Genomic DNA, 199,390 nt, shown 5'->3' with positions numbered 1-199,390 from the left:
GGGCAGCACGCGTACTACCAGCTCATCCACCAGGGCACGAAGCTCATCCCGGCCGACTTCATCGGCTTCGCCCGGCCGGTCGCCGAGCTGAGCGACGGACTGAAGGCCCAGCACGACCTGCTGATGGCCAACCTGTTCGCGCAGGGGCAGGCGCTGGCCTTCGGCAAGACCGCCGAGGAGGTGAGGGCCGAGGGCGTGCCCGAGGAGCAGGTGCCGCACCGCACGTTCCGGGGCAACCACCCGACCACGACCATCCTCGCCACCGAACTGACCCCGTCGGTCCTCGGCCAGCTGGTCGCCCTCTACGAGCACAAGGTGTTCGTGCAGGGCGCGGTGTGGAACATCGACTCCTTCGACCAGTGGGGCGTGGAACTCGGCAAGGTCCTCGCCAAGCGCGTCGAACCCGCCCTGACCGAGGGCGCTGACGTCCCCGGTCTCGACCCGTCCACGGCCGCGCTGGTGGCCGCCTACCGCAATCTTCGGGAAGTGAACTGACATGCAGATCGGTCTTGTGGGTCTCGGCAAGATGGGCGGCAACATGCGCGAGCGCCTGCGCAACGCCGGCCACACCGTCGTCGGCTACGACACCAACCCCGAGAAGTCCGACGTGGCCAGCCTGGCCGACCTCGTCAACCAGCTGGAGGCGCCGCGCACGGTCTGGGTCATGGTCCCGGCCGGCGACCCCACCCAGCACGTCATCGACCGTCTGGCGGACCTCCTCAAGCCCTACGACACGGTGGTCGACGGCGGCAACTCCCGCTGGACGGACGACGAGAAGCACGCCGAGGAGCTGAGCAAGCGCGGCATCGGCTTCGTCGACGCGGGCGTCTCCGGCGGCGTGTGGGGCCTGAAGAACGGCTACGCCCTGATGGTCGGCGGCGAGAAGGAGCACGTCGACCGGCTGCTGCCGATCTTCGAGGCGCTCAAGCCGGAAGGCCCGTACGGCTATGTCCACGCGGGCAAGGTGGGCGCCGGGCACTTCGCGAAGATGGTCCACAACGGCATCGAGTACGCCATGATGCAGGCCTACGCCGAGGGCTGGGAGCTGCTGGAGGCCGTGGACTCGGTGGACAACGTCCGCGAGGTGTTCCGCTCCTGGCAGGACGGCACCGTCATCCGCTCCTGGCTGCTCGACCTCGCGGTCAACGCGCTCGACGAGGACGAACACCTGGAGAACCTCCGGGGATTCGCGCAGGACTCCGGCGAGGGGCGCTGGACCGTGGAGGCGGCGATCGACAACTCCGTGCCGCTGCCCGCGATCACCGCCTCCCTGTTCTCCCGGTTCGCCTCCCGGCAGGACGACTCGCCGCAGATGAAGATGATCGCGGCGTTGCGCAACCAGTTCGGCGGCCACGCCGTCGAGTCCGCGAAGAAGGCGTAGGACGTGGGTGATCTGCTGCTGGTCCGCCACGGCGAGACCGAGTGGAGCCGGAGCGGACAGCACACCAGCTTCACCGACCTGCCCCTCACCGCGCGTGGTGAGGAGCAGGCGGCGTCCCTCGCCCCGCTCCTGGCGGACCGTACCTTCGCGCTGGTCCTCACCAGCCCGCTCGCCCGCGCGGTGCGCACCGCCGAACTCGCGGGCCTGACCGGGCCCGTGCGGGACGCGGACCTGCACGAGTGGTACTACGGCGCCTACGAGGGCGTGACCACCGAGGAGATACACCGCACCCGGCCCGACTGGGACCTGTGGACCGACGGGGGGCCGCCCGGCCCCGCCGGCGAGCCCGGCGAGTCCCCCGAGGAGGTCGGCGAACGCGCCGACCGAGTGCTGGCCCGGGCGGAGAAGTCGCTGCCCGAGGGCGATGTGATGCTGGTGGCGCACGGCCACTTCCTCCGCGTCCTGACGGCCCGTCGGCTGGGTCTGCCTCCGGCTCGGGGGCAGTTGTTCCGGCTGGAGACCGGCACGGTCAGCCGGCTGTCGACCGAGCACGGCCGGCCGGTGATCGCGGAGTGGAACTCCAGGGCGTGAACCTGGCCCGGCCGGAGGTGAGAGCCTGCTTCTGAACCCCCGTCGTCCGCGCGGAGCGCGGGCGCAGCGGCGTTCGGTGCGTGCCCTCGGCGTGCGGCGTCGCGGTCATGTGGCGGAGCCACCTGTCCTGCGACGACGTGCGGCGAGGGTGCGTGCCGGGCGTCGACGGGCAGGCAGGGGTTCATAAGCAGGCTCTGTGTTGACAGCCTCCGGCCGGGCGCGTCAGAGTCCCCGCTGATGGAGATCGACAGCTTGACGCCCGCCGAGGAGCGGGTGTGGCGCGCCTTCGCGCGCGGGCAGGACGTGGACTTCCGCGCGTCCGCGGACGAGGACCCGGCGCGGGGCGCGGACTGGGGCCCCGAACGGACCGTACGGGCAGCCGTGGTGCGGGCCCTGCTGCTGAGCGCTCCGCAGGAGGACGGGGAGACCGCCGCCCTCAGACTGGCGGGGGCGCGGATCACCGGGGAGCTCCTCCTCCAGTACGCCGACATCGACCACGCCGTGCGCCTCAGCGGCTGCTTCTTCGAGGACACACCCGTCTTCTACGCGGCACGGCTGCGGCAGCTGAACCTGCGCGGGTCCGTCCTGCCCGCCCTGAGCGCCGAGACCCTGCGCGTGGACGGCGTGCTGCGCCTGTCGGACTGCCGGTTCGACGGGCCCGTCCGGCTCGGCGGGGCGCAGATCGCCGGGGCGCTGTTCCTGGACGGGGCCGGCATCGGCGAACCGCCCGCCGGGCAGGCCGCGCTCCAGCTCAACCACGTCACCGTCGGCGACGGCCTGTCGGCGCCGGGCCTGCGGGCGCACGGCGAGGTCCGCCTGACGGGCACGTCGACCGCCGGCACCATCGACCTCAGCGCGGCGCGGCTGACCGCCGGAGCCGGTGCGGCCGCCCTCGACGCGGTCACCCTCACGGTGGAGGGCGACTTCCTGCTGCGCGAGGCGGAGGTGCACGGCTGGATCGGCCTGCGCGGCGCCCGTGTCGCGGGCCGTCTGGACTTCTCCCGCGCCCGCCTGGTCAACCCCGGCGACGCGGCGCTGCGGGCGAGCAGCTGCACGATCGGCGAGCTCTGGCTGCGCAGGAGCCCACCCGTGTCGGGCACGCTCAACCTGCGCCGCGCCCAGCTGGACGTCCTCTTCCTGGAACCGGACGTGGTCCCCGGAGAGGTGCTGCTCGACAGCCTCGTCTACACCTCCCTCACCCCGCACGAGCCCGCCGAGCGGCGCCTGGAGATGCTGGAGAGGGACGGCGAGGGTTATGTCCCGCACGCCTACGAGCAGTTGACCGCCTCCTACCGCAGGGTCGGCGACGACCCGGCCGCCCGTCTCGTCCAGCTCGCCAAGCAGCGCCGCCGCCGCGCCACCCTGCCGTGGTACGGACGGCTCTGGGGCTACGTCCAGGACGCGGCCGTCGGCTACGGCTTCCGGCCGCTGCGCGCCGCCGGCTGGCTCGTGTCGCTGCTGCTGCTCGGCTCCCTCGTCTACGCGCTGCACCACCCCGAGCCGCTGAAGCCCGACGAGGCCCCCGAGTTCAACCCGGTCTTCTACACCCTCGACCTGCTCCTGCCCGTGATCTCCTTCGGGCAGGAGGGCGCCTTCGCCCCCACCGGCGGGTACCAGTGGCTCTCCTACGCCCTGGTGCTGACCGGCTGGATCCTCGCCACCACCGTCGTCACCGGCATCACCCGGACCGTCAGCCGCCAGTGAGGGCCCGCACGGCGTGCTGCGCGGCCAGCCGCACCGGGGCGTTGGCGGCGCCGTAGCCCCGGTAGCCGCCCTCGCGCTGGACCAGTTCGAAGAAGACCCGGCCGACGGTGCGGGTGTAGCAGTGGCGGAAGACTCCGTGGGCGTCGCGGTCGTAGAGGATGCCGAGGTCGCGGTAGGTCTCCAGCTCGCCGTCGGCGAACTCGAAGCGGGCGGCGAGGTCGTCGTAGTAGTTCGCCGGGACCGGCAGCGGGCTGCCGCCCGCCTCCCGGAAGCGGCGCGCGGCGGCGACCACGTCGTCGGTGGCCAGGGCGATGTGCTGGGCGTGGACGGTGTCGTCCGAGGGCGCGGCGCCGACGGTGAGGGCGATCCGGACGCTGCCGTCGGCGTTGGTGACGGCGCGGCTGCGCAGCAGGCCGTAGGGGTCGGCGACATCCACGCTCTCCTGGGCGTGCAGGCCGAGCACACCATGGTGGAAGAGGGCCGCCTCGTCGAAGTGGTGCCAGGGCTGGGTGAGGGCGAGGTGGTCGATGCCCCGGATGCCCGCCCGCCCCGGCGGCCGGCCCGTGTCCTCGAAGTCGGCACGCCAGCCGGGCCGTTCCGGGTGGTCGCCGGCGCAGAAGAACAGCTCCGTGCCGTCGGGGGCGGCGACGGCGTCCAGCGGGACGTCCCCGGGGGCCCGTCGGCGCGGCAGGACGGGCGCGAGCAGTGCCTCGGCGCGCCGGGCCGCCGCGGCCGGGTCCGGTGACTCCAGGCCGATCGCGGCGAGCCGGGCGCCGTCCCGGCGGACGGCCGGCCCGGTGTTGACCAGGATCCGGGCGTCGCCCTGCTCCCACAGGCCGACGGGCTTGCCGCGGTGGCGTGCGGTGCGGGTGAAGCCCAGGGCGCCGAGCAGCGCGGCCAGGGGTTCGGCGTCGGGCGTGACCAGTTCGGCGAAGGCGACACCGGTCGGGACGACGGGGCCGGGCAGCGGCGCCTCGCCCACCTCCTCCTGGAGGAGCAGCAGGGAGCGGCGGGCGTCGACGGCGGTCGGACCCGCCTCGGACTGCCGGAACACGTCGTTGAAGACCTCCAGGGACAGCGGGCCGTCGTAGCCGGTGGCCAGCACGTGCCGCACCAGTCCCGCGACGTCGAAGCCGCCCTGGCCGGGGAAGCAGCGGTAGTGGCGGCTCCACTGGAGCACGTCCATGGCGAGCAGCGGGGCGTCGGCGAGCTGGAGGAAGAAGATCTTCTCGCCGGGGATGTCCTCGATGCCTTTCGTGCCGGTGCCGCGGGAGAGGATGTGGAAGCTGTCCAGGCAGGTGCCGAGCGCCGGGTGCCCGGCCGCCTCGACGATGCGCCAGGCGTGGTCGTAGGTGCTGACGTGCCGGCCCCAGGCGAGGGCCTCGTAGGCCACCCGGACACCGGATTCCCGGGCCGCGTCGGCGAGCCGGCTCAGCTGCTCGGCGGCGAGGGCGTCGTCGTCCACCGCCTGCGGGGAGACGCTGGAGCAGACCAGGACCGTGTCGGCACCGAGCCGGCGCATGAGCTCGAACTTGTGCCGGGCCCGCCGCAGGTTCCTGGCGAACTCCGTCTCGGGGACGGCCTCGATGTCCCGCATCGGCTGGTAGAGGTCGATCCGCAGACCGAGGTCGGCACAGCGGGCGCGGACGTCCTCGGGGGTGAGGGGGCTGGCCAGCAGGTCGTTCTCGAAGATCTCCACCCCGTCGAAGCCGGCCCGGGCGGCGGCGTCGAGTTTCTCGGTGAGGGAGCCGCTCAGGGAGACGGTGGCGATGGACGTACGCAACGGCGGTACCTCTCTCTAGTTCGAAGCCCCGACGGCCCCGGCCAGTTCGGTCAGGTCCGCCAGCATCCGCGGGGCGTCGGGTTCCCGGCCGGTGAACAGGCGGAACGCGTCGGCGGCCTGGAAGGCGGCCATGCCCCCGCCGTCGAGGGTGGCGCAGCCCAGGGCCCGGGCGGTGCGCAGCAGCTCGGTCTCCAGCGGCCGGTAGACCACCTCGGCGACCCACAGTCCGGAGTGGAGCAGCTCGGCCGGCAGGGGCAGGCCGGGGTGGGCCGCCATGCCGGTGGGCGTGGCGTGGACGATGCCGTCGGCGTGCGCGAGCAGCTCGGTCCGCCGTTCCGGGGGCGCGGCGGCGGCGCGTCCTGCCCCGAAGGCGCGGTTGAGGGAACCGGCCAGGGCGGCGGCCCGCTCGGGCAGGGCGTCGACGACCGTGACGCGCTCGGCGCCCAGGGTGAGCATGGCGTGGGCGACGGCCGCGCCCGCACCGCCGGCGCCCAGCTGCACGACCCGTTCCAGTGGGACGTCGGGCAGCCCGCGGGCGAAGGAGGCGGCGAATCCGGTGACGTCCGTGTTGTGGCCGACCGCGCGGCCGTCCTCGAAGACCACGGTGTTGACCGCGCCCAGCGCCTCGGCCTGCGGGGCGAGCGCGTCCAGGTGCTCGATGACGAGCTGTTTGCACGGGTGCGTGATGTTGAGCCCGTCGAAGCCCAGGTCGCGGGCGGCGCGCAGCAGGTCGCCCACCGCCTCGGGCGGCACCTCGAGGGTGTCGATGTCGATCAGCCGGTACACCAGGCGCAGGCCCTGCCGGTCGGCCTCCCGCTCGTGCAGGGCCGGACTGAGCGACGGGCCGATGCCGGAACCGATCAGCCCGACGAGATACGACCTGCTGGGCACGCGCGCCTCCTGAGGGGCTCACTAATGTACGAACCAGTACGTTAGCTATATCAGCCGCGGAGGGACTCGGGAAGACCCCCGCGGCCGGGCGGCCCCCTGCTTCTAGAATCACCGGCACCGGCCCCTCCGCCCTAAGGAACCTGATGACCAGCGTCGAAGAACCGGCACGGCCTGGCGAGCGCATCCGTGACGCGGCCCGCACCCGCGCCGAGATCCTCGACGTCGCCACCCAGGAGTTCGCGCGGGCCGGCTACGACGGGGCCCGGGTGGACGAGATCGCCGCCCGCACCCGCACCACCAAGCGGATGATCTACTACTACTTCGGCGGCAAGGAGCAGCTCTTCACGGCCGTGCTGGAGCGCGCGTACGGCGTGATCCGGGAGGCCGAGCAGCAGCTCGACGTCGACCATCTGGACCCGGTGGCGGCCATCCGGCGCCTGGCGGAGCTGACGTTCGACCACCACGAGCAGCACCCCGACTTCATTCGCCTGGTCAGCATCGAGAACATCCACGAGGCGCACCACATCGCGGCCTCGGAGAAGCTCGGGAAGATCGGTTCCCCCGCACTGGACGTGATCCGCCGGATCCTGGCGTCGGGCCAGGAGTCGGGGCTGTTCACGGCGGACGTCGACGCCGTCGACCTGCACGCGATGATCTCCTCGTTCTGCTTCTTCCGGGTCGCCAACCGGCATACCTTCGGCGCACTGTTCGGCCGCGACCTGCTCGACCGGACACAGCGCGCGCACTACCGCACCATGCTGGGCGACATGGTGATCGCGTACCTGACGGCGGAGCGGACGACGGACTGAACACCCGGAGCGCGACCCCTTGACACCGGCGGCACTCGGGCGCAGCATCACTGGCCATCCCCTGTTAACTACCCAGTGGGTTAATTAGCCGCGATCCGGCACGTCCCCCTCTGCTCTCCGTTCCCCTCACTCCGCCCAGGGCGGAGCCCGTCAAGGAGCCGCCGTGTCCGTTCCCGCCATGCCCTCAGGGTCCGTCGCCCCGCCCGGTCAGCCCAGGAAAGCCGCGACCGCAGCCTGGGTCGGCAGTGCTCTGGAGTACTACGACTTCTTCATCTACGGCAGCGCCGCCGCGCTGATCTTCCCGGAGGTGTTCTTCGACGAGTCCGACCCGGCCACGGCGACCCTGCTGTCGCTGGCCACGTTCGGTGTCGCGTACGCCGCCCGCCCGGTCGGCGCGCTGGTGCTCGGGCACTTCGGGGACAAGCTCGGCCGCAAGAAGATCATGGTCTTCACGCTGATGCTGATGGGACTGTCGACGTTCCTCATCGGCTGTCTGCCGACCCGGGAGCAGGTCGGGGGCCTCGCCCCGGTCCTTCTGGTGCTGTGCCGGGTGCTCCAGGGCATCTCGGCGGCGGGCGAACAGGCCAGCGCCAACTCCATGACGCTGGAACACGCGCCGCCGGGCCGGCGCGGTTTCTTCACCAGCTTCACCCTCAGCGGCACCCAGGGCGGCCAGCTGCTGGCCACGCTGGTCTTCATCCCGGTCGCCGCGATGCCCGAGGAGCATTTGCTGGCGTGGGGCTGGCGGCTGCCGTTCTGGCTGAGCGTCGCGGTCGCCGTCGTCGGCTGGGTCATCCGCCGCAAGCTGGACGAGACGCCGGCCTTCGCGCAGCAGGCCGCCGAGGAGGGCGTCGTCAAGCTGCCGCTGGTGGTGCTGCTGCGCGAGCACTGGGCGGATGTACTGAGGGTGATCGCGGGCGCGCTCGTCGCCTCGGTGAGCACGATCTTCACCGTGTGGGCACTGGCGTACGCCACCAGCGACGGGGTCGGCATGTCGCGCACCGCCATGCTGTGGGTGGGCGCCCTGGCCAATGTCGTGGCGCTCGCCGCAATCCCGCTGTGGGCCTCGCTCTCCGACCGGATCGGCCGGCGCCCGGTGTTCCTGATCGGCGCGGCCGGCAGCGCGGTGACGATGTTCCTGTACCTGTGGGCCGTCTCCACGGGCTCCTACCCGCTGACGTTCCTGACGGGCGTCCTCTGCTTCGGCGTGGTGTACAGCGCCGCGAACGGTGTGTGGCCCGCCTTCTACGGCGAGATGTTCACGACCCGGGTCAGGTTGTCCGGGGTGGCGATCGGCACGCAGATCGGTTTCGCCGCGGCCGGTTTCGCGGTGACGTTCGCTGCGCAGATCGCGGGGCCGGGCGGCGACGACTGGTCGGCGGTGGCACTGTTCACGGCGGCGTTGTGCGTGCCACCGGTGATCGCGGCGGTGTCGGCGCGGGAGACGCACCAACTCCCCACGGAAGTGCTCGGTGAGCGTGCGGCCCGGGGAACCGGCCGGCCGGAGAAGGTGACGGTCTGACCACCCTCCGGTGCCGGGTGCCGGGTGCCGGGTGCCGGGTGCCGGATGCCGGATGCCGGGTGCCGGGTGCGGGGCGCGGGGGGCGGGGGGCGGGGCGCGGGGGGGCGCGCAGTTTCCCCGCGCCCCTCGGCGGCCGGTGCCCGGGAAAGCGGCTCCCAGCAGGCCATCGGCCTTGGGTTCCGCGTCCCGGGTCCCACAGCCCCTCGCTCACGTGTTCCCGCGCGATCATGAACCGTTCCTGCACCGCGACGGGGGTCTGAGGCGGCCCGGGCGGGGTATGCCGGATCTCATCTCGACCAGCGCGACGGGAGAAGAGCCATGGCACAGCTGCGACAAGAGGTCGATCCGGGTGAGGCCGGGCTGGATCCGCAGGTGCTGGGCCGCCTGGACCGGCACTTCGCCCGGCTGGTCGACGAGGGGCGTCTGCCGGGCTTCCTCGTCTCCGTCGCCCGGGCCGGGCGCGTCGCCCACCTCACGACACACGGCCTGCGCGACATCGCGGCCGGGCTGCCGGTCGAGCCCGACACGTTGTGGCGGGTGTACTCCATGACGAAGCCGGTCACCGCGGTCGCCGCGCTGCTGCTGGTGGAAGAGGGCCGGCTCTCCCTGGACGACCCGGTCGCCGACCACCTGCCCGCCTTCGCCGAGCCGCGGGTCTACGTCGGCGGCTCCGGGGCGGACGTCGAGACCCGCCCGGCGGAAGGCCCCATACTCGTCCGGCATCTGATGACCCACACCGCGGGTCTGACCTTCGGCTTCTACCACGCCCACCCGGTCGACGCCCTGTACCGCGCGGCCGGCCTGGAGTCGTCGGTGCCACCGGGGGCGGACCTGGCCGAGACCATCGAGGTGTACGCGAGTCTGCCGCTGCAGTTCGAGCCGGGCACCGAGTGGAACTACTCGGTGGCCAGCAACGTCCTGGGCCGGATCATCGAGGTCGTGTCCGGGCAGCCGCTCGACGTGTTCTGCGCGGAGCGGATCTTCGGGCCGCTCGGCATGACGGACGCCGGCTTCCACGTCACGGACGCACAGGCGCCCCGGCTCTCGGAGATGTACGGGGAGAAGGAGGACGGCGGCATCGAGCCGATCGCGGGACTGCCGCTGCGCGGCCGGCCGCGGTTCCTGTCCGGCAGCGGCGGCATGGTGTGCTCGGCCCACGACTACCACCGTTTCATGGAACTGCTGCGCCGCCGGGGCGAACTCGACGGCGTGCGGCTGCTCGGCCCGCGGACCATGGAGCTGATGACCCGCAACCACCTGCCCGGCGGCGCCGACCTGCGGGCCTTCGGCAGCCGCCCCGCCCACGACGAGCCCGGCAACGAGGGGCTCGGCTTCGGCCTCAACTGCTCCGTGGTGATCGACCCGTCCCGCACCCTCGTCCCGTCCGGGCTCGGCGCCTTCGGCTGGAGCGGCGTGGCCACGACGACGTTCTGGGTGGACCCTGGCCGCGACCTCACGGTGCAGTTCATGACACAGGTGCGGCCCAGGACCTCCCACTCGGTCTTCAAGGACCTCAAGCGGCTGGTTCACGAGGCCCTCTCGGGGTGATGCCCGCTACCGGTCGACCCGCAGGGTGAACTCCACTCCGTCCCGGGCGAGTTCCCGCAGCCACGGCCCGGAACGGGCGGACGTCTCCGCAGCGCGGTTCAGGCCCGGCGGCAGTAAGCCGTCCAGGACGTGCCGGACACCCAGCGCCAGGGTCCGCGAGACGCAGCGGGCCATCGCGCTCTCCTCGGCGTCACCCACCAGGTCGAGGAGGTAACCGCCCTGCCACGACCGCCCCGACCCGGCGCGCACGTCCAGCGAGACGGCGAGGACGACCCGGTCGCGGTCGTCGGCCGTGGTGGGGTAGGCGGCGGCCAGTTCCCCCGCGAGGGCGGCGATGCGCCCGTCGTCACCGGCCTTGAGCTCCTCGAAGACGCCGGCCCAGGCACGCAGCCAGCCCTCCAGACGCAGGGTGCCGCGCACGAACGTCCGCGGCGTCCAGGCCTCCGGCAGGCCGTACTGCGCGACGAAAGGGACGCTGTCGCGGTTCGGGTAGACCTCGAAGGTCTCCCCGTCCACGACATGCCGCCGGGTGGCCTCCCAGGGCCGCTCGGCGACCGTCTGCGCACCGCCCTCGATGTAGCGGGCCGGGGAGCGCAGGGCGCCCAGGACACCCGCGGGTGCCCAGCTGAAGCGGTACGTGAAGTCGTTCGGGACGGCGGGGACCCCACCGCAGTACGACGTGAGGGTGTACGAGGCGGGCGTCTCCTCGCCGATCGCCTCCCGGGCCCGGGCGACCAGGTCATGGGCGAACAGGTGGTCGATGCCCGGGTCGAGCCCTGCCTCGGTCAGGACGACGAGCCGCGCCCGCTCAGCGGCCGGCACCTGCTCCAGCACCGCGTCCGACACATAGCTGGAGCACGCGAAGTGCGCCCCCTGCCGTACGCACTCGGCGAGCAGCGGGGCGTGCTCCGGCGCGGGCAGCATCGACACGACGACGTCGCCCGGCGTGAGTTCGGAGGCGAGCGCGGGCAGCGTGTACGCGCGGGGCTCGGCCCGGCCGGTGAGACCCAGCCGGCCGAGGGCGTCCGCGGCGCGGGCCTCGGTGCGGTGCCAGAGCCGGACGCGCCCGGCGGTCTCGCACAGCGCGGCGAGACCGCTGCCCGTGGACAGCCCGGCGCCGATCCAGTGGACGGTGCCGCTCGCCGCCGCCGGTTCAGAGGTCATGGGGCTCCCCCTTGTCGAGGCCGAGTGCACGTGACGCGTCGTGGAACCGGTCCAGGCAGCGTCCCCAGGCTCCTAGGACGCCGAAGTCGAGCAGGTGGGGCAGCAGGGCGGCCGAGAAGTCGGTACTGGATTCCAGCGGCAGCAGGGAGGGCAGGTTGTCGATGGCGATGAGGTCGAGGGGGGGCTCGTCCCGCAGCCGGCGGACCGGCTCGTCCCAGTCGGTGGTCTCGTCGTACACCGGAAGGACGTTGAGCGGGGAACCGACGTCGCAGGTCACGTCGCACAGGGTGCGCAGGCGGCGGTCGGGGGTGTCGAGGTCCTGCTCGCGGAGGAAGGGCGGGACGGGGGTGGTGGCGAGCACCGCGTTCACCATCACGTCGTGCCGCAGCAGGGCGGGGCGGTCCAGGTCGCGGGTCTCGGCGAGGTCCCAGCAGGTGGGATCGACGCCCGCGCTGGCGAAGGCGGCGCGGGCGCCGCGGCCGCTGCGCCCCAGGGCGCCGATGATGAGGCCGGTGAACTCGGCGTCGTGGACGCCGGGTTCCAGCGCCTCGTCCAGGCCCTCCTTGGTGGTCGGCGTCAGGGGTGCCCGCAACCGACCCCGATTCTGGAGCACAGCCAAGGCGGCGCCGAGGTAGCCGGCCCAGAAGCCGAAGGCGGCGAGGCGCCGCCCGGTGTCGTCCACCAGGTACTCCAGGTCGAACAGCGCCCCGCCCCCGGTGGCGAACCGGCCTAGCAGCTCCGCCGCTCCCGGCTGGCCCTTGTAGGCGTGGCCGAAGAAGATGTGCCGGTGCGTCAGCCCTGCGGGTTCATCGGGCAGTTCCTTCAGGCCGAGCACGACGGCGTCCCGGGGCGCCGTCACCCAGGATCCGGCGGGGGCGACACGGCAGCCGGCCGCCTCGTACTCCTCGATCGGGAAGACTCGCTGCGGGGACTCCTCGACGGTCAGTTCCACTCCGTGCCCGACGAGCCGCCGGGCGTCGTCGGGCACGATCGGAGTGCGTCGCTCGGTCGTTCGGGCCTCGTGGCGCAGCCACAGATGGAGCTCGGTCATACCAGGTGGGCCTCCGGCGTGAGGCGCCGGCCGCTGAGGGCCGGCGCTTCTGGGGCGGACGTCCACGAAGCGTACGCGGCCCGCCTGCGGGTCGCGCACGGATTCGCCCAGGTCACGTCGGGGAACCCGGACCGGCCGGGGTGTTCAGGAGGAGCTGACCACCGCGTCCAGGTGCGGCAGGTGGTGGTCGAGGCGCTCCCGCTTGGTGCGCAGATAGGTGATGTTGTTCTCGCACGGCGGGATGAGCAGCGGGACCTGCTCGGCGACCTCGATGCCGTGGTCCACCAGCGCCTCGCGCTTGCGCGGGTTGTTGGACATCAGGCGCACCGACCGCACGCCGAGGTCCTCCAGGATCCGGGCGGCGACACCGTAGTCACGGGCGTCGACCGGCAGGCCCAGGGCGAGATTGGCCTCGACGGTGTCGAGCCCCTCCGCCTGAAGGGCCATCGCGCGCAGCTTGGCGAGCAGGCCGATGCCGCGGCCTTCATGCCCTCTGAGGTAGACCACGACGCCCGCGCCCTCGGTGACGACCGCGCGCAGGGCGGCGTCGAGCTGGTCGCCGCACTCGCAGTGCTGGGAGCCGAAGGCGTCGCCCGTCAGGCACTCCGAGTGCAGTCGGATGAGGACGTCGTCCGTGCCGATCTCGCCATAGACCAGCGCGACCTGTTCGTCGCCGCGGTCGTGGTCCATGTAGCCGATCGCCTGGAATTTCCCGTACACAGTGGGCAAGGGGGCATTCACGACGCGTTCCACGCCGGTCCGCTGCGGTGCCTTCTTGCCGAGTACGCCAATGTTGTCTGTCATGATTCTCGAGTTCCTAAGCAGAGACGAAAGGCCGTGACGTTATGAGTGATCTGGTGCCGGCGGACACCACGGAAGACGTACGGACGCGGGGCGCCGGTGTCTCACGGCAGGTCGCGGTGCTTCCCGTGGGGAGCTTCGAGCAGCACGGTCCGTACCTCCCGCTGGCGACCGACACGCTCGTCGCCTGTGCCGTCGCGCGGGAGATAGCCGGCGCGTACCCGGTGCACCTCCTTCCTCCGGTGACGATCTCGTGCTCGCACGAGCACGCGGCCTGGCCGGGGACCGTCAGCATCTCCTCGGTGACCCTTCATGCGGTGGTACGGGACATTGCGGCTTCGCTGCGCAGGTCCGGGGTCGACACCCTGGTGGTGGTCAACGGCCACGGCGGCAACTACGTACTGGGCAACGTGGTTCAGGAGTCCTCCGCGCGCGGCGAGCGGATGGCGCTCTTCCCGGCCGCGGAGGACTGGGAGGCGGCGCGCGAGCGGGCGGGGGTGATCACCTCGCTGCTCACCGACATGCACGCGGGGGAAATCGAGACCTCCATCCTTCTGCACGCTCATCCCGAAATGCTCCGACCTGGTTATGAGAAAGCTGATTTCGTCGCTGACGACCGGCGTCATCTGCTCACCCTCGGCATGTCCGGCTATACCGATTCCGGTGTCATCGGTCGTCCTTCGCTGGGTTCGGCGGAAAAGGGGAAGGAACTGCTGGCGAGCCTGGCGGATTCCTTCGGGGCGTATTTCTCGATGCTGACCTCCGACGCGTAGTCACCCTGCGGCGCGGGAGCGGGTTCCGGGGCAGGTGCGAGGGCCCGGGGCCCGGTCCGCAGGCCCGCGTACCAGCGCGCGACGAGCACGATCAGGCCGGGCAGGCTCGCCACGAGGCTGAGCACCCCGTAGACGACCGCCACGGCCAGTCCCCGGCCCGCGCCGAGCCCCGCGGCGCCGAACGCCCAGGCGGTGACGCCCTCCCGGGGCCCCCAGCCGCCGATGTTCAGCGGCAGGCCCATCGCCAGCAGGGCGAGGACCGCGAGGGGCAGCAGGACGGCCACGGAGGCGGCGGTCCCGGCGACCCGGGCGGCGAGTACGAACATCGCGACGTAACCTGCCAGCACCACCACGGAGGAGACAACCACCCCGGGCCCGTTGCGGCGTGACAGCAGCCCTTCGCGGGCCTCGGCGAGGACCGCGCGCAGCTTGCGGCCGCGGGGGGAGGGCGCCGGGCGGTTCATGCGCAGGGCGAGGACGACGGCGAGCGCACCCAGGCAGGCCAGGGCCGCGAGCGGGGCGATGTGCCGGGCCTCGTCCAGCACCGGGGACGGCATGACCAGCAGGACGACGGCGCCGACCGCGAACAACGCGATCTGCCCGGCGGTCCGTTCGAGGACGACGGCCTTCACGCCGCGCCGCAGATCCCCCTCGCTCTGCCCGTGCCGCACGGCCCGGTGCACATCGCCGAGGACGCCGCCGGGCAGGGCCGCGTTCAGGAACAGCGCGCGGTAGTAGTCGGCGACGGCCGGCCCGAACGGCAGCCGGATCCTGAGCCCCCGGGCGACGATGGCCCACCGCCACGCGCTGCACACGGTGGTGACGAGCCCGATACCGAGCGCGAGCAGCAGCGACACTCCGTCGATCCGCCGCAGCCCGTCCAGGAAGACGCCGGTGCCGAGCCGCCAGAACAGCACCGCCAGGATGGCGATTCCGGCGATGGTGCCGAGATGCGTACGGACCGCGGGGGTGGCGAGCCGGGCGAGAGCGGTACGGATGGCGCCGCGGCGAGTGGCACCGGTGCCGGCCGGGCCGGTGCCGGCCGGGCCGGTGCCGGCCGGGCCGAGGTCGAGCGGGCCGGTGCCGTCCGCGCCGGGGCCGTCCGTGCCAGTGTCGGCCGGGCCGAGGCCGTGCGGGCCGGTGCCGTCCGCGCCGGCGCCGACCGTGCCAGTGTCGGCCGGGCCGAGGCCGTGCGGGCCGGTGCCGGCCGCGCCGGCGCCGACCGTGCCCGTGTCGGCCGGGCCAAGGTCGAGCGGGCCGAGGCCGTGCGGGCCGGTGCCGGCCGCGCCGGTGCTGTCGATGCCGTCCAGGCCGGTGGCCGGTGGCGGGAGTTCGGCCGGCCGGGCCGGGCCGGCCGGGGTCGAGGCGGCGGGAGCGTTCCTGTCGCCCGCGGCCGGGCGCGGCACGGCCGTGTCCGGCCGGGCCGTGCCCGCCACGCCGGACACCGGCACCACCCGGGTGCCGCCGCCGGTCGCGGGGCGGCTGTCGGTGGGCGTGGTGCGCGGGCGCGTTCCCGTCGCCTGGGGGGTCATGACGCTCCGCCCACCGGGCGGGACAGGGCCAGGAGGTCGACGTGGTGCACGGTGACGCGCAACTCTCCCGCGGCCAGGGACGCCAGCCGCTTGGTCAGGTAGACGTCGGCTTCGGCCCGCAACTCGGGGCGCTCCTCGACGGCGGCGCCGACCCAGCCGCGCAGCCACTGCTCGGTGAGCGCGGCCTGCTCGGGGCCCAGCCGCCAGGGACTCGGGTGCAGCCGTACGGTCGCGCCGTGCTCGGAGAACGCCTCGGCCGCCGCCGTGACCGCGTCGGGGCCGAGCAGGCCGTCGCGGCGCTGGTGGTCGTTGAAGGCCTGGGTGAGTTCCGCGTCCAGCGGGTGCGACGGGGTCAGCTCCACGCGCCCGGCGACGGACAGCGTGAGCAGGGCGGGGCAGCCGGCTCCGGCGCACGCGGCGGCGAAGGTGTCGATCTCCTCGCGGGTGAGCACGTCCAGCAGGGCCGATGCCGTGACCAGGGACGCGCCCTGCAGGGCGTCCGGGGTGAGACGGGCGATGTCACCGCGTCGGGTCTCCACGGAGACCCGGCTGCCGTCGGCGGCCGAGCGCGGGGAGGCGACGGCGGCGAAGTGCAGCAGGTAGGGGTCGCGGTCGTGCAGGATCCAGTGCTGGGCGCCGTCCAGGCGCGGCGCGAGCCAGCGGCCCATGGAACCGGTACCGCAGCCCAGGTCGTGGATGACGATGCCCGACCTGCCCGGCAGGTTGGCGAGCCGGATCCGCAGCGGGTCGAGCAGGTCGTGCGCCCGCGCGGCGGCATCGGCCGGCTCCCGCAGCTCCAGCCACTCGGGCGCGTAGCGGGGCGGATCGTCCGGACCCGCCTCACGCAGCTTCACGGTCGGCCGCGAGCCGGGCCTGCCGCTGGGGCCCGCACCGGGGATGACACCCCCGGGGGCCTGCCCCGGACCGAATCCGACGCTGGATCCCAGGCCCGGAGTCATGCCGTCCGTCACTACCGTGACCTCCCTCGGCCCGGGCTGGGCCGGAATCGCCCCGCTCTGCTGGGTGGTCGTCGCCGGGTTCGTCATGCTGACCTCCGGGGTTCGGTCGGGAGCCGGCGCAGCACCGCCGCCAGGCTCTGTGCGGTCGTCGCCCAGCCGTCGAGGGCGGCGCGGCGGCTGCGGGCGGCGGCCTTCAGGCGGCGCCGCACGTCGGCCTCGCCGAACCAGCCGCGCAGTTCGGCGGCGATGGCGGCGGGGTTCTCCGGCGGGACGAGGATGCCGGGGACACCGCCGTCGGGCGCGCGGCCGACCGCCTCCGGCAGCCCGCCGACGTCCGTGGCCATCACCGGGATGCCGCGTGCCAGGGCCTCGGTCACGGCCATGCCGTACGTCTCGGCGTAGGAGGTGAGGACCATCAGGTCGGCGGTGGCGTAGCTGGCGTCGAGCGCGGGGCCGGACTTGGGCCCGGCCAGCTCCAGCCGGTCCTGGAGGCCGTGCTCGGCGATGAGGGACCGCAGGTGGGCGACGTACTCCGGGTCCTGGGTGAGCGCGCCCACGCACACGCAGCTCCACGGCAGTTCGCGGACCGCGGCCAGCGCCTCCACCAGCCGGTGCTGGCCCTTGCGCGGGGTCACGGCGGCCACGCACAGCAGGCGCGACACACCGTCGGTGCCGGGCGCGAGCGGTGCGATGTCGGCGCCGGGGGCCGCGACGTGGACCCGCTCGGGCGGCAGGCCGTGGTGGGAGACCAGGCGGCGGACCGCCCACTCGCTGGTGCCGATCACCGCCGGCACCGCCCGCAGCACCGTCCGCTCCTTGGCGTCCAGTTCGGCGGCCACCGCCGCGTCCAGCCCCGTCTCGTCGCCGAGCGGGAGGTGGACGAGGACGGCCATGCTCAGCCGTTCCGCCTCCGGCACCACGATCTCGGGCACTCCGCAGGCCACCAGTCCGTCGAGCAGGACGGCGGCCCCGTCGGGCAACGCGCTCAGGGTGCGGGCGAGTTCCGTGCGGGCGTCGGCCCCCGGCCGGGGCCAGTCACCGGCCACGGCGTGCTTGGTCACCTGCCAGCCGAAGCCGGGCAGGTCCAGGCAGACCCGCCGGTCGTAGGCGTTGCCGCCGCTGGGCGCCGCCGGGTCGTCGACGCCGCCCGGCAGCACGAAGTGCACGGTGCGCAGGGACATGGGGATGATCTCGGCGTTCTTCAGGGAAGCGTGCTGCACGGGAACATAATTCAGCCGCGCCGGCGCCGGACCCATGTGCTCGGGCCGCTCGATGGTCGTGTCGGTCACAACGCACGCTCGTAACTCGCCCAGGCGATGTGCGACTCGTGCAGCGTGACGGTGAGGCCCGCGATGCCCTTGGCGCCCTCGCCCAGCGCCCCCTTGTGGATGCGCTCGGCGAGCCGGTCGGCGATGACCTTGGCGAGGAACTCCGTGGAGGTGTTGACGCCGGAGAAGTCGGGCTCGTTGTCGAGGTTGCGGTAGTTCAGCTCGCTGACGACCGCGCCGAGTTCCTGGGTGGCCAGCCCGATGTCGACGACGATGTTGTCGTCGTCCAGCTGCTCGCGCCGGAACGTGGCGTCCACGAGGAACGTGGCCCCGTGCAGGCGCTGGGCCGGTCCGAAGACGTCGCCACGGAAGCTGTGGGCGATCATGATGTGATCGCGGACGGTGATGCTGAACAACGGACGACCCTCCAGGTGCGGCGCGTCTGTTCCCCGCTCTCGGTGCCGGGGATGCCGAGTAGTACGGCCGGTTGCCTTCCCCTGTTCAGCCTTCCGTACGTCTTTTCTCTGGTCAGGCGCTCTTGTCGTGACGAAACTCGTACCGGATGGAACGAATCGTCAGTCGATGCGTCAATCGCTCTCGTCGTAACGGACGCGGTGGCACAGCGCCGGGACCTCGCCGGAGACCAGCTTGGGCAGCACGTCCGGAAGATCCTCGAAGGGGGACTCGCCGGTGACGAGGGCGTCGAGCGCGGGGTCGGCGAGCAGGTCCAGGGCGACCCCGAGCCGGTCGGCGTAGGTGCGGTCGGGGCGGGCCGGGGAGACGGTGCCGACCTGGCTGCTGCGGATGACGAGCCGCCGGGAATGGAAGGCCTCACCGAGGGGGAGGCTGACCTGCCGGTCTCCGTACCAGCTGAGTTCGAGGACGGTCCCCTCGGCCCGGAGGAGTTCCAGGGACCTGGCGAGACCCGCTTCCGTGGCGCTGGCGTGGACGACCAGGTCGCGGTCCCCGTCTGCGTCCTCGGGGGCGGCGAAGCCGACGCCGAGCGCTTCGGCGATCTTCGCGCGGGACGGGTCGGCGTCGACCAGTTGGACGCGGACTCCGGGGAACCGGGCCAGGAGGGCGGCCACCGAGCAGCCGACCATGCCGCCGCCGACCACGGCGATCCGGTCGCCGACCAGGGGCGCGGCGTCCCACAGGGCGTTGACGGCCGTCTCCACGGTCCCGGCGAGCACGGCCCGTTCGGCGGGCACGGTGTCCGGGACGGGGGTGACCGCGGTGGCCGGTACGACGTAGCGGGTCTGGTGCGGGTAGAGGCAGAACACGGTGCGGCCGGTGAGTTCCCGGGGGCCTTCCTCCACCACGCCGACGTTGAGGTAGCCGTACTTCACCGGGCCCGGGAAGTCGCCCTCCTGGAACGGCGCGCGCATGGCGGTGTGCTGGCTGACGGGCACGCCGCCGCGGAAGACGAGTGTCTCGGTGCCGCGGCTCACACCGGAGAAGAGCGTGCGGACCAGCACCTCGCCCTCGCCGGGCGCGGGCAGGGTGACGTCCCGGATGCCGCCTCGCCCAGGCGAGTCGATCCAGAACGCCCGTGCGGTGTGCTTCATCGAAGTCCTCCTGAACGATCGGGAAGCTGCTTGCGTACCGAGGGGTGCACAGGCCGCGCACAAGGTAGCGGCCTTGATCGACTCTGTCACACGGCCGGAGGGTGTTCGGTGGCCCTGAACAACACGTACGACGCGAGGCTCCAGCAGGAGACCGCCCTGGGGGCGGGAGTGCAGGTCCTGCTGCTGGCCCTGATCGGCACCGCGATCGGGATGGGGCCGGCGGGCTGGCTGACCGGCCTCGCGTTCGCGATCGCCACCTGGGCGGTGCTCTCGCGGGCCCTGCACCGCTCCCGGCTGCGCTCGTTCGGCGCGGCCAACCGCGTCACCCTCGGGCGGGCCACCCTCGTCGGCGGGGTCACGGCCCTGGTTGCCGACTCCTTCCAGAGCTCGCCGCCCGTGTCGCTGTTCGTCGGCCTGACGGCGGTGGCGCTGATCCTGGACGGCGTCGACGGCAAGGTCGCCCGCCGCACCGGCACCTCGACCCCGCTGGGCGCGCGTTTCGACATGGAGGTCGACGCCTTCCTGATCCTGGTGCTGAGCGTGTACGTGTCGATGGAACTGGGCCCGTGGGTGCTGCTGATCGGCGGCATGCGGTACGTCTTCGTCGCCGCAGCGCGGGTGTGGCCCTGGCTGACCGCCGCGCTCCCGCCGAGCACCGCCCGCAAGACCGTCGCCGCCCTCCAGGGCGTGCTCCTGCTGGTCGCGGGCGCCGATCTGCTGCCGTACGCGGGCAACTTCGGCGTGGCCGCCCTCGCCCTGGGCCTGCTGGTCTGGTCGTTCGGACGGGACGTGCTGTGGCTGTACCGGACCTCGCGTGTCGAGGAGCCGGTGGCGCCCCGCCAGGTACGGGAACTGGTCGCCGGCTGACGGCACGCACAGCGGGGCGGTCAGTCGTCGAACCGCCCGCGCGCCGCCTCGATGTGACCGAGGTACCGGTGGGTCCAGCCGCAGATCGCGTCGACCGTGGCGCGCAGGGCCCGGCCGGGTTCGGTCAGGGCGTATTCGACCTTGGGCGGCACGGTGGGGTACACCGTCCGGTCGACCAGGCCGTTGCGCTCCAGCATCCGCAGGTTCTGGGTCAGCATCTTGTGGCTGACGCCCTCGACCTCGTCGCGCAACTCGCTGAAGCGCAGGGTGCGTTCGCCGAGGGCCTCGATGATCAGAAGCGCCCATTTGTTGGCCACGTCGGAGAAGATCTCCCGCGCCAGGGAGTCCGCCCGCCGCAGGTCCGCGTTCTCGGGCAGGTCCCTCAACTGCTTGGTCACCATCTGGTTCCCCCGTTACCGAAAAGTGCGTTCTTCCAGGCCGGCGTTCACTCTCCTACGGTTTCCCAGTAACCACAAGAGAGCGCGGGTTCGCGCCCGACGGAAGGACACCGGCTGTGACCACCCACGACGTCTACGACCACGGCATCCCGGCCGAGAGCCACTTCGGCTACGCCCAGGCGATCAGGTCCGGCGATCTGATCCATGTCTCCGGGCAGCTCTCGTTCGACGAGGCGGGCGGCTTCCGCCCCGAGGACGACGTCGTCACCCAGCTGGAGCGGACCTACGTCAACCTCGACAGGGTCCTGGCCCACTACGGCGCGACACGCAACCAGATCGTGTCCCAGACGCTGTACGCGGTGGACCTGGTGCGCAACGCCGAGGTCGTGGGGAAGGCCAACCGGGCGTACTTCGGCACCCACCGCCCGGTCAGCACGGCCCTGGGCGTCACCGAACTGACCTTTCCCGGGCAGCTCGTGGAGATCAGCTGCGTGATCGACACGCGGCTGCCCTCCTGAAGGCCGGTCAGCGACGCGTCCCTGTGCCGACCAGGGTCCGCTCGTACGGGTCGAGCAGCACGCCCCGCACCTTGGTCGAGACGCCGGCGACGATCCGCTGGTGGGCCAGCGGCACGACCGCGTCCGTGCCGAGGATCGCCGCCTCGGCGGCCATGGCGGCGTCCTGCCGCTCTCCGGTGCCGTCGGTCCCGACGGCCTCGGCGACGGCCCGGTCGGTCTTCTTGTCGCACAGCCGGGCCAGGTTGTAGCCGCCGTCGCAGGTGTAGTCGCTGCCGAGGACTCCGACCGGGTCGCCGGTGTCCAGGAGGCTGTTGCGGGCGCCGATGAACGCGTCGAACTTCCCGGCGAGCGCGTCGCTCTCCAGCCGTGAGTACTCGCGCACCTCCAGCTCGACCGTGAATCCCGCCTTTCTGAGCTGCTGTTGCACGACCTGGGCGACCTCGGGGAGCTCGGGCCGGTTGTCGTAGGTGGCCAGGGTGATCGACGTGCCGTCGGGGCGGGTGGGCTCGGCACGGCCGGCCGGCTTCACCCGCTTGCTCTCGGCCCAGGTGACAGCGGGTCCGAAGAGGCCGGCGCCCGGGTCGGCGTATCCCTCGAAGACGCCCTTGACGAGTGCGGAGGAATCGATCGCCGTGCGGGCCGCGGCGCGCAGCTGCGGGTCCTCGAAGGGCCCGGTCTTCGTGTTGAGTTGCAGGCTGGTGGTCCGGGTGGTGCCGGCTTCCTTGAGGGTGGTCTTGTCGAGGGTGGCGGCCTGGGCGACGGGGATCGCCTCGGCGATGTCGACGTCGCCGGTGCGGACGGCGTTGGCGCGGGCGGTGCCGTCCGTGACGAAGCGCACGTCGATGCCGGCGGCGTGGGCGAGGCCGTCCCAGTAGTCGTCGTAGCGGTCGAGGGTGGCTGAGCCGCCGCCGCTGACCTCGGTGATCTCGAAGGGACCGGTGGCGGTGCCGACCGGGGTGGGGTTGCCCTCCTTCCGGTACGCCTTCGGGGAGAGGACCGCCAGGCTCGGCCCGGCCAGGCGCATGGGCAGGACGGGGTCGGGCTCCCGGGTGGTGATGCGGACGCCGCGCTCGCCGTCGGCCTTCGCGCCGAGGGTGACGCCGGCGAGGGCGGCGGGGGCGGGCTCGGCCCGGGTGGCGTGGGTGAGCGCGGCGGCCACGGCGGCCGGCGTGACGTCCGTGCCGTCCTGGAACGTGGCCTCGCGCAGGGTGAACCGCCACGTGCGGTCGTCCTCCCGGTGCCAGGACCGGGCGAGCGCCGGGGCCGCTGCCCCGTTGGCATCCAGAGCGGTGAGCCCTTCGGTGACGCCGAGCCGGCTGAGCAGGGTGGCGTCGGCTCCGTACGGCGAGAGGTTCTCGGCGGGCGGGAAGGCGAGGGCGACGCGCAGCCGCGAGCCCGACGGCCCGCCCTCCGGCGACGACTCCCCGCCGGGGGACACGAAGCAGCCGGCCAGACACGGCGCGAGGGTGAGGGCGGTGAGGAACCGGAGGCGGCTCTTGATGCTCTGATGACGCACTTGCACAGCATAGGCATCAAGCGGAACACGCCGGTCAGCCGGGTGATCCACGCCGGGGGCGCCTCAGATCCCGTACGGAGCAGGGAATTTGACATGGGTACTGACCACTCCTTAAACCTATCCACATGACATCCATTTTCAACAAGGTGGGACGGTCGTGAGGATCGCGTTCGTCGGCAAGGGCGGTAGCGGCAAGACCACGCTGTCCGCGCTCTTCTCCCGCCACCTGGCGCGCTCCGGCGCACCGGTCCTCGCCATCGACGGCGACATCAACCAGCACCTGGCCGAGGCGCTCGGCGGCGCGGAGGTGTCCGCCCCTCCCCTGGGGGCGCACGTGCCCGAGATCAAGACCCTCCTGCGGGGCGACAATCCCCGTATCCCCTCCCCCGAGTCGATGATCAAGACGACCCCGCCGGGTCGCGGTTCCCGTCTCCTCCGCCCGCTCGGCGACGACGAACTGCACACGCGGCACGTCGGCCGGGCGGGCGGCGTCCCCCTCATGGTGACCGGCGAGTTCGACGAGTCCGACCTGGGTGTGGCCTGCTACCACTCCAAGCTGGGTGCGGTGGAGCTGTACCTCGGCCACCTGCTGGACGGCCCCTGCGAGTACGTCGTGGTCGACATGACGGCGGGCGCGGACGCCTTCGCGTCGGGCCTGTTCACCCGCTTCGACATGACGTTCCTGGTGGCGGAACCCACCCGCAAGGGCGTATCGGTGTACCGCCAGTACCGCGACCACGCCGAACAGTTCGGCATCCGTATCGCGGTCGTCGGCAACAAGGTGACCGGCGAGGACGACCTGCTCTTCCTCAAGGAGCAGGTGGGCGACGACCTCCTCACCCACCTGGAGCAGTCCCCCTGGGTGCGCGCGGCCGAGCAGGGCCGCACGGAGCCCGGGCTGGATGCCCTGACGTCGTTGGAGCCGCACAACCGTCACGCCCTCACGGTCCTGCGCGAGGCGGTCGACGCCGAGGTCCGCGACTGGAACCGGCTCCACGGTCACGCGGTCGAGTTCCACCTGCGCAATGTCCACGCCTGGGCAGACGCGCGCACGGGCGGGGACCTGGCGGCTCAGGTGGACCCGGACTATGTGCCGGGCGCCGGAGCGGACGCCTGATCCAGGAAGGCCGCCAGGGCCGTCACGAACGCATCCGCACCGTCCCGCCACGGAAAGTGCCCCGCCCGGCTCTGCACGAAGAGGTCCGCCTGCGGGAACAAGGCTGCGTACTCCTTCATCACGCGCACGGGCGCGGCGACGTCGTACACCCCGGCGACGACGAGCACCGGTGAGGGCAGCTCGGCGAGAGCGGCACGCGTGGCGCCTGGGGCGAAGGCGCCCTCGGAGGCGTACAGGGCCGCCGCCTCGTCGTTGCGCTGCTGCTGCTCCGCAGCGCGGAACCGGCGCGCCTCGTCGTCCCACCGGCCGAACCAGAAGGGGGCGACGGCATCCCAGTCGGCAGGCTTCGCCCGGCCGGACGTGATCGCTTCCAGGGACGCCTGCGCCGACGCGAACCAGGGTTCGTCCCGCCGCTGTCGGGCCGTCTCCAGCCGGTCCTCGGCGGTGATGTCGAGGCCGACGGCGAAGACGCTGGGCGTGACGAGGGCCAGCCGGTTCACGCGGTCCGCATGCCGGGCCGTGTACAGGAGGGCCAGGTTCGCCCCGGCGGAGTGCCCGAGCAGATCGACCCGCTCCAGGCCCAACTCCGCACGCAGCGCCTCGACGTCACTGACCTGCCGGTCACAGCGGTAGGACGCCGGATCCCGCGGCGACGCGGAGTGGCCCGTGCCCCGGAGGTCCAGCCGGATCAGGGTGCGGCGGGCCGTCAGACCGCCGAGGTCCCCCAGGTACACGGAGTCCTGCATGGGGCCACCCGGAAGGCAGACCAGGGGCGGTCCCTCTCCCATCACGTGATAGGCGAGGGTGGTGCCGTCGGCTGTGGTGAAGGTGGGCATGGGCGCGACCTTGTCAGGAGGTGGCGTACTGTACAACGGGGTTTCCGTTTCGGGCGTCAGTCCCCGCCCACGACGGCGTTCCATTACTCGATCCCCGTGGCATCGAGCAGCCGGACCACGTCCTTGCGCCCGTATCCGAGCAGTCGGGCGCGGTCGGCGGCCATCAGCACCAGGTGCGCGACGATGTTCGCCGCGTATCCGTCCTTGGTGTCCGCGTCGAACCATTCCTGGGGCTTCTCGACCCCCAGGCTGTTCATCACCAGGCCGTGCTCGCGGCGGACCTCCGCGACGGCACCGGCGACCGCGTCCAGGAGCGTCTTCCCCGGCCGTTCGTACTCCAGGGCGAAGCAGCCCCAGTCGACCGGCACACACCCCTCGGGCGGATGCGCCCGCAGTCCCGCATACCGCTCGTCCGCGAATCCGGAAGCCCGGAAATCGTCGTGGACCAAGGAGAACCGATGGAACCCGGGCGGCACCGGTGGCGGTGGAGGCGTGTACTCCCACCCGGCGTCCTCGTACAACTGCCGTTTCACCTCTTCTTCGTCGGCATGTGTCACGGTGAAGCCGTTGGCCTCGTTGCGCCCGGTCGTCGTGCCGTCGGGGTTGCGGTGGAAGTGAAGGCCCATGGTGTGCTCCCGTCCTCGTGCTGAGAGGGGACGACAAGTCCCGTCACCAGCTCGAACGGCCCGCAGGCAGGGCAGGTGCCCGCTCCCCGCAGCACCATCCGATCGCGTGAAAAGGGCCGCTGCGGGAACTTCCCCGCCGAGCCGGGCGAGCGGTTGTTACGCTCCCCCGATGAGGATTCCGGGCCCCGCAGAGATCCGGGCGCTGCACGAGAAATACGCGCCCACCACCGAGGCGTTCACCCTCGTCCACACGCACTGCGAGATCGTCTGGGGAGTCGCCGAGCAGCTCCTTGCGGCGCCCCGCCTCGCTCACCTCGACGCCGAACTGGTCCGCGCCGGCTGCCTCCTCCACGACATCGGCGTCTACCGCCTCTACGGGGACGACGGACGGCTGGACCACCGGAGCTACATCCGGCACGGCCTGCTCGGCCACGAGATCCTCGAAGCGGAGGGCTACCCCGAAGCCCTCCGCCGCTTCTGCTCCCACCACACCGGAGTGGGACTCACGCGGCACGACATCGTGAGCCAGGGACTGCCCCTCCCTCCCGCCGACTACGTCGCGGTGACGGAGGAGGAGAGGCTCGTGATGTACGCGGACAAGTTCCACACCAAGTCCCGGCCCGCGGCATACCTCTCCCCCGACGAGTACGCCGCCCACATCCGCCGCTTCGGCGAGGACAAGGTGACGGCTTTCGAGGCCTTGCGGGGCGAGTTCGGCGAACCGGATCTCAGCGGGTCCGTGCCAGGCTTCGGGACGGAGGGAGACGCGACGGCTGCCGCGGTTCGGCGGTAGAGGCCGCGTGGCCCGGCAGGCCATGCGGCCGGTTCCGGTGCTCTCATGGTGGCTCGGTGAAGGCACAGAACACGACGAACGCCCCCTACGCCATCGATAGCTGACCTACTGTGACGGCATGACCACGAAGCCTCTTCCCAACCTCACTGCGACCGGAACCTGTTGGTGCGGCTGCGCCAAGAAGGTCGGAGCCGGATCGTTCTTCGCTCCCGGACACGACAAGGTGGCTGAGGCGGCACTGCTCGCGGTCGAGTACGGTTCCTCCGTCGCCCAGTTGCTGCACGGCCACGGATACGGGCCCGGACACTCGGTGAGCGCGCGTGCCGTGTCCGAGGGGGTGTGGCGGAAGTGTCCGTCGTGCGACTACGTCGGCGCACCGGCGAGCATTGCCAACCACACGAGGAAGACGCACGCCGTCGCCGTCCGCGAGCAGGCACAGGGAACTAAGCGTTGACTGAACCGACCGGCAGCCAGCGCGCCGACCTTGAGAAGGCCGTGCGGAGTTGCGGCGGCCTCTGGGACACCGAACGCGGGCGTCGCGCACTGCGCGACGCGGGTCACGACCCGCAAGACAAGCGCACTCGACAGATCCTCCGGGACCTCGCGAGCGAGGGCCTGCTGGTGAAGGTGGAGAACCGGCCGGTGACATACCGCCTTGCGCAACCCGAGTAGGAGAGGGCGGGTCCCCGTTCATCGGGCCCTAGGGAAAGGCCGCTCCGATTCCGGCGGGGGCGGACGAAGCGGGGCTCGGGGCGGGCTCGTCGACGCGCCGGAGCAACCACGCCGGAGCAACCGCTCCAGTTCTCTGTCGGCCCCTTGTGCGATCGGCGTCCCGTCGGGACCGAGGCAGTAGTCCAGTTCCTCGTCGAGCATGACGGTGCCTGTGTGCCGTGCTCTGGCGCGCACCTTGAGGATGCCGCTGCGGTCATAGTGGTGGTCGACGTCGAAAACGTTGCTCGACGGCTCCGTGTTCGGCTGCGGCACCGGGAGTTTCAGCCGGGCCGGCGGAAGGGGCCGCTCGTCGTCTGCGGCACGCTCTCCGTCGACGACGGCCGGGCCGGCGATGCCGAACCACGTCAACGCGAAGGCGGAGGCCGGCGCAACTCGGCGATCGAGCTCTACAGGCAGGGCTCGATGAAGGGGACGGTCACCGCTCACCGAGCAGGCCGAGGGCGACCACTCCCGTCGCCGCGGCTCCGGGCGGCCTCGGAATCCGTCCGCCCGGGATCCCGGAACGCCGGTGGGCAGGCGACCTCGCGGGGCAGGATGGTCGGCATGACGGTTGAAGGCCCCTCCATCGACTCCACCAGGCCGAGCATCGCCCGCGTCTACGACTACCTGCTCGGCGGCAAGGACAACTACGCGGTGGACCGGGAGGTCGGCGACGTGTTCTTCCGCGACCTCCCGGGCTCGGTGGCCATCGCATTCGCCAACCGCGCGGCCCTGACACGGGCGATCGCACAGATCGTGACGACCACCGGCATACGGCAGTTCATCGACCTCGGCAGTGGCCTGCCGACCGCCGACAACGTCCATCAGGTCGCGCAGCGGCACGCCCCGGAGTCCCGGATCGTGTACGTCGACAACGACCCCCAGGTGCTGGTGCACGGCTGTGCGCTGCTGGAGCAGAACGACCGGACCCGGGTCGTCCGGGCCGACGTACGCGACCCCGATGCCGTCCGCTCCCACCCGGACACCCTGGAACTGATCGACTTCGACCGCCCCGTCGCCGTCGTCCTCAGCGCCGTCCTCCACCACGTCAACGACGAGGAGGACCCGGCCGGGATCGTCCGCCGCTGGCGTGACCACGTGCCGTCCGGGAGCCACTTCTTCATCAGCCACTTCCGTACCGGCGACAACCCGGAGACCGCGGAAGCCGAGCGGGTCCTCCAGCAGACTTTCGGCCGCGGCCGGTGGCGCACCGACCAGGAGATCGCCTCCCTGCTGGACGGCCTGGAGATCCTCGACCCCGGGATCGTGCCCGCGCCCCTGTGGCGTCCCGACACGACCGCCAACCGTTGGAGCACCGACGGCGTTCAGCCGGAACTCAGCGTCTGGCAGCACCTCATCGTCGCCGGGCTGGCCCGCAAGGCGTAGTGGCCCCGGCGGGCGACGATCCATGGGGTGCCGGCCCGGGCGGGGGCCAACAGCGGCGGGGCGAGGGAGTTGGACTCTCGACGGCGCCAAAACGGCTGATATCGCCTGATTCTCGACGGGGGAGCAGACGCAGGTCCAGCCCTGACCGCCATCAACTCGGCCTGCCCCACCGGCTATGGGAAGTCGTACTGGAGCTACCGGTCCGCCACCACCGGCGACACCACGAAGCGCTGCCTCACCCGCGTCCACCACGCCAACCACTGCATTCTCGGCCGGCAGTCCGGCGACTCGATCTCCCTCGCCCGGATGACGGCCGCCTGCCGACGCGAGCCGGGACCCGTCCCGTACAACCAGTTCATGCACATCACAGGGGTCTACCGCGCCCCGGCCGGCGCCGACGCGAACAACTGCCGCCGGGTGGCAGGCGACCAGACGCGCGACTGGGCCGCACTGGTGGACGACGGCGACACGCTGCTGTGCACCACGATCTACCAGGGCAGCCGACCGACAGCTCAATTCCTCCCAGCCGCCCAAGTACGCTCGCGAAAAGGGCCGCTTCAGACTCGTCTCCGTCGTCGTGACGGCTGGCACGCCCGGGTTCACCGAAACGGATGGCGTTGCCACCCGAAAGCCCTCACCCTGTGCGATTTCATCCCCCTTCACCTCTGTGCCGCTTACCGTGAACCCGCCGCGCGAACACCTCTCGGCACAACAGGAAGTGGCGGCGACACGCAGGGCACGGGAGACGGAGGAAGAACGGAATGACACAGGCCGCCGCAGGGAGCGAGCTGGACGAGCGAGTGCCGGGACGCCGGTGGATCGTGCGTCTGGACCCCGTCGGCCGAGGCAGCGCGGAGGTGCGCGTCTCGTGCGGCCGACCCGCCTGTGCCGAGCGGCGTCTGCCCTCCGCGGCGGCGGGCCGTACGGCCGCGGTCGCCCACCTGCAGGCGCACCTGCGCGCCACCGCCGCCCCCAGAGCCGATACCTACTGCGCCTGCCGGGCCGACGGCTGTCGCGCCCACCTCCCCGACACCGGCAGGAATGCGCGTACGGGACAACCCTGGCGGTGCGGCGGACCGGTGGTCCTGGCCGTGATCACCGACCGGGCAGGACGCTGGTGGCAGGCCCTGGAGTGTTGTTCACGGTGTGCCGCCGCCACTCCCGGGGCCCGGGCCGCGGCCACCCCCCGTCCGTCCGCACCCCGGACCGCCGGCCGCCCGGCCCCCGCAGCGGCGGGAACCGGCGCGGGCACGCCGCAGTTCTCCGACCAGCAGGTCACCACCCGGACGGGATGTCCGGCGCCCCTCCCCGTACCCGCACCCCGCCCCGTACCCGCGCGGCGCCGCCGCCCGCCGGAGGCGAGGATCGGCCGGCGTGTCATTCCGCGCGACTTGCGGCCCGTGTCCCTGCGGGACGAACTCACCGAGCTCGGTGACCTCTTCCGCGCCTACCCGAAGCGCCCCGAGCCCGACCTGGCGCTGCTGGCCGATCTCCAGGAACGCAAGGCCCGCGCCTTCCTCACCTGGTCCGACGTCAGTTGTGATGTCACCCTGCGGCTGGAGGCGCAGCGTGCCGAGCAGGCCGCCGCCGTCATCCGACGCCAGCACCAGCACCGCACCGGCTGCGTCCCGGACGGCGACGAACCGGGCGTGGCGCGCCTGCTGACCGTGCCGGCGCAGTGGGAGTACGCGCGCTCCGTCCTGGCGCACGTGGCCGGCCACACGCCGCTGCCCGGAGCGGAAGCACGGCTGCTGGTGCTGATGCTGACCCTGCGCACCGCGCACACCGGCACCGGCAACCTCGTCGGCCAGGACGTCGACGCACTGGGCCTGACCGACCCGGAGGACCTGGTCGAGCAGCTGACCGGCTGCGGCTGGCTGTCCCTCCCCGGCACCGCCGGCGACCTGCTCGCCTCCCGGCCGGAGAACCCCACCCCGGTCACCGTCCCCTCCCTGGTGCCCGACGAGGACGGGACGGGCCCGTTCACGTTCGGCAGGAAGACACGGCCCAAGCTCTCCGGCTGGGCCCAGAGAGTCGTCTCGGACAAGAAGCTCCGCAAGGCCAAGGCACCCGCCCACGCCCGGCTGCTCGCCGTGACGCTGGCCACGTGGACGGACGACGTGGGGCGCCTCGGACCCGGCGGCCGGGGCGTCACCCTGAACGCCCTCACCACCCGGGTCCCGGTCGGCTCCCGCGAACTGCGGGACCTGATCGACCGGCTGACCGCAGCGGACTGGCTCGCCGACACCGCCCTCACCGGCACCCACCTCACCGGCCGGCTGACCGAACGCGTCCTCCCCCTCACCTGCCCCCTGCTGAATTGAGCTCCCGCCCGCCCTCGTCCGCGACCGCACCCGTGGGCGGGGCAACGGCGCCCCGCCCACGAGTCCACCACCACTCCACGTCGGTGGTTCGGGCGCTCTCCCCGTCGGCGAGCTCGGCCGGTCGAGCACCATCGCCCACTCCTGGGGCTCACTCTGCTCGGGCGGCGCGGAGACCGTGAACGGCGACTGGGAGGCGTCGTCCGCCTTGTTGGAGTCGTTCTCCTTGGTGACGCTCGGCCCGACCATGACGTACGCCGGCAGCGCCCCGCCCAGACCTCCCAGCACGGCGCCAACCGCCGCCACCGACAAACGGTGTGGGCGTCCGTGAACGTGACCTGCCCTGCAACGAGATGAAGCCGTCCGCCCCGTCGACGCTCCGGCTCCACCGGCGGGTGTGCTCCCGGTGGCGGACGCCGGTCGACGGGTGTTCCTCGTCGTTCAGGAAGGGCAGGTGCAGATCACCGATGGCCAGGTACGAGGTCCACTTTGAGCGCTTCGGCGCACGGGGCGAGGGTTTCGGGGGCCATCCGCCGGCGGCGGGCCGAGCCCGAACGCGTGCCTGCCCTCGGGCGGACGGCAGTCGCCCTCCAGTTGGACCCGGCCCACGGGCTCCTCTCGGGAGGGCCAGGCGGCCTCGATGGTGAGGCGAGCCCGGGTGCCCTGGGCGAGCCAGCGGTGGATGACCTGTTCGTTGGCGGTCACCACCTGCTGCGTGGCCCAGTGGGCGGTCTCCCGGTCGGGGTAGGAGGCGGAACGGGTCAGCACGGGGGCATCCTCTCAGATGACCTGGTCAGGAGCTGCGCTCGTACGGGATCAGCAGCCGGGTCACAGGTCGTTGAAGTTCCAGAACAGGCCGACCTCGGTGTCCGAGACGACGACGAGGCCGCAGTCCTCTGTGAAGACGGTCATCGGGCTGTACTCCAGGCTCTCCAGCGTGAAGTCGAGTGTGCCGGGCGCGCTGCCGGTCCGGCCGACGTTGGTGTGAAAGGTGGCCGCGTCCCCGTACCGCGCGAGGACCGTGCGTGCCATCGCCCTCAGCTCGTCCGGGGACTCGTCGAAGTAACGGAGGTTGGACAGGGTGCAGCCGCCCTCGGTGAGGGCCAGGAGAAGGTTCTCAGCACTGTCCCGGTCAATCTCCTTGAGGCGCGGCCTGACGTACTCCGGGGGGGTGGCCGACGAAGGGCCACGTGGGGTTCCCGACACGTGCGGGGTCCTCTCCCGCGTCGTCGACGCGGGCCCATCCCCTGGGGTCTGGCACGGCCCGGGCCATCAGCGCGAGGACATCGAGGGTCCAGTCCTCGTGACTGCGCAGGCCGGTGGCGATGTACGCGGTCGCATCCCTGTACAGGTGACGTACCGCGGCGTCCCAGGACGCCTGTTCGGCGGACATGTGGTGCGGACCTTTCTCGGAGGGTTGCTAGGGCTTGTAGGGCATCGACGTCATGACGGTGAACGGCGGGTTGCGGCTGCTGTCGTACCTGAGACGCGTGTCGATGCCGGTGACGTCGTACGCCTTGGCGTTCATGCCGCCCTCCTTGTACCCGGACAGCGGGTCGTTCGGGTCCACCGGCTGCTTGAACACGCTGCGGCCGCTGATCTCGCCGTTGGGCGCCGTCGAGTAGAACTGCTTGGACTTACCCTCCTCCGGCGGCGGCGGGCCCTTGATCCACGCCTCGATGGCGGACTTGTTCTGGTTGAGGTTGTACTCGGTCAGCTCCTCCGCCCGCTGGTGGCTCGGGAAGGACGACGCGGCGCCGGGGTACGGCTTGCCGTGCGGCCAGGCCTGCGTCGGGCCGTTCGTCTGCTGGTCGCGCAGGCGCTGCGCGAGCTGCTCGTCCGTCTTGCCGACGTGCATGTCCAGGGTGTGGCCGTTCTCCATGTACTCGTTGGCGGCGAGGTTGAGGTCGTACTTGCCGGTCGAGTCGACCTTCAGCCAGACCTGCGAGTCCTTGAAGTCCTCCAGGGCCCGCATGCCAAAGCCTTCCGCACGCGCCTCCTGGGCTTCGAACTTCGGTGATCCTCGGCCAGGCCATCACCTCCCGCACGGACTACTTCCGTGCCCGCCGCGCCGGACGCGGACGCACGGTCAGCCGGGCCGAACGCGCCGAGATCTGGCAGCTCACCGAGCGGTTCACCCAGCGCCTGGACCGCCTGGACATCCAGACCTGGGATCAGGTCGCGGAACGGGCGGCCCAACTGGAGGTGGAACGCGCCCGCCGCATCCAGGCCATCGACCGCCGACGGGAGGAAGCGGGCGGTCTCGACAACGTCCACGTGGCCGACGGATCGGGGGCTGGCTGCGCTACCGATACCGATACCGGCACATCGTGGTCGACGAGGCACAGGACCTGAGGCCCGCGCACTGGAAGATGCTGCGTGCGATGACCGCTCCGGAGCGAAACGACCTCTTCCTGGTGGGTGACACTCACCAGCGCATCTACAAGAACCAGGTGACCCTGGGCAGCCTCGGCATCAATATTCGGGGCCGGTCCTCGAAGCTGTCGCTGAGCTACCGCACGACCAGGCAGATCCTGCGCTCGGCGCTGAACGTGCTCGGCGAGGAGACGTACGACGACCTTGACGGCAGCACCGAGACGCTGGCTGGATACCGGTCCGTGCTCAGCGGCGCCGTCCCGGATCTGCACAGGCTGAACGACTGGACGGAGGAACGTGAGGCGATCGTCGCGCTGATCGAGTCCTGGGGGCAGGTTCCGCACGAGCAGATCGCCATCGCGGTGCCGACCAACGCGATGGCCGGCGAAGCCGCGTACACGTTGGCTCAGCAGGGCATCCGAGCGCTGGAGATCGGCCCGGACGGGCCCCGCGGCGACAGCGGCGTTCACATCGGCACGATGTTCCGCTTCAAGGGGCTCGAGTACCAGCGCATGATCATCGCCGGCGTGACCGACGGCCTGGTGCCTCGTGACGGCGTCCGGCAGCGGCGTACCACGGACCAGGCGCGCTACCGGAGGGAGATGCAGCGCGCCCGTTCTCTGCTCTTTGTGGCCGCCACGCGCGCCCGGGACAGTCTGGACGTCTTCTGGCACGGGGAGCCGAGCCCGTTCCTCAAGGAGCTGATCGAGGTAAGGCCGCCGGTCGCGGCTTGAACGTCCCGGGATCGTGCCGCGGTTCGCGTCGGCTATCGTGGCATGACCGGCCCATGGGGCACGAGGAACGGCCGCTGGGGGTCCTCCGGCGGCATCCTGCGGGTCGCGAACGCCGGGGCAGGGGCGGGAAGATACGGGGCGAGGGCCTCGTACACGTCCGCCGCACTGCCGGGACGGTCCTCAGGGCGCTTCGCGAGCAAGGCATGTGCCAGATCCTGAACACCGGCCGGGACATCAACGCCGCAGTCGGTCAATCGGGGTGGGGGTGCCGTGAGGTGCTGGGTCACCAGCTCTGCCGGGCCCTCGCCGTGGAAGGGAGGGCGGCCGGTGAGCATGTGGTGCAACAGGCACCCCACCGCGTACAGGTCGCTGCGGCCGTCCAGTGACTTCTCTCCGCCCAGGAGTGCGGGCGACGCGTAAGCCACGTTGCCGAGCGTTTCGCCCGTGATCGTGAGCTGCGGGTCCGTGTCCGAGAGGACCTTCACAAGACAGAAGTCGAGGATCTTCACCAGCCCGCTGGTGTCGACCATGATGTTCTGAGGCTTCAGGTCGCGGTGCACGAGGCCGGCCGCATGCGCCGCGGAGAGCCCTGATGACAGTTGCGCTGCCACGGAAACCGCGGCGAGGACGGACAGCCGCCCGTCGTCGGCGCAGTCGATCACATTGTCGAGGGTCGTCCCGTCGACAAGCTGCATCACCAGGCAGCACACATCCTCCGTTATGGCGGCGTCGTACACGGCGGTGATGTTGGCGTGGTCCAGACGAGCGGCGGCCTTGGCCTCCCTCTCGAAGCGTGCCAGGGCGGTACGGCGCCAGTCGGGCAGAGCCAGAAGATCCGCCGCAACGGTCTTGACCGCGACGGGACGCTCCAACTACACGTCCGTCCCCTGCCAGACGTGCCCCATCGCCCCTCTGCCCAGGATGCGGTCCAGCCGGTACCTGTTGCGCAACACTTTGCCCGCGGCGAACTGCTCTACGTTCAATTTCCTCGGTGAGCCTGGCGACGAGTGTGCCGCGCATCGCGTGACCAGGGACTCGCGGTCGACAACTCGCAATGGTGAGGGACTGCGACCGCAGCTAGCGAATGCTCTGCAGTTGTTGCCCCGTGGCAGTCACCGTCCAGAACGACCACCCGTTACGGTTCGGATTGATATGCGGGTTGATGGCTTGCACCACTGCGACTGCCGCCGCGCTGGGAGTCTCGTAATCACCGCGGCCGGGACCGGAGGGAATCGTCACGGTGCGGGACGAGGGGTCGTAGTAGGCGTCGGTACGTCGGCCCTCGTAGACCGCGTGGATCTCGACTCCCTGCTCCGTCCGCAGCTTTTGCACTTCCGTCCCGATCAACGTGGGTGCCGTCGGGTCCTCCGCGATCAGTTCCTCGTCGGCAGGCAACTCGTCGGTGTCCAGGTGCGCGGCCTGCGCATCGTAGCGGGGAAGCCCCAGAAGCCCGTTGAGGACATTGGCCAGCGAGCGCCTGCGTGCGGCCAGGAAATCGGGGAAACGGTCGAGGGACCACAGCTCCTGCTCTTCGGGGACCCACTGTTCGGTCAGGCGTTCCGAAGCGATGTCCGGCATGTACTGTGCGGGTAGCCGCGAGGAGATCATCTTGTTGGTCTGGCCAGTGATGAAGGCCAGGTTGGCGAGGCTGTTCCACTCTTCCTTGGCGTACGTCCCCTGAACTCGGGCGCGCGGGAACACATGGTGGAACTCGATGGTGGCACCGGTGTTCATCGGCTGGTCGCTGATGGCGATGTTGGTTGCCCAGTCCCTTGCCGTGCCCCGTAGCGCGGCGATGTAGAGCAGCTTGAAGAAGGGGTGTGTGGAGTATTTCTGCTCCAGATCCCTCGGGTGCAAAGCACTGTCCAGCGACCGCGGGCCGGAGGCCCGGCGGATGAGTTCGGCGAACAAATCGTCACCCTCGCGCGACTTGATCAGCCTGGCCTCCGCGTCGAGCTTGCCCTCTACCTGCAAGGAGTAGTGGCTGAACGCCATGGCCGTGTACACCCAGCGGCGTAGCAGCTGAGCCTCACCCGGACGTAGCTTGCCATCGCCATGGTGCAGCAGCAGAGCGGGCACGATGGTGACGTTCGGCGACGAGAGAACCTCGGAGCGGGGGATCGAGCACTCGCCCTTCAGGAAGTCGATGGCGAAGCGCAGAGCCCTCTCGGTGGCCTGCCAGGCCTCCTTCAGCGCGGCTTCGTCCACTTCCGCCCCGATGAGCTTGATGTGGTGGGCGCCGGTTCCCGCGAGCAGGCTCATGAGGCGCAGGACGGCTTCCCTGTTCAGAGCAAAGTTGCTGTCCTGCAGTTCCTGATGGAAGGAGTCCATGGTGTCCAGTCCTTCGGCCCAGCGAGCCGCAATGGCGCTGTACACGAGGTCACCTTTGGACAGGCGTCGGCCGCCCTTGTTCAGCCGGGCGAAGAGCTCGGCGACCTCCTCGTAGTCGTCGGACTCATAGGTGATGACGGCGATCTGATGATGCCGGATGTTGTTCACCTTCTGCATCCGCTGCGTCCACGCGTCGAAGTTCGGATCGTCGAACGGCACCCCCGCCTTGTGCAGGACTTGATAGAACTGCGCGTTTTCCTGAAGCAGCGTCGAAACCGGAATCAGGAGCGGGTCCTTGCGCTGCACGGCGCTCGGGTTGACGAACTCCTCGGTACGCACGTCGAAACGCAGATCGATGAGCCGGCCGTCAGCCTTGGACTCAGGCCGGTACACCCATGCGAAGGAGGTCAACCGCTGCTGCCCGTCCAGCAGATAGAGAGGCTGGTGCATCGACTTGTCGGTCTGGACGACGGCGACTCGGCGGCCATACTGGCGGCGCGGTGGCGGCAACGACCGGCCCGAGGGCACCGGCCCCTCCCTGCCTCCGAACGAGGCGGGGAGGGGCCGGTCCCGTGCGCTACCGCGCCGGTGTCGGGACCGGTGCCGGCGCGTAACCGGTGGGCCGGGCCGTGAAGGTGCCGCGGCCCTGGGTGCGGCTGCGCAACCGGGTCGCATAGCCGAACAGTTCGGCCAGCGGCACGGTGGCGGTGACGACCGCCGCTCCCGCGCGGGTGGCCGAGCCGGTCACCCGGCCGCGACGGGCGGCGAGGTCGCCGAGCACGCCGCCGACCGCGTTCTCGGGCACGGTGACCGTGACCTCGACGACCGGCTCCAGCAGGACCATCGCGCAGGCGCGCAGGGCCTCCCGGAGGCCGAGCCGGCCGGCCGTGCGGAACGCCGTGTCCGAGGAGTCCTTCACATGGGTCGACCCGTCGGTCAGGGTGACCCGCAGCCCGGTCACCGGGTGCCCGCCGAGCGGGCCCTCGGCGAGGGCGTCCCGGCAGCCGGCCTCGACCGCCCGGACGTACTCCTGCGGCACCCGCCCGCCGATGACCGCCGATCGGAACGCGAAACCTCCCTCCTCGTGCGGCTCCACATCAAGGACGACATGGGCGAACTGCCCCGCCCCGCCGTCCTGTTTGACGTGCCGGAACACCAGCCCGGACACGCCCCGGCCGACGGTCTCGCGGTAACTGACGCGGGGGCGGCCGACATTGACCTCCAGCCCCAGCTCGCGCCGGAGCTTCTCCACCGCAACCTCCAGGTGCAGCTCACCCATGCCGGACAACACCGTCTGCCCGGTCTCCGGGTCGGACCGCACGACCAGCGAGGGATCCTCCTCGGTCAGCCGTGCCAGCCCCGACGCGAGCCGGCCGGTGTCACCGGCCCGGCGGGACTCGACGGCGACGGAGACCACCGGCTCGGGCACTCCGGGCGGTTCCAGGGCGAGCGGCGCGTCCGCCGCGCACAGGGTCGAGCCCGCGCGGGCGTACCTCAGCCCGACCACGGCGACGATGTCCCCGGCGACGGCTCGCTCCAGCGGGGCGTGCCGGTCGGCCTGCACCCGCAGGATCCGCCCGATCCGCTCGCTGCGCCCAGCGCTCGCGTCCCACAGTGTGTCTCCCTTCTCGATCGTGCCGGAATAGATCCGCAGATAGGTCAGCCGTCCCGTCGGGGTGGCATGCACCTTGAACGCGAGGGCTGCGGCGGGTGCCGCGGGGTCGGCGGGCCGCGCCTGCTCCTCGCCGTCGTGCGTGCCGCGGACCGGCGGCACGTCCAGTGGCGACGGCAGGTAGGCCACGACCGCGTCGAGCAGCGGCTCGACACCGCGGTTGCGGTACGCGGAGCCGCACAGCACGACGACGCCGTCACCGTCCCGGGTCACCTCGCGCAGCGCCGAGGAGAGGGTCCCCGCGCAGAGCGTGCCCGTGGCGCAGAACTCCTCCAGCGCGCCCGGGTGCAGTTCCGCCACGGCCTCCTCCAGCGACCGGCGGCGGGCCAGGGCCTCCTCGCGCAGGCCGCCGGGCACCGGCACGTCCTCGGCGGTGCCGTCGTCGGCCCACAGCAGTGCGCGCATGCGCACCAGGTCGACGACGCCGGTGAAGGTGTCCTCCGAGCCGACCGGCAACTGCACGACCAGGGGCGCCGGGTGCAGCCGCTCCCGGATCGACGCCACGGCCGCGTCGAGGTCGGCCCCGGCGCGGTCCATCTTGTTGACGAACGCGATCCTCGGTACGCCGTGCCGGTCGGCCTGCCGCCACACCGACTCGCTCTGCGGCTCCACCCCGGCCACCGCGTCGAACACGGCCACCGCACCGTCGAGCACCCGCAGCGCACGCTCCACCTCGTCGGCGAAGTCGACGTGCCCCGGGGTGTCGATGAGGTTGAGCCGGTGACCGTCCCAGGCGCAGCTCACCGCCGCGGCGAAGATGGTGATGCCCCGGTCGCGCTCCTGCGGGTCGAAGTCGGTGACGGTGGTGCCGTCATGGACCTCGCCGCGCTTGTGCGTGGTGCCGGTGGCGAACAGGATCCGTTCGGTGACGGTGGTCTTGCCGGCGTCGACATGGGCGAGGATGCCGAGGTTGCGGACGACGGCGAGCGGGTTGAGGTGGGTGCGCACGGCCCGGGGCCTTTCGGTGCGATCAGAAATGGGGCAGCGCGATTCCCGGGGGCAGCGAACGGACGGGAAGCACGGTCCTGACGTCGCGTCAGGACCGTTGAGCTGTCAGGCGTTCGTCCCGGTCAGCCGGTGCCGCCGCGCAGCGGGCACCGGGGCGACGAAGACACGAGGATCACCTCGTAGCGAGGCAGGGAGACGACGGCAGCGGTGTGGTCACGCATGGCCGTCTCCCTTCGTTCGTCGCGCCGGTGCCCGGCGCCGGGTAGTGGGCGGCGCCGGGTATGGGCGTGAGTGTAGGGAGGCCGGCGGGAACGGGGCCAGGGGTTTTTGTGTCGGGCGGTGCGGGGCGGTCGGGTTCGCCTGCGTCGTGTCCCGGCCGACGGCGACCTGACGGTAGTCGCCGGTCGCACCTGCCGAGTCCCGCAGCGCCCCTTTGGTCTCTCCGCACCTCGGACCGCTACTCCGGCGGCCGTCAACTGGGCGTGGGGCGCCACCAGGTCACGAGTCGGTGACACGTGCACACATCTCCCCCACATGTGGCCTACGGTGTTCCGACGTTCAACCTTGGGGGGAATGATGCGCGTTCGCGCTACTGCGGCTACGGCTGCCCTGCTTCTGGCCGCTCTGACCGCATGCGGCGGCAACGACACGGGCAGTGCCTCGGCGTCGAAGACGAAGTCTCCGGCCGGCAAGTCGAAGAAGGTCGACTGCACGGGCCAGACCCTCGACCAGGCCGAGTGGATGGAGCACTGCGCCGAGGATGCCGACGGCGACGCCGGCACGGGGGCGAAGTCGACGGGCCTGAAGTTCGGCGAGTCGTACACGTGGCCCGACGGGCTGAAGGTGTCGGTCGTCGAGGCCAGAAGGTTCACCGACTTCAACGAGGATCTGCTGGAGTCGCCCGAGCCGGGCGGCACCGACTTCCGCGTGACGCTGAAGCTGGAGAACGGGAGCAAGGAGCCGGTCGCCCTGGACGACCTGTCGCTCATCGTCGAAGGAGCGACGAACGGTGGAGAGGCGTCCTTCACCATGTTCGAGAACGGTTCGCAGCCGCTGGAGGGCCGGCTCGCTCCCGGGGTGAAGGCGGCGAAGAACGCCGACCACGTACTGGAGACGAAGTACGGCAAGAAGATCGTGGTGACGGTGCAGCGGAACAGCGAGAACTTCGACCTGGACTTCCCCGAGTTCAACGGCGGGATCACCGGCTGACGCCGGGCACGACGAAGCGCCCCGCTCCCCCGGTGACGGTTGGAGCGGGGCACTGGTCACCTCAGGAACGTTCACCCCGGGGTCGGATCACTACTCCGGCGGCGTAGGCGTGTCATGGGTGCGGTACATCGCCTGGACGTCGAGTTCCAGTTGGACGGTCGGGCCGACCACGGCGATGCCCCGGGCCAGCATGGAACGCCAGTTCAGCGTGTAGTCCTCGCGGTGCAGTTCCGCCGTCGCCAGGGCCGCGCAGCGCAACTCCTGGCCGTAACCGCCGTTCACGGTGCCGAGGTACGTCGTGTCCAGGGCCACCGAGCGGCTGACGCCGTGCATCGTGAGGGAGCCCTGGAGCGTCCACTTGCTGCCGCCCCGGTAGGCGAAGCGCGCGCTGGTGAAGTCGATGTGCGGGAAGCGCTCCACGTCGAGGAAGTCCGCGGACCGCAGGTGGTTGTCGCGGGTGCTGTTGCCGGTGGTGATGCTGGAGGCGTCGATGCGGACGTGCACGCGGGAGTCGGTCATGTCCGGGGCTATCCGGATGCCGCCCTCGAAGCGTTCGAAGCGGCCGTGGACATGGGCCATGCCGACGTGTTTGGCGATGAACCGGATCGCCGTGTGCGGCGGGTCGAAGAGCCAGGTTCCGGGCGTCGGCAGCTGGAGCGCCTCGGCGGGTTGCAGCCAGACGCGTTCGGTGGCCGCCGGGGCGCCCGGGCCCGTTTCGATCGTCTCGCGGTGCGGCCGCAGGCCCTCCGCCGAGATGAGCAGGCTGTAGCGGCCGGGCGGCAGTGCCGCGAGGAAGTAGCCGTACGGGTCGGTCGTGCCGCGGACGGCGACGCGGTGGGTGTCCAGGGCGGTGACGGTGACGTCCGCCGCGGCCAGCGGCGAGCCCATCGGGTCGACGACCTCGCGGGCGACGGCGCCCGCGCCGGCGGGAAGGGGGAGGGCGAGGCCCGCCGCTGCGGCGGGGGTGTTCTTGAGCCACCGGCGCCGGAGCAGTGCGAGGGCCATGGTGGTCACCTTTCTACGGGTGTGCGGCCGGCCGGCGGCGATCCAACGCACGCCGACGGCCGCACCTTGCTGCGGTCACACCCCCTTGTCGATCTTGACGGACCGGGCTCCGGCGCGGGTGTCTCAATACGAGACAGTCAGGACTGCCCCCGGAAGGCGTCCGCGTGTTCGGCGGCCCACTGGGCGAAGGTGCGAGCGGGGCGGCCGGTGACCTTCTCGACGGCGCCGGAAACCGTACGGCCCACCTCCGGTGTGTTCCCGTACGCCTCCAGCAGGAAGCCGACGACGTCTTCGGGGAGGCCATCCGCCCGCCACTGCGCGACAGCCTGCTGCTGCGTCAGCTCGACCAGGGCGATCTCCCGGCCGACGGCTGCGGCGATCGTCTTCACCTTGTCGCCGACGGTGAGCACCTCGGGGCCGGTGAGCACGTACTCCTGGCCGGCGTGCCCCTCCTGCGTGAGCGCGACCGCGGCGACGGCACCGATGTCGCCCTCGTGGACCATGGCGCTCAGCCGGTCCACGAACGGCTCCCGCACCTCGCCCGCCGCCACGATCCCCTCCCGCCATTCCAGTGCGTTGGCCATGAACTCGACCGGCACGAGCACGGTCCAGTCCACGCCGTCGTCGGCGCGCACCGCATCCTCCAGCGGGGTATGGCCTCCGCCGTGCAACACGGTGACGCGGCGGACCCGCGCGGAACGGGCGAGTTCCAGGAGCCGGGGGCCGGTCTCCAGCGGGGTGAACGCGGCCCCGGCGAAGGTGATCAGGTGCAGGCCGGTGACTCCCTCCAGGGCCGTGGCCAGGCCCTCCGGCTCGTTGAGGTCGCCCTCGACGACCTCGACACCGGGCGGGAAGGCGGCTCGGGCGGCGTCCCGGGTCAGGGCCCGCACCTCGTGCCCCCGGCCGAGCAGCGCGGCTACGACCTGACGGCCCACGGTTCCGGTGGCGCCGGTGACAAGAATCCTCTGCGTCTGGGTCATGCCAGGACCTTAGGAAGGCTTGCGGTCACCTACTGTCCGCGAGCCGGAGTCCGGCGGGTTTCCCTCGTACGCGGCCAGCAGTACCCCCCGTACCCCTTCCGCCGTCACCTCCCGCGGGTTGGCGTACGGCTCGCCCGCTGCCCGGGCCGCCGCCGGGGTCACGTCGGCCCTCGCGAGGCCCAGTTCGGCCAGGGAGCGCGGGGCGCCGAGGCGGGCGGCCAGGTCCCACAGGGCGCGGGGCACGTCGTCGGTGCCGCCGAGGGCGCGGCTCAGCACGGTCAACGCCTGCGGTGCGGCAGGGGCGTTGTGCGCGAGGGCGTGGGGCAGCACGACGGTTTGGGTCTCGGCGTGCGGCAGGCCGTAGGTGCCGCCGAGGACGTGACACAGCTTGTGGTGCAGGCCCATGGTCGTCGCCCCGAGGCACGCTCCGCACAGCCATGCCGCGTACAGGGCCCGGCTGCGCGCGTCGAGATCCTCCGGGTCGTCGGCCAGCCGCGGCAGCGCCCCGGCCATCGCCCGGACACCCTCCTCGGCCATGACCGTCACCAGCGGTGAGACGTCCGGGGCGTACAGCGCCTCGACGGCGTGCGCGAGTGCGTTGATCCCGCTGGTCACGGTCAGCGCCACCGGCAGGGTGAGGGTGAGCCGGGGGTCGTAGACGACGCTGCGGGGCTGGACGACCGGATCGCGGCCGGTGCGTTTGGTGCCGTGCTCCGTCAGGCCCCACACCGGGGTCATCTCCGAGCCCGAGTAGGTCGACGGCACGGCGATCAGCGGCAGTCCGGTGCGCAGGGCGATCGCCTTGCCGAGCCCGATGGCGGAGCCGCCGCCGACCGCGACGCAGCCGTCCGCACCGGCCGCCCGGACAGCGGCGACGGCCCGGTCGGCGTCCTCGACGGGCACGTGCATCCGCGCCTCGGGGTGCAGCCCGGCGCACCTGTCGCCGAGGGCGTCCGCCACGGTCCGTGCCACGGACTCGCCCCGGCTGCCGCACACCACGAGCAGCCGCCTCAGTCCCAGGCGCGCCACCTCGTCCGGGGTCGCCGTGACGGCCGCGCCGGGCCGGAAGACGACCCGCACGGGCCGTGTCTCGTACGTGAACCGCTCCTGGAACGTCATGCGGTCCGCTCCAGGACGAGGTCGAAGCGGGCGTGCCGGAAGGGGTTCGTCACCCCGAACTCCCGGGCCAGCGACGGGTCGTCCGTCTCCGTGAAGTCCTGGACCAGGCTCGGCTTCACGGCGAACACCGCGTCGGAGTCGAGGTACTCGCCCCCTGCCACGAAGATGTGCGTGGTGACGGGCCGGTGGCCCTCGGCCTCGGCGATCAAGTGGATGTGCGCGGGGCGGTAGGGGTGCCGCCCGGTCGCGCGCAACAGCCCGCCGACAGGTCCGTCGGTCGGGATCGGATACGCCGCCGGGACGCAGGTGCGGAACCAGAAGCGGCCCTCGGCGTCGGCGGTGAACAGCCCGCGTCCGTTGCCCGCGGGCTGGACGCCGGGCTGCTGCACGTCGTAGTAACCCTTGTCGTCGGCCTGCCAGACGTCGACGACGGCGCCGGGCAGCGGCGTGCCGTCGGCGGACCGCACCCGGCCGCTGACCACGCACCTCTCGCCGCCGCCCACCAGGTCGATGTCGTCGCCGAGCGCACGGACCGGCGACTCGGTCAGGTGGAAGGGGCCCAGCACGGTCGACTCGGTCGCCCCCGCCGCGCGGTCGCCGTTCAGAGTCTCCACCAGCATCGACAGGCCCAGGACGTCCGACAGCAGGATGAACTCCTGCCGGGTGTCGGTGCAGGCCCGGCCGGTCGCCGTCAGGAAGGCGATCGCCCGCTCCCACTCCTGTTGGGTGAGACGGGTCTCGCGTGCGAAGTCGTGCAGGTGGCGGACGAGGCCGGTGAGCAGCTCGCCCAGTCTCGGGTCTGCGGTCCCGCGCAGGCCGGCGAGGGCCTGCTCGGTGACGCCGGTCCCGGTCGCGTCGGTGGTCATCCCGGCTCCTCGTCGTCGGCGTCCGCTTCGTCCGGCTCTGCCGTTGCTTGCAGCTCTTCCGCAGTTTCCATGATGGCGCGCTCAGGCATGCCCGAGGATGCGCCGCAGCGCGTCCGCGAGCAGTTTCCCGGCGTCCGGACCGGCGCCGGTGTGACGGAAGGCGACGAATCCGTCCGGGCGTACGAGGAGGGCGCCCGCGTCCGGGACCTCCCGCAGCCGCGCCCAGTCGCCGTACGGGTCCTCGTACGGCTGCCCGGGGCCGATCACCACCGTGGCGATCTCCACCTCCTGCCCCTCGGCCGCCCGCACCCAGGCCTCTCCCCCGATGCCGGTCAGCAGGGTGAAGCGGCCCCGGCCGATCGTGTCGAGGGTGGAGAGCCTGCGGGTGCCGGAGGTGATCCAGGCGTGCGGGAGCCGGGCGCCGGGCCGGGAGGACGCCTGGTGGTACAGCTCGGGGTCGCGGGCGAAACCGGGGTCGGGGGTGCCGTCCGGGACGATCGCGGCACCACCGTCGGCGGGGTAGCGCTGGTTCAGGTCGACGCCGTGCGCGTTGAACTCGTAGACCTTGAAGGCGATCGCCTCGCGCAGCTTCGCCCGCTGCCTCTCGGCGGCCTCGGTGGCGTCCTTGCGGGCGGCGATGTTGGCCCACAGCTGCTCGGGGGTCTGCGGGGAGAGACCGTCGAGGGCCTCGAAGACCGGGGCGGTCTCCCGGATGGACCGGTTGGCGCGGGTGACGATCTGCCGGCCGACCGGGGCGCGCTCGGCGGTGTAGCTGTCGAGCAGCCTCGGGTGGGCGGTGCCGTCGAGGACCAGTTTGAGCTTCCAGGCGAGGTTGTAGGCGTCCTGGATCGAGGTGTTGGAGCCGAGGCCGTTGGACGGCGGATGCCGGTGCACGGCGTCGCCGGCGCAGAAGACACGGCCGTTCGCGTACGACTCCGCGTACATCTCGTTGACGGTCCACGCCGAGGACGACCTGACGGTCACGGGGATGTCGTCGTCGCCGACGAGCTGCCGGACGACCGACTCGGCGTACTCGGTGGTCAGGTCGGGCGCCCCGGCGCTCACGTCATAGCCCCAGACGATGAGCCACTCGTTCCACGGGCGCACGCAGCGCACGAGCCCCGCGCCGATGCCGCCGACCGTCGCGCCCGGGGCGAGGACCCAGTAGAGGGTGGACGGGCGGTGGGCGGTGTACTTGCTCAGGTCCGCCTCGAAGACGATGTTGACGCTGCCGGCCACGCCCATCTGACCGCCCATCGGCAGCCCGGCGTCCGCGGCGACCCTCGACCGTCCGCCGTCGGCGCCGATCAGGTACTTGGCGCGGATCTCGTACGTGTCCCCGCGCAGCCGGTCGCGGACGGTGGCCGTGACACCGTCGGCGTCCTGGGTGTGGGAGAGGTACTCGTTCTGGAAGCGGAGCCGGGTGCCGCGGGCGACGGCGGCGTTGACGAGGACCGGCTCCATGAGGTGCTGCGGCATGTCGCACATGCGGGTGGGGCTGGCGAGTTCGTGCTCGGCCTGCACGAGCGGGTCGTTGCCCCAGGAGCGCACCCGGCCCAGTTCCTCGCCCGCCAGGCTGGTGCAGAACGTCGTGTCGCCCATCAGGTGCTGCGGGGTGGCCTGCGCGACGACGTCCTGCTCCACACCGAGGTCGCGCAGCACCTCCATGGTGCGCTGGTTGGTGATGTGCGCGCGGGGGGTGTCGGCGAGGCTCGCGTAACGGGTCACCACGATGTTGGGGACGCCGTAGGTACTCAGGGCGAGCGCGGCCGAGGCACCGGCCGGGCCGCTGCCCACGATCAGGACGTCGGTCTCGACGACGGTGGACACGGGGGCTCCTGCGGAGGGTTCGGGCGGCGGGAGTCGGACGCCGCGATCATGGCGTGCTCCGGTCGGCCGCGGGTGTCTCAATACGAGACACCCGGTGCGGCGCGCCCCCCGGCGAGACCGCCGGTGCGGCGGGCCACCTCCTACGAGACCACCCGGGGGACCGTCCGATGGAGGGACACCGGTGGGGTGGCCGTCCCATGGGGAGAGACACCGGTGGGGCGGGCCGTCCCATGGGGAGACACCGGTGAGGCAGGCCGAACCGAGCAGTTGTTGCCCGTTCAACCGAACCCGCTACGGTGGTCCGTGCCGTGACCACCACAGACCCCTCCCCCGCAACCACCGCCCGACCCTCGCTGAGCGCCGCCCGCGAACGGTTCCTGTCGGGACGTCCGTTGCCCCCGGACGTGCCGGCGGAGGTCCTCGCGGCGTGGCGGCGGGCGCGCTTCTTCGGTGTGCCGCACGACTTGGAGGAGCCGGTGGCGTGTCCGCCGCTCACCGGGGAGTCGGTGCTGCTCGGTGCCGCCCGGCCGGTGCTCGACCGGATCGCCCCCGCACTGGGCGGGGACGGGTCGCTGCTCGTCCTGACCGACGAACGACTGCGCGTGCTCTGGACGGCGGGGAGCGCGCCCGGGTCGGGCGCGTGCGCCGTGCTGTCGGAGCAGGAGGTCGGCAACAACAGCGCGGCCCTCGCCCTGCGCGCTCGGACCCGGGCCGAGGTGCACGGGCCCGAGCACTTCCTGGACCGGTGGCAGGACGTGTCCGCGGTCAGCGTCCCGGTGCTCGGCCCGGAGGGCGGACAGGTACTGGGCACCCTGACGGTCGCGTCCCCGCTGTCCGCCGCGGGCCGGCCGCATCCGCAGGCGGCGCTCGCCGAGGCGGCCGTCGCCGCGGTCGAGACCGAGCTGCGGGCGCGTGCCGGGCGGGGCGAGCGGGTGCTGCTGGACGCCTACGTGCGGGCGGCACGGGGACAGAACCGGGCCGTGGCGGCCCTCGACGGCCGCAACCGCCTGGTCAGCGACGCGGCGCAGCGGCTGCTGACGCCCGAGGTGCTCGCGGTGCTGGAGCGTACGGCGGCCGGCGCCCGGGACGCGGACGTCACGGGCTTGGCGGAGCTGCCGGAGGGAGCCGGCTGCACCGCACATGTCACTCCGGTCCACCTGGACGGCAGGACCATCGGGATCGTGGCCGCCCTGGACCCCCTCGACGATCCGCCACCCCGGGCCCCTGCCGCGCCCCCGCCGGTCGCACTGACCGGCTCCTCGGTCCCCTGGCGGCACGCCGTCGGCCATGCCGTCGAACTGGCCAGCTCCCGGGAGCCCCTGCTGCTCACCGGTGAACGCGGTACGGGCAAGTCCGCGCTGGCGCGGGAGCTGTTCGGCCCGGACCCCGTCCGGGCCGCCGACGCGGCGCTGGACCCCGGCCTCGGCCAGGCTCTGCCCGGGTGGCAGCCCGGCCGCCCACTCCTGCTCCGTCACGCCGAGCGCCTGGCGCAGCCCGGCGTGGCGGCGCTCAACTCCCTGCTGGACCAGCACCCGGACACCCGGCTGGTCGTCACCTACACACCCGGCGCACCGGTCGGCCCCTGCCTCGAACGCCTGCTGGACAAACTGTCCGCCCGTGCGGTGACCCTGCCGCCGCTTCGCGAACGCACCGAGGACATCCGGGAACTCCTGCCGGCCCTCGCACCCCGCACGGCGCCCGGGCAGCCGCCGCTGACCTGGACCCTGGACGCCCTGCGTGCGCTCCAGCTGTACCCCTGGCCCGGGAACGTCACCGAGCTGGCTCACGTCGTACGGGCCCTGGCGGAGCAGCGGCGGGCGACCGGGCCGGTGCGCCGGGCGGAACTGCCGGACGCCGTCCGCGAAGGGCCGGCCGCGCGCCCGCTCAGCCCGATGGAGCACGCCGAGCGCGCCGCGATCCTGGCGGCGCTGCGCCGCCACGGCGGCAACAAGGCCCGCGCGGCGGTCGCGCTGGGGATCGGCCGGGCGACGCTGTACCGCAAGCTGCGGGAGTACCGCCGCTGAGGCCGGAGGGATGACGTGACGCACAACAGCTCGGGCGGATCGAGAAGATCTCGACCCGCCCGAGCTGGTCTGTGTCCGAGGGGGGACTTGAACCCCCACGCCCGATAAAGGGCACTAGCACCTCAAGCTAGCGCGTCTGCCATTCCGCCACCCGGACCAGGTGTCCGCCGCCTTGCCAGGGGTGTTCCCCGCGGCGACACGGACAACAATACCAAGGTTTCGGAGTGCCTTTCACCTGCGTTTCCGCCCGCCTGGCGGGGGTCCCGGACCTCGCGCTCCGATACCTCTAGGGTCGCACCATGAGTGACTGGATGGTTACGCAGGGCTCCTCGGCGGGTCGTCGCCCACGTGCGCTGTCACCGCTCAGGGAGCATCTGCGGGACACGTTCTGGTTCGCCCCGACCGCGGCGATGGTGGCCGTGTTCGTGGTCTGGGTGGGGGCGGAGGCGCTCGACACGGCGATCGTCGACGCGCTTCAGGAGGACCGGGACTACGAGACGCTCGACGAGCTGCTGCGGTTCGCGGAGGACGCGAAGGCCGTGGTGAGCGCGGTCGGCTCGGCGATGATGACCTTCATCGGTGTGGTCTTCAGCATCTCGCTGGTGGCCGTGCAGATGGCGAGCGGGCAGTTCACCCCGCGCGTGGTGCGGCTCTTCGTCCGGAGCAGGATCACCAAGGCGACCTTCGCGGTGTTCCTGGCGACCTTCGTGCTGACCCTGCTGGTCCTGACGAGCTTCGACAGTGTCGAGGACCCCCGGGCCGTCACGTCGGTGCCCTTGGTGCAGTCGGTGCTCACCCTCTGCATGGTCGCGCTGAGCCTGCTGCTCTTCGTGCTGTACGTGAACTCCACGCTGCGGCTGATGCGGATCAGCCATGTGATCGCGCGGATCGGCTCGGAGTCGTTCCGGGTGGTCGCCTCGATGCCGGTGCCGGTGGGCGGGCAGGAGGATCCCGGCCTGGGCGCCGCGACCGCGTGGGTGCCGCACGAGGGCCGGGCGGGGGTGCTGCGGGACGTGCACGTCGCGCGGCTGGTGCGGGTGGCGCGCAAGCACGGGGTCGTGCTGCGGCTGATCCCGCGGATCGGGGACTTCGTCGTGCCGGGCATGCCCGTGCTGGCGGTCCACGGCGGGCCGGTCCCGCCGCGCCGGGTGCTGCGGTACGCGATCTCGGTGGGGGTGGAGCGGACCTACCACCAGGATCTCGGTTTCGGGCTGCGGCAGTTGTCCGACATCGCGTTGCGCGCCCTGTCGCCCGCCGTCAACGATCCGACGACCGCCGTGCAGGCGCTGGACCGTGTCGTGCAGTTCCTGGCGGCGCTGAGCCGACGGCCGCTGGACGCCGCCCTGCACCGGGACCGGGCCGGTGCGGTGCGGCTGGTGCAGCCGGTTCCGGACTGGACGGAGCTGGTGGATCTCGGGTTCGCCGAGGTACGGGGATGCGCCGTCGGCAGCCCGCAGATCTCCCGGCGCATGCTGGCCGGTCTCGACGACTTGCTCCTGCTCGCGCCGCCGAAACGCCGCGAGCCGCTGCTGCGCCATCGCGAACTGCTCCGGCAGGCCGTCGATCTGGCGGCGCCGACCGCGTCGGACCGGGATTTCGCCCTGCGCCCGGACCGGCAGGGCATCGGCTGAGCGACGTCTCGGAGCACCGTGCCGTGCCACGCGTCCGGCACCGGCATCGTGGGGCCGGTGGGGCCGGTGGGGCCGGTGGGGCCGGTGGGGCCGGGGAGTCCCGGGAGGCCCGGCCCGCCGGGGCAGGCCGCACGGACGACACACCGCGCGGACACGGCGGGCCGCACTCCGTCGGACCGTTACGGCGTCCGACGCCGGCTCCTCATAGCGAACCCCGCGGGGAACCGGCGTCGGACGCGCCCCCCTGCGTCAGGGCAGCAGCTGGTACTCCGGGAAGTTCCCCGGCAGCCGCTCCCCCTCAGGTCCCCGCGTCACGGCACGCACCAGCAGGTCACCGCCGACGAAGGCGCCGCGCCAGGAAGCTCCGAGCCCGCCGAACAGCTCGTCGCGGTCGCCCCGGGAGCGGGGCGTGCCGTGGCCGACCTTGAACGCGCGGATCTGCGGGGCGAGCCGGTCGTACGTCGCCCGGTCGTCCGTGGACAGCGTGGCCACCAGCGCGCCGTTGGAGGCGTTCATCGCGGCCAGCAGCTCCGCCTCCGTGTCGACCAGGACGATCGTGTCGACCGGGCCGAACGGCTCCGCGTGGTGCAGCGGAGAGGACGAGGGCGGATTGAGGAGCGTGACCGGCTGAACATAGGCGGAGGTGTCCTGGCCGGGCAGAAAGCGGCCGTCGTCGGGCACGGCCCGGTGCAGCGGTACGGCGCCCCGCTCGATCGCCTCCGCGACCTGGTCCCGCAGCTCCTTCGCCTTGGCCGCGTTGATCACCGGCCCGAAGTCCAGCTCCGGGTACGGGTCGTCGGGCTGCTCCACGGCGAGCGGATGCCCGACCCTGAGCGTGCGCACCGCCGGGAGGTACGCCGCCAGGAACGCGTCGAACAGGTGCCGCTGGACGACGAAGCGCGGGTACGCCGTGCAGCGCTGCTTGCCGTAGTCGAAGAGCTTGGGGATCACTGCGGTGAGCGTGTCCCAGTCCGAGTGGTTCCAGATGCCCCAGGTGTTGAGTCCTTCCTGTTCGAGGACGTGTCGTTTGCCGAGGTCGGCGACGGCCGTGGCGACGGCGGCTCCGGTGTCGCGGCCGCCGACGAAGGAGACGCAGCCGATCTCGGGCGCCCGCACCAAGGCCTGCGACAGCTCGCCTCCGCTGCCGCTGACGAGCGTCACCGGGATTCCCTCGCGGGCGGCGAGGGCACAGGCCAGCGTCAGACAGGCGACACCGCCGTCGGTCGGGGTCTTGGCGATGACCGCGTTGCCTGCCAGTGCCTGGACCAGCACTGCGTGAACGAGCACGCTCATCGGGTAGTTCCAGCTGGCGATGTTGGACACGGGGCCGTCCAGCGGGGCGCGCCCGGCGAGCATCGGTTCGATGCCGTCGACGTACCAGCGGACGCCGTCGATGGCCCGGTCGACGTCCGCCTGGGCGAGCCGCCAGGGCTTGCCGATCTCCCAGACGAGCAGCAGCGCGAGCAGACCGCGATGTTCGGCCAGGGCGTCCAGGGTGGCCGCGACCCGGGTCCGGCGTTCCTCCAGGGGGAGGTGCCGCCAAGCGTGGTGCTGGTCGAGTGCGGCGCAGACGGCCCGGTGTGCGGTGGTCCCGTCCAGACGGGGCGGGCCGGCGATCGGGCTGCCGTCGACGGGACTGACGGCGGGCAGGACCCGGCCGTCGTCCTGCCATGCGCCGTTCCAGAGGTTGAGGACCCGGTCGTCGCGGAAGGCCTCGGGGGCGACGGCAAGACAGCGCCGCCACGCGTCGGGCCAGGACGTGCCGGTCTTGAGGGTGAGGGTGGGTGCCAAGGGTTGCTCCGCTCTCGGTGCACAGTCGGGGGCGGGGAATTCGGCGGGGGGTGGGTGGGTGGCCCGGCAATCGGCCGGGAAATCGGTGTAGCCGGCCTGGCAGTCGGTCAGGGGGTCGGCGCCGGTGGACCGGGGATCGACCACGGACCCGGCGCGGGTAGGCCGGAGATCGACCACGGACCGGCACGCGTGGACCAGAGATCGACCACGAACCCGGCACGCGTGGACCAGAGATCGACCACGAACCCGGCGCGCGTGGACCGGGGATCGATCGACCCGGGAGCCGCGCGGAGGCCGTTAGCGGTCTTCGAGCCGCGCGAGCACCAGCTTCGCCGTCTCGGTCGGTGTGCTGCCCACGCTCACCCCGACCGCCTCCAGGGCCTCCTTCTTCGCGGCGGCCGTGCCGGAGGAGCCGGACACGATCGCGCCCGCGTGCCCCATGGTCTTGCCCTCGGGTGCGGTGAAACCGGCGATGTAGCCGACGACCGGCTTGGTGACGTGCTCGCGGATGTACGCCGCCGCCCGTTCCTCCGCGTCGCCGCCGATCTCGCCGATGAGGACGATCAGTTCGGTGTCGGGGTCGTCCTGGAAGGCGGCGAGGCAGTCGATGTGCGTGGTGCCGACGACGGGGTCGCCGCCGATGCCGACGCAGGTGGAGAAGCCGATGTCACGCAGCTCGTACATGAGTTGGTACGTCAGCGTGCCCGACTTGGAGACCAGTCCGATCCGGCCCGGCTTGGTGATGTCGGCAGGGATGATGCCCGCGTTGGACTGGCCGGGCGTGATGAGGCCCGGGCAGTTGGGGCCGACGATGCGGGTGCCCTTGTCCTGGGCGTAGGCGGTGAAGGCGACGGAGTCGTGGACGGGGATGCCCTCGGTGATGACGACGGCGAGGGCGATGCCGGCGTCGGCGGCCTCGACGACGGCCGCCTTGGCGAAGGCGGGCGGCACGAAGACCACGGTGACGTCCGCTCCCGTCGCGCGCATGCCGTCGGCGACCGAGCCGAAGACGGGCACGGCCCGGTCGTCGAAGTCGATGGTGCGGCCCGCCTTGCGCGGGTTGACCCCGCCGACGACGTTCGTGCCGGCGGCGAGCATCCGCCGCGTGTGCTTCATGCCCTCGCCGCCGGTCATGCCCTGGACGAGGACCTTGCTCTCCTTGGTGAGGTAGATGGCCATGGCGTTCCCTCTCCTCAGGCCGTGGTGGCGAGTTCGGCGGCACGGGCGGCGGCGCCGTCCATGGTGGTGACCTGCTGGACCAGCGGATGCGCGTGTTCGTCGAGAACGGCCCGGCCCCGGGCCGCGTTGTTGCCGTCCAGGCGGACGACGAGCGGCTTGGTCAGCCGGACGGTCTCCAGGGCCTGCACGATGCCGTCGGCGACCGCGTCGCAGGCGGTGATCCCGCCGAAGACGTTGACGAAGACGGATTTCACGGCCGGGTCGGAGAGGATGACCGACAGCCCGTCCGCCATCACCTGGGCGCTCGCTCCGCCGCCGATGTCGAGGAAATCGGCCGGCCGGGCGCCACATCCGGCGACCACGTCGAGGGTCGACATGACGAGGCCGGCGCCGTTGCCGATGATGCCCACCTCGCCGTCCAGCTTGACGTAGTTGAGACCCTTCGCGGCGGCGGCCGCCTCCAGCGGGTCGTCGTGCCCGGTGTCGTCAGCGCCCCAGCGTGCCTGCCGGAAGCGGGCGTTGTCGTCGAGGGTGACCTTGCCGTCGAGGGCGAGGATCCGGCCCTGCTTCGTGCGGACGAGCGGGTTGACCTCGACGAGGAGGGCGTCCTCGCGGACCAGTACCTGCCACAGGCGTACGAGGACGTCGACGGCCTGGGGTGGCAGCCCGGCAGCATCGGCGATCTCGGTGGCCTTGGCCGAGGTCACGCCCTCGGCCGGGTCGACGGGGATGCGGGCGACCGCCTCCGGCCTCGTGGCGGCGACCTCCTCGATCTCCATGCCGCCCTCGGCCGAGGCGATCGCGAGGAAACGGCCCGCCGCGCGGTCGAGCACGTAGGACACGTAGAACTCGTCCGCGATGTCCACGGGTTGGGCCAGCATGACCTTGCCGACCGTGTGGCCCTTGATGTCCATGCCGAGGATCTGGCGCGCTGTCAGCTCCGCGGCGGCCGGGTCGGCGGCGAGTTTCACACCACCCGCCTTCCCGCGCCCACCTGTCTTGACCTGGGCCTTCACCACGACTCGACCGCCGAGACCGCGTGCGATCTCGCGCGCTCCCTTGGGCGAGTCGGTCACCTCGGCCCGCGGGACCAAGATGCCGTGTTCTTCGAAGAGTTCCCTTGCCTGGTGTTCGTACAGGTCCATTTCCGGCTCCTGACTGAAAGTGCCGCACGCCCCCTGGACACCACCCACCGGATGCGGGATAACAAGTTTCATACAGTATTCGTCGACTGTATGCAATGTACCGCGAGCCGCTCCAACCCCCTACGAAGGGACAGGACTTCGCCATGCCCGACGACACCCAGGACTTGATTTCCGGTGGTCATCTCGTAGCCAAGGCGCTGAAGGCCGAGGGAGTCGACCGCATCTACACGCTGTGCGGCGGCCACATCATCGACATCTACGACGGCTGCGTCGACGAGGGCATCGAGGTCGTCGACGTACGCCACGAGCAGGTCGCCGCCCACGCCGCCGACGGTTACGCGCGCATCACCGGCAAGCCCGGCTGCGCCGTGGTGACCGCGGGCCCCGGGACGACCGACGCCGTCACCGGTGTCGCCAACGCCTTCCGCGCGGAGTCCCCGATGCTGCTGATCGGTGGTCAGGGGGCGCTCACCCAGCACAAGATGGGCTCCCTCCAGGACCTGCCGCACGTCGACATGATGAACCCGATCACCAAGTTCGCGGCGACCGTGCCCGACACGGCCCGTGCCGCGGACATGGTGTCCATGGCGTTCCGCGAGTGCTTCCACGGCGCGCCCGGCCCCTCCTTCCTGGAGATCCCGCGTGACGTGCTGGACGCCAAGGTCCCGGCCGCCAAGGCGCGCGTGCCGCGGGACGGCGCCTACCGCGCCTCGACCCGCTCGGCCGGCGACCCCGAGGCGATCGAGAAGCTCGCCGACCTGTTGGTGCACGCCGAGAAACCGGCCATCCTGCTCGGCAGCCAGGTCTGGACGACCCGGGGTACCGAGTCGGCCATCGAGCTCGTGCGGGCCCTCAACATCCCCGCCTACATGAATGGCGCGGGACGCGGCACCCTCCCGCCCGGCGACCCGCACCACTTCCAGCTCTCCCGTCGGTACGCCTTCTCCAACGCCGACGTCATCGTGATCGTCGGGACGCCCTTCGACTTCCGCATGGGGTACGGCAAGCGGCTGTCGCCGGACGCGACCGTCGTGCAGATCGACCTCGACTACCGCACGGTCGGCAAGAACCGCGACATCGACCTCGGCATCGTGGGAGACGCCGGGCTGGTGCTGAAGTCGGTGACCGAGGCGGCCTCCGGACGGATCAACGGAGGCGCGTCCAAGCGCAAGGAGTGGCTGGACGAGCTGCGGGCGGCCGAGCAGACCGCTCTGGAGAAGCGGCTGCCGAGCCTGAAGTCCGACGCCTCCCCCATCCACCCCTACCGTCTGGTCAGCGAGATCAACGACTTCCTCACCGAGGACTCGATCTACATCGGCGACGGCGGCGACATCGTCACCTTCTCCGGCCAGGTCGTGCAGCCCAAGTCGCCCGGGCACTGGATGGACCCGGGACCGCTGGGCACGCTCGGCGTCGGGGTGCCGTTCGTGCTCGCGGCCAAGCAGGCGCGGCCGGACAAGGAGGTCGTGGCGCTCTTCGGCGACGGCGCGTTCTCCCTGACCGGCTGGGACTTCGAGACGCTCGTCCGCTACGACCTCCCGTTCGTCGGCATCGTCGGCAACAACTCCTCCATGAACCAGATCCGGTACGGCCAGGCCGCCAAGTACGGCAAGGACCGCGACCGGGTCGGCAACACCCTCGGCGACGTCCACTACGACAAGTTCGCCCAGATGCTGGGTGGTTACGGCGAGGAGGTCCGCGACCCCGCCGACATCGGCCCGGCGCTGCGACGCGCCCGCGAGTCCGGCAAGCCGTCGCTGATCAACGTCTGGGTCGACCCCGACGCGTACGCCCCCGGAACCATGAACCAGACTATGTACAAGTGAGGTGCCCCGATGACCACTCCGTCCACCAAGGCCCTCGAAGGCATCCGCGTGCTGGACATGACCCACGTCCAGTCCGGGCCGTCGGCGACCCAGCTGCTCGCCTGGCTCGGCGCGGACGTCGTCAAGCTGGAGGCGCCGACCGGCGACATCACGCGCAAGCAGCTGCGTGACCTGCCGGACGTCGACTCCCTCTACTTCACGATGCTCAACTGCAACAAGCGGAGCATCACCCTCAACACCAAGACCGAGCGCGGCAAGGAGATCCTCACCGAGCTGATCCGGCGGTCCGACGTCATGGTCGAGAACTTCGGCCCGGGCGCGGTGGACCGGATGGGCTTCACCTGGGACCGCATCCAGGAGATCAATCCACGGATCGTCTATGCCTCCATCAAGGGGTTCGGCGAGGGCCCGTACACCAACTTCAAGGCGTACGAGGTCGTCGCGCAGGCCATGGGCGGGTCGATGTCGACCACCGGTTTCGAGGACGGGCCGCCGCTGGCGACGGGGGCCCAGATCGGGGACTCGGGGACGGGTGTGCACGCCGTGGCGGGGATTCTCGCGGCGCTGTACCAGCGGGAGAACACCGGGCGCGGGCAGCGGGTCAACGTGGCCATGCAGCATGCCGTCCTCAACCTCTGCCGGGTGAAGCTGAGGGATCAGCAGCGGCTGGCACATGGCCCGCTCCGTGAATATCCCAACGACGACTTCGGCGACGAGGTTCCCAGGTCCGGGAACGCGTCCGGAGGTGGCCAGCCCGGCTGGGCGGTCAAGTGCGCTCCGGGCGGCCCGAACGACTACGTGTACGTCATCGTGCAGCCCGTCGGCTGGCAGCCGCTCAGCGAGCTGATCGGCCGGCCCGAGCTGGCCGCCGACCCCGAGTGGGCGACGCCCGAGGCGCGGCTGCCCAAGCTCGGCAAGATGTTCCAGCTGATCGAGGAGTGGTCCTCGACGCTGCCCAAGTGGGAGGTGCTGGAGCGGCTCAACGCGCACAACATCCCGTGCGGGCCGATCCTGTCCACCCGGGAGATCATCGAGGACCGGTCGCTGGTCGCCAACGATATGGTCGTCACCGTCCCGCACCCCGAGCGCGGCGACTTCGTGACCGTCGGCAGCCCGCTCAAGCTGTCCGACTCCCCCGTCGAGGTGACCAGTTCACCCCTGCTCGGCGAACACAACGAAGAGGTCTACGTCGGCGAACTCGGCCTCGGTGACGAGGAAGTGCGCCTGCTCAAGTCGAACGGGGTGATCTGACGTGATGGCGGAAGACCGGGTCCTGCGGGTGCGGTCCCTCCTGGAGTCCGTGCGGGCCGAGGGGCGGACCGCGCTGACCGCGCCCGAGGGCAAGGTGATCGCCGACGCGTACGGGATCGCCGTACCGGGCGAGGAACTGGCGACGGACGTCGACGAGGCGGTGGCGTTCGCGGCGCGCTTCGGCGGGCCCGTCGTGATGAAGATCGTCTCGCCGGACATCCTGCACAAGACCGACGCCGGCGGAGTGATCGTCGGGGTCGAGGGCGCGGCCGACGTACGGGCCGCCTTCCACACCATCATCGACAACGCACGCGCCTACGACGCCGATGCCCGCATCTCGGGCGTGCAGGTGCAGGAGCTGCTGCCCAAGGGGCAGGAGGTCATCGTCGGCGCGGTCACGGACCCGACGTTCGGGAAGGTGGTCGCCTTCGGGCTCGGCGGGGTGCTCGTCGAGGTCCTCAAGGACGTCACCTTCCGGCTCGCGCCGGTGGACGCCGACGAGGCGCTGTCGATGCTGGACTCGATCCGGTCGGCAGAGATCCTGCGCGGGGTTCGCGGCCAGGCGGGCGTGGACCGCTGGGCCGTCGCCGAGCAGATCCGCCGGGTCTCGGAACTCGTCGCGGACTTCCCCGAGATCGCCGAGGTGGACCTCAACCCGGTGATCGCGACGGCGGAGGGTGCCGTCGCCGCCGACATCCGGGTGATCCTCGCCGAGTCGCAGCCGGCTCCCCGCCGGAAGTACTCGCGCGACGAGATCCTCACCTCGATGCGCCGGCTGATGCAGCCGGGCTCGGTCGCCGTGATCGGCGCCTCCAACGAGCAGGGGAAGATCGGCAATTCGGTGATGCGCAACCTCATCGACGGAGGGTTCGCCGGGGAGATCCATCCGGTGAACCCCAAGGCCGATGACATTCTGGGCCGCAAGGCGTACAAGAGTGTCACGGACGTTCCCGGCGAGGTGGATGTGGCGGTCTTCGCGATCCCCGCCAAGTTCGTGGCCTCGGCACTGGAGGAGGTGGGACGCAAGAAGATCCCGAACGCCGTGCTGATCCCCTCCGGGTTCGCGGAGACCGGCGAACACGAACTCCAGGCGGAGATCGTGGCGATCGCCGAGCGGCACGGCGTACGGCTGCTGGGGCCGAACATCTACGGCTACTACTCGACCTGGCAGGACCTGTGCGCCACGTTCTGCACGCCCTACGACGTCAAGGGCGGGGTGGCGCTGACCTCGCAGTCGGGCGGCATCGGGATGGCCATCCTGGGCTTCGCGCGGACCACCAAGACGGGCGTGTCTGCCATCGTCGGGCTCGGCAACAAGTCGGACCTGGACGAGGACGACCTGCTGACCTGGTTCGGAGAGGACCCGAACACCCAGTGCATCGCGATGCACCTGGAGGACCTCAAGGACGGGCGCGCTTTCGTGGAGGCGGCGCGGGCGACCGTGCCGAAGAAGCCGGTGGTCGTGCTGAAGGCCGGGAGGACGGCGGCGGGTGCCAAGGCGGCCGGCTCGCACACCGGTGCCCTGGCGGGCGACGACGCCGTGTACGACGACATCCTGCGGCAGGCCGGGGTGATCCGGGCACCGGGGCTGAACGACATGCTGGAGTACGCGCGCGCGTTGCCGGTGCTGCCCGCTCCCCAGGGCGACAACGTCGTGATCATCACGGGCGCCGGCGGCAGTGGTGTGCTGCTCTCCGACGCGGTGACGGACAACGGCCTGTCGCTGATGGAGATCCCGCCGGACCTGGACGAGGCGTTCCGGAGGTTCATCCCGCCCTTCGGGGCCGCGGGCAACCCGGTGGACATCACCGGAGGCGAGCCGCCCTCGACGTACGAGGCGACGATCCGGCTGGGTCTGGAGGACCCGCGCATCCACGCGCTCGTCCTCGGCTACTGGCACACCATCGTCACTCCTCCCATGGTCTTCGCGGAGCTCACCGCGCGCGTGGTGGCCGAGTTCCGGGAGCGCGGGATCGAGAAGCCCGTGGTGGCGTCGCTCGCGGGGGACGTGGAGGTCGAGGAGGCCTGCCAGTACCTCTTCGAGCACGGGGTCGTGGCATACCCGTACACGACCGAGAAGCCGGTGGCCGTGCTCGGCGCGAAGTACCGCTGGGCGCGGGAGGCGGGACTGCTGGGGGGCGGTACATGAGGTGAGTGAGCGGAGGGGCCGGCCGACGGTGCGCGTCGGCCGGCCCGGGAGCCGCACGCGCACGAAAGGCATGGGACAGGGGGCGCTGGCCAGATCTTTCGACGCAAGGGGTGCGACACGACATGACAACGACCGATCTGCCCACAACGGTTCCCTACCGGGAGGTCACCGACGCGAACGGTCGCGTCTACCGCCTCGGTGAGACCGACATCGACATCATGGGGCGCAAACGCAAGTGGATGGTGATCCTGCCCTGGATCGGCATGATGGGCATCTCCTCCGCCGAGTACGCGTTCGCGTCCGCCGAGGACACCCTGCACACGGCGCACAGCTGGAACAGCATGCACATCTTCTGGATGATGACCGTCTGGGTCTTCTTCCAGGCCGCGGTGGCCTTCCCCGCGGGCAAACTGCGGGAGAGCGGAAAACTGCCGGCCCGCTGGGCCATGATGCTCGGCGCGACGGGCACCCTGCTGGGCTACCTGTCCCTCGCCTTCGCGCCGCACGTGGTCTTCGCCTACATCGGCTTCAGCATGTTCAGCGGCATGGGTGCGGGCATGGTGTACGCCACCTGCGTCAACATGGTCGGCAAGTGGTACCCGGAGCGCAAGGGCGGCAAGACCGGCTTCGTCAACGGCGGTTTCGCCTACGGCTCGGTGCCCTTCGTCTTCCTCTTCAACGGCTACATGGACCTGACCAACTTCCGCTGGGTGCTGGTCTCGGTGGGCGTGTTCCTGGCCGGCATGGTGGCGTTCTCCGGCTACTTCTTCAAGGACCCGCCGAAGAACTGGTGGCCCTCCACGATCGACCCGCTGAACCCGCCGGACGACCCGCGCGCGGCCCGCTCGATGCGCATGAACCCGCCGGCGGTGCGCCAGTACTCCCCCAAGGAGGCGTGGAAAACCGGCCGGGTCGCCCTGATGTGGTTCTGTCTGGCCTGCACGTCCGGCGTGAACATCTTCGGCATCGCCTTCCAGGTGGAGATCGGCGAGGAGGCCGGGTTCGCGGGCGGGATCGTGGCCACGGCCATGTCCTTGAAGGCCATCGTCAACGGCACCGGCCGCGGTGTCATCGGCTGGCTCTCCGACCTGTACGGCCGCAAGCGGTGCCTGCTCGTCGTCTGCGTGATCCTGGGCCTGTCCCAGTACGGCATCCTCTGGTCGGCGAACGCCGAGAACCTTCCGCTGTTCCTGGTCTTCTCCTCGATCTCCGGTTTCGGCGGCGGCGCCATCTTCCCGATGTTCGCCGCGCTCACCGCCGACTACTTCGGTGAGAACAACAACGCGTCCAACTACGGCATGGTCTACAGCGCCAAGCTCGTCTCCGGCCTGGGCGCCGGTATGGGTGCCGTGGTGGTCGGTGCGTGGGGGCACTCCGGTGCCTTCGTCCTGGCCGGCTCCATCTCCCTCTTCGCCGGCTGCGTGGCACTGTTCCTGACCCCACCGGGACGCGACAAGGAAACGCGCCGCATCTCCCCCAACCCGCAACCGCTCGGCGAGGACACGACCTGACACGACGTCGGGTCCGACCGCGGCACGCAGACCCCTGGCACCGTCCGCCGCCGTACACCGTCCCCATCGTCGAAGGACCGACTGCCACCCTCGCGTCCACCGTCCCGGCGGGACGGGCGGGGGCGTCCCGGGCCGGGTGCGGCCCAGGGTCTGACCGTCCCCACGTGAGGAGGCCCTTCCCCGGCCGGGGAAGGGCCTCCTCACGTTTGCGAGGTCGTCAGCACTTCTCTCTCAAGGAGTGCAGGTGCGCGCTGGAGCGGCGCGCGAAGGTGAAGGACTCGGCCGGGTTGTCGTGCTCGGCCTGCCAGTGGTGGGCCATGCGGTGGCCGCGCAGCCGGGTCACGGCGGAGATGAACCGCTGGTAGTCGATGTCGCCGTCGCCGACGTCGGTCATGCGGTAGCCGTACGGATTCGACGGATCGCTCTCGCCGTCCTTCACGTGGAAGAGCGGGTAGCGGTCGGGCTGTCGCAGGACGTAGTTCAGCGGTTCGAAGGGCGCGGGCGAGCCGTCGGGCCGCTTGGAGAACCGGAACTGCCCGACGTACGCCCAGTAGATGTCCATCTCCAGGTACACGAGGTCGGGGTCGGTCTCCTTGAGCAGGACGTCGTAGAGGCGGACCTTGGGGTTGTCGGTGGCGAAGGAGAACTCCTCGGAGTGGTTGTGCTGGTAGAACTTCATGCCCCTGGCCTTCGCCGCCGCGCCGTAGGTGTTGAAGTCCTCGGCGGCGCGCTTCCAGGCGTCGACGGTCGAGCCGTAGCGGAACGGGCCGGCGGCCGTGCCGATGTGCTTGAGGCCGAGGGCCTGGGCGTCGTCGAGGACCTTGGTGAGGTTCTGGGCGAAGGTGTAGGCGTTCGGGTCGCTGGAGTGGTAGCCGACGTGGCTGCCGATCGGGTTCAGGCCGTGGTTGCGGGCCAGCCGCTTGAGCTGGGCGAGGGTGATGGGGCCCGCCGAGCCCTGGGTGTAGCCGGCGAACTCGACCTCGTCGTAGCCGTAGCGCTCCAGTTCGGCGAAGACCGGGCCGAAGCCGAGGGTGGAGACCTTGTCGCGCAGGCTGTAGAGCTGGATGCCGAGGCGGCCGGGCGGCAGGACGGGGCGGCCTCGGCCCTTGGCGCCGGGCGCGGTGCCGGTGGATGCCGTGGCGGGGGCGGCGGTCGCCGGGGCCGCGGCGCCGAGCAGGGCGGCGGCGGTGGCACCGGCGGCCACGCCGAGCATGCCTCGTCTGCTGAGACGGTGGCCGAGTTCGGGGTCGGGCTGGGAGAAGCGGCTCATGCGTGGAACTCCTCGTGATCGCGGGGCGTTGTCAGTGGTGAGTGCTTCACTTGTGACCAGTCGGGACTGAGGGCTGTGGCCTCAGGCGAGACCGGCGAGTCGGAGCAGCAGTGACTTCACATCGGTGGCCGCGACGCGGTCGCCGACAGCACGGGGGGTGGAGCAGATGAGGAGCGGACCGTCGTCGTCGCTCGCCGGGAGGCGGCCGTGGCTGCCGCGAATAGGTGAGGGGTCCAGGGGCACGACCGCCATGCGGTAGCGCATGCCGAGCTTCTTGCGCGCCAGTGCGGTGGCCGCCTTGACCTTGACGTACGGGTCGAGGGGATCCATGAAGAGTTCGACCGGGTCGTAGCCGGGTTTGCGGTGGATCTCGACGAGTTGCGCGAAGTCGGGCGCGAGGTCGTCGTCGAGCCAGTAGTAGTACGTGAACCAGGCGTCGGGTTCCGCCACGGCGACGAGTTCGCCCGCGCGCGGATGGTCGAGGTGATGGCTCTTCTTGCCCTCGTCGTCGAGGAGTTCAGCGATGCCGGGCAGGCCGTCGAGTGCGGCCCTGGTGGCGTCGAGGTCCTCGGGGCGGCGCACGTAGACGTGGGCGATCTGGTGGTCGGCGACCGCGAAGGCGCGGGACGCCATCGGGTCGAGGTACTCCATCCCGTCCTGTGTGTGCACCTCCAGCAGGCCGGCGCGGCGCAGGGCGCGATTGATGTCGACGTGCCGGTTCACACGGCTGATTCCGTACTCGGACAGTGCGACGACGGTACGGCCCTCGGCGCGGGCGTCGTCCAGCAGCGGGGCCAGGGCGGCGTCCAGGTCGGCGGCCGCCTTCAGGGAGCGCGGGTCGTCGGGGCCGAAGCGCTGGAGGTCGTAGTCGAGATGAGGGAGGTAGCAGAGCGTCAGGTCGGGGTGCCGGGTGCGGATGATGTGGCGGGTCGCATCGATGATCCAGCGGCTGGAGACGAGATCGGCTCCGGGGCCCCAGAAGTGGAACAGGGGGAACGTGCCGAATCGCCGGGTGAGTTCGTCGTGCAGTGCGGCCGGCCGGGTGTAGCAGTCGGGTTCCTTGCGTCCGTCGGCGTAGTAGACCGGACGGGGGGTGACGGTGATGTCGGTGTCCGCGCCCATGGCGTACCACCAGCAGATGTTCGCGACGGTGTAACCGGGGTGGGCACGGCGGGCGGCGTCCCAGAGCTTGTCACCGGCCACGAGCCCGTTGTGCTGGCGCCACAGCAGGACGTCGCCGAGTTCGCGGAAGTACCAGCCGTTGCCGACGATGCCGTGTTCGGAGGGCATGGTGCCGGTGAGGAATGTGGACTGGGCGGCGCAGGTGACGGCGGGCAGGACGGTGCCGAGCGGGGCGCGGGAGCCGGCCTGGCCGAGCGCTTTGAGGTGGGGCATGTGGTCGAGGAGACGGGGGGTGAGGCCGACGACGTCGAGGACGAGGAGCGGGGTGGGCCGGTCCGTGGCGGCCGGGAGCGCGGCGGCCGGGCGCCGGTGCTCGTGGGGGCCGGTGCTCATGGCAGCTCCTTCAGGCCGAGGTCGGTCAGCAGGTCGCGGGCGAGGGTGAGTTCGGCGGCGATGCCCTCGGCGAGCTGGGTGCGGCTCTTGGGGCGCGACTCGGGCGGGAGGGCCTGCCAGGTGTAGGTCTCGACCTCCAGGTGGCGGGTGAGCGGGGCCGGGCCGCCCACGAGCCGCGTCAGTGCGGATCTCAGGACCGGGAGGGTGGAGGTGAGGGGCGCGGCGGGGGCCGCGTGCAGCGGGACGTGGAAATGGGCGCGCCAGGGTGAGGCGTCCGGCAGGGCGTGTCCGGCGAGGGCCTCGTCGAGGTCGTCCGTGGCGCGCAGGCCGGCCGCCGTGGCGGTGCGGGTCTGGTGCAGGAAGCGGGGTTCGGCGAAGGCGGCGAGGGCTTCGCGGACCTCGGGGAGATGGGGGTGTTCGGCGTGCAGGGCGGCGGAGAGCTGGGATTTGACGACGGGGACGCGCGCCTCGGTGAGGGCGTCGAAGGCGGCGTGCGGATCTTCGAAGGAGGTGGCGAGATGGCAGGTGTCGACGCAGATGCCGATGCGGTCGTGGCCGATCGCGGTCAGGGGGGCGATGGCGTCGCGGGTGGTCTCGACGACGCAGCCGGGTTCCGGTTCCAGGCCGACCCGGATGGAGCGGCCGGTCAGCTCCTCGATGGCGTCGAGGCGTTCGGCGAGGCTGCGCAGCGCGCTGCGGGCGGTGTCCGCGCGCTCGTCGTCGTACGCGGTGCGCCAGGCGAGGGGCAGGGTGGAGATGGTCCCGTCGGTGACGTCGGGGGGAAGCAGCCCGGCGAGGACGCGGGCGAGGGCGGTGGTGTGGTCGAGGCGTTCCGGGTCGGCCCAGTCCGGCTTGTAGACGCGGTACTTGACCTCTTCGGCACCGAATCCCTCATAGGGGAAGCCGTTGAGGGTGACGACCTCCAGGCCGCGCCGGTCCAGCTCGGTGCGCAGCCTGCGCAGTGCGGAGGGGTCGGTGACGAGGGCGTGGGCGGCGTCCTTCGCCAGCCACAGTCCGATGCCGAGCCGGTCGCGGCCCAGGCGGCGGCGGACGGGTTCGCAGTGGTCACGGAGCTGGGCGAGGACGCCGTCGAGGGTTTCGGCGGGATGGACGTTGGTGCAGTAGGCGAGGTGGACGGTGGAGCCGTCGGGGTGGCGGAAGCGCATGGTTCACGCCTCCGCGGGGGTCGCACGGGCCGGCGTGGCGGGGCCTGTGACCGGCTCGTGCGGATCCCGCGGGGTGCCGCGCAGGACGGAGTTGCCCTCGTGGGTGGAGTCCGTGCCGGTGACGTCGAGGTTCAGGCGGCCGCTGAGCCCGTAGAAGGCGACCGGGTTGCGCCACAGCACCTGGTCGACGTCGTCCTCGTCGAAGCCCTCGGCCAGCATCAGGTCGCCGACCTTGCGGGTCTTGAGGGGGTCGCTCTTTCCCCAGTCCGCGGCGGAGTTCACCAGGACCTGTTCGGTCCCGTGGGAGCGCAGGATCGCGACCATGCGTTCCTCGTCCATCTTGGTGTCGGGGTAGACGGAGAAGCCCAGCCAGCAGCCGCTGTCTCTGGCCTCCTTGACGGTGGTCTCGTTGAGGTGGTCGACCAGGACGCGGTCCGCGGGCAGGGCGGACTCCCGGACGACGTCGAGGGTGCGGCGCAGCCCGGCGAGCTTGTCGCGGTGGGGGGTGTGCACGAGGGCGGGCAGTCCGTGGTCGGCCGCGAGCTGAAGTTGTGCGGCGAGGGCGGCGTCCTCAGCGGGGGTCATGGAGTCATAGCCGATCTCCCCGACGGCCACGACGTTGTCCTTGACGAGATAGCGGGGCAGCTCGTCGAGGACGGGCGTGCAGCGCGGGTCGTTCGCCTCCTTGGGATTGAGGGCGATCGTGCAGTGGTGGGCGATGCCGTACTGCGCTGCGCGGAAGGGTTCCCAGCCGAGGAGGGAGTCGAAGTAGTCCCGGAACGAGGCGGGCGAGGTCCGTGGCTGGCCCAGCCAGAAGGACGGCTCGACGACGGCACGCACACCGGCGGCGTACATGGCCTCGTAGTCGTCGGTGGTCCGGGACGTCATGTGGATGTGGGGGTCGAAGATGCGCATCAGGACTCCTTGCCGTGGGGGTGGTCCGTGCCGGGGGCAGCCGGGGTGACGGACTCGGTCAGGTCCAGGACGCGGTACAGGTCCTCGGGGACGGAGCGGCCGGCGGCGGTGCGTTCGGCGGCGTAGTCGGCCAGCATGCGGGCGAGCTCGCCGTCGTCGGCGGCGCGCCGGGGCAGGTCCGCCACGTGGTCGACGGGGACGCCGGTGAACAGGCACTTCAGCACGGCATGACGCCAGGCGTGGGCCGTCAGGTGCCGTGCGGCGTAGGGGCCGACGGCGGCGCTGAGGAGCCGGGTGTCGTTGGTGCGCAGGGCGTCCTCGATGAGCGGGAGGGTGCCCGGGCCGGACACGAGGTGGGGCAGGGCGTGCAGCACGGCTCGGCGTTCGTCGGCGGTGCCCTGGAAGTACACCCGGGTCAGCGCGTCGGTGCCGGCGCGGGCCGCGTCGAGGATCAGGACCCGTGCGGCGTCGGCGTGTGCGGGGCCGCAGCGTCGGCCGGCTTCGGCGAGGCGCAGCTCCCATGCGGAGATGGGCCCGTGGAGGCCGGGGTGGGCGGCCGCCTCGTCGAGTGCGTGGTCGAGCCAGGTGCGGGCTGGTGGGTCCAGCTGTGCGGTGAGGTGGTGGCGGAGGTCTGTGAGGGAGGGGCGGGTGGAGGCGGTGTCAGGGGTGGATTCGCCGGTGTGGGTGCCGGCGCTCGGGGTGTGTTGGGTGCTCTCTGTTCTCGCCGTGCCAGGGGTGCGGGGGTGGCTCATCTGCTGCTCCCTTCAGGGGCGGTGGAGGGAGCGCCGTGGGGTGGCGCGAACTGCTGGAGGGCCTCATCGGTGCGGATGGGCGGCACCCTGGCCGCGATCCGCTCGGCGTGGTGGAGGAACGGCAGGGAGTGCGCGGCGAAGTGAGGACCGGCGTGGGAGTGGCGGGGCAGTTCGACGACGGTCAGGCCCTGGTAACCGGTGGCGGCGAGGGCTGCCAGGACCGGCGGGAAGTCGATCTCCCCCTCACCGAACGGGAGGTGTTCGTGGACACCTCGTCGCATGTCCTCGATCTGGACGTGCCGCAGCCAGGGGGCGGCGGCCTGTACGCAGTCGGCGGGAGAGAGGGGTTCGAGGCACTGGCAGTGGCCGATGTCCAGGGTGAGTCCGAGGGGTTCGGGGTCGCCGAGGGCACGGCGGAGGTGGTGGAAGTCGGCCAGGGTGGCGAGGAGGTGGCCCGGCTCGGGTTCGACGGCGAGCGGGATGCCGGCGGAGGCGGCGGCGTCCAGGAGGGGAGTGAGGGACTCGGCGAGGCGCTTCCACGCGGTGTCGGTGTCGGTTCCCTCCGGCACGATCCCGCTGAAGCAGTGCACCGCGTGCGCGCAGAGGTCGGCGGCGACCCGGATGGCCCGGGCGAGCAGGTCGGTGCGGCGGGCCCGGTCGTCGGGGTCCGGGTCCAGCAGGGACGGGCCGTGCTTGCGGCGGGAGTCGAGCACATACCGGGCACCGGTCTCGACGGTGACGCCCAACCCCAGTGCGTCCAGCCGCTGCGCGACCCGGCGGGTGCGGGCGGCGAGGTCGGGGGCGAGCGGGTCGAGGTGCATGTGGTCGAGGGTCAGTCCGACGCCGTCGTAGCCGAGGTCGGCGAGGAGCGAGAGGGCGTCGTCGAGCCGGAGATCGGCGAGACCGTTGGTGCCGTAGCCGAAGCGGAGGGAAGGAAGGGTGCCCGGCGGGGCGGCAGGAGGGGCGGTGGCGGCGTCCGGCTGCGGGCCGGTGGGGGCTGTTCGCGCAGTTCCCCGCGCCCCTTGGGGCAGGTGGGTCGGGGCCGGTGAGGCAGCGGCCCGAGTTGTGTGTGAGGCCCTGGCCCCCCTGCTCTCCGGGGTCCGGGCTTCGGGACTCATGTGACGCTCACCTTCTTCGCGAACCTCGCTCCGAGTGGGGCCAGGGCGGCGATGAGGAGGGAGGTGGCCGTGCCCCGGGAGCGGGCGGCCAGGGTGGCCTGGAGGGGGATGGTGGCGCGGATGCCGGCGCCGACGGCGCGCTGGGTGAGCGGAGGTGAGGGATTCAGGGCGGCGTGGAAGTAGGGGCGTGCGGTCGTCGCCGCGTAGGCGGCTCCGAGAGCGGTGGTGAGCAGCGCCGCGGAGTCCTGCCCGGGGTGCCGGGCCGGCCAACGCCGGTCCGTCGGCCGATGGGCGGTTCCGGTCTCCGGCCGGCGACCTGTCGTCGGCGGCGTGGAGCGACGCGTCACCTGGCGGGTCAGCAGGGCCGTCGTCGCGAGGGCCGCCAGGGGGGCCAGCGGTGAGCCGCCCCGTGCCTCCTGGCGGGAGACCGTGGTGACGGCCAGGGTGTGGGTGCCGAGGAGGGCCGCCGAGGGCAGGGCGGGGCGGGCCTGGCCCGTCGTGGCCGCGGCTCCGAGGAGCAGGTCGAGGCCGCGGGCCGCGCCCATGGCCACGGGTCCGGCGGGTGTGTGCTTCAGGCCGAGGTCGTACGCCCAGACGGTTGCCGCCAGGGGCGCGGCGACGGCCAGGGCCGGGCGGCCCGCGCGCGCGGCCAGGACCAGTCCGGCGCCGGTGAGGGCGCAGGCCGCCGCGAGTGCCGTGGCGGGCCGGACGCGGCCGGAGGGCAGGGGGCGGTGCGGGCGTTCGACGGCGTCGATGTCGCGGTCCGCCCAGTCGTTGAGAGCCATGCCGGCTTCGTAGAGGCAGAGGGAGGAACCGATGGCGAGCAGGGTGCGGGAGCCGGGCGCCGAACCGGTGGCGGCCACGCCGGCCAGGGCGTCCCCGGGGACGCTGAACAAGGCGGGCAGACGCAGGAGTTCGGCCCAGGCCCGGCTACGCCGCAGGCGGCGGCCTGCGCATGTGCCTGCGTATGCGCAGGGGACCGTGCCATCAGCGACACCGCTGGCAACAACACCACCGTCGGCGCCATGGGCAACACCACCCTCGGCGCCACCGGCAACACCTCCGTGGTTGCCACTGACGATGCCTCCAGCAGCAGCGTCCCCGGACGCCGAGTCGCGGCACCCGCAAGAGCTCCGGCGCAGTGTCACAGCGCTTCCCCCGTCTCCCGCTCCCCCGTCTCCCGCTCCCCGGCTTCCCTCACCGACCGCGCCCCGCGCCCCTCCCCGTCACCCCGCCCGAGCCTCTGCCCCAGCCTCTGCCCGAAGCGGACCAGTTCCTCGTGCTGCTCGGACAACCCCGCGGGCCCGTCCCCCACCGGGTCCTTGAAGTAGAAGCCGAGCGCGCCGAGCGGACCGGACAGCCCTGCCTCGTGGGCACGGGCGGTCAGGCGGGCCAGGTCCAGCACCAGGGGTGCCGCGAGCGCCGAGTCGCAGCCCTGCCAGGTGGTCTGGAGGATCATGCGGGTGCCGAGGAAGCCGTCGAAGGCGATGTGGTCCCAGGCGGTCTTCCAGTCGCCGAGGGCCGGGACGTCGTCGATGTGGACCTCACCCTCGGGGACGGCGCCGAGGGTGTCGGCGAGGACGCGTTCCTTGCCCGCGTTCTTCGCCGCGGCGGCGGCCGGGTCGGCGAGGGCGGCGCCGTCTCCGCCGCCGAGCAGGTTCGTGCCGGACCAGGCCCGGACCCGCAGCGCCCGCTGCGCGAACATCGGGCCCAGCACGGCTCGCAGCAGCGTCTGCCCGGTCTTGCCGTCCCGGCCGGCGTACGGCAGGCCGCTGTGCTCGGCCTCGCGGGCGGCGACGGGGTGGTGCATGCCCTCGGAGGGGGTGAAGTTGACGTAGGGACAGCCGGCGCGCAGGGCCGCCAGGGCGTAGAGGGTGCTGGGCGGGAGTGGGGCGCCGGGCCCCGGGGAGGCGGGTTCGGTGGAGGCGACGTTCACGACCACGGCCCGTTCCAGTGCGTGACGGTGCACGAAGTCGCGTATGTCGTCGGCGAAGGCCGTGATCAGTTCGGCCTCGCTCCTGGTGTCCCCCGGGGTGGGGCCGCCGGATCTGATCTCCCGGTCGGCGATGGCCAGTTCGGCCGAGACGGCGGTGGCGACGCCCGGGGGGAGGACGCCGCCGGCGGTGAGGGTCTCGGCGCGTTTGGGCAGGGGGCAGTCGAGGGTGTCGTGACCGCCGAAGACGAGGTCGGACAGCGCGGGCAGGCCGCTGTCGGTGAACGCGGGTGTCTCGCTGACCATGCCGGTGGGCGGGTGCAGTCCCGCAGTGACGGCGGCGCACCCCGTGACGACGGTGGTGGCGACGGAACCTCTGGCTCCGATCAGCCACACCCCCACACGCGGTCGGGAGAGGGACGCGGACATGGGCAGCCTCCTGATCGTGCGCGAGCCCCGGGGGGAGGGACGGAGACGGCGGGCGGGGGTCCGGCGTCCCCCGCCCGCCGCCGTTCACTGGCCCTGGACGGGCAGTTCCTTGAGCTGGATGTTGCGGAAGGAGACATGGTCGGCGGCGCCGTGGTTCTGAAGGCCGATGTAGCCGTCGGTCAGGCTCCGCTGGGGGTCCTTGTTGGTGAAGTCGTTGATCTTGACTCCGTTGAGGAACACCTGGAGGCGTTCGCCCTGGACCTTGATCTCGTAGGAGTTCCACTGCCCGGGCGGCCGCAGGACCTGGTCACGGGCCTTGATGTTGGCCGACTTGAAGGAGTAGACGGCGCCCGTGGTGCGGTCGGCGGCGTCGGTGGCGTCGATCTGGATCTCGTAGCCCTTGTTCACCGCGGACCAGGGGTCGTCGGAGGCGGGGAAGCCCACGAAGATCCCGGAGTTGTCGTCGCCCCGCATCTTCCAGTCGAGCTTGAGGGAGTACGACTTCAGCTCCTTGGCCTGGTACCACAGCAGACCCATGCCGCCCTCGGACTCCATCACGCCGTCCTTGACGACGAACTTGCCGGGGCCGGCCTGCTTCCAGCCGTCCAGGGTCTGGCCGTTGAAGATCTTCCGGTGGTCCTTGCCCGGCTTGCAGTCCGCCTTCACCTGTCCGGTGGCGTACTGGAGGCCGCCGAGCAGATGGGCACGGAAGGCTTCCTCGGCGTAGGACTCCTTGGTGTGGCCGCCGCCGGTGTAGAAGGAGCGGCCGCCGCCGTAGCTCTGGCACCAGGCGATCGGGTGGTCGCCCTTCATGGTGCCGCCCTGGTAGGTGGTCTCGTCGAGGGTGGCGAGGACCTTGGCCTTCTCCCGGGGATTGGTGCGGTAGTTGTACCACTCGTCGGTGCGCTCCCAGGCGTCGTCGAGGTGCCCGGTGGCGGGGTGGTCGTGGTCCTCGACGCGGACGGTGGCCTTCTGGATGGCCGGGTGCGAGTGGAAGTAGGCGCCGACGAGGCCGCCGTAGAACTCCCAGTCGTACTCGGTGTCGGCGGCGGCGTGGATGCCCATGTAGCCGCCGCCACCCGCGACGTAGTTCTCGAACGCCTTCTGCTGCTCGCCGTTCAGCACGTCGCCGGTCGTGGACAGGAACGCCACCGCGTCGTACTTGGCGAGGTTGGTCGTGGTGAACTGCCTGGCCTCCTCGGTCGCGTCGACCGTGATGCCCGCCGGGCCGCCGAGCTCCTTCAGCGCGGCGATGCCGGCCGGGATGGAGTCGTGGCGGAAGCCCGCGGTCTTGGAGAAGACCAGGACCTTCTTGCCGCCCTTGAACGGCTCCTTGGAGAACTCGAAGTCGTCCACGTCGAACAGCGCGCCCTCGCCGCCCTTGAAGACCAGGTAGATGTCCGTGGTCTTCTTCGGCAGCGACCGCAGGGGCACGTCGACGTTCTGGAACGTCTCCCAGCCGCCGGTCGGCGGGATGTGGGCCGAGCCGTGCAGCGGTCCGTCGGGCGAGCCGGTGCGCAGCTCGACGAAGCCGCCCGTGCCGCCGGAGGAGGCTCGCACGGTCATCTTCTTCTGTCCGTCGAACCGGTAGGGAGTGAAGGAGATCCAGTCGCCGTCGTTGATGTCGCCGACGGTCTTGCCGCCGTTGGCGCCGGTCTTGGTGATGACCGACACGCCCGACTGGGTGGTGAAGTGCTCGCCCTGGCGGTGCAGCGGCTGGAGGACGGTGCGGGCGGTGCCGGTCAGGGCCTCCTGGCCGTTGGCTCCGCCATCGGTGTAGCCGGCGCCGACGACGCCGTAGATGTTGGCGTTGGGGTCGTGGCCGCCGTCACCGGGGGGCGGTGTCAGGGTGCCCTCGCAGCCCATTTCGCTGGTCAGTTCGTGGGCGTGGGAGTCGTGGCCGAGGCTGTAGGTGACCTTGACCTTGGAGCAGTCGACGGTCTCCTCGGGGTCGGTGACGGTCACCTTGAACGGCACGGGCTTGCCGAATTCGGCCAGGGCGCCGTTGCCCGGGATGTCGATCCTCACCTTGGGCTCGGTGTTGCCGACCACGATCCGGATGCTGGCGTTGCCCGTGTTGCCCTCGGGGTCCTTGGCGGTGAAAGTCGCGCTGTAGGTGCCGACCTTCTTGTAGCGGTGGGTGGGGTTGAGACCCTCCCCCTTGGTGCCGTCGCCGAAGTCCCAGCTGTAGGTGAGGTCCGTGGAGTCGGCGTCCTTGGCGGAGGCGGTGAACTTCACCCTCATGCCGGCCGCGCCGGACGTCTTGTCGGCGTTCACCTCGGCGATCGGCGAGAAGCCGTCCTCGGCGTTCTCGATCCGGTACAGGGCGGAGTTCTCGTCGCCCTGGAACCAGGAGACACCGTAGTCGAGGACGTAGAGCGCGCCGTCGGGGCCGAACTCCATGTCCATGATCTGGGTGCCGGTCCACGGGAAGTCGTTGATCTTCGCGACGGAGCCGTCGGCGTTCTGCTCGATGCGCTTGATCCAGCGGCGGCCGAACTCACCTGCGAAGAAGTCACCGTCGTAGGCCTCGGGGAACTTCACGCTGGAGTCGAGCCCGGGGTCGTAGCGGTAGACCGGACCGGCCATCGGGGACTCGGAGCCGCTGCCGAACTCGGGCAGGGATCCGCCGTCGTACGGGATCCAGGCGGCCTGCGCGGGGGGCAGGTCGGTGAGGCCCGTGTTGTACGGCGAGGTGTTCTTCGGGGCGGCGCAGTCGAACGGCTCGCCGGACTCCTTGGTGGCGAAGTCGTAGTCGACGTAGGGGTCGTTGTCGCCGGTGCAGAAGGGCCAGCCGAAGTTGGCGGGCTTGGTCACCTTGGCGAACTCGACCTGCCCTCCGGGGCCGCGCTTGGGGTCGGCGGCGCCGGCGTCCGGGCCGTAGTCGCCCACGTAGACGGTGCCGGTCTTGTCGTCGACGCTCATCCGGAAGGGGTTGCGGAAGCCCATCGCGTAGATCTCCGGGCGGGTCTTCTCGGTGCCCGGGGCGAAGAGGTTGCCCTCGGGGACGGTGTACGAGCCGTCCTCGGCGACCTTGATGCGGAGGATCTTGCCGCGCAGGTCGTTGGTGTTGCCCGAGCTGCGGCGGGCGTCGAAGGCCGGGTTGCGGTTCGGCCGGTCGTCGATCGGCGTGAAGCCGTCGGAGGCGAAGGGGTTGGTGTCGTCGCCGGTCGACAGGTAGAGGTTGCCCTCCGCGTCGAAGTCGATGTCACCGCCGACGTGGCAGCAGATGCCCCGGGAGGCCGCGACGTCCAGGACCTTCTTCTCGCTGGCCGTGTTCAGCGTGCCGTTGGCGTTGAGCACGAAGCGGGAGAGGCGGTTGACGCCGTCGAACTTCTTGAAGTCCTCGGCGGTGCCGGTCTCCGGGGCGTCGCCCGCGGGGGTGTCGAGCGGCGGGGCGTAGTAGAGGTAGATCGCCCGGTTGTTCTTGAAGTCCGGGTCGATGCCGACGCCTTGGAGGCCTTCCTCGTCGTGGCTGTAGACGGGGATCTTGCCGGCGACCTTGGTGACGCCGCCTTGGTCGGTGAGGCGCAGCGTGCCGTCGCGCGAGGTGTGCAGCACGCTGCGGTCCGGGAGCACGGCGAGCGACATCGGCTCGCCCGTCTCGGGCTCGCCCTTGGCGAGCGGCACCTGCTGGAACTGGCCCTCGGCGGCTGCCGGTTCGTCGTGCTCCGGGTGGCCGGGGTGGGCGCCGGCGACGGTGGCCGGGGTGCCCACGGCGAGGAGCAGGCCGGTGAACAGGGCGACAGTGGTGCGAAGTCCGGGCCGCCTGGGGGCGGCGGTGCTTCTGGGTCTGGTTCTGTGCACGAAGTCCCTCCGGGAACGGGGTGGGCCGTACGGGGTGGGTGCGAAGACGTGCGGTGCGGGCGCCGGGGTGCGCCGTCACCCCGGAGGTTCGTGTGTCCTGAACACATCAAGGAACGGTAACCGGGTCCGTCCGGGGCGAACACCCCTTGCGACAGAGTCGGCCGTACTTTCTCCCAGCTCGGGACAAAGCAGGATCCGTGCAGGTCGGAGGGGGGACCGGCGGTGCTGCCGGTCCCCGTCCCCGACCTGCGCCGGGTGCGTGGTTCAGCTGTTGAACGCGGCGTCGAAGGACGCGCTGGGCGGCTCGAAGTCGAACGCCTTGAGCCGGGTCAGAGCCTCGGGCGCCCCTTGGAGGCGGTCCATTCCGGCGTCCTCCCACTCGACGGAGACCGGACCCTGGTAGTCGATGGAGCGCAGCATCCGGAAGACGTCCTCCCACGGCACGTCACCGTGCCCGGCGGAGACGAAGTCCCAGCCACGCCGCGGGTCGCCCCAGGGCAGGTGCGAGCCGAGCCGGCCGTTGCGTCCGTCGAGGCGCTTGCGGGCCTCCTTGCAGTCGACGTGGTAGATCCGGTCGCGGAAGTCCCAGAGGAAGCCGACCGGGTCGAGGTCCTGCCACACGAAGTGCGACGGGTCGAAGTTGAGACCGAAGGCGGGGCGCCGGCCGACGGCGTCGAGAGCGCGCTGCGTGGTCCAGTAGTCGTAGGCGATCTCGCTCGGGTGGACCTCGTGCGCGAACCGCACGCCCTCGGCGTCGAAGACGTCCAGGATCGGGTTCCAGCGGTCGGCGAAGTCCTCGTAGCCCCGCTCGATCATCGCTTCGGGGGCGGGCGGGAACATGGCGACCAGGTGCCAGATGGCGGAACCCGTGAACCCTATGACGGTGTTCACGCCGAAGGCGGCCGCGGCCCGGGCGGTGTCCTTCATGCGTTCGGCGGCCCGCTGCCTGACGCCTTCGGGGTCCCCGTCGCCCCACACCACGTCGGGCACGATGGCCTGGTGGCGTTCGTCGATGATGGCGTCGCAGACGGCCTGGCCGACCAGGTGGTTCGAGATCGCCCAGCACTTCAGGCCGTACTTGTCGAGCAGGGCCCGGCGACCGTCGAGGTACCCCGGGTCGGACAGTGCCTTGTCGACTTCGAAGTGGTCTCCCCAGCAGGCGAGTTCGAGACCGTCGTAGCCGAAGTCGCGGGCCAGGCGGCAGACCTCCTCCAGGGGCAGGTCCGCCCACTGGCCGGTGAAGAGCGTGAAAGTGCGCGGCATCGAAACGTGCCTCCTCAGACCGCGATCGGTGTGTAGACGGAGTTCTTCTCGGCGCTCTCCTCCACCGCCGCGAGCACGCGCTGCACCTGTAGCCCGTCGGCGAAGGAGGGTTCGGGACGGCGGCCCTCGGCGATGGCGTGGACGAGGTCGCGGGCCTGGTGGACGAAGGTGTGCTCGTAGCCGAGGCCGTGGCCCGGCGGCCACCAGGCGTCCAGGTAGGGATGGTCGGGTTCGGTGACGAGGATGCGGCGGAAGCCTGCCTCGGCGCCGGGCTCGGTGCCGTCGTGGAAGGACAGCTCGTTGAGCCGCTCCAGGTCGAAGGCGAGCGAGCCGCGCTCGCCGTTGATTTCGATGCGCAGGGCGTTCTTGCGGCCGGTGGCGTAGCGGGTGGCCTCGAAGGAGGCGAGGGCACCGGAGGGGAAGCGTGCCGTGAACAGGGCGGCGTCGTCGACGGTGACCCGGCCGGTGCCGGCGGACGTGACGGCGGACAGCCCGCTCGTCGCGCCGGTGGGCAGGGGCCGTTCCCGTACGAAGGTCTCCGTGACCGCGGAGACGCCCGCCAGCGGCTCCCCCACCAGGTACTGCGCGAGGTCGACGATGTGCGCCCCCAGATCGCCGAGCGAGCCCGAGCCGGCCTGCTCCCTGCGCAGCCGCCAGGTCAGCGGGAACTGCGGGTCGACCAGCCAGTCCTGGAGGTACGTCACCCGCACGTGCCGCAGCCTGCCCAGACGCCCCTCGGCGACCATGCGGCGGGCCTGGGCGGTGGCGGGAACCCGGCGGTAGTTGAAGCCGACCATCGCCACCTGGCCGCGGGCGTGGGCCTCTTCGGCCGCCAGCGCCATCGAGGTGGCCTCCTCGACGGTGTTGGCGAGGGGCTTCTCGCACAGCACGTGCTTGCCCGCGGCCAGGGCGGCCAGGGCGATCTCGGCGTGGCTGTCGCCGGGGGTGCAGATGTCGACGAGGTCGATGTCGTCACGTTCGACGAGGGCTCGCCAGTCGGTTTCGACGGACGCCCAGCCGTGCCGGTCGGCCGCCCCCTGTACGGCCGTCCGGTCCCGGCCGCAGATCACGGCCTGCACGGGGTTCAGCGGCAGGTCGAAGACGCGGCCCGCGGTGCGCCAGCCCTGGGAGTGGGCGGCGCCCATGAAGGCGTAGCCCACCATCCCCACGCGCAGGGGTGGCTTGCCTGCCTCGGTCCCCTCCGGCTGCTCCTGCGGCTGTCCCATACGGGTGTCCTCCTCGTCCTGGTCGGGGTGGCGCACGTGGGGGGTGCGGGGTGGCTCACTTGAAGCCGGTGGACATGTACTGGTCGACGTTGGTCTTGTCGACGACGGCCGAGTAGAGCGTGAGGGACGACGGGATCTCGAACTCGGCGAGGCCCCCGATGCCCTTGCTCTGGCCGAGGGCGCGGGCGAGGTCGATCGCGGAGGCGGCCATGGTCGGCGGGTACAGCACGGTCGCCTTGAGCACGCCGTCGTCCTGCTTGATGGCCTGCAAGGCGGAGAGCGCGCCGGCGCCGCCGACCATCACGAAGTCGTCGCGCCCGGCCTGCTCGATGGCGCGCAGCGCGCCCACGCCCTGGTCGTCGTCGTGGTTCCACAGCGCGTCGAACTTCGACTGGGCCTGGAGCAGCTGGGCCATCTTGGCCTGGCCGGACTCGACGGTGAACTCGGCGGCCTGGCGGGCGACCTTCTTGATGTTCGGGTAGTTCTTCAGGGCGTCGTCGAAGCCCTGGGTGCGCTGCTTGGTGAGCTCCAGGTTGTCCAGGCCGGCCAGTTCGATGACGCGGGCGCCGGACTTGCCCTTGAGCTTCTCGCCGATGTAGTGCCCGGCGTTGAGGCCCATGCCGTAGTTGTCGCCGCCGATCCAGCAGCGGTAGGCCTGCGGGGTGTTGAAGATCCGGTCGAGGTTGACGACCGGGATGCCGGCGCGCATGGCCTTCAGGCCGACCTGGGTGAGGGCCTTGCCGTCGGCGGGCAGCACGACCAGGACGTCGACCTTCTTGTTGATGAGGGTCTCGATCTGGCCGATCTGCTGGGCGGTGTCGTTGGAGCCCTCGGTGATCTCCAGGGTGACGTCGGAGTACTTCTCGGCGCGGCTCTTGGCGTTGTCGTTGATGGCGTTGAGCCAGCCGTGGTCGGCCTGCGGTCCGGCGAAGCCGATGGTGACCTGCTTGCCGGGCTTGTCGTCGGCGGCCGGCTGGTTGTTGCCCGCCGGCTCGTCCTTGGAGTCGGACGGCTCGTTACTGGTGCACCCCGCGAGGAGGGCACCGGTGGAGACGGCGGCGGCCCCGAAGAGCAGCCCTCTGCGGCTCGTGATCTCTGGCATGGCGGGGAACCCTTTCCTCAGGTCGTGCTCGCGGTACGGCGCTGGACCAGCACGGCGGCGACGATGATCGCGCCCTTGGCGATCTGCTGGACGTCGCTCTGCAGGTTGTTCAGGGCGAAGATGTTGGTGATCGTGGTGAAGATCAGGACGCCGAGGACCGAGCCGACGATGGTGCCCCGGCCGCCGGTGAGCAGGGTGCCGCCGATGATCGCGGCGGCGATGGCGTCGAGTTCGTAGAGGTTGCCGTTGGTGTTCTGGCCGGAGCCGGCCAGGACGATCAGCAGGAAGGCCGCGATGCCGCAGCACAGCCCGGACAGCAGGTAGAGGTAGAGGCGCTGGCGGCGGACGTCGATGCCGGCGAGCCGGGCGGCCTCCGGGTTGCCGCCGACGGCGACGGTACGACGTCCGAAGGTGGTGCGGTTGAGCACGAGCCAGCCGATGACCGTGACGACGGCGAACACCATGACCAGCGGCGGGATGCCGAGGACGTAGGCGTCGCGCTCCCCCAGGTCGAGCACGGACGGCACGGTGACGATCTGCGTCTTGCCGTCGGTGATCTGCAGGGCGAGGCCGCGGGCGGAGGCCAGCATGGCGAGGGTGGCGATGAAGGGCACCATCGCGCCGTAGGCGATGAGCACCCCGTTGACGAGGCCGCAGCCCACTCCGACGATCACCGCCGTGAAGAGGATGCCGGCGAAGCCGTACTCCTGGGTGGCGACGGTGGTGGCCCACACGGAGGCGAGGGCGACGATCGCGCCGACCGACAGGTCGATGCCGCCGGAGACGATGACGAAGGTCATGCCGACGGTGACGACGCCGATGACGGAGGCCTGCGTGAGGACGAGTTGCAGGTTGCGGGTGTCGAGGAACTCGTCGGGCTTGGTGATGCCGCCGATGAGGACCAGCACGGCGAGGACGCCGAGCAGGGACAGCGTGCGGACGTCGGCGCGGAACAGCAGGCCGCGCCAGGCGGGGGGCCGGGCCTGGGGCACCTTGTCGGTGCTGCTGTCCAGCGGCGGGGAGACGGGCTGCGTCATGACGCCGGGCTTCCTTCCATGACCAGGTCGAGTACGCGGTGTTCGTCGAGCTCGCGCGCGGGGGCCGTGTGGACGACCCGGCCCTCGCGCAGCACCAGCACGCGGTCGGCGAGGCCGAGCACCTCGGGCACCTCACTGGAGACCAGCAGCACGGCGAGGCCCTCGTCGGCGAGCCGGCGGATGACCGCGTAGAGCTCGGCGCGGGCGCCGACGTCGACGCCGCGGGTGGGTTCGTCGAGCAGCAGCACCTTGCAGCCGCGCAGCAGCCAGCGGGCGAGGACCGCCTTCTGCTGGTTGCCGCCGGACAGGGTGCGCACGGGCACGGACGGGTTGTCGGGCCGCAGCGACAGCTCGCGGGTCGCGGCCCGGGCGGCGCCGAGCTCGGCGCCCCGGTCGATCCAGCCGGCCCGTGCGAAGCGGGACATGGAGGAGACCGAGACGTTGCGGGTGACCGACTCCAGCATCAGCAGGCCCTGCGCCTTGCGTTCCTCGGGGGCGAGCCCGAGTCCTGCCCGGACGGCGGCCCGTACGCTGCCGGGCTTCAACGCCTTGCCGCCGACCTGCACGTGACCGGTCGTCGGTTTGCGGGCGCCGTAGACGGTCTCCAGGATCTCGGAGCGGCCCGAGCCGACGAGTCCGGCGAGGCCGACGATCTCGCCGGGCCGCACCTCCAGGTCGAAGGGCTCGAACTCTCCTTGCCTGGACAGCCCTTGGATCTTCAGGACGGGTTCGCCGGGCGGTGGGGAGACGGGCCGGTCGGGGAAGACGTACTCGACGTTGCGGCCGGTCATCAGGGCGACGACCTCGCGGGTCGGGGTGGACTTCGCCGGGAGCCCGTTCGCGACGGCCCGGCCGTCCTTGAGCACCGTCACCCGGTCGCCGATGCGGCGGATCTCCTCCAGGCGGTGCGAGATGTAGACGACGGCGACTCCCGCGGCGGTGAGGTCGCCGACGATGCGGAAGAGGTTGTCGACCTCGTCCGGGTCGAGCGCGGCGGACGGCTCGTCCATCACGATGAGCCGTACGTCGTGGGAGAGGGCCCGGGCCATGGACACGATCTGCTGCTGGGCCGCGGACAGCTCCCCGACCAGCCGTGCCGGGTCGATCTCAGGGTGTCCAAGTCGCTTGAGCAGAGCAGATGTTGACGCCCTTGCCGTCTTGCCGCGCACGACGAACCCGGCGGTGGTCGGCTCATGTCCCAGGTGCACGTTCTCGGCGACCGACAGGTGCTCCACCAGGTCGAGTTCCTGGTAGATGGTGGCGATGCCGAGGCGCATGGCGGCGATCGGCGAACGGAGCGTCACCTCCTCGCCGCGCCAGCGGATGTCGCCGGTGTCGGGCTGGTGGGCACCGGCCAGCACTTTGATGAGCGTGGATTTGCCTGCCCCGTTCTGGCCGAGCAGGCAGTGCACCTCACCGGCCTGGACGTCGAGAGCGACGCCGTCGAGGGCCCGGACTCCGGGGAACGACTTGGTGATGCCGGACATGCTGAGCAGCGGTGGTTCTGGTGCCATGAGGTCCCCTTGGCGGGCGTGCGGGCCGGTTTCAGGGCAGGGCGGAGCGAAGCGGAGCAGGACACTGCGCGGGGCGCGGTGCTGGTACGCCGTACTGAACTCGGTGCTTACGCGGGTGAGAAGAGGTGGTCGCTGATGAGCCGGGCGCCGCCGATGACTCCGGCGGTGGGGCCCAGCTCGCCCAGGACGATGGGCAGGTTGCCGGTCGCGAGCGGGAGCGACTGGCGGTAGACCTGGGTGCGGATCGCGGCGAGCAGGGTGTGGCCGAGGCCGGTCACCCCGCCGCCGATCACCACGAGGCCCGGGTTGAAGAAGCTGACCAGGCCGGCGATGACCTGGCCGGTTCGGTTGCCGCCCTCACGGATCAGGTCGAGGGCCGTTGCGTCACCGGCGGAGGCCGCGGCGGCGACGTCGACGGCGGTGAGGCCGCCGTTCGTCTCCAGCCGCGAGGCCAGTTCGGCCGAAAGCCCCTGCTGGGCCGCTTCCACGGCGTCGCGGGCCAGGGCCGCCCCGCTGAAGTGGGCTTCCAGGCAGCCCCGGTTGCCGCAGGCGCAGGGGCGCCCGTCGGGGACGGCCTGGATGTGCCCGATGTCGCCGGCGCTGCCCGTCGTACCGCGGTAGACCTCACCGCCGACGACAATGCCGCAGCCGATGCCGGTGCCGATCTTGACGCAGAGGAAGTCGGCGACGGTGCGGGCGACGCCCGCATGCTGCTCCCCCATCGCCATGAGGTTCACGTCGTTGTCGACCATGACCGGGCAGCCGAGTTCCTGGCTGAGCGCCTCCCGCACGGGGAAGCCGTCCCAGCCGGGCATGATCGGCGGTGCCACCGGGATGCCCTCGGGGAAGCGGACCGGGCCCGGGACGCCGATACCGGCGCCGTCGAACCCTTCCGCGAGCCCGGAGGCCCGCAGTTTCGCGGCCATGGCGAGGACCTGCTCGAAGACCGCGACGGGGCCTTCGCGCACGTCCATGGGCTGGTTGAGGTGCCCGAGGGTCTCCAGTTCGGCATTGGTGACGGCGACGTCGACCGAGGTCGCGCCGATGTCGACGCCGAGGAAGCGCAGCTCGGGGTTGAGCCGGATGTTGTGGGAGCGGCGGCCACCGCGCGAGGCGGCGAGTCCGTCGGCCACGACCAGCCCCGTCTCCAGCAACCGGTCCACCTCGACGGCCAGCTTGGACCGCGAGAGGTCGACCTGGTCGCCCAGCTGGGCACGGGAGTTGGGGCCGCCGTCGCGCAACAGCGTGAGCAGGCGGGCCTGGTGGGCGTTCGCGGGCCGTGCCGTCATGCGTCTCACGAGCCCCTCCCCGCCTCGGTCGGCCTGTGCGCGCCGGTTTTCCGCCACCTCGGTGGCGTGCTTTCGGAGGGAACGTAGCAGCGGCTGCCGGAGGTGGGAAGAAGTCGCGCAGGAATTGCCCTCTACTTTTTCCACTCACAGGACAAAGCTGCGGTGACGGGTGCTCGCGCCACGGGGCGGCTGTGGGGCGCTACGAGCGCGAACGCGCGTGGTACGACCGGCGCGTGTGCTCCGTGTGGTCGCGCATCAGCCGGGTGGCGCGCTGTTCGTCCCGGTCGGCGACCGCGGCGATCAGTTCGCGGTGCTCGATCCAGGACTGGTGGCCGCGCTGCCGGGCCACCGGCGTGTAGTACCAGCGCACCCGCCGGTCGACCTGGGCGGCCAGCTCGGCGAGGACCGCGTTGCCGGCGAGTTCCATGATTTTGGCGTGGAAGCGGGCGTTCATGGCGACGGCCCCGTCCACGTCGTCGGCCTCGACGGCCTTCTCGCCCTCCGCGCACAGCGCTTCCAGGGCGGCGATGCCCGCGCTGTTCGCGCCCGCCGCCGCGAGCCGGGCCGCCTCGGCCTCCAGGAGCGTACGGACCGTGAGGAGCTGGTCGGCCTCCTCCTCCGTCGGCTCGTGCACGAACGCGCCCTGGGCGGGCCGCAGATCGACCCACCCCTCCGTGTTGAGCCGCTGGAGCGCCTCGCGCACCGGCTGCCGGGAGACCCCGAGATGCCCGGCCAGTTCGCTTTCGACGAGATGCTGGCCGGGCTGAAGCGCACGGGTGGTGATGAGTTCGAGCAGTGCCTCGTAGACGCGGTCGCGCAGCGGACCCGGGCGTTCGAGCTTGGGTACCGCCCCCTGGGGCAGGCCTGTCGACAGCATCGCGGTCCCCCTCCTCGGTCACGGCCGTGCACAGCGCGGCGCGAGCCGGTATCGCCGCAGAGTCAGTATCGATTGTCTTTCGTCTACAGTCTACGGCGCACAAGAGCCAGCGTTTCGGGGAGTTGACCGCGTCACACCACCCCGAGGCTCAGGGGCAGCGCACGACCTGCCCCGCGTACGACAGGTTCCCGCCGAAGCCGAACAGCAGCACCGGGTCGCCCGTGGCGACCGCCCACTGCTCGATGAGCTTCGAGAAGGCCAGCGGGATGCTCGCGGCCGAGGTGTTCCCGGACTCGGTGACATCGCGCGCGACGACGGCGTTGACGGCGCCGATCTTCTCCGCGAGGGGTTCGATGATGCGCAGGTTCGCTTGGTGCAGCACGACTCCGGCGAGGTCGGCCGGCTCCAGACCGGCCCGTTCGCAGGCCCGGCGCGCGATGGGCGGCAGCTGCGTGGTGGCCCAGCGGTAGACGCTCTGCCCCTCCTGGGCGAAGCGCGGCGGGGTGCCCTCGATGCGCACCGCGTTGCCCATCTCGGGCACCGAGCCCCACAGCACCGGCCCGATGCCCGGCTCGTCGGCGGCCTCCACCACCGCGGCGCCTGCTCCGTCGCCGACGAGCACGCACGTGGTGCGGTCGCTCCAGTCGGCCACCTCGGACATCTTGTCCGCCCCGACGACCAGCGCCCGGCTCGCGCCCCCCGCGCGGACGGCGTGGTCGGCCGTGGCGAGGGCGTGGGTGAAGCCGGCGCACACGACGTTGAGGTCCATGGTGGCGGCCTGCGGGATGCCGAGACGGGCCGCGACCCGGGCGGCCATGTTGGGCGAGCGGTCGATGGCCGTGGAGGTGGCGACCAGCACGAGGTCGATGTCGGCCGGGCTCAGACCGGCGGCGGCCAGGGCCTTGGCGGCGGCGTGGGCGGCCAGTTCGTCGACCGGCTCGTCGGGGCCCGCGATGTGGCGCGTGCGGATGCCCACCCGGCTCCTGATCCACTCGTCACTGGTGTCCACCAGGCCCGCCAGGTCCTCGTTGGTGAGCACCTTGGCGGGCTGGTAGTGGCCGACGGCGGCGATGCGCGAGCCGTTCATTGGGTGGATCCCCCTCGTTGCCTTGGGTAGCGGATCCACCAGTCTGATCAGTGACTCACGGGTACGGCGGCAGCCAAGGCGACAGGATTCGGGCGCCGGGGTTGTCAGCTTCCGTCAGCACCTCGGACGCCCTGGCACCTGTCGCCCCTGTCGACTCCTACCCGGTGAACAGCTGCGTCGCCTTCCGGACGAGTTCGTACAGCCCGTAGGCGAGCGGCATGCCCACCCACACCCAGGCGAGGGTGATCAGCCACCTCCGGTCCGGGCTAGGCGGACTCTGACTGCTGTCGCTCGGCATGGGCGGCCTCCTTCGGGGCGGGGACGTGGTGGCGGGGGTCGACGGGCCGGACCAGTTCGTTGGCGACGAAGCCGACGACGAGCAGCCCGATCATGATGACGAAGGACAGCCCGTACAGGGCGGCACCGTGCCGGCCCGCCTCCTCCTGCCGGTCGGCGATCCAGTTCACGATCAGCGGGCCCAGCACCCCGGCCGTGGACCAGGCGGTGAGCAGCCGGCCGTGGATGGCGCCGACCTGGTACGTACCGAACAAATCCTTCAAATACGCCGGAACCGTGGCGAAACCACCACCGTAGAAGGAGAGGATGACCAGCGCGCACAGGACGAACAGGGGCTTGGAGGTGTCGCCGAAGAGGGCGATGAGCGCGTACATGAGCGCGCCGACGCCCAGGTAGACGCGGTAGATGTTCTTGCGGCCGATGAGGTCGGACGTCGACGACCAGCCGATGCGGCCCGCCATGTTCGCCGCGGACAGCAGCGCGACGAAGCCGGCGGCGGCCGTCACGGACACCGGGGTGGAGGTGTCCGCGAAGAAGTCCGTGATCATCGGCGCGGCCTTCTCCAGGATGCCGATGCCGGCGGTGACGTTCATGCAGAGCACGATCCACAGCAGCCAGAACTGCGGGGTGCGGAGGGCTTGTTTCGCGGAGACCTGCGGGCCGGTGAGAACACTCGGCCCGCTCCCCACAGGCTTCTCGGTACGAGGCACCCGGACCAGCAGTACACCCAGCAGCATGAACACCGCGTATGACAGCCCGTGCACCAGGAAGGCCAGTGCGATGCCGGAGCTGTCGCCGCCGAACGACTCCAGCATCCGGGCCGACCAGGGCGAGGCGATGAGCGCGCCGCCGCCGAAGCCCATGATGGCGATGCCGGTGGCCATGCCGGGCCGGTCCGGGAACCACTTGATCAGGGTGGAGACGGGCGAGATGTAGCCGATCCCCAGACCGATGCCGCCCACGAAGCCGTAGCCGAACACGATCAGCCAGTACTGCTCCAGGGACGCGCCCAGTGCGGAGAGCAGGAAGCCGGAGGAGAAGCAGACCAGGGCGACGGTCATCGCCCAGCGCGGGCCCTTGCGCTCCACGAGCGTGCCGCCGAACGCGGCGGACAGGCCCAGCATGACGATGCCCAGCTGGAAGGGCAGCGCGCTCTGGGTGCCGCTGAGGCCGAGCGCGGACTCCAGGGGCGGTTTGAACACGCTCCAGGCGTAGGCCTGGCCGATGGAGAGGTGAACGGAGAGAGCGGCGGGCGGAACGAGCCAGCGGCTCCAGCCCGGGGGCGCGACTGGGGGACTCATGAACCCCGGACGGTAGGGATCCGCGAGGGAGTTGAGAAGTCGGCGCGTCGACCGTATGCGGTGAACGGTATCCAGCATGCGCCGAACGGTCGGCGCACGGACCCTTGCCGCCCCAACCTCCATACTGTAGACAATATTTCGTCGACACAAGCCGTCCGCGAGCCATACGCGACCCGTCGGGCGGCCGGACGGCAGCCACCTCCGCGGTATCCCTCAAACCGAACGGAGTGTTCCCGTGAAAGTCGCAGTTCTCGGCGCCGGTGCCATCGGCGCCTACGTCGGCGCCGCGCTCCACCGCGCGGGCGCCGAGGTGCATCTCATCGCCCGTGGACCGCATCTGGCGGCCATGAGGCAGCACGGAGTCCGGGTGCGCAGCCCACGCGGCGACTTCACCGCGCGCCCCCACGCCACCGACGACCCGGCCGAGGTCGGCCCGGTCGACCACGTCTTCCTCGGGCTGAAAGCCAACGCGTACGCGGCGTGCGGGCCGCTGATCGCGCCGCTTCTGCACGAGGCGACGTCGGTCGTCGCGGCCCAGAACGGCATCCCCTGGTGGTACTTCCACCGGCACGGCGGCCCGTACGACGGCCACCGTGTCGAGAGTGTCGACCCGGACGGTGCGGTCAGTGCGGTGCTCGCGCCCGAACGGGCCGTCGGCTGTGTCGTCTACGCGGCGACAGAGCTCGAAGGGCCGGGCGTCGTACGGCACTTGGAGGGCACGCGGTTCTCCATCGGCGAGCCCGACCGCAGCCGCTCCGCCCGCTGTCTCGCCTTCAGCGAGGCCATGCAGGCGGGCGGCCTGAAGTGCCCGGTCGAAACGGACCTGCGCAGCGACATCTGGGTCAAGCTGCTCGGCAACATCTCGTTCAACCCGATCAGCGCGCTGGCCCGCGCGACGATGCGGCAGATGTGCCTGCACGGCGGCACCCGCAAGGTCATCGAGATCATGATGACCGAGACGCTGGCGGTCGCCGAGGCCCTCGGCTGCGAGGTGGGTGTCTCCATCGAGCGCCGGCTCGCCGGTGCCGAGCGGGTCGGCGACCACCGCACCTCCACGCTCCAGGACCTGGAGCGCGGCAAGCCGCTCGAACTCGACGTGCTGCTCGCGGCGGTCGTCGAGCTGGCGGAGATCACCGGCGTGGAGGTGCCCACCCTGCGCACCGTGCACGCCATCTCGGACCTGCTCGCGCTGAGGAGCGCCGCATGAGGAAACGGCAACCGAAGACCTACACCCGTCTGACGCACCCGCTCGTCCGGGACTCCCGCGACGAGCCGTTCCGGCAGGCCACCTGGGAGGAGGCCCTGGACCGGGCCGCCGCGGGCCTCGGACGCAATCGTGACGCCTTCGGCATGTTCAGCTGCGCCCGTGCCACCAACGAGATGAACTACGTGGCGCAGAAGTTCGCCCGGGTCGTCATGGGCACCAACAACGTCGACTCCTGCAACCGCACCTGTCACGCCCCGAGCGTGGCGGGCCTGTCGGCGGCGTTCGGCTCGGGCGGGGGTACGTCGTCGTACGAGGAGATCGAGCACACCGACGTCATCGTGATGTGGGGCTCCAACGCCCGGTTCGCGCACCCGATCTTCTTCCAGCACGTACTGAAGGGGATCAGGAACGGCGCCCGGATGTACGCGGTCGACCCGCGCCGCACCTCGACCGCCGAGTGGGCGGAGAGCTGGATGGGGCTCAACGTCGGCACGGACATCCCGATGGCGCACGCGATCGGCCGCGAGATCATCCACGCGGGGCTCGCCAACGAGGCGTTCATCCAGCGGGCCACCACCGGCTTCGGGGAGTACGAGGCCCTGGTCGAGCCGTGGACGCCGTCGCTCGCCGAGAAGGTGACGGGCGTGCCGGCGGCGGCGATCCGCGAACTGGCGCACGCCTACGCCCGTGCGGAGCGGGCCCAGTTGTGCTGGACCCTCGGCATCACCGAGCACCACAACGGCACCGACAACGTCCGCGCCCTGATCAACCTGTCGCTGCTCACCGGGCACGTCGGCCGCTACGGCTCGGGCCTTCAGCCCCTGCGCGGACAGAACAACGTGCAGGGCGGCGGCGACATGGGCGCGATCCCCAACCGGCTGCCCGGCTTCCAGGACATCCTCGACCCGGACGTGCGGCTCAAGTTCGAGTCGGCCTGGGACACGGTGATCCAGCCGCACTACGGCCTGAACCTCACCGAAATGTTCGAGGCCATGGAGCACGGCAGCCTCAAGGCCGTCTACTGCATCGGCGAGAACCCGGCCCAGTCCGAGGCCGACAGCGAGCAGGCCGTGCGGCGGTTGAAGGCCCTGGACTTCCTGGTCGTGCAGGACATCTTCCTGACGAAGACCGCCGAACTCGCGGACGTCGTCCTGCCGGCCACCGCCGGCTGGGCGGAGACCGACGGAACGACCACCAACAGCGAACGGCGGGTCCAGCGCGTCCGCAAGGCCGTCACCCCGCCCGGCGAGGCCCGCGAGGACATCGACATCATCTGCGACCTCGCCGCCCGCCTCGGCCACGACTGGAAGTACGCCGACGCGGAGACCGTGTGGAACGAGCTGAGGGCCGTCTCGCCCGACCACTACGGTATGACGTACGAACGCCTGGAGGAGCACCAGGGCATCCAGTGGCCCTGCCCGAGCACGGAAGCGATCGAACCGACCTACCTGCACGGCCGGTTGTGGGAGACCGACCCCGCCCGGCGCGGCCCGCTCGCGCCCTTCGGCCTCGTGCAGCACGACCCGCCCGTGGACCTCACCGACGACCGGTACCCGATCCGGCTCACCACCGGGCGACGGCTCGACTCGTACAACACCGGCGTGCAGAGCGGCGGTTACGCCTCGCCGCTCAGGCGCGGCGAGTTCATCGAGCTGAGCCCGGAGGACGCCGAGCGCTACGGGGTCGTGGTCGGCGAGCACGTCCAGGTGACCTCGCGGCGCGGGTCGGTGACCGCCCCCGTGTGGGTGGACACCGCGCTGCGGCCCGGGCTCGCCTTCATGACCATGCACTTCCCCGACGAGGTGGACACCAATGCCCTGACGATCGAGGCGAACTGCCCGATCGCCGGGACGGCGGAGTTCAAGGCGTCGGCGATCCGGATCGAGAAGCTGCCCATCGCGACCATCGTGGGGTGACGCACTGTGGACCTGCACTTCGGCGACAGCAAACCGACGGACGAGGAACGGGCGACGGTCGACGCCCTGCTCGGGCCTCCCGAGTCCTCCTGGGAGGGCGCCGACCGCTCGGATGCCGACCTGCGGTGGGCCCGTGGCGGACGTGAGGCCCGGGACCGGCGCGACCTGCTGTTGCCGGGGCTGCACGCCGTCAACGACCGGATCGGCTGGATCAGCGAGGGCGCCCTCGACTACCTGTGCCGGCGGCTGACCGTGCCGCCGGCGGAGGCCTACGGGGTCGCCACCTTCTACGCCATGTTCTCGGTCAAGCCTCGTCCGGCGACCGTGCTGCACGTGTGCACGGACCTGGCGTGCGCGGCAGCCGGGGCACCGGAGCTGTGTGCCGGGATCGAGGCGCGGCTGGGCCCCGGCAGCGGGGTCGGTGTCGAGCGCAGCCCGTGCCTGGGTCTGTGCGAACGGGCCCCGGCCGCGCTCGCGATCAGGGCCGGGGATCCCGTCCGTACGGCGGTCTCGGCGCCGGCGACCGTCGAGGAGGCCGTGCTCGTCGCGTCCTCGCCCGGTTCCGCGCCCGAGGAGCCGCCGGCCGCACTGGCGGTGCCCCAGGCGGGGCAGGACGGGCTGATGCTGCTGCACCGCGTCGGCGTGGCCGACCCGTCGTCCCTGGACGACTACCGCGCCCACGGCGGCTACACCGCCCTGCGCCGGGCCTTCGAGCTGGGTCCCGCCGGGGTGATCCGCGAGGTCACCGACTCGGGCCTGGTCGGGCGCGGCGGCGCCGCCTTCCCCACCGGCCGCAAGTGGCAGGCCACGGCGTCCCAGCCGGACCGTCCGCACTACCTCGTCTGCAACGCCGACGAATCGGAGCCGGGCACCTTCAAGGACCGGGTGCTCATGGAGGGCGACCCGTACGCGCTCGTCGAGGCGATGACGATCGCGGGGTACGCGACCGGCGCGCACCGGGGCTATCTGTATCTGCGCGGCGAGTACCCGCGCGCCCTGCGCCTGCTGGAGCACGCGATCACGCAGGCCCGTGCGCGCGGACTGCTCGGCGACGACGTGCTCGGGCAGGGCTACGCCTTCGACATCGAGATCCGGCGCGGCGCGGGCGCCTACATCTGCGGTGAGGAGACGGCCCTGTTCAACTCCATCGAGGGCTACCGGGGCGAGCCCCGCTCCAAGCCGCCGTTCCCGGTGGAGAAGGGCCTGTTCGGCAAGCCGACGGTCGAGAACAACGTGGAGACGCTGGTCAACGTCCTGCCGGTGCTGACCATGGGCGCCCCGGCGTACGCGGCGATCGGCACCGGCCGCTCCACCGGGCCGAAGCTGTTCTGCGTGTCCGGGAGCGTGGAGCGGCCCGGTGTCTACGAGGTGCCGTTCGGCGCGACGCTCGGGGACGTGCTCACCCTGGCCGGGGTGCGCGAGGGGCTGCGGGCGGTGCTGCTCGGCGGGGCGGCCGGCGGTTTCGTACGCGCCGACGAGCTGGACGTCCCGCTCACCTTCGAGGGCACGCGCGAAGCCGGCACGACCCTGGGCTCCGGCGTCGTCATGGCCTTCGACGACAGTGTGCCCCTGCCCCGGCTGCTGCTGCGCATCGCGGAGTTCTTCCGGGACGAGTCGTGCGGGCAGTGCGTGCCGTGCCGGGTCGGGACGGTACGGCAGGAGGAGGCGCTGCACCGGATCGTGGAGCGCACGGGCGCCGACGCCGCCGGGGACATCGCACTGCTGCGGGAGGTCGGCCGTGCGATGCGGGACGCCTCGATCTGTGGTCTCGGGCAGACCGCGTGGAACGCCGTGGAATCCGCCATCGACCGTCTGGGGGCGTACGAATGACCGTCACACCGCTGGGGATCCCGCGTCGCATGCTGGAGTTCACCCTCGACGGCGAGGAGGCCCGGGTCCCCGAGGGCTCGACCATCCTGGACGCCTGCCGGGCGGCCGGGAAGGACGTCCCGACCCTGTGCGAGGGCGACACCCTGCGCCCGAAGAACGCCTGCCGGGTCTGCGTCGTCGAGGTCGAGGGGGCCAGGACGCTCGTGCCGGCCTGCTCACGCAAGGCGGAGCCGGGCATGCAGGTGCGCACGGACACCGAGCGCGCCCGGCACAGCCGCAAGGTCGTCCTGGAACTGCTCGCGTCCTCGGTCGACCTGTCCACGACCCCGAAGGTCGCCGGGTGGCTCAAGGATTACGAGGCGAAACCGGACCGCTTCGGCCCGGACGCGGCCCGGCTGAACGAGGAGCCGAAGGTCGACAACGACCTGTACGTGCGCGACTACGACAAGTGCATTCTCTGCTACAAGTGCGTCGACGCCTGCGGCGACCAGTGGCAGAACTCCTTCGCGATCTCGGTCGCGGGGCGCGGCTTCGACGCCCGGATCGCCGTGGAGCACGACGCGCCGCTCACCGACTCGGCGTGCGTGTACTGCGGCAACTGCATCGAGGTGTGCCCGACGGGCGCGCTGTCGTTCAAGTCCGAGTTCGACATGCGGGCGGCGGGTACGTGGGACGAGTCCGCCCAGACGGAGACGACCACGGTGTGCGCGTACTGCGGAGTGGGCTGCAACCTGACGCTGCACGTGCAGGACAATGAGATCGTGAAGGTCACCTCGCCGCACGACAACCCGGTGACCCACGGCAACCTCTGCATCAAGGGCCGCTTCGGCTACCAGCACGTACAGAACCGGGACTGATCAGGACATGGGACGAGTCACGGAACGACGCAAGGTGATCCGCATCCGCGACGGGGCGGTCTCCAGCCGCCCGGACACGCTCGTCGCCGAGGAACCCCTGGAGATCCGGCTCAACGGCAAACCGCTGGCGATCACCATGCGCACCCCGGGCGACGACTTCGCCCTGGCGGCGGGTTTCCTGGTGAGCGAGGGGGTGCTCGGCGGGCAGCAGGATCTCCGGAACATCGTCTACTGCGCCGGAGCCACCGCCGACGGGTCGAACACCTACAACGTGGTCGACGTGCAGACGGCCCCGGACGTGGTGGTCCCGGACATCACCCTGGAGCGCAACGTCTACACGACGTCGTCCTGCGGGCTGTGCGGCAAGGCGTCGCTGGACGCGGTGCGCACCACGGCCCGCTTCCCCATCGCCGACACTCCCCCGGTCCGGGTCTCCCCCGAGCTGCTCGCGAGCCTGCCCGACCGGCTGCGCGCGGCCCAGCGGGTCTTCGACCGGACGGGGGGCCTGCATGCCGCGGCCCTCTTCTCGGAGGAGGGCGAGCTGCTGGACGTCCGGGAGGACGTGGGCCGGCACAACGCGGTCGACAAGCTGGTCGGCCGGGCCCTTCAGAACGGGGAGCTGCCGCTGTCCCGGGCGATTCTGCTCGTCTCGGGCCGGGCCTCCTTCGAGCTGGCGCAGAAGGCCGTGATGGCCGGCATGCCGGTCCTGGCGGCCGTGTCGGCGCCGTCCTCGCTGGCGGTGGACCTGGCGGCCGAGACGGGTCTGACGCTGGTGGGCTTCCTGCGGGGCAGCTCCATGAACGTGTACGCGGGTGAGGACCGGATCGCTCTGCGGGCCGCGGCCGCCCAGGGCTGACCAGGTTCCCCCGCGACACGGCGGCGGGGCCCCGACCGGCGGGGAGCGCCCCCTGCGCCGCAGGGGCCCCGTCTCGGCCTGCCCGTGCGCGGCCCCGGCCGGGTGGTCAGCCGGCCGTGCCGGATATCCGGAGCAGCATCGCCGTGAACTGCTCCCGCTCGGCCGCCGACAGCGGTGCGAGCAGTTCGTCGTTGGCCGCGCGGGCCGCCTTCTCGCAGCGCTTCAGCAGCCGGGCTCCCGGCTCGGTGAGGGACACCGCGTTCTTGCGGCGGTCCCGTGGGTCGGGCTCGCGTAGCACCAGGCCCGCCGCCTGGAGGTCGTTGAGGACGCCGACCAAGTCTTTCGGGTCCAGCCGGACCCCGCGGCCGAGGTCGGCCTGGGCGACGGGCCCGAGGTCGCGGACGGCGGACAGCACCACGTGGTGCCACATCCGCATGTCCTCCCCGGCCAGCGCCTCGGCCACCAGGGCGCGGCCGCGGGCGGCGGCACGGCCGAGCAGCCAGCTCGGCAGGGAGCGGATCGCGGGGAGGGGGGCTTCCGACATGGCCGCAGCCTAACCACATCATCGTTGGTTCTTCCTACGATCCTCCTATACCGTTGGGTCTCCCCATGAATCCGTTGGGGCCACCAATGACCCCGGAGGTGCGATGCGCCGCGTCCGCTACGAATCCCGAGGCGGCCCCCTGTTCATGGAAGAGGCACCGCTCCCCGCGCCGGGCCCGGGGGAGCTGCTCGTGCGCGCGGAGGCGATCGGCGTCACGCTCCCGGTCGTCCGCAAGGTCAGTGAGGCGGACGAGCCCGGCCCCCTGGGAGGCGAGATCGCCGGGGAGGTCACGGCCGTCGGCGAGGGCGTCACCCGCTTCGGCACCGGCGACCGGGTGACGGGCCTGTGCTTCGGCCACGGCTACGCCGACTTCGCGGTGCTGCACGAGGCCATGGCCTCCCCCGTTCCGGCGGACGCGAGCGCCGTCGACGCGGTGGCCCTGGTCCGCAGCGGCCTGGTCGCCCTCGGCGCCCTGGAGGCGGCCCGCCCCCAGCCGGGCGAAGCGGCCCTCGTCACCGCGGCCGCGAGCGGCGTCGGCCACCTGGCCGTACAGCTGGCCAGGACGCGCGGCGCCGGACGGGTCGTGGGAGCCGTCTCCGACCTGGCCAAAGCCGGCTTCGTCCGGGGCCTCGGCGCCGACCACGTCATCACGTACGGCGACACCGGCTGGGGCACACCGGTCGACTACGTCCTGGACGCGGTCGGCGGTGAGCTGCTCACCCCGGCCCTGCACGCGCTCGTCCCCGAGGGGCGGCTGGTGGCGTACAGCTCGGGCGGCGGCGCCATCCAGGCGTACGACCTGCTCGTGGACGCCAAGTCGGTGATCGGGTTCCAGATGGCCCGTATCGCCCGCGGGAAGCCGGAGTTGTACGAGCAGTGGCGCGAGGAACTGTGGCGGTTGTTCGCGGCGGGAGAGCTCAGGCCGGTGGTGCACGGGGAGTTCGCCCTTGAGGACGCGGCGAAGGCGCACGGGGAGATCGAGGGGCGGTCCAACCTGGGCAAGGTCGTCCTGATCCCTTGAAGCACGCTTCTTGTGGGGGGTCTGTGAACCCAAGTACCGTCTCCGGCCTACCCGTTGGACGTGGGATGTCCGAATCACCGGATGAATGACCGGATGTCCGTTCCCCGCCTCGATGGTCCAGCCGACAGACGCATGAAGGGCAGGTCGCACCATGCCGTCAAGTCTTCGCACACGTCTGAGATCCACCCTGACGACCGCTCTCGCCGCCGGTGCCCTGCTCGCACCCACCGCCCCGGCGAACGGCCGGCCCATGGCGGCCGCCCCGGAGTTCGGACAACAGGTGCTCTTCAAGGCGTCCCAGGACCCGGGTTACGCCTGCTTCCGGATCCCGGCGATCGTGCGCACCAGCAGCGGCACGCTGCTCGCCTTCGCCGAGGGCCGCGTCCTCAACTGCGGTGACGCCGCCGACATCGACATCGTCCTCAAGCGCTCCACCGACGGCGGCCGCACCTGGGGCCCGCTCCAGGTCGTCACCGAGGGCGCGGGCGACACCCACGGCAACCCGGCACCGGTCGTGGACCGCACGACCGGCCGGATCCTGCTGGCCGAGACGTTCAACACCGGCCGTACGGACGCCGGCAACTGCTCCGTCCCCTGCGACCGCACCCCGCACCTCCAGTACAGCGACGACGACGGCCGGACCTGGTCGCAGCCGCGCGATCTGAGCGGCGAGATCCTGCCCGAGCACTGGAACTCCTGGTACGCGACCGGGCCCGTGCACGGCATCCAGCTGACCCGCGGCAAGCACGCCGGGCGGCTCGTGTTCGGCGTCAACACCGAGACGTGGAACGGCAGCCGGGTCTCCGCCAACCACGCCGCGCTCGTCGTCAGCGACGACGGCGGCGACTCCTGGCGGGTCGGCGCCACGGACACCTGGCCCATAGGGCAGGACGGCGTGTTCCGGCAGAAGCCGTCCGAGGTGACACTCACCGAGCGCTCCGACGGCGCCCTGCTCGTCAGCGGCCGGGAGCAGGACGGCACCGACCTGGGCCACCGCTCCCAGACCCTCAGCCGGGACGGCGGCGACAGCTTCGCCACCCCCTTCCGCGACCTTCCGGACCTGTACACCCCGCAGGTCCAGGGCGCGACCCTGCGCCTCGGCGACCGGATGCTGCTGTCCGCTCCGGCCGACCCCGACCGCCGCCGGACGATGATGGTCCGCTCCTCCTACGACGGCGGACGGACCTGGGAGAGCGTGGACCGGGGCACGGTCGTCACGACGGACTGGTCGGGCTACTCCGACATGGCGGCCGTGGGCGGTGGGGCGGTGGGCCTGCTGTACGAGGGCGGCACGGTCGACGCCCGCGACGAGATCCGCTTCGCCCGCTTCACCGAGGACTGGCTGGAGGCGCGCCGGGGCGCCGACCCGACCACGCGCGACGCGGCGGCGGGCGCCAGGCCCGCGGCCGTGCTCGGCGGTGCCGCGCGGACCTCCGGGGTCCGCGGCGGGGCGCTGTCCTTCGACGGCACCGACGACGCCGTACGGCTGCCCTACCGCTCCCGGCTCCCGCTCGGGGAAGGGGACTTCACGGCCTCGCTGCACTTCCGCTACACGGCCACGACCGGCGAGCAGCCCTTCCTGTGGATGGGCGGCATCGGCACCACCCAGCCGCAGATCTGGCTGCGCGGCGAACCGGCGAGCGACCGCGTCCGGGGGCTGATCACCACCCGGTCGGGCGCGTCGACCGTCAGATCGGCCTCGGTGTCGGCCGACGGCGCCCACAACGACGGCCGCTGGCACCATCTGGCCCTGCGGCGGGGCGGCGGGCGGCTGACACTGTTCCTCGACGGCACGCCGCTCACCACCGCCGACGTGCCGGGCTCGGTCAGCCGCAACTCCCCGTTCGGCGTGCACATCGGCCAGCGCATGGACAGCCGGGCGTTCCTCACCGGGGCGATCGACGACGTCCGGGTGTGGGACCGGGCGCTGAGCGACGGGGAGCTGGCCTCCGGCGCCTCGGGCGCGGCCTCGCGGGGCACGGTGCTGTGGCTGCCCATGGACCAGGTGAGCGGCAGCAACTAACGTCACACAGCGTGCCCGACGACTCAGGAGCATTACGAGCACGACAGCGCACGGGAACCGGGATCGGCCTGCTGCTGGTGCTGGTTCTCGGTGCCGCGCTGCTGATCGCCCTGCCCGGCGACGACGGTCCGGACGACGACGGCGCCTGCCGGGCGCTGACGGTCGGCTCCTGGAAGGCGGACGACGGCCGCACCGCCGAGTTCGCCCGCTACGGCGACGACCCGGGCCGCACGGACGACTGGACCGGCGGCGACGGCACCCACTCGGTGCGGCTGCCGGACGGCCGGGTGCTGTGGCTGTTCTCGGACACCTATCTGGGCCGGGTGTACGGCCCGCCCAACCCGCACGGCGAGTCCTACGCCTGGCGGGACGCCGGCACGCCGCTGGTGCGCAACTCCGCCGTGCTGATGCGCGACGGCCGCCTCGAATCCACCCTGCCCGCCCCGCTGTTCGCCGACCCGGCACCGAACCAGTGGCGCTGGCCGGTCGCCGCCCGGGTCGAACCCCGCTCCCCCGGCTCCTCGGAGCAGGTGGTCCGGGTGCTGCTGTGGGTGCGCACGGCGGGACAGTCCCCCTGGATCTACGGCGTGCCCACCGCGACCGAGGTCGCCACCCTGTCACTGCCCGGGCTGCGCCTGGAGTCGATCACCGAGGTGCTCGACCAGCGGCCGGTCGCCGACCCGTCCCGGCGGGTGCTGTTCGGCACCACGCTGGTCGAGGAGGACGGCTGGACCTATGTGTTCGGCGGCGACGACGGCCGGCCCGCCGCCCGCCCCGTCTCGCACGCGTACGCGGCCCGGGTCCCGGAGGGCGCGCTCGCCGACCCGGCGGCGTGGCAGTACTGGAGCGGCTCGGCGTGGGTGCCCCGGGCCCGGCCCCGGCCGGTGCTCGGGGACGGGCGGCGCAAGGGCGTGGGCAGCGCCTTCTCGGTCGTCCGGGACGGCGGCACGTACGTGCTGTTCACGATGGCCGCCGGCCCGAAGGGACTGACCACCGTGGCGTCCTACTGGGCCTGCTCCCCCGCCGGGCCGTGGCACGGTCCGGGGAAGGAGTTCAGCCCGCCGCTGCCGCAGGGGCAGGTGGCCGCCTACAACCCGCAGGCGCATCCGGTGCTGAGCGGTGCGGGACGGCTCGTGCTGAGCTACGACGTCAACTGGCTGGAGATGACGGGCGCCGCCGACCGGCTCAGCCGGAACGTGTCCCTGTACCGACCGCGGTTCGTGTCGCTGCGGCTGGCTGCGGCCCGCTGACCTCCGCCGCGGCCTCCCGCGCGCGGCGCTTGGCGATCACCGCGCACACGATGAGCTGCATCTGGTGGAAGAGCATCAGCGGCAGCACGGCGAGCGCCGCCTGCGCGCCGAACAGGACGCTCGCCATGGGCAGTCCGGCGGCCAGGGACTTCTTCGAGCCGGCGAACTGGATCGCGATCCGGTCCGCCCGGCCGAAGCGCAGCGCCTTGCCGCCGTACCAGGTGAGCAGCAGCATCACGGCGAGGACGATCGCCTCGACGACGACCAGGCCGCCCAGCCGCGCGGGGCTGACCTGGTGCCAGATGCCCTGGACGACGCCCACGCTGAACGCGGTGTAGACGACGAGCAGGATCGAACCGCGGTCCACCAGGGCGAGGACCTGCTTGTGGCGGGTGACGAAGCCGCCGATCCAGCGCCGCAGCAGCTGCCCGGCGAGGAAGGGGACCAGCAGTTGCAGCACGATCTTCAGCAGCGAGTCGGCGGAGAATCCGCCCCCGCTGCCGCCCAGCAGCGATGCGGCCAGCAGCGGGGTGGCGACGATGCCGACCAGGGAGGAGAAGGAGCCCGCGCAGATGGCGGCGGGCACGTTGCCGCGGGCCATGGAGGTGAAGGCGATCGACGACTGGACGGTCGACGGGACCAGCGTCAGAAAGAGCAGGCCCTGGTAGAGCGGGTGCGTCAGGATCACCGGCACCAGCCCGCGGGCCGCGAGCCCGAGCAGCGGGAAGACGAGGAAGGTGCAGGCCAGGACGGTGATGTGGAGCCGCCAGTGGCGCAGCCCGTCGAGGGCCTCACGGGTGGACAGCCGGGCGCCGTACAGGAAGAAGAGGAGGGCCACCGCGGCCGTGGAGGCACCGGAGGCGACGTCCGCGGCCGACCCGCGCGCCGGGAACAGTGCGGCGAGGCCCACCGTCCCGAGGAGAAGCAGGATGTAGGGGTCGATCGGCAGCCGGCTCGGCCAGCGCAGGCGTTTCACGGTGCTCCACTTGCTTGGTACTTCGGTCGGTCCGGGGCCGGAGCGGCCCCCTTCCATCGTGCTCCCCGACCCGGCGATCGGGAATCCCGTATACGGCTCTCACTGTCATCATGTTCCGCGATAACCTGGCCTCATGTACGACCCGTCCCAGCTGCGCACGTTCCTGTCGGTGGCGCAGACGCTGAGCTTCACGCAGGCCGCGCGGCGCCTCGGGCTGCGGCAGTCGACGGTCAGCCAGCACGTGCGGCGGCTGGAGGACGCCGCCGGGCGCACGCTGTTCACCCGGGACACGCACTCGGTGGAGCTGACGGAGGACGGCGAGGCCATGCTCGGCTTCGCGCGCCGGATCCTGGAGGTGCACGAACAGGCGGCGGCGTTCTTCGCGGGCACCCGGCTGCGCGGCCGGCTGCGCTTCGGTGCCTCGGAGGACTTCGTGCTGACGCGGCTGCCGGAGATCCTGGAGGGCTTCCGGCACGAGCATCCGGAGGTCGACCTGGAACTGACGGTCGAGCTGTCGGGCACGCTGCACGAGCAGCTGGCCGCAGGGAAGCTGGACCTCGTCCTGGCCAAGCGGCGGCCCGAGGACCCGCGGGGCGAGCTGGTCCGGCACGACCGGCTGGTGTGGATCGGCGCGGAACGCCTCCGGCTCGACCCGGACCGCCCGGTACCGCTCATCGTCTATCCGCCGCCGGGCATCACCCGCGCACTCGCCCTGGAGGCGCTGGAGCGACAGGGCCGGCAGTGGCGGGTGGTGTGCACCAGCGGCAGCCTCAACGGCCTCGTCGCGGCGGCCCGCGCCGGCCTCGGCGTGATGGCGCACTCCCGCGGCCTCATCCCGCCGGGACTGGTCCGGGTCCCGGACCGGGCGGGTCTGCCGGAACTGGGCCAGGTCGACTTCGTGCTCGTCCACGGCCGCCGCCGGCCCTCCGCCCAGGGCGCGGCGGACGCTCTGACGGCGGCGATCCTGGCGGGCGGGGACCGCCTGCACCGCAGCGAGCGCAAGGGGCTGTGACGAACCGGAGTGACACAATCCGCCGCTGTCCCGCTGACGGAGGAGAGCCCGTTCCACGGCCCGTCGCGCCGCGACCGGACTCGTACAGATTCGGTGGAGATTACGGCACCGAAACTTACTCAACCGTCAGGATTGTGTCCGACCCTTCCCCATGTGAGCGCTTTTTCCCTCGCTGACCAGCGCGGACCGGAGCGATGCCCGCCTTCGCACCCCCTCCCGCCCCCTGTCCGGGTGGGGTAGCTTTCACGGCGCTGTGCGGGACGTCACTCGACAGGAGCGCTGAGGAGCGGGGAGCGGGGTTTGCGCGAGTTCACCATCCCTCCGTTGGCGTTGGCACCTCCGGTGGGCGGTCTGGCCGACGTGGTCTTCGAGCATGCCCAGGAGGACCCGCTGCACATCGCGCTGGGCCGCAAGGACGACTCCGGCCAGTGGCGGGACGTCACCAGCGCCGAGTTCCGCGACGAGGTGCTCGCCCTGGCCAAGGGCCTGCTGGCGAGCGGCATCCGGTTCGGCGACCGGGTCGCGATCATGTCCCGCACGCGCTACGAGTGGACCCTGTTCGACTACGCGCTGTGGACGATCGGCGCCCAGGTCGTGCCGGTCTACCCCACGTCGTCGGCCGAGCAGTGCTTCTGGATGCTGTACGACGCCGAGGTGACGGCCGCGGTCGTGGAGCACGAGGACCACGCGATGACGATCGCCACCGTCATCGACCGGCTGCCCCAGCTGCGCCGGCTGTGGCAGCTCGACGCCGGTGCCGTGCACGAGCTGTACGACGCCGGCGCGCACCTCGACGACGAGATGGTGCACCGCCACCGGCAGGCCGTCACACCCGACTCGGTCGCCACGATCATCTACACCTCGGGCACCACCGGCCGCCCCAAGGGCTGTGTCATCACGCACGGCAACTTCATGTACGAGGCGGACACCGTCATCGAGCGCTGGGAGCCGGTGTTCCACTCCCGGCGCGGCGACGAGGCGGCGACCCTGCTGTTCCTGCCGCTCGCGCACGTCTTCGGACGGATGGTCCAGGTCGCGGGGATCCGCGGCAAGGTGAAGTTCGGCCATCAGCCGCAGCTGAACGCGGCGGCCCTGCTGCCCGACCTGGCCGCGTTCAAGCCGACGTTCTTCCTCGCCGTGCCGTACATCTTCGAGAAGGTGTTCAACGCGGCCCGCCGCAAGGCCGAGAAGGAGGGCCGCTCCGGCCCCTTCGAGAAGGCCGTCGACGTCGCCATCAAGTACGCCGACGCGCTGGAGGCCAAGGCCTGGGGCACCGGCCCCGGCCCGTCGGCGGGGCTGCGCATGCAGCACCAGCTGTTCGACAAACTGGTCTACGGCAAGATCCGCGCCGCGATGGGCGGCAGGATCAAGCACGCCATGTCCGGCGGCTCGGCGATGGACCGCCGGCTCGGGCTGTTCTTCGCCGGCGCGGGCGTGCACATCTACGAGGGCTACGGCCTGACGGAGTCCACGGCCGCCGCGACCGCCAATCCGCCCGGGCGCACCCGCTTCGGCACGGTCGGGCAGCCCATCCCCGGCATGACCGTGCACATCGCGGACGACGGCGAGATCTGGCTGCGCGGCGAGAACGTGTTCCAGGGGTACCTCAACAACCAGAAGGCCACCGACGCCACCCTGCACGACGGCTGGCTCGCCACCGGCGACCTCGGCGCGCTGGACGAGGACGGCTTCCTCACCATCACCGGCCGCAAGAAGGAGATCCTGGTCACCTCCGGCGGCAAGAGCGTTTCGCCCGGGGTCCTGGAGGAACGCGTCCGGGACCATCCGCTGGTCAACCAGTGCATCGTCGTGGGCAACGACCGCCCGTACATCGCCGCCCTGGTCACCCTCGACCAGGAGGCCGTGGAGCACTGGCTGGCCATGCGGGCCAAGCCGCAGATGTCCCCGGCGGAGCTGGTGCGCGACGCGGATCTGGAGACGGAGGTGCGCCGCGCGGTGGTCGCCGCCAACACCCTCGTCTCCCAGGCCGAGTCGATCCGCACCTTCCGCATACTGGCCCAGCCGTTCACGGAGGAGCACGGGTTGCTGACCCCGTCCCTGAAGCTGAAGCGGAAGGCGATCGAAAAGGCGTACGAGAACGAGGTCGAGGCGCTCTACCGGGCGTGACATGCGCCTCGCGGGGCAGGTGTGGCTTCGGAATTCTCCCGTCAGGAATGCATCACCGCCCGTGATCGTTGACGATGGGAGTACACCTGACCACTTACCGAAGGATCGAGAGCTCGTGAGCAAGGTCCCCCCGATCATCCTGAACAACGGCGTCGAGATGCCCCAGCTGGGCTTCGGCGTCTGGCAGGTGCCGGACGACGAGGCCGAGACGGCCGTCGCGACGGCGCTGGAGGCCGGGTACCGCAGCATCGACACAGCGGCGATCTACGGCAACGAGAAGGGCACCGGCAAGGCCATCGCCGCCGCCGGTCTCCCCCGCGAGGAGCTCTTCGTCACCACCAAGCTCTGGAACTCCGACCAGGGGTACGACTCCACGCTGCGCGCCTTCGACACGTCGCTGGAGAAGCTCGGCCTGGACTACGTCGACCTGTACCTGATCCACTGGCCGACGCCGGAGCGGGGTCTGTACGTCGACACCTACAAGGCGTTCGAGAAGCTGCACGCCGACGGCCGGATCCGGGCCATCGGCGTCTCCAACTTCCTCCCCGAGCACCTTCAGAAGCTGATCGGTGAGACGTCGGTCGTCCCGGCGGTGAACCAGATCGAGCTGCACCCGCACCTTCAGCAGGGCGCCTCCCGCGAGTACCACGCGGAGCAGGGCATCGCCACGGAGGCCTGGTCGCCCCTCGGCCAGGGCAAGGGGCTGCTGGAGGTCCCGGCGATCGTGGCCATCGCCCGCAAGCACGACCGCACCCCGGCCCAGGTCGTGCTGCGCTGGCACATCCAGCTGGGCAACGTGGTGATCCCGAAGTCCGTGACCCCGTCGCGGATCAAGGAGAACATCGACGTGTTCGACTTCAGCCTGGACGACGAGGACCTCGCGGCGATCAGCGCGCTGAACGAGGACCGCCGCATCGGCCCGGACCCGGCCGAGTTCAACGGCGCCTGAGCCGCACCGGCAGCGCCCCGGTCCCGGAGCCCCTCGCGGGGCCCGGGCCGGGGCACCGTCGTGTGCCCCCCCTTCGCGGTTCTCAGACCGGCTGTCCCACCGGTCGTACGACCACCGTGTTGACGTCGACACCGTCCGGCTGCCGCATCGCCCAGACGATCGAGTCGGCGATCTGGCCGGCGGTGAGGAGGTGGCCGGGCGGGAGACTGCCGTAGGAGTCCCAGAAGGGGGTCTCCGTCCGGCCGGGCGCGACCAGGGTGACGCCCACGCCCCACTCCGTGACCTGCCGCCGGGTGTTCTCGGCGAGCCCGGTCACCGCCCACTTCGTCGCCCCGTAGATGTTGCCCGGTCCGTGCACGAACCCGGCGACGCTCCCGACCAGGACGATCCGGCCGCGCGTCTCCTTCAGCGCGTCGACGGACGCCCTGATCAGCAGGGCGGGGCCGAGGACGTTGGTCAGCACCATGGCGGTCCAGCCGGCCGGGTCGCCCTCCGCGACCGTGTCGTGGGTGGCGAAACCGGCGTTGGCGACGACCGTGTCGAGCCGGCCGAAGTTCTTGACGGTGGTGTCGACCGCCGCCCGGACGTCCTCGTACACGGCGGTGTCACCGACGAGCGTCAGCAGCCCGTCGGGCCGCCCCAGTTCCTCGGCGAACGCCCGCAGCCGCTCCTCCCCCCGCCCGGTGACGGCCACCCGGAACCCGGCGTCCAGCAGCTGCCGGGCGACAGCGGCCCCGATACCGCTGCCCCCTCCGGTGATGAGCGCGACCTGAGAGTCGGACATGGATTCCCCCTGTGGTGTGGACCGGTGTGCGATGCCGGGGAGTCCATCAGCTGGAGCGCTCTCGAAGTCAAGGGCGCTGTCGCCGGTGTTCTGACGGGGAGGCTTCGCGGGGCGGAGGTTGGGGCGGTTGGATGGACGGTGACGTCCCCGCCGGCGGCTGGAGGCGTGTGCGTCGTCTGCACCAGCCCAGCCCAGTTCCACCACGGACCGCGAGGAGTTCTGCATGGACCATACGGACGTCGACGCCGCCGTAGCAGAGTTGCTGCGGGTGCTCGGCCCGCACACCGCCGAGGACTGGACGGTGCCGGCAGGGCCACTCGAATGGACTTGCTGGCAAACAGCAGCCCACATCGGCCACGACCTGCTGGCCTACGCAGGGCAGCTGGCAGCGCAGCCCACGGACGCCTACCTTCCCATCGACCTGGGCGTTCGCCCCACGGCCTCGCCTGCCGAAGTCCTCCAGGCCGTCACCGCCTGCGGCGGACTGCTCAGCAGCGCCCTGGCCACAGCCGATTCGGCCCTGAGGGCCTGGCACTGGGGCCCGTGCGACCCCGAAGGATTCGCCGCGATGGGCGTCGCCGAAACTCTGCTGCACACCTACGACATCACGCAGGGCCTGTCCCTGGACTGGCTTCCACCAGCACCGCTGAGCGCAGCAGTACTCACCCGGCTCTTCCCCGGCGCCCCGCCCGGAGACCCCACTCAGGTACTCCTCTGGTGCACCGGCCGCGGAGAACTCGACGGCCTCCCTCGCCAGACCTCGTGGAGGTGGGAAGCCGCACGACCGGACTGACCGAGCTGACCTCGGCGAAGGTTCCCGGTCACAGCACTAGGCGGGCCGGACCGCCGTGTGGACCGTGTGGGCCTCCAGGACGAACATGTCGGGACGGTGGTGCAGGCTCGCCTCGTCGTCCGGGTCGAGCAGGCGGTCGACGGTCGCCAGGTCCTCGGCGTCGAGCCCCTCGGCGAGCTTGTCGCGCATGTGCGACAGGGACGCCACGACATAGGCACGGGCCCGGTCCGAGGCGGGCGCCGGGAGGTCGAGCAGGAAGCTGTGCGTCCTCGTGTGCTTCAGGCCCGCGGCGGCGAGCAGGGCCGGCCAGTTCTCGGTCTCGGCCACGTGCCCGGGCAGATCGGTGCGCATCCGGGTGAACCAGTCCGCCTCCACCGCGTCGATCCGTGCCTGGAGACCGGGCCGGCCGATGCCGAAGTCGCGCGGCAGGAACCGCAGCGGCAGACCGCCCTCCATGACGGCCAGCGTGCCGCCGGGTGCCAGCCGCTGCGCGAACTCGGCGAGCGCCGCCCGCTGGTCGCCGAGGTGGTGCAGGCTGCGGCTCGCCCAGAGCAGATCGGCGGGGTAGTCCAGCTCACCCAGTACGTCGGGGAGTTCACCCGTGATCGTGCCGAAGCGGTCGGCGACCCCCTGCCGCTCGGCGCGCGCCCGGGCCCGCTCCAGCAGTCCCTCGGATCCGTCCACCGCCACGATCCGCGCGCCCGGGAACGTCTCCGCGAACAGACACGACACGACACCCGGTCCGCTGCCCGCGTCGACGATCAGACCCGGTTCGGTCACCTCCTGCGCCAGCCAGCCCAGGGCCCGCTCGTACAGGGACGCGAACAGCTCCGCCGAAGCCTCCAGCGTCGGGCCCATCTCGGCCCAGTCGATGTCCGTGTGGCCGTGGTGGGAACCGTGGCCCCGCTCGTGGTCGTGGTGGTGGTGCGCCATGGTGGTCAGCCTCTCGCTCGGATGCGGTCAGCGTGCGACGGCGCACCGTGCGGAGGCCACTGCTGTTGCCGGTCCCGCAAAATCCGCCGGGGCACGGGGCCCCGGCGGATCAGCGGTTCAGCACGGACGGGTCAGGACAGCGGAGGGTACGCGTTCTGCATCAGCTGCCGGAACTGGGCGGAGAACCAGTGCCCGGACACCGGCGCGTCCGGCAGGGCACCGGACATGTTGTTGTTGTTCCGCGGGTTGCCCGTGTAGGTGGGGTCGCACATGCGGTCGAAGCCCTTGCCCTCGTCGTTCGGGATGGCCTTGCTCGACCCGTCGGACTCGCCCGGCGGCTTCATCCAAACGTAGGCGTCGATCCCGGTCGCCGGGGCCGTCCGCGGGCGCTCACCGAGGCCGGCTCCGGACTGGTTGCACCAGTTGCCGGCGTTGAAGCGGCGGTCGTACCGCCCGCCGTCGACGTAGGTGTCGACGCTCGTCGTCGCGCCCGGTCCGGTGGGCCGTGCGGCACCGCCCCAGCCGTTGCGGGAGGTGTCGATCAGCATGCCGATGTTCGAGTTGAAGCCCGCCGAGACCAGCTGGTTGCGGAAGGCCTGGGCGTAGGACAGCTCGTCGAGGTAGCGGTTCCAGTCGACCCATTTCGACTCGCGGACGGACTTGCCGGCCACGGTGTCGTTGATGGTGAAGTTGTTCTCCTTCAAAGCGCTGTAGTTCGCCGTGTTGGTGATGAAGCCGTGGACGTCGTTCACCGTGGCGCCCTCGGCGGTCGCCGCCTCCTTCATGATGGTGGCGGTGGGGCCGAAGTTGTCGTCCCAGCCGATCCAGCCGTGGTGTCCGGCGTCGACGTAGTTGTAGACGTTCGGCACGTCGCCGAGCTTGTTGAGCGCGTAGCCGACGCCCTTGACGTAGTTGCCGTTGGCCTTCATCACGTCGCACTGCGGGACGGCCGTCGGGCGGCTGCCGGTGTTGGTGACGAGGTTCGGCAGCGAGTCGATCTCGACCGTCGTGACGATCCGCAGCGAGGCGTACTTCGGGTCGGCGAGGATCGCCTTGATCGGGTCGATGTAGTCCGTCTTGTAGCGGCCGATCTCGTCGGCCTTCAGCTCACCGTTGGAGGCGAGGGCGGAGCAGTCCCGGCCGGGCAGGTTGTAGATGACGAACTGGACGACGAGTTCGCCGGAACCCTTCTGGCGCAGCGCCTCGTCGAGGTGGGCGCGCAGGCCCATCTTTCCGCCCGCGCCGTTGATGGCCGCGATCCGGTCCAGCCAGACTCCCGTCGGCTGGTTGGCGACGCGGCTGCCGCCCGGTTCGGCGGCGGCGTTCGCGGACCACTCCGGGTTCACGTACACCTTGGCACCCTCGTAGGGGTTGTTCACCCGGTTGGACGGGCCGCCCGGATCCGGCGGGTCGGTGGGACCGCCGGGACCACCGTCATCGACGTTGCAGGTCACGCCGTCGAGAGTGAACGTGGCCGGGACCGCGTTGCTGCCGCTGTAGCTGCCCTGGAAGCCGAAGCTGACCGAACCGCCGGTCGCCAGCTGGGCGTTGTAGGACTCGTTGGCCGCGGTGACGGCGGTACCGCTCTGGCTCAGCTTGGCGTTCCAGCCGCTGGTGACCTTCTGGTCACCGGCGTACGACCACTTCAGCGACCACGACGACTTGGCGGCGCTGTTGTTCGTGATGGTCACGGCGGCGGTGAAGCCGGTGCTCCACTGGTTCTGGATCTTGTAGTCGACGGTGCAGGGGACGGCGGCGACGCCGGCGGCGCCCGGGTCGACGGCGAAGGCGGTGCCGGTCGCTCCGGCGACCAGGGCCATGGCGGCCAGTAACGCTGTTCTCGTACGGCTCATGAGTGCGGGTTTCCCTTTCGCTGGTGGGGGTGTCAGCCGTTCAGGGCGCGCTCCGACAAGGACATGAGGAACCCGGCACCGGCACTCGCGCAGCCGGGGACGACCGCATGGGCGGCGGCTAAAAGTACTGAACGCGAGGGGTGTCGCATGAGCGACTCCGTGCAGGCCGGGTGCGTCGTGACGGACGCGTCGACTGATGGAACCGCTCCCACTGGTGTCAAGGAAGGTAGCGCCAAGTGTCGGCAAAGAACAGGGGAGTCACTGACTTTCGCTCAACTCCCGGCGTCGAATCTTTTCGACTCTTCGAAGACCTTGACCGGTACCTGACGGGTCCGCACTATGGGAGCGCTCCCACTGGTTCAAGCCTTGACTTCTCCGAGCCGCAAGGAGGAACCAGCACCATGCATCCCCCACCCCGGAGACGCGGAGCGGTGCGGCGGCTGTGGACCGCAGCCCTCGCAGCTCTCGCGCTTCCGTTGACGATGCTCTCCTCAGGGTCGACTCCCGCGCAGGCGGCGGCACTTCAGTGCAGTGTCGACTACAAGACGAACGACTGGGGCTCCGGTTTCACGGTGGACCTGACCCTCACCAACCGCGGCACGGACGTCATCGACGGCTGGACGCTGACCTACGCCTACTCGGGCAACCAGAAGCTGGGCAACGGCTGGAACGGCACCTGGTCGCAGTCCGGCCAGAACATCACCGTCAAGAACGCCGGCCACAACGGGCGGGTCGCCGCGGGCGCCGCCGTCTCCACCGGCGCCCAGTTCTCCTACAGCGGCTCCAACACCGCGCCGACGTCCTTCTCGGTCAACGGCACGCCCTGCACCGGCGCGCACCAGCCGCCGATCGCCGTGCTGACCAGCCCGAGCGCGGGCGCCGTGTACACCCAGGGCCAGGCGGTGCCGCTGGCGGCCACCGCGGCCGCCGCTGACAGCGCCACGATCAGCAAGGTGGAGTTCTACGACGACACCAAGCTGCTGGGCACGGACACGAGCGCGCCCTACGCGCTGTCCGTCTCGGACCTGGCCGTGGGCAGTCACTCCCTGGTGGCGAAGGCGTACGACAGCAGGGGCGCCTCCGCCGATTCCACGCCGGTCGGCATCACCGTCGCCTCCGGCCCGACCGTGGTCGCCTCACCGCTCCAACTGGGTGTCCAGTCCGGCAAGTCGGGCACCTATGAGGTGAAGCTGTCCAAGCAGCCCTCGGCGAACGTCACGGTGACCTCGGCCCGGGCGAGCGGCAACTCGGGGCTGTCGGTCTCGGCCGGTGCCTCGCTGACCTTCACGCCGCAGAACTGGAACACCGCGCAGAAGGTGACCGTGGCGGCCGCGAACTCCGGTACCGGATCGGCCGTGTTCGAGTCGACGGCCGCGGGCCACGCCAAGGCGTCGGTCACCGTCACGCAGCTGGCCGCGGCGAAGGAGTACGACGCGCGCTTCCTGGAGTTGTACGGGAAGATCACCAACCCGGCGAACGGCTACTTCTCGCCCGAGGGCATTCCGTACCACTCGGTCGAGACGCTGATCGTCGAGGCGCCGGACCACGGTCACGAGACCACGTCGGAGGCGTACAGCTACCTCCTGTGGCTCCAGGCCATGTACGGCAAGGTCACCGGCGACTGGTCCAAGTTCAACGGGGCCTGGGAGATCATGGAGAAGTACATGATCCCCACCAAGGCCGACCAGCCGACCAACTCCTTCTACAACCCCGCCAAGCCGGCCACCTACGCGCCCGAGCTGGACACGCCGAACGAGTACCCGGCCAAGCTCGACACCGGTGTCGCGGTCGGCTCCGACCCGATCGCGGGCGAGCTGAAGAGCGCCTACGGCACGGACGACGTCTACGGCATGCACTGGTTGCAGGACGTGGACAACGTCTACGGCTACGGCAACTCGCCCGGCAAGTGCGAGGCGGGACCGTCGGACACCGGCCCGTCGTACATCAACACCTTCCAGCGCGGCGCGCAGGAGTCGGTGTGGGAGACGGTGCCGCAGCCGACCTGTGACGCCTTCAAGTACGGCGGCAAGAACGGCTACCTGGACCTGTTCACCGGTGACGCCTCCTACGCCAAGCAGTGGAAGTTCACCAACGCGCCGGACGCCGACGCCCGGGCCGTGCAGGCCGCCTACTGGGCGGATCTGTGGGCCAAGGAGCAGGGCAAGGGCGGGCAGGTCTCCGGGACGGTCGCGAAGGCGGCCAAGATGGGCGACTACCTGCGCTACGCGATGTACGACAAGTACTTCAAGAAGGTCGGCAACTGCGTCGGGCCCTCGGCCTGCCCGGCGGGCACCGGCAAGGACGCCTCGATGTACCTGCTCTCCTGGTACTACGCCTGGGGCGGCGCCACCGACACCAATGCCGGCTGGGCCTGGCGCATCGGCTCCAGCCACGCCCACGGCGGCTACCAGAACCCCTTCGCCGCCTACGCGCTCGCCAACTACGCCCCGCTGAAGCCCAAATCGGCGACGGGTGCGGCGGACTGGGCCAAGTCCATGGACCGGCAACTGGAGTTCTACCGCTGGCTCCAGTCGGACGAGGGCGCCATCGCCGGCGGTGCGACCAACAGCTGGCAGGGCCGGTACGCGACCCCGCCGTCGGGCAAGTCGACGTTCTACGGCATGTACTACGACGAGAAGCCGGTGTACCACGACCCGCCGTCCAACCAGTGGTTCGGCTTCCAGGCATGGTCCATGGAGCGCGTCGCCGAGCTGTACCAGCAGACCGGCAACGCCAAAGCCAAGACGGTCCTCGACAAGTGGGTCAAGTGGGCGCTGTCCAAGACCACGTTCAACCCGGACGGCACCTACCGCATCCCCTCGACGCTCCAGTGGTCGGGCCAGCCCGACACCTGGAACGCCGCCAGCCCCGGCGCCAACACCGGCCTGCACGTCACCGTCGCCGACTACACCAACGACGTCGGTGTCGCGGCCGCGTACGCCAAGACCCTGACGTACTACGCGGACCGCTCCGGTGACACACAGGCCGCGGCGGCGGCGAAGAAGCTGCTGGACGGCATGTGGACCAACTACCAGACCGACCTCGGGATCGCCGTTCCGGAGAACCGGGCCGACTACAACCGGTTCGACGACCCGGTCCACATCCCGAGCGGCTGGACGGGCACGATGCCCAACGGCGACCCGATCAACTCGTCGTCGACGTTCGACTCGATCCGCTCCTTCTACGAGGACGACCCCGCCTGGTCGAAGATCGAGAACTACCTGGCCGGTGGGGCTGTCCCGTCGTTCACGTACCACCGGTTCTGGGCCCAGGCGGACATCGCCCTGGCCATGGGCTCGTACGCGGAGCTTCTCGAATAGCCCCCGCCGGGCGCTCCGCGGGGTGGCGGTACTTCGTCTGCCGGTCCGTTGTGGCCGGTCGCGCAGTTCCCCGCGCCCCCGGGGCAGCGTCCGAAGCCCCGCGTACACGGCTCCGCACCTGACGCGGGGCCACCACGGCCGGGCGGCTCCACCCGCACGGGAGCCGCCCGGCCCTCGCACGTCCACCTCTCGGAAGGACCCCCACCGTGCGAAGAACCCGTATCCTCACGGCCGTGCTGGCGCTGGCGGCCGGGCTGTTGTCGGGCGCGCCCCGTGCCCTGGCCGCCGATCCGCCGGCGCCGAAGCTCGCCGCCGACACGTACACCTGGAAGAACGCCCGGATCGACGGGGGCGGGTTCGTACCCGGCATCGTCTTCAACCGCTCCGAGAAGAACCTGGCCTACGCCCGCACCGACATCGGCGGCGCCTATCGCTGGCAGGAGTCCTCGAAGACCTGGACGCCGCTGCTGGACTCGGTCGGGTGGGACGACTGGGGGCACACGGGCGTCGTCAGCATCGCCTCCGACTCCGTCGATCCGAACCGGGTGTACGCGGCGGTCGGGACGTACACAAACAGCTGGGACCCGAAGAACGGCGCCGTCATGCGCTCCTCCGACCGGGGCGCGAGCTGGCGGAAGGCGAACCTGCCGTTCAAGCTGGGCGGCAACATGCCGGGGCGGGGCATGGGCGAGCGGCTGGCCGTCGACCCGAACCGGAACAGCGTGCTGTATCTGGGCGCACCCAGCGGCAAGGGGCTGTGGCGGTCGACGGACTCGGGCGTGACCTGGTCGCAGGTGGCGAACTTCCCCAACGTCGGCAACTACGCGCAGGACCCGAGCGACACGAGCGGCTACGCGTCCGACAACCAGGGCATCGTCTGGGTCACCTTCGACGAGTCCACGGGCACGGCCGGGAACGCCACGAAGACGGTCTACGTCGGGGTCGCCGACAAGGACAACGCGGTGTACCGGTCGACGGACGCGGGCGCGACCTGGCAGCGGCTGGCCGGGCAGCCCACCGGCCACCTGGCGCACAAGGGCGTCCTGGACGCGAAGAACGGTCACCTCTACCTCGCGTACAGCGACAAGGGCGGCCCGTACGACGGCGGCAAGGGCCGGCTGTGGCGGTACGCGACGGGCACGGGAACCTGGACGGACATCAGCCCGGTGGCGGAGGCCGACACCTTCTACGGCTTCAGCGGGCTGACGGTGGACCGGCAGAAGCCGGGCACGGTCATGGCGACCGCCTACAGCGCCTGGTGGCCCGACACGCAGATCTTCCGCTCCACGGACAGCGGCGCGACCTGGACGAAGGCGTGGGACTACACGTCGTACCCGAACCGCGAGAACCGCTACACGATGGACGTCTCGTCCTCGCCGTGGCTGACCTGGGGCGCGAATCCGCAACCGCCCGAGCAGACGCCGAAGCTGGGGTGGATGACCGAGGCGATGGAGATCGACCCGTTCGACTCGAACCGGATGATGTACGGGACGGGCGCGACGATCTACGGCACGGAGAACCTCACGAACTGGGACAGCGGAAGCAAGTTCGCCATCAAACCGATGGTGCGTGGCCTGGAGGAGACGGCGGTCAACGACCTGGCCTCTCCCCCGTCCGGCGCCCCGCTGCTGAGCGCGCTCGGCGACATCGGCGGCTTCCGCCACACGGACCTGACGAAGGTGCCGTCGATGATGTTCACCCAGCCGAACTTCACGACGACCACGAGCCTGGACTTCGCCGAGTCGAAGCCCGACACGGTGGTGCGGACGGGCAACCTGGACTCGGGGCCGCACATCGCGTTCTCGACGGACAACGGCGCCAACTGGTTCGCCGGGACCGACCCGTCGGGCGTGAGCGGCGGCGGCACGGTCGCGGCGGCGGCCGACGGCAGCCGGTTCGTGTGGAGCCCCGACGGTGCCGGCGTGCACCACACGACCGGCTTCGGCACGTCGTGGCAGGCCTCCGGAGGGATCCCCGCCGGGGCGGTCGTCGAGGCGGACCGCGTCGATCCGAAGACCTTCTACGGCTTCAAGTCCGGGAAGTTCTACGTCAGTACGGACGGCGGGGCGACCTTCAAGGCGTCACCTGCGACGGGGCTGCCGAGCGGTGACAGTGTCCGCTTCAAGGCGCTGCCGGGCGGGAAGGGCGACGTCTGGCTGGCCGGTGGCGCGACGGACGGCGCCTACGGCCTGTGGCACTCCACGGACGGCGGGGCGACCTTCACCAAGCTGTCGAACGTCGAGCAGGCGGACACCGTCGGCTTCGGCAAGGCCGCACCCGGTGCCTCCTACCAGACCCTCTACACCAGCGCGAAGATCGGCGGCGTGCGCGGCATCTTCCGCTCCACCGACCGGGGCGCGAGCTGGACGCGCATCAACGACGACGCCCACCAGTGGGGCTGGACGGGCGCGGCGATCACCGGCGACCCGCGCGTGTACGGCCGTGTCTACGTCTCCACGAACGGCCGGGGCGTCCTCTACGGCGACAGCTCCGGCGGCGGCACGACCGACCCGGGACCGGGTCCCGGCCCCGCACCGACGGGCGCCTGCAAGGTGACGTACAAGGTCACCGGCCAGTGGGCGGGCGGTTTCCAGGCGGACGTCCAGCTCGCCAACACCGGCACGACCGCCTGGAACGGCTGGTCCCTGAACTGGGCCTTCCCCGACGGCCAGAAGCTGACCCAGGCGTGGAACGCCGAAGCGGCACAGTCGGGTTCGGCGGTCACGGCGAAGAACATCGGCTGGAACGGCAGTGTGGCGGCGGGATCGTCGGTGAGCTTCGGCTTCACGGCGAACTGGTCGGGCACGAACACGAAACCGGCCGCGTTCAGGCTGGGCGAGCAGACCTGCGCGACTGGCTGACCGGGCGATCAGAGGGCGTGTGCCGGATGCGGTATGCGTCCTCTCCGCGTGCCAGGACCGATCACGAACCGAGCACGCGGCGGCATCAGCCGGGCCGGGGGTCGCCGTACCGTTCCACCAGCTCGGCCGCCGTCCGGGCGATCCGCTCACGCAGTTCCGGGGGTTCGAGCACCTCGATGCCGCTGCCCAGGCGCAGGAAGTCGGTGTGGGCGCGGTCGACGGACTCGATGGCGACGGTGACTCGGGTCCAGCCGTCCTCCTCCACCACCGCGTCGGTCCGCGCCGGTCCGGGGAGAGGCACACCCGGCGCCAGCCGGACCACGGCCCGGCCAGCTCGCAGCCGGTGGTGGAAGTCGCGCTGGTACGCCGCCCAGTGGACGGCCAGGTCGAAGTCGCCGGGAGGGCTGAACTCCTCGCCGGTGGCGTCCAGTCGCAGGATCTGGTCGACCCGGTAGGTGCGGGGACCCGGGCCCGCGACGACGTACCAGCGGCCCGCCTTGAGGACGAGCCCGTACGGCTCCAGGCGGCGCTCCACGTCGGTGGGCTCACGCCAGCGGCGGTACAGGATGTTCACGGCACGCCGGTTCCAGACCGCGTCGGCCACAGCCGGGAGGTACGGCGTGTCGTCGGCGTCGGCGTACCAGCCGGGCGCGTCGAGGTGGAAGCGGCTGCTGATCCGGTCGGCGTGCGGGCGCAGTCCGGGCGGGAGCGCGGCCCGGACCTTGAGCTGGGCGGCGGCCAGGACGGAACCGAGACCCAACTGGGCGGCGGCACCCGGGGCACCGGCGAGGAAGAGGGCCTCGGCCTCGTCGGTGGTCAGCCCCGTCAGGCGGGTGCGGTAGCCGTCCAGCAGGCGGTAACCGCCGGCGTGGCCCGCGTCGGCGTAGAGCGGGACACCGGCCGCGCTCAGCGCCTCGACGTCCCGGTACACCGTGCGCACCGACACCTCCAGCTCCTCGGCGAGCCGGGCGGCGGTCATCCGTCCGCGGGTCTGGAGCAGCAGGAGGATCGAGACGAGCCGGCTGGACTTCACTGACACAGGATGTCAGTGAAGCGGCCCTAGCGTCCCCCTTCATGGGCTTCACCGAGAAACTGCTGACCGTGCCCCCACCCGTCGAGGTGGCCGGACGCCACATCAAGCGCTATCACGTCACCTCCGACCCGGCGGGCATCGAACCCGAGGTGGAGCAGGCGGCGTACGCGATGCTGCCGGAGCTGCTGCCGGAGCCGGACGGCACTCCCCCGGCGGCCTTCGTCGTCCTGCACCGGGGCGGTGACGACGGCGCCTATCTGAACGCCTACAGCTGGGTGTGGGACAACGTCCTGCACTTCAAGGGGGCGGCGGCGGGTCAGCCCGTGCTGGGCTGCCCGGACCGCGATCCGGCCCACTTCATCGCTCCCTCCCTGCCGTGGATCGGCTGCGTCTGGGAACTGCCGCCGATCCTGCACGAGCGGGACGCCTGGGTGCGGCATCTGCTCGCAGCCGAAGTCCCGGATCTCCAGGCCTACGTGGCCGACTCCCTGTCCGAAGGAACCACAGGAGACCGCATATGAGCAGCCCGCACGACTTCGACTTCTTCCACGGTGACTGGGAGGTACGCCACCGGCGCCGCACCGCTTTTCTCGCACCGGACAGCGACTGGGAGGAGTTTTCCGGCACCAGCCACTGCCGACCGCTGTTCGACGGGACCGCGAACATCGACGAGGTCGACATGCCGCCGCTGTCCGCCAAGGGCGCGACCCTGCGGCTCTTCGACCCCGAAACCGAGCGGTGGTCGCTGAACTGGGCCTCCAGCATCAGCGGAACCCTCTTCCCACCGGTCTTCGGCCGCTTCGAGGGCGGACGCGGCGAGTTCCACGGCGACGACGCCTACGACGGCAAGGACGTGCGGGTCCGGTTTCTCTGGTCGGACGTCTCCGCCGCGTCGGCCCGCTGGGAGCAGGCGTTCTCCGTGGACGGCGGGGACACCTGGCTGACCAACTGGATCATGGAGTTCACCCGGCCTTCCGGAACGACCGCAGGCTGAACACCGGATCCGGGCGGGGCCGGTCCTGGTCGGGGAGGTGGGCGAGGCGGGTGGCGAATCCGTCGGCGAGCGGGTCGCCCGGGGGCAGGGTGACGAACCACCCCCGGCGCAGGTCGGCGATCGTGCGGCGCGGGCTGCGGCCCTGGCCGAGACCGGTGAAGCGGGCCTGCCCGGCCGGGGCCAGGCCGTGTGCCGCGGCGCAGGACTCGACCTCCGCCGCCGCGTCCCGGACCGGGCTCGGCGGCCGGGAGGACAGGACGACATCGATGTCACTGCCCACGTTGTGGGAAGCGGCCTTGTCGACCGTGGTGACGTACACCCCGCCGGGCCGCAGCACCCGGGCGCACTCTCCGACGATGGCCCGCACCTCGGCGGGCCCGGCGGCCAGGTGCAGCAGCCACACGCTGCACACGGCGTCGAACTGCCCGTCCCGGAAGGGCAGCCGGCGGCTGTCGGCGCGCACGACGGCGCCGGGGAGCCGGGTGGAGGCCTGCCGGGCCATCGCCGGCGCGAGGTCGACGCCGGTCACCCGCAGGCCGTCGCGGGCCGCCGCGAGCCGGCGGGTCACGATGCCGGTGCCGCAGGCGACGTCGAGCAGATGGCGCGCGTCCGGCGGTACGAGGCTCAGCACCGCTTCCGCGGCGGCCGCCGCCCGGGGCTCACCGCCGCGCGAGGCGTCGTACCGCTCCGCTTCCTTGTCGTAGTCGAGCACCTCGTCAGTGTGCCCCGTGCCCGGGGGCCAGGTCCTCCACCCTGCGGGCGAGCTCGAAGTCCTTCTCGGTCACGGCGCCGCCCGCGCTGTGCGTGTGCACGGCCAGGGAGACGGTGTTGTAGCCGAGCGTGAGGTCGGAGTGGTGGTTCAGCTCCTCCTGGACCTGGGCGATGTGCACGACCATCGCCGTCGCCGCGAAGTGCGAGCCGAGCCGGTAGGAGCGGATGAGGTGGTCCCTGTCGAGCGACCAGCCCGGCAGCTCGGCCAGCCGGTCCTCGACCTCCTTCTGCGACAGCGGTTCGACGGGCATGGGCCGCGCTCCTTCCCTGGCTGCTGGTCCTCCCAGCCTGCCACAGCCGGGCGGTCCGGGCCCTGGTCAGAAGGGTGCACCTGTCCGTCACGACCGGTTCTCGACTACGGTCCGGGCATGACCACTCACCCGTCCACCGCCGAGAAGGGCGCGGGCCCCCTGCTGCGGGCCTGGCGGGAGCAGCGGCGGATCAGCCAGCTGGAGCTGGCCCTGCGCGCGGACTCCTCGGCCCGGCACATCAGCTTCGTCGAGACCGGCCGCTCCCGGCCCAGCGAGGAGATGGTGCTGCGGCTGGCCGAGCATCTGGACGTCCCCGTGCGGGAGCGCAACGCGCTGCTGCTGGCGGCCGGTTACGCGCCCCGCTACCCGGAGACGCCGCTGGACGACCCGGCGCTGGGTGCGCTGCGGGAGGGCATCGAGCGGCTGATCGGCGGCTACGAGCCGTATCCGGCGCTGGTGGTGGACGCCCTGTACAACGTGGTGGCCGCCAACCGGGGGGTCATGACGCTGGTCGACGGGGTCGGCGAGGCGCTGCTCGAACCGCCGCTGAACGCGATGCGGCTGGCCCTGCACCCGCAGGGCCTCGCGCCGCGCATCCGCAATCTGCGCGCCTGGCGGGGGCATCTGCTGGAGCAGATGGAGCGGCAGATCGCGTTGCACCGCTCGGAGCCGCTGCGGGCACTGTACGAGGAGGTGGCGGCGTATCCGGTGCCCGACGCGGATCCGGCGGACGAGCCGTCGGAGCCGGTGCCGTACTTCGCGCTGCCGCTGCGGATCGAGCACGAGGGGCGGACGCTGTCGTTCGTCTCCTCGATCTCCACGTTCAACACGCCGATGGACGTGACGGTCGCCGAGCTGGCCATCGAGACGCTGCTCCCGGCCGACCCGGCGACCGCCAAGTACCTTCAGGCGTCGCTGGATTGACGCGCCCTCAGGGCCAGGTGCTGGAGGACGGCGAAACCGGCCACGGTCAGGGCCTGGAGCACCGTCCACACGGCGCCCGGCGTGCTCGGCGTGAGCCACAGCGCCAGGGCCGCGAGGCTCACCGCCGCCCAGGCGAGGTTGGCCTCGACGACGGCCCGTACGCCGAACGCCGGGGGCCGCCTGCGGGCGGCCAGCAGGCCCACGCCTGCCGCGTAGAGGGCGAGGAACGCGCCCAGGGCGAGCAGCAGCGTGGCGTCGACTCCGAGAAACCTCCCGAGCGGTCCGGAGAAGGCCAGGTAGGCGAGCGCGTTGGTGCCGGTGACGACGGCGTCCAGGGCGAGGAAGCGGCGCAGCATCGACTGCGGTTCCACGGTCCGGGCGAGCGCGGCGAGCTGGATCGCGGACATGGGGAATCACCCTCCGTCGGGTTGTGGTGCGGCGGCTGGGGCCGGGTCCCGGGCCGGAGTGCGCCGGCCCGGAACCCGGTGCGTTCACGATCCCGTCCCGGTGGCGCCCGGTCGATTACCCGCGGGGTAATGCCGACGCCGCTCCTCCGCTTCCGGCGATCTCTTCGGTGCGCGCCCTGTGATCCGGCCACCGGGACGTGTCAGACTGATCACAGGCTTGGGCACGTTGGGGAGGCGTGGCGTGAGTGAACGGCGGGCCGCACCCACGGTGGGCCAGGTGGTCCTGGGCAAGCGATTGCAGGAGCTGCGGGAGGCCGCGGGCCTCAGTCGTGACGAGGCCGCCAAGGTGCTGCGGGTCGCCCCGGCGACCGTCCGGCGGATGGAGACCGCCGACGTCGCGCTGAAGATCCCGTACGTGCAGATCCTGCTGACGGCGTACGGCGTGGCCGATGACGAGGTGACCGCGTTCGTCGACCTCGCCGAGGAGGCGAACCGGCCGGGCTGGTGGCAGCGGTTCCACGACGTGCTGCCGGAGTGGTTCAGCCTGTACGTGAGCCTGGAGGGCGCCGCGCGGATCATCCGGTCGTACGAGCCGCACTTCGTGCCGGGGCTGCTCCAGACCGAGGGGTACGCGCGGGCCGTGCTCCAGGCCGGGACCATCGCGAACGCCGGGCCGGAGGCCGTGGAGCGGCACGTGTCGCTGCGGATGGAGCGGCAGCGCCTCCTGGACCGCCCCGATCCCCCGCACCTGTGGGCGATCATGGACGAGACGGTGCTGCGCCGCCCCGTGAGCGTCGACGGCCGGGTGATGCGCGACCAGCTGGACAAGCTGCTGGAGTACGCCGCGCGCGACCGCGTCACCCTCCAGATCGCCGAGTTCGCCGACGGCCCGCATCCGGGGACGTACGCCCCCTTCTCGCTGTTCCGCTTCGCCGAGCCGGAACTGCCCGACATGGTCTTCACCGAGTATCTGACCGGCGCGCTGTACCTGGACTCCCGCAAGGAGGTCTCGGCCCATCTGGAGGTGCTGGACCACATGACGGCCGGGGCGGGGTCGGCGCAGCGTACGGAGGAGCTGCTGCGGGAGTACCGGGAGCGGTACTGAGCCCCTCCCTGCCCTGACGTCATGGTTCGGGTCCTGACCCGTACGGGCCCCGTCGGCGGGTGCGCTCCCCGGGCCGGCCCTAGCGTCGGGATGGCGGGCAGGCAGGCAAGCGCACGCGAAGGAGGTCCGATGCCCGGATTCGAGGTGCTGTACCAGGCGGCCGCGCTGTGCCTGATGTACCCCGACGACGACTTCCGCGCCCGGTTGCCGCTGCTGCGCGAAGCCGCCCCGCAGCTCAGGGAGTTCGCCGACCACGCGGCCGTCACCCCGCCGAGGGAGCTGGCCGCGCACTACGTCGAGGTGTTCGAGGCCGGGCAGGAGCACAGCCTGTACCTGAGCGCCTGGCGCGAGGCCGCCCCGGCGCCCTCCGAGGAGCTCTACCGCGCGCACGGTCTGGAGACCACCGGCGAGGAGCCGCCGGACTTCCTGCCCGCGGTGCTGGAGTTCGCGGCCCGCACCGGCAGCGACGGGCTCCTGACGGAGCACCGCGACGGCCTGGACCGGCTCAGGACCAGGCTCACCGCGTTCGGTACCCCGTACGCGACGGTCCTGGACGCGGTGTGCGCGACGCTGCCGCCCGCGCGCACCGCGCTCTAGGAGCCCGCCGACCGGATGGCACGGCTACGTGCCCGTGCCCAGCCGCCAGACGTCGGCGGAGGCGAAGGCAAAGGCAAAGGCAAAGGCAAAGGCAAAGGCAAAGGCAACGACACGGTTGCGCCGCCGACGGTGAACGACCAGTCCGGCGCGAACGTCGTGTGCGTGAGCCGCTGTTCCACCCCGTCGGCGTCCGTCCACCACGCCTCGAACTCGCCCCACCGCGGGGAGTTGGGCTAGGCGGCGCCGCCCTTCTCGTCCCGTTGGTTCTTCTCCTCGTCCACGATCTCCGCGTCCACCACTCCTTCCTCGTCCTGCGGTGCGGAGGGGGGCTCCTCGGTGGGGGTCTGCTGGGCCCGGGCGTACATCGCCTGGCCCATCCTCTGGCTCACGGAGGCGAGTTTCTCGACGCCCGCGCGCAGGGCTGCGGTGTCCGCCTGCTGTGCCAGTCCTTCCTTCACCTCGGCGACGGCCGACTCGACCTCGGACTTCGTGTCCGCCGGGACACGGTCGCCGTTCTCGCGGAGGAAGTTCTCCGTCTGGTAGACGAGTTGCTCGGCCTGGTTGCGGGTCTCGGCGGCCTCACGGCGTTTGCTGTCCTCCTCGGCATACTGCTCGGCCTCGCGCATCATCCGGTCGATGTCGTCCTTGGGCAGGGCCGAGCCGCCGGTGACGGTCATCTTCTGCTCGCGGCCGGTCGCCATGTCCTTGGCGGAGACGTGCATGATTCCGTTGGCGTCGATGTCGAAGGCGACCTCGATCTGCGGGACGCCGCGCGGGGCGGGCGGCAGGCCGGTGAGGTCGAAGACGCCGAGCTTCTTGTTGTACGCGGCGATCTCGCGTTCGCCCTGGTAGACCTGGATGCCGACGGAGGGCTGGTTGTCGGCCGCGGTCGTGAAGATCTCCGAACGCCGCGTCGGGATGGTCGTGTTGCGTTCGATGAGCTTGGTCATGATGCCGCCCTTGGTCTCGATGCCCAGGGACAGCGGGGTGACGTCGAGCAGCAGGACGTCCTTGACGTCGCCGCGGATGACGCCCGCCTGAAGCGCGGCGCCGACGGCCACGACCTCGTCCGGGTTGACGCCCTTGTGCGGATCCTTGCCGGTGAGTTCCTTGACCAGGTCGGTCACCGCCGGCATCCGCGTCGAGCCGCCGACGAGGATCACGTGGTCGATGGCGGAGAGCTGCACCCGGGCGTCTCGGACGGCCTGGTGGAAGGGTGCCTTGCAGCGGTCCAGGAGGTCCGCGGTGAGCTCCTGGAACTGGGCCCGGGTCAGCTTCTCGTCGAGATGCAGGGGGCCTTCCGCGGAGGCCGTGATGTACGGCAGGTTGATGGTCGTCTCGGTCGAGCTGGACAGCTCGATCTTGGCCCGCTCCGCGCCCTCGCGCAGCCGCTGCACCGCCATCTTGTCGCCCGCGAGGTCGACGCCGTTCTGGCCCTTGAAGCGCTTGATCAGGTACTCGACGATCCGCTCGTCCCAGTCGTCGCCGCCGAGGTGGGTGTCGCCGTTGGTGGCCTTCACCTCGATGACGCCCTCGCCCATCTCCAGCAGCGACACGTCGAAGGTGCCGCCGCCGAGGTCGAAGACGAGGACCGTCTGGTCGTTCTCCTTGTCCAGGCCGTAGGCGAGGGCCGCGGCCGTCGGCTCGTTGATGATCCGCAGCACCTTCAGGCCGGCGATCTCACCGGCCTCCTTGGTGGCCTGCCGCTGGGTGTCGTCGAAGTAGGCGGGGACGGTGATCACCGCGTCGGTGACGTCCTCGCCGAGGTAGGACTCCGCGTCCCGCTTCAGCTTCTGCAGCACCCGCGCGGACAGTTCCTGTGCCCGGTAGCGGGTGCCGTCCACGTCGCCCTCGGCGGGGAAGCGCCAGTGCGCGTCGCCCATGTACCGCTTGACCGAGCGGGCGGTGCGCTCCACGTTCGTCACGGCCTGCCGTTTGGCCACCTCGCCGACCAGCACCTCGCCGTTCTTGGCGAAGGCCACGACGGAGGGTGTGGTCCTGGCCCCCTCCGCGTTGGCGATGACGGTGGGCTCGCCGCCTTCCAGCACGGCGACCACCGAGTTCGTGGTTCCGAGGTCGATCCCGACCGCTCGTCCCATCGCTGTCCCCTTCCGCCAGGGCGACGACTCGTCCCACACTCCAGCACAAAACTTGAGTGCGCTGTTGTCAATGCCGCGAGGGGGTGATCGGCCCGCGCAGCGCCACCGCGCGCCGGGGCCGGTCGGTGACGAGCACGTCGACGCGCGGGTGGGCGAGGAAGGCCCGCATGAGGGTGTCGTCGTTGACGGTCCAGACCATGGTGAACAGGCCGTGCCGGGTCGCCTCGCGCAGCACGTTGGTCCTGGCCAGCCGTTGGTGGACGGCGACGCCGTGCGCCCCGCAGGCCCGGATGCGGCGGGCGGGGAACAGTTCGCTGAGCCGGGTCCCGGGCAGCCGGGCCAGGGCGAGGTCCCTGCGGTCGCGCCCCAGGGAGAGGGCGGTGCGCACACCGGGGTAGCCCCGGGTGACGGCGGCGACGGAACGGTCCTCCAGCGTCGTCACGACGAGCCCGTCCGTGCCGAGCAGGGCGACCGCCCGGTCGATCACCTCCTGCTCGTAGCCGGCCTCCTTGAGGTCGAGGTGGGCCACGAGCCTCCCGGCGATCAGCTCCATGACCTCGTCCACCACCGGCACGGCGTATCCGGCCCGCTCGCACAGCCCGGCATACGTGAGCGCGGACAGCGGCGGCCCGGCGGGGCCGACCCGGGGGTCGTGGTAGACGACGAGCACCCCGTCCCCGGTACGGCGGATGTCGAACTCGACGTACTCCGCGCCGGAGGCGATCGCGTCCTCGTACGCCTCCCACGTGGCGGGGCCGGCGCGCTCGGAGCCGCCGCGGTGGGCGGAGACGGCGGGGTGGGGCGTCATGGTCGTCGGTTCCCGGAGGGTGAGCGGGGAGGCGGGACGGGGGTGAAGGCGTCGTCGGGTGCGGGCAGCAGCGAACCGGAGCGGGTGCGGACCCGCCTGAGCAGGACGTATCCGATCACGACGAGGACGACGAAGGGCAGCCAGGCCAGCGCGTAGGCGGTGCCGTAGGCGCTCAGGTCGAGGATGGAACGGTGCTCGTCGACGTTCGTGCCGTTCACGCCGAAGAAGGCCAGCAGCAGCGTCGGCGGCAGGGCGATCAGCGTGGCCGCGGCGACCAGACCGGAGACGGTGCGGTCGCGGCGGTCGTCGCGCTCGGCCAGTTCGGCGTCCAGGGCGGCGGAGCGGGCGCTGATCACCGACGTCAGGCGCTCGACCATGCGGGCCGAGTTCTCCAGGCTGTCGCGGATGCCGAGGGCGTCACGCAGCGAGGACTGGAACGCCTCCGTGACCATCTCGGGGATCAGCAGGCTGTCGACGTAGGCCTCGACTCCGAAGGCCAGGTCGAGCTGGAGTTCGTTGACACCGGCGGAGAGTCGGGAGATCAGGGAGCGGATCCCGGTGGGCGAGTCGGTCAGGGCCTGCTCGTTGGCCTTCATCATGGCGAAGGCCGCCAGCCGGGCGCGCTGGAGCACCGACAGGGCGGAGATCATGCCGACGGCGACGAGGACCAGGCCGTTCTCCACGTGCGGGGCCCAGCCGGCCTGGACGGAGACGCCCCGGCCGAGGGCGGACAGGGTGAGACCGTGGTTCCTGACGTGGGGCGCGAGGCTCGCGTCGTAGGGCGTGGCGGGGTTCCACGGCATCCGGCCCCGGTAGACGATCTCGTTCAGCAGGATCGCCTTGCGGGCCTCGTCGGCGCTGAGCAGCTCGCGCTGTAACCGGCCGCCGGGGAAGACGAGTTGGTGCACGTTCTGGCCGAGGGCGAGCGGCCGGCCGCCGAGCGGTGCGGCCAGCGTCTGAAGGAGCGGGCGGTCGTCGAGCTCGATCCGCTCCCGGTCGAAGCAGGTGCTGGCCAGCCAGACGGCGAGGTCGCCGGCGGTGGTCTCGCCCGCGAAGGAGCAGTCCACGACGAGGGTGGCGTCGCCGCGCGGGGTGGTGACGACGAGGATCCGCAACGACGCGAGGCCGAGCCCGTGGTCACCGTGCGGCAGCCGCAGCCGCCGGGGCGCGACCTGCTCGTCGAGGACCGGGACGGGCAGCACGTCCTGGCTGGTCATCAGGTGGGAGGCGAACCGGCCGTAGTCGTAGCGGTCGACGAGGGCGCCGAGGGCCGTGTTCCGGCGGCGGAGCCGTCCGGAGAGGCTGAAGAGCAGCAGGACGCGGGTGCGGTCGCGGGTGGCGGAGTCGAGCACCGTGGCGTTCGTGGACGTTCCCGGCAGCATCGCGTTCCTTCCGGCCCGGCGGTTCGAGCGTCTGGTTCCTACCCCTGCCCGCAGTGGTGAACCGACGACGCCGCGCGGGCCGCCCTTCCCGGGCGTGCCCGCGCGGCGGGGGTGACGCGGGTCAGGCGAGCTTGGCGGTCAGCGTGATGGGCGTGGCCTTGAGTGCCTGGCTCACCGGGCAGCCGACCTTGGCCTCGTCGGCGGCGGCCTGGAAGGCCGCCTCGTCGATGCCGGGGACGGTGCCTTCGACGGTGAGGTGGATGCCGGTGATGCCCTCGCCGGGCTGGAAGGAGACGTCGGCCGAGGTGATGAGCTTGGTGGGCGGCGTCCCGGCCTTGTTGAGGATGTTGGAGAAGGCCATGGAGAAGCAGCTGGAGTGGGCGGCCGCGATCAGCTCCTCGGGGCTGGTCTTGCCGTTCGCCTCCTGGGCGCGCGAGGCCCACGTGACCGGCTGCTCGCCGATGGCCCCGGAGGAGTCGAAGGTGACGACACCGTTGCCCTCGAGCAGGTTGCCTTCCCAGACGGTGTGTGCGGAGCGCGTGGTAGCCACGAGTTCTTCCTTTCGCGTGCGGACTCGCGTGCGGGCCCGTCGCCGGGCCCCGTGCCCCCTATCCGATCACACTACGGCTCAACTCACGCGGAAGACCTCCCCTCTGGCGGTGAACGGCAGCCGCGCGCCCCGCGGGATCAGGTACGCGTGCTCGCGCCGCACCCGCAGCACGTCGCACCAGCCGTCGGTGATGATCAGCACGGGCGCGCCGGGCGGGAAGTCCTCGGCGCGGTGCAGCAGGTCGATGCCGGGCTGGAGGACGGTGCCGCCGCGGCCGTGGACGCGGACCCGGCCCGCGATCTCGGTGACGGGCAGGTAGCCGGCGTCGTGCGGGGCGGCGTCGCAGAACACGACCCGGGCGGCCGGGACGTCCCGCGCCCCGGCGTAGGAGGCGATGGCGCCGAGGGCCTTGCCGAGCAGCACGCGGTCCATGGAGCCGGAGGTGTCCAGGACCACGCCGAAGGTACAGCGGGCGATCTCCTCGGGCGGGAAGTACCGTCCGGCGCGCGGGATGGCGGGGGTGGCCGCCTGGCGCCGTGCGGGTCGGGCGAAGGAACGGACGGGCTCGGGGCGGGGCACGAACTCGTCGAACCAGCGGGCCAGTCGGGCGTCCCACGGCAGCGGCGGATGGCTCAGCGCGCGGATCTCCTCGACCAGGCCGCCGGGCAGGAAGCCGCGCTCCTGCCGCTGGTGCAGGTCGAGGCCCTGGGCAAGGCCGCGGCGGTAGAAGGCGTCGAGGTCTACGTAGTCTCGGGGCGGGCCGAGCGGGCCGCCGAGGATGTCACCGACGCCCTTGCCGCGCAGGGTGGCCAGCCGGCGTTTACGGCGCAGGTCGCCGGTGATGCGGTCGTAGACCTCCTCGGCGGACAGGCCGGCGAGCCCGGGGTCGTGCAGCAGCCCGTCGGGCATGACGCCGACCTGCATCTCGGTCAGCCAGCCGTTGACGACGTAGTCGCAGGCGACGTTGAAGAGGTACGGGTCGCGGGTGCCGCAGCGGTCACCGTGGCGCAGGGCGGCGTGCAGCATCTCGTGGGCGAGGACGAACCGCCACTCCTCGTCGTCGAATCCGCGCAGCGGGTTGATGTAGATCTCGGCCGCCTCGGCGTCGACCGCCGCGATGGCGATGCCGTGGGCGCGGGCGACTTCGGCGTCGGCGACCAGCGTGATGCCGGACGCGATGCCGCCGAGCAGCGGGTAGGAGGAGATGAACCAGCTCAGCGCCCGCTGCCAGGGGCGCGGCCGGGGTGCCTCGCCGTCCAGGCTGTCGCGGCGGCCGCCCGCCATGTCCATCGCGGCGGACACGGTCCGGGTCAGGGCGGTGGCGAAGGCCAGCTGCCAGTCGGGCGGCTGGGACCAGCCCGTCCACCGCGTCAGCAGCTGGTCGGGCTCGTCGCCGGCCGTGCCGCAGCGCTCGTAGACGGCGGGCAGGCCGTCGCGGCGCCAGCGGGCGGCGAGCTGCTCCTCGTCGCCGTCCGGGTAGGAGGCCGGCAGGTGCCCGGGGGTCTCGCCGATGCTGAAGCCGAGCAGGAAACGGTTGACGACGGCGCAGCGGGCGGCGAGGTCGAAGCGGTCGGGCTGGACGCGTTCGCCCTTGACGGCCGGGACGTGTCCGAAGCCGAGGTGGAGGACGGCGTGGGCGAGCGCCCAGGCCCAGGCCGCGGGCTCGGCGTGGCGCAGCGGGTGGACGTGCAGATCGCCGTCGGAGTCGACGACCACGAGCCCGTCGCGGGGTGCGAGACGGCACTCCTCGTGGCGGCAGACGTCGAACTCCACTGCCGCGAGGGCGGGGTTGGCCCTCAGCAGTCGCATGCCCTCGGCGAAGGCCTCGCCCGCGAGGTCGCGCTTCTTCTTGGCGGGGCTCCGGTTCACCGGCGGGCCTCGACCAGCCGGGGCATGTCCCGGGCCGCCTCGACGAGGAACCAGGAGGGCAGCACGGGGTTGCCGTCGCTGTCGGAGGCGATGACCGTCTGGGCCACCTCGACGGAGATCTCGGCGAGCTGCACCAGCAGGGACTTGGCGCGGTAGGCGGTCTGCCGGCCGTTCGCCGACATGTGCTCCTTGCTCGCGGGCAGTTCCTTGACCAGGCGGCCGCGGAAGGAGTCGGCGAGGTAGTAGAGCAGATCGCGGTCCTCCGGCCGGTTCGGCCAGCGGGCTTCGCCCTTGACGATGGCGTCGATGCCGTACCGGCTGCGGACGACCTTGACGTAGCCGCAGAAGGCGGTCGCGTGCGCCGGGGTCAGTGTGCCGTGCGCGAGGACCTTCAGGGTCTCCTCGTCGAGGTCCCGGCCGAAGGAGTACAGGGCGTCGGAGAGCAGGTGCCAGGAGCGGGGCGTGGAGAAGGGCTCTTCCGTCTTCGGGGGCTTGGACCACAGGTGGTCGGGCCGGTCGGTGAGGTGGTCCACGATCCAGGAGTGGATGCCGTTGCTCCCGGCCCAGGTCAGCCAGTCCGTGGCGGAGGCCTCCAGGTGCACGTGCGCGAGGCGGTTGACGAGCGCGGAGGCGATGGGCCGGGCGAGGGCGTTGTCGGTGGCGCGGTTTCCGGCGCCGATGACGATCGAGCCCTTGGGCAGCTCGTAGTTGCCGATCCGGCGGTCCAGGATCAGCGAGTAGAAGGCCTTCTGCACGTCCGGCGTGGCCGCGTTGAGCTCGTCCAGGAACAGGCAGTACGGCTCGTCCCGGGCGATCGTCTCCGGCGGGCAGAACACCGAGCGGCCGTCGCGGATCTGCGGGACGCCGATGAGGTCCTCGGGGGCGAGCTGGGTGCCCAGCAGGCTCACGCACTCCAGGCCCAGCGACTCGGCGAAGTTCCGTACCAGGGAGGACTTCCCGATGCCGGGAGCGCCCCAGATGAAGACCGGCCGGACGGTGGCCAGGCCGAGCAGCAGGTCCGGGATACGGGCGGGCGTGACAGTGACGGCTGCCTGCAAAGCAGCGACTCCTCAGGGGTGTTCGAGACGGACGCGCGGGTGTGCGGCGTCCGGGACGAACAGTGTGTGCGCCCGGTCCCGGTGGGCGCAGCCGATTTTCAGGCGGCGCGCTCCTCCTCGGCGGCCTCCAGCGGCACCTGGGGTCCGTTCGACTCACGCAGCCAGCGCCGCAGCACCCGGTGCACCTGCTCGGCCCCCACCAGTTCCTCGCCCTCCCCGACCGGCGCGGAGACGCCGAGCGGGGACAGCAGGAAGGGTCTGCCCTGGGCGCCGCCGAGGCCGCCGTGGGAGCCGATCTGCTCCTCGAAGGCGAGGACTTCGCCGTCGGCCGGGTCGTGCAGGGAGTTGACCATGATGTCGGCGGTGTGCGGGAAGGAATGGGTACGGCGTATCGCGTCTGCGGCGCCCGGGCCGAACGGGGCGAGCGGGCCCGGGTTGTCGTCGAGGTCGGCCAGCGGGATCTCGGCGCCGTACGCGCCGAGGACGACACCGCCGTGCTCCTCGCTGCGGACCAGCAGGAAGCCGATGCCGGGATGGTTGGCCAGGGTCGGCAGCAGCGCGGGGTGGCGGGCGTCGATCTCTTCCTTGCTCATCCGGTGCGTGACGTCCGGGAAGGAGATCAGGCCGAGGTTGCCGGAGGCCAGCACGATCGGCTCCTCGCGGCGCCCGGGGCGGCGCTGCTCACCGGCCTCCTCCACGGGGATGCGCAGCGCGGCGCGGACGGCGGCGCGGGCCTCCGCCCCGCTGCGGGTGCGCTCCGCCTTGCGCGGTACGGGCATGCCGCAGCCGGCCCGCACCAGGTCGCCGAGGGTGAGGCCGTAGCGGGAGCGGAAGGTCTCGCCGGGGCTCTGGCCGTGGTCGGAGAGCACGACGATCCGGTAGGGGCGCGGGGCGTGCTCGGCGACGTTCTCGATCAGGGCGAGCGAGCGGTCGAGGCGTTCCAGGACCTTCTGCGCGTCGCGGCTCGCGGGACCGGAGTGGTGGGCGACCTCGTCGTAGGCCACCAGGTCGGCGTAGACGGCGGTGCGGCCGGCGAGCATGTCGCCCGTCACGGCGGCGACGACGACGTCCCGCTCGACGACCGTCGCGAAGGCGCGGACCAGCGGGTAGAGGCCGCCGCGGGAGACGCGGGGGCGTTGTCTTCGCAGTCTCGCCCGGGTGGACTGGCCGATCTCCCGGCCCACCTCGGCGACGAAGGAGAGCGCTGTGCGCACGGCGTTGGCCGGATCGGAGAAGTAGGCGAAGTAGCCGTCCCGGGAGCGGTTCTCCCGGCTGCGGCGGCGGGTGGCGATGGACAGCACGAGGGCCTGCTGCTCGGCGCCGCCGCTGAACAGGTTGCCGCGGCTGGCGCCGTCGACGGTGAGGAGCCCGCCGTGCCCCGCGTACTCGACGGCACGGCGCTGGAGTTCGGCGGCGCTGGTCGGGCGGTTGCAGACGACCACTTCGCGGGTGTCCTTCTCGTACCAGCGGAAGGCGGGGACGTCGTGGTTGCTGCCGTGCAGGATGCCGAGCTGGCTGGCGCCGGTCTGGCTGGACCAGTCGGTGCGCCAGGGGGTGAGCCGGTGGGTGGGGCGGCCGCCGTCGCCTATGTCGAGCCAGCGGGCGACGGTGGGCATCAGGCCCTTGCCGACCGCGTCCAGCAGGGTGTCGTGACCGACGCCGTCCAGTTGCAGGAAGACGGTGCCGGGGCTCGGCGGGCAGGGCGGTCCGGACCGGCGGCGGCGGTCGGAGAGCCGGTACAGCCTGCGGCGGTAGGCGTCGTCGTCGCGTACGGCCAGGGCGGCGCCGGTCGCCGACGCCACGGCCGACATCACGGCGGCGACCACGACGGCGGTCTCCGGGGCGGCGGCGCCGCGCTCGGCGGGGTTGAGGTGCAGGGCGACCAGCAGCAGCGCCCCGTTCAGGAAGAACACCAGCAGCCCGAGCACGAGCGCCGGGACGAGGAGCAGGAGCCGGACGAGCAGTGGCCACACCAGGGCGGAGAGCAGACCGAAGGCGCCGGCGCCGAAGGCCGCCGTGACGGCGATGTCGGTCGCACTGTCGCCGTTCTCGGAGCGGAGCCGGAAGTCCGGGAGGATCCCGGCGAGCACGAGCATGGTGACGGTGGAGACCACCCACACGGCGGTACTCCGACCCACCTGACTGGCGGCCCGCCGCCACCGCACGCCCCGCACGCCCAGCCACCTCGCTTCTCGGGCCCGCAGCCGTCGCGGGCCCTCCCCCACAGTGTCTCAACGCCCGGTCGCGCCGTTTCGTCCCCAGGTCACGCCCCGGCCGGGGACGCCGTCAGCGCCCGTCGTAGCCGGCCGTCGGCATCGACAGCCGCCGGTGCACGCAGGCCTTCATCGCCGCGTCGTACGCAGGCTCCGCATGCCCCACCGTCTCGACGCGTACACCACGACGGGCACATTCGGCGGTGAACTCCTCGACGGAGGCGAGCGCGCTCTCCAGTACCCGCCGGCTGGGCGCGACGAACACGTCGAGGCCGGGCCGGACGCCGTCCCACAGCGCGCCGTGGTCGGGCCGCAGCCCGCGCACGAGTAACTCCCGGCTGACCACGTAGCCCCGCTCGGCGGCCCAGCGGGCGCACATCGCGTGCTGGCTGCGGGAGTCGACCAGGAACGGGTCGTCGTCCAGCTCCTCCAGCGGCGTCAGACTCGCGATCGCCGTGACCCGCACCGGCACCATGGCGCCCCCCTCACCTCCGGTTTCGCCGCCGACCCTACCCCTGCACGTAGGCTTCGGGGGAGTCGCGCGAAGGAGGCAATGAAGTGCCGGTGGAGATCACCTGGTGGGGTCACGCCACTTGCACCGTCGAGGACTCGAACGTGCGCGTGCTCACGGATCCCCTGTTCGCACGCCGGCTCGCACACCTGCGGCGCCGGCGCGGAGCGCTGCCGCCCCCGGGCGCCCCGCGGGCGGACGTGGCGCTGGTGTCGCATCTGCACGCCGACCACCTGCACGTGCCGTCGCTGATGCGGCTCGCCGCGGGCACGCGCCTGCTCGTGCCCCGGGGCGCACGCCGGGCGGTGCCCGGTCTGCGCCGGCTCACGCACCTGCGGGTGAGCGAGGTCGCTCCCGGGGACGAGACCCCGGTCGGTGACATCGTCGTCCGGGCCGTGCCCGCGCGGCACGACGGGCGGCGGCTGCCGTTCGGGCCGCACCGCTCCCCCGCCCTCGGCTACGTCATAGCCGGCGAGGCCCGGACGTACTTCGCCGGGGACACCGGGCTGTTCGACGACATGGCCAAGGAGGTCGGGCAGGTCGAGGTGGCTCTGCTGCCGGTGGGCGGCTGGGGGCCGTACCTGGGCGAGGGGCACCTGGACGCGGGCCGGGCGGCGCAGGCGCTGGAGCGGCTGGCGCCGAGCAGTGCGGTGCCGGTGCACTACGGCACGTACTGGCCGATCGGCATGGACGCCGTGCGCCCCCACGAGTTCCATGCGCCGGGGGACGAGTTCGTCCGGCTGGCGGCCCGGCACGCGCCGGGTGTGGCGGTGCACCGGCTGGGGCACGGGGAGAGCGTGCGTCTGGAGGGGGCGCGGTGAGCTGGTCCGCGCCCCTGGCGCTGACCGGTGTGCCCCTGCTCGCGGCGTCGGCCGTCACACCGGCGTCCGTGGTTCCCGAGTCGACGCAGCAGGCGATCGGGTATCCGACGCTCTTTGTGCTGGTGCTGGCCGGGGCGCTGGTGCCGGTGATCCCGACGGGGGCGCTGGTGAGTTCGGCGGCGGTGGTGGCCGTGCACCGGACGGCGCCGTTCTCGCTGGCGATGGTGTTCGTGACGGCGTCGCTGGCGGCGTTCCTGGGCGATGCGGCGCTGTACTGGCTGGGGCGGCGCGGGCTGAAGTCGAAGAACGGGTCGCGGTGGCTGGAGGCGATCCGGTCCCGGGCGCCGGAGGACCGGCTGGAGCAGGCGCAGGGGAAACTCGCCGCGCACGGGGTGGCGGTGCTGGTGCTGTCGCGGCTGGTGCCGGCGGGGCGGATCCCGGTGATGCTGGCGTGTCTGCTGGCGGAGTGGCCGATGCGGAGGTTTGCCCGGGGGAACTTTCCGGCCTGTCTGGCCTGGGCCGTGACGTATCAGTTGATCGGGATTCTCGGGGGGTCGTTGTTCGACGAGCCGTGGCAGGGCGTGCTGGCGGCGATCGCGCTGACCGTGCTGATCAGCGCGGTGCCGGCGGTGGTGCGGCGGGTTCGGTAGCGCCGTTCCGGGTGCGGATGCTCTCGGGGTGCGGGCTGTGGGCGGCTGGTCGCGCAGTTCCCCGCGCCCCTATGGCACATGCAGCACCTTTGAAGCGCCGACCGGCATGTCCCACAGGTTTTCCCGGGGCAGACCCGTCTCCTCCCATGCCGTCCGCACCCGCGTCAAGGGCTCCATGACCGGCTCGGCCGACAGGACGAACGTGCCCCAGTGCATGGGGGCCATCCTGGTCGCGCCCAGGTCCTGGGCCGCGCGGACCGCCTCCTCCGGGTCGCAGTGCACGTCGCGCAGCCACCAGCGGGGGTCGTAGGCGCCGATGGGCAGCAGGGCCAGGTCGATACCGGGGTAGCGGCGGCCGATGCGGGAGAACCAATGGCCGTAGCCCGTGTCGCCCGCGAAGTAGACGCGTCGGCCGCCCCGGTCGGTGAGCACCCAGCCGCCCCACAGGCTGTGGCAGGTGTCGGTGAGGGTGCGCTTGGACCAGTGGTGGGAGGGGACGAAGTCGAAGCGGACGCCGTCCAGTTCGGCCGCCTCCCACCAGTCGAGCTCCGTCACGCGCGTGAAGCGGCGGCGGTGGAACCAGCGGGCGAGCCCGGCCGGGACGAACACCGGGGTGTCGCGCGGGAGGCGGCGCAGCGTGGGGGCATCCAGGTGGTCGTAGTGGTTGTGGCTGATGACCACGGCGTCGACGCGCGGCAGTTCCTCCCACGGGACCCCCACGGGGGTGATCCGGGCCGGCGTGCCGAGGATCCGGCGCGACCACACCGGGTCGGTGAGGACGGTCAGTCCGCCGATGCGCAGCACCCAACTGGCGTGTCCCGCCCAGGTGACGGCGACGGTGCGGGCGTCGACACGGGGCAGCGGGGCCGGGGCGTAGGGCAGACGGGGGATGTCGGCGAGGCCCTCCGGGCCCGGTCTCACGGCGCCCTCGCGGGCGAAGCGGGCCATGGCCTTCAGGCCCGGGAGCGGCGCGGTCAGCCGGTCGTGGAAGGTGCGCGGCCACACCCGCCGCTCGGCCAGCGGGCGGGGTTCGGCCAGGGGCGGGTACGGGGGCGCGAGGGGGGACGGGAGCGCGGCCTCGTCGGATTCCCGGGTGGTCGTGCTGGTGGTCGACTCGGACTGCTGCGTCATCGAGGAGGCTCCCATCGCTGAGCTTCGTCGCGGAGATCGTCGAAGACCGACTTCAGTCGGCTCAACGCGCGGTGCGCCTGCGGCAGTTCCAACGGCGTGGGGGAGGTGAGGCATTCCGCCCGTTCCGGGTCGGAGCCACCCACGAGTGCGCCGGTGGAGAGCCGCACGCGCGGGGCTTCCAGGTCGTCGCCGAAGCGGTGCCCGCCCGGGGCGGGCATGCCGAGGCGTGCGGTGAGGAAGTCCTCCAGTTCCTGGGCGTCGCCGACGCCGTGCGCGGTCAGCGCGGGGCGCAGCGGGGCCAGGTCCACGTACAGGTGGCGGCCGGAGCGCGGGGGCCGGGCGAGGGCGCCCGCGGCGACGACGGCGGTGTGCGCCTCGGCGGCCAGCAGCGCGTGCAGGCGCACGGCGGCCGCCATGCGCGCGGTGACCGGTTCCGGCTCCCCCAGGGCGTACCCGGCCGCGGCGGCGACGGGCGCGGCGACGCGGGCGTCGAGGGCGGTGAGGACGTCGAGCACGCGCGCGTGCAGGCTCTGGCCGTCCTCCCCGGCCGGGAGGCGGGCCACGGCGGCCGGCCAGCCGGGCGGGAGCAGCGCCCCGGCCAGGTCGGTGACGACGGTGACCCGGTCGGGCACCATCTCGGCGGGGCTGAGCAGCACGGTGTCGTGCGGGTCGTGCAGGGTGTCGCGCCAGGTCTCGTCGCTGACGAGGTGCAGGCCCTCGCCCTGGGCGGCCTCGACGGTCTCGTGGAGCAGTTCGGGAGGGGCGACGGTCGCGGTGGGATCGTCGGCGACGGACAGCACGAGCAGCCGCGGGTCGCCGCCCTCGGCGCGGACCCGGCGCACGGTCTCCAGCAGCGCGTACGGGTCGGGGACGCCGCCGCTCTCCGGCGGGGTCGGCACATGGAAGGCGGGCCGCCCCAGCAGGCGTGCGTACGGCGCCCACCAGGCGGCGCAGGGCCGCGGTACGAGGACGTCGCCGCCTAGGGCGGCGGTCAGGGCGAGCAGCAGGGCGGGCGAGCCGGGGGCGGCGGCCACCCGGTCCGGGTCGCAGTGCAGTCCGCGGCGGTGCCAGTAGCCGCAGGCGGCCTCGCGCAGGGCCCGGCTGCCGCCGACCGGCTCGTGGCCGCCCCGGGACGCCGCGGCGGCGAGCACCGCGGACAGCTCCGGCAGGACCGGCAGCCCGTCCTCGGGGAGCGGCGGCCCGAACCGGACGGGGCCGTGACCTTCGGGGGCCGTGCGCCGCATCCGTACCTCCGCAGTGCCAGTGCCTGGTGCCGCCGTGTCGTGTGGCCGTCGCCCTCGGCACCTGAGTACCCAGAGTGCCGCCGCCCCATGGGCGCCCGGCAGGGTCGTGACGGTCACAGCATGAGCGGGGCCGGGCCGGGGAAACCGGGTTCTCCCGGGGGCGGGCTCCGGCCCGGGGGTCAGCGGGACGGGTCGCTCTCCCGGTTGCGCAGCCGATGCACGGCGGCTGCGCACGCGCCCGCGATCAGTACCCCGCCCGCGACCAGGGCGGGCACCGAGTCGGTGAAGGCCCCACCGTCACCGGCCCGTACCCCGCGCTGGACCGGTGCCGGGCCGCACTCGGTGTGGTGGCGTTCGCGGTGGTGCGAGGGTTCGGGGCAGGGCTTGTGGGTGGGGTGGTGCGTGGGCTGGTGCGACGGCTTGTGGGACCCGCCGTGCGCCACGGTGAACGTCGCGCTCCACTCCGTGCCCTCCCCGCCGGGAGCGGCCGGGCAGGTGCCGTCGACGGTCCACGCCGAGTCCTGGCCCAGGGCGTCCGGATCACCCTCGAAGTTGTCCGCGGAGGCGATGAGGGCCGTGCCGCGGTAGGCGGGTCCGGACACCTCGTCGTCGTTGCCGGTGACCCGCCGCAGCGGCACCGTGCCTTCGTCGAAGGCCTGTGAGGTGGCGTCGATGGTGTCGGGCGCCGGCCCCCCGGTCGGATCACAGCTGACCGACACGGTGAGGGTGCCCCCGGGGTGGACGGTGGCGGGAGTGACCTCGGCGGCCGGCTCGGCGAAGACGGCCGGCGCGGCGCCCGCGAGGGCTGAGCCGGCCAGGACGGCGACGGACAGGGCGTGCAGGCTGCGGCGCATCGAGGGGACTCCTTCGGTAGTCATACCCCTCTGCCATGACAGCCAGGCCGCTGTCACGTCGCGCGCGGCGGGGCCCCATTGGCGGGACAGCGCCACTCAAGCGGGTGAATCGGAGCGTCCCAGGGGCGCGGGGCCGTATCGATGCGCGGTTCCGCCGCACGGGCGCGACGAGCCACAGCGGGTCCGCACCCGCACGACCGCGTCGGCCCCCGCGGTGTCGGTGTCAGGCGACATCCCGCATGACCTGCTCCCGCACCCGTCCGCAGCACCGGCTGATCAGCCGGGACACGTGCATCTGCGAGATGCCCAGCTCCTCGGCGATCCTGCTCTGCGTCATGTCCCCGAAGAACCGCATGTACAGGATCGCCCGCTCCCGCTCGGGCAGCGCCGCCAGCCGGGCCTTCACGGACTCCCGGTCGACGACCGTGTCCAGCGCCGGGTCGTCGGATCCCAGCGCGTCGCTCAGAGAGTAGCCGTCCTCGCTGCCGGGCAGCTCCGCGTCCAGGGACAGCGCCGTGAAGCTCTCCAGCGCCTCCAGACCGGCCCGGACGTCCTCCTCGCTCATGTTCGCGTGCTCGGCGAGTTCGGTCACGGTGGGACGGCGCCCGGAGATGGTCTGGGACAGGTCCTGGCCGGCGATACGCACACGGTTGCGCAGGTCCTGGACGCGGCGGGGCACGTGCAGGGTCCACATGTGGTCCCGGAAGTGCCGCTTGATCTCGCCGGTGATGGTCGGCACGGCGTAGCTCTCGAAGGCGTTGCCGCGCTCGGGGTCGTACCGGTCGACGGCCTTGACCAGGCCGAGGGCCGCGACCTGGCGCAGATCCTCGAAGCTCTCGCCGCGGCTGCGGAAGCGTCCGGCGAGGCGGTCCGCCATGGGCAGCCAGGCCTCGACGATCTCGTCGCGGAGCGCGTCGCGCTCCGGGCCGGCGGGCATGGAGGTGAGCCTGCGGAAGGCCTCGGCGGTGTCGGGGGCGTCGTCGTGGGGGTGCCGTTTCGCGCTGGTTCGGGTCAGCATGATGCGTCGCAATTCCCTTGCAGATGCTTGGGGTCGGACGGTCACCGTGGAAGTGCATCCGCTGTGGGACAGGGCCTCGGTGGCGGCGCGCGACGCCGCTCCCACGGGCGTGCCTCCTGTCCGAAGCACTGAGGGGCGCCTGCCCCCGGCCCCCTCCCGCAAACCCGGGGGACGAGCCGCGGTTCGTCCGGTCGCGGCGCGAGGAGATGTCGGCGTTCCAGGCGGTGGGCTACGCCGAGTTGAGCGGTTCGTCCCGGGGTGTGCGCCGCGACGTCGGGGCCGGGCGCACGGAGCCGCCGCAGGCCACCTGGGACCCCATGGAGACGACCGCCGCCTCGGTCCTGAAGGGCGACACGGACCGGGGATCGATGGTCGAGCGGGGCTTCAGGGCGAAGGTGCGGGAGTTCCCGCCGGGGCGGGAGAAGAAGTGACGGCGGCGGGGGGCACACCGGCCGGTTCGGGCCGGCCGGCGTCCTCCTGCGGCAGCAGCAACTCCTCGTAACGTCCCAGCACCAGCACCACTCCGAGCATGAGCAGCGGGATGAGCACAGCGAGCATCGCCATGACGGGTCCTTCCCCAGAGAGGTGTGGGGGGTGTGATCCGGGTCTCCCGCAGAACATGGCGCAAACCAGTGCGGACGGCGGCGATCGGCCGCACGGAACCTGTGTCGCGGTCCGGTGTACGGGTACGCGGTGCGGGCCCCCGAACGTCTGGAGGGAGACATGCAGCGAGGCAGCGACCGGCTGAGCGTCCACCGGGACGACGAGATGAAGCACGAACTGCAGGGTCTGCTCAGGTCAGGGCACCCCACGCGCAGTGAGGAGTGGCACGACCCGGAGCCGGCCGCCGAGGACGACCCCGAGGTCGCCCGCGGGCCGGTGACGCCGAGCCGTGCGCCGACGTCCCTGGAGTCGGTCCGGCTGGAACTGGCCCGGATCCTGGGCCGCAGGGCGTTCCCCGCGAGCGCGCGCGACCTGGCCCGCGAGCTGCGCGGCCACCAGGCGCCCGACACCTTGGTCGAGGCCCTGGAAGGGCTGCCGCGCCAGGAGCGCTACGGCAATGTCCAGGAGCTGGCCCAGGCCCTGATCCGGGCCCGTGAGACCGGGCCGGAGGAGTACGCGTAGGACCGTGCCGGGGGCGCCGTGGGCTGCCGCGGCGCCCCCGCCGGCCTGGGAACGGAGGGAAGGCTCCCGTGATGGCCCAGTACGTCAAGGACGTGATGACAGCGGGTGTGGTCGCCGTGCGCCCGGACGCCTCGCTCGTCGAGGCGGCGCAGCTGATGCGCACCCAGAACATCGGCGACGTGGTGGTGGCCGAGGGGCAGGACGTGATCGGTGTGCTCACCGACCGTGACATCACGGTACGGGCCGTCGCCGACGGCGTCGACCCGATGACGGTGAGCGCGCGGACGGCGTGCACCCCGAATCCGGTGACGGTGACGCCGGACGACCGCGTGGCGACGGCGGTGACGCTGATGCGCGAGCACGCGGTGCGCCGGCTGCCCGTGGTGGAGAACGGACTGCCGGTGGGGATCGTGAGCCTCGGCGACGTGGCCGAGGCCGAGGACCCCGCGTCGGCACTCGCCGACATCAGCCGCGCCGAGCCCGATGCCCGGGGCGGCGGGTGAGCACGGAGCGGGCGGAGCGGCCCGCGCGGGCGTGAAAGCCGGCTGCCGCGACGAACAAGAGCCCAGCACGCAGAACAGCTCAGAACGAGGAAGAGCGGGAAGGACGTAGAACATCATGCGTATCGCGTTTCTGGTCGCGCCCGAGGGCGTCGAGCAGGTCGAGCTGACCGATCCGTGGCAGGCCGCGAAGGACGCGGGTCACGAGCCCGTGCTGGTGTCGACGCAGCAGGGCGAGATCCAGGCCTTCAACCACCTCGACAAGGCGGACACGTTCCCCGTGGACGAGGTGGTGGGCGACTCCGCGCCGGACTCCTTCGGCGCTCTCGTGCTGCCCGGCGGCGTCGCCAATCCGGACTTCCTGCGGATGGACGACAAGGCCGTGGCGTTCGTCCGGGACTTCTTCGAGCACGGCCGCCCGGTCGCGGCGATCTGCCACGCGCCGTGGACGCTGGTCGAGGCGGACGTCGTGCGCGGCCGGGAGCTGACGTCCTGGCCGAGCCTACAGACCGACATCCGCAACGCGGGCGGCACCTGGGTCGACAAGCAGGTCAAGGTCTGTGACCACGGGGCGAACAAGCTGGTCACCAGCCGCAAGCCGGACGATCTGAAGGCGTTCTGCGAGACCTTCCTGGAGGTCTTCGCGCAGGAGGCCGCCTGACGGTCCGGTGGCCCGCGCCGAGCGTGGCGCGCGCCGCGCCGTGCCGGTCCGCGTCCTTCGAGGGGCTCAGGTGCCGGGGCTGCCGGGGGTTTCCGACTCCCCGCTCCCCCGCTCCCGGGCCCCTTCGCGTGTGCGGCCCGCGGCCACCGGGCGGCGCGGGTTGCGGCGCAGGTACTCGCCCTCCAGCTGCGCCATCCGCTCGTTGTGGGCGCGCAGCGCGTCGTTCGAGCCGTAGAGCAGCGTGTCGTGGCGCGTGCGGTGGATGGTCTCCAGCTCTTTCATCAGCTGCTGGTCGTCCAGCCGGTCAGGATCCACTCCGGTCATCGTGTCGCCCCGCTCGTCGTGTTCGTCTCTGCGGTCCGGGTACCCGCCCCCGGAGCAACTGAGCACTGCCCCCGAGCGGCATCCGGGAGGAACCATGGATCTCGCCTTTCTGCACCCACTGTACGAACACCCCGGGCCCTGGGCCTCCGTGTACGTCGACACCTCTCGGCACACGGAGGGCACTCCCCACGAGCGGGAGCTGACGGCCCAGGCGATGGCCGGTGCGCTGGCCGAGCAGGGAGCGGACGAGGCGACGTGCCAGGCCGTGCGGGGCGCGATCGAGGATCTGCGGCACTCGTCCGAGCCGCACGGCCGGGCCCTGTTCGCCCGCGCCGGCGAGGTCGTCCTCGACCCGCCGCTCGTCCGTCCCCCGCAGGGCGGCGACTGGGCCGAATGGGCGCCGCTGCCGCGGGTCGCGCCCCTGCTGGAGCTGGCCGGCGAGGACCCGGTGTGCGTGGTGGCGTACGTCGACCGCAAGGGCGCGGACTTCGAGCTGCGCAACGCGCTGGGCCGGGAGGACGCGGGGAGCGTCAGCGGGCGGCAGTGGCCCGTGCACCGGACGAGTTCCGCCGACTGGTCCGAGCGGCACTTCCAACTGCGGGTGGAGAACACCTGGGAGCACAACGCCGCGGAGATCGCCGACGCGCTCGCCGTGTGCCAGGAGGAGACCAAGGCCGACCTGCTGATTCTCGTCGGCGACGACCGGGAGCGGCGGTCCGTGCACGAGCGGCTGCCCAAGCGGCTGCACGCTCTGGTCGTCGAGGCGCCGCACGGCACCGGCAGCCGGCTGCTCGACGAGGACGTGGAGCGGGCCCGGGCCGAGCACGTGGCCCGGCAGGCCGAGGCGGAGCTGGAGCGGTTCCGCGCCGCCCGCACCCCTGACGACGAGGGCCGGACCGGGGCCGCCGAGGGCGTGCCCGCGCTGGTCGAGGCGGCGCGGGAGCACCGCATCGACGAGCTGTTGATCAGGGTGGACGGGCCCGACGCGCACCGCGAGGTGTGGATCGGGGAGGATCCCGACCAGCTCGCGGTGCGCCGCACGGACCTGAAGGTCCTGGGCGAGCAGCACTCGTGGCCGGCCCGGGCGGACGACGCGCTGATCCGTTCCGCGGTGGCCACGGACGCGCCCGCGCTGTCGGTGTCCGAGCGGGAGGTGCCCGTGGGGGGCCTCGGAGCGCTGCTGCGCTGGAAGTGAGCGGGGCTGTGCGCCCGGCCTCCTTGGCGGTGCTTCACGCATCGCGTGTGCGGCTACGTTGTGGCCGGTCGCGCAGTTCCCCGCGCCCCTGAGGGCGCGGCCCCCCGGCGCTTGCAAGTGACCGGGTACCGCGCCCCGCCGCGGGAGTGCCGCACACCTCGCGCGTGCGGGCACACGGTGGCCGGTCGCGCAGTTCCCCGCGCCCCTGAGGCGGCGCGCCCCAGCGGGCCCGTTCAGCGCGCCCGTTCCACGCGGCGTTCGTCCCAGACCGGGTCCGGGGTCTCCCGGACCCGGCCGTCGCTGCCGAAGACCAGGAAGCGGTCGAAGGAGCGGGCGAACCAGCGGTCGTGGGTGACCGCGAGGACCGTGCCGTCGAAGGCCTCCAGGCCTTCCTGGAGGGCCTCGGCGGACTCCAGGTCGAGGTTGTCGGTCGGCTCGTCCAGCAGCAGCGCGGTCACGCCCTGAAGCTCCAGCAGGAGGATCTGGAAGCGGGCCTGCTGGCCCCCGGAGAGACGCTCGAACGTCTGCTCCGCCTGCTGGGTGAGTTCGTAGCGGCGCAGCCGCGAGGATGCGGCGCCGCGGTCCTGGGCGTGCTCCTTCCACAGGATGTCCAGGAGTGTGCGGCCCTCCAGCTCCGGATGCGCGTGTGTCTGCGCGAAGTGGCCGGGCACGACCCGGGCGCCCAGTTTCCAGTCGCCCGTGTGCGCCACGTCGTCGCCGGCGAGCAGGCGCAGGAAGTGCGACTTGCCGGAGCCGTTGGAGCCGAGGACGGCGACGCGTTCGCCGTAGAAGACCTCCAGGTCGAAGGGCTTCATCAGGCCGGTGAGCTCCAGGTTCGCGCAGGTGACGGCACGGACGCCGGTACGGCCGCCCTTGATCCGCATCCTGATGTCCTGCTCGCGCGGCGGCTCCGGGGGCGGGCCGGCCTCCTCGAACTTGCGCAGACGGGTCTGCGCGGCCGCGTAGCGCGAGGCCAACTCATGGCTCACCGCAGCGGCCTGACGTAGCGTCAGTACCAGCTTCTTCAGCTGCGCGTGCTTCTCGTCCCACCGCCTGCGCAGCTCCTCGAAGCGGGCGAAGCGCTCGCGCCGGGCGTCGTGGAAGGTGGCGAAACCGCCGCCGTGCACCCAGGCGTCGGCACCGGCGGGACCGGGCTCCAGGGAGATGATGCGCTGGGCCGCGCGGGCGAGGAGTTCGCGGTCGTGGGAGACGAACAGAACCGTCTTGCGGGTCTCCTTCAGCCGTTCCTCCAGCCACCGCTTGCCGGGGACGTCGAGGTAGTTGTCGGGCTCGTCGAGGAGCAGCACCTCGTCGGTGCCGCGCAGCAGCGCCTCCAGGACGAGCCGCTTCTGCTCGCCGCCGGAGAGGGTGCGGACCTCCCGGAACTGCGCCTTGTCGTACGGCACCCCGAGCGCCGCCGTGGTGCACATGTCCCACAGTGTCTCGGCCTCGTAGCCGCGGGCCTCGGCCCAGTCGGCGAGGGCCTGGGCGTACTTCAGCTGGGCGGCCTCGTCGTCGACGGTCATGATGGCGTGCTCGGCCTCGTCGACGGCCTTCGCGGCCTCGCGGATGCGGGGCGTCGCTACGGACACGAGCAGGTCGCGCACGGTCGTCTCGTCGCGCACGGACCCGACGAACTGCCGCATGACCCCGAGTCCGCCACCGACGACCACGGACCCGCCGTGCGGCTTGAGCTCACCGGCGAGCATGCGCAGCAGGGTGGTCTTCCCGGCGCCGTTGGGACCCACGAGGGCCACCACGGCCCCCTCCCCCACCCGGAACGAGACATCACCCAGCAGCGCCCTTCCGTCGGGCAGGTAGTACTCCAGGTGCGCGGCTTCGAGGTGTCCCATGGGCGCGATTGTGTGGGGGCGCGGGGGCCGGGGGCAAACGGGTTTCGGGTGACGCGGTGCCGGTCAGACCTTCTCCAGCGGCCGGTGCGGTCCGCTGGGGAGTTCCGCCTCGATCGTGTCGCCGGGGCGTACCACGCCGCCCTCGCGCACCACGCTCATGATCCCGGCCTTGCGCACGATGTTTCCCGCCTCGTCACGTCCGACGACCTGCTTCAGCAGCCCGCCCTGGAAGAGGTCGATCTGGAGGCAGGGGTTGCGCAGCCCGGTGACCTCCAGGACGGCGCTGTCGCCGATGCGCAGCAGGGTGCCGGCCGGCAGCGCCAGCAGGTCGATGCCCCGGGTGGTGATGTTCTCGCCGAGCTCGCCGGGGGCCACCTCGAAGCCCGCCTCGCCGACCTCGGCGAAGAGCTCCTCGTGCATGAGGTGGACCTGCCGCAGGTTCGGCTGGGTGGGGTCCTGCGCGACGCGCGAGCGGTGCTTGACCGTCACGCCGGCGTGCACGTCCCCCTCGACGCCGAGGCCGGTGAGCAGCGTGATGCTGTCCCGGTTCGGCTTGGTGAACGAGTACTCCCCGTTGCTGCTGACCGCCGTCACGTGGCCGCTCATCGATCGGTTCCCCCTGTTTCGGTGTTGATGATCAGCCATGAGCCTGCCCCGGGGCCGTTGGTGTGTCCACCCCCTCCGGGTACCCGCCCGGCATGACGTCACCGGTTGCTGATGCACCGTCAGTCCATATTTCAGGATGCGGGTCTCAATATGCGGCATACCTGCGTACGGTGATCTCCTGCCGACCCGACCGGAAGGGGTGGGATCCGCCATGCCGGAACCCCGCGAGACCGCCGTCTACACCCATGGGCACCACGAGTCCGTCCTGCGCTCGCACACCTGGCGCACCGCCGCCAATTCGGCGGCGTACCTGCTGCCTTCGCTCAAGCCCCACATGAAGATCCTGGACATCGGCTGCGGGCCGGGCACGATCACCGCCGATCTCGCCGAACTCGTGCCCGACGGGCAGGTCACCGGCGTCGACCGGGTGCCGGAGATCCTCGGACAGGCACGCGCCACGGCGGCCGGACGGGGGCTGGCCAACGTGGACTTCGCGGTCGCCGACGTGCACGCCCTGGACTACCAGGACGACACGTTCTGCGTCGTCCACGCCCACCAGGTGCTCCAGCACGTGGGCGACCCGGTGCGGGCGCTGCGCGAGATGAGGCGCGTCGTCAGGCCGGGCGGTCTCGTCGCCGTACGGGACGCAGACTACGAGGCCATGACCTGGTACCCGGCGTCAGAGGGTCTGGACGCCTGGCTGGACCTCTACCGCCGGGTGGCCCGGGCCAACGGCGGCGAGCCGGACGCCGGGCGACGGCTGAAGGCCTGGGCGCTGCGGGCCGGCTTCACCGACATCACGGCGACCTCCGGCACCTGGACCTTCGCCACGCCGCAGGAGCGGGCCTGGTGGAGCGGGCTGTGGGCCGACCGCACCCTGGCCTCGACGTACGCGGACCGGGCCGTCGAGGGCGGACACACCGACGGGGCGGGGCTGCGCCGCGCGGCCGCGGCCTGGCGGGAGTGGGGCGCGCGGGACGACGGGTGGTTCAGCGTGCTGCACGGAGAAGTTCTCTGCCGCAAGGAAGCCTGAAACACCAATTCCGGGACACCCTCAAAGCAGGAGGTTCGAATTATGGTTCCCATCCTGCTGGTACTGCTTCTGGCTTTGGTTCTGTTCGGCGCCGGATTCGCAGTGAAGATTCTCTGGTGGATCGCTCTCGCGGTTCTCGTCCTGTGGCTGCTGGGATTCTTCGTCCGCGGCACGTCGGCAGCGGGCGGCAGGGGCCGTTGGTACAGGTGGTAGGACGCACATGTTCCCCGGGCCTGGGTCAGGGCCCGGGGAAACGCGTGTGCGTCAGTCCCGCGGAAGCAGCGGTCCGAGCGGCCCGAGGTCCAGGTTCAGGTCCTCGGGCCGCAGTCCGTAGCGGTCGCGCAGTTCCGTCATCCGCTCGTCGAGCAGCATGAGCGTGAGCCCGATCCGCTCCTCCTGCTCCTCGCTCAGATCCCCCACGTCGAACCGGCGCAGCGCCTGGCGCTCCATGAGTTGGCGCAGCAGTTCCACCACCGTCAGCACGAGTTTGACCAGGTCGCGCTCGACCGTGTCGGGCTCCAGATCCATCCGGTTGGATCGCGGCCTGGGGTTCTCACGGGCGGTCACAGCAACTCCTCGAACGGTGAGGGCACCTGGGCGTTCACCGAGCTGATGAGCGCGTTGAGGTCGATGCGGACCAGGTCGACGTCGGCGATGCGCAGGGTGATGTCCCCCGTGATCACGACGCCGCCGGCGAGCAGCCGGTCGAGCAGGTCCACGAGGGCGACCTCACGGCGTTCCACTACGGTCACGGATTCTCCCGGTCGGTCATGTGGTCTCCCCGGCGAACGAATAGGCCGCCCAGGGACCGGTGAGCTCGATGCGCATTCCCGGCACCTCACCCTTCGTGCGGTCCACCAGTTCCACGAATTCCTCGGAATTCGCGCGGGGCACGAGATAGGCGGCGTTCAGTACGTTCCGCCCGGTCGCCTTGGAGAGCGCGGGATTCTGCGGGGGATGCATCCGGGAATCCTCCGCGAATGCGGAAAGCTCCTCGTGCAGTCGGGTCGAGAATGCCTCGGCCTTCTGCCACATTTCCTCGTGGGACCTGGTCTGCACACGCCGCTGGCGCAGGTAGTCCCGGCCCGACGCGGGCTTCTGCGCGGGCCGGGCGCTCTCCTGCGGTTCGGACTCGGCGTACACCTTGACGCCCCACTCGACGCGGCCCTCCAGACGGTCGAGGGTGCGCAGGAAGTCCTCCTCGCGGGCCTCGATCATCATCCGTACGCCGCTGTCGTCGTGGAAGACGGTGCCGAGCCGCAGTGGCAGCGGGGACGTGACCGTGGTGAGCGCGTCGATCACGCCCTGGTGGGCCCGGGCGGTCTCGGTGAGCCAGTCCAGGTCCTCCAGATGGCGCCGGAGCGGCTCCTCGGCGAAGTCCCGCTCCGGCACGTGGCTCACCACGGCCACCAGGCCGTGGTGAGTCAGCGCTCTGGGCGGATCACCCGCCACCCCCGTCAACTGGGACTGGAGCGGCGTGCCGAAGGGGCGGCAGACGGCGTAGACGTACCGCAGTCCGGTCACGGTGCCTCCTTCTTCTCCGCGCGGCCGGGCTCCAGTTCCTCCAGCCGGGCCAGCCTCTCGCGCAACTCGGCGTTCTCACGGGTCAGTTCGTCACGGCGGGCCCGTGAGCTCAGGGCCGGGTCGGTCTCCCACCAGTCGATGCCCATCTCCTTCGCCTTGTCGACGGAGGCGACGATCAGACGCAGTTTGATCGTGAGGAGTTCGATGTCGAGCAGGTTGATCCGGATGTCGCCCGCAATGACGATGCCCTTGTCCAGGACCCGTTCAAGGATGTCGGCGAGATTGGCACCGCTTCCCTGACCGTAGGGCTCGGGCATCCTGCTGGGCGTCGTCATCGCCGGCTCCCTGCCTCGACTTCCTCATCCTCGTCCTCGTATTCCTCGTCCTCGTACTCGCCCTCGGGCTCTTCCTCCTCCTCGGGCTCTTCCCCGTCCTCCTCGTCGTACTCGGCCTCGGAGTCGTCCTCGTACTCGCCCTCGGGCTCCTCCTCGCCCTCCTCTTCCGGCTCGTCCTCGTCGTACTCGTCCTCGGCCTCCTCGCCCTCGGGGCGGTCTTCCTCGGACTCCTGCTCGGACTCCTGCTCCGACTCCTCTTCGGCGACGGCGTCGTCGTGACTACGGACCACCTCGCCGTCGCGGATCTCACCGCGCCAGCCGTCCTCCGCCTCGCCCTTGATCGTGATGAAGCGGACGAAGTTCTTGAGGTCGAGCCGGGCCCGGCGGCCCTGGGCGCGCCAGATGTTGCCGGTCTTCTCGAAGAAGCCGGAGGGGTAGTACTCGATGACCAGCAGGACGCGGGTCAGGTTGTCGGTGAGCCGGTGGAAGGAGACGACGCCCTTCGTGGTGCCCTTGGCGCCCTCGGAGGTCCAGGCGATGCGGTCGTCGGGAACCTGCTCGGTGGTCTTCGCCTTCCAGCTGCGATTGGACCACCAGATCTTCGCCTGCCAGTCGGAGTGCGTGTCGTCGTCGCGGCTCGCGCTCTTGACGCCCTTGGCGAAGGTGCTGAAGTCCTGGTACTTCGTCCACTGGTCGTACGCCGTGCGCAGCGGCACGCCGACGTCGATGTGCTCGATGATGACGGTGGGCTTGTTGCCGGAACGGCCCTTGCCCTTCTTGCCCTTGCCGCCGCCGCCCAGGTTCTTGAAGGCGCCGGTGACCTTGTCCTTGATGCGCGAGCCGCCCAGCTCCACGGCGGAGCGCAACGGTCCCTTGCCCTCGGCGATCTTGCGACCGCCGTCGAGGGCGAGCTTGGCGAAGCCGGGGCTGTTGCCCTCGGCGATGTCGTTCAGCTTGCCGGTGGTCTCGCCGAGCTTGCGGCCGACGCCGGTCAGCATGCGGGTGGCCTGGGCGGCGAGGTACTCCTGCAACTCGGCCTTGAGCCGGTCGGCGGCCTCGCTGTGGGCCAGGTCGGTGAGCGGGTTCTTCGCCGCTCCGTTGGCGGCGGACTTCGCCGAACCGAGTGTGTCGCTCATCCCTCACCGCCTCCCTTCGGCAGCCGGGACCGGGCGCTGCCGCCCCTGCTCCCGGAGGTCGCCTTCTTGGCGGCCGTGGTCTTCTTCGCCGCCGTCTTCTTCGCGGGCGCCTTCTTGGCGGCCTTCTTGGCGGGGGCCTTCCTGGCGGTCTTCTGGGCCGTCTTCTTCGCGGAGGGCCTCTTGGCCGGGGCCTTCTTCGCCGCCGGCGGCTCGTCCTCGTCCCCCTGGTGCGCGGAGTCCTCGGACTCGTCGTCACGGGACTCCTCGTCCCGCGGCTCGTCGTCCTCGGGTTCCTCGTCCTCGTACGCGTCGTCGTCCTCGCGCCCGCCGGGCACCACGCCCGTCAGCTGGTCGCGCACCTGGGCGGTACGGCCGTGCAGCCGGTCGGACAGGGCGTCGAGCTGACGCTCGACCATGGCACCGGAGGCCGCCTTGCCGACACCGCGCAGATCCTCACGCAGCTGGTCCCCGATCTCCTTGAACTGCGGGTTGTTCCGCAGCTGCTGCTGCAACAGCTCCGCGACCATACGCGGGCTCAGGTTCAGTTTCTTCCCGGCGACCAGGCCGCCGACGGCCACTGCCATCTTCAGCTTTTTGGTGCGTCCCAGGAGATATCCGGCCCCCACCGCGAGGCCCAGTCCCATTCGGTTCATTGTGTAGTCCCGTTGCCTGTTCCCGCGCTCCCGCGCGAAGCGGTCTCCAGCCGGTCGAGGAGGTCGTCCTCAAGGCGGTCGAACTCCTCCTCCGTGATCTCCCCGGCCTCCAGCTGCTCTTCCAGGCGGGCCAGTTCGGCCCGGATCGTCGCGGGGTCGTAGTAGATCCGCTCGGCTTCCTGGAGTACCTGTCTGACGGCCCAGGCGCTGCCGCGTACCGGTGCGAACGGCAGCAGCAGCACCTCCGAGATCAGGCCCACGTCGTCACCCCGCTCCGGTGTCCGTGCCACTCGCCACGGTGCCCGCGGGCTCGGCCGGGCCGGGCTCGACGAAGCTGTACGGCGGCAGCGGTCCGTTGACCCGCACCTCCAGGTGCGGCATGTCCTTGCGCAGCTGCTCGACCGCGGCCAGGAAGGACTCGGCCGCGTCCCGGTCCACCAGGAACGACACGTTGGCCAGCCAGCCCGTGGACTCGGGGCCCACGCTCACGTCGTCGGCGGACGCTTCCAGCGCGCGCTGCACCGCGGCGCCGTCGTCGGCCTCCTTGGCCTTGACCGCGGCCGCGACCAGCTCGCCGAGCCGGATCTTGTCGTCGTAACTTCCGCCACCCGCCTGCCGGTTGGCCTCCGCGAGCCCGCGGATGTCGGGGCTCTCGGCCATCACCTGGTGCAGGACGGCCTCTTCGACGTGGTTGGCCTTGACGTTGTACTCGACCCGGTTGTCCAGGGCCCGCAGCCGCTCCTTGTAGTGCTCGGCGCGCTCGGCGAGCACCCCGGTGATGGAGGTGTCGTCCGGGGCGACGCTGCCGAACCGCATGGGCAGCACGCAGCCGGCCGCTCCGGCCTCGCTGAGCACGTTCTGGTGCGCGAGCAGGTCCTTGCGCTTGGGCCGCAGCCCTTCCGGTGCCTCACTGACGACGGCAGCCAGGTCACCCTCGCGCAGAATGCGCACCTCGCGGGGCGGGTCTCCGACGCCGCCCATGCCCTCGGGCAGGGCGGGGTGCGAACTCGCCGCGATGCCGTAGACGTAGGTGCTCACTCCTGCTCCTCCTTACGGCGGGACGACGTGCTCTTGCGGGCCCGCGGACGCGACTCGGTCTCACCCTCGCTCCGGGCCTGCTTGAAGGCGTCGGAAATGGTCTCGGCGGCGCCGGACAGCGCCCCCTTCGACTTGCCGCGGGCACCGGACTCGGTGATCTCCCCGACCAGGTCGGGCAGGCCCGGGTCCTTGCGCGGCCCGGCCTCCAGGTCGAGCCGGTTGCACGCCTCGGCGAAGCGCAGATAGGTGTCGACGCTGGCGACGACGACGCGTACGTCGATCTTGAGGATCTCAATGCCGACCAGGGAGACGCGCACGAATGCGTCGATGACGAGCCCCCTGTCCAGGACGAGTTCGAGCACGTCGTAGAGACCGCTGCTGCCGCCTCCGCCGCCGGTCTGCTGTGCCGGTACGACAGTCATGCCGGGTGTTCCTCCTCGTGTGTGGGTGCTGGTCCGGTCGGGCGGCCTAGCGGCCGCCGGGCCTGCGCGCGTCGGAACGACCGCGTTCGTAGCGGCGGACGCGCCGGTAACCCGTGAGCTGCCCCTCTGCGTCGAGCTCCACCTGGTAGCTCGCCATCAGGCTCATCGTGTCGGGCACGCGCTCGAGTTCGAGGACCTCGACCTCCAGCGCCCAGCCCTCCTCCGTCTGCTCGAAGGACGACACGGACTCGGCTTCCATGCCGGTGAGCTCCGCGAGCTGGCCGCGCGCCTGGCGCAGCACCTCCATCGGGCTCGGCCGGCTCTTGGCCGACTGGTTGTCGTTCGCTTTGCTCGTGTTCCGGGAGTTCCGTGACTCCTGTGAATCCTGTGACTCTTGCGTGTTTTTTGTGTTCGACATGGCCACCTCCCCCTCCGTGTGGCCGCAAGCGTGTTCGCCAAACCTCTACAGGCGCATGCATCTGCCACCCGTCCGGCCGGAGGCGGGGGTGCCTCAGCCGCGCAGGGCGTTCAGCCGCCGCCGGGCCGGACCCAGCGCCCTGCCCCGGTTCAGCAGGCCTGACCAGGGGTTGGTCCGGGCCTGCTCGACGGCGTCGGCGACGGTCCAGCGGCGGGCGTGCAGCTCCGGGTCGTCCAGCTGGTCCCAGGTGACGGGGGTGGCCACCGGCGCGCCCGGGCGGGGCCGGACCGTGTAGGGCGCGACGGCGGTCTGGGCGTAGGCGTTGCGCTGGATGTCGAGGTAGAGCCGCTCGCCGCGCTCCTTCTTTCGGGCGGCGGTGGTGAGCCGGTCGGGGTGGGCGTCGGCGAGGGTGTCGGCGACGTCCCGGGAGAAGGCCCGCACCTCGTCGAAGTCGTGCCGGCCGTTCAGCGGCACGATCACGTGCAGCCCGCGCGAGCCGGTGGTCATCAGCGCCGAGGGCAGGTCGAGCTCGTCCAGCAGCTCCCCGAGCAGCCGGGCGGCCTCGCGCACGGCCTCGAAGTCGTCCCCCGCCGGGTCCAGGTCGAAGACCAGCCGGTCGGGGTGGTCGACGCCGTCGGCGCGGGACAGCCAGCGGTGCAGGGTGATGCTCGCCTGGTCGGCCAGGTAGAGCAGGGTCGCGGTGTCGTCGCAGACCGTGTGGCGGACGGTCCCGCCCTCCTTGGCCACCTCGACGCGGGAAATCCACTCCGGGTAGTGGTCCGGGGTGTTCTTCTGCATGAACGTCGGGCCGTCGATGCCGTCGGGGTGCCGCTCCAGCATCAGCGGCCGGCCGCGCAGGTGCGGCAGCATGAAGGGCGCGACGGCCCGGTGGTAGTCGACCAGGTCTCCCTTGGTGTACTCCTTGGCGTCGCCGCCGCCGGGGAAGAGCACCTTGTCCGGCCGGTGCACCTCCACCGTGCGGCGGCCCGCCCGCACGCGGCGCGTGCCGTCGCCGCCGCTCACCGCACGACCGCCTCCTCGACCAGCAGCCGTCCGGCCGCCGCGACGGACTCCGCGTCGATGCCCGCAGCGCGCAGCTGCTCCTCCGGGGACGCCGAGCCCGGCATGCTCCGTACGCCGAGCCGGACCAGGCGCGGTACGGGGCTCCCGTCGGTGAAGGCGTCGAGGACCGCGTCCCCGATGCCGCCCTCGGGGTGGTGGTCCTCCACGGTCACCAGGCAGCCGGTCTCCTCGGCGGCCCGGCGCAGGGTGGCCCGGTCGACGGGCTTCACGGAGTACAGGTCGATCACCCGCACCGCGATGCCCTCCTGCTCCAGCGCCTCGGCGGCGGCCAGCGCCTCGTGCACGGTGACGCCCGCCGCGACGAGGGTCAGCCGGTCCTCGCCGGAGGAGCGCAGCACCTTGCTGCCGCCGACCGGGAACTCCTCGTCGGGGGCGTAGATCACCGGGCTCTCGCCGCGCGAGGTGCGCAGGTAGCGCACGCCCTCCAGGCCGGCCATCGCGCCGACGAGCCGGGCGGTCTGGTTGGCGTCGCACGGATACAGCACGGTCGAGCCGTGCACCGCCCGCATCATCGCCAGGTCCTCAAGACCCATCTGGCTGGGCCCGTCCTGGCCGATGGCGACGCCCGCGTGCGAGCCGACGAGGTTGATGCCGGAGCCGCTGATCGACGCCATCCTGATGAAGTCGTACGCCCGGGTCAGGAAGGCCGCGAAGGTGGCGGCGTACGGCACCCAGCCGCGGGACGCGAGCCCGACCGCCGAGGCGACGAGCTGCTGCTCGGCGATGTAGCACTCGAAGTAGCGGTCGGGGTGCTCCTTGGCGAAGAACTCGGCGCGGGTGGAGTCGCCGACCTCGCCGTCCAGGGCGACGATGTCGCCTCGGCCGGTGCCGAGGGCGGTGAGCGCCTCACCGAAGGCGTTGCGGGTGGCGACCTCCTCGCCCTTGTCCCACCTCGGGAGGTCGAAGTCCCCGGTGTGGACGGAGTGCAGCATGCGGGCGGCGGGCGGCTCCTGCACCCGGACGCGGATGTCGCGGGGGCCGCCGAGTGCGGCGATGGCCTCCTCGGCCTCCGGCAGCGGCTTGCCGTGCAGGCCCTCGCGGTCCTGTACGCCCTCGACGCCCTTGCCCTTGAGGGTGCGGGCGAGGATCGCGGTGGGCTGGCCCTTGGTGGACGCGGCCTCGCCGTAGGCGCGGTCGATCGCGTCCACGTCGTGGCCGTCGACCTCGATGGTGTGCCAGTCGAAGGCCTGGAAGCGGCGGGCGTAGGCGTCCAGGTCGTGGCCGTGCCGGGTGGGGCCGCGCTGGCCGAGCCGGTTGACGTCGACGATCACGGTGAGGTTGTCCAGGTGCTCGTACCCGGCGTGCTCGGCGGCCTCCCACACGGACCCCTCGGCCAGCTCGCTGTCGCCGCACAGCACCCAGGTGCGGTAGCCGGTGCGGTCGAGCCGCTTGCCGGCCAGCGCGATGCCGACCCCGACGGGCAGGCCCTGCCCGAGCGAGCCGGTGGCCGTCTCGACCCACGGCAGGCGCTGCGGGGTGGGGTGCCCTTCGAGGCGGCTGCCGAGCTTGCGGAAGGTCAGCAGTTCCTCGTCGTCGATGGCGCCGGCCGCCTTGTACGCGGAGTACAGCAGCGGGGAGGCATGGCCCTTGGACAGGACGAAGCGGTCGTTGCCGGGGTGGGCCGGGCGGTCGAAGTCGTAGTGGAGGTGGTTGGCGAGCAGCACGGCCACCAGGTCGGCGGCGGACATCGAGGACGTCGGGTGCCCGGATCCCGCCGCCGCGGCGGCGCGGACACTGTCCACCCGCAGCTGCTGTCCGAGGTCGGTGAGTTCACCGGTGTTCATGAGTCTCCTTTCGCGGAGTCGTCGTCCGGGACGTCGGTTCGTTTGACGGGGCCGGGGGCGGGGTGGTCCGGGCCGGGCGAACGGGGCGAGGGCGCTGGGGCAGGCTGATTCTTGGCGGGCTCGCCACCGGGCTGGTTTTTCGCGGGCTCACCGCCGGGCTGGTTCCTCGCGGGTTCGCCGCCCGGCTGGTTCTTGGCGGGCTCGCCACCGGGCTCATTCCTCGCCGGCTCACCACCGGGCTGATTCCTCGCCGGCTCGCCACCCGGCTGGTTCTTCGCGGGCTCACCGCCGGGCTGGTTCCTCGCGGGTTCGCCGCCCGGCTGGTTCTTGGCGGGCTCGCCACCGGGCTGGTTCTTCGCCGGCTCGCCACCCGGCTGGTTCTTGGCGGATTCGCCACCTGTCGGGTTCCCCGAGGGCTCACCGGCGGGCTGCTTCTCGGTCGGCTCACCACCGGATCGGTTCCTCGCCGGCCCGTCGGCGGTCTCCTCGGTCGCCGTGGTCGCCGCGGCCGGACGGCCCTTCGCCGTCTCCGACTCCGATCGCAACTGGCCGTGCCCGGAGCCGGGCGGGCCCGCGAGCGGGCGGCCCTTCGCCGTCTCGGGCTCGGACCGCGGCTGCGCGGACCCGGATCCGGGTCGCACCTGCGTCGTCCCGGATCCGGGCTGCCCCTTCGCGGGCTCATCGGGGGACCCGTCCGTGTCGGCCGCGAGCGCCGCCCCCGGCCCGGAGCGGGCGTCAGCCCCCTGCCGCCGCCCGGGCCCGCCCGCCACGCGGGCCACCTCGGGCGACGACGTGTCCAGCGGCACCGACCAGGACCGTACGAGCCCCAACTGCACGGCCTGGCGCGGCAGCACCGCGTCCAGCAGCCAGTCGGCCGCGACCCGGACCCGGTTCCCGGGCATCGCGGCGAGGTGGTAGCCACGCGTCACCGCGCCCGCCGGTACGCCGGACATGGTCACGCCGAGCGGGTTGGCGGCGGCCTTCGCCCCGCCCAGGTCGACGACGAAGCCGAGGTCGCGGTGGCGGTAGGGCTTGCGCGAGCCGCCCAAGCCCAGCGACGCGGCCACGTTCTCCGCCGCGATCTTGCCGTGCCGCCAGGCGTGCTGCGCGGTCATCGGCGTATAGCTCCCGGGGTTCTCCAGATCGGGTACGGCGGCCACGTCACCGCACGCGAAGAGCTCCGGCCGGCCCGGCACCCGAAGGTGCGGGTCGACGAGCAGCCGCCCCTTCTCCATCGGCAGCCCGAGGGACTCGACCAGCGGGTCGGGACGTACGCCCACGCACCACACCAGCGTCCGGGTCTCGACGGACTCGCCGTCGGTCAGCACGACCCCCTCGTGCGTGGCCTCCTTCACGGAGGTCCCCATCCGCACGTCGACGCCCCGCTGCCGCAGGACCCGGTCGGCGGTGGCGGAGAGCTTCTCGTCCATCTCGGGCAGCACGCGCGGCGCCACGTCCAGCAGCATCCAGCGCGGCCGCATGCCCCGCCGCAGCGGGTGCTTGCGGACCTGAGCGTCGGTGAACATCTGCCCGTGCGCGGCGACCTCCGTGCCCGTGTACCCGGCACCGACGACCACGAAGGTGCAGCGCGCGGCGCACGCCTGCGGGTCGTCGGAGGCAGCCGCGAGCTCCACCTGCCGGGTCACGTGATCGCGCAGGTACAGCGCCTCGGGCAGGCCCCGGAAGCCGTGCGCGTGCTCGGCGACCCCGGGGATGGGCAGCAGCTTGTTGACGCTGCCCGCGGCCAGCACCAGCCGGTCGTAGGAGAGCGAGCCCTCCTCGCCCTCCGGGCCGGTGTAGCGCAGGGTGCGGTCGTCGAGGTCGATCCGCTCGGCCTCCCCCAGCACCAGCCGGACGTCCGGCAGCGAGTCCGAGAGGGAGACCGTGACCCGGCGCGGCTCCAGGATGCCGGCGGCGACCTGGGGCAGCAGGGGCAGGTACAGGAAGTAGTCGGTCGGGTTGAGCAGGGTGATGTGGGCCCGGCCCCGGGTGACCCGGGACAGGGTGCGGGCCGTGCGGTACCCGGCGAAGCCGGCACCGACGATCAGGATGCGGGGTCGACTCACGGTCGCTCGCCTCCGGCGCTGTCGCGTGGCTCGGGAGCCTTCCGCGTCCCCCTGGCCTGGGCACCCAAACGTCGACCGGGGCCCACCGGCCCTTACGCCGCCGGTTTCCGGCCCTGCGCGCGGGTAACCCGGTGCGGGATACGGACCGCCGATGTCGCGGAGGCACTCCCCCATGCCCGAGTACGGTTACTTCCTCTCGTGCGAGCAGTACGGACCCGCCGAGCTGATCGAGCAGGCGCGGATGGCCGAGCAGGCCGGGTTCCAGGCGCTGTGGATCTCGGACCACTACCACCCCTGGAACGACGAGCAGGGCCAGAGCCCGTTCGTGTGGTCGGTGATCGGCGCGCTGTCGGAGGCGGTGTCCCTGCCGGTCGAGACGGCGGTGACCTGCCCGACCGTGCGGATGCACCCGGCGGTGGTGGCGCAGGCCGCTGCAACCAGCGCGGTGATGACGGACAACCGCTTCCGGCTCGGCGTCGGCTCCGGCGAGGCGCTCAACGAACACATCCTGGGCGACCACTGGCCGCCGGCGCACGTGCGTCTGGACATGCTGGAGGAGGCCATCCAGGTGATGCGCCGCCTGTTCACCGGCGAGGAGGTCAACCACCACGGCCCGCACTACACGGTCGAGAACGCCCGCCTGTACACGGTCCCGGACGAGCCGATCCCGATCGACATCTCCGGCTTCGGCCCCGCCGCGACGCAGCTCGCCTCCCGCGTGGGCGACGGCTACATCACGGTCATGCCGGACGAGGCGATGGTGGAGCAGTACCGCAAGGGCGGAGGCGGCGGAAAGCTCGTCAGCGGCGGCACCAAGGTCTGCTACGACACCGACAGGGACGAAGCCGTCCGGACCGTCCACCGGCTCTGGGCGAACGAGCAACTGCCGGGCGAGCTCGGCCAGGTGCTGCCCTCCCCCAAGCACTTCGAGCAGGCGCAGCAGCTCGTCACCGAGGACATGGTGCGCGCGAACCGGGTGTGCGGCGACGACGTGGACGAGCACGTGGCGGAGCTGAGGCAGTTCGCCGACGCGGGTTTCGACCGGGTCTACGTGAACCAGATCGGGCCCGACCTGCGCGGCTTCTTCGACTTCTACCGCACGAAGGTGCTGCCGCAGCTCCAGCAGGCCGCCTGACGCCCGCCCCGGGAAATCCGTAGGCGACCCGGTGGCGGGCCGCCTACAGTCGCGGGCATGTCTGTACGTCTTCGTATGCGTGAGGCCCTGCCGGAAGCGATGCGGGCCCGTGACAAGGCCGCGGTGAGTGCCCTGCGCGCCACCCTGGCGGCGCTGGACAACGCCGAGGCGGTGCCCTTGGACCACAGCGCGCCGCGTGCCGCCGCTCTGGAGGCCTCACCGGTCGGTGCCGGTGCCACCGAGGCGGCCCGGCGCGAGCTCAGCGAGGAAGAGGTGGTGGACGTCGTGCGGGCCGAGGCCGCCGAACGGCTTCAGGCGGCGGCGCACTTGACCGCCCCCGCACACGCGGACCGCGCCGAACGGCTGCGGACGGAGGCGGCCGTGCTGCTGCGCTTCCTCGACGGCGCCGCCACCGAGGACACCGCGCAGAGCGCATAGCGGCCGGCCAACCCGCAGGCGGGAGGGGCGCGTAGCGGCCGGCCAGCCCGCAGGCGGGCGCGGGCGGTCTGCGAGGCTGCCTCCACGGCGCGGAGCGCTCAATCGACGGCCGACCGCGAGCGGGCGCGGGCTGCCGCCACACCGCGAAAGACACCCACGCCACGCGCATGACCAACAGCCCGCCACAGACGGACGCGGAACGCACCACGAAGCGCTCAACGGCCGCTCACCCACGGCGAGCGCAGGCAACTCGCGAGGCTGCCTCCTCGCCGCGAAAGACACCCGCGCAAAGCGCATGACCGACAGCCCGCCACAGACGGACGCGGAACGCACCACGAAGCGCTCGACGTCCGGTCACCCACGGCGAGCGCGGGCGACCCGCGAGGCTGCCGCCACGCCGCGAAAGACACCCGCGCCACGCGCATGACCGACAGCCCGCCGCAGGCGGGCGCGGCCCGCGAAGCGCTCGGCGACCGGTCAGCCGCGGGCGGCGGGCGCGGTCAGTTTGCGCGCTGCCAGGGCGGCGGCCCCGGCGGTGAGGAGCGCGCCCATCCACCCGCGGTTCCGTGACAGCCACTGCTGCGGGCTGCTGCCGGTGGACTCGTCGTCGAAGCGCCCGTGCGCGCCGAAGTCCCGGCCGTGCGGACCGTCCGCCGGTGACCACAGGTTCGCCGGGCCCTCGGGACGGCCCTGATCCTGCTGCGCGTCGACGTTCGTGCGGGCCAGGTACCGCTCCAGCAGCCCCGGGACGACCGCGTTGGCGAGGAGCGTGGCGGCCGTGGAGCCGCCCACCCAGTACTCCCGGCGCCGCGCGTGCGACGACGCGTGCACGATGGCCCGGGCCGCGACCTCCGGCTGGTAGACGGGCGCGACGGGCCGGGCCCGCCCCGGCATGCGGTTCAGTACCCAGTCGAACTGCGGGGTGTTGAGGCCGGGCAGCTGCACCATCGTCGTCCGCACCCCGCTGCGCGCGTGCAGCAGCTCACAGCGCAGCGACTCGTTGAACCCCTGGATCGCGTGCTTGGCCCCGCAGTACGCCGACTGGAGCGGGATGCCCCGGTAGGCGAGCGCGGAGCCGACCTGCACGATGGTGCCGCGGTCGCGCGGCAGCATGTGGCGCAGGGCGGCCCGGGTGCCGAACACATAGCCCAGGTACGTCACTTCGGTGACGCGGCGGAACTCCTCCGGGGCGACGTCCGTGAACGGCGCGAACACTCCGGTGAAGGCGTTGTTGACCCAGACGTCGATGTGGCCGTAGACGTCGACGACCTGCTGGGCGGCGTCGTCGACGGCCTTGGCGTCGGAGACGTCCACGCCGACGACGAGCGCCTCGCCGCCGGCGCGCTCCACCTCGTCCGCCGCGGCGGCAAGTCCCTCACGTCCGCGGGCGAGCAGAGCGACCTTGTCCCCGCGGGCGGCGAAGGCCCGGACCGTGGCCCGTCCGACGCCGCCGCTGGCTCCGGTCACCACGACCACACGGCCGCGCCGGTGCGATGTTCCTGTCGCGCGCACCCGGCATCACGCCCCGCGATGGGGTAGGTCCGGGTCCTGCCGCGGCCGCGGCGGGACGGGGCCCGGCGTGGCCGCTTCGGCGGGCGGGGCCGGCGGAACGGGCGGGTACGGCATGCCGCCGACCGCCCCGGCCGCGGTCTGCCGGGCGCTGTCCCCGCCCGGCGCCGGACCGGCCGCGTGCTCCGGGCCCGGCCGGGCCGGCCGCGCCATGCCGCGCAGCACATAGGCCAGGGCGCCCAGGATCACGGCCGTGATCAGTGCGGCGGCCCAGTCGGGCAGGCCGAGGGCGAGGGCGAGCCCCACGGCGAGCGCGAGGGCCGCGCCCGCGTACAGGGCGAGCGCGCCGGACGCGGCGTACAGGGCGGCCTTGCGGCGCTGTTTGCGCGTCTGCTCGCGCAGTTCGTCCCGTACGGTCTCGCGTGCCACCTGTGCCAGCTCGTCGACCAGGTGCTTGTCCAGATGCTCCAGGTGATCCAACGGCTTCATACCCGGCCGGGTACCCTCGCCCCCCTGCGCGTAACTAGGCTTCGCCGCATGGAGATTCTGGGTGCCACACTGCGCGTCTGCGTCGACGACCTCGAGACCGCGATCCCCTTCTACGAGCGGCTGGCGGGCGGCAGAGCCCAGCGCTTCGAGCGGGGCGGTGTCCAGGTGGCGGCGATCGGCTGCTTCCTGCTGATGAGCGGCCCCCCGGCCGAGCTGGAGGTCCTGCGCAAGGTCGCGGCGACGATCGCCGTGACGGACGTCGAGGAGACCCACAAGGTGCTGACCGAATTGGGGGCGCACATCGTGGCGGGCCCGATCGCCTCACCGGCGGGCCGCAACCTGATCGCCCTGCATCCGGACGGCTCGGTCTACGAGTACGTGGACCGCCAGGCGTAGGCGTCGCCGCCGGGGCTCAGGGCCGGCCCGGCCGGGTGATCATCTCGGTGGTGATCGCCCAGCGTTGGTGGTCGCGCCAGGCCCCGTCGACGAAGAGCATCTTCGGCGAGAAGCCCTCCAGGCGGAACCCGCAGCCGCGGGCCAGGGCGATCGACGCGGTGTTCCCCGGCTGGACGTTGATCTCCAGCCGGTGCAGCCGCATCGGGCCGAACGCGTGACCCACGACGAGGTCCAGCCCTTCGCGCATCAGCCCGCGCCCGGCGGCGTGCGCGAAGGCGCCGTAGCCCAGCGCCCCGGACTGGAAGCCGCCCTCGACGATGTTGTTGATGTTGATGAACCCGGCGATGGCCCCGTCACCCTTGTCGCAGACCAGGAACCCGGCTTTGGAGGGGTCCTCGATCAGCCGGCCCGCGTAGGCGGTGTAGGCCTGCGCCGTGGTGGGCGGGAAGAGCCACGGGTGGTGCAGGTCCTTGCTCTCCCGGGCGCGGGCGGTGAATTCGGCACCGTCCTCGTAGGTGAAGTGGCGTATGCCCACCCGGGGGCCTTCGGCGAGGTGTCGGGATGCGTGGTGCGGCACCCCGCCACAGTAACCGCGCGGGCTGTCCCTCCCCAGTCGGGGCGTCAGGAGCCGGCGACCGGCAGCCGGAGCACTCCGGTGTTCCGCGGCCCGCTGATCACGGTCACGGGCTTGATCCCCCGGTTGCCGAAGTACGCGTCGTCGCTCGCGGCGATCACGAACCGCAGCCGGTGCCCGGCCTGGTACCGGTGCACGATGCCGGGCAGGGTGACGGTGAAGCTCCGGGTGACGTCCGGGACGCGGACCGGCGCGACCAGGCGGCGCACCAGGGTGCGGGTGCCGTCGGGGGCGACGTCGTAGAGCTTGGCGAACAGGACGAGCTTGTCGGCCGCGTCGGCGGAGTCCTGGGTGCGCTCGGCCTTCGGGGAGACCACCTTGAGCGTGGCCCGGGGTGCGCCGACGACGTCGAGGGGGCGTTCCAGCGGCTCGCTCGTCCAGTCGAGGTAGGTGCCCTTGGTGTCGCGCGGCGGCGTGTCCGGCAGGCCGATGAGGCCGGACAGGGAGCTTTCCGAATGGCTCGTGGGGATGGGCCAGTTGGTGTAGCGGCGGCTGTCGGCGGTGACCTCGTCGCGTCGGTCCACGAGTCTGCCGTCGCCGGAGAGGTACAGGGTGCGGCCGGTGGCCGGGAGCCGGCTCGCGGTGGCGTAGGTGCGGTCGGGGTCGGTGATCCAGTCGCGGTAGTAGGCGAAGGCCGGTCCGGTGTCGACGTGGGTCCGCCCGCGCAGATGACGGTCGAACCAGGCCAGGACGCGCCGGCCGACGTAGCTGGACTCCAGGTTGCCCCGGGACAGGTCGAGTTCACCGGCGGCCGGGCCGGTGAGTCCGCCGCTGTGGCCCCAGGACTGCCAGATCATCTTGACGGGCGTGCCCTGGGCCTTGAGCGTCCGGTACGTGGCGGTGGCCTCGTTGAGGTTGAACAGGGTGTCGGCCTGCCCCTGGACCAGCAGGGTCGGCGTGCGGACGCGGTGGAGGTACGACACCGGGGAGACACGGTGGGCGAAGGCGAGCAGCTCGGCGGTGCGGTCGGCCGGGTAGCTGCCGGAGTTCAGGGTGTGGACGGTCCGGCAGGCCTCGGTGACGAAGTGCAGGCAGGCCAGGGAGTTGATGCGGGAGGGGTCGAGGGCGGGCTGGAGCAGCGGCTGGCCCTCGCCGATGAGGTAGAAGCCGTTCGTCCACTGCCATTTGAAGACGCCGGGGACGCCCGTGCCGCCGGCGGCGTTGTTGGGATCGAGCGAGTAGGCCAGGTCGTTCCAGGTGATCATCGGGACGAGCGCGTCGAGGCGGTGGTCGACGGCGGCCGTGGCCAGCTGCACGGCGCCGCCGTACGATCCGCCGATCATGCCGACCCGGGGGTCTCCCGGAGCGTCCCGTGTGACGAAGTCGGCGGTGGTGCCGTCGTCGGCGGCGCGCTTGCCGCCGAGGAAGTCGACGAGCTGTGCGGCCGCCGCGCCGTCGACGTCCGGGTCGTCGAGGGAGACGAGGCAGCCGCTGCGGCCGAATCCGAGCCCGGAGTAGATGAGCGAGACGTAGCCGCGCTGGGCGAAGGCCTTGCCGATGGTGTCCGTGGAGCCGTCCGACTTGCTGCCGCCGAAGCCGTTGGTGCCGAGCACGGCGGGCGCCGGGTGGTCGCGGTCCACGCCCGCGGGACGGTACAGGTCGGCGTCGACGGTGCAGGTCCGTTCTCCGGCCCGGACGGTGAACTTCAGCGGTGTGACGGTGTAGGTGTCGGCGGCGGTGGCGGGCGGCGTGAGGGGCAGGGCCAGGGCGGCGCCCAGGGCGAGGACGAGGGGGGCACGGAATCTGGGCACGCGTCGGGACACTCGGACCTCCACGGTGAGGGCAACCCGGATACCGACCAGTAGGTACCGGCCGGTTGTCATGGTGTGACACGTGTCAGAGGCCGTCAATCACCGAAACGAGGGTTTCTTGACAGCATTTCAGTAGCGGGATGCTCACCCCAGGGCCGGTTCGTCGAGCGTCAACGTGCCCGCTCGGGCGTCCAGTTCGGCCCGGACCCCGAGGGGCATGGTCAGCGCGCCCTCCCCGTGCCCGAACCCGAACTCCTCCACGACCGGGACGCCCAGACCGCCGAGCCGGTCCGCGAAGACCGCGCGCAGCGCCTCCCGCGGGCCGCACGCCTCCCAGGAGCCGAGCACGATCCCGGCCACCCCGTCGAGCCAGCCGGCGCGCAGGAGTTGGGTCAGGTACCGGTCCAGGCGGTACGGGCTCTCGCCGACGTCCTCGACGAGCAGCAGTCCACCGCGCGCCCCGGGGTGCGCGTGCGGGGTGCCGAGGTCGCTCGCGAGCAGGCTCAGGCACCCGCCCAGGGTGACGCCCCGGGCGCGGCCCGGGACCAGAGCGGTGCCGCCCGGGGGCACGGCTGTCAGGGTCGTCACGGACTCCGGCTCGAAGAGGGTGGCCCGCAGATGGTCCTGAGCCCGGGTGTTCTTGAGGAAGTCGACGCCGGCGGCGGCGGGCCCGTACAGGGTGACCAGCCCCAGCCGGTTGGCGAAGGCCTGGTGCAGGACGGTGACGTCGCTGAACCCGGCGAACACCTTCGGGCCCGCGGACCGCATGACGTCCCAGTCGAGCAGGTCGACCATGCGCTGCGCCCCGTAGCCGCCCCGGGCGCAGAGCACGGCCGCGACGGAAGGGTCGCACCAGGCGGCCTGGAGGTCGGCGGCGCGCTGCTCGTCCGCGCCGGCGAGGTAGTCCAACTCCCGGTGTCTGCCCAGCACATGGGGTGCCACCAGGGGGTCGAGGTCCCAGCCGCGCAGGATGTCGAGCCCGGCCTGGAGGCGTTCCTCGGGCACCGGCCCGCTGGGTGCGACGACGGCGACGCGGGCGCCGGGGGCGAGCCGGGGCGGTCGGACGAGCTGGTTCACCTGCTGAGCTCCAGAGTGGGGACGCCGGGCGGTTCGAGGCGGAACACCTGTGCGTAGAGGGAGAGTTCGGCCTCCAGGGCGCGCACCATGGTCTCCGCCTTACGGAAGCCGTGCCCCTCCCCCTCGAAGGCGAGATAGGCGTGCGGCACCCTCCGGCCCTCCAGGCGGGCCAGGAACCGCTCGCACTGGACGGGCGGGCAGATCACGTCGTCCAGGCCCTGGAGCAGCAGGAACGGCACGGTGAGGCGGTCGGCGTGGGCGGCGGGCGAGCGCTCCGCGTACCGGGCGGGCACCTCGGCGAGCGGCCCGATCAGGCCCTCCAGGTACCGCGATTCGAAGTCGTGGGTCTCCCCCGTGCCCCAGCCGGCCAGGTCCAGGATCGGGTACTTGATGGTGCCGCAGGCGTAGACGCCGGTCGTGGTCAGCGAGGCGGCCGCGGTCCAGCCGCCCGCGCTGCCGCCCCGGACGGCGAGCCGGCCGCGGTCGGCGGTGCCCTCGTCGGCGAGGGCCAGGGCGACGGCGGCGCAGTCCTCGACGTCCACCACGCCCCACTGTTCGCGCAGCCGCTCGCGGTAGGAGCGGCCGTAGCCGGTGGAGCCGCCGTAGTTCACCTCGGCGACGCCGATGCCGCGCGAGGTGAAGTAGGCGATCTCCAGGTCGAGCACGAGCGGGGCCCGGCCGGTGGGTCCGCCGTGCGCCCAGACGACGTAGGGCGGCAGTTCGTCGCCGGGCGCCACGCATCCGGGGTGGTGCGGCGGATAGATGTGGGCGTGGATGTCGCGCCCGTCGGGGCCGGTGAAGGTGCGGATCTGCGGCTCGGGGTAGTACGCGGGATCGACGGCGTCGTCGTGCTCGGCGCCGACGACCCGGGCCCGGCCGGTGCGGGCGTCCAGCTCCACGACCTCGTAGGCGCTGCGCGGGCTGGCCCCGACGGCGACGACCCGTTCGCCGTGGGCGGCGAGGGTGGGGGCGAACTCGGTCCAGGGCCCGGCCGCGTCGACGACCTCGCCGGTCTCGGGGTCCAGGACGCCGAGGGCGGTGGCGCCCCGGCCGTGCACGACGGCGATCAGCCCGCTGTCGAGCGGCGTGAACCATCTCGAGCCCAGCTTCCACAGCGCGCCGCCGAACTCCTCCTCGCGCGGGCACAGCGGCTGTCCGTCGAGGTAGAGGTTCCACCAGCCGGTGCGGTCGCTCGCGTGCAGCAGACGGCCGTCGTGGGTCCAGTCGGCCTGGGCGATGGACTCGCCGGGGCCGCCCGCCACGGCCCGGGCGTCGCGCAGGGTGCCGTCGGGCGCGACCTCGGCGAGGAGCAGCTCGGTGCCGTCCCAGGGCATGCAGGGATGGTCCCAGGCGAGCCAGGCGGCCCGCCGCCCGTCGGGCGAGAGCTTCGGTCCGGTGACGAACCGGTGCCGGCCGTCGGTGAGTTCGCGTACGGCGCTCCGGTCCCGGGCCGCGGATCCGTCCAGCGGTACGGCGGCCAGGACGCGGCGCACGTCGGTGGGTCCCTCGCCGGTGAACTCCTCCAGCACGCACCACACTTCGCCCCGTGAGGGCAGCGGCAGCGGCTCGGCCCAGCGCAGGCCCGCGCCGACGGAGGACACGGGGGTGAGCGGTCGGGGTTCGCCGCCCGGCTCGCAGCGGTACAGCCGCTGGTCGGCGAAGTTCACGAACACCACCAGCGGTCCGGCCTCACCGGGGAGCGCGGCCCACGGGTGCCCGCCGTACTCGATGACCCGGCTGCGCACGTTCCACGGCGCGGGCAGCAGGGGCTCCTCCCGGCCGTCGGCGTGCCGCCGTACCAGGGTGCGCCGGCCGCCTTCGGCGGGGCGCGGCTCGGTCCACCACACCTCGTCGCCGACGAAGCCCACGTACTCCGGGTGCCCGTCGTGCGCGGCGGTCAGGGCCGCGTCGATGGGCGAGGGCCACGCCCCGTAGGCCAGCGTCCGCACCGTCTCCCCCACTCTCCTAGGCCGTCCGCAGGAACCGGTCGAGTACGCGGACACCGAAGTGCAGCGCCTCGACCGGTACCCGTTCGTCGACCCCGTGGAACATGGCCGCGTAGTCGTAGCCGTCCGGCAGCTTCAGCGGGGTGAAGCCGTAGCCGGTGATGCCGAGGCGGGAGAACTGCTTGGCGTCGGTGCCGCCGGACATGCAGAACGGCACGACGTGGCCCTCCGGCGCGAACTCCTCGACGGCGGCCCGCATGCCCGCGAACGTCGCCGAGTCGACCGGCGACTGAAGGGCGACCTCGCGGTGGTGGAACTCCCAGTCCACGTCCGGCCCGGTGAGCCGGTCGAGGGTGCTGCGGAACTCCTCCTCGCCGCCGGGCATGTACCGGCCGTCCACGTGCGCCACGGCCTCCCCGGGAATGACATTGATCTTGTAACCGGCGTCCAGCATGGTCGGGTTGGCGCTGTTGCGCAGGGTCGGCTCGACGAGCGCGGCGGCCGGGCCGAGCTTGTCCAGCAGCGTGTCGACGTCGGTGAGGTCGGTCTCGACACCATAGACGGCGGCGAGTTCGGTGAGCGCGGCACGCACGGTAGGGGTGAGCCGCAGCGGCCACTCGTGCGCGCCGATCCGGGCGATCGCGCCCGCGAGGTGGGTCACGGCGTTGTCCCGGTTGACCTTGGAGCCGTGGCCGGCGCGTCCGCGGGCGGTGAGCTTCAGCCATGCGGTGCCGCGTTCCCCGGCCGCGATCGGGTAGATCTGCCGCCCGCCGCCGTCGTGGAAGGTGAAGGCGCCCGACTCGCTGACGCCTTCGGTGCAGCCCTCGAACAGTTCGGGGTGCTCGTCGGCGAGGAACCCGGATCCGTCCTCGGCGCTGGCCTCCTCGTCCGCGGTGAACGCGATGACGATGTCCCGGCGGGGGCGGACACCCTGGCGGGCCCAGCCGCGCACGACGGCCAGGATCATCGCGTCCATGTTCTTCATGTCGACGGCGCCGCGTCCCCAGACGACCCCGTCGCGGATCTCCCCGGAGAACGGGTGCACGCTCCAGTCGGCGGCCGCCGCGGGCACGACGTCCAGGTGGCCGTGGAGCAGCAGGGCGTCGGCCGAGGGGTCGGTGCCCTCGATCCGGGCGACGACGTTGGTACGCCCCCGTGCGCGCTCCAGCAGGACCGGTTCGATCCCGGCGTCGGCGAGCCGTGCGGCGGCGTACTCGGCGGCGGGCCGCTCCCGGCAGTCGCCGCCGCCCCGGTTGGTGGTGTCGATCCTGATGAGGTCGGACGTGAAGGCCACGACCTCGTCCAGCGCGGACGCGTCCGCCTGCTCAGCCATACTGCTCCTCCACCGCGGCCGAGACGATCGTGGTGACCGCCTTGAAGGCGCGGATGCCCTCGTACATGGTCTCGCTCGTGCAGGCCACCTTCCGTTCCCCGATCCGGTCCACACCCGGGACGACGGTGGCGGCCATCGCCAGGTGCTCCGCGTCGAACTCCACGGCCACGGTGAACGGTCCTGCGTGCACGGGTTCGTGACGCACCGCCAGTGCGGCGGCCTCCTTGGCCGCCGCCCGGATGTCGGCCGCGGTGCGACCGGGAGTGCGGCACACGGCCGCGTAGCGCGACACATGGTCCTTCACCGCGACCTTCAGCGCCTCGGGCGCGTAGCCGAGCGCGTCCTCGCAGGCGACGTCGTCCCCCGTGACCAGCACGACCGGCACTCCGTACTCGGCGACGACATGGGCGTTGAGCAGCCCCTCGCTCGCCCGTACGTCGTTCAGCCAGACGCCCGTGATCTGGTTCGCGAGATAGGTGTGGGCGAGTACGCCCTCCATGCCGGCGCCCGCGTGGTAGCCGACGAACGCGATGCCGTCGACGTCGCCGTGCTGCACGCCCTCCACCATGGACAGCGCCTTGTGCCGGCCGGTGAGCATCTGGGCGCGGTCGTCCAGCTGCTCCAGCAGCAGGTTGCGCATGGTGGAATGCGCCTCGTTGATGATCACCTCATCGGCGCCGCCGTCGTAGAAGCCCTGTACGGCGGCGTTGACGTCGGAGGTGAACAGCGAGCGGCAGCGCTCCCACTGGGAGGCGCCCGGCATCACGTCGTCGGGCCAGGTGACGCCGGTGGCGCCCTCCATGTCGGCGCTGATGAGGATTCTCATGACGAGCCGTCCAGGGCGGAGATCTTCATGGTTCGTCACGTTACGCGCTGTGCGCGCAACGGGCTACGAGGTGGTCACCAACGGATCGGCAGGTCGGCGAGGAACGCGGTGAGGCGGTCGGCCAGCAGCCGGTGGTCGCGGGCCGAGTAGTGCCAGTGGCAGCCGGTGTGGTCCAGGCCGGTGGTGTCGAGGGGCCAGTGGCGGACCCCGCGGTCGCCCGCGGCGGTGCGCTCCCGGACGACGTGTTCGACATGGCCGGCGAAGGGGCCGGTGCCCGCGGCCAGGATGGTGGTCGCGGGGCCGTAACGCTTGCGCAGCTTGGCGAGGAAGCCGCTGTAGGCGCTGCGGTAGGCGGTGGCGAGGCTCTCGTCCGTCCAGGGCTCGCCCGGGTTGACGGGGGTCGAGAAGTCGTTCGTGCCGAGGTGGACCACCACCAGCCGCGGGCGCCAGGTGCCCGGGTTCTGCCAGACGTCGCCCGGCACGTTCAGCAGCGCACGGTCGTAGAAGGTGCGGTAGTTCACCTCCGGGGAGCCGCCGTTGTAGTTGCGCACCATCCCCTGGCCCGAGTACGCGTTGATCTGGTAGTCGGCGCGCAGTCCCCGGGCGGTGAGGGCGCCGTAGCTCACGTCGGCGTTGGTGGTGCGCTTGAGCTGCTCGCCGTCGCAGTCGCGGGAGGTCGAGAGGTTTCCGTAGCCGGCCGTGAGGGAGTCGCCGATGAATTCGATCTGGCGGCTGCGGGCGGCCGGCCTGGCCAGGACGGCACCGCCGGGTGCGGCGACGAAACCGCCGAAGGCGCTGGTGCTCCACGGAGTGTCGTTGCGCTTGACGAGCCGGACGGTGTGCACGCCCTCGCGCAGGCCCCTGACCCAGTGGGTGGTCCTACCCGGCGCGGTGAGGGTCGCGACGGTGGCCCCGTCGACCTGGACGTCGTAGTCGGCGGCCGGATCGTCGAGCACGACGCCCACGCCGGTGCCCCGGACCCGGCCCTCGAAGTAGACGCCGGGCCAGCTGTACCGGAGCACGTCACCGGCGTCCTGGACCCGCCCCGCGGTGTGCACGGAGTCCTCCACCCCGCGTCGGTCCGGTGCGGCGACGGTCGTGACGGCCGCTGTGCCGACCAGCACGGTCGACACCGCCGACGCGACCAGCATCCGTAACCAGGGCATCGGCATGACGGTCCTCCGCGGGGGCGAGGGGGTGCACGGAACGGGTCAGAGTGACCGTACATCGACAAATCCATCGCCCACCAGACGGCGTCCGGCATGGCCCTGCACCCGGCCCGTCCGGCAGCCCGGCGGCGACGGCCGCCGACCGCCCGCCTCAGGCCGTGCGCCCCGCCACCAGCCAGGTGGAGGGCAGCTCGATGCGGGTGCCGTCGGGCCGGTACTCCGTGGTCTTCAGGGGCAGCCGGCCGCTCGCCAGGACGGTGAGGCCGGCCGAGCGCAGGTACTCGGGCACGGCCTCGTCCGCGACCTCGCCGGGCGCGAGGCCGTGCCGGAACACGGGCGCGAGCTTGGGCGGCGGACCGTCCGGGCCGCCCGCCAGGCCCCCCAGTACCTGCTTGGCGGCGCCCGAGAGCTCCACGAGGCAGGCGCGGCCGCGGTCGCCGACCAGCGTGGCGATACCGTCGACCAGAGGCTGCCGGTCGTCCGGTTCGCACTGGTGCAGGACGCCCCGCATGTAGACGTTGGTGTCGCCGAGTTCCGCGTGCAGGGCCTGGGCCTCGTCCTTCCCGGCGGCGTCCAGCTGACGGTAGGCGGCCTGTCCCGCCGGGTCGCAGCGCCGGGCGTGGTCGAGGGCCGCGGCGGACAGGTCGACACCCAGGACCCGCGGGAAGCGGTCGGCGAGGTAGCGGGTCTGGGTGCCGTTGCCGCAGCCGAGGTCCACCAGCGGCAGGGCGGGATCGGTCAGGTACGGCTCGAAGAGCGCCAGATGGGGGCCCACGGTCAGGACCGGTTCCGCGTCCCAGAACACCGCCCCGGGTTCGGCGGACGCCTCACGCCAGAAACCCTCCCAGGCCTCCCGGTACCGACTCGTCACGCTCATGGCCCACTCCCCAGGGGTGCGTACGATCCCCGCCGTGCGACGGGCGAGTACGGTGTATCGTGCCCCGGCCCCGGCCACAAGAACGCGGCACGTACCTTCGAGCCCCGTTCGGGGCGGCGGTGTTCAGCGGCGCGGCAGCGTCAGCTCGAACCAGACCGTCTTGCCGGTCTTGGTCCGGCTGGTCCCCCACGCGCGGGACAGGGTGCTGACGAGGCGCAGACCGCGCCCGGCCTCGTCGAGCGGGCCCACGTCGAGCAGTTTCGGCAGCTCGTGGTCGTCGTCGTCCACCTCGCACAGCAGGGTGTCGCCGCGGACCAGGCGCAGTTCGACGGGGCGGGCGCGGGAGTGCCGTACGGCGTTGGTGACGAGTTCGCCGACCAGGAGTTCGGCGGGCGCGACCAGCTTGACCAGGCCCCACTCGTGCAGTTGCTCGCGGACCGCCGCTCGGGCCCGGCTCACCTCGGCCGGGTCGAGCGCGAGGCGCCATTCGCCCACGTCGTCCGGCTCGATGCCGCCCAGGCGGGCCATCAGCAGTGCCACGTCGTCCTTGCGGCCACCGCGCGTGTTGAGGGCCCGGATGATGGTGTCGCAGGCGTCGTCCATCGACGCGGCGGGGTGCGCGGCCGACTCGCAGAGGGTGGCGAGACCGACCCCGATGTCCTCGCCGCGCACCTCGACCAGCCCGTCGGTGCACATCACGAGCCGGTCGCCGGGCTCCACGCGCACGCGTACCGACTCGAAGGGCACTCCTCCGACGCCGATGGGCGCACCCGTGGGCAGGTCCAGCAGTTCGCTGCGGCCGTCGGCGGCCCGGACCAGGACGGGCGGGATGTGCCCGGCGTTGGCGAGGTGGAGCTCGCCGGCGATCGGGTCGTAGACGGCGTAGAGGCAGGTCGCCAGGTAGGTGTCGCCGAGGCGCTGGGCGAGGTCGTCGAGGTGGCGCAGCAGCTGGGCGGGCGGCAGGTCGAGCCCTGCCATGGTCTGCACGGCCGTGCGCAACTGGCCCATCATCGCCGCCGAGTTCAGGCCGTGGCCCATGACGTCGCCGACGACGAACGCGGTGCGCCCTCCGTGCAGTTTCACCGCGTCGAACCAGTCACCGCCGACCCGGCCGAGCAGCGTGCCCGGCAGATAGCGGGTGGCGATGTCACAGCCCGCCATGCGGGGCGGGATGTGCGGCAGCATGCTGTCCTGGAGCGTCTCGGCGACGTTCTCCTGCAAGGTGTACATGCGCGCGTTGTCGAGCACGAGGCCCGCGCGGGCGGCGAGTTCGGCTCCGGTGACGCGGTCCATGTCGTTGAAGACGGGCCGCTCCGGATGGCGCAGAAGGATCATGAAGCCGAGCACGACGTTGCGCGCTTTGAGGGGTACGACCAGCATGGAGCGGCCGGTGATGAGGGGCCGGATGTCGCGCTTGTCGAACTGCGCGGCGATGGCGTGTCCCATCTCCTCGCTGATGCGCGGCACGAGAACGGGTTCGCCGCTGGTCATGCACTGGAAGAACGGCGTGTGCGCCGGGAACGGCATGGCCTCGCCGACGGGGACGACGTCGTCCCAGCGGCCGGGTTCGTCGGTGTGCTCGACGGCGACCCGGTGCCACATCGTGGTCGTGTCGGGCACGCCGTCCGCGAACTCCTCGCCCGCGACGACCTGTTCGCGCAGGTACGTCCCGGCGACGTCGGTGAAGCGGGGCACGACCGCCCTGCTGACCTCGATGATCGTGCGGGACAGGTCGAGGGAGGTGCCGATGCGGCCGCTGACCTCGTTGAGGAACTCCAGGCGCTCGCGGACGGCGGCGTACTCGAGGTCTTCACCCTCGTCCCGCAGCTCCTCCGGCACGGGTTCACCAGCGGCCAGGGCCCGCGCGGCCCGTTCGCGGCGCGCCTTGCGCTCGGCGCGCCGGGCCACGCCCCAGTCGGGGGTCACGGGAACCCGGTCGTTCTGGCTGAACTCCAGGATCGGATAGCCGAGTTCGAGGACCTGCCCGACGATCCGGGCGCTCTCGCCCACGCTCATGCTGGGCAGGATCTCGGGGAGGCGGCGGGCGAGGTCCTCCGCCCCGGGGAAGTCGGTGTGCAGCGCGAAGCCGGGGGCGATCCGCTCGAACGTCCCGTCACCCGCACGCAGCCCGTCCGCGTCGGCGGCCAGCACGAGCAGCCGCTCGGGCCCGGGGCCCACCAAGGGGTAGGCCCACCACAGGACGTCGACGCGGCCGTCGCCGGGAGCGGTGAGCCGGGCGCGGCCCGCCGCCGGGTAGGAGAGCCCTCCGTCGAGGGAGGATTCCAGGTCGGGGCCGACACCGTCGCAGGCGGTGTCGGGGGCGTCCGGCTCTTCGGACAGGGCGCCGGAGACGGGGAGCAGGTCGAGGGCGGTACGGCCGATCGCCTCTTCCTTGGGGGTGCCGAACAGGCGTCGAGCGCCGCGGCTCCAGTGGGACACGAGGCCGTCGCGGTCGACCACGACGACGGCCAGGGGGACACGGCCGGGCTCGGCGGGTTCCGTCGCCGCGCCCTGCTCAGCCCTGTCGGTGCCACGGTCCATGGCCCAGGCCCTCTCTCCCCACGGACGCAAGATCTGTGCCGGCGTCACCACCGTACGGCGCCCGCCGGTGGCGATGTGAGGCAATGCGGGAATTGCCCGCGCTGGGCGCGCACCGGCGCACGACCCCGTCCGCCGGTGCTGTCCGGTCCTCGGCCGGGTGCCCGTTCAGTCGTCGTGGCTCAGCTGGAGATCCCGCTCGGTGCGGCCTCCTCCGGCGACCTGGAGCACGGTGGCGACGGGCGGGTAGCCCGCGGCGATGACGGTGTACTCGCCGGAGGACAGGTCGACGAAGCGGAACGTGCCGTCGGCGCCGGTGGTGAGGGTGTCGACGACGTTGCCCGCCACGTCGAGCAGTGTCACGCGGGCGTCCTCGACGGGCCGGCCGCCGCCCGCCCGGACGGTGCCGCGCAGCACGGCTCCGCCGGCCAGCTCGATGTCCCGGCGGGTCTCGCGGGCGGCCTGGACGGTGACGGGGAGGGCGGCCGGGCGGAAGGCGGGCGCGCCGGCGGCGAGGGTGTACTCGCCGGCGACGAGTTCGGTGATGACGTAACCGCCCTCCCGGCCGCTGCGGGTGGTGGCCACGACCTCGCCGTGCACGTTGGTGAGCGTGACGGTGGCGTCCCGTACGGGCGTGCCGTCGGCGGTGACGACGGTGCCGATCAGGTTTCCGGCGCCGCCGAGGACGATGTCGAGTTCGACGGGGCGTTCGCCGACGGTCACGGAGACCGCCTGCGGCTGGTGGCCGCCGGCCGTGGCGATGAGCACGTAGGAGCCCGGGCCGGGGGTGGCCAGCGCGTAGCGCCCGTCCTCGCCGCTGGCGCCCCGCCCCGTCTGCTGCCCGGTGGCGTCGATGAGCGTGAGCGCCGCGCGGGGCACGACCGTCCCGTCGTGGTGCTGTACCGAGCCGCACACGGGCCCGCCGGCGGCGTACGCCCGGGCCTGCGGGATCGTCCCCGGCGCCGTGTCCTGGTCGGTGACGGAGGCGTTGTGGGTCACCAGGGGTTTCTCCTTGAGGAAGAGGGCGATGACCAGTCCGAGGACGAGCACCGGCACCAGGTAGAGGAAGATCCGCGGCATGGCGTCCGCGTACGCCCGGATGTAGCCGTCGCGCAGGGCCGGGGGCAGTGCGTGCACGAGCTGCGGGGTGATGGACTCGGGGTCCGGCAGCCCGGTGCCCGCGCGGGCGGGCAGGCGCTCGGCGAGGGCGTAGGTGAGCCGGTCGGCGAACAGCGTGCCGAAGACGGCGGCGCCGACGCTGCCGCCGATCTGCCGGAAGTAGTTGTTGGCACTGGTGGCGGTGCCGAGGTCGGCCGGGCGCACGGAGTTCTGCACGGCGAGGATCAGCACCGGCATCACCATGCCGATGCCGGCGCCGAGGACGGCCATCCAGATGCTGTAGTGCAGCCGGGGCGTGCCCACCTCCAGGCGCGACAGCAGCCACATGCCGGCGACGGAGAGGGCGCCGCCGAGGACCGGGTAGGCCTTGTATCGCCCGGTGTGGCTGATGAGCTGGCCGACGACGACCGAGGCGCCGACGATGCCGGCCATCATCGGCAGCATGAGCAGGCCCGACTCGGTGGCGGAGGCCCCGTCGACCATCTGGAGGTACGTCGGCAGGTAGCTGGCGGCGCCGAACAGCGCGACACCGACCACGAGACCGACCAGGCCGGTGACGTTGAAGACGGAGTCCCTGAACAGCCGCAGCGGGATGAGGGGTTCGACGGCGAAGTGCTCGGTGACGAGGAAGAGCACGGTCGCCGCCGCCGCTCCGGCCGCGAGGCCGAGGATCATGCGCGAGTCCCAGGCGTGCTCGGTGCCGCCCCAGCTGGTCAGGAGGACCAGGCAGGTGGAGGCGGCGGTCAGCAGCAGCGCGCCGAGGACGTCCAGCCGGGCCCTGGCGGCCGGCTTGGGGAGTTTCAGCGCGACGGCGACGACGGCGAGGGTGACCAGGCCGAAGGGGACGTTGACGTAGAAGCACCAGCGCCAGGAGAGGTGGTCCGTGAAGTAGCCGCCGAGCAGCGGCCCGGCCACGGAGGCGAGGCCGAAGGCGGCGCCGATCAGGCCCAGGTAGCGGCCGCGCTGCCGGGGCGGCACGATGTCCGCGATGATCGCCTGCACGCCGATCATGAGACCGCCCGCGCCGACGCCCTGAAGGGCGCGGAAGGCGATGAGCTGGTCCATGGTCTGTGCCCGGCCCGCGAGCGCGGAGCCGACGACGAAGACGACGATCGCGAACTGGAAGACGCCCTTGCGGCCCAGCAGATCGCCGAGCTTGCCGTAGATCGGCAGTCCGACGGTGGCGGTGAGCAGGTAGGCGGTGATGGCCCAGGACATGCGGTCCAGGCCGTGCAGTTCACCGACGATCTTCGGGAGCGCCGTGGCGACGATCATCTGCTCCAGGGCGGCCAGGAGCAGCGCGAGCATGAGCGCGAAGAAGACCAGCCGCACCCGGCGCGGGCTCGGTCCGGTGTCCGGATCCGGCGGGGGTGCGGGGGTGTCGGGAGGCGCTACCGCCGGTTCGTCCTGCGCCAGAGTGATCCCGCCCACTCACCGCTCCCCTCGTCGCGCTGCCGCACAATTCCCGCGTAAAAGCGACAACTACGAGCAAGCGCGACGAGTTACGGCACCGGAGCGAGCCGTACGGAGATCACCCGAACCGGTGAGGGGCGGCAACACCTTTGAGGTGTCCGCGTCTTGGGCGGGCTACTTCTCGACCTCGGCGGCGAGCTTGGTGAGCATCGCGTCGTAGATGCGGCCGAGGCCCTTGGGCGCGAAGGTCTTCTCGAAGAAGCCGCCGATGCCGCCGGCGCCGGTCCACGTGGTGGTCACCACGACCCGGGACTTGCCCTCACCGGCCGGGGTGACCCGCCAGGTGGTGACCATGGAGGAGTTGCGGTCCTTCTCGACCAGCTCCCCGTCGGTGGGCTCGCTCACCTCGAGAAGGCAGTCGCGCACGCGCTTGCTGGTGGCCTGGAGCTTCCAGTGGACGAGGGTGCCCTCGCCGTCACCGCCCTCCCGGACCTCGTACTCGCTGAACTGCTCGGGCAGCAGCTTCGCGCGTGTGCCGCTGTAGTCGGCGAGGGCGTCGAACACCGTCTCCGCGTCCGCCGCGACGATCCGCTCCGTAGTGGCTTCGACCTGCGCCATCGCTTTCCTCCAGGACCTGGTTGCTCGGGGGTCGGGGCAAGCCAACCACCCCGCCGCCCGGCCCCCCAAATCGGGGTGGCCGAACCGGTCGAACGCGTTCGGAAAACACCCTCGCACGATCAAGGGAACATGTGTTCTATTCTGTGGTCAGTGCTACCGAGGAGGCGTCATGCGCTGGGAGAACCTCACATCGGACTCCGAACACAGCCGGGCCGATGCCGCGCTGTTCGGCGCGGACGCGGTGACCACGCGTACCTTCGACACGCCGGAGTTCCGCGGGATCACCTTCCACGAGATCCGGGCCCGCTCGATCATCAACCGGGTGCCGGCGGTCTCGCGGATGTCGTTCCAATGGACGGTCAACCCCTATCGGGGCTGCTCGCACGCGTGCGTGTACTGCTTCGCACGCAAGACGCACAGCTACCTGGACCTCGACACGGGCCTCGGCTTCGACAGCCAGATCGTGGTGAAGACCAACGCGCCGGAGCTGCTGCGCCGGCAGCTCGGCTCGCGCCGCTGGCAGGGCGAGCACATCGCCATGGGCACCAACGTCGACTGCTACCAGCGCGCCGAGGGCCGCTACCGGCTGATGCCGGGCATCATCTCGGCACTGCGCGACCACGCCAACCCCTTCTCGATCCTCACCAAGGGCACGCTCATCCTGCGCGACCTGGAGCTGATCGAGCAGGCGGCACAGGTGACCGACGTCGGCATCTCCGTGTCGGTCGGTTTCACCGACCAGGAGCTGTGGCGCACCGTCGAGCCGGGCACGCCCTCGCCCGAGCGGCGCCTCGACGTGGTGCGCACCCTGGCCGAGCACGGCATCGGCTGCGGGGTGCTGATGGCCCCGGTGATCCCGTTCCTGAGCGACTCGCCCGCCCGGCTCCGCGCCACGGTGCGGGCGATCGCGGCCTCCGGCGCCACGTCCGTGACACCGCTGGTGCTGCATCTGCGGCCCGGCGCCCGCGAGTGGTTCATGGCCTGGCTGGGGCAGCACCACCCGTACCTGGTGGCCCGCTACGAGCGGTTGTACGCGGAGGGCTCCTACGCCCCGAAGTGGTACCAGCGGCGGATCACCCGTCAGGTGCACGAACTGGCCGAGGAGTACGGCATCGGGCCCACGCGCGCGGGGATGCCGCGCCGGATCCGGCCCGAGCGGCCGGCCGAGGAGCCGCCGACCGCCGGACCGACCCAACTCTCGCTCCTCTAGGGCAGTTCGGACCTGCCCCTTACGAGCATTCGAGCGCATCCGAAGATCCAATCGGGTCATGAGCTTTACGCAATGAGTTCTTCCGGGACCTCGGTCCGGGACGATGCCGCGAGGACGGCGACCCTCGCGGTCCTCCATCCCGCCGTCCTGGGAGGACTCCATGGGAAAGCGCGCAGCCGCGCTGTGCGGTGCCGCCGCCGTCGTCATCGCCGGCACCTTCACGGCCGTTCCCGCCGGGGCGAGCGCACCAGGCACCGCGCACACCTTCCGGACCGCGAAGCCCGCCTGGAGGAGCTGCGCCACCGAGGACCACCCGACGCTCCAGTGCGCGTCCCTGAAGGTGCCCCTCGACCACCACAGGCCGCACGGGGAGAAGATCTCCCTCGCCCTGTCACGCGTCCCGCACACCGCCAGGACCTACCAGGGCCCGCTGCTGGTCAACCCCGGCGGCCCCGGCGGCAGCGGACTGACGCTCGCCGGGTTCGTCGCGTCGTCGCTGCCCGCGGAGGTCGCGGCCCAGTACGACGTCATCGGCTTCGACCCGCGCGGCGTGGGGGCGAGCAAGCCCGCGCTGGACTGCGGGCCGGGCCACTTCGACCCGGTCCGCCCGGACTCCCTGCCCACGACGCCCGCGATCGAGAAGGCCAACCTCGACCGCGCCAGGTCCTTCGCCGCCGCGTGCGGCAAGAAGTACGGGCACCTCCTCCCCTACATCACCACCACCGCCGCCGTACGCGACATGGACGTGATCCGGCAGGCCCTGGGCGCCGAGAAGATCAACTACTTCGGCTACTCGTACGGCACCTACCTCGGCGCGGTCTACGCCGGGCTCTTCCCGGAGCGGGTCCGGCGTCTGGTCCTGGACTCCGTGGTCGACCCGACCGACGTGTGGCACGAGGCCAACCTCAACCAGGACGTGGCCTTCGACGACCGCCACCGCGCCTTCCTGGCGTGGGTCGCCGAGCACGACGCGACGTACCGGCTGGGCACCGATCCGGAGAGGATCGAGGCCCGGTGGTACGCGATGCGCGCGGCCCTCGCGAAGAAGCCCGCGGGCGGCACGGTGGGCGCCTCGGAACTGGAGGACACTTTCATCCCGGGCGGCTACTACAACGGCTACTGGCCGGGCCTGGCGGAGGCGTTCGCGGCGTACGTGAACGACAAAGACCCCGACCCGCTGGTCGCGGCGTACGAGAACTTCGGCGCGGTGGACGCCTCCGGCGACAACGGCTACAGCGTCTACACCGCGGTGCAGTGCCGGGACGCCCGGTGGCCGCGCGACTGGCGGCAGTGGCGCAGGGACAACTGGGCGGTGTACGACAAGGCTCCGTTCATGACCTGGAACAACGCCTGGTACAACGCGCCGTGCGCGTTCTGGCCGACGGACTCGCGGCGGCCGGTGACCGTGGCCAACGGCAAACTGCCGCCGGCCCTGCTGTTCCAGGCGACCGGCGACGCGGCCACTCCCTACGAGGGCGCCGTCACCGCGCACCGTCTGCTCGCCCGTTCCAGCCTGGTCGTCGAGGAGGGCGGCGGCAACCACGGCGTCACGCTGAGCGGCAACGCCTGCCTGGACGAGCACCTGGCGGCGTACCTGACGGACGGCACCGTGCCGCGCGGTCACGGCGAGGCGGACGCGGTGTGCGAGGCGCTGCCCGACCCGGAGCCCGTGGCGGCGACCGCGAAGACGGCCGCGGGCTCCTCGCACGGCTCGGCGCTGCACGGCCTGCTCGGCTTCCGCCACTGAGCGGCTGACGACCCGTCGGGGGAGGACGCTGTCAGTGCCATGGTCCACCATGGGCCCATGAGTGAGCTGACGAGGATCCCCGCCCCCGACGGAGCCGCCGCAGGCGCCCGGCGCTGTCTCCCGGTCGCGTCATGACCCCGCGGATACGGGAGATGACGCCCGCCGACTGCGAGGGCGTCGCGGAGGTCCGTGTCGGGGGCTGGCGCAGCGCCTACCGGGGCCTGGTGCCGCAGCCCTACCTGGACCGGCTCAGCGTCGAGGAGGACGCCGAGCGGCGTCGCACATACCTCGCGCAGGGCGACGGCAGCGTAGTGAACCTGGTCGCCGAGGGCGCCGGCGGCGAGATCGTCGGCTGGGCGTGCCACGGCCCTTACCGGGGCGGGCAAGTCAGCACCGAGGACGCCGAGTTGTACGCCATCTACGTGCACCCGGATCGGTTGGGGCGGGGCGTGGGGCGGGCGCTGCTCGCGGAGTCGGTCGCGCGCTGTTCCGACGCGGGCCACGGCCGTCTCCTGCTGTGGGTGCTCAAGGAGAACGACCGGGCCCGCCGCTTCTACGAACGGGCCGGCTTCCGGGCGGACGGCGCCGAGGAGCCCTTCGAGGTGGACGGGGTCGCGGTCCCGGAGGTGCGGTACGCCAGGGCCCTCGCCCGCTGACGTCGCGGCACGGCGGGCCCCTCCCCCGCCGTCGTCACCGCTGCTTCGGGATCCGCCCCAGTGCCCGCACCGCCGCCTCGGCCAGCGCCGGATGGGCCAGGGCCTCGTTCAGGACGGGCCGGGCCCGGGTGTCGCCCAGCGCGCCCAGCCCGTCCACGCAGGCGAGGGCCACACGGCGGTACGGGTCGTGCGGACGCAGGCGCCGCTGGAGCGTGGTGATCAGCGCCGGCACCGCCTCGGGGGCGCGCAGTTCGACCAGGAGCCGCACCGGCTGGAGGGCGTAGGCGACACGCAGCTCGTTGGTGGCGAGGGCGGCGGCCGCCCGCGCGGTCCGCGGGTCGCCGAGCCGGGCCAGGGCGTGAGCGGCGGAGGCACAGCGCGGGGGGTCACGGTGGTTGAGCAGCAGCACCAGCGCCTCGAAGGCCCGCCGGTCCCGCGCGAGCCCCAGCCGGAACGCGGCCAGTTCCCTCGCCCACAGGTGCTGCCCGGGTTCGGTCAGCACCCCCGCCAGGGCGTCGAGGTCGTCGGTCGCCACGAGCCGCTCGAACGCGGGCGGTGCCCCGGACTCCTGCCGTAAGCGTTCCGTGAGTGATCGCAACTCTTCGCTCATGCCTCAGAGGTTAGGGGCCGCGCCGTCCGCGCGGGACGTACATCACAAAGACGAGGGCTGGCGTGCTCGTTACCCGCCAGTTAAGCTCAGACGAGCGAGTTACCCACTCGCATTCCTCGTGGCGGTCTGGTGACGCGGCTGCCGCGAGAGCAGTCGGTTCGGTGCCTCAGGTACCGCAGTACGGCTCGGCCCCGGGACAGGGCCGGTCGGACCCGCCGTTTCAACCCCGGGCGTGTGCACGCCCGCTGAGCGGCACCGGGCGTGTGCGCTTCGCAGCCCGGCCAACACCCGCACTTCATCACGCACCCGGTGCGCCCGTGGTCCGGCCCCGCCGGGCCGCCTCCGGCGCACCCGGAGCGCGTTCCCCGTCGTCACCCTCATCCTGGAGTCCCGCGATGGCCACTCCCCTTTCCGACCCGTCCCAGTCCCCGCTCCGGACCGTCGCCGTCGTCGGCCTCGGCACGATGGGCACCGGCATCGCCGAGGTCCTCGCCAAGGCCGGCCGCACGGTCATCGGCATCGACATCAGCGAGGCCCAGGCCGCCAAGTGCGTCGCCGCCCTGGAGGCCTCCACCGCCCGTGGCGTCGAGCGCGGCCGGCTGACCGAGCAGGAGCGCGCCGGGATCCTCGGCCGCGTCCGCACCTCGGCCGACCTGCGCACCGCCGCCGACGCCGACCTGGTCATCGAGGTGGCCCCGGAGTCGTACGAGGTCAAACAGCAGATCTTCCGGGAGCTGGACGGGATCGTGCGCCCGGAGACCATCCTGGCGACCGGTACCAACGCCCTGTCCGTGACCCGGCTGGCCGCCGAGTCGTCCCGCCCCGAACGGGTGCTGGGCCTGCACTTCTTCAATCCCGCCCCGGCCATGAAGCTGGTCGAGGTCGTCTCCTCGGTGCTGACCGCGCCGGCGGCCGTCACGGCGGTCACCGACCTCGCGCTGGACCTGGGCAAGGAGCCGGTCGCGGTCGGCGACCGCCCCGGTTTCGTGGCGGACGGCCTGCTGTTCGGCTACCTCAACCAGGCCGCCGCGATGTACGAGGCCAAGTACGCCTCCCGCGAGGACATCGACGCCGCGATGCGGCTGGGCTGCGGACTGCCCATGGGCCCGCTGGCGCTGCTCGACCTGATCGGCGTCGACACCGCCCGCACGGTCCTGGAGGCCATGTACGCCGCCTCCCGCGACCGGCTGCACGCCCCGGCCCCGATCCTCAAGCAGCTCAGCGAGGCGGGCCTGACCGGCCGCAAGGCGGGGCGCGGCTTCTACACGTACGAGGCGCCGGGCAGCGCGGCCGTCGTGCGGGACACGCTGACCCCGCCGGAGGGGGGCGACCTCGCCCCCGGGCGGGAGATCCACTCGGTCGGTGTCGCGGGCTCGGGCACCATGGCCTCAGGGATCGCCGAGGTCTTCGCCAAGGCCGGGTACGAGGTGGTCCTGGCCGCCCGCAGCGCGGAGAAGGCGCAGACCGCGAAGGCCCGGATCGGCAAGTCCCTGGCACGCTCGGTCGACAAGGGCCGGATGAGCGCGGAGACCGCCGCCGCGACCCTGGACCGCATCACGGCCACGGGCACCTACGACGACTTCGCCGGTGTCGACCTGGCCGTGGAGGCCGTCGCCGAGGACCTGGAGGTCAAGCGGCAGCTGTTCGCGGCCCTGGACAAGGTCTGCAAGCCGGGCGCGATCCTCGCCACCACGACCTCGTCGCTGCCGGTCGTCGCCTGCGCCCGGGCCACCTCGCGCCCGCAGGACGTGATCGGCATGCACTTCTTCAACCCGGCGCCGGCCATGAAGCTGGTCGAGGTGGTCCGGACGGTGCTGACGGCCGACGACGTCCACGCGACGGTCCGCGAGGTGTGCGGCCGGATCAGGAAGCACCCGGTCGACTGCGGCGACCGCGCCGGCTTCATCGTGAACGCGCTGCTGTTCCCGTACCTGAACAACGCGATCAAGATGGTGCAGGAGCACTACGCGACGCTCGACGACATCGACGCGGCGATGAAGCTGGGCGGCGGCTACCCGATGGGCCCGTTCGAGCTGCTGGACGTCGTCGGACTGGACGTCTCGCTGGCCATCGAGAAGGTCCTGCACCGCGAGTTCCGCGACCCGGGGCTCGCTCCGGCGCCGCTGCTGGAGCACCTGGTGGCCGCGGGCTGCCTCGGCCGCAAGACCGGCCGTGGCTTCCGCGAATATGCCAAGCGCTGAGCGTCCCGGCGACCGGTTCCGGTCCGGCGCGGAGTGGGGCGGCCTGCTCGGCCCGGACCGGTTCCACGAACCAGGCCATGCGCAGCGAGCTGCGCACATGCAGTACGTTCAGGGCATGCCCCAGCCCGCCAAGTCCTCACGTACACCAGCCGCGACCGAGGCGCCGGAGAGTGCCGCCGGCTCTCGCGCCGCCGCCCAGCGGCTCAAGATGCGCCGGGAACTGGCGGCCGCCGCGATGGAGCTGTTCGCCACCAAGGGGTACGAGGCGACCACCGTCGACGAGATCGCGGCCCGGGCCGGGGTCGCGCGCCGTACCTTCTTCCGCCACTTCCGCTCCAAGGAAGAGGCGATCTTCCCCGATCACGACGACACCCTGATCCGGGCCGAGGCGGTGCTCAACGCCGCGCCGGCGCACGAGCATCCGCTCGACACGGTGTGCCGCGGCATCAAGGAGGTCATGCGGATGTACGCGGCCCGGCCGGAGATCTCGGTCGCCCGCTACAAGCTGACCCGCGAGGTGCCCACCCTGCGCGAGGCGGAGATCGCGTCGGTGGCCCGCTACGAGCGGCTCTTCACCCGCTACCTCCTCGGCCACTTCGACGAGCGCGCGCACGCGGACGACGCCAACGACGACCCGCTGCTGGCGGAGGTCGCCGCGTCGGCCGTGGTGACGGCCCACAACCACGTACTGCGGCGCTGGCTGCGCGCGGGCGCCCAGGGGGATGTGGAGGCACAGCTGGACCACGCCTTCGCGATCGTGCGGAAGACCTTCGGCACGGGCATCGGGGCCGGGCGTTCCACGGACACACAGCCGGCCGCGGCCACGGCCTCGGCACAGGGCGAGGTGCTGGTGACGGTCGCCCGTACCGACGCGCCGCTGGAGGAAGTCATGCGGACGATCGAGCAGGCCCTCAAGGAGCGCTGAGCGGCCCTGCGAGGGGTCTGAGCGGCCCTGCGAAGGGCTCTGAGCGGCTGAAGCCACTGTGATGACGGCCACCCCACGGGGTGGCCGTTTTGGCATGTCAGGGGCTGCTTTGCAGGCTCCTGGAGGGCCTGTTCGATCGATCATCGCTCATCTGTTACGTAAAGATTTCATCTGAGGTCAAGTTCTGGCACTCAGTGCCTTGCGGGGTGACACGCGGTGTCATACGTTGAAGAGGTCCGGGCGATGTCCCAGCAAGCTCACCCGCCTGCTCGCCCGGTCGCCTGCGTCACAGGCAACCTCCCGCGCCACCCAGCGCTGTCGAACAGCTCCACCGCCGAACCGACGGCACACCCTCAACCCTCAGCAGCACCGACGTAACCATCGGCGCCCCTCCCTCAGGGCGCTCACCGCCGGAGGCAACACCGTGACCGTTAAGGACATCCTGGCCGCGATCCAGTCGCCCGACTCCACGTCGGAGGACTTCGCCGCCCTCCAGATCCCCGAGTCGTACCGCGCGATCACCGTGCACAAGGACGAGACGGAGATGTTCGCCGGACTCGCCACGCGCGACAAGGACCCCCGCAAGTCGATCCACCTGGACGAGGTGCCGCTGCCCGAGCTCGGCCCGGGCGAGGCGCTGGTGGCCGTCATGGCCTCCTCGGTCAACTACAACTCCGTGTGGACGTCGATCTTCGAGCCGCTGTCCACCTTCGGCTTCCTGGAGCGCTACGGCCGCACCAACGAGCTGGCCAAGCGCCACGACCTGCCGTACCACATCATCGGCTCCGACCTCGCGGGCGTCGTCCTGCGCACCGGCCCCGGCGTCAACGCCTGGCGGCCCGGCGACGAGGTCGTCGCGCACTGCCTCTCCGTCGAGCTGGAGTCCAGCGACGGCCACAACGACACGATGCTCGACCCCGAGCAGCGCATCTGGGGCTTCGAGACGAACTTCGGCGGCCTCGCCGAGATCGCGCTGGTCAAGTCCAACCAGCTGATGCCGAAGCCCGACCACCTCAGCTGGGAGGAGGCCGCCGCCCCCGGCCTCGTCAACTCCACCGCCTACCGCCAGCTGGTCTCCCGCAACGGCGCCGGCATGAAGCAGGGCGACAACGTCCTGATCTGGGGTGCGAGCGGCGGACTCGGCTCCTACGCCACCCAGTTCGCGCTGGCCGGCGGCGCCAACCCGATCTGTGTCGTCTCCAGCGAGCAGAAGGCGGACATCTGCCGCTCGATGGGCGCCGAGGCGATCATCGACCGCAGCGCCGAGGGCTACAAGTTCTGGAAGGACGAGACCACCCAGGACCCGAAGGAGTGGAAGCGCTTCGGCAAGCGCATCCGCGAGTTCACCGACGGCGAGGACATCGACATCGTCTTCGAGCACCCGGGCCGCGAGACCTTCGGCGCGTCGGTCTTCGTCACCCGCAAGGGCGGCACCATCACCACCTGCGCCTCGACCTCGGGCTACATGCACGAGTACGACAACCGCTACCTGTGGATGTCGCTGAAGCGGATCATCGGCTCGCACTTCGCCAACTACCGCGAGGCCTGGGAGGCCAACCGGCTCATCGCGAAGGGCAAGATCCACCCGACCCTGTCGAAGGTGTACTCCCTGGAGGACACCGGCCAGGCCGCCTACGACGTGCACCGCAACCTGCACCAGGGCAAGGTCGGCGTGCTGTGCATGGCGCCCGAGGAGGGCCTGGGCGTGCGCGACCACGAGAAGCGCGCCAAGCACATCGACGCCATCAACCGCTTCCGGAACATCTGAGAGGCGTACATGACTGAGCGTCAGAAGGACCGGCCGTGGCTCATGCGGACCTACGCCGGTCACTCCACCGCCGAGGCGTCCAACGAGCTGTACCGGCGCAACCTCGCCAAGGGCCAGACAGGTCTGTCGGTGGCGTTCGACCTGCCGACGCAGACCGGCTACGACTCCGACCACATCCTCGCCCGCGGCGAGGTCGGCCGGGTCGGCGTGCCGATCGCGCACGTCGGTGACATGCGCCGGCTGTTCCAGGACATCCCCCTGGAGCAGATGAACACCTCGATGACGATCAACGCCACCGCCATGTGGCTGCTGGCGCTCTACCAGGTCGTCGCCGAGGAGCAGGGCGCGGACATCACCAAGCTCCAGGGCACGACCCAGAACGACATCGTCAAGGAGTACCTGTCCCGCGGGACGCACGTCTTCCCGCCGGGGCCGAGCCTGCGCCTGACGACGGACATGATCGCGTACACGGTCTCCCACATCCCGAAGTGGAACCCGATCAACATCTGCAGCTACCACCTCCAAGAGGCGGGCGCCACGCCGGTGCAGGAGATCGCGTACGCGATGTCCACCGCGATCGCCGTCCTCGACGCCGTGCGCGACTCCGGCCAGGTGCCGCAGGAGCGCATGGGCGATGTCGTCGCACGCATCTCGTTCTTCGTGAACGCGGGCGTCCGCTTCGTCGAGGAGATGTGCAAGATGCGGGCGTTCGGCCGCATCTGGGACCGCATCACCCGTGAGCGGTACGGCATCGAGAACCCCAAGCAGCGCCGCTTCCGCTACGGCGTCCAGGTCAACTCCCTGGGCCTGACGGAGGCACAGCCGGAGAACAACGTCCAGCGGATCGTGCTGGAGATGCTGGCCGTCACCCTCTCCAAGGACGCCCGCGCCCGGGCCGTGCAGCTGCCCGCCTGGAACGAGGCGCTGGGCCTTCCCCGCCCGTGGGACCAGCAGTGGTCGCTGCGCATCCAGCAGGTGCTGGCGTACGAGAGCGACCTGCTGGAGTACGAGGACATCTTCGAGGGCTCGAAGGTGATCGAGGCGAAGGTGGACGAGCTGGTCGAGGCCTCGTTCGCCGAGATCGACCGCATCCAGGAGATGGGCGGCGCGATGGCGGCCGTCGAGTCCGGCTACCTCAAGTCGCAGCTGGTCGCCTCGCACGCCGAGCGCCGGGGCCGGATCGAGTCCGGCCAGGAGAAGATCATCGGTGTCAACGCCTTCGAGGGCACCGAGCCGAACCCGCTGACCGCCGACCTGGACACCGCGATCCAGACGGTGGACCCGGCGGTCGAGGCCCGGGTCATCGCCGCGCTCCAGCAGTGGCGTGACAGCCGCTACCAGCCGCCGTTCAACCACCCGCGCCCCTGCAAGGCGCTGGAGCGGCTGAAGGAGGCCGCGCGCGGCAGCGAGAACCTCATGGAGGCCACCCTGGAGTGCGCCCGCGCCGGGGCGACGACCGGCGAGTGGGCCGGGGCCCTGCGCGAGGTGTTCGGCGAGTTCCGGGCGCCCACGGGCGTCTCCTCGGCACCGGTGGCCGTCCCCGTCGAGGAGGGCAGCACGCTCGCCCTGGTCCGCCGCAAGGTGGACCTCACGGCCAAGGACCTGGGCGTGGGCAAGCTGCGCTTCCTGGTCGGCAAGCCGGGCCTGGACGGGCACTCCAACGGCGCCGAGCAGATCGCTGTGCGTGCGCGCGACGCCGGCTTCGAGGTGGTCTACCAGGGGATCCGGCTGACGCCCGAGCAGATCGTGGACGCGGCCCTCGCCGAGGACGTGCACGCGGTCGGCCTGTCGATCCTGTCCGGCTCGCACGCCCAATTGGTGCCCGACGTGCTCGAACGGCTCCGTGTGGCCGGTGCCACAGATATACCGGTGATCGCCGGTGGCATCATCCCGAACGGTGATGCCGAGCAGCTCAGGGAAGCCGGAGTGGCCGCGGTCTTCACCCCGAAGGACTTCGACATCACCGGAATCATCGGCCGGATCGTCGACGAGATCCGGAAAGCGAACAAGCTCGACCCCCTGGAGGTCCCCGCATGACCACGGTCAACCGCCTTCGCCCCCGGCGTTCCTGCCTGGCGGTACCGGGCTCGAACCCGCGCTTCCTGGAGAAGGCCCAGGGCCTCCCGGCCGACCAGGTCTTCCTCGACCTGGAGGACGCGTGCGCCCCGCTCGCCAAGCCCGAGGCGCGGCACACCATCGTGAAGTTCCTGAACGAGGGCGACTGGACGGGCAAGACGCGGGTCGTGCGCGTCAACGACTGGACGACCGAGTGGACGTACCGCGACGTCGTCACGGTCGTCGAGGGCGCCGGCCAGAACCTCGACTGCATCATGCTGCCGAAGGTGCAGACGGCCGAGCAGATCGTCGCCCTCGACCTCCTCCTCACCCAGATCGAGAAGACGATGGGCTTCGAGGTCGGCAAGATCGGCATCGAGGCGCAGATCGAGAACGCGCAGGGCCTGAACAACGTCAACGAGATCGCGACGGCCTCCCAGCGCGTCGAGACGATCATCTTCGGCCCGGCCGACTTCATGGCGTCGATCAACATGAAGTCGCTGGTCGTGGGCGAGCAGCCGCCCGGCTACCCGGCAGACGCCTACCACTACATCCTGATGAAGATCCTGATGGCCGCCCGCGCCAACAACCTCCAGGCGATCGACGGTCCCTACCTCCAGATCCGCAACATCGACGGCTACCGCGAGGTCGCGCAGCGTGCCGCCGCGCTCGGCTTCGACGGCAAGTGGGTGCTGCACCCGGGCCAGGTCGAGGCGTCCAACGAGATCTTCTCGCCGTCCCAGGAGGACTACGACCACGCCGAGCTGATCCTGGACGCGTACGACTACTACACCTCCGAGGCGGGCGGCAAGAAGGGCTCCGCGATGCTCGGTGACGAGATGATCGACGAGGCCAGCCGCAAGATGGCCCTGGTCATCTCCGGCAAGGGCCGCGCCGCCGGAATGCAGCGCACCAGCAAGTTCGAGATTCCGGAGGCGTGACGGCGATGCAGTTCGGACGCACCTACGAGGAGTTCGAGGTCGGCGCGACGTACAAGCACTGGCCGGGAAAGACGGTCACGGAGTACGACGACCACCTGTTCTGTCTCCTCACGATGAACCACCACCCGCTCCACATGGACACGAACTATGCGGAGAAGACGACCGACTTCGGCAAGAACGTCGTCGTGGGCAACTACATCTACTCGCTGCTGCTCGGCATGTCCGTACCGGACATCTCCGGCAAGGCGATCGCCAACCTGGAGATCGAGTCGCTGAAGCACGTGGCGCCGACCTTCCACGGCGACACGATCTACGGCCAGACGACGGTGCTTGACAAGTGGCCGTCCAAGTCGAAGAACGACCGCGGCATCGTCCACGTCGAGACCAAGGGCTACAAGCAGGACGGCACGCTGGTCTGCGTGTTCCGCCGCAAGGTGATGGTGCCGACCGAGACGTACATCAAGGAGCGCGGCGGCGAGCAGCCCGGCCGCCCGGAGCTGCGAGAGCAGGAGAAGTAGTCATGGCGCGACTCGCCCAGACCGCCGGTCTGACGGACGTCCAGCAGGAGATCCTGTCCACCGTCCGGGACTTCGTGGACAAGGAGATCATTCCGGTCGCGACCGAGCTGGAGCACCGCGACGAGTACCCCCAGCAGATCGTGGACGGGCTGAAGGAGTTGGGCCTGTTCGGCCTGATGATCCCCGAGGAGTACGGGGGTCTGGGCGAGTCGCTCCTGACCTACGCGCTGTGCGTGGAGGAGATCGCCCGCGGGTGGATGTCGGTGTCCGGCATCATCAACACCCACTTCATCGTGGCGTACATGCTCAAGCAGCACGGCACGCAGGAGCAGAAGGACCACTTCCTGCCGAGGATGGCGGCCGGCGACATCCGGGGCGCGTTCTCGATGTCGGAGCCGGCCCTCGGCTCGGACGTGTCGGCGATCACGTCGAAGGCGGTGAAGGACGGCGAGGAGTACGTCCTCAACGGCCAGAAGATGTGGCTGACGAACGGCGGAACGTCGTCTCTGGTGGCCGTTCTGGTCAGAAGTGACGAAGGTCACCCCGAGGGCACCGCGCCGCACAAGTCGATGACGACCTTCCTGGTCGAGAAGGAGCCCGGTTTCGGCGAGGTCCGGCCCGGCCTCACGATCCCCGGCAAGATCGACAAGATGGGTTACAAGGGGGTCGACACCACCGAACTCATCATGGATGGCCTGCGGATTCCTGCGGATCGAGTGCTGGGCGGGGTCACCGGCCGTGGTTTCTACCAGATGATGGACGGCGTGGAGGTCGGCCGCGTCAACGTGGCGGCGCGTGGCTGCGGCGTCGCTCAGCGTGCGTTCGAACTGGGCGTCCAGTACGCGCAGCAGCGTCACACCTTCGGGAAGCCGATCGCCCAGCACCAGGCGATCCAGTTCAAGCTGGCCGAGATGGCTACCAAGGTGGAGGCCGCCCATGCGATGATGGTGAACGCAGCACGCAAAAAGGACTCCGGGGAGCGAAACGACCTGGAGGCCGGGATGGCGAAGTACCTCGCATCCGAGTACTGCAAGGAGGTCGTGGAAGACGCCTTCCGTATTCACGGGGGCTACGGCTTCTCCAAGGAGTACGAGATCGAGCGCCTCTACCGCGAGGCTCCGATGCTGCTCATCGGTGAAGGTACCGCCGAGATCCAGAAAATGATCATCGGCAGGCGGCTGCTCGAAGAGTATCGATTCCAGGGCTAGATGTCCGGATACGGGGTGTTTTCTTGGAGAAGAAGATCACACCCCGTCAACACTCTTCTGCCGCCGACTCGGCTGCCTGGCTTACCCAGTTACGGCCCCGAGCCGCTACGATCGCCGGAAAGCCGCCGTCCCCCGTCAGAGTGCGGCATCATCTCCGCTACGAAGGTCATCCATGCCCCACAGCCAAACCTCTGCATCTCGCGACAGCCGGGCCGGCGTACGCCTCGCGCGCGGAGCATCGCCGTGGCTCCTTCCGACCGTCGCCACCGCAGCCCTCAGCCTGGCCCGGGCCCGCCGTTCCGGCGCCGCCAAGGCCGTCGCCGTTCCCGCCACCGCGCTCGCGGCGGGAATGCTGTGGTTCTTCCGCGACCCCGAGCGCGAGATCACCCAGGGCCGGGTCATCTCGCCCGCCGACGGTGTGGTGCAGAGCATCATGCCGTGGAAGGACGGCCGCACCCGCGTCGCGATCTTCATGAGCCCGCTCAACGTCCACGTCAACCGCGCGCCGCTGGCCGGCACGGTGACGTCCGTGGAGCACATCCCCGGTGGCTTCGTTCCCGCTTTCAACAAGGAGAGCGAGAACAACGAGCGGGTCGTCTGGCACTTCGACACCGAGCTCGGCGACATCGAGATGATCCAGATCGCCGGCGCGGTCGCCCGCCGCATCGTCCCCTACCTGCCTGAGGGCACGAAGGTTGAGCAGGGCGAGCGGATCGGCCTGATCCGCTTCGGTTCCCGTGTCGACCTCTACCTGCCCGAGGGCGTGGAGGTCGCGGTCGAGGTCGGTCAGAAGACGGTGGCTGGGGTGACTCGCATTGACCGTGATTGATCCTGATACCAAGGCCGGCTGGGTCCCGGAGGCCGACGAGGTCGACGAGGAAGAGGAGATGCCCCTCTCCCTCCGCCTGTCGATAGCGGACACCCTGACCCTCGGCAATGCCACGTGCGGCTTCATGGCGGTGTACTTCACCACCACCGGCATCCTGATCCCGCACCTCACGGGCAGCCAGGAGACCGGCATGGCCCGCCACAGCGCGGCCACGGCGGTCATCCTCATGCTCTGCGCGGCGGTCTTCGACCTCTTCGACGGCCTGGTGGCGCGCAAGCTGCGCTCCTCCCCCATGGGCGCCGAGCTGGACAACCTGTCCGACCTGATCAGCTTCGGTCTGGCACCGGCGTACTTCGTCCTCGTCTACGGCATGGTCGCGAACGACGCCCACCAGCGGGTGGCGGCGGTCGGGGCGATCGTGGTGCTGCTGGCGGTGGTGCTGCGGCTCGCGCGGTTCTCGTGCGTGACGGTGAAGGACGGCACCTTCCAGGGCATGCCCTCGCCGTTCGGTGCGCTGACGGTCGTCGCGATCGTGCTGCTGGAGCTGCCGTTCGAGGCCACGCTGCTGGCGATCGTGGGGACGGCGTGGCTGATGGTGAGCCGGGTCGAGTACCCGAAGCCCCGCGGCTGGCTCGCGGTGGCGATGCTGATCTGGATCGTCCTGTCCATGGGTCTGCTGGCGGCCTGGGCCTTCGGCGCGCCCGGCGGACAGCTCCTCCTCCAGACGGGGTGCGCGCTCCAGCTGGTGACCGGCGCGGTGATCCCGCTGTTCGCCACGGCCCGCCGGGTGAACAACTTCCGCGACAACCGCCGCGAGGCACGGGCGGCGCAGCTGCCGTAGCGACGGTACGACGATGAAGGCCCCGAGCCGATGGCTCGGGGCCCTTTTCGTGCCCGCGGGGCGGGAGCCGCCCGGCTCAGGTCAGGAAGTCCCTGGCGATGCGTTCCGCGACCCGTTCCAAAATCGGGCCCGCCTCGGCGATGCACTTCGCCACGTCCGGCTCGGCGTCGGTGAGGGGGTAGGCCCGGCGGAAACCGGCGCGGCCCAGGGTCTGGGGCGGCAGGGCGAGGCGTCCGCAGACCGCCACGACGTCCTTGTCCGCGGCGCGGGCCGCGGCGGCGACACCCGCCGGGGCCTTGCCGTGCAGGGTCTGCTCGTCCAGGGAACCCTCGCCGGTGATGACCAGGCCGGCGCGGTCCAGGGCGGGCCCGAAGCCCAGGACGTCGAGCATGACCTCGATACCCGGGCGGAACCGGGCGCCGAGCAGCAGGGCGCCGTAGCCGATGCCGCCCGCCGCGCCCGCACCCGGCGACGCCGCGTACTCGGCGGCCTGCGGGCCGGCCGGTCCCTGGAGCACCTTCGCGAAGTGCGCGAGGGCGGCGTCCAGGGCCGCCACGTCCTCGGGTGAGGCGCCCTTCTGCGGGCCGTAGACCGCGGGGGCGCCCTTCGGGCCGGTCAGCGGGTTGTCGACGTCGCTCGCGAGGATCAGCTCGACCCCGGCCAGACGCGGGTCGAGCCCCGACAGGTCGGCGGTGGCCAGCTCGGCGAGTCCGCCGCCGCCCGGTGGCACCGGCTCTCCGGCGGCGTCCAGGAACCGGGCGCCGAGCGCCGACAGCATCCCGGCGCCGCCGTCGGTGGTGGCGCTGCCGCCGACCCCGAAGACGATCGTGCGGGCGCCTGCGTCCAGCGCGGCCAGCAGCAGCTCGCCGGAGCCGTACGTGGACGCCGTGAGCGGGGCGAAGACCCCGGCGGGCAGCCGCTGAAGCCCGCTCGCCTCGGCCATCTCCACGACCGCGGTGCCCTCGCGCAGCGCGAACGCCGCCGTCACGTCGTCACCGAGGGGGCCGGCGACCCGTACCTCCCGGCGCTGGAACCCGGCCGCCACCGCCGCGGCCACAGTCCCGTCGCCGCCGTCGGCCACCGGAAGCGCCTCGACCTCCAGGTCCGGCAGGACCCGGCGCAGCCCGGCCGTGACCCGCTCGGCGACCTCCACGGCCGTCAGCGACCCCTTGAACTTGTCCGCGGCGACGAGCACCCGCTGTGCCTTCCGGGTGTCGCTCACTGCAGCGTCCGCCACTTGCACTCCCCTTGCTCTCCGGGCCCTCACGCACGTCAAGGCCAGTCGCGCCGCTGTGACCTTAACCGGAGGAGCCCCGGCCCGTCAGCCTTTGCCCACCCCCTGGACCGATGACCTCAAGGGCGCGGGGAACCGCGCGAGCTGCTGCGACGGGCCCGCAGCCCCGCCCCCTCAGGCGCCCCGCGCAAAACGGGTAGACCGGAACCATGACCCTCGTCGACAACGAAACGGCGCTGGCCGACCGCGTCCTCGGCGGCTGGACGGGCCGCATCGCGGGAAACATGCTCGGCAAGCCGGTCGAGCAGGGGGAGCTCTGGACGCGTGAGCGCATCGACCGCTACCTCAGACAGGCCGCCGCCCTGCCCCTGACCGACTACCTGCCCCAGCCCGCGGGCGATCTCGAGATCGCGCTGCGCCCCGAGTGGCCGCACTGCGTCCGCGGCCGCATCCACGGCAGCTGCCGTGACGACGACGTGGACTACGCGATCCTCGGCCTCGACCTGCTGGAGACCCACGGCTTCGGCTTCAGCACCGAGCAGGTCGGCGACCTGTGGCTGCTGCGGCTGCCGTTCCTCCAGACGTTCACCGCCGAGCGGGCCGCGTACCGCAATCTGGCCAACGGGCTGAAGCCGCCGCTGACGGCGACGTACGACAACCCGTACCAGGAGTGGATCGGCGCCCTCATCCGCGCGGACATCTTCGGCTGGACCTGCCCGGGCGTCCCGCGCCGCGCGGCCCAGCTCGCCCGGCGGGACGCGGTGCTGTCGCACACCGGGAACGGGGTCTACGGAGCGATGTGGGCGGCGGCACTGATCTCGGCGGCGTTCACGGCTCCCACCGTGCGGCACGCCGTCGACGAGGCCCTGGCCGTGATCCCGGCGAGCAGCCGCCTCGCCCGCACGGTGCGCCGGGTGGTCTCCCTGCACGACACCCGGATGTCCTGGGAGGACACCCTGACCACGGTCGCCGAGGAGACCGGCGGCATGGGGTGGATCCACACCGTCCCGAACGCGGCCGTCCTCACCGCCGGTCTGCTCTACGGCGACGGTGACTTCACCCGCACCATCACCCTGACCGTCCGCGGGGGTCTGGACACCGACTCCAACGGCGCGACCGCGGGTTCGGTGGCCGGTGTGTTCGGCGGGGCGGCGGCCATCCCCGACCAGTGGAAGGCTCCGCTGGAGGACACCGTGCGCAGCGCGGTGTTCGGCTACGACGGGGTGCGGATCAGCGAACTGGCGGAACGGACACTGCGGCTGGCGGAGCCGGCGGCCCGGCCGGCCAACGGGTGAGGCGGTACCCGACGGCTACCCTGCTCCGATGACCTCCTCTCCTGACTACGCCGCCTACATCGCCTCCCTCCCCCGTGTCCTGGCCGGTGCCGCCGTGCTGTTCCGGGACGGCGAGGGCCGGGTGCTGCTCGTCGAGCCCGGCTACCGGGAGGGCTGGACGCTGCCCGGCGGGACCGTCGAGTCCGACGGCGGCGAGACGCCTCGGCAGGGTGCGCGGCGCGAGACGGCCGAGGAGATCGGTCTCGACCGTGATCCCGGCCGGCTGCTCACGGTGGACTGGGTACAGGGTGCGGGCCGTCCGCCGGTGGTGGCGTACCTGTACGACGGCGGTGTGCTGAGCGAGGACGAGATCAAGGCGATCCGCCTCCAGGAGGAGGAGCTGCTGTCCTGGCGCCTGGTGGCGCGCGAGGAACTGACCGAGTACCTGTCGGGCGTTCACAGCGGCCGGGTCCTGGCCGCCCTCGACGTCCTGGCGGACGGCTCGGGCACGGCGGAACTGGAGAACGGCCGGCGGGTGTTCTGACCGGCCACGTCCCGCGATCATCCCTCGGTGTCCCGCCGGATATCCGCTCGCCGCCGTCCCGCACCCCCGCCTACCCTCGGTGGCATGGCCAAGCCCCTCGTCGCCCTGCTCACCGGTGCCGGCATCAGCACGGACTCCGGGATCCCGGACTACCGCGGGCCGAACGGGCTGTGGCGGCGGGATCCCGACGCCGAGAAGCTCGTCACGTACGAGTACTACATGGGCGACCCGGAGATCCGCCGCCGCTCCTGGCGGATGCGGCGCGAGACGGGGGCGCTTCGGGCCGAGCCCAACGCCGCGCACCGGGCGGTGGCGGAGCTGGAGCGGTCCGGGGTGCCGGTGCGGGTGATCACGCAGAACGTGGACGGGCTGCACCAGCTCGCCGGGATGCCGGCCCGCAAGGTGCTCGAACTGCACGGCACGGCGCGGAGTTTCGTCTGCACCGGCTGCCACGCCCGCGGCCCGATGACGGACGCGCTGGCCCGGGTGGAGGCCGGTGAGGAGGACCCGCCGTGCCTGGAGTGCGGCGGGATCCTGAAGCCGGCGACGGTGATGTTCGGCGAGCGGCTCGACCCCGTGGTCCTCGGCCGGGCGGCCGCCGTCAGCAAGGGCTGCCAGATCTTCGTCGCCGTAGGCACGAGCCTCCAGGTGCATCCTGCGGCCGGCCTGGCCGGTGTCGCCGCCGACCACGGCGCCCGTCTGATCATCGTCAACGCCGAGCCGACGCCGTACGACGACCGGGCCGACGAGATCGTCCGCGATCCCATCGGCACGGCGCTGCCCGAGCTGCTGCGTGGCCTCACGGCCGAAGCGAGCCCCGCAGGTCCGCCAGGCGCGTGAGTGCGTCGCGGCCCCGGTCGCGCTCGGCCGCGGTGAGGTCGAGCGCGGCGGCCCGGGCGAGGGCGGCGGTGGTCGCCTCCTCGTCGTCGAGCCGTGCCGCGACGTCCGCGCGCAGGACGAGGAGCTGAAGCAGTTGGACGCGGGTCGGCGTCTCGTCCGTCAGACCGAGCACGCGGTCGACGACCTTGGCGGCGCCCTCCGGGTCCCCCTTGGAGTCCGCCAGGAGGGACGCGAAGTGCAGGGCCCGCGCGAACGTCTCCTCGGGGGCGGGCCCGTGGTGCCGCTCCCCGCCGGTGCACTGCCCGACGCGGACGCAGTTGCCCCCGGGGTCGGTCACGAGGAACTGCCGCACGCCGTACGACATGTCCTTGAGCGGCCCGACCCGCGGCAGCCCCCGGGTCGGGATCCTGCCGTACGTCTTCTTGAGCCCGGCGCGGAACGCCCGGTAGAGGCCGTCGACGTCGTCGGTCAGGAGGTAGCAGGTGCTGAACGACGTGGCCGGCTCGTACTGCTTCATCGCGAAGAACTGGAGCTCGATGCCGCCGCGTTGCACGACCCCGTACGGGTTGGGGCTGCGCTGCTGGTAGGTCACCTCGAATCCGAGGGCGGTGTAGAAGTCGAGGACGGGCTGGAGGGTCCGGCAGGGCAGGATCGGGATCGTCTTCTCCGGCATGACCCCACTCTAGTCAAATTTGACGAGGCGCGGAGTCAGAAGAGTGAGGCACCGCGTTCGAAGTCCAGCAGCCGCTGCTTGCGCTCCAGGCCGCCGCCGTACCCCGTCAGGTTCCCGTTCGCCCCGATCACCCGGTGGCACGGCACGATGATGCCGATGGGATTGCGGCCGTTGGCGAGGCCGACCGCGCGGGAGGCGGTGGGGGCACCGAGGATGCCGGCCAGCTCGCCGTAGGTACGGGTCTCGCCGTACGGGATGCGGCGCAGCGCGTCCCAGACCGTGCGCTGGAAGGGGGTGCCGTTCAGGCGGAGTTCGACCGTGAACTCCTCCAGGTCGCCCGCGAAGTAGGCCTTCAGCTGCTGCTGCGCCTCGGCGAAGAGGGTGTCGTCGCGGACGCCGAAGGTCTCCTCGGGCGGGCGGTGGCGCTGTTCGGTCATGTACAGGCCGCACAGGACACCGTCGTCGGCGACGAGGGTCAGGGGGCCGTACGGGCTGTCGGTCACGGTGTGCTGCTTCATCGGACGTCCCTATACCGGAAGGAAGTTGATCGGGTGGCTGTCGGTCGCCCAGAGGTACTGGACCGCGTAGGCCCGCCAGGGGCGCCAGGCCCCGGCGCGTGCGGTGAGGGCGGCGGGAGTGGACGGCAGGCCCAGTTCCCGGGCCGCGCGGCGGATGCCGAGGTCGGTGGGGAGGAAGGCGTCGGGGTCGCCGAGCGCGCGCATGGCGATGACGTCCACCGTCCAGGGGCCGAAGCCGGGCAGGGCGAGGAGCCGGTCGCGGGTGCGGGGCCAGTCGCTCTCCACGCCGAGGTGGAGGTCGCCGTCGGCGAGGGCCCGGACCAGGGTGGTGAAGGTGGTGCGGCGGGTGCGCGGCATCGCCAGCGTCTCGGGGTCGAGCGCCGCGAGGGCCTCGGGGGCCGGGAAGAGGTGGGTGAGGCCGCCCTCGGGGTCCTCGACCGGTTCGCCGTACGCGGTGACCAGACGGGCCGCGTGGGTGCGGGCGGCGGCGGTGGAGACCTGCTGCCCGAGCACGGCCCGGACGGCGAACTCGGCCTCGTCGACCGTGCGCGGCACGCGCCGGCCGGGTGCCTTGTCGACCAGTGGCGCGAGGACCGGGTCCGTGCGGAGCTGGTCGTCGATGGCGACGGGGTCGGCGTCCAGGTCGAGCAGGCGGCGGCAGCGGCTGATGGCTACGGTCAGATCGCGCAGGTCGCTGAGGGTGAGGCGGCAGGCGATGTGGTCCGGCTCGGGGGTGAGGGCCACGATGCCGTGGCCGTACGGGAGGCGCAGCGTGCGGCGGTAGGAGCCGTCGCGCCACTCCTCCACCCCGGGTACGGCCGTCGCGGCGAGGTGGCCGAAGAGGTTGTCGGGGTTGAGCGGGGCGCGGAACGGCAGCCGCAGGGAGAGCGCCCCGGGTGTGCTCGTGCCCTGCCGTTTCGGGGCGCGGGCGGCGCGCAGCTCGCTCGGGGCCAGGGCGAAGACCTCGCGGACCGTGTCGTTGAAGGTCCGGATCGAGGAGAAGCCCGCGGCGAAGGCGATCTGCGCCATGGGCAGGTCCGTCGTCTCGATGAGCAGCCGGGCCGTCCGGGACCGCTGCGCTCGGGCGAGGGCGAGCGGCCCCGCACCCAGCTCCGCGAGGAGTTGCCGCTCGACCTGCCGGGTGCTGTAGCCGAGCCGGCCGGCGAGGCCGGGCACGCCCTCGCGGTCCACGACCCCGTCGGCGATCAGCCGCATGGCGCGGGCCACCAGGTCGGCGCGCTGGTTCCACTCCGGGGAGCCGGGGCTGGTATCGGGCCGGCAGCGCTTGCAGGCCCGGAACCCGGCCTGCTGGCAGGCCGCCGCGCTCGGGTGGAAGACCATGTTCTCCGGCTTGGGCGGCACCACCGGGCAGCTGGGACGGCAGTAGACGCCGGTGGTCAGAACGGCCGTGAAGAACCAGCCGTCGAAGCGTGCGTCCTTCGACCGGACGGCGCGCACGCAGCGCTCGGTGTCGGTGTGCATCCCCATCTGCATGAGTCCAGCATCCGGCACCGGGCGGCGCGGGGCTGGCGAGAATCCGACATGGACGTGCCGGCTCAACGGCCGCACGGGCACAGTTGAAGATTCATTCATGTGTTCGCGTAGGGCCGCTAGGATGACGTCATGGGTCATGGAGCCGTCACCCCCGTGCAGGACGCCGGCGAGCGCGTGCGCCTGGACGCGGACAACGTCGCGAAGGTCGCCACCACGCTCCAGGCCCTGTCCACGCCCTCCCGGCTGCTGATCCTGGCGCGGCTGCGCGAAGGCCCGCTGCCGGCCACGGAGTTGGCCGCGGAGGTGGGCATGGAGCAGTCGGCCTGCTCGCACCAGCTGCGGCTGTTGCGCAATCTGGGCCTGGTCGTGGGCGAGCGGCGGGGCCGTTCGGTGGTCTACGCGCTGCACGACCACCATGTCGCCGAGCTGCTCGACCAGGCCGTGTACCACGTGGAGCACCTGCGGCTGGGCCTCAGCGACGCCGCCGAGTGAGGCGGCGCCGCTGACCCGGGTCACGCGGTGGCGGTCGGCCGTCGCGAGGCCTCCATCGCCTCGCTCACGCGCGCGAGCGGACGCAGCCGGTAGGTGTACGCGTAGTCGCGGCCCGCGAGGAGCTTGAACTCGTCGTGGGTGTGCGCGCCCCAGCTGTTGTCGCCGCCCACGCCCATCTGGCGGTGGTTGAGCCGCAGGACCACCGCGTCCCGGGGGGTGAGCTGGTAGTCGTGCCGGGCGCCGACCGACAGGTCCTCGGGGGTGAAGTGCGAGGCGTTGACCTCCAGCAGCGGCTCACCGGACACGAGCAGTCCGCGCCCCCTGCCGTCGGTCAGCGCCGCCCAGCGGACGTCGGTCTTGTTGCCGTTCTCCTGGGGGCGCAGGTACGGGGTCCACTGTCCGGAGACGGTGCCGGAGTACAGGCCCACGTCGGTGGCGTTGTTGCGGTCCCACATGTTCTCCTCGGGGCCCCGGCCGTAGTAGTGCAGCCGGTCCAGGCTCCGCGGCAGGAACAGCAGGGTGCCGACCTCCGGGATGTACGGCAGGTGCGCCGCCCCCGGGTGCAGGGTGTTGTCGACCTTGATCTCGCCGTTGCCGAAGACCGTGTACGTCGTGCTGTACGTGGACTCCGTACCGGTCGGCAGCGTGCCGGTGACGGTGACCTCCACGGCCCGGTCGTCCAGGGGCCGGACCCGTACGTCGGCCACCTTCCGCTGCGCTCCGGCGTCGCGCCAGATCTGGTTGCGGGTGTGCTGGCCGTTGCCGCGGTCGTTGTCGGTGGGCGCCCGCCAGAAGTTCGGGACGGGCCCCGAGGTGATGAGCCGGGTGCCGCCCGCTTCGTAGGAGGTGATGGTTCCGGTGCTCTTGTCGACGGTGACGGCGAAGCCCTTGCCCTGCACGGTGACGGCCCCTTCCCCGTCGGTGTGGGTGAGGGCGGGGACGGTGCGCAGCGGCGCGGGCCGCACGGCCGGGCCGCCCGCGTCGAGTCGGAGCTGCCGCTTGGCCACCTCGAAGCCGGCCTTGGCCCACCGGGTGGCTTCCCTGGTGGTGAAGGAGAGCTGGAGGAAGTACTCCGTGCCGGGTCCGGGCTTCGCCGGGAGCCGGACCGGGACCTTGATGTCCTTGCTGCTGAGCGGGGCGACGTTCAGCTGGTCGCGGGTCAGCCGGCCGCGCTGGACGACCTTGCCGTCGGCGACGAGGGACCAACGGCCGTCGAACTCGCGGAGGTTGGTGAACAGGTACTCGTTGGTGAGCCTGACGGCGCCGGGGCCGCCCGCGGCCGGGGTGGCGTCGACGGCCTGGTAGATCTGCTTGACCTCGGCGGACTTGCCGGTGAGCGTGCGGTCGGGCAGGACGATGCCGTCGCCGGCGAAGGCACCGTCGTTGGGGTTGTCGCCCCAGTCGCCGCCGTACGCGTAGAACGTCTTGTCGCGCGGGCGCTTCTCGGTGAGGCCGACGGTGGCCGCGTCGAACCAGAAGCGCACGCCCTCGTCGCCGGGCTTGCGGGTGTCCGAGGCCAGTTCGGCGGCGCTCAGGGCGCGGGCGTACACGCGGGCGCGGCGGATGGTGCCGCTGAACTCCCGGGTCGGGTTGTCGACGTCGGTGGCGAGCGACAGGGACGCGGTGTTGACGCCGGGGCGGCGGGTGGTGGTCCGGGTGCCGCGTACCTGACCGTCGACGTACAGGGTGAGCGTGCCCGCGTCCGCGTCGAAGACGCCGGCGATGTGGTGCTCCTTGCCGGTCCAGCCCTCGGGCAGGGACCAGCTCGCGGTGACCCACTGGCCTCCGCCGTGGATGAAGAACTCCAGGTTCTTGTCGGTCTGCTTGAGGGCGTACTGGGTGTCGCCCTTGGCGATGATGGGCTGGTGGCCGTAGGGCACGTCCGGGGTGACCCAGGCCTCCAGGGTGAGGGAGCCGGTGAGGTCGAGCCCGGGATCGCGGGGGAAGACGGTGCCGCCCGAGACGCCCTTGGCGCGGTCGAAGGTGCCCGCGGGTGCCATGACCTCGCCGCGCAGCGCGCCGGGGCCGGACTCGGTCAGCAGCTTGCGCGTGGGAGTGGGCCAGCTCAGTGCCTGGTCGACGAAGTCCCAGATCCAGCCGCCCTGGAGGACGTCGTAGCGGCGGACGATGTCCCAGTACTTCTTGAAGTTGCCGTTGGAGTTGCCCATGCCGTGGGAGTACTCGATCATCACGTACGGCCGGGTGTCGCTCGTGTCCTTGGCGCGCTGCTCGACCCGCTGCGGGCTGTCGTACATCTCGGAGCGGATGTCGCTGATGCCCGGGCGGTCGTCGCCCTCGTACTGGATGACACGGGTGGGATCGTAGGAGCGGATCCAGTCGTGCATGGCGTTGAAGGTGGTGCCGCCGCCCGCCTCGTTCCCGAGGGACCAGATGACCACGCTGGCGTGGTTCTTGTCGCGGTGGACCATGTTCTGGGCGCGGACCACGCAGGCCTCGGTCCACTCGGGGTGGCCGCTGCCCGGGAACTCGTCGCGGATGCCGTGGGTCTCCAGGTTGGTCTCGTCGACGAGGTACAGGCCGTACTCGTCGGCGAGTTCGAGCCACAGCGGGCTGTTGGGGTAGTGCGAGGTGCGGACGCTGTTGATGTTGAGGCGCTTGATGATCTCGATGTCCTCGACCATCTGCGCGCGGGTGAGGGCCGAGCTGGTGACGGGGTGCATCTCGTGGCGGTTGGTGCCGCGGAAGGAGACCGGCTTGCCGTTGATGCGCATCAGGCCGTCCTTCAGCGCGAACTCGCGGAAGCCGACCCGGTGCGAGAGGGTCTCCACCACCTTGCCGGCGGGGTCGCGCAGGCGGAGCACGGCGGTGTAGAGGTTCGGGTGCTCGGCCGACCACAGCTTCGGCGCGGAAACGGCTCTGGACGCCTCGGCCGTCGCCTCGTCGCCGTCCGGGACGTCGACGGGCTGGTTCAGCGGCCGGGACCAGACGGCGTGGCCGCGGGCGTCGTAGAGCTGGGTCTCGACGGTGTGGCGGCCCCCGCCCTCGCCGCCGTAGTCGCGTACGTGCGCGGTGACCTTGAGCTCGGCGGAGGTGTAGTCGTCGCCGAGCGGGGTGTCCAGCTTGAAGTCGCGCAGGTGCACGCCGGGCGTGGAGTACAGGTGGACCGAGCGGAAGATGCCGCTCAGCCGGATCATGTCCTGGTCCTCCAGCCACTCCGCGTCGGAGTAGCGGTAGACCTCGACGGCGATCTGGTTGGTGCCCGGCTTCAGGTGGGGGGTGATGTCGTACTCGGCGGAGGTGTAGGAGTCCTCGTGGTAGCCCACCAGCTCGCCGTTGATCCACACGTAGTGGGCGGACTTGACGCCCTCGAAGTGCAGGAAGGTGCGTCGGCCCCGCCAGTCGCGGGGCACGGTGAAGGTGCGGCGGTACTGACCGACGGGGTTGTAGCGGGTCGGTGCGGCCGGCGGCTGGGCCTCCTCGCCGCGGCCGTTGGGACCCCACCAGGGGTAGGTGATGTTGACGTAGATCGGGAAGTCGTAGCCGTGCAGCTGCCAGGCCGACGGAACCGGGATGGTGTCCCAGCCGGAGTCGTCGACGTCGGTGCCGTAGAAGTCCTTGTCCCGGTCGTCGGGGCGGTCCGCATAGGCGAACTTCCAGGTGCCGTCGAGGCTCAGCCGGTACGGCGAGCGCTCGCGGTCGCCCTTCAGGGCCTGTCCGAGGTCCGCGTAGGGCATGAGGGTGGTGTGCGGCGGCTCGGTGCCCACCCGGTACACGCTCAGACCGTCGTTCCACTCGGGAGGGCCGTCCGCCGCCGGGCGCCGGCCGGCCGCGTGTGCCGCGGCCGGCGACGCGGACAGGGCGAGCGCGCCGAGCACGGCGGCTCCTGACTCCAGCAGTCGGCGGCGGCTGACGACCGGCCGGTCGGCGGGGGACGGGTGCGGGGGGTGCGGCATGAGCGTGGCCTTCCTCGGTTCGACAGGTGCGGTGCTGCACGGACTGAGGGCGCGTCAGATGCGGGCCTCAACGGCCCATCGGTGATGGGTGTTTCTGTTGAGTCGCGTGGCAACTGACGGTGAGGGAGCAACTGCTGAGCAGGCACACCCTAGGACCCGCACACAATCGAAGCAATGACCTCGTCGGACTTTGTGCGTTCCTGATCGTTCAGGCCATGAGGAAGGTGAGCAACTCGCCCGTCAGCCGGGCGGGCGCGTCCAGGGGGACGAGATGACCGGCCTCCGGGACGGCCACCAGCCGGGCTCCCGGGACCAGGGCGGCGAGTTCCTGCCCCCGGGCGAACGGGATCCAGGTGTCCTCGGTGCCCCAGCACACCGTGACGGGCAGGTCGATCGTCGGGTAGAGCGGCTGGATCTCGTCGGTGTAGCGCTGGTCGGCCTGCGCGATCTGCCGGTAGAAGGCCGCCTGGCCCTCCTCCCCCGTCCAGGGCCCGACCAGGGCGTCGAGGGTGGCGGGACGCAGCCCGAGGTGGCTCGCGGAGGAGACGTACTCACGCACCAGGGCCTCGTGCAGGGCCGCCGGGAGCTGCTCGAAGACCCGGCTGTGCTCCCCGACCAGCCGGAAGAAGGGGGAGCCCCAGGGCTTCAGCGCCACCGGGTCGACCAGCGCGAGCCGCCGGTAGCGCGCCCCGTGCAGCAGATGGGCGCGCAGGGCCACACACCCCCCGAAGTCGTGCGCGACGACCGCAGGCTCCCGCAGTCCCCAGTGCGCGAGCAGCTCGGCGAAGATCCGGCCCTGGGCGTCCAGTGAGACGTCCTGGCCGGCGTGCATGCCGGAGGAGCCGTAGCCCGCCATGTCCCACACGTGCACGAGGTACCCGGCGGCGGCGAGGGCGGGCGCGATCTCGTGCCACACGTACGAGGAGAAGGGCGTCCCGTGCAGCAGCACCACCGGCTCTCCGCCGGGGTCGCCGAGCCGGTCCCAGCGCACGGTTCCCGACCCGGTGACCAGGCTCTCCCGCAGCGTCCAGTCCTCCACGAAGCCACTCCCTCCCGTCGCGGGCGACCACCCGCGGTTTTTTGTCATTTCGGCGCGACAGTGCCGCTCCTCCGACCGTAATGTGACCTCATCGGACAGCCAGAGCGACAGATCATGGCGGTACCTTTGCCGCGCCGGAAGGAGCGGCTCGCATGAACGGGTATGCGACCTCGGACAGCGACGCCGTCACGGCCGCGCCCGGCGGGCTGCTGGATCTGCTGAAGGTCGCGGCCGTGGTTCTGGACGCGGGCGGGCACATCGCGCTGTGGAGCCCCGAGATCGAGCACCTGCTCGGCTGGACCGCCGCGGAGGCCCTGCGGCAGCGCGCCGACACCCTCCTCGTCTCCCCCGAGAACCGGCCCCGCGGCAGGGAGCTCTTCGCCCAGGTCAGTACGGGTGCCCGGTGGGCCGGTGTCTTCCCCCTGCGGCACCGCGACGGCACGGAACGCGCCGTGGAGTTCCGCACGATGCGCCTCCTCGACCCCGACGGGCAGCCCCACCTGCTGGGACTCGCCACGGACGCGACGACGGTACGGCAGGTGGAGCGCGACCTCGCCCTCTCCCACAGCCTCGTCAACCAGACCCCGCTCGGCATCGCCGTCTTCGACAACGACCTGCGCTGGGTCGGGGTCAATCCCGCGCTGGAGCGGATCAACGGCGTACCCGAGGAGGCCGTGCTGGGGCGCCGGGTGGGTGAGGTGCTGCCGGATCTGGACGTGGCGGCCATCGAGGCCCGGATGCGGCACGTGCTGGAGACCGGCAGACCCCTGCTCGACCAGCAGACCGTCGGGCGTACGGCGGGGGACCTCCAGGAGCGCGCCTACTCGGAGTCGTACCACCGCATCGAGGACACCGACGGCCGGGTGCTCGGGCTGGCGATGGCCGTGCTGGACGTGACCGAGCGCCAGCAGGCCGCCGCGGAGGTCGCGCAGGCCCGCCAGCACCTGTCGGTGATCGCCGACGCGGGCATGAAGATCGGCACCACGCTGGACCTCCATCAGACCGCCCGGGAGCTGGCCGGCGTGGTCGTGCCGCATCTGGCGGACCTGGCGGCCGTGGACGTCCTGGAGTCGGTGGTGGCCGGCGGCACCATCACGCCCGTCTCGGGCGGCGCCCCGGCCGAGTTCCGGGCGCTGGCCGTCGCGGCCGGCTACCCGACCGACGCCATCCACGCCGCCGACCCGGTGGGCGAGCTGGCCACGTACGGCTCGTCGCGCATCATCACGCAGGTCGTGCGCAGCGCCCGCCCGGTCCTGGTCGAGCGCGTGGACGGCAAGATGCTGCGGCGTCTGGCCCGGGACGCACGGGCCGCCCAGGCCCTGCACGAGGCCGGCGCCCACTCCTACCTGGCACTGCCGCTGGTGGCCCGGGGCAAGGTACTCGGCACGCTCTCGCTGTACCGCACGGTCAACGAGCGCTCCTTCGACGACCGGGACCGCGTGCTGGCCTCCGAACTGGCCGCGCGGGCCGCGATCTGCATAGACAACGCCCGCCTGTACGGCCGCGAGCGCGGCACCGCCCTGA

Annotated in this window: 174 protein-coding genes, 1 tRNA gene and 3 pseudogenes (1 of these 178 only partly in view); 72 read left to right on the top strand and 106 right to left on the bottom strand. The window is 71.8% G+C overall.

Annotated elements, in window-relative coordinates; genetic code table 11:
• The 4 genes and pseudogenes from AB0E85_RS03370 to AB0E85_RS03355 all read left to right on the top strand — a co-directional run.
• A pseudogene (locus tag AB0E85_RS03370) lies at positions 1-495 on the top strand (glucose-6-phosphate isomerase); the annotation flags it as partial.
• A 1-nt stretch (position 496) separates the two neighbouring features.
• Complete coding sequence (gene gnd, locus AB0E85_RS03365; RefSeq protein ID WP_361921927.1) at positions 497-1,381, top strand: phosphogluconate dehydrogenase (NAD(+)-dependent, decarboxylating); 885 nt, start codon at positions 497-499, stop codon at positions 1,379-1,381.
• A 3-nt stretch (positions 1,382-1,384) separates the two neighbouring features.
• Positions 1,385-1,972 (top strand): histidine phosphatase family protein, encoded by a 588-nt coding sequence (locus AB0E85_RS03360; protein WP_361921925.1) that lies wholly within the window; start codon positions 1,385-1,387, stop codon positions 1,970-1,972.
• A gap of 237 nt (positions 1,973-2,209) precedes the next feature.
• Complete coding sequence (locus AB0E85_RS03355; RefSeq protein WP_361921923.1) at positions 2,210-3,676, top strand: membrane-associated oxidoreductase; 1,467 nt, start codon at positions 2,210-2,212, stop codon at positions 3,674-3,676.
• On the opposite strand, the gene AB0E85_RS03350 is transcribed toward AB0E85_RS03355, so the two are convergent.
• On the bottom strand, positions 3,663-5,459 hold the full coding sequence (locus tag AB0E85_RS03350; RefSeq protein WP_361921921.1) for a TIM barrel protein: 1,797 nt from the start codon (positions 5,457-5,459) through the stop codon (positions 3,663-3,665). The genes AB0E85_RS03355 and AB0E85_RS03350 overlap by 14 nt on opposite strands.
• Before the next feature lie 15 nt (positions 5,460-5,474).
• Positions 5,475-6,350 (bottom strand): shikimate dehydrogenase, encoded by an 876-nt coding sequence (locus AB0E85_RS03345; protein WP_361921920.1) that lies wholly within the window; start codon positions 6,348-6,350, stop codon positions 5,475-5,477.
• A 143-nt stretch (positions 6,351-6,493) separates the two neighbouring features.
• Here AB0E85_RS03345 and AB0E85_RS03340 point away from each other — a divergent pair, with 143 nt between their 5' ends.
• The 3 genes from AB0E85_RS03340 (at position 6,494) to AB0E85_RS03330 (ending at position 10,229) form a co-directional block, all read left to right on the top strand.
• Complete coding sequence (locus AB0E85_RS03340; protein WP_361921918.1) at positions 6,494-7,159, top strand: TetR/AcrR family transcriptional regulator; 666 nt, start codon at positions 6,494-6,496, stop codon at positions 7,157-7,159.
• Positions 7,160-7,322: 163 nt separating this feature from the next.
• Positions 7,323-8,681, top strand: a complete 1,359-nt coding sequence (locus AB0E85_RS03335; protein WP_361921916.1) for an MFS transporter — start codon at positions 7,323-7,325, stop codon at positions 8,679-8,681.
• Between the two features lie 318 nt (positions 8,682-8,999).
• On the top strand, positions 9,000-10,229 hold the full coding sequence (locus tag AB0E85_RS03330; RefSeq protein ID WP_361921914.1) for a serine hydrolase domain-containing protein: 1,230 nt from the start codon (positions 9,000-9,002) through the stop codon (positions 10,227-10,229).
• Positions 10,230-10,235: 6 nt separating this feature from the next.
• Here the strand turns inward: AB0E85_RS03330 and AB0E85_RS03325 are convergent, their stop codons facing one another.
• The 3 genes from AB0E85_RS03325 to ribA form a co-directional block, all read right to left on the bottom strand.
• The gene (locus AB0E85_RS03325) at positions 10,236-11,393 is read right to left on the bottom strand and encodes a saccharopine dehydrogenase family protein (RefSeq protein WP_361921912.1); all 1,158 of its coding nucleotides are present in this window, start codon (positions 11,391-11,393) and stop codon (positions 10,236-10,238) included.
• Complete coding sequence (locus AB0E85_RS03320; RefSeq protein WP_361921910.1) at positions 11,383-12,444, bottom strand: saccharopine dehydrogenase; 1,062 nt, start codon at positions 12,442-12,444, stop codon at positions 11,383-11,385. Before AB0E85_RS03320 ends, AB0E85_RS03325 begins: the two co-directional genes overlap by 11 nt.
• Before the next feature lie 144 nt (positions 12,445-12,588).
• A complete protein-coding gene (gene ribA / locus AB0E85_RS03315; protein ID WP_184555121.1) occupies positions 12,589-13,248 on the bottom strand; it encodes a GTP cyclohydrolase II in 660 nt (219 codons plus the stop codon).
• 41 nt (positions 13,249-13,289) lie between these two features.
• Here ribA and AB0E85_RS03310 point away from each other — a divergent pair, with 41 nt between their 5' ends.
• On the top strand, positions 13,290-14,018 hold the full coding sequence (locus AB0E85_RS03310; RefSeq protein WP_361921908.1) for a creatininase family protein: 729 nt from the start codon (positions 13,290-13,292) through the stop codon (positions 14,016-14,018).
• Positions 14,019-14,173: 155 nt separating this feature from the next.
• Here AB0E85_RS03310 and AB0E85_RS03305 read toward each other — a convergent pair.
• From AB0E85_RS03305 to AB0E85_RS03285, 5 genes and pseudogenes are all read right to left on the bottom strand, one after another.
• Positions 14,174-15,550: pseudogene (locus AB0E85_RS03305) on the bottom strand (lysylphosphatidylglycerol synthase domain-containing protein); the annotation flags it as partial.
• Positions 15,547-16,596: a class I SAM-dependent methyltransferase gene (locus AB0E85_RS03300; RefSeq protein ID WP_361921906.1), complete on the bottom strand. Its 1,050-nt coding sequence runs from the start codon at positions 16,594-16,596 to the stop codon at positions 15,547-15,549. The pseudogene AB0E85_RS03305 and the gene AB0E85_RS03300, both read right to left, overlap by 4 nt.
• Positions 16,593-17,798, bottom strand: a complete 1,206-nt coding sequence (locus AB0E85_RS03295; RefSeq protein WP_361921904.1) for a glycosyltransferase family 4 protein — start codon at positions 17,796-17,798, stop codon at positions 16,593-16,595. The genes AB0E85_RS03300 and AB0E85_RS03295 overlap by 4 nt, the downstream gene beginning before the upstream one ends.
• Positions 17,795-18,193, bottom strand: coding sequence for a 6-carboxytetrahydropterin synthase (locus AB0E85_RS03290; RefSeq protein ID WP_361921902.1), 399 nt, complete (start codon positions 18,191-18,193; stop codon positions 17,795-17,797). The genes AB0E85_RS03295 and AB0E85_RS03290 overlap by 4 nt, the downstream gene beginning before the upstream one ends.
• 171 nt (positions 18,194-18,364) lie before the next feature.
• Complete coding sequence (locus AB0E85_RS03285) at positions 18,365-19,345, bottom strand: zinc-binding alcohol dehydrogenase (protein WP_361921900.1); 981 nt, start codon at positions 19,343-19,345, stop codon at positions 18,365-18,367.
• Between the two features lie 108 nt (positions 19,346-19,453).
• Between AB0E85_RS03285 and AB0E85_RS03280 the strand changes: the two genes are divergently transcribed.
• The gene (locus AB0E85_RS03280; protein WP_361921898.1) at positions 19,454-20,212 is read left to right on the top strand and encodes a CDP-alcohol phosphatidyltransferase family protein; all 759 of its coding nucleotides are present in this window, start codon (positions 19,454-19,456) and stop codon (positions 20,210-20,212) included.
• Between the two features lie 20 nt (positions 20,213-20,232).
• Here AB0E85_RS03280 and AB0E85_RS03275 read toward each other — a convergent pair whose 3' ends face one another.
• Positions 20,233-20,613 carry a helix-turn-helix domain-containing protein gene (locus tag AB0E85_RS03275; RefSeq protein WP_361921896.1) on the bottom strand — a complete coding sequence of 127 codons (381 nt, stop codon included), beginning with the start codon at positions 20,611-20,613 and terminating at the stop codon, positions 20,233-20,235.
• Between the two features lie 113 nt (positions 20,614-20,726).
• On the opposite strand from AB0E85_RS03275, the gene AB0E85_RS03270 reads away from it, so the two are divergent.
• A complete protein-coding gene (locus AB0E85_RS03270) occupies positions 20,727-21,128 on the top strand; it encodes a RidA family protein (protein WP_361921894.1) in 402 nt (133 codons plus the stop codon).
• A gap of 7 nt (positions 21,129-21,135) precedes the next feature.
• On the opposite strand, the gene AB0E85_RS03265 is transcribed toward AB0E85_RS03270, so the two are convergent.
• Complete coding sequence (locus AB0E85_RS03265; RefSeq protein ID WP_361921892.1) at positions 21,136-22,650, bottom strand: ABC transporter substrate-binding protein; 1,515 nt, start codon at positions 22,648-22,650, stop codon at positions 21,136-21,138.
• A 151-nt stretch (positions 22,651-22,801) separates the two neighbouring features.
• On the opposite strand from AB0E85_RS03265, the gene AB0E85_RS03260 reads away from it, so the two are divergent.
• Positions 22,802-23,761 carry an ATP-binding protein gene (locus AB0E85_RS03260; protein WP_361921890.1) on the top strand — a complete coding sequence of 320 codons (960 nt, stop codon included), beginning with the start codon at positions 22,802-22,804 and terminating at the stop codon, positions 23,759-23,761.
• On the opposite strand, the gene AB0E85_RS03255 is transcribed toward AB0E85_RS03260, so the two are convergent.
• Together AB0E85_RS03255 and AB0E85_RS03250 are read right to left on the bottom strand one after the other, a co-directional pair.
• Positions 23,731-24,597: an alpha/beta hydrolase gene (locus AB0E85_RS03255; RefSeq protein ID WP_361921888.1), complete on the bottom strand. Its 867-nt coding sequence runs from the start codon at positions 24,595-24,597 to the stop codon at positions 23,731-23,733. The genes AB0E85_RS03260 and AB0E85_RS03255 overlap by 31 nt on opposite strands.
• A gap of 83 nt (positions 24,598-24,680) precedes the next feature.
• Entirely contained in the window at positions 24,681-25,223 is a 543-nt protein-coding gene (locus AB0E85_RS03250; RefSeq protein WP_361921886.1) for a hypothetical protein, read from the bottom strand.
• A gap of 169 nt (positions 25,224-25,392) precedes the next feature.
• Here AB0E85_RS03250 and AB0E85_RS03245 point away from each other — a divergent pair, with 169 nt between their 5' ends.
• From AB0E85_RS03245 to AB0E85_RS03225, 5 genes are all read left to right on the top strand, one after another.
• A complete protein-coding gene (locus tag AB0E85_RS03245; RefSeq protein WP_361921885.1) occupies positions 25,393-26,016 on the top strand; it encodes an HD domain-containing protein in 624 nt (207 codons plus the stop codon).
• A 118-nt stretch (positions 26,017-26,134) separates the two neighbouring features.
• Positions 26,135-26,470, top strand: coding sequence for a hypothetical protein (locus AB0E85_RS03240; RefSeq protein WP_361921883.1), 336 nt, complete (start codon positions 26,135-26,137; stop codon positions 26,468-26,470).
• Positions 26,467-26,688, top strand: coding sequence for a hypothetical protein (locus AB0E85_RS03235; protein WP_361921881.1), 222 nt, complete (start codon positions 26,467-26,469; stop codon positions 26,686-26,688). The genes AB0E85_RS03240 and AB0E85_RS03235 overlap by 4 nt, the downstream gene beginning before the upstream one ends.
• A gap of 603 nt (positions 26,689-27,291) precedes the next feature.
• Positions 27,292-28,113 (top strand): SAM-dependent methyltransferase, encoded by an 822-nt coding sequence (locus AB0E85_RS03230; RefSeq protein ID WP_361921879.1) that lies wholly within the window; start codon positions 27,292-27,294, stop codon positions 28,111-28,113.
• Between the two features lie 761 nt (positions 28,114-28,874).
• Positions 28,875-30,437, top strand: coding sequence for a hypothetical protein (locus AB0E85_RS03225; RefSeq protein ID WP_361921877.1), 1,563 nt, complete (start codon positions 28,875-28,877; stop codon positions 30,435-30,437).
• A 438-nt stretch (positions 30,438-30,875) separates the two neighbouring features.
• Here AB0E85_RS03225 and AB0E85_RS03220 read toward each other — a convergent pair whose 3' ends face one another.
• From AB0E85_RS03220 to AB0E85_RS03210, 3 genes are all read right to left on the bottom strand, one after another.
• The gene (locus AB0E85_RS03220) at positions 30,876-31,202 is read right to left on the bottom strand and encodes an RNase A-like domain-containing protein (protein ID WP_361921875.1); all 327 of its coding nucleotides are present in this window, start codon (positions 31,200-31,202) and stop codon (positions 30,876-30,878) included.
• Positions 31,203-31,262: 60 nt separating this feature from the next.
• Complete coding sequence (locus AB0E85_RS03215; protein WP_361921873.1) at positions 31,263-31,640, bottom strand: hypothetical protein; 378 nt, start codon at positions 31,638-31,640, stop codon at positions 31,263-31,265.
• A 214-nt stretch (positions 31,641-31,854) separates the two neighbouring features.
• Positions 31,855-32,409, bottom strand: coding sequence for an RNase A-like domain-containing protein (locus AB0E85_RS03210; RefSeq protein ID WP_361921871.1), 555 nt, complete (start codon positions 32,407-32,409; stop codon positions 31,855-31,857).
• Between the two features lie 41 nt (positions 32,410-32,450).
• On the opposite strand from AB0E85_RS03210, the pseudogene AB0E85_RS03205 reads away from it, so the two are divergent.
• Positions 32,451-33,544, top strand: a pseudogene (locus tag AB0E85_RS03205) (3'-5' exonuclease); the annotation flags it as partial.
• Positions 33,545-33,576: 32 nt separating this feature from the next.
• Here AB0E85_RS03205 and AB0E85_RS03200 read toward each other — a convergent pair.
• The 3 genes from AB0E85_RS03200 to fusA form a co-directional block, all read right to left on the bottom strand.
• On the bottom strand, positions 33,577-34,416 hold the full coding sequence (locus AB0E85_RS03200; RefSeq protein WP_361921869.1) for a serine/threonine-protein kinase: 840 nt from the start codon (positions 34,414-34,416) through the stop codon (positions 33,577-33,579).
• A gap of 205 nt (positions 34,417-34,621) precedes the next feature.
• Complete coding sequence (locus tag AB0E85_RS03195; RefSeq protein WP_361921867.1) at positions 34,622-36,403, bottom strand: DUF262 domain-containing protein; 1,782 nt, start codon at positions 36,401-36,403, stop codon at positions 34,622-34,624.
• A gap of 49 nt (positions 36,404-36,452) precedes the next feature.
• Positions 36,453-38,495: an elongation factor G gene (gene fusA, locus AB0E85_RS03190; RefSeq protein WP_361921865.1), complete on the bottom strand. Its 2,043-nt coding sequence runs from the start codon at positions 38,493-38,495 to the stop codon at positions 36,453-36,455.
• Between the two features lie 573 nt (positions 38,496-39,068).
• Here fusA and AB0E85_RS03185 point away from each other — a divergent pair.
• Positions 39,069-39,704 (top strand): hypothetical protein, encoded by a 636-nt coding sequence (locus AB0E85_RS03185; RefSeq protein ID WP_361921863.1) that lies wholly within the window; start codon positions 39,069-39,071, stop codon positions 39,702-39,704.
• 90 nt (positions 39,705-39,794) lie between these two features.
• On the opposite strand, the gene AB0E85_RS03180 is transcribed toward AB0E85_RS03185, so the two are convergent.
• From AB0E85_RS03180 to AB0E85_RS03160, 5 genes are all read right to left on the bottom strand, one after another.
• Positions 39,795-40,709 carry a YceI family protein gene (locus AB0E85_RS03180; RefSeq protein ID WP_361921861.1) on the bottom strand — a complete coding sequence of 305 codons (915 nt, stop codon included), beginning with the start codon at positions 40,707-40,709 and terminating at the stop codon, positions 39,795-39,797.
• 137 nt (positions 40,710-40,846) lie between these two features.
• A complete protein-coding gene (locus tag AB0E85_RS03175; protein WP_361921859.1) occupies positions 40,847-41,689 on the bottom strand; it encodes an NAD(P)H-binding protein in 843 nt (280 codons plus the stop codon).
• 9 nt (positions 41,690-41,698) lie between these two features.
• Positions 41,699-42,808 (bottom strand): maleylacetate reductase, encoded by a 1,110-nt coding sequence (locus AB0E85_RS03170; RefSeq protein WP_361921857.1) that lies wholly within the window; start codon positions 42,806-42,808, stop codon positions 41,699-41,701.
• Positions 42,805-43,674 (bottom strand): dioxygenase, encoded by an 870-nt coding sequence (locus tag AB0E85_RS03165; protein WP_361921855.1) that lies wholly within the window; start codon positions 43,672-43,674, stop codon positions 42,805-42,807. The genes AB0E85_RS03170 and AB0E85_RS03165 overlap by 4 nt, the downstream gene beginning before the upstream one ends.
• Before the next feature lie 81 nt (positions 43,675-43,755).
• Entirely contained in the window at positions 43,756-45,504 is a 1,749-nt protein-coding gene (locus tag AB0E85_RS03160; RefSeq protein WP_361921853.1) for an FAD-dependent monooxygenase, read from the bottom strand.
• A 308-nt stretch (positions 45,505-45,812) separates the two neighbouring features.
• On the opposite strand from AB0E85_RS03160, the gene AB0E85_RS03155 reads away from it, so the two are divergent.
• The gene (locus AB0E85_RS03155) at positions 45,813-47,528 is read left to right on the top strand and encodes a helix-turn-helix domain-containing protein (RefSeq protein WP_361921851.1); all 1,716 of its coding nucleotides are present in this window, start codon (positions 45,813-45,815) and stop codon (positions 47,526-47,528) included.
• A 72-nt stretch (positions 47,529-47,600) separates the two neighbouring features.
• Here AB0E85_RS03155 and AB0E85_RS03150 read toward each other — a convergent pair.
• A tRNA-Leu gene (locus AB0E85_RS03150) sits at positions 47,601-47,685 on the bottom strand.
• Positions 47,686-47,827: 142 nt separating this feature from the next.
• Here AB0E85_RS03150 and AB0E85_RS03145 point away from each other — a divergent pair.
• The gene (locus tag AB0E85_RS03145; RefSeq protein ID WP_361921849.1) at positions 47,828-49,159 is read left to right on the top strand and encodes a DUF2254 domain-containing protein; all 1,332 of its coding nucleotides are present in this window, start codon (positions 47,828-47,830) and stop codon (positions 49,157-49,159) included.
• 249 nt (positions 49,160-49,408) lie between these two features.
• On the opposite strand, the gene AB0E85_RS03140 is transcribed toward AB0E85_RS03145, so the two are convergent.
• From AB0E85_RS03140 to sucC, 3 genes are all read right to left on the bottom strand, one after another.
• Positions 49,409-50,950, bottom strand: coding sequence for an aldehyde dehydrogenase family protein (locus tag AB0E85_RS03140; RefSeq protein ID WP_361921847.1), 1,542 nt, complete (start codon positions 50,948-50,950; stop codon positions 49,409-49,411).
• A gap of 297 nt (positions 50,951-51,247) precedes the next feature.
• Entirely contained in the window at positions 51,248-52,129 is an 882-nt protein-coding gene (gene sucD / locus AB0E85_RS03135) for a succinate--CoA ligase subunit alpha (RefSeq protein WP_361921845.1), read from the bottom strand.
• Between the two features lie 14 nt (positions 52,130-52,143).
• A complete protein-coding gene (sucC, locus tag AB0E85_RS03130; RefSeq protein ID WP_361921843.1) occupies positions 52,144-53,274 on the bottom strand; it encodes an ADP-forming succinate--CoA ligase subunit beta in 1,131 nt (376 codons plus the stop codon).
• Positions 53,275-53,417: 143 nt separating this feature from the next.
• On the opposite strand from sucC, the gene AB0E85_RS03125 reads away from it, so the two are divergent.
• The 4 genes from AB0E85_RS03125 (at position 53,418) to AB0E85_RS03110 (ending at position 60,011) form a co-directional block, all read left to right on the top strand.
• Positions 53,418-55,100, top strand: a complete 1,683-nt coding sequence (locus AB0E85_RS03125) for a thiamine pyrophosphate-binding protein (RefSeq protein WP_361921841.1) — start codon at positions 53,418-53,420, stop codon at positions 55,098-55,100.
• Between the two features lie 9 nt (positions 55,101-55,109).
• Complete coding sequence (frc, locus tag AB0E85_RS03120; protein ID WP_361921839.1) at positions 55,110-56,351, top strand: formyl-CoA transferase; 1,242 nt, start codon at positions 55,110-55,112, stop codon at positions 56,349-56,351.
• A 4-nt stretch (positions 56,352-56,355) separates the two neighbouring features.
• Positions 56,356-58,500: an acetate--CoA ligase family protein gene (locus AB0E85_RS03115; RefSeq protein WP_361921837.1), complete on the top strand. Its 2,145-nt coding sequence runs from the start codon at positions 56,356-56,358 to the stop codon at positions 58,498-58,500.
• Between the two features lie 122 nt (positions 58,501-58,622).
• Positions 58,623-60,011 carry an OFA family MFS transporter gene (locus AB0E85_RS03110; protein WP_361921835.1) on the top strand — a complete coding sequence of 463 codons (1,389 nt, stop codon included), beginning with the start codon at positions 58,623-58,625 and terminating at the stop codon, positions 60,009-60,011.
• Between the two features lie 217 nt (positions 60,012-60,228).
• Here the strand turns inward: AB0E85_RS03110 and AB0E85_RS03105 are convergent, their stop codons facing one another.
• From AB0E85_RS03105 to AB0E85_RS03015, 19 genes are all read right to left on the bottom strand, one after another.
• On the bottom strand, positions 60,229-61,281 hold the full coding sequence (locus tag AB0E85_RS03105; protein WP_361921833.1) for a sugar phosphate isomerase/epimerase: 1,053 nt from the start codon (positions 61,279-61,281) through the stop codon (positions 60,229-60,231).
• A gap of 81 nt (positions 61,282-61,362) precedes the next feature.
• A complete protein-coding gene (locus AB0E85_RS03100) occupies positions 61,363-62,796 on the bottom strand; it encodes a nucleotide pyrophosphatase/phosphodiesterase family protein (RefSeq protein WP_361921831.1) in 1,434 nt (477 codons plus the stop codon).
• Positions 62,793-63,962, bottom strand: coding sequence for a metabolite traffic protein EboE (eboE, locus tag AB0E85_RS03095; protein WP_361921829.1), 1,170 nt, complete (start codon positions 63,960-63,962; stop codon positions 62,793-62,795). Before eboE ends, AB0E85_RS03100 begins: the two co-directional genes overlap by 4 nt.
• Before the next feature lie 3 nt (positions 63,963-63,965).
• Entirely contained in the window at positions 63,966-64,877 is a 912-nt protein-coding gene (locus AB0E85_RS03090; RefSeq protein WP_361921827.1) for a TatD family hydrolase, read from the bottom strand.
• Positions 64,877-65,629 carry an EboA domain-containing protein gene (locus AB0E85_RS03085; protein WP_361921825.1) on the bottom strand — a complete coding sequence of 251 codons (753 nt, stop codon included), beginning with the start codon at positions 65,627-65,629 and terminating at the stop codon, positions 64,877-64,879. The genes AB0E85_RS03090 and AB0E85_RS03085 overlap by 1 nt, the downstream gene beginning before the upstream one ends.
• A complete protein-coding gene (locus AB0E85_RS03080) occupies positions 65,626-66,747 on the bottom strand; it encodes a sugar phosphate isomerase/epimerase family protein (protein ID WP_361921823.1) in 1,122 nt (373 codons plus the stop codon). The genes AB0E85_RS03085 and AB0E85_RS03080 overlap by 4 nt, the downstream gene beginning before the upstream one ends.
• The gene (locus AB0E85_RS03075; RefSeq protein WP_361921947.1) at positions 66,744-67,688 is read right to left on the bottom strand and encodes an SCO3242 family prenyltransferase; all 945 of its coding nucleotides are present in this window, start codon (positions 67,686-67,688) and stop codon (positions 66,744-66,746) included. Before AB0E85_RS03075 ends, AB0E85_RS03080 begins: the two co-directional genes overlap by 4 nt.
• A 203-nt stretch (positions 67,689-67,891) precedes the next feature.
• Positions 67,892-69,109: an inositol-3-phosphate synthase gene (locus tag AB0E85_RS03070; RefSeq protein WP_361921821.1), complete on the bottom strand. Its 1,218-nt coding sequence runs from the start codon at positions 69,107-69,109 to the stop codon at positions 67,892-67,894.
• An 84-nt stretch (positions 69,110-69,193) separates the two neighbouring features.
• Positions 69,194-72,916, bottom strand: coding sequence for a ThuA domain-containing protein (locus AB0E85_RS03065; protein ID WP_361921819.1), 3,723 nt, complete (start codon positions 72,914-72,916; stop codon positions 69,194-69,196).
• A gap of 264 nt (positions 72,917-73,180) precedes the next feature.
• Entirely contained in the window at positions 73,181-74,179 is a 999-nt protein-coding gene (locus AB0E85_RS03060; protein WP_361921817.1) for a sugar phosphate isomerase/epimerase family protein, read from the bottom strand.
• A gap of 14 nt (positions 74,180-74,193) precedes the next feature.
• A complete protein-coding gene (locus AB0E85_RS03055; RefSeq protein ID WP_361921815.1) occupies positions 74,194-75,405 on the bottom strand; it encodes a Gfo/Idh/MocA family oxidoreductase in 1,212 nt (403 codons plus the stop codon).
• A gap of 55 nt (positions 75,406-75,460) precedes the next feature.
• Positions 75,461-76,507 carry a substrate-binding domain-containing protein gene (locus AB0E85_RS03050; RefSeq protein ID WP_361921813.1) on the bottom strand — a complete coding sequence of 349 codons (1,047 nt, stop codon included), beginning with the start codon at positions 76,505-76,507 and terminating at the stop codon, positions 75,461-75,463.
• 17 nt (positions 76,508-76,524) lie between these two features.
• The gene (locus tag AB0E85_RS03045; RefSeq protein WP_361921811.1) at positions 76,525-77,544 is read right to left on the bottom strand and encodes an ABC transporter permease; all 1,020 of its coding nucleotides are present in this window, start codon (positions 77,542-77,544) and stop codon (positions 76,525-76,527) included.
• The gene (locus AB0E85_RS03040) at positions 77,541-79,058 is read right to left on the bottom strand and encodes a sugar ABC transporter ATP-binding protein (protein WP_361921809.1); all 1,518 of its coding nucleotides are present in this window, start codon (positions 79,056-79,058) and stop codon (positions 77,541-77,543) included. Before AB0E85_RS03040 ends, AB0E85_RS03045 begins: the two co-directional genes overlap by 4 nt.
• A 107-nt stretch (positions 79,059-79,165) precedes the next feature.
• Positions 79,166-80,347, bottom strand: coding sequence for an ROK family transcriptional regulator (locus AB0E85_RS03035; RefSeq protein ID WP_107453847.1), 1,182 nt, complete (start codon positions 80,345-80,347; stop codon positions 79,166-79,168).
• 199 nt (positions 80,348-80,546) lie between these two features.
• The gene (locus AB0E85_RS03030; RefSeq protein WP_184555273.1) at positions 80,547-81,224 is read right to left on the bottom strand and encodes a GntR family transcriptional regulator; all 678 of its coding nucleotides are present in this window, start codon (positions 81,222-81,224) and stop codon (positions 80,547-80,549) included.
• 148 nt (positions 81,225-81,372) lie between these two features.
• Positions 81,373-82,311, bottom strand: a complete 939-nt coding sequence (locus AB0E85_RS03025) for a beta-ketoacyl-ACP synthase III (protein WP_361921807.1) — start codon at positions 82,309-82,311, stop codon at positions 81,373-81,375.
• A 157-nt stretch (positions 82,312-82,468) separates the two neighbouring features.
• Positions 82,469-82,609: a hypothetical protein gene (locus AB0E85_RS03020; RefSeq protein WP_361921805.1), complete on the bottom strand. Its 141-nt coding sequence runs from the start codon at positions 82,607-82,609 to the stop codon at positions 82,469-82,471.
• A complete protein-coding gene (locus AB0E85_RS03015) occupies positions 82,578-83,909 on the bottom strand; it encodes an OFA family MFS transporter (protein ID WP_361921803.1) in 1,332 nt (443 codons plus the stop codon). Before AB0E85_RS03015 ends, AB0E85_RS03020 begins: the two co-directional genes overlap by 32 nt.
• Before the next feature lie 235 nt (positions 83,910-84,144).
• On the opposite strand from AB0E85_RS03015, the gene AB0E85_RS03010 reads away from it, so the two are divergent.
• Genes AB0E85_RS03010 through fdhD form a run of 5 tightly spaced genes read left to right on the top strand, consistent with a single transcriptional unit; the run spans position 84,145 to position 90,575 of the window.
• The gene (locus tag AB0E85_RS03010) at positions 84,145-85,116 is read left to right on the top strand and encodes a 2-dehydropantoate 2-reductase (protein WP_361921801.1); all 972 of its coding nucleotides are present in this window, start codon (positions 84,145-84,147) and stop codon (positions 85,114-85,116) included.
• Positions 85,113-87,032: a molybdopterin-dependent oxidoreductase gene (locus tag AB0E85_RS03005; RefSeq protein WP_361921799.1), complete on the top strand. Its 1,920-nt coding sequence runs from the start codon at positions 85,113-85,115 to the stop codon at positions 87,030-87,032. The genes AB0E85_RS03010 and AB0E85_RS03005 overlap by 4 nt, the downstream gene beginning before the upstream one ends.
• Positions 87,033-87,038: 6 nt before the next feature.
• Positions 87,039-88,862: an NADH-ubiquinone oxidoreductase-F iron-sulfur binding region domain-containing protein gene (locus AB0E85_RS03000; protein WP_361921797.1), complete on the top strand. Its 1,824-nt coding sequence runs from the start codon at positions 87,039-87,041 to the stop codon at positions 88,860-88,862.
• Positions 88,859-89,719: a 2Fe-2S iron-sulfur cluster-binding protein gene (locus AB0E85_RS02995; RefSeq protein ID WP_361921795.1), complete on the top strand. Its 861-nt coding sequence runs from the start codon at positions 88,859-88,861 to the stop codon at positions 89,717-89,719. The genes AB0E85_RS03000 and AB0E85_RS02995 overlap by 4 nt, the downstream gene beginning before the upstream one ends.
• Before the next feature lie 7 nt (positions 89,720-89,726).
• Entirely contained in the window at positions 89,727-90,575 is an 849-nt protein-coding gene (fdhD, locus tag AB0E85_RS02990) for a formate dehydrogenase accessory sulfurtransferase FdhD (protein WP_361921793.1), read from the top strand.
• A gap of 106 nt (positions 90,576-90,681) precedes the next feature.
• Here the strand turns inward: fdhD and AB0E85_RS02985 are convergent, their stop codons facing one another.
• Positions 90,682-91,119, bottom strand: coding sequence for a MarR family transcriptional regulator (locus AB0E85_RS02985; RefSeq protein WP_361921791.1), 438 nt, complete (start codon positions 91,117-91,119; stop codon positions 90,682-90,684).
• 103 nt (positions 91,120-91,222) lie between these two features.
• Here AB0E85_RS02985 and AB0E85_RS02980 point away from each other — a divergent pair, with 103 nt between their 5' ends.
• The 3 genes from AB0E85_RS02980 to AB0E85_RS02970 all read left to right on the top strand — a co-directional run bounded on the left by AB0E85_RS02980 (position 91,223) and on the right by AB0E85_RS02970 (position 95,413).
• A complete protein-coding gene (locus tag AB0E85_RS02980; protein WP_361921789.1) occupies positions 91,223-92,140 on the top strand; it encodes a zinc-binding dehydrogenase in 918 nt (305 codons plus the stop codon).
• A gap of 151 nt (positions 92,141-92,291) precedes the next feature.
• Positions 92,292-94,163 (top strand): sialidase family protein, encoded by a 1,872-nt coding sequence (locus tag AB0E85_RS02975; RefSeq protein WP_361921787.1) that lies wholly within the window; start codon positions 92,292-92,294, stop codon positions 94,161-94,163.
• Positions 94,164-94,174: 11 nt separating this feature from the next.
• Complete coding sequence (locus tag AB0E85_RS02970; protein WP_361921785.1) at positions 94,175-95,413, top strand: DUF4185 domain-containing protein; 1,239 nt, start codon at positions 94,175-94,177, stop codon at positions 95,411-95,413.
• Here AB0E85_RS02970 and AB0E85_RS02965 read toward each other — a convergent pair.
• Positions 95,349-96,362, bottom strand: coding sequence for a bile acid:sodium symporter family protein (locus AB0E85_RS02965; RefSeq protein WP_361921945.1), 1,014 nt, complete (start codon positions 96,360-96,362; stop codon positions 95,349-95,351). The genes AB0E85_RS02970 and AB0E85_RS02965 overlap by 65 nt on opposite strands.
• A gap of 160 nt (positions 96,363-96,522) precedes the next feature.
• On the opposite strand from AB0E85_RS02965, the gene AB0E85_RS02960 reads away from it, so the two are divergent.
• The 3 genes from AB0E85_RS02960 (at position 96,523) to AB0E85_RS02950 (ending at position 100,477) form a co-directional block, all read left to right on the top strand.
• Positions 96,523-97,401 carry a LysR substrate-binding domain-containing protein gene (locus tag AB0E85_RS02960; protein ID WP_361921783.1) on the top strand — a complete coding sequence of 293 codons (879 nt, stop codon included), beginning with the start codon at positions 96,523-96,525 and terminating at the stop codon, positions 97,399-97,401.
• 300 nt (positions 97,402-97,701) lie between these two features.
• Complete coding sequence (locus AB0E85_RS02955) at positions 97,702-99,528, top strand: AMP-dependent synthetase/ligase (protein ID WP_361921781.1); 1,827 nt, start codon at positions 97,702-97,704, stop codon at positions 99,526-99,528.
• 157 nt (positions 99,529-99,685) lie between these two features.
• Positions 99,686-100,477: an aldo/keto reductase gene (locus AB0E85_RS02950; RefSeq protein ID WP_361921943.1), complete on the top strand. Its 792-nt coding sequence runs from the start codon at positions 99,686-99,688 to the stop codon at positions 100,475-100,477.
• Between the two features lie 82 nt (positions 100,478-100,559).
• Here AB0E85_RS02950 and AB0E85_RS02945 read toward each other — a convergent pair whose 3' ends face one another.
• Entirely contained in the window at positions 100,560-101,261 is a 702-nt protein-coding gene (locus AB0E85_RS02945) for an SDR family NAD(P)-dependent oxidoreductase (protein WP_361921779.1), read from the bottom strand.
• A 223-nt stretch (positions 101,262-101,484) separates the two neighbouring features.
• Here AB0E85_RS02945 and AB0E85_RS02940 point away from each other — a divergent pair, with 223 nt between their 5' ends.
• Positions 101,485-102,054 (top strand): maleylpyruvate isomerase N-terminal domain-containing protein, encoded by a 570-nt coding sequence (locus AB0E85_RS02940; RefSeq protein WP_361921777.1) that lies wholly within the window; start codon positions 101,485-101,487, stop codon positions 102,052-102,054.
• A 36-nt stretch (positions 102,055-102,090) separates the two neighbouring features.
• Here AB0E85_RS02940 and AB0E85_RS02935 read toward each other — a convergent pair whose 3' ends face one another.
• Positions 102,091-102,987 (bottom strand): class I SAM-dependent methyltransferase, encoded by an 897-nt coding sequence (locus AB0E85_RS02935; RefSeq protein WP_361921775.1) that lies wholly within the window; start codon positions 102,985-102,987, stop codon positions 102,091-102,093.
• A 131-nt stretch (positions 102,988-103,118) separates the two neighbouring features.
• Positions 103,119-104,840: a glycoside hydrolase family 6 protein gene (locus tag AB0E85_RS02930; protein ID WP_361921773.1), complete on the bottom strand. Its 1,722-nt coding sequence runs from the start codon at positions 104,838-104,840 to the stop codon at positions 103,119-103,121.
• Between the two features lie 401 nt (positions 104,841-105,241).
• Between AB0E85_RS02930 and AB0E85_RS02925 the strand changes: the two genes are divergently transcribed.
• Positions 105,242-108,160 carry a glycoside hydrolase family 48 protein gene (locus tag AB0E85_RS02925; protein ID WP_361921771.1) on the top strand — a complete coding sequence of 973 codons (2,919 nt, stop codon included), beginning with the start codon at positions 105,242-105,244 and terminating at the stop codon, positions 108,158-108,160.
• A gap of 206 nt (positions 108,161-108,366) precedes the next feature.
• Positions 108,367-111,021: a cellulose binding domain-containing protein gene (locus AB0E85_RS02920; protein WP_361921769.1), complete on the top strand. Its 2,655-nt coding sequence runs from the start codon at positions 108,367-108,369 to the stop codon at positions 111,019-111,021.
• 85 nt (positions 111,022-111,106) lie between these two features.
• On the opposite strand, the gene AB0E85_RS02915 is transcribed toward AB0E85_RS02920, so the two are convergent.
• Positions 111,107-112,054 carry a YafY family protein gene (locus AB0E85_RS02915; protein WP_361921767.1) on the bottom strand — a complete coding sequence of 316 codons (948 nt, stop codon included), beginning with the start codon at positions 112,052-112,054 and terminating at the stop codon, positions 111,107-111,109.
• Between the two features lie 41 nt (positions 112,055-112,095).
• On the opposite strand from AB0E85_RS02915, the gene AB0E85_RS02910 reads away from it, so the two are divergent.
• Together AB0E85_RS02910 and AB0E85_RS02905 are read left to right on the top strand one after the other, a co-directional pair.
• Positions 112,096-112,575, top strand: coding sequence for a hypothetical protein (locus tag AB0E85_RS02910; RefSeq protein WP_361921765.1), 480 nt, complete (start codon positions 112,096-112,098; stop codon positions 112,573-112,575).
• Positions 112,572-113,048 carry a hypothetical protein gene (locus AB0E85_RS02905; RefSeq protein WP_361921763.1) on the top strand — a complete coding sequence of 159 codons (477 nt, stop codon included), beginning with the start codon at positions 112,572-112,574 and terminating at the stop codon, positions 113,046-113,048. Before AB0E85_RS02910 ends, AB0E85_RS02905 begins: the two co-directional genes overlap by 4 nt.
• Here the strand turns inward: AB0E85_RS02905 and AB0E85_RS02900 are convergent.
• Together AB0E85_RS02900 and AB0E85_RS02895 are read right to left on the bottom strand one after the other, a co-directional pair.
• A complete protein-coding gene (locus AB0E85_RS02900; protein WP_361921761.1) occupies positions 113,017-113,760 on the bottom strand; it encodes a class I SAM-dependent methyltransferase in 744 nt (247 codons plus the stop codon). The two genes, AB0E85_RS02905 and AB0E85_RS02900, sit on opposite strands and share 32 nt — an antisense overlap.
• Positions 113,761-113,764: 4 nt before the next feature.
• Positions 113,765-114,070: a 4a-hydroxytetrahydrobiopterin dehydratase gene (locus tag AB0E85_RS02895; protein ID WP_298552392.1), complete on the bottom strand. Its 306-nt coding sequence runs from the start codon at positions 114,068-114,070 to the stop codon at positions 113,765-113,767.
• 117 nt (positions 114,071-114,187) lie between these two features.
• On the opposite strand from AB0E85_RS02895, the gene AB0E85_RS02890 reads away from it, so the two are divergent.
• The gene (locus AB0E85_RS02890) at positions 114,188-114,994 is read left to right on the top strand and encodes a helix-turn-helix transcriptional regulator (RefSeq protein WP_361921759.1); all 807 of its coding nucleotides are present in this window, start codon (positions 114,188-114,190) and stop codon (positions 114,992-114,994) included.
• On the opposite strand, the gene AB0E85_RS02885 is transcribed toward AB0E85_RS02890, so the two are convergent.
• On the bottom strand, positions 114,976-115,401 hold the full coding sequence (locus AB0E85_RS02885; protein WP_361921757.1) for a hypothetical protein: 426 nt from the start codon (positions 115,399-115,401) through the stop codon (positions 114,976-114,978). The genes AB0E85_RS02890 and AB0E85_RS02885 overlap by 19 nt on opposite strands.
• 241 nt (positions 115,402-115,642) lie before the next feature.
• Here AB0E85_RS02885 and AB0E85_RS02880 point away from each other — a divergent pair, with 241 nt between their 5' ends.
• Positions 115,643-116,506 carry a helix-turn-helix transcriptional regulator gene (locus AB0E85_RS02880; protein ID WP_361921755.1) on the top strand — a complete coding sequence of 288 codons (864 nt, stop codon included), beginning with the start codon at positions 115,643-115,645 and terminating at the stop codon, positions 116,504-116,506.
• A gap of 129 nt (positions 116,507-116,635) precedes the next feature.
• Positions 116,636-117,103 (top strand): molecular chaperone TorD family protein, encoded by a 468-nt coding sequence (locus AB0E85_RS02875; RefSeq protein WP_361921753.1) that lies wholly within the window; start codon positions 116,636-116,638, stop codon positions 117,101-117,103.
• A 233-nt stretch (positions 117,104-117,336) separates the two neighbouring features.
• Here AB0E85_RS02875 and dnaK read toward each other — a convergent pair whose 3' ends face one another.
• The 8 genes from dnaK to AB0E85_RS02835 all read right to left on the bottom strand — a co-directional run bounded on the left by dnaK (position 117,337) and on the right by AB0E85_RS02835 (position 127,557).
• The gene (dnaK, locus tag AB0E85_RS02870) at positions 117,337-119,202 is read right to left on the bottom strand and encodes a molecular chaperone DnaK (RefSeq protein ID WP_361921751.1); all 1,866 of its coding nucleotides are present in this window, start codon (positions 119,200-119,202) and stop codon (positions 117,337-117,339) included.
• Between the two features lie 67 nt (positions 119,203-119,269).
• Positions 119,270-120,010 (bottom strand): glycerophosphodiester phosphodiesterase family protein, encoded by a 741-nt coding sequence (locus tag AB0E85_RS02865; protein ID WP_361921749.1) that lies wholly within the window; start codon positions 120,008-120,010, stop codon positions 119,270-119,272.
• Positions 120,007-121,392: a hypothetical protein gene (locus AB0E85_RS02860; protein WP_361921747.1), complete on the bottom strand. Its 1,386-nt coding sequence runs from the start codon at positions 121,390-121,392 to the stop codon at positions 120,007-120,009. The genes AB0E85_RS02865 and AB0E85_RS02860 overlap by 4 nt, the downstream gene beginning before the upstream one ends.
• Before the next feature lie 121 nt (positions 121,393-121,513).
• Positions 121,514-121,942, bottom strand: a complete 429-nt coding sequence (locus AB0E85_RS02855; RefSeq protein WP_062930137.1) for an OsmC family peroxiredoxin — start codon at positions 121,940-121,942, stop codon at positions 121,514-121,516.
• 78 nt (positions 121,943-122,020) lie between these two features.
• Positions 122,021-123,751, bottom strand: a complete 1,731-nt coding sequence (locus tag AB0E85_RS02850) for a hypothetical protein (protein WP_361921942.1) — start codon at positions 123,749-123,751, stop codon at positions 122,021-122,023.
• A gap of 56 nt (positions 123,752-123,807) precedes the next feature.
• Positions 123,808-124,869, bottom strand: coding sequence for a MoxR family ATPase (locus AB0E85_RS02845; RefSeq protein ID WP_361921745.1), 1,062 nt, complete (start codon positions 124,867-124,869; stop codon positions 123,808-123,810).
• Between the two features lie 98 nt (positions 124,870-124,967).
• Complete coding sequence (locus AB0E85_RS02840) at positions 124,968-127,043, bottom strand: phage holin family protein (RefSeq protein ID WP_361921743.1); 2,076 nt, start codon at positions 127,041-127,043, stop codon at positions 124,968-124,970.
• A 112-nt stretch (positions 127,044-127,155) separates the two neighbouring features.
• Positions 127,156-127,557, bottom strand: a complete 402-nt coding sequence (locus tag AB0E85_RS02835) for a hypothetical protein (protein WP_102913940.1) — start codon at positions 127,555-127,557, stop codon at positions 127,156-127,158.
• Between the two features lie 83 nt (positions 127,558-127,640).
• Between AB0E85_RS02835 and AB0E85_RS02830 the strand changes: the two genes are divergently transcribed.
• Both AB0E85_RS02830 and AB0E85_RS02825 read left to right on the top strand, forming a co-directional pair.
• Positions 127,641-128,414, top strand: a complete 774-nt coding sequence (locus AB0E85_RS02830) for an MBL fold metallo-hydrolase (RefSeq protein ID WP_361921741.1) — start codon at positions 127,641-127,643, stop codon at positions 128,412-128,414.
• 29 nt (positions 128,415-128,443) lie between these two features.
• Positions 128,444-129,064 carry a VTT domain-containing protein gene (locus AB0E85_RS02825; RefSeq protein WP_361921940.1) on the top strand — a complete coding sequence of 207 codons (621 nt, stop codon included), beginning with the start codon at positions 128,444-128,446 and terminating at the stop codon, positions 129,062-129,064.
• Positions 129,065-129,133: 69 nt separating this feature from the next.
• Here the strand turns inward: AB0E85_RS02825 and AB0E85_RS02820 are convergent, their stop codons facing one another.
• The 4 genes from AB0E85_RS02820 to AB0E85_RS02805 all read right to left on the bottom strand — a co-directional run bounded on the left by AB0E85_RS02820 (position 129,134) and on the right by AB0E85_RS02805 (position 133,311).
• Complete coding sequence (locus AB0E85_RS02820; RefSeq protein WP_361921739.1) at positions 129,134-130,195, bottom strand: MBL fold metallo-hydrolase; 1,062 nt, start codon at positions 130,193-130,195, stop codon at positions 129,134-129,136.
• On the bottom strand, positions 130,192-131,439 hold the full coding sequence (locus AB0E85_RS02815; RefSeq protein WP_361921737.1) for an aminotransferase class I/II-fold pyridoxal phosphate-dependent enzyme: 1,248 nt from the start codon (positions 131,437-131,439) through the stop codon (positions 130,192-130,194). The genes AB0E85_RS02820 and AB0E85_RS02815 overlap by 4 nt, the downstream gene beginning before the upstream one ends.
• Before the next feature lie 179 nt (positions 131,440-131,618).
• On the bottom strand, positions 131,619-132,293 hold the full coding sequence (locus AB0E85_RS02810; protein WP_361921735.1) for a hypothetical protein: 675 nt from the start codon (positions 132,291-132,293) through the stop codon (positions 131,619-131,621).
• Between the two features lie 223 nt (positions 132,294-132,516).
• A complete protein-coding gene (locus tag AB0E85_RS02805) occupies positions 132,517-133,311 on the bottom strand; it encodes an RNA polymerase sigma factor SigF (RefSeq protein WP_361921733.1) in 795 nt (264 codons plus the stop codon).
• Between the two features lie 206 nt (positions 133,312-133,517).
• Between AB0E85_RS02805 and AB0E85_RS02800 the strand changes: the two genes are divergently transcribed.
• Complete coding sequence (locus AB0E85_RS02800; RefSeq protein WP_361921949.1) at positions 133,518-133,742, top strand: hypothetical protein; 225 nt, start codon at positions 133,518-133,520, stop codon at positions 133,740-133,742.
• On the opposite strand, the gene AB0E85_RS02795 is transcribed toward AB0E85_RS02800, so the two are convergent.
• The gene (locus tag AB0E85_RS02795; RefSeq protein WP_361921731.1) at positions 133,696-133,875 is read right to left on the bottom strand and encodes a hypothetical protein; all 180 of its coding nucleotides are present in this window, start codon (positions 133,873-133,875) and stop codon (positions 133,696-133,698) included. The two genes, AB0E85_RS02800 and AB0E85_RS02795, sit on opposite strands and share 47 nt — an antisense overlap.
• 159 nt (positions 133,876-134,034) lie before the next feature.
• Here AB0E85_RS02795 and AB0E85_RS02790 point away from each other — a divergent pair, with 159 nt between their 5' ends.
• From AB0E85_RS02790 to AB0E85_RS02780, 3 genes are all read left to right on the top strand, one after another.
• Complete coding sequence (locus AB0E85_RS02790) at positions 134,035-134,436, top strand: DUF2795 domain-containing protein (protein ID WP_361921729.1); 402 nt, start codon at positions 134,035-134,037, stop codon at positions 134,434-134,436.
• A gap of 71 nt (positions 134,437-134,507) precedes the next feature.
• A complete protein-coding gene (locus AB0E85_RS02785; RefSeq protein WP_361921727.1) occupies positions 134,508-134,939 on the top strand; it encodes a CBS domain-containing protein in 432 nt (143 codons plus the stop codon).
• 115 nt (positions 134,940-135,054) lie between these two features.
• On the top strand, positions 135,055-135,597 hold the full coding sequence (locus AB0E85_RS02780) for a type 1 glutamine amidotransferase domain-containing protein (protein WP_361921725.1): 543 nt from the start codon (positions 135,055-135,057) through the stop codon (positions 135,595-135,597).
• Between the two features lie 66 nt (positions 135,598-135,663).
• Here AB0E85_RS02780 and AB0E85_RS02775 read toward each other — a convergent pair whose 3' ends face one another.
• Positions 135,664-135,921 (bottom strand): DUF6158 family protein, encoded by a 258-nt coding sequence (locus AB0E85_RS02775; protein ID WP_361921723.1) that lies wholly within the window; start codon positions 135,919-135,921, stop codon positions 135,664-135,666.
• Positions 135,922-136,015: 94 nt separating this feature from the next.
• Here AB0E85_RS02775 and AB0E85_RS02770 point away from each other — a divergent pair, with 94 nt between their 5' ends.
• Positions 136,016-137,116: a Vms1/Ankzf1 family peptidyl-tRNA hydrolase gene (locus AB0E85_RS02770; RefSeq protein ID WP_107453809.1), complete on the top strand. Its 1,101-nt coding sequence runs from the start codon at positions 136,016-136,018 to the stop codon at positions 137,114-137,116.
• 233 nt (positions 137,117-137,349) lie between these two features.
• On the opposite strand, the gene AB0E85_RS02765 is transcribed toward AB0E85_RS02770, so the two are convergent.
• Together AB0E85_RS02765 and AB0E85_RS02760 are read right to left on the bottom strand one after the other, a co-directional pair.
• Positions 137,350-138,969 carry an ATP-binding cassette domain-containing protein gene (locus tag AB0E85_RS02765; RefSeq protein WP_361921721.1) on the bottom strand — a complete coding sequence of 540 codons (1,620 nt, stop codon included), beginning with the start codon at positions 138,967-138,969 and terminating at the stop codon, positions 137,350-137,352.
• Between the two features lie 63 nt (positions 138,970-139,032).
• The gene (locus AB0E85_RS02760) at positions 139,033-139,575 is read right to left on the bottom strand and encodes an MOSC domain-containing protein (protein ID WP_361921719.1); all 543 of its coding nucleotides are present in this window, start codon (positions 139,573-139,575) and stop codon (positions 139,033-139,035) included.
• A gap of 211 nt (positions 139,576-139,786) precedes the next feature.
• On the opposite strand from AB0E85_RS02760, the gene AB0E85_RS02755 reads away from it, so the two are divergent.
• Positions 139,787-140,608, top strand: a complete 822-nt coding sequence (locus AB0E85_RS02755) for a class I SAM-dependent methyltransferase (RefSeq protein ID WP_361921717.1) — start codon at positions 139,787-139,789, stop codon at positions 140,606-140,608.
• A gap of 42 nt (positions 140,609-140,650) precedes the next feature.
• The gene (locus AB0E85_RS02750) at positions 140,651-140,821 is read left to right on the top strand and encodes a hypothetical protein (protein ID WP_031136400.1); all 171 of its coding nucleotides are present in this window, start codon (positions 140,651-140,653) and stop codon (positions 140,819-140,821) included.
• Between the two features lie 51 nt (positions 140,822-140,872).
• Here the strand turns inward: AB0E85_RS02750 and AB0E85_RS02745 are convergent, their stop codons facing one another.
• The 13 genes from AB0E85_RS02745 to AB0E85_RS02685 form a co-directional block, all read right to left on the bottom strand.
• Positions 140,873-141,136: a gas vesicle protein K gene (locus AB0E85_RS02745; protein WP_030843810.1), complete on the bottom strand. Its 264-nt coding sequence runs from the start codon at positions 141,134-141,136 to the stop codon at positions 140,873-140,875.
• 35 nt (positions 141,137-141,171) lie between these two features.
• Positions 141,172-141,360 carry a gas vesicle protein gene (locus tag AB0E85_RS02740; protein ID WP_003994122.1) on the bottom strand — a complete coding sequence of 63 codons (189 nt, stop codon included), beginning with the start codon at positions 141,358-141,360 and terminating at the stop codon, positions 141,172-141,174.
• 16 nt (positions 141,361-141,376) lie between these two features.
• A complete protein-coding gene (locus AB0E85_RS02735) occupies positions 141,377-142,132 on the bottom strand; it encodes a GvpL/GvpF family gas vesicle protein (RefSeq protein ID WP_361921714.1) in 756 nt (251 codons plus the stop codon).
• Positions 142,129-142,467 (bottom strand): gas vesicle protein, encoded by a 339-nt coding sequence (locus AB0E85_RS02730; protein WP_031108661.1) that lies wholly within the window; start codon positions 142,465-142,467, stop codon positions 142,129-142,131. Before AB0E85_RS02730 ends, AB0E85_RS02735 begins: the two co-directional genes overlap by 4 nt.
• Positions 142,464-143,603, bottom strand: coding sequence for an SRPBCC family protein (locus AB0E85_RS02725; protein WP_361921712.1), 1,140 nt, complete (start codon positions 143,601-143,603; stop codon positions 142,464-142,466). Before AB0E85_RS02725 ends, AB0E85_RS02730 begins: the two co-directional genes overlap by 4 nt.
• Complete coding sequence (locus AB0E85_RS02720; protein ID WP_361921710.1) at positions 143,600-144,256, bottom strand: DNA primase; 657 nt, start codon at positions 144,254-144,256, stop codon at positions 143,600-143,602. The genes AB0E85_RS02725 and AB0E85_RS02720 overlap by 4 nt, the downstream gene beginning before the upstream one ends.
• The gene (locus AB0E85_RS02715) at positions 144,253-144,516 is read right to left on the bottom strand and encodes a gas vesicle protein GvpG (protein ID WP_361921708.1); all 264 of its coding nucleotides are present in this window, start codon (positions 144,514-144,516) and stop codon (positions 144,253-144,255) included. The genes AB0E85_RS02720 and AB0E85_RS02715 overlap by 4 nt, the downstream gene beginning before the upstream one ends.
• 4 nt (positions 144,517-144,520) lie before the next feature.
• Positions 144,521-145,294: a GvpL/GvpF family gas vesicle protein gene (locus AB0E85_RS02710; RefSeq protein ID WP_361921706.1), complete on the bottom strand. Its 774-nt coding sequence runs from the start codon at positions 145,292-145,294 to the stop codon at positions 144,521-144,523.
• Positions 145,291-145,716 (bottom strand): gas vesicle structural protein GvpA, encoded by a 426-nt coding sequence (locus AB0E85_RS02705; RefSeq protein WP_161361846.1) that lies wholly within the window; start codon positions 145,714-145,716, stop codon positions 145,291-145,293. Before AB0E85_RS02705 ends, AB0E85_RS02710 begins: the two co-directional genes overlap by 4 nt.
• Before the next feature lie 46 nt (positions 145,717-145,762).
• Positions 145,763-146,134 carry a gas vesicle protein gene (locus AB0E85_RS02700; protein WP_361921704.1) on the bottom strand — a complete coding sequence of 124 codons (372 nt, stop codon included), beginning with the start codon at positions 146,132-146,134 and terminating at the stop codon, positions 145,763-145,765.
• A gap of 93 nt (positions 146,135-146,227) precedes the next feature.
• The gene (ligD, locus tag AB0E85_RS02695) at positions 146,228-147,157 is read right to left on the bottom strand and encodes a non-homologous end-joining DNA ligase (protein WP_361921702.1); all 930 of its coding nucleotides are present in this window, start codon (positions 147,155-147,157) and stop codon (positions 146,228-146,230) included.
• Positions 147,154-149,001, bottom strand: a complete 1,848-nt coding sequence (locus AB0E85_RS02690) for a transketolase (RefSeq protein WP_361921700.1) — start codon at positions 148,999-149,001, stop codon at positions 147,154-147,156. Before AB0E85_RS02690 ends, ligD begins: the two co-directional genes overlap by 4 nt.
• Positions 148,998-151,067, bottom strand: a complete 2,070-nt coding sequence (locus AB0E85_RS02685; protein WP_361921698.1) for an FAD-dependent oxidoreductase — start codon at positions 151,065-151,067, stop codon at positions 148,998-149,000. Before AB0E85_RS02685 ends, AB0E85_RS02690 begins: the two co-directional genes overlap by 4 nt.
• A gap of 172 nt (positions 151,068-151,239) precedes the next feature.
• Here AB0E85_RS02685 and AB0E85_RS02680 point away from each other — a divergent pair, with 172 nt between their 5' ends.
• Together AB0E85_RS02680 and AB0E85_RS02675 are read left to right on the top strand one after the other, a co-directional pair.
• Positions 151,240-152,202 (top strand): LLM class F420-dependent oxidoreductase, encoded by a 963-nt coding sequence (locus AB0E85_RS02680; protein ID WP_361921696.1) that lies wholly within the window; start codon positions 151,240-151,242, stop codon positions 152,200-152,202.
• 99 nt (positions 152,203-152,301) lie between these two features.
• A complete protein-coding gene (locus AB0E85_RS02675) occupies positions 152,302-152,640 on the top strand; it encodes a hypothetical protein (RefSeq protein WP_361921938.1) in 339 nt (112 codons plus the stop codon).
• Positions 152,641-153,117: 477 nt separating this feature from the next.
• On the opposite strand, the gene AB0E85_RS02670 is transcribed toward AB0E85_RS02675, so the two are convergent.
• Both AB0E85_RS02670 and AB0E85_RS02665 read right to left on the bottom strand, forming a co-directional pair.
• The gene (locus AB0E85_RS02670; RefSeq protein WP_361921694.1) at positions 153,118-154,152 is read right to left on the bottom strand and encodes an SDR family oxidoreductase; all 1,035 of its coding nucleotides are present in this window, start codon (positions 154,150-154,152) and stop codon (positions 153,118-153,120) included.
• A gap of 6 nt (positions 154,153-154,158) precedes the next feature.
• Positions 154,159-154,638, bottom strand: a complete 480-nt coding sequence (locus AB0E85_RS02665) for a phage holin family protein (RefSeq protein ID WP_361921692.1) — start codon at positions 154,636-154,638, stop codon at positions 154,159-154,161.
• Positions 154,639-154,686: 48 nt separating this feature from the next.
• On the opposite strand from AB0E85_RS02665, the gene AB0E85_RS02660 reads away from it, so the two are divergent.
• Positions 154,687-155,034 carry a VOC family protein gene (locus AB0E85_RS02660; protein WP_184907755.1) on the top strand — a complete coding sequence of 116 codons (348 nt, stop codon included), beginning with the start codon at positions 154,687-154,689 and terminating at the stop codon, positions 155,032-155,034.
• A 16-nt stretch (positions 155,035-155,050) separates the two neighbouring features.
• Here AB0E85_RS02660 and AB0E85_RS02655 read toward each other — a convergent pair whose 3' ends face one another.
• The 11 genes from AB0E85_RS02655 to AB0E85_RS02605 all read right to left on the bottom strand — a co-directional run bounded on the left by AB0E85_RS02655 (position 155,051) and on the right by AB0E85_RS02605 (position 170,335).
• Positions 155,051-155,611 carry a GNAT family protein gene (locus AB0E85_RS02655; protein WP_361921690.1) on the bottom strand — a complete coding sequence of 187 codons (561 nt, stop codon included), beginning with the start codon at positions 155,609-155,611 and terminating at the stop codon, positions 155,051-155,053.
• A gap of 44 nt (positions 155,612-155,655) precedes the next feature.
• Complete coding sequence (locus AB0E85_RS02650) at positions 155,656-157,491, bottom strand: CocE/NonD family hydrolase (RefSeq protein ID WP_361921688.1); 1,836 nt, start codon at positions 157,489-157,491, stop codon at positions 155,656-155,658.
• Positions 157,492-157,563: 72 nt separating this feature from the next.
• On the bottom strand, positions 157,564-158,496 hold the full coding sequence (locus AB0E85_RS02645) for an LD-carboxypeptidase (RefSeq protein ID WP_361921687.1): 933 nt from the start codon (positions 158,494-158,496) through the stop codon (positions 157,564-157,566).
• A complete protein-coding gene (locus AB0E85_RS02640; RefSeq protein WP_361921685.1) occupies positions 158,493-160,457 on the bottom strand; it encodes a prolyl oligopeptidase family serine peptidase in 1,965 nt (654 codons plus the stop codon). The genes AB0E85_RS02645 and AB0E85_RS02640 overlap by 4 nt, the downstream gene beginning before the upstream one ends.
• Positions 160,458-160,461: 4 nt before the next feature.
• Positions 160,462-161,775: a M20/M25/M40 family metallo-hydrolase gene (locus AB0E85_RS02635; protein ID WP_361921683.1), complete on the bottom strand. Its 1,314-nt coding sequence runs from the start codon at positions 161,773-161,775 to the stop codon at positions 160,462-160,464.
• On the bottom strand, positions 161,768-162,601 hold the full coding sequence (locus AB0E85_RS02630) for a M55 family metallopeptidase (RefSeq protein WP_361921682.1): 834 nt from the start codon (positions 162,599-162,601) through the stop codon (positions 161,768-161,770). Before AB0E85_RS02630 ends, AB0E85_RS02635 begins: the two co-directional genes overlap by 8 nt.
• A 74-nt stretch (positions 162,602-162,675) precedes the next feature.
• Complete coding sequence (locus tag AB0E85_RS02625) at positions 162,676-163,767, bottom strand: GDSL-type esterase/lipase family protein (protein WP_361921680.1); 1,092 nt, start codon at positions 163,765-163,767, stop codon at positions 162,676-162,678.
• Between the two features lie 154 nt (positions 163,768-163,921).
• The gene (locus tag AB0E85_RS02620) at positions 163,922-164,647 is read right to left on the bottom strand and encodes a methyltransferase (RefSeq protein WP_361921679.1); all 726 of its coding nucleotides are present in this window, start codon (positions 164,645-164,647) and stop codon (positions 163,922-163,924) included.
• 123 nt (positions 164,648-164,770) lie between these two features.
• Positions 164,771-167,188 carry a SpoIIE family protein phosphatase gene (locus AB0E85_RS02615; RefSeq protein WP_361921677.1) on the bottom strand — a complete coding sequence of 806 codons (2,418 nt, stop codon included), beginning with the start codon at positions 167,186-167,188 and terminating at the stop codon, positions 164,771-164,773.
• Positions 167,189-167,353: 165 nt separating this feature from the next.
• Positions 167,354-169,735 carry an MFS transporter gene (locus tag AB0E85_RS02610; protein ID WP_361921675.1) on the bottom strand — a complete coding sequence of 794 codons (2,382 nt, stop codon included), beginning with the start codon at positions 169,733-169,735 and terminating at the stop codon, positions 167,354-167,356.
• A gap of 156 nt (positions 169,736-169,891) precedes the next feature.
• On the bottom strand, positions 169,892-170,335 hold the full coding sequence (locus AB0E85_RS02605) for an SRPBCC family protein (RefSeq protein WP_030843880.1): 444 nt from the start codon (positions 170,333-170,335) through the stop codon (positions 169,892-169,894).
• Positions 170,336-170,504: 169 nt separating this feature from the next.
• Between AB0E85_RS02605 and AB0E85_RS02600 the strand changes: the two genes are divergently transcribed.
• From AB0E85_RS02600 to AB0E85_RS02590, 3 genes are all read left to right on the top strand, one after another.
• Positions 170,505-171,545, top strand: coding sequence for an Rv2578c family radical SAM protein (locus tag AB0E85_RS02600; protein ID WP_361921673.1), 1,041 nt, complete (start codon positions 170,505-170,507; stop codon positions 171,543-171,545).
• 160 nt (positions 171,546-171,705) lie between these two features.
• Positions 171,706-173,292 (top strand): alpha/beta hydrolase, encoded by a 1,587-nt coding sequence (locus tag AB0E85_RS02595; protein WP_361921672.1) that lies wholly within the window; start codon positions 171,706-171,708, stop codon positions 173,290-173,292.
• Positions 173,293-173,423: 131 nt separating this feature from the next.
• Positions 173,424-173,948 carry a GNAT family N-acetyltransferase gene (locus AB0E85_RS02590; protein WP_361921670.1) on the top strand — a complete coding sequence of 175 codons (525 nt, stop codon included), beginning with the start codon at positions 173,424-173,426 and terminating at the stop codon, positions 173,946-173,948.
• A gap of 34 nt (positions 173,949-173,982) precedes the next feature.
• Here the strand turns inward: AB0E85_RS02590 and AB0E85_RS02585 are convergent, their stop codons facing one another.
• The gene (locus tag AB0E85_RS02585) at positions 173,983-174,558 is read right to left on the bottom strand and encodes an adenylosuccinate lyase (RefSeq protein ID WP_361921668.1); all 576 of its coding nucleotides are present in this window, start codon (positions 174,556-174,558) and stop codon (positions 173,983-173,985) included.
• Between the two features lie 395 nt (positions 174,559-174,953).
• Between AB0E85_RS02585 and AB0E85_RS02580 the strand changes: the two genes are divergently transcribed.
• The 9 genes from AB0E85_RS02580 to pssA all read left to right on the top strand — a co-directional run bounded on the left by AB0E85_RS02580 (position 174,954) and on the right by pssA (position 185,844).
• Complete coding sequence (locus AB0E85_RS02580) at positions 174,954-176,759, top strand: 3-hydroxyacyl-CoA dehydrogenase family protein (RefSeq protein WP_361921666.1); 1,806 nt, start codon at positions 174,954-174,956, stop codon at positions 176,757-176,759.
• Positions 176,760-176,856: 97 nt separating this feature from the next.
• The gene (locus tag AB0E85_RS02575; protein WP_361921664.1) at positions 176,857-177,684 is read left to right on the top strand and encodes a TetR family transcriptional regulator; all 828 of its coding nucleotides are present in this window, start codon (positions 176,857-176,859) and stop codon (positions 177,682-177,684) included.
• 424 nt (positions 177,685-178,108) lie between these two features.
• Complete coding sequence (gene ccrA, locus AB0E85_RS02570) at positions 178,109-179,452, top strand: crotonyl-CoA carboxylase/reductase (protein WP_033309195.1); 1,344 nt, start codon at positions 178,109-178,111, stop codon at positions 179,450-179,452.
• 9 nt (positions 179,453-179,461) lie between these two features.
• Positions 179,462-181,489, top strand: coding sequence for a protein meaA (locus AB0E85_RS02565; RefSeq protein ID WP_361921661.1), 2,028 nt, complete (start codon positions 179,462-179,464; stop codon positions 181,487-181,489).
• On the top strand, positions 181,486-182,448 hold the full coding sequence (locus tag AB0E85_RS02560) for a CoA ester lyase (RefSeq protein ID WP_030948307.1): 963 nt from the start codon (positions 181,486-181,488) through the stop codon (positions 182,446-182,448). The genes AB0E85_RS02565 and AB0E85_RS02560 overlap by 4 nt, the downstream gene beginning before the upstream one ends.
• Positions 182,449-182,453: 5 nt before the next feature.
• Complete coding sequence (locus AB0E85_RS02555; RefSeq protein ID WP_033309326.1) at positions 182,454-182,966, top strand: MaoC family dehydratase; 513 nt, start codon at positions 182,454-182,456, stop codon at positions 182,964-182,966.
• Between the two features lie 2 nt (positions 182,967-182,968).
• The gene (locus AB0E85_RS02550) at positions 182,969-184,174 is read left to right on the top strand and encodes an acyl-CoA dehydrogenase family protein (RefSeq protein WP_361921659.1); all 1,206 of its coding nucleotides are present in this window, start codon (positions 182,969-182,971) and stop codon (positions 184,172-184,174) included.
• Between the two features lie 172 nt (positions 184,175-184,346).
• Entirely contained in the window at positions 184,347-185,003 is a 657-nt protein-coding gene (locus tag AB0E85_RS02545; RefSeq protein WP_361921657.1) for a phosphatidylserine decarboxylase, read from the top strand.
• Between the two features lie 58 nt (positions 185,004-185,061).
• On the top strand, positions 185,062-185,844 hold the full coding sequence (gene pssA / locus AB0E85_RS02540) for a CDP-diacylglycerol--serine O-phosphatidyltransferase (protein WP_037667928.1): 783 nt from the start codon (positions 185,062-185,064) through the stop codon (positions 185,842-185,844).
• Between the two features lie 76 nt (positions 185,845-185,920).
• On the opposite strand, the gene AB0E85_RS02535 is transcribed toward pssA, so the two are convergent.
• The gene (locus AB0E85_RS02535; RefSeq protein ID WP_361921935.1) at positions 185,921-187,039 is read right to left on the bottom strand and encodes a glycerate kinase; all 1,119 of its coding nucleotides are present in this window, start codon (positions 187,037-187,039) and stop codon (positions 185,921-185,923) included.
• 248 nt (positions 187,040-187,287) lie between these two features.
• Here AB0E85_RS02535 and AB0E85_RS02530 point away from each other — a divergent pair, with 248 nt between their 5' ends.
• From AB0E85_RS02530 to AB0E85_RS02520, 3 genes are all read left to right on the top strand, one after another.
• Positions 187,288-188,373 carry an ADP-ribosylglycohydrolase family protein gene (locus tag AB0E85_RS02530; RefSeq protein ID WP_361921655.1) on the top strand — a complete coding sequence of 362 codons (1,086 nt, stop codon included), beginning with the start codon at positions 187,288-187,290 and terminating at the stop codon, positions 188,371-188,373.
• A 28-nt stretch (positions 188,374-188,401) separates the two neighbouring features.
• Positions 188,402-188,896, top strand: coding sequence for an NUDIX hydrolase (locus tag AB0E85_RS02525; protein ID WP_361921653.1), 495 nt, complete (start codon positions 188,402-188,404; stop codon positions 188,894-188,896).
• A gap of 84 nt (positions 188,897-188,980) precedes the next feature.
• Positions 188,981-189,736: a Sir2 family NAD-dependent protein deacetylase gene (locus AB0E85_RS02520; RefSeq protein ID WP_361921651.1), complete on the top strand. Its 756-nt coding sequence runs from the start codon at positions 188,981-188,983 to the stop codon at positions 189,734-189,736.
• On the opposite strand, the gene AB0E85_RS02515 is transcribed toward AB0E85_RS02520, so the two are convergent.
• From AB0E85_RS02515 to AB0E85_RS02505, 3 genes are read right to left on the bottom strand one after another with little or no spacing between them, the layout of a single operon-like run.
• Positions 189,696-190,409 (bottom strand): VOC family protein, encoded by a 714-nt coding sequence (locus AB0E85_RS02515; RefSeq protein WP_361921649.1) that lies wholly within the window; start codon positions 190,407-190,409, stop codon positions 189,696-189,698. The two genes, AB0E85_RS02520 and AB0E85_RS02515, sit on opposite strands and share 41 nt — an antisense overlap.
• Before the next feature lie 35 nt (positions 190,410-190,444).
• Positions 190,445-190,927: a methylated-DNA--[protein]-cysteine S-methyltransferase gene (locus AB0E85_RS02510; protein ID WP_361921647.1), complete on the bottom strand. Its 483-nt coding sequence runs from the start codon at positions 190,925-190,927 to the stop codon at positions 190,445-190,447.
• 9 nt (positions 190,928-190,936) lie between these two features.
• The gene (locus AB0E85_RS02505; RefSeq protein ID WP_361921933.1) at positions 190,937-192,409 is read right to left on the bottom strand and encodes an AlkA N-terminal domain-containing protein; all 1,473 of its coding nucleotides are present in this window, start codon (positions 192,407-192,409) and stop codon (positions 190,937-190,939) included.
• Between the two features lie 141 nt (positions 192,410-192,550).
• Here AB0E85_RS02505 and AB0E85_RS02500 point away from each other — a divergent pair, with 141 nt between their 5' ends.
• Positions 192,551-192,913, top strand: coding sequence for a metalloregulator ArsR/SmtB family transcription factor (locus tag AB0E85_RS02500; protein ID WP_361921645.1), 363 nt, complete (start codon positions 192,551-192,553; stop codon positions 192,911-192,913).
• A gap of 20 nt (positions 192,914-192,933) precedes the next feature.
• Here the strand turns inward: AB0E85_RS02500 and AB0E85_RS02495 are convergent, their stop codons facing one another.
• Entirely contained in the window at positions 192,934-196,827 is a 3,894-nt protein-coding gene (locus tag AB0E85_RS02495) for a glycoside hydrolase family 2 TIM barrel-domain containing protein (protein ID WP_361921643.1), read from the bottom strand.
• 208 nt (positions 196,828-197,035) lie between these two features.
• Positions 197,036-197,866, bottom strand: coding sequence for an alpha/beta hydrolase (locus AB0E85_RS02490; protein ID WP_361921641.1), 831 nt, complete (start codon positions 197,864-197,866; stop codon positions 197,036-197,038).
• Positions 197,867-198,018: 152 nt separating this feature from the next.
• On the opposite strand from AB0E85_RS02490, the gene AB0E85_RS02485 reads away from it, so the two are divergent.
• A protein-coding gene (locus AB0E85_RS02485) for a SpoIIE family protein phosphatase (protein ID WP_361921639.1) crosses the window boundary here: on the top strand, positions 198,019-199,390 show its 5' portion. Its footprint extends 674 nt past the window's final position; 1,372 of the gene's 2,046 nt are visible here — the first part of the coding sequence; the start codon lies at positions 198,019-198,021; the stop codon falls past the right edge of the window.

This window comes from Streptomyces sp. NPDC029044 (assembly GCF_040637495.1).
GTDB lineage: Bacteria > Actinomycetota > Actinomycetes > Streptomycetales > Streptomycetaceae > Streptomyces.
The sequence above is the reverse complement of the archived record's forward strand: the minus strand, read 5'-3'. Positions and strand labels throughout refer to the sequence as shown.

Bases quoted from the DNA above. Each gene is read 5' to 3' on its own strand.
- AB0E85_RS03285 (WP_361921900.1), bottom strand. From the start codon at position 19,345: ATGAAGCACACCGCACGGGCGTTCTGGATCGACTCGCCTGGGCGAGGC.
- AB0E85_RS03025 (WP_361921807.1), bottom strand. From the start codon at position 82,311: ATGAACGGCTCGCGCATCGCCGCCGTCGGCCACTACCAGCCCGCCAAG.
- AB0E85_RS02765 (WP_361921721.1), bottom strand. From the start codon at position 138,969: ATGGGACACCTCGAAGCCGCGCACCTGGAGTACTACCTGCCCGACGGA.
- AB0E85_RS02775 (WP_361921723.1), bottom strand. From the start codon at position 135,921: ATGACCGGAGTGGATCCTGACCGGCTGGACGACCAGCAGCTGATGAAA.
- AB0E85_RS02800 (WP_361921949.1), top strand. From the start codon at position 133,518: ATGTCGGCGTTCCAGGCGGTGGGCTACGCCGAGTTGAGCGGTTCGTCC.
- AB0E85_RS02690 (WP_361921700.1), bottom strand. From the start codon at position 149,001: ATGAACACCGGTGAACTCACCGACCTCGGACAGCAGCTGCGGGTGGAC.
- AB0E85_RS03210 (WP_361921871.1), bottom strand. From the start codon at position 32,409: ATGCGGGCCCTGGAGGACTTCAAGGACTCGCAGGTCTGGCTGAAGGTC.
- AB0E85_RS02505 (WP_361921933.1), bottom strand. From the start codon at position 192,409: ATGCACACCGACACCGAGCGCTGCGTGCGCGCCGTCCGGTCGAAGGAC.
- AB0E85_RS03030 (WP_184555273.1), bottom strand. From the start codon at position 81,224: ATGCTGTCGACAGGCCTGCCCCAGGGGGCGGTACCCAAGCTCGAACGC.
- AB0E85_RS02565 (WP_361921661.1), top strand. From the start codon at position 179,462: ATGACTGAGCGTCAGAAGGACCGGCCGTGGCTCATGCGGACCTACGCC.
- AB0E85_RS02705 (WP_161361846.1), bottom strand. From the start codon at position 145,716: ATGACTGTCGTACCGGCACAGCAGACCGGCGGCGGAGGCGGCAGCAGC.
- AB0E85_RS03070 (WP_361921821.1), bottom strand. From the start codon at position 69,109: ATGTCCGCGTCCCTCTCCCGACCGCGTGTGGGGGTGTGGCTGATCGGA.
- AB0E85_RS02585 (WP_361921668.1), bottom strand. From the start codon at position 174,558: ATGAGCGAAGAGTTGCGATCACTCACGGAACGCTTACGGCAGGAGTCC.
- AB0E85_RS03310 (WP_361921908.1), top strand. From the start codon at position 13,290: ATGAGTGATCTGGTGCCGGCGGACACCACGGAAGACGTACGGACGCGG.
- gnd (WP_361921927.1), top strand. From the start codon at position 497: ATGCAGATCGGTCTTGTGGGTCTCGGCAAGATGGGCGGCAACATGCGC.
- AB0E85_RS03320 (WP_361921910.1), bottom strand. From the start codon at position 12,444: ATGACCGAGCTCCATCTGTGGCTGCGCCACGAGGCCCGAACGACCGAG.
- AB0E85_RS02515 (WP_361921649.1), bottom strand. From the start codon at position 190,409: ATGCCGGAGAAGACGATCCCGATCCTGCCCTGCCGGACCCTCCAGCCC.
- AB0E85_RS02600 (WP_361921673.1), top strand. From the start codon at position 170,505: ATGCGCTGGGAGAACCTCACATCGGACTCCGAACACAGCCGGGCCGAT.
- AB0E85_RS03165 (WP_361921855.1), bottom strand. From the start codon at position 43,674: ATGACCACCGACGCGACCGGGACCGGCGTCACCGAGCAGGCCCTCGCC.
- AB0E85_RS02790 (WP_361921729.1), top strand. From the start codon at position 134,035: ATGCAGCGAGGCAGCGACCGGCTGAGCGTCCACCGGGACGACGAGATG.
- AB0E85_RS03060 (WP_361921817.1), bottom strand. From the start codon at position 74,179: ATGCCGCGCACTTTCACGCTCTTCACCGGCCAGTGGGCGGACCTGCCC.
- AB0E85_RS03180 (WP_361921861.1), bottom strand. From the start codon at position 40,709: ATGGCCCTCGCACTGCTCCGGCGCCGGTGGCTCAAGAACACCCCCGCC.
- AB0E85_RS02760 (WP_361921719.1), bottom strand. From the start codon at position 139,575: ATGAGCGGCCACGTGACGGCGGTCAGCAGCAACGGGGAGTACTCGTTC.
- AB0E85_RS02510 (WP_361921647.1), bottom strand. From the start codon at position 190,927: ATGAAGCAGCACACCGTGACCGACAGCCCGTACGGCCCCCTGACCCTC.
- AB0E85_RS02745 (WP_030843810.1), bottom strand. From the start codon at position 141,136: ATGGATCTGGAGCCCGACACGGTCGAGCGCGACCTGGTCAAACTCGTG.
- AB0E85_RS02875 (WP_361921753.1), top strand. From the start codon at position 116,636: ATGCCCGGATTCGAGGTGCTGTACCAGGCGGCCGCGCTGTGCCTGATG.
- AB0E85_RS03245 (WP_361921885.1), top strand. From the start codon at position 25,393: ATGAGGATTCCGGGCCCCGCAGAGATCCGGGCGCTGCACGAGAAATAC.
- AB0E85_RS03330 (WP_361921914.1), top strand. From the start codon at position 9,000: ATGGCACAGCTGCGACAAGAGGTCGATCCGGGTGAGGCCGGGCTGGAT.
- AB0E85_RS02950 (WP_361921943.1), top strand. From the start codon at position 99,686: ATGCCCCAGCTGGGCTTCGGCGTCTGGCAGGTGCCGGACGACGAGGCC.
- AB0E85_RS02960 (WP_361921783.1), top strand. From the start codon at position 96,523: ATGTACGACCCGTCCCAGCTGCGCACGTTCCTGTCGGTGGCGCAGACG.
- AB0E85_RS02860 (WP_361921747.1), bottom strand. From the start codon at position 121,392: ATGCTGCCGGGAACGTCCACGAACGCCACGGTGCTCGACTCCGCCACC.
- AB0E85_RS02660 (WP_184907755.1), top strand. From the start codon at position 154,687: ATGGAGATTCTGGGTGCCACACTGCGCGTCTGCGTCGACGACCTCGAG.
- AB0E85_RS03085 (WP_361921825.1), bottom strand. From the start codon at position 65,629: ATGAGCCACCCCCGCACCCCTGGCACGGCGAGAACAGAGAGCACCCAA.
- AB0E85_RS03080 (WP_361921823.1), bottom strand. From the start codon at position 66,747: ATGAGTCCCGAAGCCCGGACCCCGGAGAGCAGGGGGGCCAGGGCCTCA.
- fdhD (WP_361921793.1), top strand. From the start codon at position 89,727: ATGGGACGAGTCACGGAACGACGCAAGGTGATCCGCATCCGCGACGGG.
- AB0E85_RS03110 (WP_361921835.1), top strand. From the start codon at position 58,623: ATGACAACGACCGATCTGCCCACAACGGTTCCCTACCGGGAGGTCACC.
- AB0E85_RS02625 (WP_361921680.1), bottom strand. From the start codon at position 163,767: ATGCCCTGGTTACGGATGCTGGTCGCGTCGGCGGTGTCGACCGTGCTG.
- AB0E85_RS02635 (WP_361921683.1), bottom strand. From the start codon at position 161,775: ATGGCTGAGCAGGCGGACGCGTCCGCGCTGGACGAGGTCGTGGCCTTC.
- AB0E85_RS02650 (WP_361921688.1), bottom strand. From the start codon at position 157,491: ATGACAACCGGCCGGTACCTACTGGTCGGTATCCGGGTTGCCCTCACC.
- AB0E85_RS03090 (WP_361921827.1), bottom strand. From the start codon at position 64,877: ATGCGCATCTTCGACCCCCACATCCACATGACGTCCCGGACCACCGAC.
- AB0E85_RS03005 (WP_361921799.1), top strand. From the start codon at position 85,113: ATGAGGAAACGGCAACCGAAGACCTACACCCGTCTGACGCACCCGCTC.
- dnaK (WP_361921751.1), bottom strand. From the start codon at position 119,202: ATGGGACGAGCGGTCGGGATCGACCTCGGAACCACGAACTCGGTGGTC.
- AB0E85_RS03105 (WP_361921833.1), bottom strand. From the start codon at position 61,281: ATGAGCCGCTTCTCCCAGCCCGACCCCGAACTCGGCCACCGTCTCAGC.
- AB0E85_RS02575 (WP_361921664.1), top strand. From the start codon at position 176,857: ATGCAGTACGTTCAGGGCATGCCCCAGCCCGCCAAGTCCTCACGTACA.
- AB0E85_RS02580 (WP_361921666.1), top strand. From the start codon at position 174,954: ATGGCCACTCCCCTTTCCGACCCGTCCCAGTCCCCGCTCCGGACCGTC.
- AB0E85_RS03250 (WP_361921886.1), bottom strand. From the start codon at position 25,223: ATGGGCCTTCACTTCCACCGCAACCCCGACGGCACGACGACCGGGCGC.
- AB0E85_RS02560 (WP_030948307.1), top strand. From the start codon at position 181,486: ATGACCACGGTCAACCGCCTTCGCCCCCGGCGTTCCTGCCTGGCGGTA.
- pssA (WP_037667928.1), top strand. From the start codon at position 185,062: ATGCCCCTCTCCCTCCGCCTGTCGATAGCGGACACCCTGACCCTCGGC.
- AB0E85_RS03355 (WP_361921923.1), top strand. From the start codon at position 2,210: ATGGAGATCGACAGCTTGACGCCCGCCGAGGAGCGGGTGTGGCGCGCC.
- frc (WP_361921839.1), top strand. From the start codon at position 55,110: ATGACCACTCCGTCCACCAAGGCCCTCGAAGGCATCCGCGTGCTGGAC.
- AB0E85_RS03340 (WP_361921918.1), top strand. From the start codon at position 6,494: ATGACCAGCGTCGAAGAACCGGCACGGCCTGGCGAGCGCATCCGTGAC.
- AB0E85_RS02520 (WP_361921651.1), top strand. From the start codon at position 188,981: ATGGCCAAGCCCCTCGTCGCCCTGCTCACCGGTGCCGGCATCAGCACG.
- AB0E85_RS03145 (WP_361921849.1), top strand. From the start codon at position 47,828: ATGAGTGACTGGATGGTTACGCAGGGCTCCTCGGCGGGTCGTCGCCCA.
- AB0E85_RS03020 (WP_361921805.1), bottom strand. From the start codon at position 82,609: ATGCCGAGCGACAGCAGTCAGAGTCCGCCTAGCCCGGACCGGAGGTGG.
- AB0E85_RS03175 (WP_361921859.1), bottom strand. From the start codon at position 41,689: ATGACCCAGACGCAGAGGATTCTTGTCACCGGCGCCACCGGAACCGTG.
- AB0E85_RS03325 (WP_361921912.1), bottom strand. From the start codon at position 11,393: ATGACCTCTGAACCGGCGGCGGCGAGCGGCACCGTCCACTGGATCGGC.
- AB0E85_RS02550 (WP_361921659.1), top strand. From the start codon at position 182,969: ATGGCGCGACTCGCCCAGACCGCCGGTCTGACGGACGTCCAGCAGGAG.
- AB0E85_RS02720 (WP_361921710.1), bottom strand. From the start codon at position 144,256: ATGAACCGAATGGGACTGGGCCTCGCGGTGGGGGCCGGATATCTCCTG.
- AB0E85_RS02555 (WP_033309326.1), top strand. From the start codon at position 182,454: ATGCAGTTCGGACGCACCTACGAGGAGTTCGAGGTCGGCGCGACGTAC.
- AB0E85_RS02595 (WP_361921672.1), top strand. From the start codon at position 171,706: ATGGGAAAGCGCGCAGCCGCGCTGTGCGGTGCCGCCGCCGTCGTCATC.
- AB0E85_RS02530 (WP_361921655.1), top strand. From the start codon at position 187,288: ATGACCCTCGTCGACAACGAAACGGCGCTGGCCGACCGCGTCCTCGGC.
- AB0E85_RS02725 (WP_361921712.1), bottom strand. From the start codon at position 143,603: ATGAGCGACACACTCGGTTCGGCGAAGTCCGCCGCCAACGGAGCGGCG.
- sucD (WP_361921845.1), bottom strand. From the start codon at position 52,129: ATGGCCATCTACCTCACCAAGGAGAGCAAGGTCCTCGTCCAGGGCATG.
- AB0E85_RS02680 (WP_361921696.1), top strand. From the start codon at position 151,240: ATGCCCGAGTACGGTTACTTCCTCTCGTGCGAGCAGTACGGACCCGCC.
- AB0E85_RS03055 (WP_361921815.1), bottom strand. From the start codon at position 75,405: ATGGGACAGCCGCAGGAGCAGCCGGAGGGGACCGAGGCAGGCAAGCCA.
- AB0E85_RS02590 (WP_361921670.1), top strand. From the start codon at position 173,424: ATGACCCCGCGGATACGGGAGATGACGCCCGCCGACTGCGAGGGCGTC.
- AB0E85_RS03040 (WP_361921809.1), bottom strand. From the start codon at position 79,058: ATGGCACCAGAACCACCGCTGCTCAGCATGTCCGGCATCACCAAGTCG.
- AB0E85_RS02975 (WP_361921787.1), top strand. From the start codon at position 92,292: ATGCCGTCAAGTCTTCGCACACGTCTGAGATCCACCCTGACGACCGCT.
- AB0E85_RS03225 (WP_361921877.1), top strand. From the start codon at position 28,875: ATGACACAGGCCGCCGCAGGGAGCGAGCTGGACGAGCGAGTGCCGGGA.
- AB0E85_RS02925 (WP_361921771.1), top strand. From the start codon at position 105,242: ATGCATCCCCCACCCCGGAGACGCGGAGCGGTGCGGCGGCTGTGGACC.
- AB0E85_RS02980 (WP_361921789.1), top strand. From the start codon at position 91,223: ATGCGCCGCGTCCGCTACGAATCCCGAGGCGGCCCCCTGTTCATGGAA.
- AB0E85_RS02525 (WP_361921653.1), top strand. From the start codon at position 188,402: ATGACCTCCTCTCCTGACTACGCCGCCTACATCGCCTCCCTCCCCCGT.
- AB0E85_RS02665 (WP_361921692.1), bottom strand. From the start codon at position 154,638: ATGAAGCCGTTGGATCACCTGGAGCATCTGGACAAGCACCTGGTCGAC.
- AB0E85_RS02940 (WP_361921777.1), top strand. From the start codon at position 101,485: ATGGACCATACGGACGTCGACGCCGCCGTAGCAGAGTTGCTGCGGGTG.
- AB0E85_RS02985 (WP_361921791.1), bottom strand. From the start codon at position 91,119: ATGTCGGAAGCCCCCCTCCCCGCGATCCGCTCCCTGCCGAGCTGGCTG.
- AB0E85_RS03275 (WP_361921896.1), bottom strand. From the start codon at position 20,613: ATGGTGACCAAGCAGTTGAGGGACCTGCCCGAGAACGCGGACCTGCGG.
- AB0E85_RS02935 (WP_361921775.1), bottom strand. From the start codon at position 102,987: ATGGCGCACCACCACCACGACCACGAGCGGGGCCACGGTTCCCACCAC.
- AB0E85_RS02805 (WP_361921733.1), bottom strand. From the start codon at position 133,311: ATGCTGACCCGAACCAGCGCGAAACGGCACCCCCACGACGACGCCCCC.
- AB0E85_RS02795 (WP_361921731.1), bottom strand. From the start codon at position 133,875: ATGGCGATGCTCGCTGTGCTCATCCCGCTGCTCATGCTCGGAGTGGTG.
- AB0E85_RS02495 (WP_361921643.1), bottom strand. From the start codon at position 196,827: ATGCCGCACCCCCCGCACCCGTCCCCCGCCGACCGGCCGGTCGTCAGC.
- AB0E85_RS03240 (WP_361921883.1), top strand. From the start codon at position 26,135: ATGACCACGAAGCCTCTTCCCAACCTCACTGCGACCGGAACCTGTTGG.
- AB0E85_RS03185 (WP_361921863.1), top strand. From the start codon at position 39,069: ATGATGCGCGTTCGCGCTACTGCGGCTACGGCTGCCCTGCTTCTGGCC.
- AB0E85_RS02785 (WP_361921727.1), top strand. From the start codon at position 134,508: ATGGCCCAGTACGTCAAGGACGTGATGACAGCGGGTGTGGTCGCCGTG.
- AB0E85_RS03255 (WP_361921888.1), bottom strand. From the start codon at position 24,597: ATGCCCACCTTCACCACAGCCGACGGCACCACCCTCGCCTATCACGTG.
- AB0E85_RS02905 (WP_361921763.1), top strand. From the start codon at position 112,572: ATGAGCAGCCCGCACGACTTCGACTTCTTCCACGGTGACTGGGAGGTA.
- AB0E85_RS02750 (WP_031136400.1), top strand. From the start codon at position 140,651: ATGGTTCCCATCCTGCTGGTACTGCTTCTGGCTTTGGTTCTGTTCGGC.
- AB0E85_RS02675 (WP_361921938.1), top strand. From the start codon at position 152,302: ATGCGGGCCCGTGACAAGGCCGCGGTGAGTGCCCTGCGCGCCACCCTG.
- AB0E85_RS03125 (WP_361921841.1), top strand. From the start codon at position 53,418: ATGCCCGACGACACCCAGGACTTGATTTCCGGTGGTCATCTCGTAGCC.
- AB0E85_RS03050 (WP_361921813.1), bottom strand. From the start codon at position 76,507: ATGCCAGAGATCACGAGCCGCAGAGGGCTGCTCTTCGGGGCCGCCGCC.
- eboE (WP_361921829.1), bottom strand. From the start codon at position 63,962: ATGCGCTTCCGCCACCCCGACGGCTCCACCGTCCACCTCGCCTACTGC.
- AB0E85_RS03100 (WP_361921831.1), bottom strand. From the start codon at position 62,796: ATGAGCACCGGCCCCCACGAGCACCGGCGCCCGGCCGCCGCGCTCCCG.
- AB0E85_RS02545 (WP_361921657.1), top strand. From the start codon at position 184,347: ATGCCCCACAGCCAAACCTCTGCATCTCGCGACAGCCGGGCCGGCGTA.
- AB0E85_RS02615 (WP_361921677.1), bottom strand. From the start codon at position 167,188: ATGGACCGTGGCACCGACAGGGCTGAGCAGGGCGCGGCGACGGAACCC.
- AB0E85_RS02820 (WP_361921739.1), bottom strand. From the start codon at position 130,195: ATGACGCAGCAGTCCGAGTCGACCACCAGCACGACCACCCGGGAATCC.
- AB0E85_RS02910 (WP_361921765.1), top strand. From the start codon at position 112,096: ATGGGCTTCACCGAGAAACTGCTGACCGTGCCCCCACCCGTCGAGGTG.
- AB0E85_RS02780 (WP_361921725.1), top strand. From the start codon at position 135,055: ATGCGTATCGCGTTTCTGGTCGCGCCCGAGGGCGTCGAGCAGGTCGAG.
- AB0E85_RS03230 (WP_361921879.1), top strand. From the start codon at position 27,292: ATGACGGTTGAAGGCCCCTCCATCGACTCCACCAGGCCGAGCATCGCC.
- AB0E85_RS02620 (WP_361921679.1), bottom strand. From the start codon at position 164,647: ATGAGCGTGACGAGTCGGTACCGGGAGGCCTGGGAGGGTTTCTGGCGT.
- AB0E85_RS02700 (WP_361921704.1), bottom strand. From the start codon at position 146,134: ATGTCGAACACAAAAAACACGCAAGAGTCACAGGATTCACAGGAGTCA.
- AB0E85_RS03300 (WP_361921906.1), bottom strand. From the start codon at position 16,596: ATGACGAACCCGGCGACGACCACCCAGCAGAGCGGGGCGATTCCGGCC.
- AB0E85_RS02885 (WP_361921757.1), bottom strand. From the start codon at position 115,401: ATGTCCGCGATCCAGCTCGCCGCGCTCGCCCGGACCGTGGAACCGCAG.
- AB0E85_RS02755 (WP_361921717.1), top strand. From the start codon at position 139,787: ATGCCGGAACCCCGCGAGACCGCCGTCTACACCCATGGGCACCACGAG.
- AB0E85_RS02995 (WP_361921795.1), top strand. From the start codon at position 88,859: ATGACCGTCACACCGCTGGGGATCCCGCGTCGCATGCTGGAGTTCACC.
- AB0E85_RS03170 (WP_361921857.1), bottom strand. From the start codon at position 42,808: ATGACGTTCCAGGAGCGGTTCACGTACGAGACACGGCCCGTGCGGGTC.
- AB0E85_RS03015 (WP_361921803.1), bottom strand. From the start codon at position 83,909: ATGAGTCCCCCAGTCGCGCCCCCGGGCTGGAGCCGCTGGCTCGTTCCG.
- AB0E85_RS03045 (WP_361921811.1), bottom strand. From the start codon at position 77,544: ATGACGCAGCCCGTCTCCCCGCCGCTGGACAGCAGCACCGACAAGGTG.
- AB0E85_RS02810 (WP_361921735.1), bottom strand. From the start codon at position 132,293: ATGCGCCGCAGCCTGCACGCCCTGTCCGTCGCCGTCCTGGCCGGCTCA.
- AB0E85_RS03035 (WP_107453847.1), bottom strand. From the start codon at position 80,347: ATGACGGCACGGCCCGCGAACGCCCACCAGGCCCGCCTGCTCACGCTG.
- AB0E85_RS02770 (WP_107453809.1), top strand. From the start codon at position 136,016: ATGGATCTCGCCTTTCTGCACCCACTGTACGAACACCCCGGGCCCTGG.
- AB0E85_RS02895 (WP_298552392.1), bottom strand. From the start codon at position 114,070: ATGCCCGTCGAACCGCTGTCGCAGAAGGAGGTCGAGGACCGGCTGGCC.
- AB0E85_RS02930 (WP_361921773.1), bottom strand. From the start codon at position 104,840: ATGAGCCGTACGAGAACAGCGTTACTGGCCGCCATGGCCCTGGTCGCC.
- AB0E85_RS02865 (WP_361921749.1), bottom strand. From the start codon at position 120,010: ATGACGCCCCACCCCGCCGTCTCCGCCCACCGCGGCGGCTCCGAGCGC.
- AB0E85_RS02730 (WP_031108661.1), bottom strand. From the start codon at position 142,467: ATGACGACGCCCAGCAGGATGCCCGAGCCCTACGGTCAGGGAAGCGGT.
- AB0E85_RS02500 (WP_361921645.1), top strand. From the start codon at position 192,551: ATGGGTCATGGAGCCGTCACCCCCGTGCAGGACGCCGGCGAGCGCGTG.
- AB0E85_RS03115 (WP_361921837.1), top strand. From the start codon at position 56,356: ATGGCGGAAGACCGGGTCCTGCGGGTGCGGTCCCTCCTGGAGTCCGTG.
- AB0E85_RS02630 (WP_361921682.1), bottom strand. From the start codon at position 162,601: ATGAGAATCCTCATCAGCGCCGACATGGAGGGCGCCACCGGCGTCACC.
- AB0E85_RS02835 (WP_102913940.1), bottom strand. From the start codon at position 127,557: ATGGTGCCGGTGCGGGTCACGGCGATCGCGAGTCTGACGCCGCTGGAG.
- AB0E85_RS02815 (WP_361921737.1), bottom strand. From the start codon at position 131,439: ATGCGGCGCACGGCCCCCGAAGGTCACGGCCCCGTCCGGTTCGGGCCG.
- AB0E85_RS02605 (WP_030843880.1), bottom strand. From the start codon at position 170,335: ATGGCGCAGGTCGAAGCCACTACGGAGCGGATCGTCGCGGCGGACGCG.
- sucC (WP_361921843.1), bottom strand. From the start codon at position 53,274: ATGGACCTGTACGAACACCAGGCAAGGGAACTCTTCGAAGAACACGGC.
- AB0E85_RS02890 (WP_361921759.1), top strand. From the start codon at position 114,188: ATGACCACTCACCCGTCCACCGCCGAGAAGGGCGCGGGCCCCCTGCTG.
- ribA (WP_184555121.1), bottom strand. From the start codon at position 13,248: ATGACAGACAACATTGGCGTACTCGGCAAGAAGGCACCGCAGCGGACC.
- AB0E85_RS02850 (WP_361921942.1), bottom strand. From the start codon at position 123,751: ATGCGACTGCTGAGGGCCAACCCCGCCCTCGCGGCAGTGGAGTTCGAC.
- AB0E85_RS02945 (WP_361921779.1), bottom strand. From the start codon at position 101,261: ATGTCCGACTCTCAGGTCGCGCTCATCACCGGAGGGGGCAGCGGTATC.